At 73.7% G+C, this 189,530-nt stretch carries 181 protein-coding genes and 1 pseudogene; 94 read left to right on the plus strand and 88 right to left on the minus strand.

Features of this window, described 5'->3' with window-relative positions:
- Nucleotides 1–78: 78 nt before the first annotated feature.
- The 4 genes from ACZ6EG_RS22850 (at nucleotide 79) to ACZ6EG_RS22865 (ending at nucleotide 4,707) form a co-directional block, all read left to right on the plus strand.
- Nucleotides 79–867: a hypothetical protein gene (locus tag ACZ6EG_RS22850; RefSeq protein WP_469607067.1), complete on the plus strand. Its 789-nt coding sequence runs from the start codon at nucleotides 79–81 to the stop codon at nucleotides 865–867.
- A 104-nt stretch (nucleotides 868–971) separates the two neighbouring features.
- Nucleotides 972–1,835, plus strand: a complete 864-nt coding sequence (locus ACZ6EG_RS22855) for a DMT family transporter (protein ID WP_469607070.1) — start codon at nucleotides 972–974, stop codon at nucleotides 1,833–1,835.
- A 105-nt stretch (nucleotides 1,836–1,940) separates the two neighbouring features.
- Nucleotides 1,941–3,395 (plus strand): basic amino acid/polyamine antiporter, encoded by a 1,455-nt coding sequence (locus ACZ6EG_RS22860; RefSeq protein ID WP_469607073.1) that lies wholly within the window; start codon nucleotides 1,941–1,943, stop codon nucleotides 3,393–3,395.
- Between the two features lie 49 nt (nucleotides 3,396–3,444).
- Nucleotides 3,445–4,707: an arginine deiminase gene (locus tag ACZ6EG_RS22865; RefSeq protein ID WP_469607075.1), complete on the plus strand. Its 1,263-nt coding sequence runs from the start codon at nucleotides 3,445–3,447 to the stop codon at nucleotides 4,705–4,707.
- A 28-nt stretch (nucleotides 4,708–4,735) separates the two neighbouring features.
- Here the strand turns inward: ACZ6EG_RS22865 and ACZ6EG_RS22870 are convergent, their stop codons facing one another.
- Entirely contained in the window at nucleotides 4,736–5,020 is a 285-nt protein-coding gene (locus tag ACZ6EG_RS22870; protein WP_469607078.1) for a hypothetical protein, read from the minus strand.
- Nucleotides 5,021–5,347: 327 nt separating this feature from the next.
- Here ACZ6EG_RS22870 and ACZ6EG_RS22875 point away from each other — a divergent pair, with 327 nt between their 5' ends.
- The gene (locus ACZ6EG_RS22875; protein WP_356604779.1) at nucleotides 5,348–5,800 is read left to right on the plus strand and encodes a hypothetical protein; all 453 of its coding nucleotides are present in this window, start codon (nucleotides 5,348–5,350) and stop codon (nucleotides 5,798–5,800) included.
- Nucleotides 5,801–5,810: 10 nt separating this feature from the next.
- Here the strand turns inward: ACZ6EG_RS22875 and ACZ6EG_RS22880 are convergent, their stop codons facing one another.
- Nucleotides 5,811–8,186 carry a glycoside hydrolase family 65 protein gene (locus ACZ6EG_RS22880; RefSeq protein WP_391970553.1) on the minus strand — a complete coding sequence of 792 codons (2,376 nt, stop codon included), beginning with the start codon at nucleotides 8,184–8,186 and terminating at the stop codon, nucleotides 5,811–5,813.
- A complete protein-coding gene (locus ACZ6EG_RS22885) occupies nucleotides 8,183–10,573 on the minus strand; it encodes a phosphoketolase family protein (RefSeq protein WP_469607082.1) in 2,391 nt (796 codons plus the stop codon). Before ACZ6EG_RS22885 ends, ACZ6EG_RS22880 begins: the two co-directional genes overlap by 4 nt.
- Before the next feature lie 389 nt (nucleotides 10,574–10,962).
- Here ACZ6EG_RS22885 and ACZ6EG_RS22890 point away from each other — a divergent pair, with 389 nt between their 5' ends.
- Entirely contained in the window at nucleotides 10,963–11,658 is a 696-nt protein-coding gene (locus ACZ6EG_RS22890) for a TetR/AcrR family transcriptional regulator (protein ID WP_391970555.1), read from the plus strand.
- A 171-nt stretch (nucleotides 11,659–11,829) separates the two neighbouring features.
- Nucleotides 11,830–13,455, plus strand: coding sequence for an MDR family MFS transporter (locus tag ACZ6EG_RS22895; RefSeq protein ID WP_469607335.1), 1,626 nt, complete (start codon nucleotides 11,830–11,832; stop codon nucleotides 13,453–13,455).
- 126 nt (nucleotides 13,456–13,581) lie between these two features.
- On the opposite strand, the gene ACZ6EG_RS22900 is transcribed toward ACZ6EG_RS22895, so the two are convergent.
- Nucleotides 13,582–14,094, minus strand: coding sequence for a GNAT family N-acetyltransferase (locus ACZ6EG_RS22900; RefSeq protein ID WP_391970556.1), 513 nt, complete (start codon nucleotides 14,092–14,094; stop codon nucleotides 13,582–13,584).
- A 252-nt stretch (nucleotides 14,095–14,346) separates the two neighbouring features.
- Nucleotides 14,347–15,576 carry a phospholipase D-like domain-containing protein gene (locus tag ACZ6EG_RS22905; RefSeq protein ID WP_391970557.1) on the minus strand — a complete coding sequence of 410 codons (1,230 nt, stop codon included), beginning with the start codon at nucleotides 15,574–15,576 and terminating at the stop codon, nucleotides 14,347–14,349.
- Nucleotides 15,577–16,154: 578 nt separating this feature from the next.
- Here ACZ6EG_RS22905 and ACZ6EG_RS22910 point away from each other — a divergent pair.
- Nucleotides 16,155–16,610, plus strand: coding sequence for a flavodoxin family protein (locus ACZ6EG_RS22910; RefSeq protein WP_391970558.1), 456 nt, complete (start codon nucleotides 16,155–16,157; stop codon nucleotides 16,608–16,610).
- A 66-nt stretch (nucleotides 16,611–16,676) separates the two neighbouring features.
- Here ACZ6EG_RS22910 and ACZ6EG_RS22915 read toward each other — a convergent pair whose 3' ends face one another.
- The 6 genes from ACZ6EG_RS22915 to ACZ6EG_RS22940 all read right to left on the minus strand — a co-directional run bounded on the left by ACZ6EG_RS22915 (nucleotide 16,677) and on the right by ACZ6EG_RS22940 (nucleotide 23,371).
- Nucleotides 16,677–17,609, minus strand: coding sequence for a M56 family metallopeptidase (locus ACZ6EG_RS22915; protein WP_391970559.1), 933 nt, complete (start codon nucleotides 17,607–17,609; stop codon nucleotides 16,677–16,679).
- 6 nt (nucleotides 17,610–17,615) lie between these two features.
- Nucleotides 17,616–18,041, minus strand: a complete 426-nt coding sequence (locus ACZ6EG_RS22920; protein ID WP_391970707.1) for a BlaI/MecI/CopY family transcriptional regulator — start codon at nucleotides 18,039–18,041, stop codon at nucleotides 17,616–17,618.
- A 115-nt stretch (nucleotides 18,042–18,156) separates the two neighbouring features.
- Complete coding sequence (locus ACZ6EG_RS22925; protein WP_391970560.1) at nucleotides 18,157–19,845, minus strand: tetratricopeptide repeat protein; 1,689 nt, start codon at nucleotides 19,843–19,845, stop codon at nucleotides 18,157–18,159.
- 124 nt (nucleotides 19,846–19,969) lie between these two features.
- On the minus strand, nucleotides 19,970–20,641 hold the full coding sequence (locus tag ACZ6EG_RS22930; protein ID WP_469607088.1) for a lytic polysaccharide monooxygenase auxiliary activity family 9 protein: 672 nt from the start codon (nucleotides 20,639–20,641) through the stop codon (nucleotides 19,970–19,972).
- Nucleotides 20,642–20,869: 228 nt separating this feature from the next.
- Nucleotides 20,870–23,050: a DUF1996 domain-containing protein gene (locus ACZ6EG_RS22935; protein ID WP_469607090.1), complete on the minus strand. Its 2,181-nt coding sequence runs from the start codon at nucleotides 23,048–23,050 to the stop codon at nucleotides 20,870–20,872.
- A 189-nt stretch (nucleotides 23,051–23,239) separates the two neighbouring features.
- Nucleotides 23,240–23,371 carry a hypothetical protein gene (locus ACZ6EG_RS22940; protein ID WP_391970563.1) on the minus strand — a complete coding sequence of 44 codons (132 nt, stop codon included), beginning with the start codon at nucleotides 23,369–23,371 and terminating at the stop codon, nucleotides 23,240–23,242.
- Nucleotides 23,372–23,855: 484 nt separating this feature from the next.
- On the opposite strand from ACZ6EG_RS22940, the gene ACZ6EG_RS22945 reads away from it, so the two are divergent.
- The 21 genes from ACZ6EG_RS22945 to ACZ6EG_RS23045 all read left to right on the plus strand — a co-directional run bounded on the left by ACZ6EG_RS22945 (nucleotide 23,856) and on the right by ACZ6EG_RS23045 (nucleotide 41,733).
- Entirely contained in the window at nucleotides 23,856–24,305 is a 450-nt protein-coding gene (locus ACZ6EG_RS22945) for a hypothetical protein (protein WP_469607094.1), read from the plus strand.
- 20 nt (nucleotides 24,306–24,325) lie between these two features.
- Nucleotides 24,326–25,138: an SDR family NAD(P)-dependent oxidoreductase gene (locus ACZ6EG_RS22950; RefSeq protein WP_469607097.1), complete on the plus strand. Its 813-nt coding sequence runs from the start codon at nucleotides 24,326–24,328 to the stop codon at nucleotides 25,136–25,138.
- Between the two features lie 85 nt (nucleotides 25,139–25,223).
- Nucleotides 25,224–25,880: a class I SAM-dependent methyltransferase gene (locus ACZ6EG_RS22955; protein WP_391970566.1), complete on the plus strand. Its 657-nt coding sequence runs from the start codon at nucleotides 25,224–25,226 to the stop codon at nucleotides 25,878–25,880.
- A 156-nt stretch (nucleotides 25,881–26,036) separates the two neighbouring features.
- Entirely contained in the window at nucleotides 26,037–26,354 is a 318-nt protein-coding gene (locus ACZ6EG_RS22960; protein ID WP_356604807.1) for a gas vesicle protein GvpO, read from the plus strand.
- 36 nt (nucleotides 26,355–26,390) lie between these two features.
- Nucleotides 26,391–26,903 carry a gas vesicle structural protein GvpA gene (locus ACZ6EG_RS22965; protein WP_391970568.1) on the plus strand — a complete coding sequence of 171 codons (513 nt, stop codon included), beginning with the start codon at nucleotides 26,391–26,393 and terminating at the stop codon, nucleotides 26,901–26,903.
- Entirely contained in the window at nucleotides 26,900–27,697 is a 798-nt protein-coding gene (locus tag ACZ6EG_RS22970) for a GvpL/GvpF family gas vesicle protein (RefSeq protein ID WP_469607102.1), read from the plus strand. Before ACZ6EG_RS22965 ends, ACZ6EG_RS22970 begins: the two co-directional genes overlap by 4 nt.
- A 4-nt stretch (nucleotides 27,698–27,701) precedes the next feature.
- Nucleotides 27,702–27,980 carry a gas vesicle protein GvpG gene (locus ACZ6EG_RS22975; protein ID WP_469607105.1) on the plus strand — a complete coding sequence of 93 codons (279 nt, stop codon included), beginning with the start codon at nucleotides 27,702–27,704 and terminating at the stop codon, nucleotides 27,978–27,980.
- On the plus strand, nucleotides 27,977–28,624 hold the full coding sequence (locus ACZ6EG_RS22980; protein ID WP_469607108.1) for a hypothetical protein: 648 nt from the start codon (nucleotides 27,977–27,979) through the stop codon (nucleotides 28,622–28,624). The genes ACZ6EG_RS22975 and ACZ6EG_RS22980 overlap by 4 nt, the downstream gene beginning before the upstream one ends.
- Complete coding sequence (locus ACZ6EG_RS22985) at nucleotides 28,621–29,538, plus strand: SRPBCC family protein (protein WP_469607110.1); 918 nt, start codon at nucleotides 28,621–28,623, stop codon at nucleotides 29,536–29,538. The genes ACZ6EG_RS22980 and ACZ6EG_RS22985 overlap by 4 nt, the downstream gene beginning before the upstream one ends.
- 18 nt (nucleotides 29,539–29,556) lie before the next feature.
- Nucleotides 29,557–29,955, plus strand: a complete 399-nt coding sequence (locus ACZ6EG_RS22990; RefSeq protein WP_469607113.1) for a gas vesicle protein — start codon at nucleotides 29,557–29,559, stop codon at nucleotides 29,953–29,955.
- Nucleotides 29,952–30,935 (plus strand): GvpL/GvpF family gas vesicle protein, encoded by a 984-nt coding sequence (locus tag ACZ6EG_RS22995; protein WP_469607115.1) that lies wholly within the window; start codon nucleotides 29,952–29,954, stop codon nucleotides 30,933–30,935. Before ACZ6EG_RS22990 ends, ACZ6EG_RS22995 begins: the two co-directional genes overlap by 4 nt.
- Complete coding sequence (locus ACZ6EG_RS23000) at nucleotides 30,932–31,180, plus strand: gas vesicle protein (protein WP_391970575.1); 249 nt, start codon at nucleotides 30,932–30,934, stop codon at nucleotides 31,178–31,180. Before ACZ6EG_RS22995 ends, ACZ6EG_RS23000 begins: the two co-directional genes overlap by 4 nt.
- Nucleotides 31,177–31,470, plus strand: coding sequence for a gas vesicle protein K (locus ACZ6EG_RS23005; protein ID WP_356604825.1), 294 nt, complete (start codon nucleotides 31,177–31,179; stop codon nucleotides 31,468–31,470). The genes ACZ6EG_RS23000 and ACZ6EG_RS23005 overlap by 4 nt, the downstream gene beginning before the upstream one ends.
- A gap of 91 nt (nucleotides 31,471–31,561) precedes the next feature.
- The gene (locus ACZ6EG_RS23010) at nucleotides 31,562–32,653 is read left to right on the plus strand and encodes a substrate-binding domain-containing protein (protein WP_469607120.1); all 1,092 of its coding nucleotides are present in this window, start codon (nucleotides 31,562–31,564) and stop codon (nucleotides 32,651–32,653) included.
- A gap of 129 nt (nucleotides 32,654–32,782) precedes the next feature.
- Nucleotides 32,783–34,117, plus strand: a complete 1,335-nt coding sequence (locus ACZ6EG_RS23015; RefSeq protein ID WP_469607123.1) for an ABC transporter substrate-binding protein — start codon at nucleotides 32,783–32,785, stop codon at nucleotides 34,115–34,117.
- Between the two features lie 25 nt (nucleotides 34,118–34,142).
- Entirely contained in the window at nucleotides 34,143–35,129 is a 987-nt protein-coding gene (locus ACZ6EG_RS23020; RefSeq protein WP_391970578.1) for a carbohydrate ABC transporter permease, read from the plus strand.
- Complete coding sequence (locus ACZ6EG_RS23025; protein ID WP_391970579.1) at nucleotides 35,126–35,989, plus strand: carbohydrate ABC transporter permease; 864 nt, start codon at nucleotides 35,126–35,128, stop codon at nucleotides 35,987–35,989. The genes ACZ6EG_RS23020 and ACZ6EG_RS23025 overlap by 4 nt, the downstream gene beginning before the upstream one ends.
- 56 nt (nucleotides 35,990–36,045) lie before the next feature.
- Entirely contained in the window at nucleotides 36,046–37,026 is a 981-nt protein-coding gene (locus tag ACZ6EG_RS23030; protein ID WP_469607126.1) for a hydroxyacid dehydrogenase, read from the plus strand.
- A complete protein-coding gene (locus ACZ6EG_RS23035) occupies nucleotides 37,023–38,921 on the plus strand; it encodes a DUF2264 domain-containing protein (protein ID WP_469607128.1) in 1,899 nt (632 codons plus the stop codon). Before ACZ6EG_RS23030 ends, ACZ6EG_RS23035 begins: the two co-directional genes overlap by 4 nt.
- Nucleotides 38,922–39,058: 137 nt before the next feature.
- Entirely contained in the window at nucleotides 39,059–39,316 is a 258-nt protein-coding gene (locus tag ACZ6EG_RS23040) for a hypothetical protein (protein ID WP_391970581.1), read from the plus strand.
- Between the two features lie 137 nt (nucleotides 39,317–39,453).
- A complete protein-coding gene (locus tag ACZ6EG_RS23045) occupies nucleotides 39,454–41,733 on the plus strand; it encodes a catalase (protein ID WP_391970582.1) in 2,280 nt (759 codons plus the stop codon).
- A 55-nt stretch (nucleotides 41,734–41,788) separates the two neighbouring features.
- On the opposite strand, the gene ACZ6EG_RS23050 is transcribed toward ACZ6EG_RS23045, so the two are convergent.
- Nucleotides 41,789–42,673, minus strand: a complete 885-nt coding sequence (locus ACZ6EG_RS23050; protein ID WP_469607133.1) for a diacylglycerol kinase family protein — start codon at nucleotides 42,671–42,673, stop codon at nucleotides 41,789–41,791.
- Between the two features lie 163 nt (nucleotides 42,674–42,836).
- Nucleotides 42,837–44,432, minus strand: coding sequence for an FAD-binding oxidoreductase (locus tag ACZ6EG_RS23055; protein WP_469607136.1), 1,596 nt, complete (start codon nucleotides 44,430–44,432; stop codon nucleotides 42,837–42,839).
- A 70-nt stretch (nucleotides 44,433–44,502) separates the two neighbouring features.
- Between ACZ6EG_RS23055 and ACZ6EG_RS23060 the strand changes: the two genes are divergently transcribed.
- The gene (locus ACZ6EG_RS23060; protein WP_391970585.1) at nucleotides 44,503–45,120 is read left to right on the plus strand and encodes a TetR/AcrR family transcriptional regulator; all 618 of its coding nucleotides are present in this window, start codon (nucleotides 44,503–44,505) and stop codon (nucleotides 45,118–45,120) included.
- The gene (locus ACZ6EG_RS23065; protein ID WP_391970586.1) at nucleotides 45,117–46,700 is read left to right on the plus strand and encodes a glycerol-3-phosphate dehydrogenase/oxidase; all 1,584 of its coding nucleotides are present in this window, start codon (nucleotides 45,117–45,119) and stop codon (nucleotides 46,698–46,700) included. The genes ACZ6EG_RS23060 and ACZ6EG_RS23065 overlap by 4 nt, the downstream gene beginning before the upstream one ends.
- Before the next feature lie 77 nt (nucleotides 46,701–46,777).
- On the opposite strand, the gene ACZ6EG_RS23070 is transcribed toward ACZ6EG_RS23065, so the two are convergent.
- Nucleotides 46,778–47,044, minus strand: a complete 267-nt coding sequence (locus ACZ6EG_RS23070) for a hypothetical protein (RefSeq protein ID WP_063483927.1) — start codon at nucleotides 47,042–47,044, stop codon at nucleotides 46,778–46,780.
- 161 nt (nucleotides 47,045–47,205) lie between these two features.
- Here ACZ6EG_RS23070 and ACZ6EG_RS23075 point away from each other — a divergent pair, with 161 nt between their 5' ends.
- Entirely contained in the window at nucleotides 47,206–47,571 is a 366-nt protein-coding gene (locus ACZ6EG_RS23075) for an STAS domain-containing protein (RefSeq protein ID WP_356604848.1), read from the plus strand.
- Between the two features lie 12 nt (nucleotides 47,572–47,583).
- On the opposite strand, the gene ACZ6EG_RS23080 is transcribed toward ACZ6EG_RS23075, so the two are convergent.
- Complete coding sequence (locus ACZ6EG_RS23080; RefSeq protein ID WP_356604850.1) at nucleotides 47,584–47,970, minus strand: ATP-binding protein; 387 nt, start codon at nucleotides 47,968–47,970, stop codon at nucleotides 47,584–47,586.
- A gap of 361 nt (nucleotides 47,971–48,331) precedes the next feature.
- Between ACZ6EG_RS23080 and ACZ6EG_RS23085 the strand changes: the two genes are divergently transcribed.
- Together ACZ6EG_RS23085 and ACZ6EG_RS23090 are read left to right on the plus strand one after the other, a co-directional pair.
- Nucleotides 48,332–50,881 carry a SpoIIE family protein phosphatase gene (locus ACZ6EG_RS23085; protein ID WP_469607143.1) on the plus strand — a complete coding sequence of 850 codons (2,550 nt, stop codon included), beginning with the start codon at nucleotides 48,332–48,334 and terminating at the stop codon, nucleotides 50,879–50,881.
- A gap of 82 nt (nucleotides 50,882–50,963) precedes the next feature.
- Entirely contained in the window at nucleotides 50,964–53,714 is a 2,751-nt protein-coding gene (locus ACZ6EG_RS23090) for a SpoIIE family protein phosphatase (protein ID WP_469607146.1), read from the plus strand.
- A gap of 152 nt (nucleotides 53,715–53,866) precedes the next feature.
- On the opposite strand, the gene ACZ6EG_RS23095 is transcribed toward ACZ6EG_RS23090, so the two are convergent.
- Nucleotides 53,867–54,040, minus strand: a complete 174-nt coding sequence (locus ACZ6EG_RS23095; RefSeq protein ID WP_361014930.1) for a CsbD family protein — start codon at nucleotides 54,038–54,040, stop codon at nucleotides 53,867–53,869.
- Between the two features lie 154 nt (nucleotides 54,041–54,194).
- Here ACZ6EG_RS23095 and ACZ6EG_RS23100 point away from each other — a divergent pair, with 154 nt between their 5' ends.
- Nucleotides 54,195–54,341, plus strand: coding sequence for a hypothetical protein (locus ACZ6EG_RS23100; RefSeq protein WP_391970589.1), 147 nt, complete (start codon nucleotides 54,195–54,197; stop codon nucleotides 54,339–54,341).
- Nucleotides 54,342–54,369: 28 nt separating this feature from the next.
- On the opposite strand, the gene ACZ6EG_RS23105 is transcribed toward ACZ6EG_RS23100, so the two are convergent.
- On the minus strand, nucleotides 54,370–55,839 hold the full coding sequence (locus tag ACZ6EG_RS23105) for an MFS transporter (RefSeq protein ID WP_391970590.1): 1,470 nt from the start codon (nucleotides 55,837–55,839) through the stop codon (nucleotides 54,370–54,372).
- Nucleotides 55,840–56,054: 215 nt separating this feature from the next.
- Between ACZ6EG_RS23105 and ACZ6EG_RS23110 the strand changes: the two genes are divergently transcribed.
- On the plus strand, nucleotides 56,055–57,419 hold the full coding sequence (locus tag ACZ6EG_RS23110) for an FAD-dependent oxidoreductase (RefSeq protein ID WP_391970591.1): 1,365 nt from the start codon (nucleotides 56,055–56,057) through the stop codon (nucleotides 57,417–57,419).
- A gap of 101 nt (nucleotides 57,420–57,520) precedes the next feature.
- On the opposite strand, the gene ACZ6EG_RS23115 is transcribed toward ACZ6EG_RS23110, so the two are convergent.
- The 4 genes from ACZ6EG_RS23115 to ACZ6EG_RS23130 form a co-directional block, all read right to left on the minus strand.
- Entirely contained in the window at nucleotides 57,521–57,895 is a 375-nt protein-coding gene (locus ACZ6EG_RS23115) for a roadblock/LC7 domain-containing protein (protein ID WP_391970592.1), read from the minus strand.
- A gap of 61 nt (nucleotides 57,896–57,956) precedes the next feature.
- Nucleotides 57,957–58,481, minus strand: coding sequence for a roadblock/LC7 domain-containing protein (locus ACZ6EG_RS23120; RefSeq protein ID WP_356604866.1), 525 nt, complete (start codon nucleotides 58,479–58,481; stop codon nucleotides 57,957–57,959).
- Between the two features lie 38 nt (nucleotides 58,482–58,519).
- Nucleotides 58,520–59,305, minus strand: a complete 786-nt coding sequence (locus ACZ6EG_RS23125) for a hypothetical protein (protein WP_391970593.1) — start codon at nucleotides 59,303–59,305, stop codon at nucleotides 58,520–58,522.
- Entirely contained in the window at nucleotides 59,302–59,730 is a 429-nt protein-coding gene (locus ACZ6EG_RS23130) for a hypothetical protein (RefSeq protein ID WP_391970594.1), read from the minus strand. Before ACZ6EG_RS23130 ends, ACZ6EG_RS23125 begins: the two co-directional genes overlap by 4 nt.
- Before the next feature lie 339 nt (nucleotides 59,731–60,069).
- On the opposite strand from ACZ6EG_RS23130, the gene ACZ6EG_RS23135 reads away from it, so the two are divergent.
- Nucleotides 60,070–61,140 (plus strand): YihY/virulence factor BrkB family protein, encoded by a 1,071-nt coding sequence (locus ACZ6EG_RS23135; RefSeq protein WP_391970595.1) that lies wholly within the window; start codon nucleotides 60,070–60,072, stop codon nucleotides 61,138–61,140.
- 46 nt (nucleotides 61,141–61,186) lie between these two features.
- Here ACZ6EG_RS23135 and ACZ6EG_RS23140 read toward each other — a convergent pair whose 3' ends face one another.
- A complete protein-coding gene (locus ACZ6EG_RS23140; RefSeq protein ID WP_469607157.1) occupies nucleotides 61,187–61,981 on the minus strand; it encodes an SDR family NAD(P)-dependent oxidoreductase in 795 nt (264 codons plus the stop codon).
- Between the two features lie 281 nt (nucleotides 61,982–62,262).
- Here ACZ6EG_RS23140 and ACZ6EG_RS23145 point away from each other — a divergent pair, with 281 nt between their 5' ends.
- Nucleotides 62,263–63,420: a hypothetical protein gene (locus ACZ6EG_RS23145; RefSeq protein WP_391970597.1), complete on the plus strand. Its 1,158-nt coding sequence runs from the start codon at nucleotides 62,263–62,265 to the stop codon at nucleotides 63,418–63,420.
- 46 nt (nucleotides 63,421–63,466) lie between these two features.
- Here ACZ6EG_RS23145 and ACZ6EG_RS23150 read toward each other — a convergent pair whose 3' ends face one another.
- The gene (locus tag ACZ6EG_RS23150) at nucleotides 63,467–64,153 is read right to left on the minus strand and encodes a maleylpyruvate isomerase N-terminal domain-containing protein (RefSeq protein ID WP_469607159.1); all 687 of its coding nucleotides are present in this window, start codon (nucleotides 64,151–64,153) and stop codon (nucleotides 63,467–63,469) included.
- 126 nt (nucleotides 64,154–64,279) lie between these two features.
- Between ACZ6EG_RS23150 and ACZ6EG_RS23155 the strand changes: the two genes are divergently transcribed.
- From ACZ6EG_RS23155 to ACZ6EG_RS23165, 3 genes are read left to right on the plus strand one after another with little or no spacing between them, the layout of a single operon-like run.
- A complete protein-coding gene (locus ACZ6EG_RS23155; RefSeq protein ID WP_391970599.1) occupies nucleotides 64,280–64,843 on the plus strand; it encodes a (2Fe-2S)-binding protein in 564 nt (187 codons plus the stop codon).
- Complete coding sequence (locus tag ACZ6EG_RS23160; RefSeq protein WP_391970600.1) at nucleotides 64,840–65,832, plus strand: FAD binding domain-containing protein; 993 nt, start codon at nucleotides 64,840–64,842, stop codon at nucleotides 65,830–65,832. The genes ACZ6EG_RS23155 and ACZ6EG_RS23160 overlap by 4 nt, the downstream gene beginning before the upstream one ends.
- Before the next feature lie 24 nt (nucleotides 65,833–65,856).
- The gene (locus ACZ6EG_RS23165; RefSeq protein ID WP_391970601.1) at nucleotides 65,857–67,986 is read left to right on the plus strand and encodes a xanthine dehydrogenase family protein molybdopterin-binding subunit; all 2,130 of its coding nucleotides are present in this window, start codon (nucleotides 65,857–65,859) and stop codon (nucleotides 67,984–67,986) included.
- A gap of 98 nt (nucleotides 67,987–68,084) precedes the next feature.
- On the opposite strand, the gene ACZ6EG_RS23170 is transcribed toward ACZ6EG_RS23165, so the two are convergent.
- Nucleotides 68,085–69,614 (minus strand): hypothetical protein, encoded by a 1,530-nt coding sequence (locus ACZ6EG_RS23170; RefSeq protein WP_391970602.1) that lies wholly within the window; start codon nucleotides 69,612–69,614, stop codon nucleotides 68,085–68,087.
- A gap of 206 nt (nucleotides 69,615–69,820) precedes the next feature.
- On the opposite strand from ACZ6EG_RS23170, the gene ACZ6EG_RS23175 reads away from it, so the two are divergent.
- The 3 genes from ACZ6EG_RS23175 to tgmB all read left to right on the plus strand — a co-directional run bounded on the left by ACZ6EG_RS23175 (nucleotide 69,821) and on the right by tgmB (nucleotide 71,476).
- Nucleotides 69,821–70,144 (plus strand): YkvA family protein, encoded by a 324-nt coding sequence (locus ACZ6EG_RS23175; RefSeq protein WP_391970603.1) that lies wholly within the window; start codon nucleotides 69,821–69,823, stop codon nucleotides 70,142–70,144.
- Between the two features lie 119 nt (nucleotides 70,145–70,263).
- Nucleotides 70,264–70,455 carry a putative ATP-grasp-modified RiPP gene (gene tgmA, locus ACZ6EG_RS23180; protein ID WP_053141012.1) on the plus strand — a complete coding sequence of 64 codons (192 nt, stop codon included), beginning with the start codon at nucleotides 70,264–70,266 and terminating at the stop codon, nucleotides 70,453–70,455.
- A 16-nt stretch (nucleotides 70,456–70,471) separates the two neighbouring features.
- Nucleotides 70,472–71,476, plus strand: coding sequence for an ATP-grasp ribosomal peptide maturase (tgmB, locus tag ACZ6EG_RS23185; protein ID WP_469607168.1), 1,005 nt, complete (start codon nucleotides 70,472–70,474; stop codon nucleotides 71,474–71,476).
- Nucleotides 71,477–71,495: 19 nt separating this feature from the next.
- Here tgmB and ACZ6EG_RS23190 read toward each other — a convergent pair whose 3' ends face one another.
- Nucleotides 71,496–71,711, minus strand: a complete 216-nt coding sequence (locus tag ACZ6EG_RS23190; protein ID WP_356604892.1) for a hypothetical protein — start codon at nucleotides 71,709–71,711, stop codon at nucleotides 71,496–71,498.
- 108 nt (nucleotides 71,712–71,819) lie between these two features.
- Nucleotides 71,820–72,329, minus strand: a complete 510-nt coding sequence (locus ACZ6EG_RS23195) for a hypothetical protein (protein ID WP_469607171.1) — start codon at nucleotides 72,327–72,329, stop codon at nucleotides 71,820–71,822.
- A gap of 264 nt (nucleotides 72,330–72,593) precedes the next feature.
- Here ACZ6EG_RS23195 and ACZ6EG_RS23200 point away from each other — a divergent pair, with 264 nt between their 5' ends.
- Nucleotides 72,594–73,562, plus strand: a complete 969-nt coding sequence (locus ACZ6EG_RS23200; RefSeq protein WP_391970605.1) for a GlxA family transcriptional regulator — start codon at nucleotides 72,594–72,596, stop codon at nucleotides 73,560–73,562.
- A 71-nt stretch (nucleotides 73,563–73,633) separates the two neighbouring features.
- Here ACZ6EG_RS23200 and ACZ6EG_RS23205 read toward each other — a convergent pair whose 3' ends face one another.
- The 4 genes from ACZ6EG_RS23205 to ACZ6EG_RS23220 form a co-directional block, all read right to left on the minus strand.
- Complete coding sequence (locus tag ACZ6EG_RS23205; RefSeq protein ID WP_391970606.1) at nucleotides 73,634–73,897, minus strand: DUF5133 domain-containing protein; 264 nt, start codon at nucleotides 73,895–73,897, stop codon at nucleotides 73,634–73,636.
- Between the two features lie 191 nt (nucleotides 73,898–74,088).
- On the minus strand, nucleotides 74,089–75,858 hold the full coding sequence (locus tag ACZ6EG_RS23210) for an ABC transporter ATP-binding protein (RefSeq protein ID WP_469607176.1): 1,770 nt from the start codon (nucleotides 75,856–75,858) through the stop codon (nucleotides 74,089–74,091).
- Nucleotides 75,859–76,007: 149 nt separating this feature from the next.
- Nucleotides 76,008–76,553, minus strand: a complete 546-nt coding sequence (locus ACZ6EG_RS23215) for a hypothetical protein (protein ID WP_356604900.1) — start codon at nucleotides 76,551–76,553, stop codon at nucleotides 76,008–76,010.
- 28 nt (nucleotides 76,554–76,581) lie between these two features.
- Complete coding sequence (locus tag ACZ6EG_RS23220) at nucleotides 76,582–76,989, minus strand: ATP-binding protein (protein WP_391970608.1); 408 nt, start codon at nucleotides 76,987–76,989, stop codon at nucleotides 76,582–76,584.
- A 355-nt stretch (nucleotides 76,990–77,344) separates the two neighbouring features.
- Between ACZ6EG_RS23220 and ACZ6EG_RS23225 the strand changes: the two genes are divergently transcribed.
- Together ACZ6EG_RS23225 and ACZ6EG_RS23230 are read left to right on the plus strand one after the other, a co-directional pair.
- The gene (locus ACZ6EG_RS23225) at nucleotides 77,345–77,572 is read left to right on the plus strand and encodes a DUF397 domain-containing protein (RefSeq protein WP_391970609.1); all 228 of its coding nucleotides are present in this window, start codon (nucleotides 77,345–77,347) and stop codon (nucleotides 77,570–77,572) included.
- 144 nt (nucleotides 77,573–77,716) lie between these two features.
- Nucleotides 77,717–78,637 (plus strand): helix-turn-helix domain-containing protein, encoded by a 921-nt coding sequence (locus ACZ6EG_RS23230; protein WP_469607181.1) that lies wholly within the window; start codon nucleotides 77,717–77,719, stop codon nucleotides 78,635–78,637.
- An 86-nt stretch (nucleotides 78,638–78,723) separates the two neighbouring features.
- Here ACZ6EG_RS23230 and ACZ6EG_RS23235 read toward each other — a convergent pair whose 3' ends face one another.
- The 9 genes from ACZ6EG_RS23235 to bdeA form a co-directional block, all read right to left on the minus strand.
- Entirely contained in the window at nucleotides 78,724–79,542 is an 819-nt protein-coding gene (locus ACZ6EG_RS23235; RefSeq protein WP_391970611.1) for an SAM-dependent methyltransferase, read from the minus strand.
- 147 nt (nucleotides 79,543–79,689) lie between these two features.
- Nucleotides 79,690–80,973: an ABC transporter substrate-binding protein gene (locus tag ACZ6EG_RS23240; protein ID WP_391970612.1), complete on the minus strand. Its 1,284-nt coding sequence runs from the start codon at nucleotides 80,971–80,973 to the stop codon at nucleotides 79,690–79,692.
- A complete protein-coding gene (locus tag ACZ6EG_RS23245) occupies nucleotides 80,970–82,121 on the minus strand; it encodes a branched-chain amino acid ABC transporter permease (RefSeq protein WP_391970613.1) in 1,152 nt (383 codons plus the stop codon). The genes ACZ6EG_RS23240 and ACZ6EG_RS23245 overlap by 4 nt, the downstream gene beginning before the upstream one ends.
- On the minus strand, nucleotides 82,114–83,013 hold the full coding sequence (locus tag ACZ6EG_RS23250) for a branched-chain amino acid ABC transporter permease (protein ID WP_391970614.1): 900 nt from the start codon (nucleotides 83,011–83,013) through the stop codon (nucleotides 82,114–82,116). The genes ACZ6EG_RS23245 and ACZ6EG_RS23250 overlap by 8 nt, the downstream gene beginning before the upstream one ends.
- The gene (locus ACZ6EG_RS23255; protein WP_469607189.1) at nucleotides 83,010–83,810 is read right to left on the minus strand and encodes an ABC transporter ATP-binding protein; all 801 of its coding nucleotides are present in this window, start codon (nucleotides 83,808–83,810) and stop codon (nucleotides 83,010–83,012) included. The genes ACZ6EG_RS23250 and ACZ6EG_RS23255 overlap by 4 nt, the downstream gene beginning before the upstream one ends.
- Complete coding sequence (locus ACZ6EG_RS23260; protein ID WP_391970616.1) at nucleotides 83,807–84,589, minus strand: ABC transporter ATP-binding protein; 783 nt, start codon at nucleotides 84,587–84,589, stop codon at nucleotides 83,807–83,809. The genes ACZ6EG_RS23255 and ACZ6EG_RS23260 overlap by 4 nt, the downstream gene beginning before the upstream one ends.
- An 878-nt stretch (nucleotides 84,590–85,467) precedes the next feature.
- A complete protein-coding gene (locus ACZ6EG_RS23265; protein WP_391970617.1) occupies nucleotides 85,468–86,754 on the minus strand; it encodes a PucR family transcriptional regulator in 1,287 nt (428 codons plus the stop codon).
- A 117-nt stretch (nucleotides 86,755–86,871) separates the two neighbouring features.
- On the minus strand, nucleotides 86,872–89,748 hold the full coding sequence (locus ACZ6EG_RS23270) for a helix-turn-helix transcriptional regulator (protein ID WP_391970618.1): 2,877 nt from the start codon (nucleotides 89,746–89,748) through the stop codon (nucleotides 86,872–86,874).
- A gap of 219 nt (nucleotides 89,749–89,967) precedes the next feature.
- Nucleotides 89,968–90,885, minus strand: a complete 918-nt coding sequence (gene bdeA, locus ACZ6EG_RS23275; protein ID WP_391970619.1) for a bis(hydroxyethyl) terephthalate hydrolase — start codon at nucleotides 90,883–90,885, stop codon at nucleotides 89,968–89,970.
- A 409-nt stretch (nucleotides 90,886–91,294) separates the two neighbouring features.
- Here bdeA and ACZ6EG_RS23280 point away from each other — a divergent pair, with 409 nt between their 5' ends.
- A complete protein-coding gene (locus tag ACZ6EG_RS23280; RefSeq protein ID WP_469607196.1) occupies nucleotides 91,295–92,176 on the plus strand; it encodes a Gfo/Idh/MocA family protein in 882 nt (293 codons plus the stop codon).
- 162 nt (nucleotides 92,177–92,338) lie between these two features.
- On the opposite strand, the gene ACZ6EG_RS23285 is transcribed toward ACZ6EG_RS23280, so the two are convergent.
- Nucleotides 92,339–93,238, minus strand: a complete 900-nt coding sequence (locus tag ACZ6EG_RS23285; protein ID WP_469607199.1) for a GNAT family N-acetyltransferase — start codon at nucleotides 93,236–93,238, stop codon at nucleotides 92,339–92,341.
- A 385-nt stretch (nucleotides 93,239–93,623) separates the two neighbouring features.
- Here ACZ6EG_RS23285 and ACZ6EG_RS23290 point away from each other — a divergent pair, with 385 nt between their 5' ends.
- The 3 genes from ACZ6EG_RS23290 (at nucleotide 93,624) to ACZ6EG_RS23300 (ending at nucleotide 96,580) form a co-directional block, all read left to right on the plus strand.
- Complete coding sequence (locus ACZ6EG_RS23290) at nucleotides 93,624–94,838, plus strand: glycoside hydrolase family 64 protein (protein WP_391970622.1); 1,215 nt, start codon at nucleotides 93,624–93,626, stop codon at nucleotides 94,836–94,838.
- A 60-nt stretch (nucleotides 94,839–94,898) separates the two neighbouring features.
- Nucleotides 94,899–96,008 (plus strand): PP2C family protein-serine/threonine phosphatase, encoded by a 1,110-nt coding sequence (locus ACZ6EG_RS23295; RefSeq protein WP_469607203.1) that lies wholly within the window; start codon nucleotides 94,899–94,901, stop codon nucleotides 96,006–96,008.
- A 350-nt stretch (nucleotides 96,009–96,358) separates the two neighbouring features.
- A complete protein-coding gene (locus tag ACZ6EG_RS23300) occupies nucleotides 96,359–96,580 on the plus strand; it encodes a hypothetical protein (RefSeq protein WP_356604931.1) in 222 nt (73 codons plus the stop codon).
- A gap of 94 nt (nucleotides 96,581–96,674) precedes the next feature.
- On the opposite strand, the gene ACZ6EG_RS23305 is transcribed toward ACZ6EG_RS23300, so the two are convergent.
- The 4 genes from ACZ6EG_RS23305 to ACZ6EG_RS23320 all read right to left on the minus strand — a co-directional run bounded on the left by ACZ6EG_RS23305 (nucleotide 96,675) and on the right by ACZ6EG_RS23320 (nucleotide 102,010).
- On the minus strand, nucleotides 96,675–97,172 hold the full coding sequence (locus ACZ6EG_RS23305; RefSeq protein WP_356604933.1) for a DUF5709 domain-containing protein: 498 nt from the start codon (nucleotides 97,170–97,172) through the stop codon (nucleotides 96,675–96,677).
- Between the two features lie 96 nt (nucleotides 97,173–97,268).
- Nucleotides 97,269–98,747: a hypothetical protein gene (locus ACZ6EG_RS23310; RefSeq protein ID WP_469607208.1), complete on the minus strand. Its 1,479-nt coding sequence runs from the start codon at nucleotides 98,745–98,747 to the stop codon at nucleotides 97,269–97,271.
- Between the two features lie 171 nt (nucleotides 98,748–98,918).
- On the minus strand, nucleotides 98,919–101,273 hold the full coding sequence (locus ACZ6EG_RS23315; RefSeq protein WP_391970625.1) for a glycoside hydrolase family 65 protein: 2,355 nt from the start codon (nucleotides 101,271–101,273) through the stop codon (nucleotides 98,919–98,921).
- A complete protein-coding gene (locus tag ACZ6EG_RS23320; protein ID WP_391970626.1) occupies nucleotides 101,270–102,010 on the minus strand; it encodes a beta-phosphoglucomutase family hydrolase in 741 nt (246 codons plus the stop codon). Before ACZ6EG_RS23320 ends, ACZ6EG_RS23315 begins: the two co-directional genes overlap by 4 nt.
- Before the next feature lie 54 nt (nucleotides 102,011–102,064).
- Between ACZ6EG_RS23320 and ACZ6EG_RS23325 the strand changes: the two genes are divergently transcribed.
- On the plus strand, nucleotides 102,065–102,787 hold the full coding sequence (locus ACZ6EG_RS23325; RefSeq protein WP_469607212.1) for a nucleoside/nucleotide kinase family protein: 723 nt from the start codon (nucleotides 102,065–102,067) through the stop codon (nucleotides 102,785–102,787).
- A gap of 305 nt (nucleotides 102,788–103,092) precedes the next feature.
- Here ACZ6EG_RS23325 and ACZ6EG_RS23330 read toward each other — a convergent pair.
- A pseudogene (locus ACZ6EG_RS23330) lies at nucleotides 103,093–103,485 on the minus strand (DUF3662 domain-containing protein); the annotation flags it as partial.
- 85 nt (nucleotides 103,486–103,570) lie between these two features.
- Nucleotides 103,571–103,732, minus strand: coding sequence for a hypothetical protein (locus ACZ6EG_RS23335; RefSeq protein ID WP_391970628.1), 162 nt, complete (start codon nucleotides 103,730–103,732; stop codon nucleotides 103,571–103,573).
- A gap of 205 nt (nucleotides 103,733–103,937) precedes the next feature.
- On the opposite strand from ACZ6EG_RS23335, the gene ACZ6EG_RS23340 reads away from it, so the two are divergent.
- Nucleotides 103,938–104,855 carry a MurR/RpiR family transcriptional regulator gene (locus tag ACZ6EG_RS23340; RefSeq protein ID WP_391970629.1) on the plus strand — a complete coding sequence of 306 codons (918 nt, stop codon included), beginning with the start codon at nucleotides 103,938–103,940 and terminating at the stop codon, nucleotides 104,853–104,855.
- A gap of 324 nt (nucleotides 104,856–105,179) precedes the next feature.
- Nucleotides 105,180–105,563, plus strand: coding sequence for a hypothetical protein (locus ACZ6EG_RS23345; protein ID WP_391970630.1), 384 nt, complete (start codon nucleotides 105,180–105,182; stop codon nucleotides 105,561–105,563).
- 91 nt (nucleotides 105,564–105,654) lie between these two features.
- Here the strand turns inward: ACZ6EG_RS23345 and ACZ6EG_RS23350 are convergent, their stop codons facing one another.
- Together ACZ6EG_RS23350 and ACZ6EG_RS23355 are read right to left on the minus strand one after the other, a co-directional pair.
- Nucleotides 105,655–106,143 (minus strand): flavin reductase family protein, encoded by a 489-nt coding sequence (locus tag ACZ6EG_RS23350; protein WP_391970631.1) that lies wholly within the window; start codon nucleotides 106,141–106,143, stop codon nucleotides 105,655–105,657.
- Between the two features lies 1 nt (nucleotide 106,144).
- Nucleotides 106,145–107,005, minus strand: coding sequence for an ATP-grasp domain-containing protein (locus tag ACZ6EG_RS23355; RefSeq protein WP_391970632.1), 861 nt, complete (start codon nucleotides 107,003–107,005; stop codon nucleotides 106,145–106,147).
- Between the two features lie 129 nt (nucleotides 107,006–107,134).
- Here ACZ6EG_RS23355 and ACZ6EG_RS23360 point away from each other — a divergent pair, with 129 nt between their 5' ends.
- Nucleotides 107,135–107,881, plus strand: coding sequence for a TetR family transcriptional regulator (locus ACZ6EG_RS23360; RefSeq protein ID WP_391970633.1), 747 nt, complete (start codon nucleotides 107,135–107,137; stop codon nucleotides 107,879–107,881).
- A gap of 150 nt (nucleotides 107,882–108,031) precedes the next feature.
- Nucleotides 108,032–108,445 carry a Zn-ribbon domain-containing OB-fold protein gene (locus ACZ6EG_RS23365; RefSeq protein ID WP_391970634.1) on the plus strand — a complete coding sequence of 138 codons (414 nt, stop codon included), beginning with the start codon at nucleotides 108,032–108,034 and terminating at the stop codon, nucleotides 108,443–108,445.
- 7 nt (nucleotides 108,446–108,452) lie between these two features.
- Here the strand turns inward: ACZ6EG_RS23365 and ACZ6EG_RS23370 are convergent, their stop codons facing one another.
- Complete coding sequence (locus ACZ6EG_RS23370) at nucleotides 108,453–108,839, minus strand: PPOX class F420-dependent oxidoreductase (RefSeq protein WP_361014988.1); 387 nt, start codon at nucleotides 108,837–108,839, stop codon at nucleotides 108,453–108,455.
- 56 nt (nucleotides 108,840–108,895) lie between these two features.
- The gene (locus tag ACZ6EG_RS23375) at nucleotides 108,896–110,074 is read right to left on the minus strand and encodes a MalY/PatB family protein (protein ID WP_391970635.1); all 1,179 of its coding nucleotides are present in this window, start codon (nucleotides 110,072–110,074) and stop codon (nucleotides 108,896–108,898) included.
- 163 nt (nucleotides 110,075–110,237) lie between these two features.
- Between ACZ6EG_RS23375 and ACZ6EG_RS23380 the strand changes: the two genes are divergently transcribed.
- A complete protein-coding gene (locus ACZ6EG_RS23380; RefSeq protein WP_391970636.1) occupies nucleotides 110,238–111,605 on the plus strand; it encodes a S1 family peptidase in 1,368 nt (455 codons plus the stop codon).
- Between the two features lie 157 nt (nucleotides 111,606–111,762).
- Here ACZ6EG_RS23380 and ACZ6EG_RS23385 read toward each other — a convergent pair whose 3' ends face one another.
- The 3 genes from ACZ6EG_RS23385 to ACZ6EG_RS23395 form a co-directional block, all read right to left on the minus strand.
- A complete protein-coding gene (locus tag ACZ6EG_RS23385) occupies nucleotides 111,763–111,948 on the minus strand; it encodes a hypothetical protein (RefSeq protein WP_053140922.1) in 186 nt (61 codons plus the stop codon).
- A gap of 264 nt (nucleotides 111,949–112,212) precedes the next feature.
- A complete protein-coding gene (locus ACZ6EG_RS23390) occupies nucleotides 112,213–112,908 on the minus strand; it encodes a L,D-transpeptidase family protein (RefSeq protein ID WP_391970637.1) in 696 nt (231 codons plus the stop codon).
- Nucleotides 112,909–113,073: 165 nt separating this feature from the next.
- Nucleotides 113,074–113,874 carry an SDR family NAD(P)-dependent oxidoreductase gene (locus tag ACZ6EG_RS23395; RefSeq protein WP_391970638.1) on the minus strand — a complete coding sequence of 267 codons (801 nt, stop codon included), beginning with the start codon at nucleotides 113,872–113,874 and terminating at the stop codon, nucleotides 113,074–113,076.
- A gap of 49 nt (nucleotides 113,875–113,923) precedes the next feature.
- On the opposite strand from ACZ6EG_RS23395, the gene ACZ6EG_RS23400 reads away from it, so the two are divergent.
- Nucleotides 113,924–114,463: a hypothetical protein gene (locus ACZ6EG_RS23400; RefSeq protein WP_391970639.1), complete on the plus strand. Its 540-nt coding sequence runs from the start codon at nucleotides 113,924–113,926 to the stop codon at nucleotides 114,461–114,463.
- Here ACZ6EG_RS23400 and ACZ6EG_RS23405 read toward each other — a convergent pair.
- From ACZ6EG_RS23405 to ACZ6EG_RS23420, 4 genes are all read right to left on the minus strand, one after another.
- The gene (locus ACZ6EG_RS23405; RefSeq protein ID WP_469607224.1) at nucleotides 114,447–115,361 is read right to left on the minus strand and encodes an SDR family oxidoreductase; all 915 of its coding nucleotides are present in this window, start codon (nucleotides 115,359–115,361) and stop codon (nucleotides 114,447–114,449) included. The genes ACZ6EG_RS23400 and ACZ6EG_RS23405 overlap by 17 nt on opposite strands.
- Before the next feature lie 153 nt (nucleotides 115,362–115,514).
- Complete coding sequence (locus ACZ6EG_RS23410; protein ID WP_391970641.1) at nucleotides 115,515–116,144, minus strand: MBL fold metallo-hydrolase; 630 nt, start codon at nucleotides 116,142–116,144, stop codon at nucleotides 115,515–115,517.
- Nucleotides 116,144–117,232: an S-(hydroxymethyl)mycothiol dehydrogenase gene (locus ACZ6EG_RS23415; protein ID WP_391970642.1), complete on the minus strand. Its 1,089-nt coding sequence runs from the start codon at nucleotides 117,230–117,232 to the stop codon at nucleotides 116,144–116,146. The genes ACZ6EG_RS23410 and ACZ6EG_RS23415 overlap by 1 nt, the downstream gene beginning before the upstream one ends.
- A gap of 185 nt (nucleotides 117,233–117,417) precedes the next feature.
- Nucleotides 117,418–117,702, minus strand: coding sequence for a hypothetical protein (locus tag ACZ6EG_RS23420; RefSeq protein WP_356604975.1), 285 nt, complete (start codon nucleotides 117,700–117,702; stop codon nucleotides 117,418–117,420).
- A gap of 186 nt (nucleotides 117,703–117,888) precedes the next feature.
- Here ACZ6EG_RS23420 and ACZ6EG_RS23425 point away from each other — a divergent pair, with 186 nt between their 5' ends.
- Nucleotides 117,889–118,254, plus strand: coding sequence for a nuclear transport factor 2 family protein (locus ACZ6EG_RS23425; RefSeq protein WP_391970643.1), 366 nt, complete (start codon nucleotides 117,889–117,891; stop codon nucleotides 118,252–118,254).
- A gap of 9 nt (nucleotides 118,255–118,263) precedes the next feature.
- Here the strand turns inward: ACZ6EG_RS23425 and ACZ6EG_RS23430 are convergent, their stop codons facing one another.
- Nucleotides 118,264–118,764 carry a metallophosphoesterase family protein gene (locus ACZ6EG_RS23430; RefSeq protein ID WP_469607230.1) on the minus strand — a complete coding sequence of 167 codons (501 nt, stop codon included), beginning with the start codon at nucleotides 118,762–118,764 and terminating at the stop codon, nucleotides 118,264–118,266.
- A gap of 108 nt (nucleotides 118,765–118,872) precedes the next feature.
- Between ACZ6EG_RS23430 and ACZ6EG_RS23435 the strand changes: the two genes are divergently transcribed.
- Both ACZ6EG_RS23435 and ACZ6EG_RS23440 read left to right on the plus strand, forming a co-directional pair.
- The gene (locus ACZ6EG_RS23435) at nucleotides 118,873–119,385 is read left to right on the plus strand and encodes a MarR family winged helix-turn-helix transcriptional regulator (protein ID WP_391970645.1); all 513 of its coding nucleotides are present in this window, start codon (nucleotides 118,873–118,875) and stop codon (nucleotides 119,383–119,385) included.
- Between the two features lie 13 nt (nucleotides 119,386–119,398).
- Complete coding sequence (locus ACZ6EG_RS23440; RefSeq protein ID WP_391970646.1) at nucleotides 119,399–119,983, plus strand: hydrolase; 585 nt, start codon at nucleotides 119,399–119,401, stop codon at nucleotides 119,981–119,983.
- 148 nt (nucleotides 119,984–120,131) lie between these two features.
- Here the strand turns inward: ACZ6EG_RS23440 and ACZ6EG_RS23445 are convergent, their stop codons facing one another.
- Nucleotides 120,132–120,311, minus strand: a complete 180-nt coding sequence (locus ACZ6EG_RS23445) for a hypothetical protein (protein ID WP_469607233.1) — start codon at nucleotides 120,309–120,311, stop codon at nucleotides 120,132–120,134.
- Nucleotides 120,312–120,357: 46 nt separating this feature from the next.
- Entirely contained in the window at nucleotides 120,358–122,904 is a 2,547-nt protein-coding gene (locus ACZ6EG_RS23450; RefSeq protein WP_469607236.1) for a SpoIIE family protein phosphatase, read from the minus strand.
- A 199-nt stretch (nucleotides 122,905–123,103) separates the two neighbouring features.
- Here ACZ6EG_RS23450 and ACZ6EG_RS23455 point away from each other — a divergent pair, with 199 nt between their 5' ends.
- Nucleotides 123,104–125,254, plus strand: a complete 2,151-nt coding sequence (locus ACZ6EG_RS23455; RefSeq protein WP_391970649.1) for a SpoIIE family protein phosphatase — start codon at nucleotides 123,104–123,106, stop codon at nucleotides 125,252–125,254.
- A 281-nt stretch (nucleotides 125,255–125,535) separates the two neighbouring features.
- Here ACZ6EG_RS23455 and ACZ6EG_RS23460 read toward each other — a convergent pair whose 3' ends face one another.
- On the minus strand, nucleotides 125,536–126,846 hold the full coding sequence (locus tag ACZ6EG_RS23460; RefSeq protein ID WP_469607239.1) for a S1 family peptidase: 1,311 nt from the start codon (nucleotides 126,844–126,846) through the stop codon (nucleotides 125,536–125,538).
- A gap of 571 nt (nucleotides 126,847–127,417) precedes the next feature.
- Here ACZ6EG_RS23460 and ACZ6EG_RS23465 point away from each other — a divergent pair.
- The 9 genes from ACZ6EG_RS23465 (at nucleotide 127,418) to ACZ6EG_RS23505 (ending at nucleotide 137,008) form a co-directional block, all read left to right on the plus strand.
- Nucleotides 127,418–127,633 (plus strand): type A2 lantipeptide, encoded by a 216-nt coding sequence (locus tag ACZ6EG_RS23465; protein WP_311574573.1) that lies wholly within the window; start codon nucleotides 127,418–127,420, stop codon nucleotides 127,631–127,633.
- Nucleotides 127,634–127,789: 156 nt separating this feature from the next.
- Nucleotides 127,790–128,596: a hypothetical protein gene (locus tag ACZ6EG_RS23470; RefSeq protein WP_469607242.1), complete on the plus strand. Its 807-nt coding sequence runs from the start codon at nucleotides 127,790–127,792 to the stop codon at nucleotides 128,594–128,596.
- The gene (locus ACZ6EG_RS23475) at nucleotides 128,593–130,818 is read left to right on the plus strand and encodes an NHLP family bacteriocin export ABC transporter peptidase/permease/ATPase subunit (protein WP_469607245.1); all 2,226 of its coding nucleotides are present in this window, start codon (nucleotides 128,593–128,595) and stop codon (nucleotides 130,816–130,818) included. Before ACZ6EG_RS23470 ends, ACZ6EG_RS23475 begins: the two co-directional genes overlap by 4 nt.
- 1 nt (nucleotide 130,819) lies before the next feature.
- Nucleotides 130,820–133,642, plus strand: coding sequence for an NHLP bacteriocin export ABC transporter permease/ATPase subunit (locus tag ACZ6EG_RS23480; protein WP_391970653.1), 2,823 nt, complete (start codon nucleotides 130,820–130,822; stop codon nucleotides 133,640–133,642).
- A gap of 88 nt (nucleotides 133,643–133,730) precedes the next feature.
- On the plus strand, nucleotides 133,731–134,741 hold the full coding sequence (locus ACZ6EG_RS23485; RefSeq protein ID WP_391970654.1) for a Ppx/GppA family phosphatase: 1,011 nt from the start codon (nucleotides 133,731–133,733) through the stop codon (nucleotides 134,739–134,741).
- Between the two features lie 95 nt (nucleotides 134,742–134,836).
- Nucleotides 134,837–135,016, plus strand: a complete 180-nt coding sequence (locus ACZ6EG_RS23490) for a hypothetical protein (protein WP_391970655.1) — start codon at nucleotides 134,837–134,839, stop codon at nucleotides 135,014–135,016.
- Nucleotides 135,017–135,072: 56 nt separating this feature from the next.
- Nucleotides 135,073–136,104 carry an iron-containing redox enzyme family protein gene (locus ACZ6EG_RS23495; protein WP_391970656.1) on the plus strand — a complete coding sequence of 344 codons (1,032 nt, stop codon included), beginning with the start codon at nucleotides 135,073–135,075 and terminating at the stop codon, nucleotides 136,102–136,104.
- Nucleotides 136,105–136,134: 30 nt separating this feature from the next.
- Nucleotides 136,135–136,779 carry a HemK2/MTQ2 family protein methyltransferase gene (locus ACZ6EG_RS23500; protein ID WP_391970657.1) on the plus strand — a complete coding sequence of 215 codons (645 nt, stop codon included), beginning with the start codon at nucleotides 136,135–136,137 and terminating at the stop codon, nucleotides 136,777–136,779.
- Nucleotides 136,760–137,008 carry a CDGSH iron-sulfur domain-containing protein gene (locus tag ACZ6EG_RS23505; protein WP_391970658.1) on the plus strand — a complete coding sequence of 83 codons (249 nt, stop codon included), beginning with the start codon at nucleotides 136,760–136,762 and terminating at the stop codon, nucleotides 137,006–137,008. Before ACZ6EG_RS23500 ends, ACZ6EG_RS23505 begins: the two co-directional genes overlap by 20 nt.
- Before the next feature lie 176 nt (nucleotides 137,009–137,184).
- Here ACZ6EG_RS23505 and ACZ6EG_RS23510 read toward each other — a convergent pair whose 3' ends face one another.
- Nucleotides 137,185–137,619: a protease inhibitor gene (locus ACZ6EG_RS23510; protein WP_356605018.1), complete on the minus strand. Its 435-nt coding sequence runs from the start codon at nucleotides 137,617–137,619 to the stop codon at nucleotides 137,185–137,187.
- A gap of 360 nt (nucleotides 137,620–137,979) precedes the next feature.
- Between ACZ6EG_RS23510 and ACZ6EG_RS23515 the strand changes: the two genes are divergently transcribed.
- Complete coding sequence (locus ACZ6EG_RS23515) at nucleotides 137,980–139,149, plus strand: lactate 2-monooxygenase (protein WP_391970659.1); 1,170 nt, start codon at nucleotides 137,980–137,982, stop codon at nucleotides 139,147–139,149.
- 82 nt (nucleotides 139,150–139,231) lie between these two features.
- Here ACZ6EG_RS23515 and ACZ6EG_RS23520 read toward each other — a convergent pair whose 3' ends face one another.
- The 5 genes from ACZ6EG_RS23520 to ACZ6EG_RS23540 form a co-directional block, all read right to left on the minus strand.
- Nucleotides 139,232–140,839 carry an RICIN domain-containing protein gene (locus ACZ6EG_RS23520; protein ID WP_391970660.1) on the minus strand — a complete coding sequence of 536 codons (1,608 nt, stop codon included), beginning with the start codon at nucleotides 140,837–140,839 and terminating at the stop codon, nucleotides 139,232–139,234.
- Between the two features lie 328 nt (nucleotides 140,840–141,167).
- Complete coding sequence (locus tag ACZ6EG_RS23525; RefSeq protein WP_356605024.1) at nucleotides 141,168–141,545, minus strand: toxin Doc; 378 nt, start codon at nucleotides 141,543–141,545, stop codon at nucleotides 141,168–141,170.
- 3 nt (nucleotides 141,546–141,548) lie between these two features.
- Complete coding sequence (locus tag ACZ6EG_RS23530) at nucleotides 141,549–141,797, minus strand: hypothetical protein (RefSeq protein WP_053140837.1); 249 nt, start codon at nucleotides 141,795–141,797, stop codon at nucleotides 141,549–141,551.
- Nucleotides 141,798–141,895: 98 nt separating this feature from the next.
- Nucleotides 141,896–144,142, minus strand: coding sequence for a glycoside hydrolase family 9 protein (locus ACZ6EG_RS23535; RefSeq protein WP_469607254.1), 2,247 nt, complete (start codon nucleotides 144,140–144,142; stop codon nucleotides 141,896–141,898).
- 171 nt (nucleotides 144,143–144,313) lie between these two features.
- Entirely contained in the window at nucleotides 144,314–147,400 is a 3,087-nt protein-coding gene (locus ACZ6EG_RS23540; RefSeq protein ID WP_469607257.1) for a glycoside hydrolase family 2 TIM barrel-domain containing protein, read from the minus strand.
- Nucleotides 147,401–147,676: 276 nt separating this feature from the next.
- On the opposite strand from ACZ6EG_RS23540, the gene ACZ6EG_RS23545 reads away from it, so the two are divergent.
- A complete protein-coding gene (locus ACZ6EG_RS23545) occupies nucleotides 147,677–150,055 on the plus strand; it encodes a SpoIIE family protein phosphatase (RefSeq protein WP_469607260.1) in 2,379 nt (792 codons plus the stop codon).
- Nucleotides 150,056–150,196: 141 nt separating this feature from the next.
- A complete protein-coding gene (locus ACZ6EG_RS23550; RefSeq protein ID WP_391970664.1) occupies nucleotides 150,197–150,853 on the plus strand; it encodes a DUF4232 domain-containing protein in 657 nt (218 codons plus the stop codon).
- Between the two features lie 27 nt (nucleotides 150,854–150,880).
- On the opposite strand, the gene ACZ6EG_RS23555 is transcribed toward ACZ6EG_RS23550, so the two are convergent.
- From ACZ6EG_RS23555 to ACZ6EG_RS23565, 3 genes are all read right to left on the minus strand, one after another.
- Nucleotides 150,881–151,849 (minus strand): aldo/keto reductase, encoded by a 969-nt coding sequence (locus ACZ6EG_RS23555; RefSeq protein WP_469607263.1) that lies wholly within the window; start codon nucleotides 151,847–151,849, stop codon nucleotides 150,881–150,883.
- A gap of 78 nt (nucleotides 151,850–151,927) precedes the next feature.
- The gene (locus ACZ6EG_RS23560) at nucleotides 151,928–152,470 is read right to left on the minus strand and encodes a flavoprotein (RefSeq protein WP_391970666.1); all 543 of its coding nucleotides are present in this window, start codon (nucleotides 152,468–152,470) and stop codon (nucleotides 151,928–151,930) included.
- A 9-nt stretch (nucleotides 152,471–152,479) separates the two neighbouring features.
- Complete coding sequence (locus ACZ6EG_RS23565) at nucleotides 152,480–152,914, minus strand: nuclear transport factor 2 family protein (protein ID WP_391970667.1); 435 nt, start codon at nucleotides 152,912–152,914, stop codon at nucleotides 152,480–152,482.
- 138 nt (nucleotides 152,915–153,052) lie between these two features.
- Between ACZ6EG_RS23565 and ACZ6EG_RS23570 the strand changes: the two genes are divergently transcribed.
- A complete protein-coding gene (locus ACZ6EG_RS23570) occupies nucleotides 153,053–153,661 on the plus strand; it encodes a TetR/AcrR family transcriptional regulator (RefSeq protein WP_469607268.1) in 609 nt (202 codons plus the stop codon).
- A gap of 54 nt (nucleotides 153,662–153,715) precedes the next feature.
- Here the strand turns inward: ACZ6EG_RS23570 and ACZ6EG_RS23575 are convergent, their stop codons facing one another.
- Nucleotides 153,716–154,156: a nuclear transport factor 2 family protein gene (locus ACZ6EG_RS23575; protein WP_391970669.1), complete on the minus strand. Its 441-nt coding sequence runs from the start codon at nucleotides 154,154–154,156 to the stop codon at nucleotides 153,716–153,718.
- A 195-nt stretch (nucleotides 154,157–154,351) separates the two neighbouring features.
- Between ACZ6EG_RS23575 and ACZ6EG_RS23580 the strand changes: the two genes are divergently transcribed.
- Nucleotides 154,352–154,801, plus strand: coding sequence for a nitroreductase family deazaflavin-dependent oxidoreductase (locus tag ACZ6EG_RS23580; RefSeq protein ID WP_391970670.1), 450 nt, complete (start codon nucleotides 154,352–154,354; stop codon nucleotides 154,799–154,801).
- 65 nt (nucleotides 154,802–154,866) lie between these two features.
- On the opposite strand, the gene ACZ6EG_RS23585 is transcribed toward ACZ6EG_RS23580, so the two are convergent.
- Complete coding sequence (locus ACZ6EG_RS23585; RefSeq protein ID WP_391970671.1) at nucleotides 154,867–155,871, minus strand: cation diffusion facilitator family transporter; 1,005 nt, start codon at nucleotides 155,869–155,871, stop codon at nucleotides 154,867–154,869.
- A 176-nt stretch (nucleotides 155,872–156,047) separates the two neighbouring features.
- Between ACZ6EG_RS23585 and ACZ6EG_RS23590 the strand changes: the two genes are divergently transcribed.
- Nucleotides 156,048–157,073, plus strand: a complete 1,026-nt coding sequence (locus tag ACZ6EG_RS23590) for a glutathione S-transferase family protein (RefSeq protein WP_469607273.1) — start codon at nucleotides 156,048–156,050, stop codon at nucleotides 157,071–157,073.
- Between the two features lie 48 nt (nucleotides 157,074–157,121).
- Complete coding sequence (locus ACZ6EG_RS23595; protein ID WP_053140797.1) at nucleotides 157,122–157,424, plus strand: DUF4235 domain-containing protein; 303 nt, start codon at nucleotides 157,122–157,124, stop codon at nucleotides 157,422–157,424.
- Between the two features lie 48 nt (nucleotides 157,425–157,472).
- On the opposite strand, the gene ACZ6EG_RS23600 is transcribed toward ACZ6EG_RS23595, so the two are convergent.
- A complete protein-coding gene (locus ACZ6EG_RS23600; protein ID WP_469607278.1) occupies nucleotides 157,473–157,868 on the minus strand; it encodes a VOC family protein in 396 nt (131 codons plus the stop codon).
- Between the two features lie 433 nt (nucleotides 157,869–158,301).
- Here ACZ6EG_RS23600 and ACZ6EG_RS23605 point away from each other — a divergent pair, with 433 nt between their 5' ends.
- Nucleotides 158,302–159,333, plus strand: coding sequence for a 7-epi-alpha-eudesmol synthase (locus tag ACZ6EG_RS23605; protein ID WP_391970673.1), 1,032 nt, complete (start codon nucleotides 158,302–158,304; stop codon nucleotides 159,331–159,333).
- 60 nt (nucleotides 159,334–159,393) lie between these two features.
- Here the strand turns inward: ACZ6EG_RS23605 and ACZ6EG_RS23610 are convergent, their stop codons facing one another.
- Genes ACZ6EG_RS23610 through ACZ6EG_RS23630 form a run of 5 tightly spaced genes read right to left on the minus strand, consistent with a single transcriptional unit; the run spans nucleotide 159,394 to nucleotide 163,768 of the window.
- Entirely contained in the window at nucleotides 159,394–160,641 is a 1,248-nt protein-coding gene (locus ACZ6EG_RS23610) for a cytochrome P450 (RefSeq protein ID WP_391970674.1), read from the minus strand.
- Nucleotides 160,638–161,243, minus strand: coding sequence for a GTP-binding protein (locus ACZ6EG_RS23615; RefSeq protein ID WP_391970675.1), 606 nt, complete (start codon nucleotides 161,241–161,243; stop codon nucleotides 160,638–160,640). Before ACZ6EG_RS23615 ends, ACZ6EG_RS23610 begins: the two co-directional genes overlap by 4 nt.
- The gene (locus ACZ6EG_RS23620; RefSeq protein WP_356605059.1) at nucleotides 161,224–161,595 is read right to left on the minus strand and encodes a DUF742 domain-containing protein; all 372 of its coding nucleotides are present in this window, start codon (nucleotides 161,593–161,595) and stop codon (nucleotides 161,224–161,226) included. The genes ACZ6EG_RS23615 and ACZ6EG_RS23620 overlap by 20 nt, the downstream gene beginning before the upstream one ends.
- Nucleotides 161,592–162,002, minus strand: a complete 411-nt coding sequence (locus ACZ6EG_RS23625) for a roadblock/LC7 domain-containing protein (protein ID WP_356605061.1) — start codon at nucleotides 162,000–162,002, stop codon at nucleotides 161,592–161,594. The genes ACZ6EG_RS23620 and ACZ6EG_RS23625 overlap by 4 nt, the downstream gene beginning before the upstream one ends.
- A gap of 5 nt (nucleotides 162,003–162,007) precedes the next feature.
- The gene (locus tag ACZ6EG_RS23630; protein WP_391970676.1) at nucleotides 162,008–163,768 is read right to left on the minus strand and encodes an ATP-binding protein; all 1,761 of its coding nucleotides are present in this window, start codon (nucleotides 163,766–163,768) and stop codon (nucleotides 162,008–162,010) included.
- Nucleotides 163,769–164,013: 245 nt separating this feature from the next.
- On the opposite strand from ACZ6EG_RS23630, the gene ACZ6EG_RS23635 reads away from it, so the two are divergent.
- Entirely contained in the window at nucleotides 164,014–164,964 is a 951-nt protein-coding gene (locus tag ACZ6EG_RS23635) for an NADP-dependent oxidoreductase (RefSeq protein ID WP_469607286.1), read from the plus strand.
- A 125-nt stretch (nucleotides 164,965–165,089) separates the two neighbouring features.
- Nucleotides 165,090–165,476, plus strand: coding sequence for an anti-sigma factor antagonist (locus ACZ6EG_RS23640; protein ID WP_391970678.1), 387 nt, complete (start codon nucleotides 165,090–165,092; stop codon nucleotides 165,474–165,476).
- On the opposite strand, the gene ACZ6EG_RS23645 is transcribed toward ACZ6EG_RS23640, so the two are convergent.
- Nucleotides 165,442–166,395 (minus strand): ribose-phosphate diphosphokinase, encoded by a 954-nt coding sequence (locus ACZ6EG_RS23645; protein ID WP_391970679.1) that lies wholly within the window; start codon nucleotides 166,393–166,395, stop codon nucleotides 165,442–165,444. The two genes, ACZ6EG_RS23640 and ACZ6EG_RS23645, sit on opposite strands and share 35 nt — an antisense overlap.
- Nucleotides 166,396–166,595: 200 nt before the next feature.
- Here ACZ6EG_RS23645 and otr(A) point away from each other — a divergent pair, with 200 nt between their 5' ends.
- From otr(A) to ACZ6EG_RS23665, 4 genes are all read left to right on the plus strand, one after another.
- Nucleotides 166,596–168,473, plus strand: a complete 1,878-nt coding sequence (gene otr(A), locus ACZ6EG_RS23650) for a tetracycline resistance ribosomal protection protein Otr(A) (RefSeq protein ID WP_469607291.1) — start codon at nucleotides 166,596–166,598, stop codon at nucleotides 168,471–168,473.
- 112 nt (nucleotides 168,474–168,585) lie between these two features.
- Entirely contained in the window at nucleotides 168,586–169,248 is a 663-nt protein-coding gene (locus ACZ6EG_RS23655) for a DUF4230 domain-containing protein (protein ID WP_391970681.1), read from the plus strand.
- Nucleotides 169,249–169,432: 184 nt separating this feature from the next.
- Nucleotides 169,433–169,996, plus strand: coding sequence for a VanZ family protein (locus tag ACZ6EG_RS23660; protein ID WP_356605073.1), 564 nt, complete (start codon nucleotides 169,433–169,435; stop codon nucleotides 169,994–169,996).
- A gap of 131 nt (nucleotides 169,997–170,127) precedes the next feature.
- The gene (locus ACZ6EG_RS23665) at nucleotides 170,128–171,375 is read left to right on the plus strand and encodes an RICIN domain-containing protein (RefSeq protein WP_391970682.1); all 1,248 of its coding nucleotides are present in this window, start codon (nucleotides 170,128–170,130) and stop codon (nucleotides 171,373–171,375) included.
- 78 nt (nucleotides 171,376–171,453) lie between these two features.
- On the opposite strand, the gene ACZ6EG_RS23670 is transcribed toward ACZ6EG_RS23665, so the two are convergent.
- Nucleotides 171,454–171,690 (minus strand): hypothetical protein, encoded by a 237-nt coding sequence (locus ACZ6EG_RS23670; RefSeq protein ID WP_391970683.1) that lies wholly within the window; start codon nucleotides 171,688–171,690, stop codon nucleotides 171,454–171,456.
- A gap of 33 nt (nucleotides 171,691–171,723) precedes the next feature.
- The gene (locus ACZ6EG_RS23675; RefSeq protein WP_391970684.1) at nucleotides 171,724–172,533 is read right to left on the minus strand and encodes an SDR family oxidoreductase; all 810 of its coding nucleotides are present in this window, start codon (nucleotides 172,531–172,533) and stop codon (nucleotides 171,724–171,726) included.
- 220 nt (nucleotides 172,534–172,753) lie between these two features.
- On the opposite strand from ACZ6EG_RS23675, the gene ACZ6EG_RS23680 reads away from it, so the two are divergent.
- From ACZ6EG_RS23680 to ACZ6EG_RS23695, 4 genes are all read left to right on the plus strand, one after another.
- Nucleotides 172,754–173,785: a PHP domain-containing protein gene (locus tag ACZ6EG_RS23680; protein WP_469607297.1), complete on the plus strand. Its 1,032-nt coding sequence runs from the start codon at nucleotides 172,754–172,756 to the stop codon at nucleotides 173,783–173,785.
- Between the two features lie 45 nt (nucleotides 173,786–173,830).
- Complete coding sequence (locus ACZ6EG_RS23685) at nucleotides 173,831–174,487, plus strand: HAD family hydrolase (RefSeq protein WP_469607300.1); 657 nt, start codon at nucleotides 173,831–173,833, stop codon at nucleotides 174,485–174,487.
- A gap of 61 nt (nucleotides 174,488–174,548) precedes the next feature.
- Nucleotides 174,549–175,739, plus strand: coding sequence for an FUSC family protein (locus tag ACZ6EG_RS23690; protein WP_469607303.1), 1,191 nt, complete (start codon nucleotides 174,549–174,551; stop codon nucleotides 175,737–175,739).
- A 328-nt stretch (nucleotides 175,740–176,067) separates the two neighbouring features.
- Entirely contained in the window at nucleotides 176,068–177,099 is a 1,032-nt protein-coding gene (locus ACZ6EG_RS23695) for an SDR family oxidoreductase (RefSeq protein ID WP_391970688.1), read from the plus strand.
- A 71-nt stretch (nucleotides 177,100–177,170) separates the two neighbouring features.
- Here the strand turns inward: ACZ6EG_RS23695 and ACZ6EG_RS23700 are convergent, their stop codons facing one another.
- Both ACZ6EG_RS23700 and ACZ6EG_RS23705 read right to left on the minus strand, forming a co-directional pair.
- Nucleotides 177,171–177,467: a hypothetical protein gene (locus ACZ6EG_RS23700; protein ID WP_469607306.1), complete on the minus strand. Its 297-nt coding sequence runs from the start codon at nucleotides 177,465–177,467 to the stop codon at nucleotides 177,171–177,173.
- Nucleotides 177,468–177,540: 73 nt separating this feature from the next.
- A complete protein-coding gene (locus tag ACZ6EG_RS23705; RefSeq protein WP_469607309.1) occupies nucleotides 177,541–178,830 on the minus strand; it encodes an ROK family protein in 1,290 nt (429 codons plus the stop codon).
- A gap of 199 nt (nucleotides 178,831–179,029) precedes the next feature.
- Between ACZ6EG_RS23705 and ACZ6EG_RS23710 the strand changes: the two genes are divergently transcribed.
- From ACZ6EG_RS23710 to ACZ6EG_RS23720, 3 genes are all read left to right on the plus strand, one after another.
- Nucleotides 179,030–179,524, plus strand: coding sequence for an FBP domain-containing protein (locus ACZ6EG_RS23710; protein WP_356605092.1), 495 nt, complete (start codon nucleotides 179,030–179,032; stop codon nucleotides 179,522–179,524).
- Between the two features lie 114 nt (nucleotides 179,525–179,638).
- Complete coding sequence (locus ACZ6EG_RS23715) at nucleotides 179,639–180,892, plus strand: FUSC family protein (protein WP_391970691.1); 1,254 nt, start codon at nucleotides 179,639–179,641, stop codon at nucleotides 180,890–180,892.
- A gap of 138 nt (nucleotides 180,893–181,030) precedes the next feature.
- Nucleotides 181,031–182,080: a hypothetical protein gene (locus tag ACZ6EG_RS23720; protein WP_469607313.1), complete on the plus strand. Its 1,050-nt coding sequence runs from the start codon at nucleotides 181,031–181,033 to the stop codon at nucleotides 182,078–182,080.
- A gap of 63 nt (nucleotides 182,081–182,143) precedes the next feature.
- Here the strand turns inward: ACZ6EG_RS23720 and ACZ6EG_RS23725 are convergent, their stop codons facing one another.
- On the minus strand, nucleotides 182,144–182,872 hold the full coding sequence (locus ACZ6EG_RS23725; RefSeq protein WP_391970693.1) for a DUF2470 domain-containing protein: 729 nt from the start codon (nucleotides 182,870–182,872) through the stop codon (nucleotides 182,144–182,146).
- 176 nt (nucleotides 182,873–183,048) lie between these two features.
- Entirely contained in the window at nucleotides 183,049–183,657 is a 609-nt protein-coding gene (locus ACZ6EG_RS23730) for a TetR/AcrR family transcriptional regulator (RefSeq protein ID WP_391970694.1), read from the minus strand.
- 121 nt (nucleotides 183,658–183,778) lie between these two features.
- Here ACZ6EG_RS23730 and ACZ6EG_RS23735 point away from each other — a divergent pair, with 121 nt between their 5' ends.
- On the plus strand, nucleotides 183,779–185,314 hold the full coding sequence (locus tag ACZ6EG_RS23735) for a cytochrome P450 (RefSeq protein ID WP_391970695.1): 1,536 nt from the start codon (nucleotides 183,779–183,781) through the stop codon (nucleotides 185,312–185,314).
- Between the two features lie 54 nt (nucleotides 185,315–185,368).
- Here the strand turns inward: ACZ6EG_RS23735 and ACZ6EG_RS23740 are convergent, their stop codons facing one another.
- The 3 genes from ACZ6EG_RS23740 to ACZ6EG_RS23750 all read right to left on the minus strand — a co-directional run bounded on the left by ACZ6EG_RS23740 (nucleotide 185,369) and on the right by ACZ6EG_RS23750 (nucleotide 188,620).
- Nucleotides 185,369–186,112, minus strand: a complete 744-nt coding sequence (locus ACZ6EG_RS23740) for a PIG-L deacetylase family protein (protein ID WP_391970696.1) — start codon at nucleotides 186,110–186,112, stop codon at nucleotides 185,369–185,371.
- Between the two features lie 64 nt (nucleotides 186,113–186,176).
- On the minus strand, nucleotides 186,177–187,478 hold the full coding sequence (locus ACZ6EG_RS23745; RefSeq protein WP_391970697.1) for an alpha/beta fold hydrolase: 1,302 nt from the start codon (nucleotides 187,476–187,478) through the stop codon (nucleotides 186,177–186,179).
- Nucleotides 187,479–187,594: 116 nt separating this feature from the next.
- Nucleotides 187,595–188,620 (minus strand): LacI family DNA-binding transcriptional regulator, encoded by a 1,026-nt coding sequence (locus ACZ6EG_RS23750; protein WP_391970698.1) that lies wholly within the window; start codon nucleotides 188,618–188,620, stop codon nucleotides 187,595–187,597.
- Nucleotides 188,621–188,799: 179 nt separating this feature from the next.
- Here ACZ6EG_RS23750 and ACZ6EG_RS23755 point away from each other — a divergent pair.
- A partial coding sequence (locus ACZ6EG_RS23755) for a (Fe-S)-binding protein (protein WP_469607320.1) occupies nucleotides 188,800–189,530 on the plus strand: 731 nt, incomplete at its 3' end.

A 189,530-nucleotide genomic window follows, 5' to 3' on the forward strand; every position in this document is an offset into this window, starting at 1 on the left:
GGTTCGCCACATCCCGCGCCCGACGTCCCGCCGTTCCTCCCGAGCCTTCACGGCCGCGAATCGAGGAGAGTCACCACCATGTCCGAGAGCACGATGCAGGCCGCCACCGAACTGGCGTCGCAGTACAGCGTCCAGGTCACCGACGACCTGGAGCGCAACGTCAAGGAGCAGGAACGCGTCAGCGGGGAGATCACCGCCCTGCAGCAGCAGTTGGCCGCGCTCCAGCACGACCACGCGCTCCTGGTCAACGTGCAGCAGGCGCTCGGCATCGCCGCGCCGCCGGCCCAGCAGGCGACCGCGCCGGCTCCGGCCGCCACCGACGCGGCGACCGTGCCCGCTCCCCGTGGCGGTGCCACCGAGAAGCCGGCCGCCGGTAAGCGGAAGCGGGGCGGCAAGGCCGCCACCGCTCCCCAGCGCGCCGCCGCGCCCAAGTCGGGCGCCAGGTCCGCCAAGCCCGCCACCAAGGCAACCAAGGCCACCGCGAAGCCGGCCACCAAGTCCGCCGGGAAGCCCGCGGCGAAGAAGACGCCGGCGCAGGCCGCGACCGGGGCCGCCGCCTCGTCCACCGCCCCCTCCGCGAAGCAGCCCGCCCAGCCCACCCTGGTGGAGCTGGTGCGCCAGCACCTCACCGAGCAGAAGGAACCGCGCTCCGCCGCCGAGGTCACCACGGCGCTGGACGCGGCCCACGCCGGACGCACCATCAAGACCACGGTCGTCCGCACCACCCTCGAAGGGCTCGTCGCCAAGAACCTGGCCCAGCGCACCAAGCAGGGCACCTCGGTCTACTACACGGCCACCGAGGCGCCGGGCGCGCAGCAGAAGCGGGACGCCGGGACGGAGGAGCCCACCGCGCCGGGCGACAACTGACCGCGGACGCAACCGGCGCCGACAGGCGCCGGCTCCGTCCGCACCCGCCGCCGTGCGGTGCGGCGCGGCGCGCGCCCGCGGGTGAACAGGGTGAGGATCGGTGGATGGGTGTTGTACTGCCGGTGCTCTTCGCACTTCTCGCCGCGTTCAGCAACGCGCTGGCCACCGTGCTCCAGCGGCGGGCCGCACTGAGCGTGCCGCAGTCCCAGGGGTTCCGCCCCGGACTCGTCGTGGACCTGCTGCGGCAGCCGGTCTGGATCGCCGGCATGCTCGCCGTCGTCGTCGCCGGTGTGGGCCAGGCGGTGGCTCTCGCGACCGGGCCCCTGTCACTCGTACAGCCGTTGTTCGTGCTGGAGCTTCCGCTGGCCCTGCTGCTGGCCTCGCTGATGACCCACCGCAGCCTGCCCCGTGCCATGTGGCTGGCCGTGGGCTCGGTGGTCGTCGGGCTCGGCATCGCGCTGGCGTCGGCCGCTCCCGACGGAGGCGAGGCCGAGGTGGCGCTGGACCGCTGGCTGCCCGCCCTGGCTGCCTGTGCCGGAGCGGCCGTAGTGCTGGCCGCGGCCGGTCTGAGGCGCCCCGTGGGCAAGGCCCGCGCCGGTTGCCTCGGTGCGGCCACGGCCGTGTGCTACGCCCTGACGGCCGCTCTGATGAAGGACTCGATGCGGGTCCTGGACACCGAGGGCGTGACGGGCTTCCTGACCACCTGGCAGACTTACGCGTTCGCCGCGGCCGGTGTGGGCGCGGTGCTGCTGCTGGAGCACGCCATGCAGGGCGGCCCGCTGGTGGCCTCCCAGCCCGCCCTCACCCTGGGGGACGCGGCGGTGAGCCTCCTGCTCGGCGTGGCCCTGTACCAGGAGGACGTGCGGGGCGGCTGGTGGGTCGTGCCGCAACTGCTGGGCGTTGCCCTCATCGTCGCGGGCGTGCTCACCCTCGCCCGGCGCGGTACCGACCTGCGCACCGGACAGTGACCCTCCGGCCGGCACCGTCCGGTGGGCGCGGGCCGGGGACGAGATGCCCGACCTCACCCCGTGATGCACAGTGGTCGCAACCGCACCGCGACCCAGAGGAACGGCATGCCGCAGGCCGCCACGTCCGACGCCGCCGGGGAGGCCCCGCCGGCCGCGAAGCTGCCGCTGTTCACCCTGACAGCCATGGTCGTCGGGTCGATGGTGGGTGCCGGCGTCTTCTCGCTGCCGGGGCGGTTCGCCGAGGAGACCGGCGTCGCCGGGGCGTTGATCGCCTGGACGATCGCCGGTACCGGCATGCTGATGCTGGCCTTCGTCTTCCAGTCCCTCGCCGTCCGCAGACCCGACCTGGACGCCGGCGTGTACGCGTACGCCAAGGCGGGCTTCGGCGAGTACCCGGGCTTCTTCGCGGCCTTCGGCTACTGGGCCAGCACCTGTGTGGGCAATGTGACCTACTGGGTCCTCATCATGTCGACCGTCGGCTCGATCTGGCCGGTCCTCGGCGACGGGGACACCGCCGTCGCGGTCGTCCTGTCCTCGATCGGGCTGTGGGCGTTCTTCTGGATGATCCGGCGCGGGGTGAAGGAAGCGGCGGCCATCAACAAGGTCGTCACGGTGGCCAAGCTCGTCCCCATCGTCTTCTTCGTCGTCCTGGCCCTGGTGTACTTCAGGCCGAGCGTGTTCGCCGACAACTTCGGTGGCGCGGACTACTCCGGTTCGCTGTTCTCCCAGGTGCGCGGCACCATGCTGGCCACCGTGTTCGTCTTCCTCGGCGTCGAGGGTGCCAGCGTCTACTCCCGGCACGCCCGACGCCGCTCCGACGTGGGCAGGGCGACGGTGCTCGGCTTCCTCAGCGTGTTCGCGGTCTTCGCCTCGGTGACCATCGTGTCGTACGGCATCATGCCGATGGCCGAGATCGCCGGCCTGCGCCAGCCGTCCATGGCGGGCGTCCTGGAGGCGGCCGTCGGGACCTGGGGCCGGGTGTTCATCAGCGTCGGCCTGATCGTGTCGGTGCTGGGCGCCTACCTCGCCTGGACGCTGATGGCCGCCGAGGTGCTCTTCGTCGCGGCCCAGGACGACGACATGCCGCGCTTCCTGCGCCGCGCCAACGCCGTCGACGTGCCCGTGCCGGCCCTGTTGATGAGCTCGCTGCTCACCCAGGTGGTGCTGATCGCCACCAGCTTCTCCGACGACGCCTTCGACTTCGCCCTCAACCTGACCAGTGCCCTCTCCCTGATCCCGTACCTGCTGGCCGCGGCCTTCGCGGTGCGGCTCGGTGTCCGGGACGACCCGCGCACCGAGGGCGGCCGGACCTCACGGCGCGAACTGGTCGTCGGCGTCGTCGCCACGGTGTACACCGTGTTCCTGCTGTACGCCGCGGGCCCGAAGTACGTGCTGGTCTCCTTCGTCCTCTACGCCCCGGCGACCGTCCTGTTCGTCATGGCCCGGCGCGAGCAGGGCCGGCGGCTGTTCTCCCCGGGGGAACTCGTCGTCCTGGCCGTCTCCGTGGCCGGCGCGGTGCTCGGGGTCGTGGCCCTGGTGGCCGGGTGGATCAGCCTGTGAACCGCGCCCCCTCCAGTCCTCCCCGCCCCGCACCCCCAAGGGAGCCAGTGTGACCGGCAACGAAGGCACCGCCCGACCCGCCCTCGGCGTCCACTCCGAGGTCGGTAGGCTGCGCAAGGTCCTGGTGTGCTCCCCCGGACTCGCACACCGGCGGCTCACCCCCACCAACTCGGACGACCTGCTCTTCGACGACGTGATGTGGGTGGAGAACGCCCAGCGCGACCATGCCGCGTTCGTCGGTGAACTGCGGCGGCGCGGGGTGGAGGTGGTGGAGCTGCACGACCTGCTGGCCCAGATCATGGCCCTCCCGGAGGCCAGGGCATGGCTCCTGGACCGGAAGATCGTCGCCAACCGGGTCGGCATCGGCCTCGTCGACGCGACCCGCGCCTACCTGGAGACCCTGTCGCCCAGGCAACTCGCCGAGTACCTCGTCGGCGGGCTGGCCACCAGCGACCTTCCCGAGGACTTCCGCTCCCCCCACCTCGCACTCGCCCGCGAGTCCACCGGCGCACGCGAGTACCTGATGCCGCCGCTGCCCAACACCCTGTACACCCGCGACACCACCTGCTGGCTGTACGGCGGCCTCACCCTCAACCCGCTGTACTGGCCCGCACGGCACGACGAGACGCTGCTGATGAAGGCGATCTACACCTTCCACCCCGACTTCAAGGGCTCGCGGGTGTGGTGGGGCGACCCCGAACTCGACTGGGGTCAGGCCACCTTCGAGGGCGGTGACATCATGCCGGTCGGCAACGGCGTCGTCCTCATGGGCATGAGCGAGCGGACCTCTCGCCAGGCCATCACCCAGGTCGCCGCCGCGCTGTTCCGCGACGGTGCCGCACAGCACGTCGTCGTCGCCGGACTGCCGAAGCTGCGGTCGGCCATGCACCTGGACACCGTGTTCACCTTCGCCGACCGGGACGTGGTGACCCTCTACCCGCGGATCATGGACGGGGTGCACACCTTCTCCCTGCGTCCGGGCGACCGGGGCCCCGGCTTCGACGTCGTCGACGAGGGCACGACCCCGTTCGTCGACGTCGTCGCCAAGGCACTCGGCCTCTCCTCGCTGCGGGTGGTGGAGACGGGCGGCGACGCCTACGCCTCCGAGCGCCAGCAGTGGGACAGCGGCAACAACGCCGTCGCGGTGGAACCGGGGGTGGTGTTCACCTACGACCGCAACACCCAGACCAACGCCCTGCTGCGCGAGGCCCGTATCGAGGTCGTGCCCATCGTGGGTGCGGAACTGGGCCGGGGCCGCGGCGGAGGCCACTGCATGACCTGCCCGCTGGTGCGGGACCCCGTCGACTTCTGAGACCGTCCCGCGGACGCCGGGCGGGACGTCAGCGGCAGAAGCCGTACGCCTGCTCCAGCCACCGGCGCAGTGCCGCGTGCACGTCGCCGGGCAGTTCGCTGAGCCGGGCGATGGCGGACCGGTCCCCGGCGGAGGGCGCGATGCCCGCCGCCGTCAGGAGGGCGAGCAGGCCGAGGCGCCGCAGGTCGACGGGGTCGATGCGGCAGGGCACCCGCTGCGCGGGGTCGGGCGGCTGGAGCAGGAAGTCGCCCTGGGTGTCGCGGGAGCGCGGGCGGGTCGGGTCGGTGGCGGTCGAGGCAGTCATCGGGTGCATACCGCGGTCCTCCGCAGGTGGGTTCGCCGTTCTTGACCGCAGGAGACACCGGGGCGGCCGCGGCGGTTGCGGGCCGCCCCCCACTGCCACCCGGCGGATGCAATCGGCGTCTTGTCGCACGAACCGGCCCGGCGAGGGCGCGGGAGACGGACGCGGGCGGTTCGGCCGGCGCCCCTCGTGCACGGCGTCCCGCTCCCGCCCGCCGGGCCGTGCGAGAGGTTGCGTTGCCCGCTGGGCCGTACGAGTGGTGCGTTCGCTGAGCCGGCCGTACGGTCGGTACGGGAAGGAGAGCGGAGCCGAGCGATCCCGAGACTGCTGGGAGCAGACATGGGCAGCAAACCGATGAGGACCGCGGTCACACTCTGTGCCGCCGCCGCGCTCGCCGTACCCCTGGGCACGGCCTCCGCCGCACCGTCGGGGGAACGCACGTCGCAGCAGTCGCGGGACCCGGTGCTCGTCGACTGCTCCTCGCGGCCCGACGTACGGCCCGGGACGTTCGTGCTCGCCTGCGGTGACGGCAACAGCCGCCTGGTCTCGATGCAGTGGTCCCGGTGGGACGCTCAGGCCGCGGTGGGCCGGGGCACCAACGCCGTCAACGACTGCGTCCCCTACTGCGCCGAGGGCACGTTCCACTCCTATCCCGTGACCGTCCGGCTCGACCAGCCGCGGGCCTGGGAGAAGGACCCGGGCGAGCGGCACTACACCCGGATGACCCTGACCTACACCGACGGCCGGCCGGCCGGGTCCCCCGGCACGGTGACCTACCCCCTGTGGGACTGAGGCCCGGCGGTCAGTCCGGGAGCGCCAGCCGGCAGGTGTCGCCCGGCTGGAGGCGCACCGCGCGGTCCGGCAGCCGGACGTCGATCGGCAGGCGGCCGGAGGACGGCACGGCGATCTCCAGCCGGCCGTGCTCCAGCCGCAGCCGCACGCCCCAGTGGCCCTGGTAGCGGATGGAGAACCCGTACGACGACAGTTCCGGCAGGGGCACCGGGTCCAGCCACAGGGCGCCGGAGCGGGTCTCCAGGCCGGTCAGCCCGCGCTGGACGAGGTCGAGGGTGCCCGCCATGGCCCCGAGGTGGATGCCCTCGCCGGTGGTGCCGCCCTGGAGGTCGGCGACGTCGCCCTTGAGCGCTTCCTGGCAGTACGTCCAGGCCTCGGCGCGGCGGGCCCGGGCCAGGATCCAGCCGTGGACGAGTCCGCTGAGGGTGGAGCCGTGACTGGTGCGGGCCAGGTAGTAGTCGACGGTGCGCTGCCACGTCAGCTCGTCCAGGCGGTACCCCAACCGGTCGAAGAGGGAGCGCAGCTCGGTCGGGGAGAACAGGTAGCCGAGCATCAGGACGTCGGCCTGCTTGGACGCCTGGTAGTGGTTGACGCTGTCGTTCTCGGCCTCCAGCAGGCGGTCCAGGCGCCGGATGTCGCCGTACCGCTCGCGGTAACCCTGCCAGTCGAGTTCGGCGAGGTCGCCGTACCCCTCGAACTGGCTGACCACGCCTTCGTGGAAGGGGACGTGGAGGGTGCGGGAGACGTTCTCCCACTGTTCGAGTTCGCCGTCGTCCAAGGCGGTCCGCTCGACGAGTTCACGGCGGCGCGGTTCGGGCAGGTCGTTCAGTACTTCCAGGGTGCGGGCCAGTACCCAGGCGGCCGTGACGTTGGTGTACGCGTTGTCGTCGAGGCCGGGAGCGGCGGCGCCGGGATAGGCCTCGTGGTACTCGTCGGGGCCGACCACGCCGCGGATGCGGTGCCGTCCGAGGTGCTCGTCCCAGGTGGCGGAGTCCGCCCAGAAGCGCGCGATCTGCAGCAGCGTCTCGGCGCCCTTGGTGTGCAGGAACTCGGCGTCGCCGCTCGCCTCGCAGTACTGCCACACGTTGTAGGCGATGGCCGATCCCACGTGGTGCTGGAGGTGGGAGTGGTCGGGCAGCCAGCGGCCCGAGCGCGGATTGAGGTGCAGTTGCTGGGTCTCCTCGCGCCCGTCGCTGCCGCTCTGCCAGGGGTACAGCGCGCCACGTCTGCCGATCGCGCGGGCGGCGGCGCGGGCGCGTTCCAGGCGCCGGTGCCGGTAGTGGAGCATGGCCCGGGACACCTCGGGGAAGTGCAGGTTGAGGTAGGGCAGGACGAACAGCTCGTCCCAGAAGACGTGCCCGCGGTAGGCCTCCCCGTGCAGCCCCCGCGCCGGTACGCCGGCGTCGAGGTCGGCGGTGTGCGGCGAGAGGGTCTGCAGCACGTGGAAGAGGTGCAGGCGCAGGATGCTGCCGGCCTCGCCGGGTACGTCGAGTTCGGCGCGGCGCCACAGCTGGCCCCAGGCCGTGCGGTGCGACACCAGCAGCTCGTCGAAGCCGGGGGCGCCGGCGACCCGGTCGAGGGCGGCCTGCAGCGGGTCGCTGATCGCCGGGTCGCGTGAGGTGTGCAGGGCCACGATCTTGTCGACGGTCACCGTGCGCCCCGGTTCCGGCCGCACGGTGGTGCGCTGGGCCACCCGCAGGTGCTCGCGTGCCGGGGTGACGGGCGCGTCGGCCGTCGTACGGGCCGCCATGCCGATCCGGATGTCGGAGGTGCGGGTGCGGCAGCGCAGCCACACCGTGTCGTCGCCGCCCGTGCCGGTGTGCACGTGGGTCAGGTGGCGGCCCTCCAGCTCCCGGTAGCGGGGCACCCCCGCGTTGGTGACGCCGCCGTCGAGTGCCGCCTCCACCTCGATCTCCGCCGAACCGGTGTCCACCGTGAACTCCGTGCGCAGGGCGGCGAGGTGCGGGTCGCCCATGTGCACCATGCGCAGCTGGCGCACGGACAGCACGCGTCCCTGGCCGATGCCGAGGTGCGTACGGCGCTCCAGCACGCCCGAGTCCAGGTGGACGGTCTGGCGGTGGTCGAGCACCTCGGCGGTGTCCGGCGTGAGCCACTCCCCGCCGGCCACCCGGAAGCGCACCGGCAGCCAGTTGGGCAGGTTGACCATGTCCTCGTTCTCCACCTCGCGCCCGGCGACGGCGGAGGTGAGCCGGTTGTAGCAGCCGGCCACGTAGGTGCCCGGGTAGTGCACGTCGTCCGCTACGCACTCGGGCAGCGCGCCGCGCGTGGCGAAGTAGCCGTTGCCGAGCGTGCACAGCGACTCGCGCAGCCGCTCCTGTGCCGGGTCGTAGTGGTCGTAGTCCCAGGTCGAGGGGGTGGCGGTCACCGCGAGTCCTCCCAGGACCAGTCGGCGACCTCGGGCAGGTCGACGCCGTGTTCGCGGATCCAGTCGTGGTGGCGCAGCCGGGCGTCCTCCATCCGCTGCCGGACGGCCGCCGCGCGCACGGCGAGGCCGGGAACGCGGTCGATGACGTCCATGACTAGGCGGTAGCGGTCCATGTCGTTGCCGAGCACCATGTCGAAGGGCGTGGTGGTGGTCCCGATCTCCTTGTAGCCGCGCACGTGCAGGTGGGCGTGGCCGGTGCGCCGGTAGGCGAGCCGGTGGATCAGCCAGGGGTAGCCGTGGTAGGCGAAGACGACCGGCTTGTCGGCGGTGAACAGGCCGTCGTACTCGAAGTCGCTCATGCCGTGCGGGTGTTCCCCGCTGGGCAGCAGCCGGGCGATGTCGACGACGTTCACGACGCGCAGGGTGAGGTCCGGCAGGTGGCGGCGGATCAGCTGGGCCGCGGCCAGTACCTCCTGGGTCGGCACGTCGCCGGCGCAGGCGAGCACGACGTCGGGTTCGCGGCTGCCGTCCTCGGTGCCGGCCCACTCCCAGATGCCGGCGCCGCGCGCGCAGTGCACCCGGGCCTCCTCCAGGGACAGCCAGTCGAAGCAGGGCTGCTTGCCGGCGACGATCACGTTGACGTAGTCGCGGCTGCGCAGGGCGTGGTCGGCGACGGAGAGCAGGGTGTTGGCGTCCGGCGGCAGGTAGACCCGGACGGCTTCGGGGCTCTTGTTGAGGATGTGGTCGACGAAGCCGGGGTCCTGGTGGGAGAAGCCGTTGTGGTCCTGCCGCCAGACGTGGGAGGTGAGCAGGTAGTTCAGGGAGGCGATGGGGGCGCGCCAGGGCAGGCGCCTGGTGACCCTGAGCCACTTGATGTGCTGGTTGACCATCGAGTCGACGATGTGGACGAAGGCCTCGTAGCAGGAGAACAGACCGTGCCGGCCGGTGAGGAGATAGCCCTCCAGCCAGCCCTGGCAGGTGTGTTCGGAGAGGATCTCCATCACGCGCCCGTGCCGGTCGAGGTCCTCGTCGACGGGGAGCGTCCGCTCCTGCCAGGCCTTGCCGCTGGCGGCGTAGACCGCCTGGAGGCGGTTGGAGGCGGTCTCGTCGGGTCCGACGAGGCGGAAGTCGCGGCGGCCGGCGGTGGCGTCCATGACGTCCCGCAGCAGGTCGCCCAGGACGCGGGTGGGTTCGTGCGTGCTCGCGCCGGGCCGGTCCACTTGGACGGCGTACTTCTCCAGCGGCGGCAGGGGCAGCTCGCGCAGGAGCAGCCCGCCGTTGGCGAAGGGGGTGGCGCCCAGGCGGCGGGCGCCCTCGGGCACGGAGGCGAGGACGGCGGGCCGGGGGCTCCCTGCGTCGTCGAACAGTTCCTCCGGCCGGTAGGAGCGCAGCCACTGCTCCAGCAGCCGCAGGTGCTGCGGGTCGGTCCGCACGGCGGACAGGGGGACCTGGTGGGCGCGCCAGGTGTTCTCGACGGGCAGGCCGTCGACCTCCGCCGGGCCGGTCCAGCCCTTGGGCGTACGCAGCACGATCATCGGCCAGCGGGGGCGCTCCCCGGCTCCCTCCTCGCGGGCGGCCCGCTGGAGGGCGGCGATGCGGTCGAGGGCGGTGTCCATGGCGCGGGCCATCGCGCGGTGGACGGCGGCCGGTTCGTCACCGGTGACATGGAGGGGGTCGTGGCCGTAACCGCGCAGCAGGTCGTCGAGTTCGGCCTCGGGGAGGCGGGCGAGCACCGTCGGGTTGGCGATCTTGTATCCGTTGAGGTGCAGGATCGGCAGGACGGCGCCGTCGTTCACCGGGTCGAGGAACTTGTTGGAGTGCCAGGACGTGGCCAGGGGGCCCGTCTCGGCCTCGCCGTCACCGATCACGCAGGCGACCACCAGGTCGGGACGGTCGAAGGCGGCACCGTAGGCGTGCGAGAGCGCGTACCCGAGTTCACCGCCCTCGTGGATGGAGCCCGGCGTCTCGGGAGCGACATGACTGGGGACGCCACCGGGGAACGAGAACTGCTTGAACAGCCGGGCCATGCCGGCCGCGTCCCGGGTGACGTCCGGATAGGTCTCGGTGTACGAACCCTCCAGCCAGGAGTTGGCCAGGACCGCGGGCCCGCCGTGGCCCGGGCCCCAGACGCACAGGGCGTCCAGCTCGCGGGCCTTGATCACCCGGTTGAGGTGGGTGTGGACCAGGTTGAGGCCGGGCGAGGTGCCCCAGTGGCCCAGCAGGCGCGGCTTGACGTGCTCGGGGCGCAGGGGCTCGGTCAGCAGGGGGTTGGCCATGAGGTAGATCTGGCCGACGGAGAGGTAGTTCGCGGCGCGCCAGTGGGCGTCCAGGCCGGCGAGCTCCTCGTCCGTGAGCGCGGCGGGCGCCTGCTGGGTGTCGTCGGACATCCGGGGTCCTTTCCGTTGCGGGACGGCGGTCGGGCCGGCATGGACCGGGGTGCCCCCCGCCCATCCCAACCCCGCGTGAAGGCCTCGGGTACCCGACAGGGCCGTTCGGGTCACGTCGCCGTCGCCTCACGTGCCGGTGCCGGGCCCGGCGGATCGCGGGGGGCGACTCGCCGGGCCGGTGCTCCTCCCGCCCCGGGTCCCGTGCGCGCACCAACGGCACGGCCGTCACTGGCGCCGACCCCGGTGGCGGCCGTGTCGACGGTCCGCTTACCCCGACTTCCGTACCGCACGCCGGATGTGCGCCGGTGGCACGCGGAGCCGACCGCGGCCCGGTCCCGCCCCTGGGGATGGCACCTGTCAATTTTGCATGTCGTGCATCTTTGCATACCATGCAACTTATGTCGGAGAAAGGTGCCGCGGGGGTCGGTCTGCGCGAGCGGAAGAAGCGGGCCACACGTGTCGCGCTCACCGAGGCCGCGGTGCGCCTGGCCGCCGAGCACGGCGCGGAGAAGGTCACCGTGGAGGCGATCAGCGCCGCGGCCGGAGTGTCGGTGCGGACCTTCTTCAACTACTTCGACACCCGCGACGACGTCTTCGTCCTGACCGGTGCCGAGACCAGCGCGCACGTGCGCCGCGCGCTGCTCGCCGCACCGGCCGCACTCACCCCGCTCGAAGCGCTGCGCGACGCCCTGGCGGCGGAGCTGGCCGAGGCCGAGCAGCAGCACGAGCTGTGGCGCCTGCACGGACAGGTGCTGCGCGCCGCGCCGCACCTGTTCGTGCGCAGTCTCGGCGCGCACATGGCGGACGAGACCGAACTGGCCGAGGCCATCGCCGAACGGATGCGCTCGGTCACCGACGCCCCCGGCGACACATGCGGCGACGCCCCCGACCCGCCGGCCGCCTCCGACGAGGAGCGGCGCCAGGCGCTGGACCTCTACCCCCGGCTGCTGGCCGCGGTGGCGGTCACCGCCGTCCGGGTCAGCATCGACCACTGGTGCGCCCGCTCGGAGGTCCGCGCCTTCCGCGACGTGTTCCAGGAGGTGTTCACCCTCCTCGCCGCCGGGTTGCCGGCGCCGCCCGCCTGACCACCGCACCGGCCGCCCGGCTTCCGAGCCGGCGCCGTGCCGCCACCCGTCGTCCGATCCGCGCGCTCCGGCGCCGAGCCCGGCCCGGCCCGCGCCGATCACCCACACACCACTGTCGAAAGAGAAGTCGTGACCGCAGCTCAGGCGCCCGCCGACGCGCCTCCCCCCTCCATGAACCAACGGCAGATACTCCAGGCCATGTCCGGCCTGATGGCCGGCATGTTCGTCGCCATCCTGGCGGGCACCGTCGTGTCCAACGCACTGCCGACGATCATCGCCGACCTGGGCGCCAGCCAGTCCTCCTACACCTGGGTCGTCACCGCCGAACTCCTGGCGATGACCGCGACCGTGCCCCTGTGGGGCAAGCTGTCCGACCTCTTCAACAAGAAGCTGCTGCTCCAGGCGTCCCTGGGCATGTTCGTGGTCGGCTCGCTGCTGGCGGGCTTCTCGCACGACACGACGCTGCTGATCTTCAGCCGGGTCGTGCAGGGCATCGGCGCGGGTGGTCTCACCGCGCTCGCGCAGGTCGTGATGGCCGCCATCATCCCGCCCCGGGAGCTGGGCAAATACTCGGGCATCTTCGGCGCCGTCTTCGCCGTCGGTACGGTGGCCGGACCGCTCATCGGCGGTGTGCTGGTCGACACCGACTGGCTGGGCTGGCGCTGGTGCTTCTTCATCGGCGTGCCGTTCGCGCTACTGGCCATCTTCCTGTTGCAGCGCACGCTGAAGCTGCCCACGGTCAAGCGCCAGGTGAAGATCGACTGGCTCGGAGCCTTCCTGATCGTCGCCGGCGTCTGCGCGCTGCTCATCTGGGTCTCGCTGGCCGGCAACCAGTTCGACTGGGCGTCCTGGCAGACCGCAGCGCTCGTGATCGGCGGCGTGCTGCTGCTGGGTCTGGCCGTCCTCGTCGAGGCCCGCACCGACGAGCCCGTCATCCCGCTCGACATCTTCAAGAACCGCACGGTCACCCTGACCACCGTCGCCAGCCTCCTGGTCGGTGTCGCCATGTTCGGCGGGACCGTCTTCCTCTCGCAGTACTTCCAGGTCTCGCTCGGCAAGTCGCCGACCGTCGCGGGCCTGATGAGCCTGCCGATGATCCTGGGCCTGCTGGTGTCCTCGACCGTCGCCGGACAGCTGATCAGCCGGACCGGCAAGTGGAAGAGCTACCTGGTCGCGGGCGCGGTCGTCATGACCGTCGGTCTCGCGCTGCTCTCCCTGATCGACGCCGACACCCACTTCGGGCTGCTCAGCCTCTACATGGCCGTCCTCGGCGTCGGCGTCGGCATGCTGATGCAGAACCTGGTGCTCGCCGCGCAGAACGACGTGCCCGCGGCCGAGCTGGGCGCCGCGACCTCCGTGCTGTCCTTCTTCCGCAGCATGGGCGGCACCATCGGCACCAGTGTGCTCGGCGCCATCCTGGCCAACCGGGTCGCGAGCGAGATGACCAAGGGGCTGGAGAAGGCGGGCGCCGCCGGAGCGGCCGAGGGCGACTCGGGCGGCGGCGCGCACAGCGTCCCGGACATGAGCACGCTCCCCGCCCCGATGCGCGAGATCGTGCAGCACGCCTACGGTGTGGCCACCGCCGACCTGTTCCTGGTCGCCACTCCCTTCGCACTGCTCGCGCTCGTCGCCGTGGTCTTCATCAAGGAGAAGCCGCTGAAGACCACCAGCGGCATGGAGCGTCTGGCCGAGGAGGCCGGCGAGGCCGTCCTGGGCGCACCGGTCGGCGTCCCCGGGCAGCGCTCGGGTGACACCGCGTCGAAGGCGGACAGCGGACCGGCGTCCCCGGTCGGCTGACCCGTCGGAGCACCACGCGACACCGCCTGCGAGGGGCCGTCCACCACACCCGGTGGGCGGCCCCTCGCACGCCCGGCACAGCGCTCGCGCGCGACCGCACCGGCCCGCGGCAGGGCGCCGCGGCCGTCAGATGCCGAACGGTGCCGCGTAGCGGACGGTTCCGGCGGGCAGCGGGTGGCCGGTGTCCAGTGCGAGGGCCATGAGGGCCTCGTCCGGGACGTCGAAGGTCACGCGGATGCCGTGTGCGGAGGCCCGGCCGAAGCCGAACCTGGGGTAGTACTCGGGATGCCCCAGCACGACGACATGGTGCTCCCCCCGGCGCCTGGCGGCGTCCAGCGCGGCCCGTACGGCCGCCGAGCCGGCGCCGCCGCGCTGCCGCCCGGGTTGGACGGCGACGGGTGCGAGGCAGAGCGCCGGGCTGTCGCCGATGTGGCAGCGGGTCAGCAGGGCGTGGCCCACGGGACGGTCCTCGTCGTCCACCGCGACGAGGGACAGTCCCTCGATCCACGCCTCGGGGTCGGCACGCAGCGCGTCGACGAGGTCGGCCTCCTCGGGAGTGGGGAAGGCGGCACGGACGATGTCACGGACGGCGGGTACGTCGGCGTCGGTCTCGGCGCGGGTGGTCCAGGTGCGGGACATGACGGAGGAGGGTTCCCTTTCCGGGTTCGCGGTCGTCGGGGGTGGGGGAGGGTGGCGACCTGGGGTCGGGGCACGATCCGGGGCCGGGTCCTGGCCGGGGGCCGGATCACGGCCCAGGGCCGGCTCGTCGCCCAGGGTGCGAGGCGGTCCCGGACGCCTCGGACGGCGGCCGCGCGGACGGCAAGCGGCTCATCCTGTCCTCCGCTCCCGTCGTCCGCGGGGGCGGAGGTACCGCGGATGCGGGGCCCCGGGTCAGAGGAACCGGCGGATGGGCTGGACGGCGAGCTCCCGTGCCCGCTGGGCGACGGAGCGTCTCTTCCACCTGTCCGCCCGGATCAGTTCGCTGACCTCCAGGTCCGCGTCGAAGTGCCCGTCCAGGGTCGCGGTGAACTCCTGGTCCAGCACCGCGAGCATGACCTCCTCGTCGTGGTCGAGCGAGCGGCGGTTGAAGTTCGTGGAACCGATCAGGGCGGCGACGCGGTCGACGGTGACCACCTTGGCGTGCAGCATCGTCGGCTGGTACTGGTAGATCTTCACCCCGCACGCGGTGAGGTCCTCGTAGAAGTGCTGTCCGGCCAGCTGGCAGACCCGTTTGTCCGTGTACGGACCCGGCAGCACGATCTCCACCTCGACCCCGCGCCGCGCCGTGGCGCACAGCAGCTCGACGAAGTACGCGTCCGGCGAGAAGTACGCGGTGGCCAGACGGACGCGTTCCTCCGCCGACTCCAGCATCACGCGGATCAGCGTCTGCATGTCCTGCCAGCCGAAACTGGCCGAGCCGCGCACCACCTGCACGATGGAACCACCCTGCGGGCGGTGCTCGACGAACCGGTCGCGTTCGTCGAAGAGCTCGTCGTGGCACTCGGCCCAGTTCTGAGCGAAGGCCGCGGCGATGCCGTCCACCGCGGGGCCGCGGACCTCGACATGCGTGTCGCGCCACTCCTGCGGGTTGCGGGCGTCGCCGCACCACTCCTCCGCGATCCCCACCCCGCCGGTGAAGGCGGTCTCCTCGTCCACGACGAGGACCTTGCGGTGACAGCGGTGGTTCTGCTTGAGCGGCGAGAGGTAGAGCGGCTTGCGGAACCAGGCCACCTGCACCCCGGCCCGCTCCATCGTGCGCAGCTGCTCCGCCTCGATCAGCCGGCTGCCGAACCCGTCCAGCAACAGCCGCACCCGCACCCCGGCACGGGCCCGCTCCGCCAGGGCCTCCGCGAACCGGCGGGCGATGTCGCCCTTCCAGTACACGAACGTCATCATGTCCACCGTGTGCTCGGCGCGGTGGATCGCGGCCAGCATGGCGGTGAATATCTCGTCCCCGTTGCGGAGCGCGGTGAGGGAGTTGCCCTCGGTCGCCGCGATCCCGATGAGGCGCTCCAGACGGCGCCGTATGCGCGTGACGCGTTCCTCGACCGACGTGGACGGTGCGTCGCGCACCGCAAGGGTCGGCCCGGTCAGCTCGGGCGGTTCCTGCGTACTGGTCATGGCTCCCCTCGCCGGATCACGACGACGAACCGTCGGGCCGCGGCGCCCGGTCCGGCACGGGCTGAGCGGCGAGCCGACTTTACCCCCGCTCAGCGGACCCGCGGTGCCCGGCCACGGATCGCCGCAGGTGAAGACGACACCTCGAGTGATAACCGGGTCTGAACGGACACGCGGGCGCACGGAAGCGCCACCCCGCGGTGGCCTCGTCGTCGTCCCCTCCCCCCGATCTGCCCCGGGCAGCCTTCTGCCGCTGCCCTCGTGTCCGACGCCGCCGTCCGCTGTTCCCACCTGTCCTTCGCCTGACCCGACGACACATCTGTCTTCGAGGACCTGTCCTTCACCGTTGTCTGCCGCGGAGGGGACACCCGAGGCGTGAGCCGCGGCGCGGCGCGGCCGGCGCAGGCCGCCCCGCGGGTCCGCGGGCCGTCGGCGCTGGTTCCGGACGGGCCGACAACCGACCCACCGGCTCGGCGGCCCGGGGCGCGAGTGACGGCCGGTGTCGCGAGTGACGGTCTGTGTCACGTCGTACGGGGTGGCGCTTCTTGCGGTCGGCGGGTGGAGAGCGGCAGGCTTCGGGGGTGGCCACTTTGCTGATCGTGCATCACACGCCCTCGCCGAACTGCCAGGCGATGCTGGAATCCGTCGTCTCCGGGGCGACCGCCCCCGAGATCGAGGGGGTACGGGTGGTCCGGCGCGCGGCGCTGGCGGCCACGGCGGTCGACGTACTGGAGGCCGACGGATACCTGCTGGGCACCCCGGCCAACCTGGGCTACATGTCCGGGGCGCTGAAGCACTTCTTCGACCAGGTCTACTACCCCTGCCTGGACGGGACGCGGGGCCGGCCGTTCGGCTACTACGTGCACGGCGGCAGCGACACGACCGGCGCGGTGCGCTCCATCGAGTCGGTCACCACGGGACTCGGCTGGCAGCGTGCCGCACCGGCGGTGAGCGTGGCCGGTGAGCCCGGCAAGGCCGACCTGGAGGCCTGCTGGGAACTGGGGGCCTCCCTCGCCGCCGGGCTGACGGACGACTGACGCCGGTCGCGTTCGGCTCGGTACGTGGCGCGGCGCCGCCGGGTCGAAGGTCTCCCCGTGCGCCGGTCAGAGGGGCGTCGCGGCGCGGAGGATGAGGAACATCGTCACGGCGGCGTTCGCGGACGACATCGCCGACGCGGCGGCTCCGGCGGCCGCGGCCCAGGCCGCCAGGCCCACCGAGGTGAACAGCGAGGGCCAGGTGCGGGCCGCGGGGGCGGGTCCCAGCAGGGCCGCCACCCGGCGTGGGACCGGGCCGGGCGCGGCGAGACCGGCGAGGGTGGCGACCGGGCCACCGCGGGAGACCAGGGCCGCCCTGCCGATCGCGGTCGCCACCGCGCGGCGGTCGCCGACCACCCGCGCGGCCACCTCGTCCGCCCACCGCTCCGCCGTGTAGGCCACGGCGGTCCGCAACGGCCGCAGGAACGGGTTGGCCAGCGCGGCGAGCCGGACGGCGAGCAGGAAGCGGTGGTGCCGGGCGGTCAGGTGGGCCCGCTCGTGGGCGAACAGCGCACGGCGTTCGGCCGGTTCGAGACGGTCGAGCAGCGCCCTGCTGACCACCACGCGGTCCCGGCGGCCGCCGGGCAGGGCGTACGCGTAGGGCACGTCGTCGGGGAGCACGGCCACCGCGGTGCCCGGCAGTCCCTCCAGCGCGCGGTGCGCGCGGCGGCGGACCCGGCCGTGCCGCCACAGGGCACGGGCCGAGGCCAGCACCACCGCGCACAACGCCGGGATCGCCGCCTTGCCGACGACCTCGTCGTACGGCACCGCCGCCCGCACCTCGGGATCGGACCAGCCGTCGGGCAGGGGGTTGCCGGGCAGTTGCGCGGTGCCGACCACCATCACGAGGGCCAGGCACACCGTGCTGCACAGCGCCATCACCGCGGCCACGGCGGTGAGCAGCCGGGTCGCGGTCCGCGGGTGCAGGTGATGTTCGGCCAGCCGGGCGATCGGCCACGCCGTCAGGGGCAGGACCAGCGGCAGGAAGACGAAGACCCCCATGCGGCGTCAGCCGTCCCCCGCGTCGCGGGCCTGCCTGAGCAGCTCGCGCAGCAACCGCTCGTCGTCCGGGTCGAGGCCGGTGACGAAGCTGGCCAGCACGGCTTCGCGGTCGCTCTCGGCGTCGAGGACCTTGCGCATCTTCCGCGCGGCGAGACCCGCCTGGTCCGCGGGTGTCCAGGCGAAGGACCGGCCCGCGCGCTCACGGCTGACCGCCCCCTTCTCCAGGAGCCGGGTGAGGATCGTGATCACCGTGGTGTAGGCGAGGTCGCCACCGAGGTGCTCCTGCACCCAGCCGGCCGTCGCGGGGCCGTCCGCCTCGCGCAGCGCCGACAGCACCAGCGCCTCCAGCTCGCCCTGCCCCCGCCGCCGCGGACGCCGGTCATCCGTCACTGCCCCGCCTCCTTCCGCCGCAGTCCCCGTCCGGGGCGCCATCGTATAGAGGCGGCGGACCGCCATGCGCCACCCGGACCCGTCCCCGCGCTCTCGGGGGCCCTGCCGGCCCCCGCGCCGGTCAGGGCAGTTCCACGTCTCCCGGCCCCCGCGCCGGTCAGCGGTCGCCGCCGCAGCAGCCGTCCGCCGCGCCCGCGGGCGGCTCGGGGCCCAGGCGGCAGAAGCAGGAGGCCTCGACCGGCACGTCCGCCAGCGCGGTGGCGAGCTTCAACTGCTGGGCCACGATCCGCGCCTCCCCCGCTCTGCCGAGGCGCACCAGGCACTCGTGGTACCCGTGCAGGGCCCAGACGTTGCCGGGGTGCTGCAGGGCGCGCGGCAGGGTGTCGTCAAGGCCCAGGTCGGCCCGGTAGACCGCCTCCGCCTCATCGACCCGGCCCTGTTCGAGGAGCAGGGCGCCGTAGGCGTGCCGGGTGGGCTGCATCCAGCCCCACGGTTCGTCGTACGGGAGGCTGTCGTCCAGGGCGATCGACCGCTCCAGCGCGGCGAAGGCGGCGGCGTGGTCGCCCTTGCGGTACTCCAGCTCGCCGTCGAGCATGGCGGAGGCGATGGCGAGGATGTCGGCGCAGGTGTTGTTGAACAGGGTGCGCGACTCGGGTACCCGGGCGACCGCCTCGCGGAACAGCCTGCGTTCGGCCTCCGCCCGGTCGATCTCGCCGGTGGCCGAGAGGGCGACTCCGCGGGCGTAGTGGAGCATCGCCGTCGTCACGCAGTACAGGCGCGGGTCGGCGGGCAGCGGCAGCCGGAGGATGTCCGTCCAGCGGCCGAACCGGATCAGGACGTGCACCCGCATGGCGAGGAAGCCTTCCAGCCAGTCGGCCATCGGCGGGCTCTCGACGCGCAGCAGCTCCTCGGGGACGGACGCCTCCAGCCGCTCGGTGGTGTCCAGGGCGACCGCGTACTGGCCGAGGAACATCGCGCCGTAGATCTTGAAGTGGTAGTTGTGCGCGCGGTAGAGGGTGTAGAAGTTCATGGCGCCGGCCCGCGCGCGGTACTTCTCGTCGGCGGCGACGGCGGCGGTGTTGTCCGACACCACACGCCGGTAGTCGCCGCACAGCACTTCCAGGTGGGAGGGCATGTGGAGGAGGTGCCCGGCGTCGGGGACGAGTCCGCGCAGCCGGTCGGCGACGGCGAGGGCGGCCTCGGGGGTGGGGGACATCTCCATCAGGTGGATGTAGAGGTGCACGATCCCCGGGTGCTCCGGCCCCCCCTCGGCTGCCAGGGCCCGGTCGAGCACGCCCTTGGCCTCCAGGGTGCGGGCGCCCTCGGCCGGACGGCCGGTGCGCAGGTCCCACAGTTGCCAGGGGGTCAGGTTCATGAGGGCGTCGGCGTAGAGGGTGGCCACGTCCAGGTCGTGGGGGGCGAGCGCGTGGACGGCGCGCATGCTCTCGGCGTACGGCGGGTTCCACACCGAGCAGTCGTCGACGGCGCGCGCCTGCGGGTAGCGGGCGCGCAGGGCTCCGATCAGCGCGCGTTCCACCGGGGTGGCCCGTGCCGCTTTCCGGTGGGCCAGCTCGACGGCGGCGTGGGTGCGGTCGACGGTCCTGGTCAGCTCCTCGGCGTCGAAGGCCTCCCACGGCTTGTTGTAGTTCGGGCCGAGGGCGTAGGCGATGCCCCAGTGGGCCATGGCGCAGTCCGGGTCGGCCTCGGCGGCGGCCTCGAAGCAGGCGACGGCCTCCTCGTGGTGGAAGGCGTACGTCCACACCAGCCCGCGGTCGAACCATCGCTGGGCCTCGGGGGACGAGGTCGTCACGGGGCGACCGTGGGTGCCGAGGTCGTAGTAGTCCATGCGGGGACGTATACCGCACTCCGGGCCGGTCGCGGAGCACTTCGCGCGACGGTCACACCGACCGGTGTCCCCGCCGGACGCGGTGCGCCCGGCGGGGGTGGGGGGGGCGGTGCGGGCCACCGGATCAGCCGAAGTCGACGTCGCTGCAGAGGAAGTACGTCTGGTCCATGTGCGACGCCTGCCAGACCGTGTAGAGGACGTGCCGGCCGCTCAGGCCCGACGTGCTCACCGGGATCTCGTAGTTCTGACCGGGCGCGTACCTGCCCGTGGTGGTGAGCAGCTGGAGGTCGTCCCAGCCCAGGGGCTGGGTGCTGGGGTTGTAGCCCTGCCGGCTCACGTAGACCTTGATGTAGTCGGCGCCGTGGCTCGCCTGGTCGTGCAGCTTGACCGTGAAGTTGTCGTTGACCGCCGTGGTCTTCCATGCGCCCGCGGTGTCCAGGGCGTTGTAGCGCCCGCCTTCGGTCCGGCCGCCGCTGCACAGCTGCCCGTCGGGGACGACGGCCTCGAAGTTGCCGGCGGAGCCGTTGCGGTACAGGCCGTTCCAGTTCCACATGGCGTTGGGGTCTGCCTGCCAGGCCTGCCAGCACATGGGGTCTTGCTGGGCCATGGCCGGGTTCTGGAAGTCGGCGCCCCAGCGCTGCCAGCAGCCGTAGTTGCGGGAGGCGGGATCGACGACCGAGCCGTGGGCGGCGGCGGTACCGCTCCAGGGGACGAGGGTGAGCAGGGTGGCGGTCAGGGCGCCGAGGGCGAGGGTGGACGCACGCCTGACATGCTCGACGCGATCATGACAATTCATGAGTCCTTCTTTCGCGTGGGGGGACGACGTGGGGGGATCGGAGGCTGATGGGAGCGCTCCCAGAGACTCCTGGAGACCAGGCTGCGCCCGGGCAAACGGAATGGCAACAGTGTGAATGCGCCAGTTCCGGGCCGCGCCGGCGTGTTCGGTGCGGCCGGCCGGGGGCCTCGCGGCGCGACGGGCGGGCGGGACTGCCCCGCCCGCCCGTCGTCACCAGGACGCGTCGCCCTACCGGGCATGCCTCCTGGAGCGGATCAGCAGCAGACAGCCACCGGCGAAGAGGACGCCTCCGACGGCCGCCGGCCACAGACCCAGGCCGGAGCCCGTCTCGGCGAGATCGCCCTGGGCCGCCTGTGGTGCGGTCGCCGAACCGGCCGCCTCGTCGCCGCCCCCGCCCTGCGTCGCCCGCGGCGCGGTCACGCCGCCGGTCTCCTCCGGGGCGCCGGCGGGTGTCGTGGCGGCCCTGGGTTCGGCGGTGGGGGAGGCTTCGTTGTCGCGAGGCTCGTCCTGACCCCGGCCTTGGTTCTCGTTCTGGTTCTGGCCCTGGTTCTGGTCCTGGTTCTGGTCGTGGTTCTGGTCCTGGCCTTCGTCCTGGTCCTGGCCCTGGGGCGTTTCCTGGGCGGGGGGCTCGGGCTTGTCGGCGTCGTTCTGACCGTCGTCCTCCCCCGGGTCGGTCCCCTCGTCCTGTCCGTCGTCCTGTCCGTCGTTCTGGCCGTCGTTCTCGCCGCCCTGGCCGGCGTCCGCGGGGGCTGAGGCGGTGGCGGTCGGCTCGGCCGGGGGCTGTGATGCGTCGGGGGTGCCGGTGGGCTGCTCCTGGGGGTCCTCCCCCTCGCCGGGCTCCGGACCCGGGGGCGTGTCCGCACCGCACGCGCGACCGCTGTTGATGCAGTCGACCATCTCCCGCATCAGGTCCTCGTCGAAGACGTTCACGAAGTCGCTGTGGTCCGTCACCGGCTTGTGCAGCTGCTCCGGGAAGGAGTCCACGGCGAAGAGCGGGACGGTCTTCCCCCCGTCCCCGAGGCTGGGCGCGTCGACGTCGTAGACCACGCGCTGGACCAGTCGCGGGATGGGCCGGAACCCGGCCGGGCAAGCGCCGTCGGCGGCGGCGAAGGCCACGTGGGTGCGGTGGTTGGCGCTGTCGATGTTGCGGCCGTCCCAGCAGCTCTGGAAGGTGAAGGTGCGCACCACGTCGCTGCCGGTCGGGCAGAGCGGGTACTTGTCCTTGAGCTGCCGGTCCTCGAAGCCGGTGCAGCTCCAGGAGGCGTTGGCGTTGGTGTTGCCGTTGACGAACGCCTTCGCGTCGCCGGTGATGATGCGCAGCAGTCGCGGCATCTCCGTGACCCGGCCCCGCTCGTTGCCCTGGAAGGTCAGGGTGACCTCGGCGGGCGTCACGATCTCGCCGGCGTTGCCCTCGATGCCGCCACCGGGCGACTCGGCGTCCTTCTCGACGGTGCCGTTCTGCAACCGCAGCACGGGCCAGTAGTACGAGGACCTGTCGCCCTGGTCCGCGCAGCTCGTGTCGGCCGCGGCCAGGTCCTCGTCGCTGGCGAAGGCGTCGTTGCCCTGGTTGCCGACGTAGTCGTGGAAGTGGTGCGCGCCGTTGCTGACGCCGGGGGCGGCGATGATGTTGTCCGAGTTGAACAGGCCTTCGGCGTTGACACCGCAGCTGGTGGCGAAGGAGCCACGCGAGGCGTTCTTCTGCCGTGCCGCCTCGGCGCCGCCTGGCTGGACCGACTTGATGTCGACGTAGTCCGCGGCCACCGGCCCGTTGCCCGCCTGCCCACCGTTGCCGGGCTGCTGCTGACCGTCTCCGGTCGCCCCGTCCTCGCCGGCGTCCCCGGCGTCCGTGGCGTCCCCGGCGTCTCCACCCTGCCCGGGACGCTCACTCCCGCCGTCCCCCGCGTCCGGTGCCGCGATCTCGGTGCGGCGCAGCGTGCACGGGGCCAGGGCTTCCAGTCCCTCGGGGCGGGCACCGGCCCTGTCGACGGCGGCGACGATGCGTTCGATCGTCGCGGCCCGCTCCTGCTTCAACGGGTCGAGGAGGGCGCCCTCGTCGACCTTGCCGTCGTCGGCGGTGCGGGCGGCTTCCTGCAACCGCAGGTAGGCCGTGGCGATCTGCTCGTCCAGCCGGGCCAGTTCCCTGTCGACGTCGGGCCTCGCCCGCTCCTCGACCGCGGTGAGCCGTTCGCTCAGGTCGGGGCAGTCGACCGTGGCCGCCACTCCGGAACTTCCCAGGGGTACCGCGGGGTCGCCGGCTTCGGTCGCGGAGGCGAACACGTTCACGGCCACCAGGCCGCCGCCCCCCAGTATCAGCGCGAATGCTCCGAAGGTCGCGCGGCGCGCCCCGGTCGGGCGTCTGCGCCTGTTGTGTCCCAAGACGTGCTCCAGTGTCGTGACGGACTCGGACATGCAATGTCCCCGGCTCCATACGGAGCCGGGGACCGGAGCGTTCAGACGTGCCGGGAATTCTCAGCGGACGTTGGGTCCGTCTCCGGTATCGGTCTCCTCCGGGCTGGGTGAGGAGTCCCTGGCGGACGAGGCACCCCGGCCGGGAGCGCGTGACGTCGCCACAGGAGTCAGCCGGAATCCGTCATCAACTCACGGGCCCTCGAAGCACCCGAGGACGGTCGCCCGGTCGAAGCACCGCGCCTCCACGTCCTTCCTCGCGATCGTCCGGAAGACGTCACCGCCGATGCGCAGGTCACCGAAGTCCAGGGCGCCGCCGTACATTGTGCGGCCGTCGGGGGGGCAGTACCAGAGTCGTCGCGTCGTCGGGGCAGCGCGGCGAGGTCCAGCATCGCGATCAGGTTCAGCCCCGCCGGGAGTCCGGGAGCGTCGGCGGGGAGCAGGTGGGGCCCGCCGAAGTGGCCCACGACCGGCCCGTCCACGGTGGACGCCAGGGTGGCGCAAGGGCGGGCGGCCTCGAGCCACCTCTCCACCTCGGCGGACGGGACGCCGACCGCGAGAGCCTTCTCACGGAGCCGGCTCGTCTTGTCGAACATCGGGTTTCATACGGCGAACATAGGGGCGGGTACCGACACCGGCCCATGGGCCGCAGCGGGCACGACCCCGGCCGCCTCTCAGTGGGCGAATCCTGGAGTGGACCGGAAGCACATGCGCCCCGCGAGGGCGGTCCTGTTAGGCCTCCGGGTTCGGGGACCCGGTGCCGGCCGTACCCGCCCGCGCACCAGCGCCCACGCCGAGGGAGTCCCGGATGTCACTGACCAAAGGCCTCGTCGCCGGAGCGGCCGGGACCGTCGCGCTGAACCTCACCACGTACGGTGACATGCTGTTGCGCGGCCGGGGACCCAGCGACGTCCCGACCCAGGTCGCGGACCGGTTCGTCGACCGGGCCGGGATCGGGCTGGGCGACGAGGAGACCGGACGCCACCGCGAGGAGGCCGTCGGAGCCCTCCTCGGCTACCTCACCGGCCTCGGGGTCGGCGCGGCCTACGGGCTGCTCCGGCGTCGCCGCGGGGCGCTGCCGGACTGGGTGGCCGGTCCCCTGCTCGGCGCCGCCGCCATGGTGAGCAGCGACCTGCCGGCCACCGTGCTCGGGGTCACGGACCCCACCTCATGGGACCGGACGTCCTGGGTGTCGGACCTCGTGCCGCACCTGGTGTACGGCTTCGCCACGGCCTCGGTCTACGAGGCACTGCGCTGAACGGGAACGGAGGGGTCACCATGGCCGGCAGCAAGCCGCTCGCCCTGGTCACCGGGGCGTCCAGCGGAATCGGGTACGAACTCGCCAGGCTGTTCGGGGAGCAGGGCCACGACCTCGTCGTCAACGCCGAGGACGAACGGCTGGAGCACGCCGCCCAGCGGCTGCGGGAGACCGGCGCCGAGGTGCGGGCCGTGCGCGCGGACCTGAGGACGGCCGAAGGCGTGGACCGGCTGGTGGCCGCCCTCACCGGGCTCGCCGTGGACGTGGCCGCGCTCAACGCGGGAGTGGGGCAGGGGGGTGCCTTCGTCGACACCGACCAGGCCGACGACCAGTCCGTCATCGACCTCAACGTGACATCGACCGTGCGGCTCGCCAAGCCGCTGCTGCGGGACATGGTGGCGCGCGGGGTGGGCCGACTGATGTTCACCTCGTCGGTCGCCTCGACGATGCCGGGCTCCTTCCAGTCCGTCTACAACGCGTCGAAGTCCTTCGTGCAGTCCTTCGCCCAGGCACTCCAGGAGGAGGTGGCGGACACCGGCGTCACGGTCACCTCCTTCATGCCGGGCCCGACGGAGACGGACTTCTTCCGGCGGGCCGGGATGGAGGACACCAAGGTCGGCACCATGGACAAGGACGATCCCGCCCAGGTCGCCCGGCAGGCGTACGACGCCGTCATGAAGGGCCGCGGGAAGCTGGTGACCGGCTCGGCGAAGACCAAGGCCCAGGGTGTGGCCGACAAGGTCCTGCCGGACCGCGTCAAGGCCGCCGTGCACCGTCGGATGGCCGAGCCGGGGACGGCGCCGGACGCCGACGGGCGCCCCGACCGGGGATAGCGCGGTCCGGCGGTGCCCTTGTCGGCGGCTCGCCCGCGGTGAAACGATGTCCGCGGCACCGGATCAGCGCAGCGAAGGGACCGTCGTGACCGACGACCAGCAACGGCCACCGGCCGCCGCCGTGTTCGACGCGCTGGGCGCGGACTACGAGAAGGCGTTCGCAGCTTCGAGGACGCATCGGCACTCACTGGAGTGGCTGCTCGGACGGCTCGCGCCGGGCAGCCGGGTGCTGGACGTGGGCAGCGGCACGGGCCGGCCCACCGCCGAGACACTCGCGAACGCCGGGCACGACGTGCTCGGCGTCGACGTCTCCCCCGTCATGGTGGAGTTGGCGACGCGGCAGGTGCCCGCCGCCTCCTTCCGGTGCGCCGACATCCGCGACGTCCCGTTCGAGGACGCCTCGTTCGACGCGGTGTGCGTGTACTTCTCCCTGCTCCAGCTGGACCGGCGGGAGCAGGCGGACCTCGTACGGGGCCTGGTGCGCGTGCTGCGGCCGGGCGGCCTCATGGTCCTGGCCACCGTGCCGCTGGACGTGGAGGGCGTCGACGCCACCTTCATGGGCCGGCCGGTGCGTGTCTCCAGCTTCACCGCGCAGGGTTTCGCCGCCGTGGCCGAGGAGGCCGGCCTGGAGATCCTGGCGCAGGAAGCGTCGATGTTCACCCCGGCCCACCCGGCCGCTCAGCCGGAGCCGCACCTCTTCCTGCACGGCCGGCGCCCGGACGCCGCCACTCCGCGGCCCTGACCTCCGGCAGCCGACACCCGGCTCCCGTTCCCGCCGTCACGCGTCACCCGTCACGCGTCACCCGTCACCCGTCACCCGTCGGCGATACGGCCTCGTAGCCCCCGGATGGGGTAACTGCGCACGCGCGGACCCGGTCCCGCGGCCAGAGTGGGCAGCATGACAGAACCTGGCGAGCGACGGCGCGGCACGACTTCCACGACCACGCGCGAGCGTGCCGTGCGGGGTGCTCGGGACGCCGCCCAGCACGCCGCCGACGCCCTGGGCGAGCTGATCCGACACCGCCTGGAGGGAGTCTCCGCGGTGTGCAGGAGCGAGGACGACGGCTGGATCGTCAGGGTGGACGTGCTGGAGGTGGCGCGCATCCCCGACACCACCAGCCTGCTCGCCACCTACGAGGTCGAGCTGGACTCGGCGGGCGACCTGCTCCAGTACCGCAGGGTCGCCCGGTACCGGCGCGGTGCCCAGGACCAGTGACCGGGCCGTCGAGCCCGCCCCCGGAAGGACCACCGCATGATCACCTATGACGACGAGGTCGTCTGCGCGCCCCGCGCCGGAACCCTCTACGACGTCCTCGAACTCATCCTCGACCGCGGCATGGTGATCGACGTCTTCGTACGCGTCTCCCTGGTCGGCATCGAGATCCTCAAGGTGGACGCCCGCATCGTGGTCGCGAGCGTCGACACGTACCTGCGTTTCGCGGAGGCCTGCAACCGCCTGGACCTGGAGCACGACGTGCGCTCCAAGACGGTCCCCGAGATGTTCGGCAGTCCGGTCGCCAAGACCATAGGCAAGGCGGGCGCCAAGCACACGGCGCGCTCCCTCACCGACAAGGTGCGCGGCATCCTCACCCCCGAGGAGGAGGAAGAGGAGGCGGCGCAGGAGGAGGAAGCCCGCCCCCGTGAGCGCGCGGAGCGCGGCCGTGCTCCGCAGCGGCCCCGCAGCCGCCCGGCCGCACGCCCCCACGCGGAGGACGACCGCCCGCGCAGCCGCCCCCGCCGACGCACGGAGACGGAGGACGAATGACCGCCCCCACCACCAGTGCCACCACCGCCGGCTCCGACGCCACCACCGCCGAGGCCGCCGCCGCGGCCCCCAGGGCGCTGTACGTCTACGGGATCACGCCCGCCGGCGTCGGCACCCCCCGCTCCCCCGGGGTCGACGGTGCTCCCGTACGGCTGCTGACCGAGTCCGGACTGTGCGCTGCGGTGTCGTCCGCCCCCGCACGGCTCCGGCCCCGGCGCCGTGACCTGCTGGCCCATCAGGCCGTGCTGGACGAGTTGGCCGCGCAGGGGCCGCTGCTGCCGATGCGGTTCGCGGTCCTCAGTCCCCGGCCGGATGCCCTGACCTCCCAACTGCGCCTCGACGCAGCCCACTTGAAGCGGCAGCTGGACGACGTCCGGGGGTGCGTCGAGTTCAACGTCAAGGGAACGGTCGTGCCCGGCCACTTCGCCGATCTCGTGCGCCGCGACGAAGGGCTGCGGGCCCTGGCCCTGCGTACCCGGCGGCGGCCGGACTACGAGGGCAACGTCCGGCTGGGCGAGGCGCTGGCCCGCGGTGTACGCCGCGAGGCCGGGCGCGCGGCAGGTGACGTGCTCGACCGCCTGACCCCGCTCGCCGTGCGCACGGTGCGGGGACAGACCGACGACGAGCAGGTGCTCAGCGCGTCGTTCCTGCTGCGCGCCGCCGACGAGGAACCCTTCCGGCGGGCCGTGGACGAGCTGGCGCGCACCCGCGGGGACCGGCTGGCGATCAGTCTGACCGGGCCCCTGCCCTGCTACAGCTTCGTCGACCCCAGCCCCGCACGGGACGGGCGGTGACGGTGTGGGCATCGTGAGCGGCCTCCTGCTGCTGCCCCTCGCGCCGGTGCGCGGCACGGCGTGGATCGCCGACCACCTGCTGCGGGAGGCCCGGCGCCAGGCCCACGACCCGCGCCTCGTCCAGGCGCGGCTGGCCGCCCTCAACCGCTCCCTGGACGAGGGCGCCATCGACGAGGCGGCCTTCGAACGGGAGGAGGACCGACTGCTCACCCTCCTCGAACGCACGGCCCGGCCCACCGGCCGCGCCACCACCGTGGACCGAGCGCAGAGAAGGCACGTATGAGCGACAACAAGGCGACCCTGGCGGCGGCCGTGGCGGGCGGATACCTCCTGGGCCGCAGGAAGAAGGCCAGACTGGCCCTCGTCGTCGGCTCCTACCTCGCGGGGCGGCGGCTCGGCCTGTCTCCCGGTCAGGTCCTCTCCCAGGGCCTGTCCGGCCTGCAAGGGACGCCTCAGTTGCGGGAACTGACGGACCAGGTCCGCGGCGAGCTGCTGACCGCCGGACGCGCCGCCGTCACCGCCGCGGCGAACCGCGGGCTCACCGGCCTCGCGGACACGCTCCGCGACCGTACCGACGCGCTCACCGGCGGGGGGCCGCGGGACGACCGGTCCGGCGAGTACGACGATGAGTATGACGACGAGTACGACGACCGCGACGCGGAGGACCGCGACGAGCGGGAGGACGCCGCGGACGAGGACGCCTACTTCGACGAGGAGGAGCGCGAGGAGGACCGGCGCCCCGCCGCGGCGCCCCGCCGGACGAGCGAGGAGGCTCCGCCGCGCGGAACCGCCCCGCCCGCGAAGAAGGCCGCCGCGAAGAAGGCCGCCAAGAGGGCCGCTCCGGCCGAGAGGAGCGTGTCTTCGAAGAAGGGTGCGCCCGCGAAGAGGACCGCCCCGGGCGGCAGGCGCGGAGGTGGGCGCGGATGACTCCGGACCGGCAGGAGAACGGTGGAACGTCGCCCCTCGGTGACCTCAAGGACGCGCTCGGCGGGTACCTCGCCGCCTCGGGGCACAGCCTCGTGGGCAAGGCCGGGAAGCGGATCGGAGGGCTGACCGAGCGGCTCACCGAGTCCGCCGGCGACCGAGGCTCCGGAGGCGGCAAGGGCAACGGCAACGGCAACGCACGGAGCAAGGCGAGCGGCGGCAGCGTCAAGGCGACGCACATGATGGAGACCGTCGACATCGGCGTCCCCCTGCGCACCGTCTACGACCACTGGACCCAGTTCCAGGAGTTCAGCGGCTTCACCAAGGGCGTCCGCAGCGTCAGCGCGCAGGACGAGGTGACGTCGGACTGGAACGTCAAGGTGGGCCCGTCCAGCCGGAGTTGGAAGGCGACCGTCCAGGAGCAGGTCCCCGACCAGCGGATCGTCTGGACCTCCGAGGGCGCCAAGGGCAGTACCCGCGGTTCGGTCACCTTTCACGAACTGGCGCCCCGGCTGACCCGGATCGTGCTGGTCGTGGAGTACTACCCGGCGGGCTTCTTCGAGAAGACCGGCAACCTCTGGCGTGCCCAGGGCCGTCGGCTGCGGCTGGACCTGAAGCACTTCGCCCGGCACGTGACCCTGCTGGGCGACGAGGAAGTGGAGGGCTGGCGCGGCGAGATCCGCGACGGCGAGGTCGTCAAGAGCCACGAGGAGGCGCTGGAGGAGGAGAACGCCGACGCCGACGAGGACGCCGACGAGGACGGCACCGACGCCGAGGACGGCGCCGAGTACGAGGACGACGAGAGCGAGGACGACGAGGAAGGTGACTACGAGGAAGGTGACTACGACGACGAGGATGAGGACGACGAGGACGCCTCCTACGAGGACGACGAGCGGCCCCGCCGCCGGCGTCGCTGACCAGCCGGGGAGCACGCAGTGACAGACGTCGACCACCGCTTCGCGGAACCGGACGGCCAGCCCTACGCGCCCGTCACCGGCAACCTCGCCGACCTGCTCGAACGCGTCCTGGACAAGGGCATCGTCATCGCCGGCGACATCAAGATCGACCTCCTCGACATCGAGCTGCTCACCATCAGGCTCCGGCTGTTCATCGCCTCGGTGGACACCGCCAAGAAGGCGGGCATCGACTGGTGGGAGACCGACCCGGCGCTGTCGTCCCGGGCCGCGCGGGACGAGCTGGCCGAGGAGAACGCCCGGTTGCGGGCCCGGCTCGACGCACTGGAGGAAGCGCTGGAGGAGTCGCCGGAGGGCGCGCAGGGCTCCGAGGGCTTCCTCGCGGGGGCGTCCGGGGAGACGGCGGGGGCCGCCCGGTGAGCACGGTCGCGATCCGGCCGGGTGCCCCGGCCCTCGTCTGCGTGTTCGCCGTCACCCGCACCCCGCCCGACGACGCCGCGCTGGCCGCGACGACCGGTCACGAGGAGGGCGGTCCGCTGCGCGTCCTGCGCGTGGACGGCCTCTGCCTGGTCGTCCAGGACGTGCCGGCCGCGCTGTTCGACGAGCAGGCGCTGGGGGAACGGCTCAACCGGCCCGCTGATCTGGAGCGATGCGCCCGCGCCCACCACCGCGGCGTGGAGGCCGCGGGCGGGAGGGGCCGCTCCGTCGTACCGCTGCCGATGGCGACCCTGTACCGGAGCGACCGGACCGCGCAGCAGGCGTTCGCCCCCCGCAGGGCGGTCCTGGAGACGCTGCTGGACCGGCTCCGGGACCGTACCGAGTGGGCGGTGAAAGTGCACGCCGCCGAGCACGCGGCCTCCGCCGCCCCGCCAGTCGGCACGGGCACCGACGCCGGCCCCCGCCCCGCCGCGGGCGGCCGTGCCTACCTCAGCCGGGTCAGCGCGCGGCGGCGCGACCGGCAGGACGCGCACGAGCGGGCCCGGGCCGCGGCGGAGGCGGTGGACGCGGAACTGCGGCGGTACGCGGTCGCCGCGACCCGGCACCGGCCGCAGAGCGAACGGCTGACGGGCCGGCGCGCCCCGCAACTCCTCAACGCGGCCTACCTCGTGGCGGACGCGGAAAGCGCCGCCTTCACCCGCGCACTGTCCCGACTCACCGCGGAGGGCCCGTCCGGCGAGGTCCGGATCGAGGCGTCGGGCCCGTGGATCCCGTACTCCTTCGCCCGCTGGGACGAGGAACCGGCCCCCACGGAACCGGAGCCCGCGCCACGGCAGGCCGCTCAACCGGGCCCCGTACAGCCTGACTCCGTACCGCCTGACCCGGTGCCACCTGACCCGGTGCAACCTGCCCCCCTGCCACCGGCGCACCCGGACCCCGCGCAGCAGGAGGCCCGCGCATGACCGAACTGGACACCCGTACGCCGGGCCCGGCGCCCGTGCCCTGGGACGGCCCCGAGCCGTACGCGCCGGTCGGTGTGCCCCTCGTCGACCTGCTGGACCGGGTGCTGGCGACCGGTGTCGTGGTGAGCGGGGACCTCGTCCTGGCCATCGCGGACGTGCCGCTGGTACGGATCTCGCTGCACGCCCTGCTGTCGTCGGTGAGCGAACGGATGCCCGCCCCCTGGCCGGACAGCGGGCCGCTGTGACGGCGCCCCGGGCCCACTCCCTCGACCTGGACCCCGAGCGGGTCACGAACGACCTGGCCGCCCTGGTCCTCACCGTGGTGGAGCTGCTGCGCCAGCTCATGGAGCGCCAGGCCGTGCGCCGCTTCGACGAGGGCACGCTGAGCACGGACCAGGAGGACCGGCTCGGCACGGCGCTGATGCTGCTCGACGAGCGCATGGACGACCTGTGCGCGCAGCACGGCCTGAGCCGCGCCGACCTCAACCTCGACCTGGGCCCCCTGGGCACTCTCCTGGCGGACCCCGAGCCCTGAGGAGGACACCGGCCGGCCCCCGCCCCCGCGACGAGCGATCGCTATGATGACGGCGAATCGCTCAAACGAACATCGTCGGGTGGGGAGACGGATGCGGGAGCCGGTCGATCTCAGGCGTCAGCGGATCCTGGCGGCGGTCCGGGCGCGGGGCACCGCGCGGGTGCGCGACCTCGCCGAGGAGCTGCAGGTCTCCGTGGTGACGGTCCGCCGTGACGTGGAGGAACTGACGCGCGAGGGCCGGCTCCGCCGCGGGCACGGCGTCGTCCGCTCCACGGTGCCCGCCGAGGAGGAGCCCGCCGGTACGGGCGCGGCGGCCGGGGACCGGGTGGCCGTCGTGGTGCCCGTACGGCACTCGTACCTGAACGAGACCCTGCACGGCGCCCGCACGGTCCTGGAGGAGGCCGGACTGCGCCTGGCCCTGCACCTCGCGCCGCAGGCCGCGGGGGCCGAGCGCCCGCTGGTGGAACGGGCCCTGGCGGAGGGGGCGGAGGGTCTGCTGATCGCCCCGCGCTGGCGTGGCCGGGCCGAGGAGGAGGCCGACCACGAGTGGCTCGCCGCGCTCGGGGTGCCGACGGTGCTGATGGAGCGCCGCCCGTGGCGCGGCAGCGCCCTGCACGCCCTGGACTCGGTGTGCTCGGACCACTGGTACGGCGCGCACCTGGCCGTGGAGCACCTGGTGGGGCTCGGTCACCGGCGCCTCGTGTTCGCCACGCGCCACGACAGCCCCACCGCACGTTCGCTGCGGGCCGCCTTCACCGAGATCGCCGGGGCACATCCGCTGGTGGAGCGGTGGGCGTGGACGCTCATCGCGCCGGAGGCCGGTGTCGACGGGCCGTACTCGCCGGACGAGACGGCCGACTTGTCCGCCCTGATGCGCAAGGTGGAGGCGACCGCCATGGTGCTGCACGGCGACGTGGACGCGCTGATGGTCGTCCAGCGTCTGGCGGAGGAGGCGGTACGGGTGCCGGAGGACTGCTCGGTCGTGGCGTACGACGATGTCGTGGCCGGACTGGGTTCGCCGCCGCTGACGGCCGTGTCGCCGCCGAAGACCGAGGTCGGGCGCATGGCCGCCGAACTGCTGCTCCAGCGGCTGGCCGAGGCGCCGGGGGCCCGGCCGGGGCGGCGGGTGGAGTTGCTGCCGCGACTCAGGGTGCGGGGATCGACCGCACCCTGTGCCGAGTGAGCGTTTGAGCGTTTTATTTTCTTCTGATCGATCTATTGACCGTTTGAGTCAGGGCGTTCAGGATTCCCGTGTCCCGAACAGCCGTGTCCGCGCATCCCCCGCGGACCCGCAGGAGCCGCGGGAGGCGCCATGCCCGGACGACCACCCAGCCGTCGTTCCGTACTGGCCGCGATGGCCGCCGTACCCCTGACAGGAGCCGTGAGCGCCTGCACCAGGGGGAACGGCGCATCGTCGGCCCGCACGGGCACCACCACGCGCATCACCTTCTGGTCCGCCCTGCGCGGCAGCCAGGAAGTGGTCGACGCCTTCAACCGCACGCACCGCACCGTCCAGGTGGACTTCCAGCAGATCCCCTCCGGCGGGCAGGGCGGCTACGCCAAGCTCAGCAACGCCGCCCGGGCCGGCAACGCGCCGGACGTCGCCACCATCGAGTATCCGCAGGTGCCGGGGTACGCCATCGACGGCGTCGCCCGTGACCTCACCGACCTGGTCAGCGACCGGCTGCGCCGCAGGCTGCTCCCCCAGGCGCTCGGGCTGACCACCTTCGAGGGCCGGGTGTTCAGCGTGCCGCTGGACGTCGAGCCCATGGTCATGCACTACCGCGCCGACCTCTTCGAGCACTACGGGCTGCGGACCGCGCGCACCTGGGACGAGTTCGCCGAGCAGGCCGCCACCGTGCGCCGCAAGGCGCCCGACCGCCGGTTGGTGCTGTTCCCCACCGACGGGATGACCCAGTTCGCCTGCTACGCCTGGCAGGCGGGCGCCCAGTGGTTCGACACCTCCGGGGGCGCCTGGAACGTCTCCCTCGCCGACGCTCCGTCCAGACGGGTCGCGGAGTACTGGCAGCGGCTCATCGACCGGGACGACGTCTTCATGAACGCCGTGGAGAGCAGGCAGTCCGACGCGCAGATCGGCAACGGACTCGTCCTCACCCGGCTCAGCGGCGCCTGGGACGCCGGGGCGCAGATGAACGCGCGGCCCGGGCAGAAGGGCCAGTGGCGGATCGCGCCGATGCCCCAGTGGGACGGCTCCGCCCCCTCCGCCGGCACGCACGGCGGCTCGACCTTCGCGGTCACCGCGGACAGCCGTCACCCGGAGGCCGCGATGGAATTCATCGAGTGGCAGGTCTCCCACCCCGACGCCCTGCGTGCCCGCCTCTCCAGCGGCACCAGCAGCCAGTACCCGGCCGCTCCGGGGCTGGTCTCCGTGGGACGCGAAGCCTTCGACCGGTCGTACTACGGCGGTCAGGACATCTACACCCTGTTCGAGCGGGAGGCCGAGAAGATCGGCGAGAACTGGTTGTGGGGCCCTCGGATGAGCGCGACCCAGAAGGTCATGCAGGACTCCTTCGCCCGCGTCAGCGGCGGCCGGGGAAGCCTCGTCGAGTCCCTGCGCGCCGCCCAGGAGGGCACCATGCCCGACCTCGAGGCGCTCGGCCTGTCCACCACCCAGCGCAGCACCTGAGCCGACGAAAGGCAGGTGACACCCCATGACCACGACCACCCACCCACGGGTGCCGGCCGGCGCGTCCCGCGCCACCGTACCGGCGCCCTCCGCCTCCGGCCTGCGCGCCCGAAGAGCGGCGAAGCGCCGGCAACTGACCGCCTGCGGCGTCCTCATGACGCCGTTCTTCGTCCTCCTGGCCACCGTCTTCCTGATCCCCGTCGGCACGGCCGTGTACCTCAGCTTCTTCAGTGACGACCAGCCCGGCCTCGGCTTCGGACCGGAGCGCACGATCTTCGTCGGCCTGCGCTCCTACACGGCCGTCCTCACCGACCCCACCTTCCTGGGCGGGCTCGGCACGGTCGCGCTGTACTGCCTGATCTACATCCCGCTGATGGTCGCCCTCGCCCTCGTCCTCGCCCTGCTGCTGGACTCCGGCGTGGTCCGGCTGCGCGCCCTCGCCCAGCTCGGCCTGTTCCTGCCGCACGCGGTGCCCGGCATCATCGCGGCGCTGATCTGGCTGTACCTGTACACGCCCGGCATCAGCCCGGTCATCGAACTCTTCGCCCGGGGCGACATCACGATCGACTTCCTGGGCGTGCACACGGTGATCCCGTCCATCGTGAACATCGCCCTGTGGAGCAACCTCGGCTACAACATGGTGGTCTTCTACGCGGCGCTCCAGGCCGTGCCGCGCGAGGTGATCGAGGCGTCCGTCGTGGACGGCGCGGGACCCGTGCGCACGGCGCTCCAGGTGAAGACCCCGCTGGTGCGGGCCTCCATCGTCATGGTGTCGATCTTCACCCTGATCTGGGCGCTCCAGCTCTTCACCGAGCCGATGCTGCTCAGCCAGTCCTCCCCGATGATCAACTCCCGGTTCTCGCCGAGCATGTACATCTACGACGCGGCCTTCACCCGCAACAACTACAGCCTCGCCGCGGCCGCCTCGGTGGTCCTGCTCGTCTGCACCATCGCCCTGTCCTACGGCGTCACCCGCTTCACCGGCCGCGCCGACTCCGAGGAGGCCCGATGAGCGCCACCGACACCTCCCGGCCGCGCCGGGGGATGCTGGGCCGGGCGACGGTCAACGCGGTCGTCGCGATCTCCGTCCTCTACACGCTGCTGCCGGTGCTCTGGCTGGTGCTCGCCTCCACCAAGACCCGGGACGCGCTGTTCGGCAGCGACCTGCTGTCCCTGAGCGACTTCTCCTTCGGACGCAACCTCACCGACCTCTTCGCCATGGACGGCGGGCTCTACGGCCGCTGGTACGTCAACAGCCTCCTGTACGCGGTGGTGGGCGCGGCGGTCGGCGCGCTGGTGAGCGTCGCCTGCGGCTACGCCTTCGACAAGTACCGCTTCCGGCACAAGGAGAAGCTGTTCGGCCTGGTCCTGGCCGCCGTCATGGTGCCGCAGACGGTGCTCGCGCTGCCGCTGTACCTGATGGCGTCCGAGGCCGGCCTGGTCAACACCTTCTGGGCGGTGTTCATCCCGGTGCTGTTCAACCCGTTCGGCGTCTACCTCGGCCGGATCTTCGCACGGGGGTACGTGCCCGACGAGGTGCTGGAGGCGGCGCGGGTGGACGGGGCGGGCGAGCTGACGACATACACCCGGGTGGCGCTCCGGATGCTCGGCCCCGGCCTGGTCACGGTCTTCCTCTTCCAGCTCACCGCGATCTGGAACAACTTCTTCCTGCCCATGGTGATGCTGTCCGACCAGGACCTGTATCCCGTCAGTCTCGGGCTGTACCAGTGGAACAGCGCGGCCTCCGTGTCGCCGGAGTACTACCCCGTGGTGATCATGGGTTCGCTGCTCGCCGTACTGCCGCTCATCCTCGCCTTCGTGCTGCTCCAGCGTTTCTGGCGCAGCGGCCTGACCGCCGGAGCCGTCAAGTGACCCCGCATGCCCCGGACTCCCCCGACCGCGGACCCCGGCCCCGAGCCGCCGTGGCCATGTCACCGGACGCCGCCTCGGCCGTCCTCGACCCGCAGTCGCTCGGCGCGTTCCGCCGGGTCTGCGACCTCGCGCCGCTCCCGGCGCTGGACGACCTGTCCACCCCGCGGGCCCGGGGAGTGCTGGCCGACGTCGACCTGCTGATCACCGGCTGGGGCTGTCCGCCGCTGGACGCGGACGTGCTGCGGGCGGCGCCCCGGCTGCGGGCCGTCGTGCACACGGCGGGCAGTGTCCGCGGGCACGTCACCGACGCGTGCTGGGAGCGGGGGATCGAGGTCTCCTCGGCCGCCGCGGCCAACGCGCTGCCGGTGGCCGAGTACACCCTCGCCATGATCCTGCTCACCGGCAAGCGGGTGTTCGAGCGCGCCCGCGACTACCGGACGACCCGGACGCGCGGCAACTGGCTGCGCACCCCGCGCAGCGTCGGCAACCACCGCCGCACGGTGGGCATCCTGTCGGCCTCGCTGATCGGCCGCCGGGTCGTGGAGCTGCTGCGACCGCACGACATCGAGGTCCTCCTGCACGACCCGTTCGTGAGTGACGGGGAGGCCGCCGCGCTCGGCGTCGAACGCGTCGAGCTGCCCGAGCTGTTCGCCCGCTGCGACACCGTCAGCGTGCACACCCCGCTGCTGCCCACGACGCGCGGTCTGGTCGGCCGCCCCCTGATCGACGCGATGCCGGCCGACGCGGTGCTGATCAACACCTCCCGCGGGGCCGTCGTCGACCAGGAGGCGCTCACCGACGCCCTGCGGGCGGGCCGGATCCGGGCGGTGCTGGACGTCACCGATCCCGAGGCGCTGCCGCCGGACCACCCGCTGTGGGACTGCGACAACGCGCTGATCACCCCGCACCTGGCCGGCTCCGAGGGCAACGAGTGGCGCCGCCTGGCCGACCTCGCGCTCGCCGAGACGACCCGCTGGGCCTCCGGTGCCGGTTTCCTCCATCCCGTACGACGCGAAAGGCTGGCGTTCCTGGCATGAGCATCCCGTTCGAACTGCCCACCGACGACCGTGCGCTGAGCCCGTACACCGGATACACCCGCGCCCACTGGGAGGCCGTGGCGGACGGGCTGCTGTGGGCGGCCTGGCGCTGGAGCACCCCCGGGTGCGCGCTGCTCGACCTGCCGGGCCGGCCCTCGCGGTCGGGAGCGCGCTCCGACGGTCTGGAGGGCTTCGCCCGGACCTTCCTCGCGGCGGCCTTCCGCGTCGCGGGTGCCGACGGCGACGACCCGCACGGCTGGCTGGAGCGCTACGCGCGCGGTCTGGCGTCGGGCACCCGCTCCCCGGGCCGCGACGACACCGAGTCCTGGCCGCTGATCCTCGACCACGACGTGCAGGGCCAGCCCATGGTCGAGTCGGCGTCGGTCGCGCTCGGGCTGCGCCTGACCGCCCCCTGGCTGTGGAAGCACCTCGACGAGGGGGTGCAGGACCGGGTGGAGGAGTGGCTGCGGGGCGCGCTGCGGCACGTGCCGGCGCCCAACAACTGGTACCTGTTCCCGTACACGGTCGCCGGGTTCCTGGAGGCGGTCGGCCGCGGCGACGACGAGACGGCCGCGGCCCGGGAGCGCGCGCTGGAGCTGATGGAGGGCTGGTACCGGGGTGAGGGCTGGTACGCCGACGGCGACGGCCGCGCCTTCGACCACTACAACGGCTGGGCGCTGCACCTCTACCCGGTGCTCGACGCCCATCTCGCGGGCGACACCGGGCCGGCGGCCGCCCGCCACGGGGAGCGGCTGCGCACGCACCTCGACGGTTTCTCGACGATGTTCGGCGGGGACGGGGCGCCGCTGCACTTCGGCCGCTCCCTCGCGTACCGGTTCGCCGCGTCCGCCGCCGTGGGCCTGGGCGCGGTCACCGGGCACACGCCGCTGACGCCGGGCACCTCCCGGCGGCTGGCGAGCGGCAGTCTGCGGTACTTCCTGGAGCGGGACGCGCTGACCGACGACGGGCTGCTCAGCCTCGGCTGGCACGGCCCGCACGAGGCCACCCTCCAGCCGTACTCCGGGCCGGCCTCCCCGTACTGGGCGTCGAAGGCGTTCGTGTCGCTCCTCGCCCCCGCCGGCCATCCCCTGTGGACGGCCACGGAGGAAGCCGCTCCGGTGGAGGAGGCCGACCGGGTGCTGGCCCTGCCCGCGCCCGGGCTGCTGGTGCAGTCGACGCGCGGGGACGGGATCGTCCGGCTGTACAACCACGGCAGCGACCACGTCCGGCCGCACGAGGGCGAGTCGGCCGCCGAGGACGACCCGCACTACGGGCGGCAGGCCTACTCCACCCGGACGGGGCCCACGGCACCGGCGAACACCGCGGACAACCACCTGTCGGTGGAGGTCGGCGGCCGGCGCAGTGTGCGCCGCCGCATCCACCCGCTCGGGGCGGGGCACGGAGACGGCTGGGGCTGGGCCGCGTCGTGGCACCGGCCGGTCTTCGCCGGCGGGCCCCCGATGGTGCCCGGCCTGCGGGTCGAGAGCGTCACGGTGGCACGGGGGCCGTACGAGCTGCGGGTGCACCGGGTGATAGGGGCGCCGCCCGGGGCCCGCCTCACGCAGACCGGATGGGCCACCGGCCCCGACGAGCCCCTGGTGTCGGCACTGCACGGCCTGTACGGCTGGCACCCCGGGTCCGGGACCGTCCGCGCCCCGCAGGGCACCGCCTACGCGCCGTGGGCCGAGCTGCCCCGGCTGTCCGGCGACGCGGGCGGCACCTCCCTGCACGTGTGCGTGGCGGTGCTCAGCGGTGAGCCGGGGCCCGTACCCGCGGCGGAGGCCGTCTCCGAGGTCACCGTCGACGGGGCCGCCGTGGAGGTCCTCTGGGCGGGCGGCGGGGGACGCACCCGGGTCTCCTTCGGACCGGTGCGGGTGACGCACACGGTGGGTTAGCGAGTCCAGGCGTCGCGGCGCGTCCCGGGCCCCGACCGGCATCCCCGGTCGGGGCCTCGCCCGTGCGCGCGCCTGGGGTGGCGCGGCCCGCGGCGTCCGGTGAGGCTGGTACGGCACCGGCGAGAAGGAGCCTTCCCATGCGCGAGTCGTCCTGGTCCGTGATCGCGGCCCTGACCCTGGCGGTCCTGTGCGCCGCACCGGCCGAGGCCGCCGCGGCGCGCGCCCTCGCCGCCGATTCCGGCGCCCTGCGGGCCACGCGGCTTCCGGGTGACGTGACGGCGACCCAGTGCATCCAGGGCGGCGGAGTGATCATCGTCTCGGTCGACGGGACGGGGACGGGCACCTTCACGAAGCGTTGCCAGGGCGGGACCCACGACGGTGAGACCGTCCTCTGAGCCGACCGCTCTTTCGTCCTCGCGCCCATGCCTTGAGTGGCGCTCGCTGGGTACGCGGTCACGGCCCACCACGGCAGTCGGTACTCGAATGTGTGCGGCCGCGCGCTGCGGTCCGCCCGGAACGGAGAAAAAGGCTGATGAGCGAGGCCAACCCCCTCAAGCGGGTAGCCCACAAGGTCACCGAGACCCTGCAGGGCGAGGGTGGCGGGCCGGCGGACGGGGTCCCCGGCAAGCCGGGTCCCCAGTCGCCCCCCGTCGCCGAACCCACCGAGCCCCGGGAGCCGCTGCCCCCGAAGCCGGACCAGAGCGGCCCGGACACCGTGTCGCCGACCGGTCAGCCCACGGGAGCCGACCAGGCCCGGGTGGCGCAGTCCGGGGCCTACCTGACGAACGCTCAGGGCACCCGGCTGTACGACACCGACCACTCGCTGAAGGCAGGACCGCGCGGGCCCGTGCTGCTGCAGGACCACCACCTGCGCGAGAAGATCATGCACTTCGACCACGAGCGCATCCCGGAGCGCGTGGTGCACGCCCGCGGCGCGGGTGCGCACGGCGTCTTCCAGAGCTACGGCACGGCGGCCTCCGTGACCAAGGCCGGGTTCCTCGCCGCGGACGTCGAGACGCCGGTGTTCGTGCGGTTCTCCACGGTGGTCGGCTCCCGCGGGTCGGCGGACACCGTCCGGGACACCCGCGGCTTCGCGACCAAGTTCTACACCAGCGAAGGCGTCTTCGACCTGGTCGGCAACAACATCCCGGTCTTCTTCATCCAGGACGCCATCAAGTTCCCGGACGTCGTGCACGCCGCGAAGCCGCACCCCGACCGGGAGATCCCGCAGGCGCAGAGCGCGCACGACACCTTCTGGGACTTCGTCTCCCTGCACACCGAGGCGACCCACCACACCATCTTCTTCATGGGCGACCGCGGCATCCCGCGCTCCTACCGGATGATGGAGGGCTTCGGCGTCCACACCTTCCGGCTGGTGAACGCCGAGGGCGGCACGACGCTGGTGAAGTTCCACTGGAAGCCCAAGCTGGGCGTGCACTCCCTGGTGTGGGACGAGGCGCAGCTCATCAACGGCGTCGACCCGGACTTCCACCGCCGGGACCTGGCCGACGCCATCGAGGCGGGCGCCCACCCGCAGTGGGAGCTGGGCATCCAGACCTTCCCGGACACCCCGGACCAGACCTTCGAGGGCATCGACCTGCTGGACCCGACGAACCTGGTCCCCGAGGAGCTGGCACCGGTGCAGCCCATCGGACTGCTGACGCTGAACCGCAACCCGTCGAACTACTTCGCCGAGACCGAGCAGGTCGCCTTCCACGTCGGTCACCTGGTGCCCGGTATCGACGTCACCGACGACCCGCTGCTCGCCGGGCGGTTGTTCTCGTACCTGGACACCCAGATCACCCGCCTGGGCGGCCCCAACTTCCCGCAGCTGCCGATCAACCGCCCCCAGGCGCCGGTCAACGACATGCTGCGCGACGGCATGCACCAGACCGCCGTGCACCGCGGTGTCGCGCCGTACCGGCCCAACACCCTGGACGGCGGCTGCCCGTTCACCGCGGGGGCCGACGCGGGCGCCTTCATGGAGGCGCCGGTCCGGATCCCGGAGGCGACGAAGGTGCGGGAGGCTCCGGAGTCCTTCGCCGACCACTTCAGCCAGCCTCGCCGCTTCTGGCTGAGCATGAGCCCGGTGGAGCGCGAGCACATCATCGGCGCCTACACCTTCGAGCTGGGCAAGTGCTACGAGCAGGCCATCCGGGAGCGGACGCTCCAGGTCCTGGCCAACATCGACCCCGAGCTGTGCGCGGGCGTCGCCGAGGGCCTCGGCCTGCCCGCCCCGGAGCCGACCGTGCCGTTGGCCGACGTGGAGCCCAGCCCGGCGCTGTCCCAGGTCGGCGGGGTCTGGCCGACCGAGGGCCGGGTCGTGGGCATCGTGACCGGCGGGGCCGATCTGGAGGGTGTCACGGCGGTGCGGGAGGCCGTGCTGAACGCCGGGATGGTGCCGCTGGTGGTGGCACCGACCGGCGGCACCATCGGCTCGGGCGAGGGCGCGCTGACCGTCCAGCGCAGCTACGTCACCGCCCGGTCCGTCGAGTTCGACGCCGTACTGCTGGCGGGGACGCCCGACATGGGCGGCGACGCCCACACGCCGCGGGACTACAAGGCGGCCCCGACCCCCGCGGTACCCGGAACGATCGATCCGCGGGTGAGCCTGCTGGTGTCGGAGGCGTTCCGGCACGGCAAGGCGATCGGCGTCTGGGCGGGCGGCGAGGCCGCGCTCGACGCCTCGGGCGTGCCCTCGAACGCTCCCGGTGTGGTGGTCGCCGACTCCGGCACCTCGGCCCTGGAGCAGGTCACGCGGTTGATGGGCTCCCACCGGGTGTGGGAACGCTTCACCACCCCGCGGGGCTGATCCGCGCACACGCCCGCCGGGCCGGTCGCCGACGTCGGCGGCCGGCCCGGTCCCGTCAGGGGGCCAGGACCCGCAGCGCGCCGGGCAGCACCCGGGCCGTGACGGGGACCACGGCCTCGACCTCGCCGTCGGCGCCGTAGGGGACGGCCCGGTCGGCCTCGATACGGACTTCCCGGCCCCGCAGGACCCGCACCTGGGGCCTGCGGACGTGGGCGCCCGTCCCCAGCTCGTTCATGAGGGCGAAGAACAGCCGCCGCGGGGCCTCGTGGATCATCACGACCTCCAGCAGGCCGTCGTCCACCCGGGCGGAGGGGGCGATCAGCCGGTTGAAGCCGTAGTAGCCGGAGTTGGCGGCCACCACCGTGTAGCCGGTGAACGCGTGCTCCTCCCCGTCGACGGTGACCCGGTACCGCGTCGCGCGCCAGCCGGCCACGGCCCGCAGCGCGCCCGCGTAGTAGGAGGCCGTGCCGCGCAGCAGACGCGCGTTGTTGGCGTGGTGGTTGGCGAGCGCGTCGACACCGGCGTAGACGCTGCCGAGGACGACGGTGCGGTCGTGGACGGCCGAGGTGACCTCGATGGTGTCGACGGGGCGGGGCTCACCGTGCAGCAGCACCCCGGCGAGTTCGGCCGGCCCGGTGGGCAGGTCCAGGGCGCGGGCGAAGTCGTTGCCGCGGCCGGCCGGGACCAGTCCCAGCAGGCCCCCGGTGCCGCTCAGGGCGCCGCCGATCCCGCCGGCCATGCCGTCGCCGCCGACGGCGAGCACGACCCGGCCCCGCTCCCCGGCCCGCCGGGCGAGCTCCCGTGCGTGCGGGAGGCTGCGGCTGTACTCGGTCTCCAGCTCCGCGCCCGCCTCCCGCAGCAGCCGGGCCACCCCCAGCAGTGCGGCGGCCGAGGTGGCGCCGCCCGCGGTGGGGTTGACGACGGCGGTGAACTGTCGCATCGATGTGCCTCCGGGCTGACGGGTGGTGCCGGACTGTTGTCTCACGGGGCGGGGACGCCCCGGTGGGTGGGGTGCCGGCCGCGTGGGCCGGCGGAGTGCGGGTCGGTGCGGGTCGGTCCGGTTCCCCGCCGTCCACGGCCGGGCGGCGGGGGCGGACCGCGGCTCAGTCGGCGGGCAGCAGGACCCCGGGGCTGAGCACTCCGGTGGGGTCCAGGGTCCGCTTGACGGCCCGCAGCGCCCCGACCCCGAGGGCGCCCGCCTCCCGCACGTACCAGTCGCGGTGGTCGGTGCCCACTCCGTGGTGGTGCGTGATGGTGCCGCCCGCGGCGAGGATCGCCTCGTTGGCCGCGTGCTTGGCCCGCGTCCAGTGCGCCACGACGTCGTCGCCCTGCGCCGAGACGACGGTGAAGTACAGCGAGGCGCCGTTCTCGTACACGTGCGAGATGTGGCACATCACCAGGGGCGGTGTGCCGGCGCCGGCGAGGGTGCCGGTGAGCGCGTCGCGGACGGCCGCGTACAGCTCCGGGACGCGGGACCAGTAGGCCGCCGTCTCCAGGGTCTCGGCGAGCGCCCCCGCGTCGAGCAGGGCGTCGCGCAGGTACGGCGCCGAGTAGCGGCCGTGGGCCCAGCGCTCCCCCGGTTCCGCCCCGGCGAAGGTGCCGCCGGACGCGCGCAGCACCTCGGCGGCGCCCTCGCGGCGGTGCGTCGTGTCCTCCTCCGTGCCCTCGAAGCCGACGACCGCCAGGCATCCGGCGTCCTGCCCGGCGAGGGAGGCGCCGATCGCGTCGGGCTGGGCGAGGCCGATCAGCGTCTCGGTCTCGTCGGAGAGCCGCAGCACCGTGGGACGCGGGCCGTCCTGGGCGAGGCGGCGCAGGGCGGCGGCGCCCTCCTCGAAGGAGGCGAAGCGCCAGCCCTCGTAGCGGCGGACCCGCGGCACGGGCCGCACCCGCACGGTGACCGAGGTGATGACGCCGAAGGCGCCCTCCGAGCCCATCACGAGCTGGCGCAGGTCGGGGCCGGCCGCCGAGCGCGGTGCACGGCCGGTGTCCAGGGTGCCCTCGGGGGTGGCGAGCGTGAGGCCCAGGACCATCTCGTCGAAGCGTCCGTAGCCGGCGGAGGCCTGGCCGCTGGAGCGGGTCGCGGCGAAGCCGCCGATGGTGGCCCACTCGTAGGACTGGGGGAAGTGGCCGAGCGTCCAGCCCCGTTCGGCGAGGAGCGCCTCGGCCTCGGGTGCGCGCAGGCCCGGTTGCAGGGTGGCGGTGCGGGAGGTCTCGTCGAGGTCGAGCAGGCGGTTCATGCGGCGCAGGTCGAGGGCGACGAAGCCGCCGCGCCGGGCGGGGGCGAGGCCGCCGACGACGGAGGTGCCGCCGCCGAAGGGGACGAGTGCCAGACCGTGCGCGGCGCACGCCCCCAGCACGGCGAGCACCTCCTCGTGGGCGGCCGGCAGGACGACGGCGGCCGGGGCGTCGGCGGTGTCGCCGGCCCGCATCCGCAGCAGGTCGGGGGTGGACTTGCCGCGGGTGTGCCGGATGCGGCTCTCCGCGTCCGTAAACACGTGCGCGGGGCCGCCGACGGCGTCCTCCAGCGCCCGGCGGGCGGCCTCGTCCAGCGGCGGGGCGGGGACGTCGATCTCCTCCAGCGGTACGGCGGCCGCCTCGCGGGGCTTGACGCCGAGCAGCTCGCGCAGCAGCCCGGTCACCGTGTCGGGCAGCGCCGTCGCCCTGGCCGGGTCGCCCCAGCCGTTCCACAGCATGTCCATTGCCTGTCGTCCTCACGGTCGGTTCGGGGGATGCCGTCTGCGCGGCCTCACGGGCGTTACACTGTTACACATGACGCCTAACCGTCACAACAATGCGGGCCGACCGAACACCTCGGACAACGACACGGTGCTGGACGCCGTGCGCGACTGCGTGCTCGCCGTCGGGGTCCGCCGCACGACGATGACCGACGTCGCCCGCCGTGCCGGGGTCTCCCGGATGACGCTCTACCGGCGCTGGCCGGACGTGCGGTCGCTGGTCGGCGATCTGATGACCCGGGAGTGGATCGCGGTGGCCACCGGGGCCATCCCGGCGCCCCGGCCCGGTGTCTGCACGCGCTCGCGCGTCGTCGAGGGCCTGGTGACCGGGATCGAGGCGTTCCGCGCCCACCCGCTCTTCACCAAGATCGTCGACGTGGACCCCGAGCTGCTCCTGCCCTACGTCCTCGACCGGCGCGGAGCGAGTCAGGAGGCCCTGCTGGAGCTGTTGGCCGACGCACTCGGCGAGGGCCACGCCGACGGGTCGGTGCGCCCGGCCCACCCCGGACGGCAGGCGCGCTCGGTGCTGCTGATCGTCCAGTCCTTCGCACTGTCGCTGCGGACCATGACCGACGAGGACGACGCCGAGCTGACCTCCGCGGCCCTCCTCGCGGAGCTGCGCACCATCCTGGAGAGGACCCTCACGCCATGAGCCCGACCAGCAGCCCCGCCGCCGGGGCCTCCCTGTCCGCCGCACGCCGCTCGCGCGAGCTGACCGACGCCGTCGGCGGCCCCCTCGTGGACGTCCTGGTCGTCGGGCTCGGCGCGACCGGCGCCGGCGTGGCCCTGGACGCCGCGGCCCGCGGGCTGAGCGTCGTCGCGGTGGACGCCCACGACCTGGCCTTCGGCACCTCCCGCTGGAGCTCCAAGCTCGTCCACGGCGGCCTGCGCTACCTCGCCTCCGCCCAGCTCGACGTCGCGCACGAGAGCGCGGTGGAGCGCGGCGTGCTGATGGAGCGCACGGCTCCGCACCTGGTGCACGCCCAGCCGTTCGTGCTGCCGCTGACGCCCATGGTCTCCCGCGGCCAGGCCGCACTGGCCTGGGCCGGCTTCCGGGCCGGCGACACCCTGCGCCTGGCGGCGCGCACGGCCCGGGCCACGCTGCCCGCGCCGCGCCGGCTCTCCGCGGTGGAGACCCGGCACCTCGCCCCGGCGCTCCGCGCCGACCGGCTGCGCGGCGGGCTGCTCTCCTGGGACGGACGGCTCACCGACGACGCCCGGCTGGTGACCGCCCTCGCCCGGACCGCCGCCGCGCGCGGTGCCCGCGTCCTGACCCGTGTCCGGGCGCTGGAGCTGACCGCGTCCGGTGCCCGGGTGCGCGACGAACTCACCGGCGAGGAGGGTGTCGTCCGTGCCCGCGCGGTGATCAACGCCTCGGGGGTGTGGGCCGGTGACCTCGTGGACGGCATCCGCGTCCGCCCCTCGCGCGGCACCCATCTCGTCCTGCGCTCCGACCGGATCGGCCCACTCCCGGCGGGGCTGCACGTGCCCGTCCCCGGCGAGACCAACCGCTTCGTCCTCGTCCTGCCCCAGGGCGACGGCCGGGTCTACGTCGGGCTGACCGACGAGCCCGTCGACGGGGACGTGCCCGACGTCCCCGAGGTGCCCGAGACCGACGTGGGCTTCCTGCTCGACGTGCTCGGTTCCGTGACGGACGTGCCCGTCCGGCGCGAGGACGTGGTGGGCGCCTTCGCGGGGCTGCGTCCCCTGCTGGACACCACGCCCGCGGGCCGGCCCGGCGCCGGGCCCCGCACGGCGGACGTCTCGCGCCGGCACGCCGTGCTCACCTCGTCGGAGGGCGTGATCACCGTGGTCGGCGGCAAGCTCACCACGTACCGGCGCATGGCCGAGGACGCCGTGGACGCCGCCGTGGCCGCCCGCCGGCTCGGTGCCGGCCCGTCCCCCACCGCCGCCCTGCCGCTGGTCGGCGCCGCCGCGCCGCACGTCCTGGCGGGGCTGCGGGCGCCGGGCCGCCTGGTGCGGCGCTACGGCACCGAGGCACCCGCCGTCCAGGCCCTCGCCGCCGCGGACGCCCGGCTCGGCGCGCGGGTGCTGCCGGACCACCCCGTCACCTGCGCCGAGCTGGTCTGGGCGCTGCGCCACGAGGGCGCGCTGGACGAGGCCGACCTGCTGGACCGGCGCACCCGCATCGGGCTGGTGCCCGAGGACCGCGACGCGGCGCTGGGCGCCGTACGCGCTCTCGTCGGCGGGGCCGCGGCCGGGCGGAGCTGAGACACGACCGCGCGAAGCCCCGGATCCGGCCGGGCGAAGCCGGGATCCGGCCGGACGGGGCTTGAGGGCCGGCCGGGTCAGCCGTCCTGGACGGCCTTGCGGACCTTCGCCTCGATCTTGTGCCGGGACTGACCCTCCTCCTTGACGTACTCCGTCATCGCGGTCTGCGCGTCCCGGTCCAGGTCGCGCCAGGCCCGCACGGCCGTCTCGTAGGTGTGCGACTGCCGTGCGGTCCACTGATGCTGCGTGGGAGGCCCGTACGAGTCCCGCAGTTCCTCGACCCGGTGCTGCGCCAGGTCCGCCGCGCGACGCTTGTGCACGAGCTCCTCGAAAGTGTGAGCCACCACACCTCGACCGTAGTCAGCGGAGCGCTGTCGCGCGCGTCGAGGCCGTCCCGGCCCGTTCTGGCGGCGTTCGGTCCGCACAAGCGGCCCACACGGGCCCTCGCGGGCCTTAACATCGAGCCACCGAAGACGGCCGGGCATATGCGAGAGGTGAGGGAAGCGTGGCGGACATCGAGGGAGCGGCAGTACCGGAGCGGCTGCTGATCACCCGTACCACCACGGGCGACGGTGTCAGCATCGTCATCCTCGCCGGTGAGGTCGATCTCGACGGCAGCGGTCAGCTCCGCGACGTCCTGCTGTCCTGCGTGCAGTCGGCGCCGGGCACGGTGGTCGACTTCGGCGAGGTGGCCTTCCTGGACTCCAGCGGGATCAACGTGCTCATCACCGCCCACCGGGCCGCCGAGGCCCGCGGCGTCTGGTTCCGGATCGCCGCACCGCAGTACGCCGTCGAGCGCGTGCTGCAACTCGTGGGCGTCGACACGCTCATCGGCTGCTTCCCGACCGTCGAGCAGGCCCTGGCCGCCTGAGGCGGGGCGGCGTCAGCGCAGCGGCAGGCGCGCGTACACGGTCTTGCCGGTCGCGTGCGGCTTGGTGATGACCTCGTCGCACAGCCGCGTCACGATCTCCAGACCGTGCCGGCCCACCCGCAACGGATCGCGCGGCAGGAAGGTGGGAAAGCCCTCTCCCGTGTCCGACACCGCGATCTCCACGCTCTCGTCCACCAGGGTCAGCTCCAGCCGACAGGGCCCGGGAGCGTGCCGCAGCGCGTTGGTCACCAGCTCGCTGGCGACCAGGCGGGCGGCGTCCAGGAAGGTGTCGGCCGTTTCGACGCCCTTGTCGGCGAGTCTCGCGACGAAGCCGTGCACGACGTCCCGGGAGGCCGGGATCATCGCGGAACCGCCCCTGAACTCCACGACCGTGGACACGACCGAAACGTCCGCGGCATCGGGTCTGCGCGCAGGAGTCATACCGAGCCTCACCGTCCGGTCCGGGGCCGAGTAGGGGAAGCGCGGGCCCCGGCCCTTCACGATACGCACCGGGACGGTTTCCACGATCCCTTTGCCCCAACTTCCGCCGGACGCGCCGCCTTTCGGACAGGCGCGGACCGAGTGCGCCGCAAGGAGCACCCCACCCGGTCGACGGCGGGCACCCGCGACGAGGCGCACCGGCCCGCCGGACTCGACGCCGTCGCGGCCACCCGTGCGGGCCCGACGGGGTGCGCCACCCCCGCGCCGTGGCGCATTCTGGCTGTGTCGCCCGCGTGACGGCACACACGAGGTGGGGCCCATGACGGCAGGCGCCGAGGACGCAGACCGGATGCCCGCGAGGCTGACGGCGCTGCTCATCGACGCCTCCGCACAGGCGATCAGCGCGACCACGGGCCACGCGGGCGGGGTCTACCTCCCCTCCCGCACGCCCGGCCAGCTGCGCCTGGCCGTCCTCGCCGGCCTCCCGGGGCCGCTGTTCCGGCCCTGGTGGCGGCTGCACGCCGACAGCCCGTTCCCCGTGGCCGACGCCTTCCGGCTGGGCGTGCGGGTGGTGCTGCCCAACGCCACCGAGACGATGCGCCGCTATCCGCAGTTCGCGGCCGGCCTGCCCTTCCCCTTCGGGTCCCTGTACGTGCCCGTCGCCGGCGCGGCGCGGACCTACGGCGTCCTGACCGTCCTGCGCCCCACCGCCTCGGACACCGCCGAGGTGGTGGAGGGTGTGGAGCGGATGGAAGGGCTGGCCCGGGAGCTGGGCACGGCGCTGGAGCGGCTGGACGACGACCGCGACGCGCCGCCGGTCGTCTGGGACGGCGAACCCCTGTGCGTCCGGCCGCCCGCCTCCGTACGCCGTCCGCAGCGGGCCGGGAGCTTCGCCTGGGACGCGGCGACCGGCGCCGTCGTCGTCGACGAGCCGCTGCGCGGCCTGCTCGGTCTGGCGCGGGCCGCCGAGGCACCCGCCACGCTCGACGCCCTCATCCGCACGCTCGCGCCCGACGACGGGCACCGGGTCGCCGCAGCACTGCGTCAGACGGCCGACGGCCTGCCGCCCCCGCTCCCGCTGCACGTGCGGGCCGCGGACGGGGCCCCGCTCCTGGTGGAGCTGTGGCGGCCGCAGGGCGCGCCGGCCGTCGGCGGGACGGTGCGCGGCGCCGTACGCGACCCGTCCTCCGGCACGGTGGCCGACGCCGCGGCCGACCTGCTGCCGGACGGCGTGCTCTGCATGGATCGCCTGGGCACCGTCGTCTACGCCAACCGGCGCGCCGCCGAGCTGCTGGGCCGGCCACGGGCACGGCTGCACGGCCACTCCCTGTGGGAGGCCCTGCCCTGGCTGGACCAGACCGCGTACGAGGACCACCTGCGCGGCGCCCTGCTCTCCCCCGAGCCGGTCCGCTTCCACGTCCGGCGCCCGCCCGACGGCAGCCGCCGGTCCGCGCCGCAGCCCTACGAGGGGGACTGGCTCGCCGTCTCCGTGCATCCCGGCCCGGACCTCCTGACCGTCGCGCTCCGCCCGGCCAACCGGGTCGCCGACGCGTCCGCCGGTCCCCCGCCCCGACCCGGCGCACCGGAGCCGCCGCCCCACGCCGACGCCCCCGCACCGGCCCTCGCCGCCGGTACGGCGCCCGTGTACCGCCCCATCGTCCTGGCCGTGGCGCTGACCGAGGCGGTCACCGCGCGGCAGGTGTCCGCCGTGGTCGTGCGGGAGCTGCTGCCGGCGTTCGGCGGCCGCCGCCTCGCCATCTACCTGCTCCAGGACCGGCACCTCCACCTGGCGTGGGAGAGCGGCTTCCCGCCGGGATTCCTCGCCCCCTTCGAGGGGGTGGCCCTGGACGCCCGACTGCCGGGCGTGGAGACGCTGACCAGCGGACGGCCGCTCTTCTTCGACTCGATGCAGGCCCTGGCCACCGCGTACCCGGGCATCCCGCTGGACGCCACGGAGGGCGCCCGCGCCTTCCTGCCGCTGATCGCCTCCGGGCGGCCGGTCGGCTCCTGCATCCTGGGCTTCGACCGCGCCCGCGGCTTCGGCAGCGAGGAGCGCACGGTGCTCACCGCCCTGGCCGGGGTGATCGCCCAGGCGATGGAACGGGCCCGGCGCTACGAGTCGGAGACCGCGCTGGCCCGGGGGTTGCAACGGGCGCTGCTGCCCCGGCGGCTGCCGGCCCACCCCCTGCTGGAGACCGCCGGACGCTACCTGCCCGGGACCCAGGGCATGGACGTGGGCGGGGACTGGTACGACGTCGTCGCCTCGGGTGACGGCATGGCGCTGGTCATCGGCGACGTGCAGGGGCACGGCGTGCAGGCGGCGGCCACCATGGGGCAACTGCGCAGCGCCGTGCGCGCCTTCGCCCTCGACGACCGCCCGCCCGACGAGGTGCTGAGCGGGGTCAACCATCTGCTGACCGACCTCGACCCGGGCCTCTTCGCGAGCTGCTGCTGCCTCCGGCTGGACCCGGTCACCGGACGGGTCCGCGCGGCCCGCGCGGGGCATCCGCCGCCCCTGCTGCGCCACCCGGACGGACGCACCGAGGCCTTGGACCTGCCCGGCGGTGTGGTGCTCGGCGTCGATCCGGGCGCCCGGTACCCGCTCACGGAGTTCCGGGCCGAGCCCGGCGCCGTGCTCGCCCTCTACACGGACGGGCTGGTGGAGCGGCCCGGCACCGACATCGACGAGGGCATCGCCGCCCTCGGGCGGGCCCTGGCCAGGGCCGGCGCGCCCCAGGCACGACCGGGGAGCCGTTGGCTGGCGGGCGTCGCCGACCGGCTCATCGTCACCGCCCGCCGCACCACGGACCGCCCCGACGACACCGCCCTGCTGCTCGCCACCCGCCGCCGCCCGGGCGACCACCGGTGAGCGCGGCTCCCGCTCCCGCCGCCCGTCCCTGCACAGGGGGCGCCCCTCGCCTCCTCGGGCCCGGCAGTGTAGACATGGGCACATGGTCCGACTGATGGGTCGATCGGGAGAGCGGTCACCCCGTCGTCCCAGCGGCCCACTCGCCCGGCACCGGCGGGACGCGGACCGGCCACGGCGGGGAGAGGACACGGGACGGCGGCGTGCCGCGGCCCTGCGCTCGGCCCTGTCCGGACGCAGCGTCGCCGGCCAGGTCTTCGCCATGAACGTGGCGATCGTGCTGCTGCTCGTGGTCGCCGCCGCCGTCGCGCTGGTGCTGCAGGGACGGCACGACAGCGAGGTGGAGGCCCGCAACCGCTCGGTCTCCGTCGCCGCGACGTTCGCGAACTCTCCCGGCATCCGTGAGGCGCTGCGCTCCCCCGACCCCACCGCGGTCCTCCAGCCGCGGGCGGAGGCCACGCGCGAGGCGACCGGCGTGGACTTCGTCGTCGTCATGAACACCGACGGGATCCGCTACACCCACCCCAGGCCCGACCGGATCGGCAAGCAGTTCGTGGGGGACATCGCCCCCGCGCTGGCCGGGGAGACGGTGACCGAGGAGATCGAGGGGACCATCGGCCCGCTGGTGCAGGCGGTGGTCCCCGTCGAGGCGGACGACGGCACGGTGGTGGGCCTCGTGTCGGCCGGCATCACGACGGAGAACGTGGGCGGCGTCGCCGACCGGCAACTGCCGCTGGTACTGACCGCGGCGGCCGTCGGCCTCGCGCTGGCCACCGGCGGCACGGCGCTCGTCAGCCGGCGCCTGCTGCGGCAGACGCACGGCCTGGGCCCGCACGAGATGACCCGGATGTACGAGCACCACGACGCGGTCCTGCACAGCGTCCGGGAGGGCGTGCTCATCGTCGGCGGGGAGGGCCGGCTGGTGCTCGCCAACGACGAGGCGCAGCGCCTGCTCGACCTGCCGCCCGACGCCGAGGGCCGCCACGTCCGCGAGCTGGGCCTCCCGGACGACACGGCCGAGCTGCTGGCCTCCGGACGGGTCGCCACCGACGAGGTCCACCTGGTCAAGGACCGCTTGCTGGCGGTCAACCAGCGGCCCACGGACGTACGGGGCGGCCCGGCCGGCAGCGTCGCCACCCTCCGCGACTCCACCGAGCTGCGGGCCCTGTCCGGCCGGGCCGAGACCGCCCGGGAACGCCTGGACATCCTGTACGCGGCCGGCGTGGCCATCGGTACCAGCCTCGACGTGAGCCGGACCGCGGAGGAACTGGCGGAGCTGGCCGTGCCCCGGTTCGCGGACTACGTGAGCGTGGACCTGTTCGACACCGTGCTGGCGGGCGGTCAGCCGGAGGGCGTGACCCCGCTGCGCCGCACCGCGCTCAGCGGCGTCCGCGAGGAGGTCCCGCTCTACCCGGTGGGCCGGCAGCTGCGGTTCGTGGAGTCCTCCCCGCAGGGCCGGTCCCTGGACACCGGGCGGCCCGTCCTGGAGCCCCGCCTCGGGGAGGCCCCCGGCTGGCAGGCCCAGGACCTCGAACGCTCCGCGCAGGTCGTGGAGTACGGCGTCCACTCACTGATCAGCGTGCCGCTGCGCGCGGGAGCCCTGATGCTCGGGGTGGTCAGCTTCTGGCGTTCGGAGAAGGCCGAGCCGTTCGACGAGGACGAGCTGGCCCTCGCCGAGGAGCTGGTCGCACGCGCCGCGGTCTCCATCGACAACGCGCGCCGTTACACGCGCGAGCACAGCATGGCGGTGACCCTCCAGCGCAGTCTGCTGCCCCGCAGGCTGCCCGACCAGAACGCTCTGGACGTCGCCTACCGGTACCTGCCGGCGCAGGCGGGGGTCGGCGGGGACTGGTTCGACGTGCTGCCGCTGTCGGGTGCCCGCGTGGCGCTCGTGGTCGGCGACGTCGTCGGTCACGGGCTGCACGCCGCGGCCACCATGGGGCGGCTGCGGACGGCGGTGCACAACTTCGCCTCCCTCGACCTGCCGCCCGACGAACTGCTCGGCCTGCTGGACGAGCTGGTCAACCGCATCGACCAGGACGAGACGGCCGACGACGGCAGCGCCCCGGTCACCGGCGCGACCTGCCTCTACGCGATCTACGACCCGGTCTCCAGCACCTGCGTGATGGCCCGCGCGGGCCATCCACCGCCCGCCCTGGTCCGGCCCGACGGGCGCGTCGAGTTCCCCGAGGTGGCCGTCGGCCCCCCGCTGGGCCTGGGCGGCCTCCCGTTCGAGACGACCGAACTGCGCCTGGCGGAGGGCAGCCGGCTGGTGCTGTACACCGACGGGCTGGTCGAGGACCGGGAGCACGACATCGACGTCGGTCTCGAGCACCTCCGGCGGGCACTGGAGACGGCCGGTGCGTCGCCCGAGGAGACCTGCCGGGCCGTTCTCGACGCGCGGCTGCCCGACCGGCCGGGTGACGACATCGCCCTGCTGGTCGCCCGCACCCGCGCGCTCGGTCCCGACCGGGTCGCCGAGTGGCAGGTCCCGAACGCCCCGGCGGCGGTCGGCGAGGTACGGGCCGAGGTCACGCGCCGGCTGGCCGAGTGGGGGCTGGACGAGCTGGCGTTCACGACGGAGCTGATCCTCAGCGAGCTGGTCACCAACGCGATCCGGTACGGCGGCGAGACCGTGCAGGTCAGGGTCTTGCACGACCGCAGCCTGATCTGCGAGGTGTTCGACAGCAGCAGCACCTCGCCGCACCTGCGCTACGCGGCCATGACGGACGAGGGCGGACGCGGCCTGTTCCTCGTCGCGCAGCTCGCCGAGCGCTGGGGGACGCGCTACACGCCGGCCGGGAAGGTCATCTGGGCGGAGCAGCCGGTGCCCTGACGGCCGCCGGACTCCGTGCGGCCTCCGGACCCGCGCGCCTCGCGGGCAGCCCCCGCACGACGACGCGGGCCGCGGGACCGGCCGTGTGCCGGTCCCGCGGCCCGGGTGCCGCGTCGGTTCCGGCGCCAGTGCCGGAACCATTCATTCCGGTGTCAGTGCCGGAACGCGTCCTTGCCCTTCTCCTTGGCCTGCCGGGCGTCGCCCTTGGACTGCTCGGCGCGGCCCTCGGCCGTCATCCTCTCGTTGCCGACGGCCCGGCCGACCGTTTCCTTGGCCTTGCCCTTGGTCTGCTCCATCTTGGCCTTCGACTTCTGATTGCCGGCCACAGTGCTCCACCTCTCGGCGTTGGCTTGCGATGTCGTGCACTGCGGGTCGCCCGGTTCGGCGATGTCAAACCCGCGGACCGCCGCCCGGGTGACCGGGCGACCACGGGGTAGTCGGTCGGACAAGGCAGACCCGTCGTCGACTCGGAGGAACGTCATGGCCGGAGTACTGGACCGGATCAAGCGGTTCGCGCGCAGCCCGCAGGGTCGCCGTGCGACGGAACAGGCGCGCCGGGCCGCCTCGGATCCGCGCCGCCGCGCGCAGGCCCAGGAGATGCTGCGGAAGTTCGGCAAGCGCCGCTGAGCCGGCCGTCGTCCCGCCGGAGGCCGTCTCAGCCCTGCCCCGCGTGGGTGTGGCTGTGGGTGGCCTCCGGCGGACAGCGTTCCAGGCCGTCGGAGCGGTCCCGCCGCCAGTCGAGGACCGCGACCGTCAGCGCGCACAGCATGGCGGCGACCCCGGTCCCCACCGACAGGGCCACCGCGTCCTGGTAGTCGTCGTGGGTGGCGTTCAGGGTCAGGTAGAAGAGCCCGGGCAGCGCCGCGGTGCCGATGGCACCGCCCAGCCGCTGTCCCGTCTGCAGGGCGCCGCCGGCGGCGCCCGCCATCCGTACGGGAACGTCGCGGAGCGTCATCGTGATGTTGGGGGAGATCACACAACCGCTGCCGAGCCCTCCGACCAGCAGGGCCGGCGCGGCGAGCCAAGCGGCGCGGTCGGCGGGCGCGAGCCACAGCACCAGCGTCGTGACGCCCAGGCCGACCATGACGGCAACCAGCCCCCAGATGGTCAGCAGCCGCCCCAGGCGCTCCACCAGCCGTCCCGCCACGGCCGCGGCGATGGCGGAACCCACGGCGAACGGGGTGACCGCCAGGCCGGACCTGAGGGGTGAGAAGCCCAGTCCGTTCTGGAAGAAGAGCGCGAAGACGAGCCACACACCGCTGAAACCGACGAAGTACAGGGCGGCCAGGCCGGCGCCGGTGACGTAGCCGCGGGCCTCGGTGAGCAGTCCGGGATCCAGCAGCGGTTCGCCGTCGCGGCGGGCGACGCGGCGCTCCCAGCGGGCGAAGGCGAGCAGGACGAGGAGCCCCGACGGGAACAGCCACCACACCTTGCCCAGGCCGCCTCCCTCGGCGAGCACCAGCGGCAGCATCACGGCCAGGATGCCGACGCCGAGGAGCGCGACCCCCACCGGGTCCAGCCGTCCCCGGCCGCCGGGAGCCACCCGCGGCAGCAGTCGGAAACCGAGCAGGAGCGCCAGCACGCCGACCGGCACGTTCACGTAGAAGATCCACCGCCAGCCCTCGGGTCCCGCCAACGCCAGGATCAGGCCGCCGACGACCGGGCCCACCGCGCTGGACACTCCCACGGTGGCGCCGAAGAACCCGAACGCACGCCCGCGCTCCGCGCCGCGGAACAGCTGTTGGATGAGCGCCGAGTTCTGCGGGGCGAGGCTGCCCGCGGCGACTCCCTGGGCGAGCCGGGCGACCACCAGCAGTTCGATGCCGGGCGCGGCTCCCGCCGCGGCGCTGCAGGCCACGAAGGCGGCCAGCGCGACGAGGAACACCCGGCGCCTGCCGAACGCGTCACCGATCCGGCCGGCCGTGACCAGGGTCAGGGCGAAGGCGAGGGCGTATCCGGACACCACCCACTGCACGGAGGCGGCCGAGGCGTGCAGTTCGCGCTGCATGGACGGCAGGGCGACGGCGACGATCGTCACGTCCAGCAGCGTCATGAATCCGGCGACCAGCGTCACCCACAGGGCCCGCCACCGGCGGGGATCCGGGCGCTCGTCCGGACGGTGCACGGGGACTCCCCTCGCGAGGCGGCGTGGGGCGGGATCGTGTGCCCCACGCCTGCGTCACCCGTGACGCCGGCCTCAAACCCCGCCATAAGGCATGCCCATGGGGTCTCATAAGTCTGCCTTATGTCCTCATAGACCGGACCCGCGTACCGACTTAGGCTTGCCTTAGCTTAGGCTTCCCGGAGAGTCGATCTGTCGCCGCTCGAAGGGAACTGAACATGCCCCGCCCCCTGCGGGTAGCCATCGTCGGATCCGGCCCCGCCGGAATCTACGCCGCCGACGCCCTGCTCAAGTCCGAAGTGGCCGCCGACCCGGGCGTTTCCATCGACATCTTCGAGCGCATGCCCGCCCCGTTCGGCCTCATCCGGTACGGCGTCGCCCCCGACCACCCGCGGATCAAGGGCATCATCACCGCCCTGCACCAGGTGCTCGACAAGCCGCAGATCCGCCTCTTCGGCAACGTGGACTACCCCACCGACCTCAGCCTGGACGACCTGCGCGCCTTCTACGACGGTGTGATCTTCGCCACCGGTGCCACCGCGGACCGGGCCCTGTCCGTCCCCGGCATCGACCTCGACGGGTCCTACGGCGCCGCCGACTTCGTCGCCTGGTACGACGGACACCCCGACGTCCCGCGCACCTGGCCGCTGGAGGCGGAGAAGGTCGCCGTCCTCGGCGTCGGCAACGTGGCCCTGGACATCGCGCGCGTCCTCGCCAAGACCGCGGACGAGCTGCTGCCGACCGAGATCCCGCCGAACGTCTACGAGGGCCTCAAGGCCAACAAGGCGATGGAGGTCCACGTCTTCGGCCGCCGCGGCCCGGCACAGGCGAAGTTCTCCCCGATGGAGCTGCGGGAGCTGGACCACTCCCCGAACATCGAGGTCATCGTCGACCCCGAGGACATCGACTACGACGAGGGCTCGATCGCCACCCGGCGCGGCAACAAGCAGGCCGACATGGTCGCCAAGACGCTGGAGAACTGGGCGATCCGCGACGTCGGCGACCGGCCGCACAAGCTGTTCCTGCACTTCTTCGAGTCGCCCTCGGAGATCCTCGGCGAGGACGGCAAGGTCGTCGGCCTGCGCACCGAGCGCACCGAGCTGGACGGCACCGGCAACGTCAAGGGCACCGGCGAGTTCAAGGACTGGGACGTCCAGGCGGTCTACCGGGCCGTGGGCTACCTGTCCGACCAGCTCCCCAAGCTGCCCTGGGACATCGACTCGGGCACGGTCCCGGACCAGGGCGGCCGGGTCCTCCAGGAGTCCGGCGAGCACCTGCAGTCGATGTACGTCACCGGCTGGATCCGGCGTGGCCCGGTCGGCCTGATCGGCCACACCAAGGGCGACGCCAACGAGACGGTGGCCAACCTGCTGGACGACTTCGCGAACGGCCGGCTCCAGACCCCGGCCGCGCCCGCTCCGGAGGCCGTGGACGCCTTCCTCGCCGAGCGGAACATCCGCTTCACCACCTGGGACGGCTGGTACCAGCTGGACGCCGCGGAGAAGGCGCTGGGCGAGCCGCAGGGGCGCGAGCGCGTGAAGCTCGTCGAGCGTGAGGACATGCTCCGGGCGAGCGGCGCCTGAGCCTCGTCGGTCCGCCGCCGGGCGGTGGACCGGCACTGACGGTGGGCAGGAGCGGGAAGGTGCCGCTCCTGCCCATCCGTGTGAGAGCGGGTCGTCCGGACTCAGACGTCCAGTTCGTTCTCGATCCGGCGCAGCTGGTGGCGGGCCATGGCCAGGTTGGCGCGGCCCGCGTCGAGCACCAGGTAGAGGAACAGCCCGTTGCCGCCCCGGCCCTTGAGCAGGCGGATCATGTGGTACTGGGTGTTCAGGGTGATCAGGATGTCCTCGATCTCCTCCTTCAGACCGAGGTGCTCCATGGTGCGCAGCTTGGACCGCACGACGTCGGTGTTGCCGGCGGCGGCGACCTCCAGGTTGAAGTCCTTGCCGCCCCCGAGCGTGCCGAGGGCCATGCCGCTGGTGTAGTCGACCAGCGCGGCGGCGGTCGCTCCGTCGATGGAGCTGAGGCATTCCTTGAGCGAGGTCTCCAGGTTGGCCATGCGTGGGTTCCTTTCCGGACGCGATCAGTACGGGGTGGTGGGTCGGTGCGCGGTCGTCGGATCAGGTGGGCCGGCGGTGGCCGCCGGCCTGGGGGCTCGGTTGGTGGGTGGGCCGCTGGGGGGTGCGCACCGGCAGGGTGCCGATGGGACGCGCGGCGTCCGCGGGCAGCGCCGCGACGTGCTCGGCGGCCGGGGGGCGACCGCGCTCCGTGCCGATGCGGGCCTCCACCAGCTCACCGATCCGGGCGCCGCTGCGGCGGCCCTCCAGGTGCAGCCGCCCCACGTTGACCCGGCCGTCGGCGAGCAGGGTGAGCACGGCGGCCGGTCCGGCGGCGTAGGTGGCGACGTAGCCCTCGGCCCCGCGCAGCAGCAGTTCGCGGAAGCCGCCGCGCGCGGTGGCGTCGGCCGTGCGGTGGGCGACGCCGAGAGCCGCGGCGGTGAGCGCGGCGAGCCCCTCGGGTTCGGTGCCCGGCGCGTCGTGGGCCAGGACGAGCCCGTCGACGGTGGCCGCGAGCGATCCCGTCAGCTGGGGCACACGGTTGCGCAGTCGGTGCAGTTCGTCCAGGACGTCGCTCTCGACGGCCATGAGCAGTCTCCTTTCGGCACGCTGGCGACGCGCGCGGATCACAGGGCCTCCAGGGCGTCTCGAAGCCGTCGCAGCAGGGCCGTGTCCGGGTCGTCCCACACGACGCCGCGCGGCTGAGGGGTCGGCGCGAGGGGCTCGGGGGCGGGCGGCACCGCGGCGACGAGGCCGTCGGCGGCCAGGCGGCGCAGTTCGACGAGGGTGTGGTACGTGCGGCAGGCGAGCGCCGAGGCGATCTCCGCGGCGGTGCGCACGCCGTCCACCTGCGTCAGGGTGCGACCGCGTCGCGCCGGCAGACCGGCGGCGCCGGCGTCGGGCAGCCGGGTGAGGGGGACGGTGTCGATGTCGGGGTCCGGCCATATGCGGTCCAGCAGGGCGCGCCGGCGGCCGGACTCGCGTACGAGGACGTCCACGGGTACGGAGCGGACCGCGCCGAGCCAGTGCGCGGCACCCGGCCGGAAGCGGTGGGCGCGGGTGTCCTGGGCGAGGACGAAGTACGCGGCGTCGAAGAGCGCGCCGAGGTGGCAGAGTTCCAGCGCCCCGGCGGCGAGCCGGCCGCTGTCCACGAGCCGGCGCCCGACCCGGTGCTGCGTCCCGCCCCGGTCGACCGCGTCCCACCAGCCGTCCGGAGGGACGGCGCCGCTGCGGGTCAGCAGCGCTCCGAGGTCCGGGGCGAAGGCCGACTCCACGTGCACGACGCGGCCCGCCGACAGGTAGACGATGCCCCGCTCGCCGGAGAGGGCGCCGGTCGCCCCCTCGTCCGCGAGCGCGGTCAGAGCCGCCGACGTCGTCTCGTGCCCGGCCCAGGTGGTCGTGACCCTGGTCATCCGAGCACCAGCCGATCCGCCATCTCGGCCAGCCGGATGCGGGCCAGGGCCAGGTTTCCGTCGTCGCGGCCCAGCCACAGGTGGAGGAAGACGGTGCTGTCGAAGGGGGTGCTGACGAACCTGAGCAGGTGGTAGGCGTCGGCCGTGGTGGCGATCAGGTCCTCGACCGAGGGTTCCTTCACGTCCCCGGCCGACGCGTCCTGCCCGGGTGCGCCGCCGCCGGCGGCGCTGCCCGCCGCCAGGGAACCGCTCTCCGCGACGTGCCGGGCCAGTTCCGCGGTCTCCGCCGCCGTCGCCTCCCAGTCGCCGCCCGGCGCGTCGCCCACGGCACCCAGGGCGAGCCCGCTGATCCAGTCGACCAGCGACGCGCCCCGTGCGCCGGGCAGCCGCATGGCTTCCAGCAGACTCTCGTCGATTCCGGGCACGCCGGATCCCCTCCCCTGCACGGCAGTACCGCGAACGTGACGCCGAGACTACGGAAAGTGCACGCGTCCGGTGAGGGCTTTGGCATTTTCCAGAGGAACGTGCGCGCGCTGCGGGATACTGCGCATTTCGGCCGGGTGGAATCCGGCCAGGGCAGAGGTGGCGCGGGCAGGCCCGCCCCGCTGCGGATGGTGGGCGGGCCTGCCCGCCGGACCATGGTGAGGGCCGCACCCCCTGCGCGGCCACGGGTGAAGGGCGCCGGGCGCGGGTGCCGGCCGCACACCGGGCACGCGCGCCGCGCACAGGGGCGTGGACGCGCCGGGACGGGCAACCCGGGGCCCATGGCCCGACTGCATCTGCCCCATCGCGGGAAGCACCCGAAGGACGACTCGACGGACGCGGCACCGGACGGGAAGGCGCCCGAGGACTACGGTCCGGACGCCTCCACCGAGCGCGCCGCCCCCGACTCCCCCACCGAGCTGCCGAAACGCTCGTGGTCCGCCCTGCTGCGCCGCGTGATCTCCGAGTTCAAGGACGACGAGCTGACCGACCGGGCCGCCGCCCTGACCTACTACGGCATCCTGTCGCTGTTCCCGGCGCTGCTGGTGCTGGTGTCCCTGCTCGGGATCGCCGGGCAGTCCGCCACCCAGGAGGTCCTGGACAACATCCAGAAACTCGCGCCCGGATCCGCGCGGGACATCATCACCGACGCGGTGGAGCAGTTGCAGGCCAAGGCCGGTCTCGGCTCCGTCCTCGCGGTGGTGGGCCTGGTCGGCGCCGTCTGGTCGGCGTCGGGTTACGTGGCCGCGTTCATCCGCTCGGCGAACGCCGTCTACGACGTCCCGGAGGGGCGCCCGGTGTGGAAGGTGCTGCCGCTGCGGGTGGCCCTCACCGTGGTGCTGCTGGTGCTCGCGGTGGTCAGCGCGCTCATCGTCGTGTTCACCGGCAGCCTGGCCCAGCAGGTCGGCACCGCGCTGGGCGTCGGCGACACCGCGATGACGGTGTGGTCGATCGCCAAGTGGCCGGTGCTGGTCGTCCTCGTGACGTTCATGATCGCGATCCTGTACTGGGCCACGCCGAACGCCCGCGTCAAGGGCTTCAAGTGGATCTCGCCGGGCAGTGTGCTCGCCCTGCTGATCTGGCTCCTCGCCTCCGCCGGGTTCGCCTTCTACGTGGCCAACTTCGGCTCGTACAACAAGACGTACGGCACCCTGGCCGGTGTCATCATCTTCCTGGTGTGGCTCTGGGTGACGAACCTGGCGATCCTGCTCGGCCTGGAGTTCGACGCCGAGCTGGCCCGGCAGCGGGTGATCGACGGAGGCCATCCGCCGGAGGACGAGCCCTACGTCGAGCCGCGTGACACCCGTGCCTGGGACGAGGCGGACCGGCGACGCGCCGAACCGGACGCATGACCCGCCGGAACCGCGCCCGCGGCGGCGCGGTCCCGGCTCCGTGCCGCTACGGCAGGATCGAGTCGACGTATCCCCCGTCGACCCGGACCGCCGCCCCGGTCGTGGCGGACGCCTGGGGTGAACTCAGGTACACCACCAGGTTGGCGATCTCCTCGGGCTCGATCAGCCGCTGGAGCAGCGACTGCGGGCGGTGCTCCCGCATGAAGACGCGCTGGGCCTCCTCCCAGGGCAGGTCGCGGCCGACCAGCTGGTACACGAAGTCCTCGACGCCCTCGGTGCGGGTGGGTCCGGCGATGACGCAGTTCACCGTGACGCCGCTGCCCGCCGCCTCCTTGGCGAAGCCCCGGCCCACCCCGAGCAGCGCCGTCTTGGAGACCCCGTAGTGGATCATCTCGGCCGGGACGACGACGGCCGAGTCGCTCGCGATGTACAGCACCCGGCCCCAGCCCCGTTCCCTCATCCGGGGGAGATGGGCGCGCGTCAGCCTGACACCCGCGAGGACGTTGATCTCGAAGTAGCGGCGCCACTCGTCGTCGCTGATCTCCAGCGCGGGCACCGCGCCGAAGACGCCCAGGTTGTTCACGAGGATGTCAACGTCGGGCATGGTCTCCAGCGCCCGCTCGGCGCCCTCCTCGGTGCCCAGGTCGGCCACGACCGGCACGAACGCGCCCTCCGGCACCTGTTCGCGCAGTCTCCCGACGCCCTCCTCCAGCCGCCCGGATTCGCGTCCGTTGACGCCCACCGTGGCGCCCGCCCGGGCCAGTCCGGCGGCGATCGCCGCCCCGATGCCCTGCGAGGAGCCCGTGACCAGCGCGGTGCGTCCCCCGAGGTCCAGGTTCATCAGCTCGCTCCTTCTCGTGCCGTACGGTCGGTCGCCGTGCTCCTTCCCACCCTGGCCCCCCACGCACCCCGTCCCCCGTCGGCCACACCGCGCGCCGCGCCGCGGCCCGCCCGGTCGGCGGCCCCCCGGGTGCTCTCGGCTGACCTGCGGCGACGATACTGGCCTCGGGCCTGTCCGGCGGATCAGGTCGCGGTCGGGCGACGGCACCCGAACCGCACCGCGGCCGCGGCATGATCCGCCGGACGGGTCACGCGCCCGTGCCCCTGCTCCCCGATGGACTCATGCCGACCTCAGCCACCGCCCGCCCCACGACTCCGCCCACGGTGTGGCCCGCTCGCGGCCGCCACGTCGGATCCGCGGCGGAGGACTCCGTCCGGCACACCCTGCAGCGGCTGAAGGACAGCCGCGTCATCGACGACTTCCTGGAACTGCCCGCGGAACAGACCGGCGACGGGGTCCCCGGTGACCGGATCTTCGAGGCCCGCTGGAAGGCCCCCGGGCCCGTCACCGTGCGGGCCAGGCTGCTCCTGGCGCCCGCCTCCGCCGGCGGGCAGGAGTGGACCCTCCTCGCGGAGGCCGAGGAGGCCTGGGACGACGCCTGGCCCTCGCCCGCCACCGTGTTCTGGCCGGACGACCCGGACGTCACCTGGGACCGCGACACCGCCACCGGCCTGCGGATGCGGGGCATCAACACCCTGCCGGACGACGACAAGGCCGTTCGCCGGCTGCTCAAGGACGCCGGGCGCGGTGCGTGGAACATCCACGTCGTCGTGCACGAGGCGATGACCCCCGACCACCGCGGCCGGATCCCGCTGGCGGACCGGCTGCCGCCCGGTCTGCGGCACCGCGTGGTCGAGCACCGCGCCGCGCCGCAGCAGCTGCGGGTGGTGAACTGGGCCCTGGAGGACTTCGGCGTCCAGGTACCGCGCGGCGGCGCCGTGGTCCTGCCCGGGACCCCGGCGCCGTCCGCCTACAAGCCCGAGGACTTCGCCGTCCGCTCCGTCTTCCTGGACGGTTCCGAGCCGACCGAGCTGATCGCGGCGGTGACGTCCTTCGCCGCGCTGCCGAAACCGTTGCCGGAGGGGGCCGAGAAGGCGCTCGCCGGGCTGCGGGAGGACTGGCGGCTGCTGACCATGGCGGAGGAACTGGCGCGCGAGCGCAGGCTGGTGGCCATGTACGCCGAGGCGCTGGAGGCCATGACCCAGTCCCGGGACCTGTACCGGGAGGCGGCCGAGCGGGCGGCCGAGGCGCTGGCCGCGTACCGGGAGTCGGCCGGGTCGGCCCCCGCCCTGCCCTCGCCGGCCGAGACGTCCCGGACCTCCCCGCTGCGGGGACTGACCCAGACGCTGGAACGGCTCAGGAGCCCCGGCCGCAAGCCGCGCCCCATGGCGACCGGCGCCCAGGACGACGCCCGGCCGACGGCCGACCGCGACGCCTGACACCTGGCGCCTCACACCTGACCCGGGGTCTCCCCCTCCGTCCCCGTCAGCTGAAGAGCGGCACGCGCTCCGCGTCGGCGCCGAGGGCGTCCCGTTCGCTGTCCGTGAGCGGGACGCGGCCGGTGGCGGCGCGGGCGTAGTGCTCGTCGCTCCAGGCCAGCGGCACGGGGCGCCCCAGGAGACCGTCGAGGGTGGCGCGGACCGCCGTCAGCCCGGCCGGTGCCGGTCCCGGCGCGGTGGGCAGCGCGACGGTCAGGTCGAGGTGGTGGACGGTCGCCTCCACGCCGAGGGTCGTCATCAGGTCGCCGGCGGTCAGGACGTGTCCCTGGGTGCTCACCCGGCGCCCGGGCTCCGTCGCCGTCGCGGCGGCCACGGTCGCCGCCGCCGTCTCCAGGTACAGCTCCCTCAGCTGCCGGAAGTCGAGGAACATGCTCGCGGCGACCCGGTTCGACCGCCGTCCGTGGGCCGCACCGACGGGATCGGGCGTCCAGTCGCGCCAGTAGCTCACGGCGTCGCGGTCGGGCGGTCGAGCCGCGGGGGTGTGCAGGGCCACCAGGGCGCGCCGGGCGTCCCCGAGCAGGTGGAACACCAGATCGCGGACGGCCCATCCGGTGCAGTCGGTCGGCAGCCAGGACTCCTCGTCCCCGAGCGGGCCGACGACGGCCGCAAGGGCGCCGTAGGCGTCGCGCACGACGTGAGCGGGACGGACGTGTTCCTCCGGTGTCGTGGTCATGGCATCACCCTAGGGCGACCCGGCGGCGGACCGACGCGACTGAGGGCACCCTCACGTGTCAGCGGGCGTGACCTGGATACGCGGACGGCACAGCAGCACGGCCCGCCCCGGAAGGTCATCGACGCCATGGACAGCCAGTACGAGGGCACCGCCCACGCCTCCCCACCGCAGCCGTCACGATCGCGGACCACGCTCCGCGTCAACGGCGAACCGCACACCCTCAGCGTCGACCACCGCCGGGTCCTGCTGGACCTGCTGCGCGAGGATCTCGGGCTGACGGGCGCGAAGAAGGGCTGCGACCACGGGCAGTGCGGAGCCTGCACGGTCCTCGTGGACGGGCGGCGCGTCAACAGCTGCCTGCTGCTCGCCGTCGCCCTGGAGGACAGCGAGATCACCACCGTCGAGGGCCTCGCCGGGGACGGCGGGGAACTGCATCCGGTGCAGCGCGCGTTCCTGGAGCGCGACGCCTTCCAGTGCGGGTACTGCACACCGGGCCAGATCTGCTCGGCGGTCGGCGTGCTCGCCGAGGCCGCGGCCGGGCACCCGTCCCACGTCACCGATCCGCGGGCGCCCTCCGGCGAGCCCGTCCCGCTGGGCCGGGACGAGATCCGGGAGCGGCTGAGCGGCAACCTGTGCCGGTGCGGCGCGTATCCCCGCATCGCCGACGCGGTCGAGGACGTGATCCAGTGAAGCCCTTCGCCTACGTGCGGGCCGGCAGCGTCGAGGAGGCCACCGAAGCCTTCGCCGCCCACCCCGGCGCGCGATACCTCGGCGGCGGCACCAACCTCGTCGACCTGATGAAGCTGGGCGTCGAGACGCCCGCCGCCCTCGTCGACGTCACCCGGCTGCCGCTCGACGCGGTGGAGGAGCTGCCCGACGGCTCGCTGCGCGTCGGCGCGACGGTCCGCAACAGCGACCTCGCGGCCCACCCCACCGTCCGTGACCGCTGGCCCGCCCTCTCGCAGGCGTTGCTGGCGGGTGCCTCCGGACAGCTCCGCAACGCCGCCACCACGGGCGGCAACCTGCTCCAGCGCACCCGCTGCCCGTACTTCCAGGACCTGTCCAAGCCGTGCAACAAACGGGAGCCCGGCACCGGTTGCGGCGCGCTGGAGGGCGTGCACCGCGACCACGCGGTGCTCGGGCACTCCGAGCAGTGCGTGGCCACGCACCCCTCCGACATGGCGGTGGCGCTCGCCGCCCTCGACGCGCGCGTGGAGCTGCGGGGGCCCGAGGGCGCCCGGAGCGTGCCCGCCGCCGACTTCCACCGGTTGCCGGGCTCGCAGCCCGAGCGGGACACCGAGATCCGCCCCGGCGAGCTGATCACCGGCGTGGTCCTGCCGGCCGCCACCGCCGGGCTGCCCTCGGCCTACCGCAAGGCCCGCGACCGGGCGTCGTACGCCTTCGCGCTGGCCTCGGTCGCCGTCGTCCTGCACACCGCGGACGGGGTGGTGGACCGGGTCGGCATCGCCTTCGGGGCGCTCGCACACCGGCCCTGGCGTGCCCGACGGGCCGAGGACGCGCTGCTGGGCGCGGCGCCCACGGCAGCGGCGTTCGAGCACGCCGTCGGTCTGGAGCTGGCCGCCGCCGAGCCGCTGCGGGACAACGCCTACAAGGTGCCGCTGGCCCGTCGCCTGGCCCTGGACGTACTGGGCCGGCTCGCTCCGCCGGCCACGACCTGAACCATGCGCCACGAGGAGGACCTCATGTCCGGCACCGATACCGTCCTGGGCGCTCCGGTTGAGCGGCGCGAAGGGCGGGAGAAGGTCACCGGCGCCGCCCGGTACGCGGCCGAGCACGACGCACCCGGCCGCGCCCAGGCCTGGCCCGTGCCGGCGGCGGTGGCGCGGGGCCGGGTGACCGGCGTCGACGCGGCCGCCGCGCTCGCCGTGCCCGGCGTACTCGCGGTGCTCACGCACGAGAACGCACCCCGGCTCGCGCAGCCGGAGGATCCCGTCCTGGCCGTGCTGCAGGACCCGCGGGTCCCGCACCGGGGCTGGTTCGTGGGCCTGGTGGTGGCCGAGACCCTGGAGGCGGCCCGGGCCGGGGCCGCCGCCGTCCGGATCACCTATGAGGCGGAGGACCACGACGTGACCCTCACCGCCACGCATCCGCAGGCGTACGTTCCCGAATCGGCCAACGGCGGGTTCCCGGCCGTCACCGAACACGGCGACCCGGACGGCGCCTTCGCCTCGTCGGGCGCCCGGGTGGACGTCGAGTACCGGGTGCCGCCCCTGCACAACCACCCGATGGAGCCGCACAGCAGCACGGCGCGCTGGGACGGCGACCGGCTGACGGTGCACTCCTCCAGCCAGGGCACCAGCGCCGTGCGCGCGGAACTGGCCAGGATGTTCGAACTGCCCGAGGACCGCATCACGGTCCTCGCCGAACACGTGGGCGGCGGCTTCGGGTCGAAGGGCACGCCCCGCCCCGACGTGGTGCTGGCCGCGATGGCGGCCCGCGAGACCGGCCGGCCGGTCACGGTCGCGCTGCCGCGCCGCCTCCTGGCCGCCGTGGTCGGCCACCGCGCGCCGACCCTGCACCGGCTGCGCCTGGGGGCCGACTCCGACGGGCGGTTCACCTCCGTCGTCCACGAAGTGACCACCTACACCTCCCGGGTGAAGGAGTTCGTGGAGCAGGCGGCGGTCCCCGCGCGCGTGATGTACGCCTCCCCCGCGCTGCGCACCCTCCACCGCGTGGCCCGGCTGGACGTGCCCACCCCGTCCTGGATGCGCGCCCCGGGCGAGTGCCCGGGCATGTACGCGCTCGAGTCGGCGGTGGACGAACTCGCCACCGAGACCGGCCTCGACCCGGTGGAGCTGCGGATCCGCAACGAGCCGGAGACCGAGCCGGACAGCGGCAAGCCCTTCAGCAGCAGGAACCTGGTGGAGTGTCTGCGCGAGGGCGCCCGCCGGTTCGGCTGGGAGGACCGCGATCCGCGTCCCCGCTCGCGCGCCGACGGGCCCCTGCTGATCGGCACCGGGGTGGCCGCGGCCACCTACCCGGTGCTGGTGTCGCCGTGCGCCGCGCGGGCGCACGCCCTGCCCGACGGCGGTTTCCGGGTCCGCGTCAACGCTACCGACATCGGCACGGGCGCCCGTACGGTCTGCGCGCAGATCGCGGCCGACGCCCTCGGCGTCCCCCTGGACCGGGTCCGGATCGACATCGCCGACAGCGACATCGGCTTCGCGCCCATGGCCGGCGGGTCCTCCGGCACCGCCTCCTGGGGCTGGGCCGTGCACGAGGCGTGTGTCCGGCTGACCGGCCGCCTGGCCGGGCACACGGGCCCCCTGCCCGACGAGGGGGTCGCCGCCGACGCCGACACCTCGGGCACCGCCGACGCCGAGAGCCCCTTCGCACGGCACGCGTTCGGGGCGCACTTCGCGGAGGTCACCGTCGACACGGTCACCGGCGAGGTACGCGTGACGCGGCTGCTGGGCGTCTTCGCCGCGGGGCGCATCCTCAACGCCCGCACCGCGCGGTCCCAGTTCATCGGAGGCATGACGATGGGCCTGGGCATGGCGCTGACCGAGCACAGCACGATGGACCCGGCGTTCGGCGACTTCACCGAGTCCGACCTGGCCTCCTACCACGTGCCCGCGCACGCGGACGTCGCCGCCCTGGAGGCGCACTGGGTCGACGAGGACGACACCCGCCTCAACCCCATGGGCAGCAAGGGGATCGGGGAGATCGGCATCGTCGGCTCGGCGGCCGCGGTCGGCAACGCCGTGCACCACGCGACCGGCATCCGCTTCCGGGAACTCCCGCTCACTCCTGACCGGGTGCTCACCGGCCTGCTCGAACACGAGCACCCCGCGGGCATGCTGGGCGCCTGAGCGCGGACCGGGGAAGGCGGGAAGCGGGCGGAAGCGGCTGCACCGAGGCCCGCGCCGGGCGTCCCGGCGCGGGCCTCGGGGTGTGCGGGGGCGGACGGTCAGTCCGCGGCCCGGCTCGCGCCGGCCACCCGGGGGGCCGGCCGGAACCGCACGGGCGCCTGGGACGCCACCCGTGCGCAGAGCGCCGTCAGCGCGACGAGGGAAGCCAGTACGGCGACGGCGACGGCGGTCCAGGTCGGTGCCAGCGTGAGGTCGACGGCCTTCGCGACCCGGGCCGAGGGTGTCGCGCTGCCGTAGAGCTTGGCCGCCGCGAGTGCGGCCGGTGCCACCACCGCCGCGGCGAGCAGCGGTACGGCGGGCCGGAGGGTCAGCAGCAGGGCCAGCACCAGGCAGAGCGCCGACAGTCCGAGGGCGACGGCGTAGACCTGGGCGGAGGCGTCGTTCTGGTGCAGCGGGAAGTAGGCCACGCCGCAGCCGGCGAGGACGGCGACGGTCAGCCAGGCCGGCCAGACCGGGCCCCGGGCGGACCTGCGCGCCGCGCGGTCCCGCCCACGGTCGCCGGCACGCGGTGCGCTCTCCCGCTCGCGGTCTTCCTCACGCGGCGCGCGGCGACCCTCGCGGTCGCGTCCGCGGCGGGTCAGGCGTGGTCCCCTCCGGCGTTCCCGGCCACGGCGGTCGGCGCCGGGAACGCCGGCCGGCCCCGCCGTGCGGGCGGCGGACCCCGGCCCGCCGTCCTCGCCCGCCCCCTCCAGCGCCGCCCGCAGACGCCGGGCGTCGGGGCGGTCGGGGCGCACGCGTCCGTCCGCGGCCAGCTGTCCGATCAGCTGGACCAGTTCCTCCACGGGCCGGCCGGTGGCGGCGGCCCGCACGGCCTCCTGTCCGCAGTGCGGTTCCAGGGGCGTGCGGTGCAGCATCTCCATCAGCCGGGTCACGTCCTCCACCGAGCGGCACTCGGCCGCGGCCCGGATCGCCTCGTCCGCGCAGTTCGGGTCGCGCGGCGGCCGGGTCAGCAGGCCGACCAGCCGGGTCACGTCCTCGACGGAACGGTTCACGCCGACCGCCCGGAGCGCGTCGATCGTGGCCTGCGTGTACCGGGGGGACTGCTCCAGCATCGTGATGAGGTCGACGACCTCCTCCAGCGGCCGGTCGGCCACGGCCGCGCGCACCAGGTCGCCCACGGGGTCGCCGTACTCGTGCTCCGCGTCCTCGTGGTCGGCGGGGTCGAGGGGGAAGAGGTCCTCGACCGAAGGGTCCCACGGCAGGGACACGCCTTCCCGGGGAGCGGCCCCGTGAGGCGCCGGTTCCGTGCCGGCCTCCCTCGGCGCGGGGTCCCGGTGGGCGCCGTCGTGGGTGAGGGGCTCGTGCGGGACGGGCTCGTGGGAGAGGCGGTCGTGGGTGGCGGGGGTGTGCGCCACGGGGCTCTGCGCGAGGAGGTCGTGCGACACGGGGGCGTAGGAGACGGGTGAACGGGCGGGCGAGGCGTGGGTGGCTGCCGGGTCCGCGTCGGCCCGCGCGTCCGCCGGGCGCAGCGGGTGTGTGCCGGTGGCCGTGGTCGTCTCCCCGGTGGGCAGGTCCACGGCGGATATGGCGTACTCGGGCGAACGGGGTGATGAAGAGCCGGTGGTCATGATCTCTCCGTATGGTGGGGGTGCGGCCGCCCTGCGTCCCCGACATGCGACACGCGCTGTGTGCTGACCATTTCTAGGCACGTCCCCGGCGGTTTGCCACCGGAGTGGGCCACAGGGATGAGGGACGCGTTCCCGGGGACTTGTCGGCGCCCCGAGCGGGAATCCGTGAAGCGGGGTGCGTGCCGCGCACCATAAGGAGGGGCGGGGTGGATACGACCACAGTGGTGGTCACCGCGGCGGTACTGCTGGCGGTGATCGTGCTCGCGGTGGCGGTCGGTGTGCTGGTGCGCCTGGTGCGCACCCGACGGGAACTCAGGCGGGCCGGGCTTCCCACCGGCCCGCGGTGGGTCTTCTGGGGTGCCGTCCTCTATTTGGTGCTTCCGACGGACCTGGTGCCCGATCCGGTGTACCTGGACGACATCGGCGTACTGCTGCTCGCCCTGCGCTCCGCGCGCGGTTCCCTCGGCGGACGGCGGGGGGCCGTGGACCGGCAGCGGGGAACGACCGGGCCCCACGACTACGCTGCGTAAGGAAACCATTCACCCGTTCGATTCGTATAAGTCTCTGGAAGCCGAAGGAAGTCGGCGGACCAGGCGACGGTGCGCAGAGGCCGTCGTCTGATCGGCGCAGCACCGACTAGGGAGAGACGATGCAACCGTTCGCGCTCAACTACGCACGGCCCGCAGTGGAGTTGGAAGCCACCACTCCGTACGTCTACGACTCCGGGCTTCAGTTGAACGTGCTCCTGGACGGGCGGGCGGCCGCCTGTGACCACGCGCTGCTGAGAGAGCTGGGGACCACGACCTCCACCGCGGGGTCGAAGACTCACTTCGACGACTGAACACGGGCTGTCGCGAATGACCGTGTTGATCCTGACCTGTGAAGAGGACGTCACCGCGGACATGGTGGTCGTGCACCTCAACGCGTCGGGAGTGCCGGTGGTCCGCCTGGACCCCGCCGATCTGACGGACTCCGTGGCGCTGTCCGGTGAGTTCGCGCACGGGTCCTTCCGGGGGCACCTGTCCTCGGGGGGCCGGCTGGTGAGCATCGGCGGGCTGCGGTCCGTCTGGGTCCGCCGGCCTGGCGGCGCCGCCACCCGGGCCGCCGAGCCCTCCGCGTGGCTGACGGAAGAGGCCGGGCAGGCGCTCTACGGGATGCTCCGCGACTGCGGGGCGCGCTGGATGAACCAGCCGGACGCGGCCCACCGGGCCCGGTACAAACCCTGGCAACTGCGCCTGGCGCAGCGCTGCGGCCTGCCCGTGCCGGCGACGCTGATCACGACGTTCCCGCGGGCGGCCCGTGAGTTCGCCGAGCGCTACCCGGACCTGGTGGTCAAGCCCGTCTCCGGCACCCATCCGCAGGATCCGCCCCTGGCGGTGCCGACCAGTCGGGTCCCGCCCGAGGCCGACTTCTCCGCCGTCGCGCTCGGCCCGACGTTGCTCCAGCGCCGGGTGGCCAAGCGTGCCGACATCCGTCTCACCGCCGTCGGCGACGAGCTGCTGGCCGCTCGGAAGACGAACCTCGCGGGCCGGGACCCGGACGAGGTGGACGTCCGTTTCGCGGCGTCCCACGAGCCGTGGCGCCCGGCCGAGGTGCCGCCGCGCGTGGCCGAGGCGGTCCGCGCCTATCTGAGGGGGGCGGGACTCGCCTATGGTGCCCTCGACTTCGCCGAGGACGGCGACGGGACCTGGTGGTTCCTGGAGTGCAATCAGTCGGGGCAGTTCGGTTTCGTCGAGGTGGACACGGGTCAGCCGATCGCCCGCACCATCGCCGACTGGCTGGCCCGTCCCGCGTCGCAGGACCCGGTCGACACGGGCGGCCCGGGAGGTCCGGGAGGTCCGGGCGCGACGGTCTTCGGGTGAGGTCCCACGTGTTCGCCCGTCAGTGCGGGCGCGGGCCGGGCAGCAGGGCGGTGCGCTGCCATCCGGCGCCCGGGGAGGCCTGCCGTTCGGGGCCCGGCAGGTGGCCGGGCGAGAGCAGCGGGCGCATGACAACCTCCAGTTCCCTGCTCACGCGCTCGGCCTCCCTGCGCACCTGCGCGGGAATGTCACCGCATTCGGCGACGAGTCGGTCGTAGATGGGGGAATCCTGGAACACCCGTCAACGCGCCTTTCGTGTCGTCCGCCCCCGTACGGAGGCGCGACTGAGCAGTCTAGGCGCCCGCCATCCCGGTCGTGCGCATTCCCCCCAAGGCGTGACAGCGGCTCAGGCGCCGGTCGTGGAGCCGGGCCGGACGACCATGAGAACCGTCACCGTGGCCCACAGCAGGTTGAACAGGCCGGTGAACATGGCGAGCCGGGCCGTGCCGGACCGCTCGACGGGCCGCCGGTCGGCCAGCTGTTCCAGGAGGTCCTCCTGCCGGGGCAGGACGAAGGCGACCAGGAGGCCGGCGGCCCCGGCGGTCAGCACGAGGGACGTGATGAGCCACGCGTCCGTGAGGACGCCCATCGCCGCCGCTGTGGCGATGCCGAGGACCGGCACGGCGATGCCGAGACCGGCGTAGACGCGGCAGATGCGATGCAGCAGCCGTACGGTGCCCGTGTCCGCGCCGCCGCTGCCCTCCGCGCCCCCGCCCCCACCCCCGTTCCCGTTCCCGCCGGGCAGGGCGACGGCCGCCCGCCGGACCGCCGGTGGGAACATGCTGGCCGCGACGGTGACGGGGCCGACGGCGATGATCGCGGCCAGGACGTGGAGGGACAGCAGGATCTTGGTCATCGGTGGAAGCTCCGGAGGGCTGGATCGGTGGGTTCGCCGCGCGGACGGCAGGCGTCGGCCGGCGACGCGGTACCCGTTCCGCGAGGTGCGCGGCACCGCCGGAAGCCACGGTAGGAAACCGGCGGGTGAGCGCACAGCGGCTGAAACGACAGCTTCCAACGGGTTCTCGCCACTGCCCTGACCAGGCGGTGTCCGGCGAGCGGGCGGCGGACGCGGACCGACGCGGGCTTCTGCACCCGGCGGGAACCCGCCTAGGGTGGCGTTATGCACACGGTTGCGATCCTGGTCCTCGACGACGTGGTGCCGTTCGACATGGCGGCACCCATGCAGACCTTCGACTGGACGCGGCTGCCGGACGGGCGCCGCCCCTACCGGGTCCGGCTGTGCGCGGAGTCCCCCGAGGTGCGCACGGAGGGCCTCTCCCTCCGCGTCGACCTGGGCCTGGAGGCCTTGGAGACCGCCGACACCATCATCGTGCCGGGCCGCTCCGAGGAGTCCGGCCCGCCGTCCGGACCCGTCCTCGACGCGCTGCGCCGGGCGGCGGGCGCCGGCACACGGATCGCGTCGGTGTGCGTGGGCGCGTTCGTCCTCGCCGAGGCGGGGCTGCTGGACGGTCTGCGGGCGACCACCCACTGGATCGCCGCGGCCGAGCTGGCCCGCCGCCATCCACGCGTCGAGGTGCTGCCGGACGTGCTCTACGTCGACAACGGGCAGATCCTGACCTCGGCGGGGGCCGCCGCCGGCCTGGACATGTGCCTGCACATGATCCGCCGCGACCTGGGGTCTGCCGTCGCCGCGCACGCCGCCCGGATGTGTGTCGTGCCGCTGGAACGGGAGGGCGGGCAGGCCCAGTTCATCGTGCACGAGCAACCGCCCGTGCCCCGGGGGTCGGAGATGGAGCCCCTGCTGCGCTGGATCGAGGACAACCTGGCCGGGGAGGTCACCCTCAGGGCCATGGCCGCACGCGCGGGCCTGAGCGAGCGCACGTTCAGCCGGCGGTTCCGTGAGCAGACGGGCACGACCCCGCTGCAGTGGCTGCTGCGGGCCCGGGTACGGCGCGCCCAGTACCTGCTGGAGAACGGCGACCACTCGATCGAACGGATCGCCCGACAGGCCGGCTTCGGCTCCCCCACGGCCTTCCGGGAGCGGTTCCGCCGGGTGGTCGGGACGACTCCCTACGCCTACCGCGCGGCGTTCCACGGGAAGCCGGCCGCCGCCGCGGACAGCGCGTAGGACCCGCCCCACGGTCCGGACCGGCGCTCAGGGCCCGGTTCCGGGGGGGGCGGGCCCCGGGTACGGCGGTGTCACACGGCCAGTGACAGGCCGCTCTCCTCGTCCGGGTCCGCCGCGCGAGCGGCTTCCGGTGTCCGTCCCTTGGCGAGCAGCAGTGCGTCGGCTTTGGCCACCGCGTCCTGGATGCCGGTCGTCGCCATCATCACGCACAGGGTGTAGCTGACGTCCGCCAGTTCGCGCGCCGTCGCCGGCCTCTCCCTCTCCGCCTGAGCGATCCGCAACGACGCGTACCGCGTCAGCAACTCCCTGACGACCCTCGGGTCCGGTTCGAGCACGAAGCGCCCCTCTCTCGATTTTCGCTGCGTATGCCCGAACCCGGTCGAAACATTCACACCATGCACGCACCTGGTCTCAATTGACCAGAACCAGTCGATTCCTGTCCGGCCTTCGCCACGGCCCGTAGAAGATCCGGCGGAAACCGGACAGAACGCCGACCGGAACACCACCCGGAACCCCGACAGAACGTTCAGGCCACCTGTCCGCTGTGCAGGGCCGTGTACGCCCCTCCCCTGCCGAGGAGTTCCTCGTGGGTGCCGGTCTCCCGGATCCGGCCGTCGGCCATCACCACGATCCGGTCCGCGCCCCGCACGGTGGACAACCGGTGCGCGACGACGAACGTGGTGCGCCCGCGCAGCAACCGGGCCAGGGCCTGCTGGACCAGCGCCTCGGAGCGCGTGTCCAGCGCCGAGGTGGCCTCGTCCAGGATGAGCACCCGGGGGTCGCGGATGAGGGCCCGGGCGATGGCCAGGCGCTGGCGCTGTCCGCCGGACAACCGAGCGCCGCGCTCCCCCACCAGGGTGTCCAGTCCCTGCGGCAGCCGGTCGACGAACTCCAGCGCGTTCGCGTCCCGCAGGGCCCGGCGCACCGTCTCCTCGTCGGCCTCGTCCATGCCGTAGGCGACGTTCTCCCGGATCGTGCCGTCGAACAGGATCGACTCCTGCGGCACCACCGAGACGAACCGCCGGTACGTGCGCAGGTCCAGGGTGCTCATGTCGGTGCCGTCGAGCAGCAGTCGGCCCGAGGTGGGCCGCAGGAAGCCGATGACCAGGTTGAGCACCGTCGACTTGCCCGCCCCGGACGCGCCGACGAGCGCGATGGTCTCGCCGGGCTCCACGGCCAGGGTGAAGTCGCTGACCGCGGCCCGCCCGTCGGTCTCGAAGACGTGCCCGACGCCCTGGAAGGTGACGGCTCCGCGCAGCGAGGTGAGTTCCGCCTTGCCCTCGTTGTCCTCGAGTTCGGGCGCCTGGAGCACCTCGCCGACCGAACGGACGGACTCCAGGCCCTTGGTGATGACGGGGGCCAGCCCCGCCAACGTTGTCGTGGAGTTGGTGAGGGTGGTCAGGAAGGCACTGAGCATGACGACGTCCCCGGCGGTGACGCCCCAGACGCCGTGGTACGAGATCAGCGCGGCGCCCGCGAGGACCAGGACGCCGACCACGTTGAGCACGACCCAGGACAGCGATCCGAAGCGGCCGTTGACCAGGTCGAGGCGCATCCCGGAGGTGAGCAGGCGGTCCAGGGTGCCGTCCATGCGGCGCAGCGCCTTGCCCTCCAGGCCGTGGGCGCGGGTGACCGGGATGAGCCGGGTCATCTCCGTGACCCGGGAGGACAGGGCCTCCACCTCGTGGCGGAAGTGCTCGTTGTGGGAGCGCAGCCGGGCGCGGAGGCGTGCCACCAGGAGGGAGGCGGCCGGGACGACGACGAGGAAGACGGGCAGGAACTCCGGGGTGCGCACGGCGATGATGACCAGGCCGCCGGTGAGCACGGTCAACGCGCCGAGTCCCGTCTCCGCGGTCTGCTGCACCATCTGCTCCACCGTCTCCACGTCCCGCACCACCTTGGCCTGCAGGACGCCGGCGCTGACACGCGAGTGGTAGCCGATGGAGAGCTGCTGCATCCGCGTGCACAGCGCGGAGCGCAGGGCGGTGCCCATGCGGCGCACGCTGCCGTACAGGAGACGGACGTAGAGCAGGTGCAGCGGGTAGTTGACCACCAGGATGAACATGATGATCCCGGTGCTGGTCCACAGGTCGTCGACCGGCCCGTGCTGGACGACGGTGTCGATGATGGTCGCGGTGATCAGGGGCAGCAGCCAGACCGGACTGTGCTTGACGGTGAAGACCGCCACCGCCCCGGCCAGGCGGTGGCGGTCGGCTCGGAACAGGTAGACGAGCGTGCGTATCGGGTGTTCGCCCCGGTAGCGGTGGTCGAGCGGTTTTTCGGGCGGCGACGCCATCGGCGTGGTCCTCCTGGTGACCGAGTGGGGCAAGCGCTTTCTCCTCGCGCTTTCCTACCCGTTCGGCACCGCGGGCGCCACACCGTTCCGGAGGCCGGGACGTGGCCGGGGGGATGCCCGCGCCTTCTCCCCCGTGGAGGGCGCGGGCCTCAGTCTCCGAGGGTGCGGGCCAGCTCGGTGGTGGCCCGCTTGATCTCGCTGTCCCCCTCGACGAGCAGTCGCGCCAGCTCGCCCCGGCGGGCCCGGACGGCCTGCCGGGCCGCACGCTCCCAGGCCACCGGGTTCTCACGGTGGTTGAGCAGCTTGGGATAGGCGGTGGCGGTGGTCTCCCACTGCCGGGCGTCGGCGATGTTCTTGAGCAGTTGGATGATCTGCGCCCGGCAGTTCACCTGCGGCCACTGCGCCAGCTCCCACAGGAAGGGCACGGTGGCGGCGGTCGCCTGCTCGACGACGAAGCCGTACTGGCAGATGCGTTTCCGCAGATCGTCGAGAGCGGCGCGGGCGGTGTCGGGGTCCCCCGAGGCGACCTTGCGCAGCAACCGGGGAATGGCGGCGGCCGAACCGCTGGAGTCCTGGATGTCGGTCCAGGGCACCCCGTCCAGTCCGGCGAGGAGGACGGTGCGGGGCGGGCCGGACGGCGGCTTCGCAGGGTCGGTGCGCTGGGTGCTCGGCTCGGGTGTCGGAGCGCTGCGCATGGTGTGGGGCCCTTCCGCGGCAGTCGGGTCAGGTGGGGGTGCGGGTCGACAACTTGGCCCAGACGGTCTTGCCCGCCGGGGGCCGCGGGGTCCAGCCCCACTCCTCGGCGAGGGCGTCGACGATGCACAGGCCGCGTCCGTGCTCCTCGAGTGCCGAGTCGCCGGACGGGGTGAAGACGGGCGCGTTGTCCCCGGGGTCGGAGACGGTGAGCATCAGGTGGCCGGGGCCCACGGCGAGTCCCAGCCGGATCTCCGGAGCTCCGGCCGCCGCGGACGGCACCGCGTGCGACACGGCGTTGGCGGCGAGTTCGGTGATCACCAGGACGGCGTCGTCGGCATACCGGCCGAGGGACCAGCCCCTCAACGTGTCCCGGGTGAAGACCCGGGCCCGCGCGAAGCCCTCCGCGCTGCACGCGAGGCGCAGCACCGCGGACACGGGCCCGCCACCCTGCGCGTGACGCGGCGGGTGCGGGGCCGGGCACGGCCACTCCTGGCGACCGGCGGCCGGTCGCGGCACGTGGGGGAGCCCGCCGAACCCACTCGTCGCGCCCGCCTCCGGCACGGACTCACCGGGCGACCGGAGCGTTGGATGCGCAGGTGACGACACGGCATCTCCCTGATGCGACGTCAGAACGGGGCGCCGACCAAGGGGTTGACGCCACGGCTATTATCCACGCTGACAGCGCTCGCGTGCAATTGCACGAGAAATTGCGCGAAAAAAATCGGATGGGAGCGCTCGGGGACCGACGGGACTCGGTCCGCCCGCTCCCCCGAACGGCAAGGAGATCGCGGTGCCATCAGTGCGCAACGGAGTGCAGGCCAGCTCGTTGGACGCCTGCTGGATGAAGAGTCGGCACAGCAACGCCGAGGGCAACTGCGTCGAGGTCGCCCTCGTGGACGGGGGCGTCGCGATGCGCAACTCCCGTGACCCGGACGGGCCCGCCCTCGTCTACACCCCCGGGGAGGTGGCCGCCTTCCTGGCCGGGGCGAAGGAGGGCGAATTCGACCACCTGGTGTGAGCCGGGCGGTCGCACGACCGCTGGGGCCGGCGGGCCGACCGCCGAGCGGAGGCCAACTACCCATTTTCCACGGGCCGATGCGGCGGGCATAACCCGGATGAGATAGTGTGGATTCTCAAGTCTGCCCGTCTGCTGGGAGTCAGGATGTCCGCCACGTCGCATCGCATCTCCCGTCTCGAACCGTACCTGGACCGGGTCGAGCCCGCTCCGACCTTGCTGAAGATGCTGGTCGGCGTCCAGCTGGCGGGTTTCCGTGAGGACGCCGGCCTCTCCCAGGACCAGGCGGCGCGCGAACTAGGGTTCAGCGCGGCCAAGCTCTCGCGCATCGAGTCGGGCAAGAGCCGCAGGCCCCCGACGGAGACCGACGTCCGTGCGCTGCTGGAGCGGTACGGCACCGACGACTACGAGGCCTCGGTCCTGCTCAAGCTGTTGCAGCGGGCCGGCGAGCCGGGCTGGTGGCAGCGGTACGACAAGCGCCTGATGCCCGAGTGGTTCGACCGCCTGGTCGGCCTCCAGGAGGCCGCGGCGACCATCCGGACCTTCGAGATCCAGTACGTCCCCGGCCTGCTCCAGACAGCCGGGTACACCCAGGCCGTGGTCGAGCGGGGGCTGCCGAACGCGCCGGCGGGCGAGGTCCGGCGGCGCGTCGAACTGCGCATGCGCCGCGCGGAGTTGCTGCGGCGCGGCGACGCACCGCAACTGTGGGCGATCATCGACGAGTCCGTGCTGCTGCGCGTGCTGGGCAGCCGCGACGTCATGCGCGAGCAGCTGGCGCACCTGGTCGAGATGGCCGAGCAGCCCCATGTGACGCTGCAGATCGTGCCGCTGGACGTGACGAACGCGTCGGCGCCCGCGATCCCCGTCACCTACCTGCGCTTCGGTGGCACGGACCTGCCCGACGTGGTGTACCTGGAGCACATCAGGAGCGCCAACTTCCTCGAGGATCTCGACGAGACCGAGGAGTACCGGGTCGCGCTGGACCGCCTGGCCGACGAGGCGCTGACGCCGCGCGAGTCACTGGAGATGCTCCGCCGGACGATGGCTCAGCGCTACTCCGAGGAGTGACGGGGAGGCAGGACCGCAAGGGGGCAAGGACCAGGGCCGCACGCATCGCGCGCGGCCCTCGGCGTTCCCCGGGACCGTCCTCCGCGCTAGCGGATGCGTCCCAGTCCGCCGAACTCGATCCATTCGTCGGTGAGCTGGCGCGGCGCCACCTCGCTGTCCGGGCGCCAGGTGGAGACCTCCACCAGGCCCGGCTCCAGGATGTCCATGCCCTCGAAGTACGCCTCGACGTCCTTGGGTTCGCGGACCCTTCCCCAGTGCCCCTGCGTGGCCTGGTTCATGAAGTCGGTGACGAACTCCCGCACCTCGGCCTTCTCGCTGACCAACTGGCACATCACCGCGTAGCTCCCGGGCACCAGTCGCTCGGTGACCCGCTTGATGACCGCCTTGGGGCCGTCGGTCTCGCTGTCGGGGATGCAGTGGAAGACCGAGTTGAAGAGCACGGCGACCGGCTGCGAGAAGTCGATCAGGCGCTGGGTGTCGGGGTGGGCGAAGATCTCGTCCGTCGACCGCATGTCGGCGTGGATGACCGCGGTCCGGTCGTTCTGGTCCAGCAGCGCCCGGCCGTGGACCAGCACCATCGGGTCGTTGTCGACGTAGACGACGCGCGCGTCGGGGGTGACGCGCTGGGCGACCTGGTGCACGTTGTCCTGCGTGGGAAGACCGGACCCGTGGTCCAGGAACTGACGGATGCCGTAGTCCTGCACGAGGGTCCTGACCACACGCTGGAGGAAGCGCCGGTTGTTGAGCGCCAGCCGGCGGGTGCTGGGGACGACCTTGTCGAGCTCCCCGACCGCCGCCCGGTCGGCCGCGTAGTTGTCCTTGCCGCCCAGGTAGTAGTCGTACATACGTGCGGCTGTGGGCACGTTGGCGTCGATCTCCGTGGACAGCTGCTTGTCGGCCTGCATCGTTCCCCCAGCTCCGTACGGGCGCCAACTGGACTGGCATGACAGAGAGTACATCCTAAAGACCCGGTGGACAGGGAAACCAGCGGGTGGCCCGAGTGGCCGCCAAAACGACCTTCCAGCGGTCGAGTTGACGGCCACTCAGGTCTCTCAGCCTCGGTCGGCCAGGTACGCGTCGACGCCCGGCGCCTTGTGCGCCTCCTCCACGCCCACGACGCCGCCGACGGCCTTGGCGGAGGGCTTCATCACGTAGGTGGACCGGCTGGCCGGCTCCTTCACGCTGGTGAAGTCCTGCGGGGTGCCGAGGCCGGTGTCGGCGTTCTTCTGCGAGCGGTGTGCCTTGACCACGTCCTCACGGGTGAGGCTGCCGCCCTCACAGGCCTTCTTCAGGTCCGCGCCCATGAGCTGGGCGGCGTTGTACCCGGAGAGCACGCCGGAGTCGACCGGCTCGCCGGGGAACTTCTTGCCGTAGGCGGCGACCATCTTCTTGACGCCCGGCAGGTCGGAGCTGACCGGCGGTGCGGCGCTGACCACGTGGACCATGGCCTCCAGGGCCTTGGCGGCCGGCGTCTTCATCAGCTGCGGCGAGTAGCCGGGCGCGCTGCTGACGATCGGCACGGTCAGCCCGCGGGCGGCGGCCACGCCCGCGAGGGAGGCGGTCTGCGCGGGGCCCGCGCTGATCAGGATCGCCTTGACGCCGGCCTTGCTCAGGGCCGCCACCTGGGCGGTCAGATCCGTGTCGGTGGCCTTGATCTTCTGCCCGGCCACCTTGATCCCCGCCTGCTCGGCGGCCCACTCGGAGCCCTCCAGCGCGTTGGCGCCGTAGTCCCCCTCGAAGTACACGTGGCCGATCGTGTCGCCCTTGGCGATCTTCTTCGAACGGGTGAGGAAGTCGACGGCGGCGATCATGTCGAGGTCGTAGGTGGTGCCGAGGACCTGCACGGAGTCCATGCCGAGCAGGGAGGCGGCCCAGGCCTGCGGGAAGGTGAGCATGTTGTCGCGCTGGATGTCGTCGAGCAGCGCGGCGACCACCGGCGAACCGATGACCTGGGGCAGCGCGACGACGTCCGAGGAGATGTCGGCGTACGCGGTGACGGCCTTCTGGACGTCGTAGCCGTGGTCCTTGACGACGATCTCGACCTTGCGATCGCAGATGCCGCCCGCGGCGTTGGTCTCGTCGGCCCACATCTGCTGGGCCTGCACGATGCTCTTGCCGAGGGTGGCGTAGGGGCCGGTGAGGTCGGTCAGCGCGCCCAGCTTGATGGCCTTCTCGGTGACTCCGGGACCGGCCTTGACGCCGTCGGCGGCGTCGTCGGTCTTCCCGCCGCCGTCCGCCTTGGAGCTGCATGCGGTGCCCGCGAGCAGCACGGCGGCCAGTGCCGCGGCCAGGGCGGCGGTCCGGGTGGTGCGGGCTCTGGGGTGCGTGACGTTCACGGGGTGTGCTCCTTGGCTCGTGCGGTGGTGGCGGCGGTGGAGGGTCGGGGCGAGGGCCCGGTGCCGGGCTGCTCGTTGACGGGCGGTGTGCGGCGCAGGCGGGCGCGGGTGCGCCGGGCCAGTCCGTGCAGGCCGTCCGGGGCGTACAGCAGGATCACGACGATCGCCGCGCCGTAGAGGTAGCGGGAGGCCTCGGTCGGCCCGATCGAGCCGCCTCCGGAGCCCGGCGTCGCCACCAGCGGCAACTGGTCGGCGTAGCGGGTCATCAGCAGCGGCAGCGCGGTCACGAAGACGGCTCCCGCGGTGGCTCCGGCCACCGAGCCGAGGCCACCGATGACGATCATGGCGAGGTAGTCGACGGAGAGGAGGAGGGAGAAGTAGTCGGGCACGACCCGGCGGAAGGAGAGCGCGAGCAGGACGCCCGCGAGGCCCGCGTACATCGAGGAGACGACGAAGGCGGAGGAGCGGTACCGGGCCACGTGCACGCCCATCACGGACGCCGCGGTCTCGCTGTCGCGCACCGCCACGAGGGCGCGCCCGGGGCGCCCGCGCAGCAGTCCGCGCGCGGTGAACCAGGTGAGGGCGAACAGGGCCAGGCCCAGGTACCAGAGCCGTTCCTCCGCGCCGAACGGCACGCCCAGGACGGTCAGTTCCGGGTCGGACTCGGCGAAGGTGAACCCGCCGATCTCCAGCGGCGGCACCGAGCGTCCGTTGAAGCCGCCGGTGACGGAGTCCGCGGTGAGCAGGACGTGGTGGCCGAGGAAGACCAGGGCGAGGGTGGCGACGCCCAGGTACACGCCCTTGACCCGGCCGGCGACGGGGCTGAACAGACCGCCCGCCGCGCCGGCGAGCAGCACGGCGAGGACGGCGGCGACGGCCGGCGGCAGCCCCGGGCCGGGCTCGCCCGCGAGCCACACGTAGCCGTAGGCACCGACGGCGAGGAAGAAGGCGTGCCCGAGGGAGAGCTGTCCCGCGGTGCCGCTGAGCAGGCTGAGACCGACGGCGCCGATCGCCGCGGCCATGGAGAACAGACCGATGCGCAGCCAGAAGGCGTCGAGGTAGAAGGGCAGGCCGCACAGGAGGAGGGCGGGCAGCAGCAGGAGTCCGCCGCGCTTGAGGAGGGCGCTCCCCTTGAGAAGCTCAGACACGAGCCGCTCCCTTCGCCGCGAAGAGTCCCGCGGGGCGCACCAGGAGGACCAGCACCATCACGGCGTACGGGGCGACGTCCCCGAAGCCCTCGCCGAGGACGTGCAGCTCGGACTGGTAGCCGGCGACGAAGGCCTCGGTGAGGCCGATCAGCATGCTGCCGACCAGCGCGCCGACCGGTGAGGCCATGCCGCCGAGGATGGCGGCCGGGAAGGCCTTGAGGGCGATCTGCCCGGTGGTGCGCTCCAGTCCGGGTGCCGGGAAGGCGACCAGGAAGACCGCGGCGAGTGCGGCGAGTCCGCCGGCCAGGCACCAGGCGACGGTGCGTACGCGGGTCAGCCGTACGCCCATGAGGGCCGCGGCCTCGCCGTCCTCGGCCGCCGCGCGCAGCGACAGGCCCCAGGGGGTGAACCGGAAGAGGGCGAAGGCGCCGGCGATGGCCAGGCCGGACACCAGGATCGCGGCGATGCGGCTGTCGGCGACGGTCACCGGGCCCAGGTCGGTCACCGAGTTGCCCCAGGGGTCGCCGAGCGGCAGCAGGTCGCCGCCGATGCGCCGGGCGAGGTCGGTGACCAGGACGATGTCGATGCCGATGGTGACGATGGTCTGCACGTGGGAGGCGTGCGGGTCGTTCCCGCCGACCCGCTGCAGGATCAGCCGGTCCAGGGCGCCCGCGACCGCGGCCGTCACCAGGACCGCGACGGCGAGCGCCCCGGCGAAGCCGATGTCGTCGTGGAGGACGGCGACGAGGTAGCCGCCGAGCAGCAGCAGCGAGCCGTGCAGGAAGCTGAGCACGCCGGAGGCCTTGAAGATGGTGACGAAGCCGAGGGCGATCAGGGCGTAGACCGACCCCAGGGCGAGGCCGTTGAGGAGGTTGTCGAGGAAGCCGCTCATGCCGCGTCCTCCCCGGTGGTGCCCGTGCCGAGGTAGGCGCGCAGCACCTCGGGGTCGCGACGGACCTCGTCGGGGGTGCCGTGGGCGATGGCCTTGCCGAAGTCGAGGACGGTGACCTCGTCGGCGAGGCGCATGACCAGGCCCATGTCGTGCTCGACCAGCACCACGGACAGGCCGAGTTCGGTACGGATCTCGCGGACGACCTCGGTCATCCGGACGCGTTCGGCGGCGTTCATGCCGGCCACGGGTTCGTCGAGCAGCAGTACACGGGGCTCCAGACAGAGGGCGCGGGCCAGTTCGACCCGTTTGCGGTCGCCGTAGGACAGCAGGGCGACGGGTGTGTCGAAATGGGTGCCGAGGCCGGTGAGTTCGGCGATCTCACGCGCCTTGGCGAGGTGTTCGCGCTGCTCGCGCACGGCGTGCGGCAGACGCAGGGCGCTGGCGGCGAAGCCGGCCCGGGACAGGGCGTGGCGGCCCAGCATCAGGTTGTCGGCGACGGTGCCCTGGGTGGTGACGATGTTCTGGAAGGTGCGGGCCACGCCGAGGGCCGCGATCCGGTGCGGCGCGAGACGGGTCAGTTCGGCGTCGCCGAGCCGGACGGTTCCGGTGGTGGGCCGGTACAGGCCCGACAGGACGTTGAAGCAGGTGGACTTGCCGGCGCCGTTGGGGCCGATGACGGCGTGCAGGGTGCCCGGGGCGACGGTGAACGAGACGTCGTCGAGGGCGACGAGTCCGGCGAAGCGCACGGTCACGTCCCGGACCTCGAGCGTGGGCGGCGCGGTGGTACCGGTGGTCACGCGGCCCCCTGGTCGTCGGCGGCCTCGCCCAGGTAGAGGCGGCGTACGGCGTCCGTCCGCGCGAGTTCGTCGGCGGGTCCGGACAGGCCGATCTCACCGACCTCCAGGACGTAGGCGTGTTCGGCGAGGGACAGCGCCATGCCGGCGTTCTGTTCCACGAGGAGTACGGCGGTGCCCTGGGTGTTGATCTCGCGGACGACCTCGGCGATGCGGTCCACCATCAGCGGGGCGAGCCCGAGGGAGGGTTCGTCGAGGAGGAGCAGACGGGGTGCGGCCATGAGGGCGCGGCCGATGGCCAGCATCTGCTGCTCGCCGCCGGACAGCAGGCCGGCCGCCTGGCGGGTGCGTTCGGCCAGCCGTGGGAAGAGGGTGAAGACGCGGTCCCGCGCCTCGCTGACCTGCGCCGGGGCTCGGCGGTTGAGGCCCAGCCCGCCGGCGCGCAGGTTCTCGTCGACGGTGAGTCCGGCGAACACCCGCCTGCCCTCGGGTACCTGGACGACGCCGGCGCGTACGGCGGCGACCGGGTCCCTGCCGTCGAGGGCCGTGTCGCCGTAGCGGACGCGGCCGGCCGTGATCGCGCCGCGGTGCAGGCGCAGTGTGCCCGACACGGCCCGCAGCAGCGTCGTCTTGCCGGCGCCGTTGGCGCCGAGCAGCGCCACGACGCCGCCGTGCGGGACGGTCAGGGACACGGAACGGAGGGCGGACAGTGCGCGCCCGTACGTCACGTCGAGGCTCTCGACGTGCAGCGCGGGCTCGCCGTCCGGTGGTGCTGCGGGCATCGCGGCTCCTTGGGACCGTGCCGAGAACGGCACGGTGACGGGTGAGGGAGGGCTCACGACAGCACGCGGACGGGCGCCGGTACAGGCCTGCGGCCTGGGTCGCTGCGGCGTCCCAGTCGCGGACGGGAGAGTCTGTGCGGATGCCCAGCGCCGGGGGGCCGGGGGGTGCCTGGGCGGGGGACGGGGGATGTGTGGGGCGGAGAGTAACGGGCCGGTCCCGGATGTGGTGCGGGGCGACGGGAGGGGGCGCGAGAGCGGGGGTGAAGGGCCGGTCCCGGGTGCGGGCTGGGGGGTGGCTGGGAGGGGGGCGGGTGCCGGTGCGGGGCTGGAGTCCTGCGGAGGATGCCGGCGCGGGTCGTGGCCCCCGAGGAAGGGTGCCTGGGCAGGCGGGTGCCCTCAGAGGGGTGCCGGTGCGGGCCGTGACCGCCGCGGGAGGGTGCCCGGGCAGACCGGGGCCCTCGGAGGGGTGCCCGCGTGGACCGCGACCCCCGCAAGAGGGTGCCCGGGCAGACGGGGCCCTTCGCGGGGTGCCGTGTGGCCCCGGAGCGGGGTGCCAGGGCAGGCCGGGCGTCCGGCCCGTGCTGGGCATCCCGTGGCTGCGGAGGGCTGCTGTGCACGCCCCAGCCGCGGAGGATGCCTGTGCGAGCCGTGGCCCCCGGGGGGAGGTGGCCCGTGTGGGCCGGGACCGACCTCCGGAGGACGGTGCCCGGTCGGTCCCGGGGGCCCGGGCCCCGGAGGCGCACAGGGTCGCGCGTCGTGCAGGGGCAGGTGCGACCCGCCGCGCCGGGTCGCTGGTGGGCGCGGTCGTGCGTCCGGCGCGGCGGACGGTGAAGCCGGCATCGGGCGCCCCCCGGTCTGGGCGGAAGGCCGCGCTGCGCTCAGTCGCGCAGGACCCGGCGGGCGGTCAGGGCCAGGCTCATCTCGACCAGGTCGGCGGGGCGGGCCAGGGAGCGGCCGGTCAGTTGCTCGCAACGGCGCAGGCGGTTGAGGACCGTGTTGCGGTGGCAGTAGAGGCGTTCCCCCGCCCGTTGCGCGGAGCCGTCGCAGTCGAGCCAGGTCGTGAGGGTGTCCAGCAGCACCTCGCGGTCCGCGGGCTCCAGCCGCAGCAGGGGGCCGAGCACCTTCTCGGCGAGGGCTCGGCCGAGGTCCGGGCTGGAGACGACCAGGGCGGCGGGGAGGTGGTCGGCGAGCCGGACCGTGCCGCCGGTTTCCGGGCAGATGTCCAGGGCGGTGTCGGCGGACCTGCGGGCGTCGCCGACGGCGGCGAGACCGTCGACGGGGCTGCCGATGCCGATCCGCAGACCGGCGGGCCCGGTGTCCCGGTCCGTTTCGGGCTCCGGCGCCTCGGGGAGTCCCTCGTCGTCGGCGCCGACCAGGACGATGCCGTAGTCGTTCTCGGTGCCCGCGTGCCAGTGGACCCGGGCGCCGGACGGTACGGCCGCGGCGCGGGCGGCGTCGGGACGGGCACAGTGCCCGCCGGTGACCGCCACGACGACGTACCGGCCCTGTTCCGGCAGGCCCAGCGCCTGCGCGGCCTCGGGCAGGTCCGCGATGCGGCTGGTGCCGTCCAGCAGGCCGGCGGCGAGCAGCCGGGCCCGGTTCTCGCGGCGCCGGCTCAGCTGCCACTCGGTCTGCCGGTAGGCGTCGGCCACCAGGGTGCAGTGCTCGTCCACGAAGTTCCACACGTCGGCGGCGACGTGCACGAGGAGGCGCACGTCCTCCGGGGCGGTCCGGGAGGTCTCCTCGACCAGCCGCTGCCAGACCAGGGAGCCGCCCAGGCGGAAGGCGTGCAGCAGGGCGTCCAGTGGGAGCCCCTGCTCTGCGCGGGCGGCGCCGATCCGCCAGGAGCAGCGGCGGGCCGCCTCCCGGGCGGCGCGGGGGTCGAGCAGCGAGGCCACGCTGTGCCGCAGTGAGCGGTGCGCCTCCTGCCAGGTGGCCGTGGGGTCCTTCGCGACGGCCGCGCGGTAGGCGGGCTCCTGCTCCTGGAGCAGCGCCACCAGCCGGTCGGTCAGACCGGGCAGGTCGTCCAGCAGGGCGCGGGCGGCCCGGTGCAGGACGCGCAGGGCGTCGGCGTCCATCAGCGACGTGACGCTCGGCGTCCGCGGGCGTGGAACGGGCGTCAGCCCGACGCGGTTCGCTGCTCGTGACCGTACGGCGTGCTGCATCGCGGTCCTCCCCAGGCCAGGGCTTGCGGAGGCGCCCCGTGACGGGCTGACCGCCCGTGCCGGGCACGCCCCCTGACTCGTCCTGCCCCGAAGGATGGCATACCGTCCGGTCGGTCCCTAGGGTTGTGCACCGGTCTTTTCGGCCTGACCGGCCTCTCCGGCCTGTTCGGCGTGCTCAACCATGCGGGCCAGCTCCAGCCGGGACCGTACCCCGAGCGCCGCGAAGACCTTCCGGAGGTGGTAGTCGACGGTACGGGTGCTGACCGCGAGGTTCAGCGCGACCTCGCGGTTGGTGGCGCCCTCGGCGACGTGCCGGGCGATGCGCAGTTGCTGCGGGGTCAGGCCGGTCAGCGCTCCGGCGTCGCCGGGCCGCGGTGCCGCCCCGAGCGCCCGCAGCTCGCCACGTGCCTGTGCCGCCCAGACGCCGGCGCCGCAGCGGTCGAAGCCGGCCAGGGCGGCGCCGAGGCGGCCGCGGGCCTCGCGCGGTCTGCGCCGCCGGCGGAGCCACTTGCCGTACAGCAGCGCGGTGCGGGCCCGTTCGAAGTCGCCGCCCGCCTCGTCGTGCCGGGCCAGCGCGTGCCGGTAGAGGTCGTCGGCGCGCTCCGGCGGGGCGAGCAGGGCGTGGCAGCGGGCCAGCTGGGCGGCTGCCTGCGGATCGGCGCCGAAGGCCGCCCAGTCGGCGAAGTCCGGGAGGACGGCTCGGGTCTCCTCCTGGCGTCCGGCGAGGACCGCGGCCTCCACGAAGCAGGGCACGGCGAGCCGCCACACCGCGAAGTGCCCGCGCCCGGGCCCGGGCAGCACCAGCAGGCCGAGCCGGTCGGCGGCGTCCAGCGGGCGTCCCCGGCCGAGATCGGCCCGGGCCGCGGCCCACTCCGCCAGCGTGGCGGCCTGGGCCAGTCCGTGCCGCCGGGCCGTGGCGAGCGCGGCGGACACGTGCTCGGCGACGGCCTCCGGTTCCTCCTCGATCGACGCCGCGAGGGCCAGTACGGCCCGGTGGTGGGCGGCCGTGTTGCGTTGTCCCGTGCGCAGCGCGGTGCGCAGCCCCTCCTCCGCGTGGGCGCGGGCCTGCGGGTGGCGCCCGGCGCGCAGTTCGGCGTAGGCGAGGTACTCCAGTGCCTGCGGTACGAGCGCGTCCGAACGCAGTTGCCGGGCGGCGGCCAGCGCACGCGCGCCGGCCTGGCGGGCGGCGTCCGCGTCGCCCAGCAGCAGCGCGGCCGCGGCCGACCGCAGCAGGTCATCGGGCCGGTCGTCGGTCCGGGCGCGTTCGACCACGTGCCCGAGCGGTGCGGCGGCCCGGTCGAGCCGCCCTTCGAGCAGCGCCCGCATGCCGACGCGGTGGTCGCGGACCGGATCGGGGGGCGGCGCGGCGCGCCCTTCGTGCCGGCCGCCGGCGGCCGGTGCCGACGGCTCGGCCCGCGCGGCGGCGTCCTCCGGTGGTCCCGGTGGCCCTTCCGCACGAGGCGGCACGGGTGCGTCCACGGGTCCGGCGGGAGGCGGGGCCGTGGCGCGCCCGGGAGCGAGGGTCTCCTCGGGGTGGGTCGGTGGCCCGGGGGTGAGCGTGGCCAGACACGCCGTCAGGTCTCCCGCCGCCCAGGCGGCGTTGGCGGCGGCCAGGGCGGCGGTCGCCGCGTCGGCGGGGGCGTCCTCGGCGAGCAGGGACGCGGCCAGCAGGAGGGACTGGTGGGCGTCCCCGACGGGCCCGTCCCTGAGTTCCGTCAACCCGCGCACGAGTTCGGCCCGCCCCCGCACCTCGGCCGGCGCGCCGCGGCCCCGGGCGGCGGCGAGCAGGTGACGCGCCCGGTCGGGGCGGCCGGCGAGCAGGGCCTGCTCGGCCGCGGCCGTGTACCGCTGGGCTCGCGTCGGGCCGTCGGCCGTCAGTTCGGCGGCACGGGTGTACGCCGTGGCGCGCAGCCGGTGGGAGGCCGGCGCCGTGTCGTCGGCGGCGGCCTCCGCCAGCCCGTCCGCGAGCGAGGGTTCGGGCGCCGGACCGGTCAGGGACCAGGAGCGGTGCAGCAGCGCCGGGAGCCGGTGACCCCCGGTCTCCAGCACGTCGGCCAGCGCGCGGTGCGCGGCACGGCGCCGGTCCGGTGCGGCGGTGGCGTGGACGGTACGGCCGACCAGCGGCCCGTGGAACCGGAGCCGCTCGTCGGCCAGGGCGAGGAGTTCGGGGAGGGCGTCCACGGACGGAGCCGTCGCGGACTCGGGCCGCAGGTGTCGTACGGCGTCGAGGGCCACGCCGGCGTCGACGTCCGGCGCGTCCGACGCCCGGGCGGCCGCCGCCACCGTGAGCAGCAGGTCCCGGGCATCGGCGGGCGTGCCGGCCAGCGCCGGGCCGGCGACCTCCGCGAGGCTCCCGGCGTCGACCAAAGGGGTGGGCAGGGGCCGGTGCCCGCGCAGCTCGGCGGGCGACAGCCGGCGGACGAGGGCCAGGAGCAGGGCCGGGTTCCCCTCCGCCCCGGCCAGCAGCTCCTCGCGGACCGCCGGATCGGCGGCGCCGTCCGTCACCTCGTCGAGCAGCGCGTCGGCCTCCGGCCGGGCGAGGGGGTCGAGGCGGACTACGGGGAGGTGGGCGAACTCCGGGCCGACGGCGCGGTGTCCGGCGACGGAGAGGAGCAGCCCGACGCGGCCGGCGGTGTGCAGACGTGCCGCCGCGGCGCCGAGGGCGGTCCGGGCCGGGGTGTCCCACAGGTGCGCGTCGTCGACGCAGACGAGCGCGGGCCCCTGCCCCGCCGTCGCCCGCAGGGTGGCGAGCAGTTCCTCGGCGGTGCCGGGCGGGCTGCTCTGCGGGTCGGTCCCGAGGTGGAGCACGGGACCGGCGCGGAAGGAGCGGGCGGCCCACTGGAGGAGGGCGGTCCGGCCCAGGCCGGGCTCGCCGGCCACGAGGAGGTGGCCGCTGTGCGTGCGCAGCCCGTCCAACAGGGAGCGCACCGCTTGCCGTTGGGTGCCGCGGCCGTGGATCCGCACGGCCGTACGTACGGTCGTCTCTCCGGTCATTCCCGGGAGGTTACGCGCGCGTAACCTGACGCGGAAGCCATCGGTCCGCCCCGTCCGCCCGGCCGCGGGGCGTGTCACCTGCGGATGTGCGCCCCGCGGCCGCCGTCACGCACTGTGCCGGCGCCCAGCGGTCCCGTCCGGGGGCCGTGCGCCGGCACAACGCGCCGGCGGCGGTCGCAACGTACCCGCGACCGCCGCCGGATGGTGCCGTGTGGAGCGTCAGGACGTGTGCGGGCAGTTGCCCCGGTACTCCTCGATGGTGAGGCTCGCCCTCGGCAGCGGGCACAGGAACTGCTCGTAGCGGGTGTCGTTGTCGATGAACCGCTTGAGCCAGGAAATGCTGTACTTCGCGATCGTCGTGTCCGACGTGTTGGGCGAGAAGTGGGTCGCGCTGTTCAGCTCCAGGTACGCCCGGTCCGTCCGGGACGGCAGGCTGGAGTAGAACGGCTCGGAGTGGGAGGAGACCGGGGCGATCGTGTCGCCGTCCGCCCCCACGATGAGGGTCGGGGTGCTGACCTCGGGCCAGCTCTTGTCGGTGTTCCAGGGGGTGAGGGGGATCGCCGCCTGGAGGGAGGGGCGGGACTTCGCGGCCTCCAGGGTGCCGCCTCCGCCCATGGAGTGGCCCATGACGCCGAGCCGGCTGCTGTCGATCCGTCCCCGGACGGAGCTGCGCTCGGTGAGGTAGTCCAGGGCCGCCAGGAGCTGCCTGCCGCGGGAGTCGGGCTGGTCCAGCGTGGTGTTGGTGTCGATGGTGAAGACGACGAAGCCCTGTGAGGCCAGTCGCGGACCGAGCCAGGCCATGGAGGACTGGTACGCGGTGAAGCCGGGCGCGACCGCGATGGCGCCGAACGTGCCGTCGCTGGTGTCGGTCGGGTAGTAGATCGTGCCGCCGCCGAAGCCGGTGACCGCGAGCGAGGAGACGCTGGTGTCCGCCACGGAGTACGGGCCGCGCAGGGCCTCGATGCTGGACTGGGACGGCGCCGGGCCCCGCTCGTAGGGGTTGTCGGCGGCCTGGGCGCCCGGGCTGGTGAGGGTGCTGAGCCCGACGACGGCCGCGACCGCCGCCGTGACGCCGGCCAGGCGCCGCCGCGCTCCGCGGGCCGGGCGCGCGGCGTGGGTGTGGGGGTTCTGCTGCACGAGGGGTCGTCCTCTCGGTCGTGGCGGGGAAACCACCGGTGATCGCACACGCCCGGACACGTGGGGTCGCGTCCCGGCACATCCACCGGAGGTCCTCGCCGATGAGCTGGCGGTGCCACTGTCGGCGGGCGGGGCGGGTGGGGGGATCGGCAGAATCACCAGCGGTCCGACGGAGGGCGACAGGCAACGCTTCGACCTGCGGAAACACTCGAACGGGCGGTGCGGGGCCGCCCCTCGGCCACGCGGGCCGGCCCCGGCACGCGCGCTCGGTCCTCCCGCGTCCGCCTCGGGAGCGACGCGTGGCCGGCCGGTGTGACACGCTCGGCGTCGGCCGGTGCGGCGTACGCCGGCCGTCCTGGAGGAACGTCCGGGCCCGGCGTCGGGCCCGGCACCGTGGAGAGGCGGCGGAATGCGTATCGGACTGCTCGGCACCGGCCCCTGGGCGGACATGGCACACGCCCCCGCCCTGCGCCGGCACGACGGCCTGGACTTCGTGGGGGTGTGGGGCCGCCGCCCGGCGGCCGCCGAGGAGCTGGCGGACCGGCACGGCACCCGTGCCTACGCCGACGTCGACGCCCTGCTCGCCGACGTGGAGGCCGTCGCGATCGCGCTGCCTCCGGCGGTGCAGGCCGAGTCGGCGGTGCGCGCGGCGCGGGCCGGGTGCCATCTGCTGCTCGACAAGCCGCTCGCCGCGACGGTGGCGCAGGGGCGGTCGGTGGTCGAGGCGGTACGGGCGAGCGGCGTGGCCTCGGTCGTCTTCTTCACCACCCGCTTCCACCCCGGGACCGAGGCGTGGATCGCCGAACAGGCCGCGACGGGCGGGTGGTTCACGGCGCGGGCGCAGTGGCTCGGCGCCGTGTTCACCGGCGACAGCCCGTTCGCCGCTTCGCCGTGGCGGCAGGAGAAGGGCGCCCTGTGGGACGTGGGGCCGCACGCGCTGTCCGTGCTGCTGCCGGCCCTCGGCGACGTCACGCGCGTCGCGGCCGCCGCCCCCGGGCCCGGGGACACCGTCCACCTCATCCTCGGCCATGCCGACGGCGCGTCCAGTTCGCTCACGCTCAGCCTGACGGCGCCGCCCGCCGCTGCGGGGGCGGCGGTGGAGCTGCGCGGCCGGGCCGGCGTGACGCTGATGCCGGAGAGCGCGGAGGGTCCGGTGCCCGCGCTGATGCGGGCCTCGGACGCGCTCCTGACCTCCGCCGCGGGCGGTGACCCGCATCCGTGCGACGCCTCGTTCGGTCTGCGGGTCACCGAGATCCTCGCCGAGGCCGAGGCCCTGCTGACCGGGCGGTAGGGGCCGGCCCGGAAGGCCGGTGCCGACAGCGGCGGCGGTGTCGCCGTCGGCCACCCGGGACGGGGCGGCGCAGGCCTCACGCGCCGAGCGGGCCCGGGAGGCGGGAAGCCGGCCCGGGAGGCGGGGTCTCCCCCGACTCCGGGCCGGCTTCCCGCAGGCCGACTAGCGACCGGCCGCCGGCGGCCGGAAGTTGATCCTCTCCCGCACCACCGGATAACCGGCCTTGGCGAAGTTGGCGGCCATGGGGGTGTTCCCCCGGTCGGTCGCGGCGGAGACGAACTCGGCGCCCCGCTCGACCAGGAAGTGGGTGCACTCGGCCAGCAGGTCGAAGGCGTACCCCCGGCCGCGGTGTTCGGGCAGGACGCCGATGAAGCCCACGCACGGGCCGGACGGGTTGTGCGCGGGTATGTGGATGCCCGCGAGCCGGCCCTGCGGGGTGTACGCCACCTGCCACCACTCCCGCGGCGACGGGCACCAGCGGAAGAAGTCGAGTTCCGCCTGCGCGGCCCGGTCGAGGCCGCCCTCCTCGATCTCCATCAGCGCGTGGGCGTCCAGGGTCACGGAGTGGATGCGGCGCAGCGCGTCGAAGAACACGGCGTCGTCCTGTTCGGGGCGGAAGTCCAGACGGCCGGGCCGGACGGGCAGCCCGCACTCCGGCGTCCACCGGTACAGGAAGCGTTCGACCAGGAGGTCGTACCCCGCCGCCCGTGCGGCCGCGAACCGGGCCTCGACGGCGGCACGCACGGCGGGTTCCTCGCGCCAGGTGCCCGGCGGGTTGAGTTCCAGTTCCACCTGCCAGGGGGCCGTGCGCAGGAGTTCGACCCCGGCCTCCTCCTCGCCCTCGGCCACGTCGAACCAGTTGAGGGTGACGGGTGCGGTGTCGTCGGGCCCGCCCCACCAGGCGCCGCGGGCGACGACGGCGCCGTCGCGCAGGGCGACGCGCTTCCAGTCCGGGCGGTGGCGGGTGAGCCGGTGGCCCTCACGGGCACCCAGCGGGTCGGGCAGGGTGTCGAAAAGGTGGGCGTCGCTCTCGTCGAGCGCGCGGATGACCAGATCGGTCACGGATTCCTCCGGGATGCGTGATGCGGGGCGCGCTCCCGGTCAGACGAGGTACGCCGGGACTGCGGGGAGGGAGCGCGGGAAGGGGATGGACTGCACGGCTCTGCCCTCCTTCCGTCGGCCTCGGGGCGTGGCCCACACAGTACGGGGTGCCGGGCACGGGTGGCCACCCGTTTTCCGGCTCGGATTAAGCGGGTCTTAAGCACCGGTTAAGCGATCCCGGGCGAGATCAGGAGACCCCGAGTACCCGGCGGGATACGCGTTTTGGGATCGCCCGGGGACGGTTGGCCGGCCCTGGTGTTCTGCGTACCATCGGCCCGGCGTGAGAGCGCTCTCAGCAGTTCCGCCCTCACTCTGTCATGCCCCGATCACACTGGAGACCCCCCACATGACTCCTCGTCACCAGCGCCCCCTCGGCCGCCGCAAGCTGCTCGCCGCCCTCGGCGGAGCGGTCGTGGCGGCCCCCGCCGTCGCCGCTCTCGCCCCGCACGCCCTCGCGGGCGTCACCGCGGACGGATCCGCTGCCGCTCCCCGGGCCGGGGCGGCGGCCGCCCTGCCGCTGACGATCGTCAACGGCACCGGTTCCTTCGGCAACGCCGACGTGCACGTCTACATCGTCGGCAACCAGGACGGCCGCCAGGTGCGCGTCACCCCCGACGGCACCGTCGCGCCCGTGGCGCTGTCGGACAACGGCCCGGACGGTTACACCGACTACGCGATCAGCCTCGCCGGCAGCGGTGAGACAACGCTGTCACTGCCGTACCTCTCCGGCCGGATCTACGTGTCGCTCGGCGAGAAGCTGAAGTTCAAGGTGGTCGCCGACGGGGCGGGCGACCCCGCGCTGCAGTACCCGGCGGGCTGGGTCGGGTCCGACCCCAACCACGGGGTGCTGCACGACTGCGCGGAGTTCACCTACAACTCCGCCGGGATGTTCTGCAACACCACCATGGTCGACATGTTCAGCGTGCCGCTCGCCATCCGGCTGACCGGCGCCAAGGACCAGACGACCGGCACCGTGCGCCCGGGAGGGCGGGCGGCCGTCTTCGAGGCGGTGCGGCGGGTCGAGGAGTTCGCGCCGCTGGTCGTGGGCGACACCCGGGTGATCGCGCCCGGCCACGGTCTGGACGCCGGGCTGTTCCCGAAGGACTACCTCGCCCCGTACATCGACGAGGTGTGGAGCACCTACACCGGCAGGGACCTGCGGATCACCACCAACGCCGGCACCTTCACCGGGCGGGTGCGCGGTGACCGGCTGACCTTCGACGGGCCCGCCCAGGTGTCCTTCGCCCGGCCGTCCACCCGGGACGTGCTGTTCTGCGACGGTGCGCTCGCCGCGCCGAACGACGGGACGACCGGTCCGGTCGCGGCGGTCCTCGGCGCCGGGTTCAACCGCTCCACGCTGGTCTCCTCGGCCGACCAGCCGACGACCGATCCCGCGACGTTCTACCGGACGGCGCTGACCAACCACTACGCGAAGGCGGTCCACGCGGCGACCGAGGACGGCAGGGCGTACGGGTTCGCCTTCGACGACGTGGCCGACTTCGCCTCGTACATCCAGGACACCGCGCCCACCGGCATCCGGCTGACGCTCACCGGGTTCTAGCTTCCGCCGGCCGCCCCGGCTCGGCGTGCGGGAGCCGGGGCGGCGTAGGAGCGTGGTGGTGTGCGAAAGGTGTCGGCCCGGTCACCGCGCCGGGGCGAGGACCGGCGGAGCTGGCTGAGCGGCGCCCCGCCGCCCCGCTGGGTACGGGTGCTCCCCCCGGCCCTCGTCGTGGCCGTCTGCGTCGCGACCCTGGTCAGCGACGACCGTCTCGACGTCGGCTTCCTGCTCGGCGCCATCCCGCCGCTGGCCGTCCTGTCGTACGGCCCGATGGCGACCGCCCTGCTGTGCGGTGCCGTGGTGGCGCTGCTGACCGTCCCCGTCTTCCAGCTCGACCGGCCGGGCGACGCCGATCTGCTGACCGTGGTCTTCGTCGCGGGCCTGAGCGTGTTCGTGTCCTTCGTCCGCAGCCACCGTGACGCCCAGCTGGACCAGGAGCGCACGGTCGCCGAGGCCGCCCAGCACGCCGTCGTGCCCCCGCTGCCCGAACGGGTGGGGGCGCTGCGCTGTGCGGGGCTGTACCGGGCCGCACAGCGCGGGACCCTCGTCGGGGGCGACTTCTTCGACGTGCGGGACGGCCCGTTCGGCGTACGGGTCGTGATGGGGGACGTGCAGGGGCACGGGCTGTCGGCGGTCTCGACAGTGGCGTCGCTGCTGGGGGCGTTCCGGGAGGCGGTGCTCGACCAGCCCGACCTCGCGTCGGTCGCCGGACGTCTCGACCGCAGACTCCTGGTGGACTCGGCGCACGCGCGGCACGCGGAGCTGTTCGCCACGGCGGCGCTGCTGGAGTTCTCCGCCGACGCGCTGCGGGTCGACGTGGTGGTGTGCGGCAACCCTCCCCCGCTGCTGCTGCGCGACGGCGGGGCGACGGAGGTGCGGGTCTCGCCGTGGACGCCGCTGGGCCTGGGGCTGGCGGACTCGGGGGCCATCGAGGCGTGCACGGTGTCGCTGCGCCGGGGCGACCTGCTCTTCCTCGCCTCCGACGGGGTGGTGGAGGCGAGGGACACCGACGGCGCGTACTACCCGCTGGCCGAGCGGCTGGCCGCCTTCGCCGGTGAGGACCCCGCCGCGCTGCCCGAGCGGGTCTGGGCCGACCTGGTGCGCTTCTGCCCCGAGGTGGAGGACGACGTCACGATGCTCGTCCTCACTCCTTCGCCCCCGCCGGTCCGCTGACGCCGCCGCCGGGCCGTGCTCGCCACCTCAGCACCACCAGTGCGGCCGGCCAGGCGACGACGACCACCACCCCGTGGCGGGCGCACCACTCGCCCCATGCCTCAGGCCCCCCGCCCCCGCGTTCCCCCGTCCCCCGGCACCGGTTCGTCCTCGCGCCATGAGCTGGTCCTTCTGGCGGGCGAAATGATCGACAGGTCTCATTGCACGGGGCGTGGAGCCGTCCGGCACGTCGGGCCGGTCCGTCCTCCGGATGCGAGGGACGCGTCCGCATTGAATGGTGATATCGGGATATTCGGGACCGACAACAGCACGGCACCGAATCAGCGACCCGGATCCGAGGAGCACTGATCATGTCGACGTCACAGCCCGACGCCTCGCGGCCGTCCGAAGCCCGCGCGGACGACGACCGCGCCACCCCCGACGCCCTGCTCCACACCCGCACCGGCACCGACGTCTCCCCGGAGGACCTCGTCCTCGCGGCCGGCCGGGACGTCACCCCGAAGAACCTCGACTGGGCCCGGCGCAAGCTGGACGAGGAGGGTCCCGCGGCCCTCGACAAGCTGCTGCCCTGACCCGGCGGCCGCCCGGCACGGCGAGGCCCGGACCGGTGCGCAGGGCACCGGTCCGGGCCGGGTGGCGGGCCGCTCCCGCCCGGGGGGCGTGGGGTCAGGCGGTCCGGCCGTCGTCCTCCCGGTCCGGCAGCGCCGTCTCGTCCTCCACGACGTGCATGGCGGCCTCCTCGGCCCCGGCGGCACCGCCGTCGATGCCGACGTCCTCGGCCACCGTCTCCTTGGTCGTGTCGGCGCGTACCCCCTCGTCGGGGGCGACGAGCCGGCCGGAGCGCTCGTCTCCCGCCTCGGGGTCGACCGGCTCGCCCTCGCCGTCGGGCTTGTCGCCCACTCCGTCCCCGTCGGGCGCCGACACGTCCGGCACCTCCTGGGACAGCCGCTGGTCGAGCGACTCGCCGTCGTGCTGCTCGGCGGCGGTGGTGCCGTGCTTGGTCACGCCCAGGGGCTTCTCCGGCGGGGAGTAACCCTCGTCGAGCGTGTCGTCGTAGGTGCGCTCGTCGACGGCGTCCTGGAGGTCGAGGGGCGCGGCGTCCTCCTGCTCCTCGTTGGTTCCGGTGGGCTGGTAGACGTCGTCGGCCATCGGGTCCGTGCCCATCGCTGCCTCCCTCTCGCGCTGCGTCGGCTCGTGATCTCGGTGTCCGGTTCGCGTTTCCCGATACGCGATCTCTAACCCGGTCCGAGCCGGTGATCTTCAGCGCCGGGGTGCCACCCGGACGGTCAGGTCGGTGACGCGGTGCGGGGTCCAGTCGCGGGCGTAGCCGGGCGTGGCGCCGTCCGGCCCCGTGACGGCGGCGACCGGGATCCGGCGGGCGGTGTCCAGGATCTCGCCGGCGGTGGTGTTCTCGTTGTTGCCGCTGGTCGCGCCGGAGGAACACCCGGCGTAGTAGCCGATGGGGATGGACTCGTGACCGGTGACCAGGCAGGGCGGGCGGACGCCGAGCCGGTGCAGCTCGTCGGCGACCCGGGACCAGTCCCGGCGGCTGGCGATGTTGCGGTCCACGGTCCCCTCCAGGACGGCGAACTGCACCGCCAGGTGTCCGGCGAGCGCGAGCGCGACCACGATCGCCGCCACCGGCCGCCACCGGCCGCGTTCCGTACGGACCAGGTGCCACAGCGCGTCGGCGACCGGGACGGCCAGCAGGGCGTAGGCGGGCTGCAGGAAGCGGGGCGCCGCGTAACCGATCATGAACAGGTAGGGCAGCGCGGCCGTCCCGGCGCACACGAAGGGGATCAGCGTGGGCGCGGCACGCCTGGCCCGCACCGCGACGACCACGCCGAGGGCGGCGACGAAGGGGAGCAGGACCCACCACGCCGTCACCACCGGGTGCGGCAGCGATCCGGTGCACGGGCGGCACAGGCCCCGTCCGCCCAGGCTGCGCATCTGGTCGTCGACGGCGAGGTTCCAGCCGAGGCCGCCCTGGATCTCGGAGGCCCGGGAGAGCCGCTCCCCGAGGCCGCCGTACCAGCCGTAGGCCTCGATCACCCACTCCACTCCCCCGGCCGCGAGGCCTCCCACCAGGGCGAGCAGCAGCAGCCGGCGGCCTGGGACGAGGGCGAGCGCCAGCAGCGGCAGCGTCACCCAGACGGCGTCGGTGGGCCGCATCCACGCCATCAGCGCGGCCCCGGCGACCACACCCCACGGCGCGGCCCGGCCGGGCAGCCCCTGCCAGGCCCTCAGGAAGCAGCCGACGCAGACCAGGGCGCCGACGGCGACCCAGTAGTTGGGCATGGCCTGCGGACCGTAGAAGAGGGTCACCCACAGGGTGGCGAAGAAGGCCCCGGCCGTGGCCAGGACGCGGGCCGGAAAGAGGCCCCGCCAGGACCGCAGCGCGAGATACAGGCCGAGACCGGAGAGCACCGCGAGGTAGACGCGCAGCAGTTCGACGGACGAGGACCAGGAGGCGACGGGCGCCACCAACAGGGAGACGCCCCGGGAGCGGGGCGCGCTGAAGAACGCGGCGGGGTGGTGGGAGGTGACCTGGCTGACGTACACCGTCTCGTCCCAGCCGAGCCCCATGCCCGGGTGGACGAAGACCAGTTGGACCACCGTGAAGACGGCGGCCACCGCCGCGAGCAGGGCGTCACCGCCGGGTCGCCGCGGGGCACCCTTCGTCGCGTCCGCCCCGCCCCGCCGTCCGCCGGCCAGCGTGGCGTTGGCGCCGTCGGCCATCGTGCACCCCTCACCCCCGCTCGTCGCGGAGCCGCTCGGTCCTCACCTCCTGCCGCCGGTGGCGGGAGCCCGGAAACCCGGAAAACAAGGTCAAACTAACCCGTGTGCCACCGAAGCGCAGGGCGGTACTCGGCCAGTCGCGTCGTACCGCCCGTCCCCGCACCGGGCCGGTCACCGGTCGTTGGGGCGGCGGTGCGGGGGCTGTTCGGGCGTGGGGCGCCGCTTGGGCGCGGGGATGGCGCGGGCGACGGGGCCGTCCCCGTTCACGGGCAGCGCCGTCCCGTGGTGATGGATCGTCAGGGGCTCGCCCTCCAGCAGCGTGTACGTCGCCTTGTCGGCGTCGATCTCCACCCGCAGGCACCGTCCGCGGAACTGGAGCCGGAAGGAGAGGCGGCTGAACTTCTCCGGCAGGCGCGGCGTGAAGCTCAGGCTCTCGCCGTCCCGGCGGGTGCCTCCGAACCCGGCGACCAGCGCCATCCACGTACCGGCCAGGGAGGCGATGTGCAGTCCGTCGCGGGTGTTGTGCTCCAGGTCCGCCAGGTCCATCAGAGCGGCCTCGGCGGCGTAGTCGTAGGCCAGGCGCAGGTGGCCCGTCTGGGCGGCGACGACGGCCTGGCAGCAGGCGGACAGGGAGGAGTCCCGCACGGTCAGCGGCTCGTAGTAGGCGAAGTTGCGGGCGATCTGGTCCTCGTCGCAGTGGGCGTCGAACCAGCTCCCGCAGGTGTACATCGCCAGCACCAGGTCGGACTGCTTGATCACCTGCTTGCGGTAGAGGTCGAAGTAGGGGAAGTGCAGCATCAGCGGGTACTGGTCGGCCGCGGTGCGGGCGAAGTCCCAGCGCTGGTGGCGGGTGAAGCCCGAGTGCTGCTCGTGGACGCCGAGTTCCTCGTTGTAGGGGATGTGCACCGATTCGGCCGCGTCCCGCCAGGCGGCGCTCTCCTCGTCGTCGACGCCGAGCCGGACCGCCTCGTCGGGGTGGCGTTCGCACACGTCGGCCGCGGCGAGCAGGTTCGAGCGTGCCATGAGGTTGGTGTACGTGTTGTCGTCGGTGATGGCGCTGTACTCGTCCGGGCCGGTGACCCCGTCGATGTGGAAGACGCCGTGGTGGTCGTGGTGCCCCAGCGAGCGCCACAGCCGGGCCGTCTCCACCAGGAGTTCCAGCGCGGTGTCCCGTTCGAAGGCGTGGTCGCCGGTCGCCGCCGTGTACCGGACCGCGGCGTGCGCGATGTCGGCGGCCACGTGGAAGGCGGCCGTGCCGGCCGGCCAGTACGCGGAGCCCTCGGAGCCGTCGATGGTTCGCCACGGGAACGCGGCACCGCGCAGCCCGAGCTGGGTGGCGCGGTCGCGGGCCGCGGGCAGGGTGTCCTGCCTCCACCGCAGCGCCTCGGCGACGGCCCTGGGCTCGGTGTAGGTCAGGACGGGCAGCACGAACATCTCGGTGTCCCAGAAGGCGTGACCGTCGTAGCCGGAACCCGTCAGCCCCTTGGCCGCGATCGCCCGCTGCTCGGCGCGGGCCCCGGCCTGCAGCACGTGGAACAGGGCGAAGCGCACCGCCTGCTGGATCTCCTCGTCGCCGTGCACCTCGACGTCGGCCCTGGCCCAGAAGTCGTCCAGGTAGGCGCGCTGCTCGGCCACCAGGCCGTCCCAGCCGCCGTGCGCGGCCGCCGCCAGCGCCGCCTCGACCTGGTCCCCCATCGCGGGCCGGGAGCGGGCCCCCGACCAGCCGTGGGCGACCGTCTTCTGCACCCGCAGCCGCTCGCCCGGGGTGAGGACGGAGGTGATGGTCAGCCGGGCCACGTCACTGCTGCTCTCACTGCGGTACGCGGTCCCCTCCGGGCCGTCGACGACATGGTCCGCGGCGACGGCGACCCGCAGGTCGCTGCGCCGGGTGCGGTGCACCATGCGCAGCCGGGTTCCGATGGCGATGTGCTCCTCGGGCTCCAGGGGCGACTCCAGCGCCCTGGCCGTCCGCGGGTCGCCGTCCGGGTCGGGCAGGGTCTCGTTGGCGACCAGCTCCGACTGGATGACCACCCGGGTCCGGCTGTCGACGGGCTCGATCTCGTACTGCACGGCGGCGATGGCCCGCTGGGTGAGGGAGACCAGCCGGGTGGAGCGCACCCGGATGGCCGTACCGGCCGGGGAGGTCCACTCGCAGCTCCGCTCCAGCACGCCGCGCCTGAGGTCCAGGGTGCGTTCGTGCTTGCCGAGCCGGCCGTAGCGCAGGTCGAAGGGCTCGTCGTCGACCAGGAGCCGCAGCAGCTTGCCGTTGGTGACGTTGATGACGGTCTGGCCCGCCTCCGGGTAGCCGTAGCCGGCCTCGGCGTACGGCAGCGGGTGCAGTTCGTAGACGCCGTTGAGGTAGCTGCCGGGCAGGCCGTGCGGTTCGCCCTCGTCGAGGTTGCCGCGCCACCCGATGTGCCCGTTGGACAGGGCGAAGACGGACTCGCTCTGGGCGAGGAGGTCCAGGTTGAGGTCCGTCTCGCGCACGGACCAGGGCTCGACGGCGTACGTCCGGTTGGTGATCACGCGCGGCCTCCCAGCTCGTCGAGGTCCTTGACGACGCGGTCGGCGCCATGGGCGTAGAGGGCGTCGGTCTGGCCCACGCGGTCGACGCCGACGACGTAGCCGAAGTGACCGGAGCGTCCCGCGTCCATGCCGGCCAGCGCGTCCTCGAAGACGGCGGCGCGGGCGGGCTCGACACCGAGGTCGCGGGCGGCCGCCAGGAAGGTGTCGGGGTGCGGCTTGCCCGGCAGGCTCCGTTCGCGGGCCACCACGCCGTCGATCCGGACGTCGAACAGGCGCTCGGCGTCGATGGAGCGCAGCACGTCCCGGGTGTTGGCGCTGGAGGAGACGATCGCGGTGGCGAGGCCCGCGGCGCGGACCGCGTCGATGTAGCGCAGCGTGCCCTCGTAGGGCTCGACCCCGTCGGTGCGGATCTTCTCCAGGACCAGCTCGTTCTTGCGGTTGCCGATCCCGTTGACGGTCCGCGCGTCCGGTGGGTCGTCGGGGGCGCCCTCCGGCAGTTCGACACCGCGAGAGGCGAGGAAGGTGCGCACGCCGTCCGCGCGGGGGCGGCCGTCGACGTACTCGCCGTAGTCGGAGTCGGTGAAGGGGCGGAAGTCCGCGCCGTCCCGCTCGCGCAGGAAGGCGTCGAACGTCTCCTTCCAGGCGGCGGCGTGCACCACCGCCGTCCTGGTGACGACCCCGTCGAGGTCGAAGAGACAGGCCTGGATGTCCTCGGGAAGCCCGAGCTGCGTCGTCATACCCGACACAGTTCCCCACCGGGGCGGCTCCGATCAGGTGACACACTGTTCGGCGTGTCCTTCGCCTTCGACGACCTCCTCGTACGCGCCCGCGCCCTCGCGGAGGGCCGGCCACGCGCGATCCTCGGCATCACCGGTGCTCCCGGCGCCGGGAAGTCGACGCTGGCCCGGTCCCTGGTGCGGCAGCTCAACGGGGACGGCGCCCCGTGGGTCGCGTACGTGCCCATGGACGGCTTCCACCTGGCCGACGCCGAACTGGACCGGCTCGGCCGCAGGGACCGCAAGGGCGCGCCGGACACCTTCGACGCCGCCGGCTACGCCGCGCTGCTGCGCCGCCTGCGCGAAGAGCACGACGAGCACGCGGAGGGCCGCGACGACGTCGTGTACGCGCCCGCCTTCGAGCGGGTGCTGGAGCAGCCAATCGCCGGGGCGCTGCCGGTGCCGGCGTCGGCGCGGCTGGTGGTGACGGAGGGCAACTACCTGCTGCTCGGGACCGGTGCCTGGGCCCGGGTGCGCGCCCGGCTCGACGAGGTGTGGTTCTGCGAGGTCCCGGAGTCCGTGCGGGTGAGCCGGCTGGTGGCGCGGCACGAGCGGTTCGGCAAGTCCCGTGCGGACGCGCTCGCCTGGACGCTCGGCACCGACCAGCGCAACGCCGACCTGGTCGCCGCGGTCCGGGACCGTGCCGACCTGGTGGTGCCGGCGGGGGCGATGCCGGACGCGGGGCACGGCGAGGGCCGGGGGGCCGGTCCGGGGCCGAGCCGGGCGCCCGGCGTCTGAGTCCCGCCGGACGGGCGCCGCCCGGCAGGCGGACAGGCGTCGCCGGACGGAGGACCCTAGGCGTCGCCGAACGCCGGCCGCACGGTGGCGGAAGCGGGGGCCGGCGCGGCGGCGACGGCCGGAGCGGGGGTGGCGACGGCGGCCGGAACCGGGGCGGGCTCCGGAGCGGGAGCCGGAGCCGGAGTCGGTGCCGGAGCGAAGGCCCGGTCCGGGGTGACGGCCGGGGCGGGCGCCGTGGCCGGGTCCGGTGCGGGGGAGGGTTCGTTCGGTCGGGCCGCCTCTCCCGCGGGACGGGGCTTCGACTCCGCGTGCGGGAAACCGTCGGCGCTCACGTGCGGCATCACGCTGCTCGCCACGTGGTAGCGGCCGTTGGGCACGTCGTCCGACCTGGTGATGTGCACGGCCAGCGGACCCGCCCACTCGTACCCGTGCCGCTCGGCGTGGCGGACCAGGCTGTCGGTGAGCACCTGCCCCACCCGGCCGTCACGACACGCCAGTTCGTCGTGGACGGCGCCGGCGAGCGCGACGTCGTAGGCGTTGGGAACCATGACCCGGCCCGCGGGCGAGACCACGGCGTTGTCGTCACACTCGGTGTGCAGGGCGTCGAGGAGTTCGACGGGGTCCTTCTCGAAGAGCCGCGCCCAGAGCGCTTCCAGACGGTTCTCCAGGGATTTCTCCAGCGCGCTGATGGCGCCCATACGATGTCACCTGCCGGGGGTCTCGGGGGCGGCCGTCCGGGGGCGGCCCGGTCGGGGTGCGGCTGTCGGACGCGCTATCGGACGCTCACTGCTCGTCGAAGTCGTCGGGGCGGACATGCGCCTCCTCCAGGGCTTCGCGCAGGGTCCGGCCGGTGCCTCCCGGGGGGCGGTGAGCGTCGTCCTCGTGCCGGCCGAGCACGTCGTCGGTGGTGTCGGTCTTCGGCCGGTTCTCTTCCGGGACGGTCATGACTGCCTCTCCTCGTGCCTGCTGCGACTGCTTACGGGCGGCGGGTTCCCGCGGAGCGCGGTGCTATCCCCCGCGGCGGGGAGACCGGTCCCGGGCGCCGCGGGGTCCGGCCCGCGCGCGGGGGGGCGGCGGCCTGTGACGCCACCCTGCCGGACACGGGGAGTGAGCTATGTTGACCTCCGTGGGAGACAAAGGAGGCGCACCCGTGCCATCGCCGCAGCAGACACGCGCGCAGGCATCGGCGATCACCTCGGGACGGGCGGCACCCGAGGCGGAGGTCTCCGCCACGTCCCGGCTCAGGACGCTGTTCGACCGGCCCCGCCTCTCCCCGGGACAGCGGCGCATCGCGCAGTACCTGATCGAGCACCTCCCCGAGGCGGCGTTCCTGTCGATCACCGACCTCGCCGACCGGGTGGGCGTGAGCCAGCCGTCGGTGACGCGGTTCGCCTCTGCGGTCGGCTTCAGCGGCTACCCGGCGCTGCGGGAGCGGCTCCAGTCGATCGCGCTGGGCAGCCGCGGCGGTGCCCCGGCCGAGGAGAACCGGGGCAACGAACTCCAGGCGGCCGTCGACGCCGAGATCGAGAACCTGGAGAACCTGCGGCGCGACTTCGCCGACGCCGACCGGGTGATCGACCTCGGCCGCAAGCTGGCCGCCTCCGCACCGCTGACCGTCCTCGGTCTGCGGATCTCCGTCTCGCTCGCCGAGTACTTCGCCTACGCCGCCCGCCGCGTCCACCCCGACGTGCGGCTCGTGACGCGGGGCGGCAGCGTCGCCTACGACGCCCTGCTCCAGTCCCGGGAAGCCGGCGGCACCTGGGTGCTGGCCTTCTCCATGCCCCGGCACGCCCACGAGACGCTGGGCGCCGTCCGCGTGGCCCGCGGCGCCGGGCTCAGGGTGGCACTGATCACCGACCTGGCGCTCGGCCCGCTGGTGGACGAGGCCGACGTGACCTTCGCGACCGGTACGGGGTCGCGTCTGGTCTTCGACTCCTACGCGGCGCCGGGGGTGATGTGCGCGGCCCTGCTCCAGGCCATGACGGACGCCGATCCCGAGCGCACGCAGGCCCGCCTGGAGGAGTACGAGCAGGTCGCCGAACAGCACCAGTTCTTCTTCCGGGACTGAGCCGGTCTCCTCCTTCACGGGATCCGCACGGCGATCGGGCGGCACGGACGGGACCTTCCGGGTCACAGCAGGCATGAATGTTTTCATACGTCTTGCAAACCGGATGGCATATATAAATACTGCTCACGGATCGCGACCCGGCCGCCCCGGAGCGCGTCCGCACCTGCGTGGACATCCCAGGCCGCCGACTCCTACCCGCTCCGGCGCACCCGGGATGTTCCGTCGGGCATCGCCTGCGCGAGCGCCCGTGGCGGTCCCGGTCGTCCCCTGGACCGGGACCGCCCCAACCCGTCGCCCCACCCGTCGACGCCGCACACGGAAGCGATGATCATGCCCCTGACGACCACGCGCCTCAGTCCGGACTGGCCCTGCCAGGTCAAGACCCCCGGCAGCTACGACTGGGAGCGCTCGGCGGCCAAGTGGCTGCGTGAGCTGGTGCCGGCCCGCTACGCCGGGTACCCGGCGCTGATCCGCCACCCGGTACTGCTCGCCCGCCACGCGCAGATCCAGGTCCAGCACGAGGTCCGGGTGGCCCGCACCGCGCTGCAGACGGCCCGGGCCGACCTGCCCCGGCTCGGTCTGCCCGAGTCGGTCATCGAGCACACCATCAAGCTCTACGCGGCGGAGGTCATGCAGTTGCAGCACATCGCACGCAGCGTGCGAGCCGTCACCGACGCCCTGGTCGAGCGGGGGGCCACCGGGCGCTGACCCGACGGCACTCCGACGGCCGCCGCGGATGTTCCGCGGTGCTCAGCCCTCGCCCTTCAGCGCTCAGTCCTCGGCCCTCAGCCCTCAGCCCTCAGTCCACGGGATGCCCCGGCCGGATGGTGCGGGTGTCGGCGAGGCGGAGCGGCGGTGCGTCGGACGCCTCCCGGCCGCCCCACTCGACCGGGTCGAGGACGAAACCGACGTGGTCGCCTCCGGGGACCCGCTCGACGACGCGGCCCACGAACCACGCCTCGACGTCCTCCAGCACGACCGCCCCGCCGTGTCCCCGGCGCCAGCCGACCTGCTGGAACTTGTCGACGCGGTCACCGGTCCGCCCGCCGAACAGCTCGGCCGTGGCGCGCCGGTCGCGGGCCAGCAGGTGGACGGCCAGGACGTCGGCGGACCGGGCCACGCGGAAGGTGTGGTTCACCTCGGAGAGCCACACGACGAAGCGCACGGGATCGAGGGAGCACTGCGACGAGAAGCCGACCAGACAGCCCGCCCGCTCCCCGTCCGCCTCGGCCGTCACCACACACATCTCCGGGTCGAGCCGGGTGAGGAACGCGTCCATGGCGGCCATGCTAGGTCCTGTCGGCCGGGGCGGTCCCGGTCGCGAGCAGGCGCCACAGGGCGGCCCGCAGCGCGGTGACGAACGCGACGCGTCCCGCCTCGTCGAGGGCGTCCAGTGACAGATAGGGGTTCAGGTCCTCCAGCTCGACCAGGAGCAGCTCGCCGCCGGGGGTCCGGCAGGCGTCGACGCGCTGGATGCCGTGGTCGATGCCGTTCCACTCGATGAAGCGCCGCGCGAAGGCCAGGTCCCGCTCGGACGCGTCGTACGGCTCCAGTTGCCAGCGCCGGTCGGGGCGCGGCGCGTGCAGGGCGTACTGGAAGTCGTGGTCGACGAAGTAGAAGGAGATCTCGTGGACGAAGTCGATGCGCGGCTGGACGAGGAGGTCCCCGGCCCCGGCGCGCACCGTCTCCCGGACGCGGTCCGTGGCCACGACGCGCAGCCCCACCGAGTCCGCGCCGAGCCGGGGCTTGACGACGTACTCGTCGGCCGGGGGCAGCAGGTGGAGGTCCTCGGACCTCCCGACGGTCGGGATCACCGGGTGGCCCGCGGCCGTGAGGTCGATCAGGTACTGCTTGCCGGCCATGTCCGCCCGGCCGGTGAGCTGGTTGTAGACGCGGGTGCCGCGCTCGGCCGCGCGTCGGCGGAAGGCGTCGTACGCCTCCTGGTGGCCCAGCACCGGACCGCTGTTGCGGACGACGACGGCGTCGAAGGCGTCCAGCAGCGCCGCCGCCTCTCCCGGGTGACACAGCGCCAGATCGAAGTCCTCGCGCAGTCTCGAGGTCAGGAAGATGTCCTCGTCGCAGTAGCGCCGTCCGCGAGCCTCGTAGGCGAGGTCGGTGACGTACAGGAGGCGGGGGCGGGCGGACGGCATGCGGGACTCCTCGGGGGCTGACCGGAAATGATCGTATGCGACCGGCACCGTCGAGCGAGCGGAGCACTCAGTTCCCCCACTGGCTGCACTGAGTGCCACGCACGTCGGTGAGCTGCTACTTTCCCCTCCATGAGTTCCAGCAGCGCGGCGCCCCGCCGCGGGGACCGGGCGGACGCGGCGGGCACCCGGCCGCCGATGCGGGAGGCGTTGGTCGCGGCGGCCTTCCGGCTGTTCCTGGAGCGGGGCTACGAACAGACGACCGTCGACGACATCGTCGCGCTCGCCGGTGTCGGTCGGCGGTCGTTCTTCCGCTACTTCCCTTCCAAGGAGGACGTGGTCTTCCCCGACCACGAGCGGTGCCTGGCCGACATGACGGCCTTCCTGGCCGACTCCCCGGGCGAGGCCGACCCGGTGCGGCGCGTCTGCGACGCGGCCCGGCTCGTGCTGCGCATGTACGCCGAGAACCCGGCCTTCTCGGTGCAGCGTTACCACCTCACCAAGAAGGTGCCGGGGCTGCGCGCCTACGAGCTCTCGGTGGTCTGGCGCTACGAGCGCGCCCTCGCGGAGTACCTGCGCGGGCGCCTGGGAGGGCTGCCGGACGGCACCCTGCGGGCCGACGTGATCGCGGCCGCGGTGGTCGCGGCGCACAACAACGCCCTGCGCTCCTGGCTGCGTTCGGAGGGCCGGGACGACGCGGGCGCCGCGGTGGACCACGCGCTGCGGTACGCGCAGTCCGCCTTCGGCGACGTGCCCGCCGCGTCCCCGGCCGGGGCGGGTGACGACGTGGTGGTCGTCGTCGCGCGGCGCGGGACGCCGCTGTGGCAGGTGGTACGGGAGGTCGAGACCGCGTTCGCCCCCGAGGGACGGGACGGCTGACGACCTCGACAATCGAGGGTACGGAGTGCCTTTACGGCTGGCACTGAGTGCCATACCCTGTGGGCGTGCACGGTGGCACGGCGACCGCGCACACGCGTGCCCGGTCGACCGCGCACGCGGGATTCCGGCCCGAGTGCAGGGAGTTGCAGCGTGTACCACCACTCAGGAAACGTCGCCCAGCAGGCAGCCGGCTCCGCGACGGGCCTGCTCGACCCCGAGGTGCCGGGCACCGAGGCCATCGTCTTCCAGCGCTGCACCTGGTGCGGCACGACCATGTACCACCGGGTGCTGTGCCCGGTCTGCCGCGGCAGCGAACTGCGGACGGAGCGGAGCGAGGGCGCGGGGACGGTGCGGCACGCCACGGTCGTGCACCGCAACACCCCGGCCGCGCGCAACGTCTCCCTGATCGAGATGGCCGAGGGCTTCGTGCTGCGCGGCCGCGTCATGGGCCCGCTCATCGGCATCCACAGCGGTGACCGGGTGCGGTTGTCCACGGCCAAGGACCCGGTGCGGGGCGAACCGGTCTTCCAGTTGGTCGACGAGCCGTACCGCGCCTGGACCTGAGGGCCGGTCAGGGCGTCGGGACGATCCGGATGCCGACGGTGCCGTCCAGGCCCCGGCGCAGCCGGCTGCCGAGCAGGGTGAGCCGGCCGACGACGCCGTACTTGCGGGCGATCAGCCGGCGGTAGCGGCCGGTGGCGGCCGGGTCGCAGATCTCCGCCGTCCCCGGCACCTGTTCGCCGGTGGCCCTGCCGCGCACGTCGCACGGTCCGATCAGGACGTCCGCGCGGTTGCGGACCCGCTTGACCTTCCAGGAGTCGGCCGCCGTCCACACGCCCAGCGCGTCCCCGTCGCGTACGACCCACACCGGGGTGGCGACCGGCGTGCCGTTCTTCCGGTAGGTGGTGACCAGCAGGTACTTGCCGGCGCCGAGCCGGTCCAGTGAGGCGTCGTCCATGATCCCGCAGTCTAGGCGCCAACCCCCGGTACGGGGGCGGTCCGTGGCCACTCGGCTCAGTCCAGGGCGGCCGCCATCCTCCGTACCGCCTCCGTGAGCACCTCCGGCGAGGCCGCGAGGTTCAGGCGCACGTACCCCGCACCGCCGGTCCCGAAGGGGATGCCGGAGCTGAGGGCCACCCGGCCGCGGCCGAGGAAGACCTCCGCCGGGTCGTCGCCGAGGCCGAGCGCGCGGCAGTCGAGCCAGGCGAGGAAGGTCGCCTCACCGGCGCGGTGGACCACGCCGGGCAGGTGCTCGGCCAGCAGTCCGGTGAGCAGCCGCCGGTTCTCGTCCAGCCCGGCCAGCACGGCGTCCAGCCAGTCGGTGCCGTCGCGCAGGGCCGCGGTGTGGGCGAGGACGCCGACATGGCTCGGTCCGTGACCGACCTCCTCCGGCATCCGGTCCAGATCGGCGGCGGCGCCGGGCCCGGCCAGGGCGAGCGCCGCCTTGAGCCCGGCCAGGTTCCAGCCCTTGGACGCCGACATCAGCGCGAGGCCCCGCTCGGCGCCGGGCACGCTCAGGTACGGCACGAAGCGCGCGCTCGCGGTGACGACCGGCGCGTGGATCTCGTCGGCGACGACCCGCACGCCGTACCGCTCCGCGAGGGCGGCGACGGCGGCCAGCTCCTCGGCGGTGTGCACGGTGCCGGTCGGGTTGTGCGGGCTGCACAGCAGGTGGGCGGCGCGCCCGCCCTCGGCCACGGCCCGCCGGTACGCCTCCTCCAGCACGTCGAGGTCGATCCGCAGGTCCGCGCCGAGCGGTGCTTCGACGATCCGCCGGTCCATGTGCTCCACGAACTGGTAGAACGGCGGGTACACCGGCGGGTTCACGATCACCGGATCGCCGGGCCCGGTGACCAGCCGGAGCATCTCGACGACGCCCAGCATCACGTCCGGCACGATCGCGGTGCGTTCCACGGCGAGGCCGTCCCAGCCCCACCGCTCGCCCGCGAAGGCGGCCAGGGCCTCGGCGTAGGCGGTGCCGGCGGGGTAGCCGGTGTCACCGAGCCGCACGGCCTCGGTGACGGCGCGCACGACGGGGCCGGCGAGCGGCACGTCCATCTCGGCCACCCACAGCGGCAGCACGTCCGGGGGGTAGGTGCGCCATTTCATGCTCGTACGGCGGCGCAGCTGGTCGAGGGTGAGCGCGCGCAGGGGGTTCGGTCCAGCGGGCGGCGGCTGCGGGATGCTGGTCATGGGGCTCAAGATAGGGGGCCGCGGGGGATGACGCGCCCCCGGCCGGACGAGAGCGCCGGGCCGGTGAACACCGGCGCGCCCGGCCGCGTATGGGAGGGGGGCGCTCGACGTCCGGAGGCCCCCGCGGCGGCGACGCCGCGTGGTCGGGTTCGGGAGCGCATGCATGAGGCACGCACGACGTCGCATCGTCCGGCGAGTGGCACGGCTGGCGGCCGTCGGAGGGCTCCTGCTCGGGGGGACGATGGTCACCCGGGCCGTCGCGAGCGAACCGCCCGGCCCGTCCACCGTGCCGCAGACGACGGTACGGGCGGCGTCCGGTACCGGCGCCGGGCTCGTGTCACGGCTGGGCGCCTCCCGGACGGCGGGCCACTGGCTCGACGCCGAGGGGCGGCCCGTCGTCGCGGTCACCGACGGGAGCACGGCCGAGGAGGTGCGGCGGGCCGGCGCCGAGCCGAAGGTCGTACGGCACAGCATGTCCGAGCTGACGTCGGCGGCCGCCACGCTGCGTGCGGCCCCGCGGGTGCCCGGGACGGCCTGGGCGTTCGACTACCGGGCGAACGAGGTGGTGGTACGGGGTGACAGCACGGTCTCCGCCGCCGACTGGTCGCGCCTGACGGGCGTGGCGGAGGGCATCGGGGGCTTCGTCCGCATGGAGCGCTCCGAGGGGGAGTTCACCACGCGTCTGAACGGCGCCGAGCCCATCCGTTCCACGGCGGGCCGCTGCTCGGCGGGCTTCAACGTGACCGACGGGCGGAGCGAGTTCATCCTGACCGCCGGTCACTGCGGACCGACGGGGTCCGTCTGGTTCGGTGACGGCGGTGGCCGGCAGGTCGGCATGACGGTCGCCGGGAGCTTCCCCGGGGACGACTTCTCCCTGGTGGAGTACGCGAACGGCAAGGCGGGCGACGGCGCCGACGTGGTGGCGGTCGGGGGCGGGAAGGGCGTGCGGATCACGGGCCTGGGCGAACCGGCCGTGGGGCAGCGCGTCTTCCGCAGCGGCAGCACCAGCGGGCTGCGCGACGGCCGGGTGACCGCGCTCGACGCGACGGTCAACTACCCGGAGGGCACGGTGACCGGCCTCATCCAGACCGACGTGTGCGCCGAACCCGGGGACAGCGGGGGGCCGATGTTCTCCGAGGGCCTCGCGCTCGGGGTGACGTCGGGCGGCAGCGGCGACTGCGACAACGGGGGAACGACCTTCTTCCAGCCGCTGCCGGACGCCATGGCGTCGCTCGGCGTCCGGCTGCTCGTCTCGCCGCGGGAGGGGGCGGCGCCGGGGGCCGCGCCCTCGTCACCGGCCGCCACCGGTGGCGGCGCGGGCGCTCCGGGCGCCGCGGCACCGGGCGCCGCGGCGCCTGTGACGGGCATCGACGGCTCGACCCTGCTCTCCCGGCTCGCCGACCGCCGAAACGTCGGTCCCGGGCTGCTCGTCGTGGCGGGCAGTGCGGTCGCCCTGGTGGCCACCCGGTGGATCCGCGCGGAACAGGACCGCAAGTCCTACCGGCGGCACTACTCGGCGACGTGGGGGTGACCCGCCGGGCGGCCGGGACCGCGGGGCGGCGCCCCGGCCCGCCCGCCCCGCGGCAGGTACGCGAGGCGGGCGTCGTCCGTGGTCATGAGGAGGGCACCCCTCCGGTGGAGGGACCCCGGGCCGGTGATCCGATGCGCCGAGGAGTGTCGGGCGCCGGTCAGGCGGCCCGCACCGGGTCCGGGGCCGCGGCGGCCCACTCCAGGACGAGCCGCTGGTACTCCGCGCGCTGCTCGACGCTCAGTGTCCCGCCCGACCGGAGCCACAGGGCCCGGATCTCCTCGTTGACCTCGGCAGCCGATCGCTCGGAGGAAGGTTCAACAGTGGTGGACATGCTGTGAAGCATACGGCGCCGGGCGTGAAGACGATGTGAGTAATCGCGACCCAAACGGACATAAGGGACCGTGTTACTGATCACGTCGATCACCCCATCTGTCAAGACCTGTCGACGAGTTCGTTACCGGAGACTGTGTCCCACCGCACACGGCCCGCTCCTTCACATCCCCGCCGCCCCCGGCACCAGTGCCGCCCGCGCGGCAAGTCGGTGATCCGCGTCACCAGGGCGCCCGGGGTCCGGCCGCGACACGGCGCGGGCCGGGCGCCCCGTCCGTCAGGTGCCCGGCTTGCGGCCGTACACGAAGACGTCGTCGCCCTTCTTCAGCAGCGACCAGTACTTCTTGGCGTCGGTCTTCGTCATGTTGACGCAGCCGTGGGAGCCCGGCGGGTTCCACATGCTGACGCCGGCCGAGTGGAAGGCCTGGCCCCCGTCGAAGAACTGGCTGTAGGGCATCGGCACGTCGTAGATGGTCGAGTGGTGGTCGATGTTGCGCCAGTAGACCTTCTTGAGCCCGGTGCGGGTCTCGTGGCCGTTGCGCCCGGTGCGGACCGGCACCGGTCCGTACACGAGCTTCTTGCCGTCCTGGATCCAGCTCAGCTGGAGGGTGAGGTCCACGCAGGCGATGCGGCCCTTGTTCACCGGGCACTTGCCCGACTTGTTGGGGGTCTTGCCGACCGCCTTCTGCTTCTGCATCAGGTCCATCACGCCCCAGGTGACGGGGCCCGCGTAGCCGATGTTCGGCGTGATGCCGTGCTTGGTCTGGAAGGCGCGGATCGCCTTGCAGTCGGCGGTGGACTGCTTGCCGTCGACCGGGCGGCCGAGGAACTTCTCCACCTTCTTCTGGTACGGGCCGGTCTGCGTGGTGCAGCTCGCCGCCTGGGCCGGCGTGGCACCCAGGACGAGTGTGAGCGGCGCCACCAGCGCGGTGACCCCGAGTGCTACGGCACCCCGTCTGCGTATGTCCCCCATGGCGGTCAGCCTTTCGCGTCGAAGCGTCGGAAGTGGGCGGAAGGTCGCCCGTGGTGCGATTCCCGACTGCTAGACCGACGTCCGGCGGCTTCGGTTGCCCGCCACGGCCACGTCGCGACGAAACGGTGACAAAGGCGACCGGGCGCCGGGGCCCGGCGGGCTGGTTCAGCCGGCGTCGTGCCACTCCCGGACGGCCTGCCGGAACCCGGTGTTGACGGCGGTCAGACCGCCGTCGACGACCAGCGTGGTGCCGGTGATCCAGGCCGCGTCGCGCGAGGCGAGGAAGGCGACGGCCGAGGCGATGTCGTCGGGTTCGCCGACCCGGCCCAGCGGGTACAGCCGGCGGACCGCCGCCAGATCCTCGTCCCGCCCCTCCCAGGCCGTGGTGCGCACGGTGCCCGGCGTCACGAGGTTGACGCGTACGCCGCGCGGTGCGGCGTGGCCGGCGAGGGTGCGGGTCAGCGAGGCGAGGCCGGCCTTGGCCGCGCTGTAGGCGTGGTTGCCGAAGTCCTGGACGCCGTTGACCGAGCCGATGCTCACGATCGCGCCGCGCCCCGAGGCCGCCAGGTGCGGGAGCGCCGCCCGGCAGCAGCGGTAGGCACCGGTGAGGGTGATGTCGAGGTCGCGGGCCCAGACCTCGTCCGGTCCGTCCTCGAAGAGCGGGGCGTCGGGCGAGCACGCGTAGGCGTTGTTGACCAGCACGTCCAGGGTGCCGAAGGTGGCCACGGCGTGGGCCACGGCCGCCTCGACGGACGCCCGGTCACCCACGTCGCAGGCGAACGCCTCCGCGGTGAACCCCTGTTCCGCCAGCTCCCCCGCCGTCCGCCGCGCCGCGTCCGGGTCGACGTCGGTCAGCAGCACTCGTGCCCCCTCGGCGGCGAGCCGGCGCGCGGTGGCCGCGCCGATCCCGCGGGCCGCGCCCGTGACGAGTACCCCGTGGTCCGCGAAACGCCCTGTCTCCGTCATGGGCCCGACCGTACTGCCGCGCCGGTCGGGCGGGCAGTACGGTGCCTCCATGTCCGCGTTCCTCCAGCAACTCCCGGCTCTCATCGGCGTCGTCATCGGCGCGCTCGGTTCGTACCTCGCGGTGGTCCGCAGCGACGGGGCCCGGTTCCGCCGGGAGACCGCGGCACGCTGGGAGGAGCGGCGGCTCGCCGTCTACGCCGACTACGCCCGGACACTGAAGAAGTCCGTCACGCTGACGTACCGGATCGCGGCCCACCTCGGCAACGACCCCCACCCGCACCCCCTGTCTCCCCAGGAGGCCGCGTCGGCGCAGGCGGAGGCCACGTTCGCCCGGGACCCCGCCGGCGAGGCGCTGCTCCTGCTGGGCAGTGCGGAGGTGGTGGAGAAGGCACGGGCCTGGGTCGTGACGGTGATGGAGATGGAACGCTTCCTGCGCGAGGAGACGCACGACCCGGACGCGTGGCAGGCGCTGCTGGAGCGGCAGCGTGCCGGACGCGAGGGCTACTACACGGCCGTGCGCCAGGATCTGGCCCTGCCGCCGGGGCACCCCGCCCGGTGGCCGCTGCCGCCCGTCAGCGGTAACCCGTGACGTCGGCCGGCTTGTCGGCGTCCTGGACCTCGACGAGATAGCGCCAGGCGTCCGGGCGGCTGCCGTCCAGGTCGGTGAACCCGTACTCCTGGGCGAGGCCCCCGCTGGAGAGGGACCGGCTGTTGAAGCGCGCCACGTCGGGATCGGCGGCGAGGGCCGTGACGGCGCGGCCGACGTAGCGGGGCGTCTCGGAGATGGCGAAGTGCGGGACGCGGTCGAGGGCGTCGCGCCAGTTCTCCTCGCGCACGCCGAAGTGGTCGAGCATGATCTCCGAGCGCAGCCAGCCCGGCGTCAGCGCGACGGCCGTGGCACCGCGCGGTCCCAGTTCGTGGCCGAGGGCGAAGGCCATGCGCAGGACGGACGTCTTGGCGAGGTCGTAGAAGAAGGAGACGCGGTAGTGGTCGCGGTTGTAGTCGTCGGTGCCGTCGGTGACCTCGACGACCAGCCCGCCGGGGTGGCGCAGCAGCAGCGGCAGCGCGTGGTGGCTGGTGATGGCGTGGGTCTCGACCGCCAGCCGCAGGAGCCTGAGTCCGTTGTCGAGATCGTGCTCCCAGACGGGGCTGTCCCACGCGAAGAGGTTCTCGCCGCCCCAGATGTCGTTGACCAGGACGTCGAGGCGGTTCTGCTCGCGGGCGACGCGGTCGACGAGCACGGCGACCTGCGCCGGGTCGAGGTGGTCGGTGGGTACGGGGATGCCGTGGCCGCCGGCCTCGGTGACCAGGTCGGCGGTGTCCTCGATGGTCTCGGGGCGGTCGTACTCCGAGCGCCGGGCGCGGGTGCTGCGCCCGGTGACGTAGACGGTGGCCCCGGCCGCGCCCAGTTCGACGGCGATACCGCGTCCGGCGCCCCGGGTCGCCCCGGCGACGAGTGCGACCTTGCCTTCCAGTGACCGTGACATGTCCGGCCTCCCGTTTCTCCTCGTTCACGTGTCCGCGCGAGCGGTCTCGTGATCGAGAGTGCCGTGGAAGCCGGACAACTCCTGTCACCTTTTACGCGTGTCCCGTACTTACCGCGGACCGCTCGCCGGGCTCCCCCGTCCCAGCTGGACGGATCAGTGCCCGCGGGCGATCCACTCCTCCAGGTGCGGTGCCTCGGCGCCCACGCTGGTCGGGTCGCCGTGGCCGGTGAGGACCTTGGTCGCGGGCGGGAGCACGAGCAGCCGGTCGCGGATCGAGTCGATGATGGTCGGGAAGTGGGAGTACGAGCGTCCGGTGGCACCGGGGCCGCCGTGGAAGAGGGTGTCGCCGGTGAACACGGCGCCCAGGCCCGGGTCGTACAGGCAGACCGCGCCGGGGGCGTGCCCGGGGGTGTGCAGGACGGTGAGGTCGGCGCCGGCGGCCTCGATGACCTGCTCGTCGGAGAGCCAGGCGTCGGGGTCCCGGTCGGGGTGGGTCTGCCGCCACAGCGGCAGGTCGTCCCGGTGCAGCCAGATGGTGGCGCCGGTGCGCTCGGCCAGGGCGGGCGCGGCGTTGACGTGGTCGTTGTGGGCGTGGGTGCACACGATGGCGGTGAGCCGCCGGTCCCCGACGGCCTCCGCGATGGCGTCGGCGTCGTGGGCGGCGTCGATGACGATCACCTCGTGGTCGTCGCCGACGAGCCAGACGTTGTTGTCGACGTCCCAGGTACCGCCGTCGAGGCTGAACTGCCCGGAGGTGACGAGGCGTTCGATGCGGGCGACCATCACAGCACCACCACCGAACGCAGCACGTCACCGGCGTGCATCCGGTCGAAGGCCTGCTCCACCTCGTCGAGCCGGATGGTCTCGGTGACGAACTTGTCCAGGTCCAGGCGGCCCTGGAGATGGAGGTCGACGAGCATCGGGAAGTCCCGGGAGGGCAGGCAGTCCCCGTACCAGGACGACTTCAGCGACCCGCCGCGCCCGAAGACGTCGAGCAGGGGCAGTTCCAGCTTCATCTCGGGGGTCGGTACGCCGACCAGGACGACGGTGCCGGCCAGGTCGCGGGCGTAGAAGGCCTGCCGGTAGGTCTCCGGGCGGCCGACCGCCTCGATGACGACGTCGGCGCCGAAGCCGCCGGTCAGTTCGCGGATCGCCTCGACGGGGTCGGTCTCACGCGAGTTGACGGTGTGGGTGGCGCCCATGCCCCGGGCGGTCTCCAGCTTGCGGTCGTCGATGTCCACGGCGATGACCTTCGCGGCCCCGGCGAGGTGGGAACCGGCGATCGCCGCGTCGCCGACGCCGCCGCAGCCGATGACGGCGACCGTGTCGCCACGGCCGACGTTCCCGGTGTTGATGGCGGCGCCGATGCCGGCCATCACCCCGCAGCCCAGCAGGCCGGCCACCTGTGCCGGGACGCCCGGGTCGACCTTGGTGCACTGCCCGGCGGCGACCAGCGTCTTCTCGGCGAAGGCGCCGATGCCGAGGGCCGGGGAGAGTTCCTGGCCGGTCGAGGCGAGGGTCATCTTCTGCTCGGCGTTGTGGGTGTCGAAGCAGTACCAGGGCCGCCCGCGCAGACAGGCCCGGCACTTCCCGCACACGGCACGCCAGTTGAGGATGACGAAGTCGCCGGGCGCCACGTCGGTGACGCCCGCGCCGACCGACTCCACGACGCCCGCCGCCTCGTGTCCGAGCAGGAAGGGGAACTCCTCGCTGATGCCGCCCTGTTTGTAGTGCAGGTCGGTGTGGCACACCCCGCAGGCCTGGATACTGACCACGGCCTCGCCCGGGCCTGGGTCGGGCACGACGATCGTCTCGATCCGCACCGGTTCGTCCTTGCCCGGTGCGATCACGCCGCGTACTTCCTGCGCCATGGTCTGTGAACCCCTTCCTCGGCCGTTCCACGTTCCGTCCGACCCTACGCGCAACCGGTCGGCGAGGGGTGCCACGACGGCGTACGCACGTCGGCGCCGCGGCGACGGCGGGCGCGCCCGCCGTCGCCCACGTGTGAGGGCCGCCCGTTGCCGGGCGGCCCTCGACGGCGGGTGCGGTCCGGTCGTCAGCCCAGGGCGGGGACGACGCCGAAGACCGGGGAGACCAGGCCGGTGACCTGCTGGAGCTGGTTGAGGTCCTGGAGCCGGTGCAGCTGCTGGGAGGGCCGCGGCAGCTCGGCCCGGTCCTCGGCGGGCACGTCGCTCACCGCGAGCGAGTCCAGCGTCTTCAGCACGCTGAGCTTGTCGGCGCCCGGCGCGCCCCCGTCGGCCGCGCTCGCCATGGGCGCGGCGAGGCCGGTCACACCGGCGGCGAGCCCGACAGCGGCGACGATACGTCGTGTTGAGATCATGCCCGGTGCAACGCCGGCGGGCCGGTGGCGGACACGGGCGGCTGGTCCCGCTCACCCGTCAGGACCAGTGACCCGGCCGCGTTGCCGCGGGCCCCCGGACGGAGGAGGCTCGAAGGAGGGGGCTAGGAGGAGGGGGCCCGGTGGCTCGTCCCTCCGCGGGCGGGCCGGACTGCGGAGGAGGACGTCATGGGTACCCACGCAAGCTCCGGTTTCGACGTCGAAGCCCTGCGCCGGGGCATCGAGGGAGACACGGCGGCCCCTCTGGTGTCGCTCTACGCGAAGGACGCCGAGGTGCGCGTCGTCGACCGGTACGACCAGCCCAGCCGCCCCAAGGTGCTGCGCGGCCGGGACGAGATCGCCGGGATGCTCGACGACGTCTACACCCGCGACATGACGCACCGGCTGGCGCGGTGCGTCGTCCAGGGCGACCAGGTCGCCTTCGCCGAGGAGTGCACGTACCCGGACGGCGTGCGGGTGCTGGCGGAGTCGATGCTGTCGCTGCGGGACGGCGAGATCGTGGAGCAGACCACCATCCAGGCCTGGGACGAGTAGCCGGCGGTCCTACCGTCTCGGCAGCCGGTGCAGTTCGACGTCCTGGAGCCTGCCGCCGGTGACCCCGGCCGTCATGTAGGTGCAGAACGGCTGCCGTCGCCGGTCGGTCGGCGACCCCGGGTTGAGCAGGCGCAGGCCGGTCCCGGCGGTGGTGTCCCAGGGGATGTGGCTGTGCCCGAAGACCAGGACGTCGAAGTCCGGGAAGCGGGCGGCGCAGCGTGCCTCGCGGCCCTGGGCTGCGCCGGTCTCGTGGACGACGCCGAGACGCAGACCTCCGATTTCGATCCGGGCCACCTCGGGCAGCCGGGACCGCAGGTCCGGTCCGTCGTTGTTGCCGTACACACCGACGAGTCGCCTGCTGCGGCTCTCCAGCAGGTCGAGGGTGTCGGTGTCGACCCAGTCCCCCGCGTGCACGACGACGTCGGCGCGCGGGATCTCCGCCAGCAGCCTCGCGGGCAGTTCCTTGGCCCGCTTCGGCAGGTGGGTGTCGGACATGAGCAGCAGGCGCACGCCTCCAGCCTACGGGCGGACGGGCGCCGGTGGCCCCGCGGACGATGGCCAGGCAGAACTGCGCAGTCCGAACTGGACAGTCCTCCCTGTCGGTTTTAGGGTGAGGGCATGGACGCGCATGCCGCCGGAGGCGGTCCCGGGCCCGGTGCCGTCGGCACCGGGGAGGACGTCTCCGACACCGCCGCCCGAGCCGCGCACGAGCTGCGCGTGGTCTTCAGCAGGCTGCGGCGCCGCATCCGGGAGGTCGCCCGGGACGAGGACCTGACGCCGCCCCAGGTGTCGGCGCTCACCCTGGTCGGCAAGCACGGCGCGGCGACCGCCAGTGCGCTGGCGTCCGCCGAGGGGGTGCGCCCGCAGTCGATGGCGGCCACGCTGGCCGCCCTGGACCGGCACGGTCTGATCCGCCGCAGCCCCGATCCCGAGGACGGCCGCCGGCAGCTGGTCACACTCACCGAGGCCGGCCGCGCCCGCATGGAGGGCGACCGGCAGGTACGCGAGGAGTGGCTGGCCCGGGCCTTCCAGGACCGGTGCACCGCGGAGGAACGGGACACGGTCCTGCGAGCGCTCGCCCTGCTGGACCGGCTCACCCGGCCGGATGCCGGCGCTTCTCGATCCACCTGAAAGGCACCACCTCATGGCAGTCACCTCCCTCGATCCCCGCACCGCCCTCGTCGTGATCGACCTCCAGGCCGGCATCGTCGCCGCGCCCACCGCCCCGTACGGCAGTGCCGAGGTCGTCGCCCGCAGCGCCCGGCTGGCCGAGGCGTTCCGCGCCCGGGACCTGCCCGTGGTCCTGGTACGGGTCTCCTTCGCCGCCGACGGGGCGGACGCCGTACCCGGCCGTACGGAGGCCGGTGGCGCGGGCGGCCCCCGGCCCGAGGGCTGGGACGTCGTCGTCGACGAACTCGCCGGTCACCCCGGCGACCTCACCGTCACCAAGCGCAACTGGGGCGCCTTCCACGGCACCGGGCTCGACGTCCGGCTGCGCCGCCGGGGGGTGACCCAGATCGTGCTCACCGGCATCGCCACGAGCATCGGCGTGGAGTCGACCGCCCGCGCCGCGCACGAGCACGGTTACCACGTCACCCTCGCCACCGACGCCATGAGCGACATGGACGCCGAAGCGCACCGGAACAGCGTCGAGCGGATCTTCCCGCGCCTCGGCGAGACCGGTACCACGGACGAGATCCTGGAACTGCTGGCCAAGACGCACTGCTGATCCGCGGTACGCCGCCCGCCGACGTCACCCGCGCCGCTCGGTGGCCCTCAGCCGCGTGCCCCGCGGTGGACCGCGGGCGGCCCGGACGCGCACCGCGCCGGCTCCTTGGCCGGCGCGCCGGGCGGATGCTGCCGCCCCCGGGGCGGGGTCAGTCCTCGCCCCTGACGATGTTCGACTCCTGTCCCGGCCGCGGTGCGCGCGTCGCGCCGTCGTCCTCGACGGCCGGTATCCAGGTGCGTACCGCGCCCCGGCCTCTGAGGCGTCGGGCCGTCGACCACCCCGTCTCCAGACGGCGGACGACGGGTTTGTCGCCGGTTTCGGTGGTCATGGGTGCATCATCTTCCTTCTGTTCCGGTCGGCGTCCAGGAGGACCGTCACCCTGCGGGTCCCCGGGCGTGCCCCGGGGAAACACCGGTCGCCGGTGCGCGGGGCGCCCCCTGGGCGGGAGCGCGTCGCAGGGGGATCTCGCTCCACACCTGCTTGCCCCCGCTGACCGGCAGCGTCCCCCAGGTCGCCGACATCGCCTCGACGAGGAGGATGCCCCGTCCCCCGGTGGCCTCCCAGCCGATGCTGGTCGGTTTGACGGGCGTACGGGGCGAGGCGTCGGCGACCGCGACGCGCAGCCTGCCGTTGATCAGGGTCAGGTCGAGACGGACCTGGCCGTCGGTGTGCACGAGGGCGTTGGTGACGAGTTCGGAGACGACGAGGAGGACGCCGTCGATGTCGTCGTCCGGCACGCCCCAGGAGCGCAGGACGCGCCGGGTGAAGCGGCGGGCGTGCCGCACCGCCTCGGGCAGCCGCCACACCGACCAGCTCTCCCGCAGGGGGCGCACCGCCATGCCGTCGTAGCGCACCAGCAGCAGGGCGACGTCGTCGCTGCGGCGGGCGTTGCCGAGCAGGGCGTCGGCGACCAGACCGAGGTGGGTGGGATCGGACCCGGCCAGGGCGTGCGCGAAGCGGTCCATGCCCTCGTCGATGTCCGCGTCGGCGGACTCCACGAGCCCGTCCGTGGTGAGGGCGATCAGCGTGCCGGGCCGCAGCCGCAGCGGGCTCATCGGGAAGTCGGCCTGTGTCACCACGCCCAGCGGCGGGCCGCCCTCCGTCTCCGCGATCTCCGTCGTGCCGTCGGAGTGGCGCAGCACCGGCGGGGGGTGTCCGGCCCGGACGCACCAGGCCGAGCCCTCCTCCATGTCGAGGTCGACGTAGACGCAGGTGGCGAAGAGGTCGGTCTCCATGTCCATGAGCAGCCGGTTGGCGTGGGAGACCACCACGTCCGGCGGGTGGCCCTCGACGGCGTAGGCGCGCAGGGCGGTGCGCATCTGGCCCATGAGGGTGGCCGCGGCGGCGCTGTGGCCCTGGACGTCGCCGATGACGAGGGCGACGTGGTGGTCGGGCAGCGGGATCACGTCGTACCAGTCGCCGCCCAGCTCCAGTCCGGCCGTGCTGGGCAGGTAGCGGGCGACGGCGACCGCGCCGGGCAGCTTCGGCAGGCGGCGCGGCAGCAGCTGGCGCTGGAGCATGCCGACCAGTTCGTGTTCGGCGTCGAAGGCGTGGGCGCGCATCAGGGCCTGCCCGGCCAGGCCGGCGGAGGCGGTGAGCAGGGCGCGTTCGTCGGGGCCGAAGTCGTGCGGGGTGTCCCATCCGATCAGGCAGGCGCCGGCCATCCGGCCGCCGGCGGGCAGCGGCAGTACGGCCAGGCCCCCGGGGCCGACGTCGGCGAGGGCCGGCTCCAGCTCGCCGGTGCCGGCGGGCCAGATCCGGGCGCGGCCCTCGCGCAGCGCGGCGGCGAGGGTGGGCATGGCCCGTACCGGCGCGTCGGGCCACTCGGTGCGCCACTCCAGCCGCCACAGCTCGGGCCAGGACTCGGGCTCGGGCGGGTCGAGGACGGTGACGACGAGCCGGTCGTTCTCCAGCTCGGCCAGCGCGATCCGGTCGGCGCGCAGCGGCCTGCGCAGCGCGGCGACCACGGCCTGGCTGACGTCGCGGACGGTGCCCGCGGTGGCCAGCGCGGCGGCCAGCCGCTGGACCCGGGCCACGTCGGTCACGTCGGGGCGCAGGGTGGAGGCGTCGACGACGGTGCCGGCGAGACGGGCCGGGCGGCCCTCTCCCCCGGGCAGCAGGCGTCCGCTCAACCTCAGCCATTTCGGTGGGCCGGTGGGCTGGAGCGCCCGGAACTCCAGCTCGCGTTCGCCGATGGACAGGTGGTCGGCCTCCGTCACCGACATCAGCGAGGGCAGGTCCTCGGGCACGGTCAGGGCGAGCAGCGTCTCCACCTTGCCGTCGAACTCGCCGGGCGCGAGGCCGAACAGGCGCAGGATGTCGTCGCCGACCTCGACCCGGCCGGTGTCCATGGCGAGGGTGAAGGCCCCGGGCCGCAGCTCCTCGCCCTCGGGGGCCGCGGCCGGGGCGGGGCAGGGGACGGCACCGGCGACCAGTTCCAGGCAGGCCCGGTCCTCGGCGTCGAAACCGTCCGGGCGTTCGGTCAGGGCGAGCAGACAGCCGCCGTCGTTCCCGTGCACGGGGAGGGCGGCCAGGGAGAAGCCGCTCGACGGCACGTGCCGCGACTCGGCCGATCCGGCGAACTCCTCGGGGCCGAGCCACACGGGTGTGCCGCCGCGGTGGGCGTCGGCGACCGGGGAGCCCCCGGCCGCGGGGTAGCCGTCGCGTACGCCGTACAGGGTCCGGGGCACGCCGGCCGACTCGGCCAGGCACAGCAGCTCGCGGTTGCCGCCGGGCGTGTAGAGGGCGGCGAAGGAGGCGCCCGCGAAGACCAGTGCCTGCTCCAGGACCCGGCGCAGCCGCTCGCCGGTGTCCGGGGCGGAGGCGATCGCCCTCAGGGCACCCTCGGCACGCAGCGTCCTCGATCCGCGTCCCACAGCGCCCTCACCGACCACGCCGCCATTACAGCGCTTATGGGACATCAGCGCAGCCCCTGTGCGCGGGGAACCGGAGGAACGGGGCACGGGCGGGCCCTCCGGGCGCCCCGCCCGACGCGGGAGAGGTGGGCGCCGGGGCCGGCCGCACGCGCCGGGACCCGCCGGGGCCGTGCTCGCCGTGCGCGGCGGGCCCGCGGGGAGGAGATTTGAATCCGGGGGTTGCCGTGCACGGGCGTGCGAGGAGGTGGTCGGCGTGGCCGACGATCAGCCCTCCGCCGCGGCGCCCGGCGCCGAGAGCGCGCCGGGCGGCCATCCGGTGCTGTCCCTGGCGCTGGCCTCGATGATGGAGGCCGTCCACGCGCACTCCGGGGCGGTCTACCTGCTCGGCGCCGATCCGCCGGTGCTGGAGATGGCGGTGATGGCGGGCCTGCCGAGGGCCTTCGCGGCGCCCTGGGAACGGGTGACGCTGCACGCGCCGGTGCCCGTGGCGGACGCGGTGCGTGAGCGGCGGACGGTCTGGGTCGGCGACGAGGAGGAGATGGCGCGGCGCTACCCCCGGGTCGCGGTGGTCCTGCCCTATCCGTTCGCCATGATCGCGCTGCCCGTCGCGACCGGGACCGCGGCGTACGGTGCGGTGTTCCTGACCTGGCCCGGTGCACGTTCCACGGAGCTGTCGGAGCGGGAGCACCGGCAGCTGACCGCGGCCTGCGAGCGGCTCGCGGTGCGGCTGGAGCGGGCGGCCGCGGCGAGCGTGCCCGTGCACCCGGAGCCCGATCTGCTGGCCGCCCCGGTGGTCGGCGGCGCGCCCGGCACGCTGGGTTCGCTGGAGGCCGTGCGGATGGTGGGGCGGCTGCCGTACGGGCTGTGTTCCCTGGACCTGCACGGCCGGGTGGGGTTCGCCAACCCGGCCGCCGCCGAACTCATGGGCGTACCGGTCGGGCAGCTGATCGGCACCCAGCTGTGGACGTCGGTGCCCTGGCTCAACGACCCGGTGTACGAGGACCGGTACCGGGCCGCGCTGCTCAGTCAGCACACCACCTCCTTCGTCGCGCTGCGTCCGCCCGGCGACTGGCTCTCGTTCCGCCTCTATCCGACCCGGACCGGACTCAGCGTGCGCATCAGCCGGGCCCGGGGGGTGTCGCGGCCGGGACCGGCCGGGGCGGCGCCGGAGGGGGCCGTCCCGCGCCGGCTCGTGACGATCTCCCAGGTGGTCAGCCTCACCGGCGCGCTGTCCGAGGCGGTGGGGGTGCGCGACGTGGTGCAGTTGATCGCCGACGAGATCGCGCCGACCGTGGGCAGCCAGGGCCTGGTCGTCCTCGGCTCACGGGCCGGGCGGCTGCACGTCCTCGGGCACCGCGGTTATCCGGACCCGCACGCCGCGGAACGCTTCGACGGGACCCCGCTCACCGAGGCGATCCCGGGCGCGCAGGTCCTGCGGACGGGGGTGCCCGCGTTCTTCGAGTCCTGGGAGCAGCTGGAGCGTCTGTACCCGGCGCGACGGGGCACCCACGACGGGTTCGCGGCCTGGGCGTTCCTGCCGCTGATCGCCTCCGGGCGGCCGGTGGGCACCTGCGTCCTCGCCTACGCGCGACCGCACTCCTTCACCACGGAGGAGCGGGCGATCCTGACCAGCCTGGCCGGGCTGGTCGCGCAGGCCCTGGACCGCGCCCTGGTCTACGACGCCAAGTACCGCCTCGCGCACGGGTTGCAGGACGCCCTGCTGCCGCACACGCTGCCCGCCCTGCCCGGTGTCGAGGCCGCGGCCCGCTATCTGCCGGCCACCCGGGGCATGGACATCGGCGGCGACTTCTACGACCTGGTGCCGGCGGGGGGCGGGCCGGTGGCGGTGATCGGGGACGTCCAGGGGCACAACGTGACGGCGGCCGGGCTGATGGGGCAGGTGCGTACCGCGGTCCGCGCGTACACGGCCGTCGGCCAGGCACCCGAGGAGGTCGTACGCAGCACCAACCGGCTGCTGATCGACCTGGGCACCGAGCTGTTCGCCAGCTGTCTGTACCTGCGGCTCGACCCGGCCCGCGGTCGGGCGACGCTGGCCCGCGCGGGACATCCGCCGCCGCTGCTGCGCCGTCCGGACGGGCGGGTGGAGGTGCTGGACGTCGCCGGCGGGCCCCTGCTCGGCATCGACCCCTCGGCCGCGTACCCGTGCACGGAGATCGACCTGGCGCCCGGCTCCCTGCTGGCCCTGTACACGGACGGCCTGGTGGAGTCCCCCGGCACGGACTTCGAGGACGCCCTCGCCGACCTGGGGCACCGCCTGGCCGATGCCGGCGGCCTGCCGCTGGACGCGCTCGCCGACCACCTGGTGCGCGACGTGGCCGGTGCGGAGGAACGCCTCGACGACATCGCCCTGATGCTGCTCCGGGCGCGGGGCTGAGGCGGGGTTCGCGGGGAGGGCCGTCGGGGCCGCGGGTCTCGGCCGGGACGGGACGGGTGTTTCCGGCGGGAGGCGGGGCTCCACCCCGGTGGCCGTCCGGCCGGGGCCGGCCCGGCGCCCCGCTCCCCCGGCCTTCGGCTCGGCCGCTCGGGTGACGGTGCCGGCGGGCGGCGGTCCGTCCCTCCCGCCGGAGGAGCGGGCCGCCCACCGCCGGCCGTCCATTCAGGAGCCGGCCGGGTGCGTGAGTCGCCCCGCGGTCACGAGGCGTTCGCGCCGGACGGTCAGCCCGTCGATCCGGAGCCGTTCTCGTGGCCGGCGCCCGTGCCGTCACCGACGTCGCCCGCGCCCGCACCGGCGTCGTCACCGGCCTGTCCGCCGCCGGCCTGGTCGCCACCGCCGACGGCGTCACCGGCCCCGCCGCCCTCTTCCGCACCGGCCTGCTCGCCGCCCGCCTGCTCGCCCGCGCCGGGCGCGTCGCCGCCCAGGGTGGCGCCGACCGCCTCCAGGGCGGTGGTGACCGGCTGGAAGAAGGTCTCGCCGCCGACGGCGCAGTCACCGCTGCCGCCGGAGGTCAGCCCGATCGCGAGACCGTCCTGGGTGAACAGGGAGCCACCGCTGTCGCCCGGTTCGGCGCACACGTCGGTCTGGATGAGGCCGGTGACCGTGCCCTCCGGGTAGTTGACGGTGGCGTCCAGGCCGAGGACCTGGCCGTCGGCCAGTCCGGTCGTACTGCCCATGCGGAAGACCTGCTGACCGACCGTCGCCTCGGCGGCCCGGCTGATCGGGACGGTCTGGTCGCCGAGGTTCACCTCGCTCGGCGCCTCGGTCGCCGGGTCGTCGTACCGCACGAGCGCGAAGTCGCCCTCGCCGGGGAAGACCGCCTGGTCGACGGTGGCGATCGGCTGTCCGCCCTGCGCGTCGGACCACTGGTCGTCCGCGACACCGCAGTGACCGGCCGTCAGGAAGGCGGGCGCGCCGTCGCCCGCGGTGACGTTGAAGCCGAGGGAGCAGCGCGCGCCGCCGCCGAAGACGGCGTCCCCGCCCGAGGCGAAGGTCTTGAAGGTGCCGGCGGACTTCCGGATGGTCGCCATGCCGGATCCGAGACCCTCGACGGTGGACTCCAGCCGGTCCCACGCGGCGCCGGTGACGGTGCTGTCGGCGGTCACCAGGATCTTGTTGGTGCGCGGGTCGATCGCCCACGCGGTGCCCGGGACGCTCGCCTCGGACTTCAGGGTCCGCGCGCCACCGCGCAGCTCGCCCATGCTGTTGTCGACCTCGCGGACGTCCGCGCCCGCCTTCCTCGCCTCCACGATGACCTGGTTGTTGTCGCCGGGCACGACGTTGACGACGAGCTGCTGCTCGCCGGCGTCGTAGTAGGAGCCCGCGAAGGCGTCGCCGAGCAGGCCGGCGAGTTGTGAGGCGAGATCCGACGCGTCCGCCGCCTTGAGGGTCCTCGGCGCCGCCGTGCCGCCGGCGGATCCGCCGTCCTGCGAGGCGTTGGCGTTCGGCAGCAGGAAGGCGGCCGCGCCGAGCGCCACCACGCCGCCTGCCGCGAGCGCTGCCCTGCGCTTCGGGATTCGCTTGTGACTCAACCTTCTCGACCTCCTGGGACGGGGTCCGTGCCGCCGGTCCGGCAGCTGTCGGGGGGGGGCGCCTGGACGGCTGTTGGTACGCACGGGCCCGACGGGCCGTTCAAACACGCCGGAACGACACGCTCCGCGACCGGGTGGCGACGGTCCGTTCCGATCAGGGAGCGGAATCCCGGCTTCAGCGAATCTGCACATCGCATGCCCAACCCGGTCACCCCCACTGGGGGATCTGCACAAGCGCACCGCGCCCGGCGCGCCCCCGGGACCGAAGTGCCGGATTCACCGCCCCTGGGCAAGGGCTCGCGGGGGCCGATGTCGCGGGCCGTGTGAAGAAGTGGCCGCGAAGGCGTGCGCGTCCCTGCACGGATGGTTGCCCAAGCCCCGCAAGTGCCCAGGTGGGAGGGGGTGATTGAGTGGAACCGCGGACCGGCCGCGTGCTTTGATCCATCGCACCGCGGGGGCCGCGGAGGGCTCCGGAAAGGGGCGCCCGGCGCCCGCGGTCGCGGCCGTCATCTGTCCCCAGAGGGGGGCCGCTCCCCCCTTGTGAAATGGCTATACGAAGGGAAGTTCCATCATGAACTCCACCCCCCAGGTTGAGACCGTCGAGATCTCCGACGCCGAGCTCGACAACGTCTCCGGCGGTCTGTCCGTGAACGCCGTCGGCACCGTCACCGGCCTGGTGGACGGCATCGCCCCGGTCTCGGGCCTGCTCAACACCGCGATCGGCACCGTCGAGGGCGTCACCGGCCTGAACACGGCCCCGGTCACCAACCTGGTCGCCGGTCTCTGATCGCGCCTCTGTGCCGCTGAGTCCCGGAGCCACCCAGGCTCCGGGGCTTTTCGGCCGTTCCTCCACGGCTTCCGTGGCTCCCTCCACGGCTCGCTCCGTGGCTCCGTCCACGGCTCGCTCCGTGGCTTCGCCGGAAAACCCTGGGATACGTCCGACGTGCAGTTCCGCCAACAGGCCCTCGCCAAACTCCAGTCACCGGAGGAGCTCGACCTCCCGGTGCGCTTCGCCCGCCCGCAGGGCTGGGTGGTGCTGTCCGTGACCCTCGTCGCGATGGCCGCCGCGTGTGTGTGGGCGGTGGGCGGCTCGGTGACCTCCACCGTCGAGGCGCCCGCGATCCTCACCCACGGACAGGGCAGTTACCTCCTGCAGAGCCCGGTGTCCGGCCAGGTCACCGCGGTCCTCGCGCGCCAGGGCGAGCGGTTGCCCGCCGACTCGCCCGTGCTGAAGGTCCGCACCACCGACGGCGAGAGCGTGGTCCGCACCGTCGACGCCGGCCGGGTCAGCGCGCTCGCCGCCACCGTCGGCCAGATCATCCAGACCGGTGCGAACGTCGCCTCGGTCGAGAAGGTCGCCCACGCCGGCGACCCGCTCTACGCCACCGTCTACGTCCCCGCCGAGAAGGCCGCCGCCATCCCCGCACACGCCTCAGTCGACCTGACCGTCCAGTCCGTCCCCGCCCAGCAGTACGGCGTACTGCACGGGAAGGTGCAGTCCGTGGACCGCTCGGCCCAGTCGGCGCAGACCATCTCCGCCTTCCTCGGCGACAGCCAGCTCGGCGAGCAGTTCACCAAGAAGGGCAGGCCGGTGGCCGTGACGGTCCGGCTGACCACCTCGAAGTCCACGCGGAGCGGCTACGCGTGGTCGTCCGCGGACGGGCCGCCCTTCGGCCTGACCTCCATGACCATGGCCTCGGGTTCCGTCCGGCTGGCCGACGAGCGTCCCCTCGATTGGCTGCTGCCGTGACCACCGCACAGGAGACCCGGGGCAGACGCCGCGCCGCCCCGCCGCAGCGCAAGGTGCCCAGCCGCGGCCGGGCGAGGACCGTCCGCACCCCGACCGTGCTCCAGATGGAGGCCGTGGAGTGCGGCGCGGCCTCCCTCGCCATGGTGCTCGGCCACTACGGCCGGCACGTCCCGCTGGAGGAGCTGCGCATCGCCTGCGGCGTCTCCCGGGACGGCTCGCGGGCGAGCAACCTGCTGAAGGCGGCCCGCGGTTACGGCTTCACCGCCAAGGGCATGCAGATGGACCTGGCCGCCCTCGCCGAGGTGACGGCACCGGCCATCCTCTTCTGGGAGTTCAACCACTACGTCGTCTACGACGGCGTGGGCCGGCGGTTCGGCCGCCGCGGGGTGTTCATCAACGACCCGGGCAAGGGCCGCCGCTTCGTGACCCTGGAGGACTTCGACACCAGCTTCACCGGCGTCGTCCTGACCATGGAGCCCGGCGACGGCTTCACCCGGGGCGGGCGCAAGCCCGGCGTGCTCGGCGCGATGCCCGCCCGGCTGCGCGGCACCGCGGGCACCCTGCCGGCGGCGGTGCTGGCGAGTCTGCTGCTGGTGGCGGTGGGCGCCGCGGTGCCCGCGCTCAGCCGCACCTACATCGACATGTTCCTGATCGGGGGGCAGACCTCGCTGCTGGGCGTGCTCTTCACGTCGATGGCCGCCTGCGTCCTGCTCACCGTGGTGCTGACCTGGCTCCAGCAGGCCAACCTGCTGCACGGCCGCATCATCTCCTCCACCCTCTCCAGCGCCCGCTTCCTGCGCCACCTGCTGCGGCTGCCGGTGACCTTCTTCTCCCAGCGCAGCCCCGCCGACCTGGTGCAGCGCCTCCAGTCCAACGACGCGGTGGCCGAGACGCTGGCCCGCGACCTCGCCGCCGCGGGCGTCGACGCGATCGTCGTCGTGCTCTACGCCGTACTGCTGTACACGTACGACCCGCAGCTCACCTTCGTGGGCATCGGCGTGGCCCTGCTCAACATCCTCGCCATGCGGATCGTCATCCGGCTGCGCGCGACGCGTACGGCGAAGCTGCGGGCGGACACGGCGCGGCTGACCAACACCGCGTACACCGGCCTCCAGCTGATCGAGACGATGAAGGCGACCGGCGGGGAGGACGGCTACTTCCGCAAGTGGGCGGGGCAGCACGCCACCACGCTGGAGGAACAGCAGCGGCTCGGCGTGCCGAGTGCCTGGCTGGGCGTGGTCGCGCCGACGCTCGCGACGCTCAACAGCGCGCTGATCCTGTGGATCGGCGGCATGCGCGCCGTGGAGGGGCACATCTCGGTGGGCCTGCTGGTCGCCTTCCAGGCACTGGTGGTCCGCTTCACCGCCCCGCTGACCCGGCTCAACGGCGTCGCGGGCCGCATCCAGGACTTCGCGGCCGACGTGGCCCGGCTGAAGGACGTGGAGAACTTCCGCACGGACCCGCTCTACGACCGCCCCGGCGGGGTCGACTCGACGCGCCGGCTGCACGGACATGTCGAGCTGCAGAACATCTCCTTCGGCTACAACCCCCTCGACAAGCCCCTCCTCAGCGGCTTCGACCTGACCGTCGGGCCGGGGCAGCAGGTGGCCCTCGTCGGCGGCTCGGGCAGCGGCAAGTCGACGGTCTCCCGGCTGATCTCGGGGCTCTACACCCCGTGGGACGGGGTGATCCGCGTCGACGGGCAGCGCATCGAGGACATTCCGCGCGGGGCCCTGGCGTCCTCCGTCTCCTTCGTCGACCAGGACGTGTTCCTCTTCGAGGGTTCCGTCCGCGACAACGTGGCGCTGTGGGACCCGTCGGTCCCGGACGACGCCGTGGTGGACGCGCTCCGGGACGCTGCCCTGTACGACGTGGTGACGCGCCGTCCGGGCGGCATCCACAGCCGGGTCGAGCAGGACGGCCGGAACTTCTCCGGCGGGCAGCGTCAGCGCCTGGAGATCGCGCGGGCCCTGGTGCGCCGGCCCAGCATCCTCGTCCTCGACGAGGTGACCAGCGCGCTCGACGCGGAGACCGAGCAGGTCGTCATGGACAACCTGCGCCGGCGCGGCTGCGCCTGCGTGGTGATCGCGCACCGGCTGAGCACCGTGCGGGACAGCGACGAGATCGTCGTCCTGGCCCACGGCACGGTCGTGGAGCGCGGACGGCACGAAGAGCTGGTGGCGCACGGCGGCGCGTACGCGGCGCTGGTCAGGGAGCGGTGAGATGACAGCGGTGCACGAAGGACAGGGCGACGTCGTCCTCGGGGCGCTCGGCTCACTGGGCACGCGCGTCGACTGCGCCGGGTTCGGCCGCCTCGACCTGGAGGGCCCGCAGGTGCTGTGGCTGGTGGCGTCCGGCGCGGTGGACCTGTTCGCGGTGGACGCCGGGCAGCAGGGGCACTGGCACCACCTGGGCCGCCTGGAGGCGGGCTCGGTGCTGCTCGGGCCGGTCACCGGGCCCCAGCACACCCTGGTCGCGCGTCCACTGCGGGACTGCGTGGTGCACCGCATCGGCCTGCGCGAGCTGTACCAGCCGGCGCACACGCAGACGTGGTCGTACGACGAGTACGGCAACCCCCAGTACGTTCCGCCGACGACGAGCCCGCTGGAGTACGCCCTCGCCCTCGGGGTGGGCCGCGGCCTGACCGTCCTCTTCCAGGCGCCGATGGCCGACGAACGGACCGCGGCGCCCTCGGACGACGACGTGTTCTGGATGCAGGTCCCGCCGGGCAGCGTGCAGTACGGCGCGGTGTACGGCGACGAGGCCGCCGCCGACCTGCTGATGGACCCGGCGCTGTGGCAGAGCATGGTCGACCAGCAGTACCGGCTGCTGACCACGCTGGACCGCTGGATCGAACAGCTGGAGCGCACCCACGAGACCCGCACGGCGGCCGGCATCAAGGCCGGCGAGGCGGTGCGCGCCCAGGCCGACCGGACGTTGCTGGCCTCCATCGGCAAGCCGTCGGGGCAGCGCGCCACGGCCGCCGACGCCGACGCCACGTACGCGGCCTGCCAGCTGGTCGCCCGTGCCGCCGGCATCCCGCTCGCCGAGCCCGCGCGGAGCGACACCGGCAGCGACCGGATCGACCCGGTGGAGCGGGTCGCCGTCGCCTCGCGCCTGCGCACCCGGACCGTCAGGCTGGAGGGCCGGTGGTGGCGGGACGACGTCGGACCGCTGGTCGGCCACCGGGCGCTGTCCGGCGCGCCGGTGGCACTCTTGTGGCGGCGCGGCGGCTACGTGGCCGTCCATCCGGCCACCGGCCGGGAGACGCCGGTCGAGAAGGCGAACGCGGAGGAGTTCGAGCCCCGCGCGGTGATGTTCTACCGGCCGCTGCCCGAACGCCGGCTCAGCCCGCTGCGGCTGCTGCGGTTCTGCCTCCGGGGCACCCGCGGTGATCTGACCGCCCTGCTGCTCAGCGGGCTGGTGACGGTGGCGATCGGCGCGCTGGTGCCGATCGCCACCGGCAAGGTGCTCGGCGAGTTCGTGCCGAAGGCGCAGACCGGGCTCATCGTGCAGGTCTGTCTCGCGGTGATGCTGAGCAGCGTCGTCGCGGCGGCCTTCATGCTCCTGCAGAACCTCACCATCCTGCGTCTCGAGGGCCGCATCGAGGCGACCCTCCAGCCGGCCGTGTGGGACCGGCTGCTGCGGCTGCCGACGACGTTCTTCACCGAGCGCTCCACGGGTGAGCTGGCGAGCGCGGCCATGGGCATCAGCGCCATCCGCCGGCTGCTGGCCGGGGTGGGCCCGACCGTGGCGCAGTCGGTGACCGTCGGGGCGATGAACCTGGGGCTGCTGCTCTGGTACAGCGTGCCGATGGCGCTCGCGGCGATCGGCATGCTGGTGGTCGTCGCCGCCGTCTTCCTCGGGCTCGGGCTCTGGCAGGTGCGCTGGCAGCGGCGGCTGGTCCAGCTCACCAACAAGCTGAACAACCAGGCCTTCCAGACCCTGCGCGGGCTTCCCAAGCTGCGGGTCGCGGCGGCGGAGAACTACGCGTACGCGGCGTGGGCCGAGCAGTTCGCGCGCAGTCGTGAGCTCCAGCAGCGGGCGGGGCGGGTCAAGAACCTCAACGCGGTGCTCGGCGCGGTGTACCTGCCGCTGTGCACGCTGCTGATGTTCATGCTGCTCGCCGGTCCGGCGCGCGGTTCGATGTCCGCGGCCGAGTTCCTCACCTTCAACGCGTCGGTGACGATGCTGCTCACCTCGGTCACTCAGGTGACCGGCGCCTTCGTGTCGGCGGTGGCCGCGCTGCCGCTCTTCGAGGAGATCAGGCCGGTCCTGGACGCCACGCCCGAGGTCCGCACGGCCAGCACCCGGCCGGGTCCGCTGTCCGGGGCGATCGAGGCGCGGCGGCTGTCGTTCCGGTACACCGACGACGGGCCGCTGGTCCTGGACGACGTGTCCTTCGAGGTGCGGCCGGGCGAGTTCGTGGCGGTCGTCGGTCCCAGCGGCTGCGGCAAGTCGACCCTGCTCAGGTTGCTGATCGGCTTCGACCGGCCGCTGTCGGGCAGCGTCCTGTACGACGGGCAGGACCTCGCCGCCCTGGACCAGTCGGCGGTGCGCCGGCAGTGCGGGGTGGTGCTCCAGCACGCCCAGCCCTTCACGGGCTCGATCCTGGACGTCATCTGCGGCACCGAGGCCTATACGCCGGAGGAGGCGATGGCGGCGGCCGAGATGGCCGGGCTCGCCGAGGACATCAGGCGGATGCCGATGGGCCTGCACACGATCGTGTCGGGCAGCGGCGCCGTCTCGGGCGGGCAGCGGCAGCGGCTGATGATCGCGCAGGCGCTGATCCGCCGGCCGCGCATCCTCTTCTTCGACGAGGCGACCAGCGCCCTGGACAACGAGACGCAGCGCACGGTGATCGAGTCCACCAAGGCCCTCAACGCCTCCCGCGTCGTCATCGCGCACCGCCTGTCCACGGTGCTGGACGCCGACCGCGTGATCGTGATGGAGGACGGCAAGGTGGCCCAGCAGGGACCGCCGGCCGAGCTGCTGGCGGACACGGGGGGCCGGCTGCACGAGCTGGTGCGGCGGCAGCTGGCCTGACCGGGGGCCGGACGGCCCGGCGCGGGTTTCCGGCCTCCTCGCCCCCGGCGCCCGTTGGACCGGCGCGTTAATGGGTACCTGAGCCCTCATGCGTATCAGCGTGGTGGACGTGGGGTCGAAGACCGTCCGGCTCATGGTGGCGGACGCGGAGGGCGGGGTCCCCCTGCCGGTCCACACGGCCAAGTGGCGGCTGCGGCTCTCCGAGCAGGTCAAGCCGGGGGAACCGGTGCCCGAGGAGGCCGTGGAACGGCTGGTGGAGGCGGTCGACGGCGCGAACAGGACCGCGGCCCGGTGGGGCGCGGCGGGTCCGCTGGCCTTCGCGACCGCGGTGGTGCGTGCCGCGCCCAACCGCCACGAGGTGCTGCGCACCGTCCGCAACCGCACCGGCGTCGTCCTGTGCACCCTGCCCGGCGAGGTGGAGGCGGAGCTGACCTTCCTGGGGGCCCGACGCTGGATGGGCTGGCGGTCCGGTCCGCTCGCCCTGCTCGACATCGGCGGCGGCTCGCTGGAGGTCGCCTTCGGCCGCGGCCGGCTGCCGGACTTCGTGGCCTCACTCCCCCTCGGCGCGGCGCGGCTGACCCACGAGTTCCTGGAGGGCGGCGAGGACGCGGTGCCGTCGGAGCAGATACGGGCGCTGCGCCGCAGCGTCCGCCATCAGCTGCGGGACGTGGCGGCGCGGATCCGCTGGGAGGGGCCCCGCACCGCCGCGGCCACCTCACGGACCTTCCAGCAGCTCGGACGGCTGTGCGGGGCGTCGCCGGGCCGGCACGGCCCGTTCGTGGAGCGGCAGATGCGCTGCTCGGACCTCGGCGAGGCGGCCGGCCGGCTGGCCGCGCTGACCGCCGCGGAGCGGGCCCGGCTGCCCGGCATCTCCGCGCCCCGGTCGGCCCAGAGCGTGGCCGGGGCGGTGGTCGGCCACACCGCGATGAAGCTGACCGGGCTGGAGACGGTCACGCTCTGTCCCTGGGCGATCCGCGAGGGCATCCTGCTGCGCCACATCGAGGACGGGCCGTCCTGGTGGGCGGAGGTGACCCGGCGCAGCGACGAGGTCACCGCACCGGCCCCGGTGCCCCTGCACGTCGCGACCACCACGAGCTGAGGGGCACGCGCCCGCACCGCCCGCACGAGCGACCGGCAACCAGCAGGCCAACGACCCAACGAGCCGGAACCCCCCTACCAGGAGAGGAGACACCCGTGTCCCGCAACGGTGAACACGCCCACGAGCAGCCCGAGACCGCTGTCGAGGAGGTCCTGCGCGAGGTCCGGGACGGCAGGCCCCGTGACGCGGAGACCGACGACGAACCGCGCCGGGGCGAGGCGGGAGACGCCACCTCGCCGAACACCGCCGCGCAGCAGGACGCGGAGGGAGAGTGACGCGGAACTCCGTCCCGCCGGGGGTGCCACGGCGAGCGCCGGGTACTCGCGACGCCATGGAGTACGACCGCGAAGGACCACAGTTGCCGACGGCCCGGGGCCCGCTCTCCGCGGCCGTCGGCGCGTATCTGCTCGAGGCCGGCCCGCTGCCCGCACCGGAGGCCGCGGCCGCCGCCCCGGCCTACGGCGACGACCTCCAGCTCGCCCTGTACCAGTGCTACGAGCTGCACTACCGGGGTTTCGCCGGGGTGTCCCCCGGTCTCGAATGGGACCCCGACCTGCTACGCACCCGTGCCGCGCTGGAGGACCGCTTCCTGTCCGCGCTGCGCGCCGACACCCAGGTCCACGACACCGTGGAGGACGCGGTCGGGGCCCTGCTCGTGGAGCCCGTCGACGGCAAGGGCGTCAGCCACTTCCTGCGGGACGAGGGCGAGCTGTGGCACCTGCGCGAGTACGCGGCCCAGCGCTCCCTGTACCACCTCAAGGAGGCCGACCCGCACGCCTGGGTGTTGCCGCGGCTGTGGGGGCGCGCGAAGGCGGCGATGGCGGCGGTGGAGTTCGACGAGTACGGCGGCGGCCGCCCCGACCGGGTGCACGCCCGTCTCTTCGCCGACCTGATGACGGACCTCGGTCTGGACACCACGTACGGGCGTCACCTGGACGCGGCGTCCGCCGAGTGCCTGGCCACGGTGAACATGATGTCCCTCTTCGGCCTGCACCGGTCCCTGCGCGGCGCTCTGGTGGGTCATTTCGCGGCGGTCGAGATCACCTCGTCGCCGGGTTCCCGGCGGCTCGCCGAGGCGATGCGCCGCACCGGCGCCGGACCGGCCGCCGAGCACTTCTACGACGAGCACGTCGAGGCCGACGCGGTGCACGAGCAGATCGTCCGGCACGAGGTGATCGACGGCCTGCTGGAGCAGGAACCGCACCTCGCGGCGGACGTCGCCTTCGGCATCGACGCCACCGGCCACCTGGAGGACCGCTTCGGCGCCCGGCTGCTCGCCGACTGGCGGGCCGGTCGCTCGTCCCTGCGCACCCCGCTGCCCCGGGTGCCCCACGAGCCTTCCGAAACCTCCCATATTTCGTGATTGCCGGGGTACGTGGGTTCCGTGAACTTTATGGTGCTTCCGGGCGTCTACGCCCCTCAGGAGGACACCGCCCTGCTGGCCGGGGCGCTGTCCGACGAGTCGCTCCCCCCGGCCGCGTCCGTGCTGGACGTGGGGACCGGCACGGGCGCACTGGCCCTGACCGCGGCCCGACGGGGCGCACGGGTGACCGCGGTGGACGTGTCGTGGCGCGCGGTCTGTGCGGCCCGGGTGAACGCCGCCCGGGCCGGACTGCGGATCCGCGTCCGGCACGGCAACCTCTTCACGCCCGTACACGGTGAGACCTTCGACCTGGTGCTGGCCAACCCCCCGTACGTCCCGGCTCCGGGCGGCGGCCGCCCGCCGCGCGGCGCGGCGCGGGCCTGGGACGCGGGACACGACGGCCGACTGGTCCTGGACCGGATCTGCCGCGAGGCACCCGCCCTGCTGCGGCCCGGCGGTGTGCTGCTGCTGGTGCAGTCGGCGCTCAGCGATCCCGAGCGGACCGTCACGCAGCTGCGCGAGGCCGGCCTCAAGGCGGCGGTCACCCGGCGGCAGCGGATCGCCTTCGGGCCCGTGGTGCGTGGCCGCGAGCGCTGGCTGCGGCAGCGCGGGCTGCTGTCCCTGGCCGAGAAGGAAGAGGAACTGGTGGTCGTCCGTGCCGAACTCCCCGTCTGAGACTCCCCGCCCGACCGGTGACGCGCGCCGGGTCAAGGTGCAGCGCCGCGGGCCCCTGCTGGTGGAGGGCCCGGTGGAGGTGGAGCTGGAGGACGGGACCACGGTGTCCTCCGACCGCTTCCAGGTCGCCCTGTGCACCTGTCGGCGGAGCCGGCGCTTCCCCTGGTGCGACACCAGCCACCGCGCCAGGACGTCCGGCACCGGCGAAGGGCCGCCGGCGAAGGACTGACCGGGCGGCGACGGACGACCGGCCGGTCGGCTCCGGTCGCCGGACAGCGGAGAACGGCGGACGGCCCCACTCCGTCCGCCGTCCCCGGTGCGGGACCGCGCGTTCCGTACGGCAGCGCTCGCACTCCCCAGTAGCGAGCCGCCGGTCACGCCGCACGGGCCGGGCGGTCCCGGTCCTCAGAACGTGAAGACGCTGTTGCTGCCCGCGTTCTTCACGCACTCGTTGGCGAAGGTGCGCTCGTAGGAGAGGCGCCGGCCCTGCCAGACCCCGTCGACGGTGACGACCACGGGGGCGTACTCCCGGGTGCACATCACACCGGTGTCCGCCGCCAGGGCGTCGAAGTCACCGCCCGCGCCGCGCAGTTCGGCACAGGCCGAGACCGTGGCGGGATGGGTTCCGGAGGCCGTGGGCGCGCAGGTCAACGTGACCGCGCGTACAGGTACGGCGGTGGCAGCGCTCTCTCCGTGCCCGATGGTCAGCACGAGGGCCGAGGGGGCGTGGAGCGACGCGGGGGCGGTGGCCGGGGAGGCGAGTGAGGCCCCGGCGAGGGGCCCGCAGACGGCGGTGGCCGTCAGGCCCAGAGTCGCTGCCCAGCGCGCGGTGTTCCGCATTGTGTGCATCCTTCCGCTCGTTTCGAGGGAGATGCCGGCCCGGCTCGGTCGGTGCCGGTACGGCGAGCGCGAGTCTGCCTAGTCCGTCGCCGAAACTCATATCGACCCCATGCGTTTCGGTAACCTTGCGTATTGAATCAGTGGCGTGAAGTCACGGAATTCGAACGTTCCAAGTCCGGAACAGGGCGGTTCTTGATCGGTCATTGAGGCGTGAACTGGCCGGATGGCGTGATCCGCGCGTTCACCGATAGGCCTGAAACACTCCCGAAACAGACCCGTTCGCCCGGCGGGCCGCCTCGACATACTCGCGGGTATGGTGCTGGGCGGCGCGAGCTCGACGACGAGAGGCGGGAGCCTGGGATGGCGAAGCACTGGGCGGATTTCCAGTACGAGATCTATCTGAACGGGATGACGGGCGCCGTACCGCGCCTGCCCACCGATCTGACCCGGCTGGAGGAGCTGGCCGAGCGGCGGCTCGGTCCCGGTCCCGTGGGGTACGTCGCGGGGAGCGCGGGGGACGGCAGCACCGCCCGCGCCAACCGGGCGGCCCTGGACCGGCATCGGATCGTGCCGCGCATGCTGCGGGACGTGCACGAGCGGGACCTGTCGGTCGAGGTGCTGGGCCGCCCGCTGCCCGCCCCGCTGGCGCTGGCGCCGGTCGGGGTCCTGTCGATCATGCATCCGGACGCGGAGCCCGCCGCCGCCCGGGCCGCCGCCGCCCAGGGCGTGCCGTACGTCCTCTCCTCGGCGTCGAGTACCCCCATGGAGCAGGTCGCCGAGGCGATGGGCGACGCCGAACGGTGGTTCCAGCTCTACTGGCCCAAGGACCGGGAGGTGGCCCGCAGTTTCCTGGGCCGTGCGAAGGCGGCCGGGTACAGCGCGCTGTTCGTCACGTTGGACACGCCCCTGCTGTCGTGGCGGCCGCGCGATCTCGACCAGGCGTACCTGCCGTTCCTGCACGGGGTGGGCACCGCCAACTACTTCTCCGACCCGGCGTTCAGGGCGGGTCTGGCGAAGCCGGTGCACGAGGACCCGAACGCGGCGGTGATGCACTTCGTCGGCATGTTCTCCGATCCCGCCAAGTCCTGGCCCGATCTGGCGTTCCTGCGGGAGAACTGGGACGGTCCGATCGTGCTGAAGGGGGTTCTGCACCCGGACGACGCGCGGATGGCGGCCGACGCGGGGATGGACGGTGTGGTGGTCTCCAACCACGGCGGCCGTCAGGTGGCCGGTTCGGTCGCGGCGGCCGACGCGCTGCCGCGGGTGGTGGAGGCGGTCGGCGACCGGCTGACCGTGCTGTTCGACAGCGGTGTCCGCACCGGTGACGACGTCTTCAAGGCGCTGGCGCTCGGGGCGCGCGCGATACTCCTCGGCCGGCCCTACGTCTACGGGCTGGGCCTCGACGGACAGGCGGGCGTCGAGCACGTGATCCGCTGCCTGCTCGCCGAACTCGACCTGACCCTGGCCCTGTCGGGGCACTCCTCACCGGCCACCCCGGGCCCCGACGACCTCGTCGCGCATCCCGGGTGACCGACTCCGTGGAGCGAGGCGGCCGAGAGCCCGCCCCGCTGCGGCCCACCCACCCCTCCTGCCCGTGGGCCCGGTACGGCCCTCAGCCGCCCGGCAGTTCCACGGTCCGCGCGTCCGGGGCGCCGGTGTCGGCGATGGACAGGGAGGCGTCCGCGGTCGGCACCGACTCGGTCCGCCAGCGCTGGCCGGGGGAACCGTCGCGCACCTTGACGACGACGTCGGCGTCCGGCGCGGTGGAGGTGGCGGCGAGGGCGAGCTGCCGGTCCCGGCGGGGCACCAGCTCCTCCTCACCGGTGAGGTCGTACCGCACGTCGGCGCCCCGCTCGGTGCCGGCGTCGGCGCAGGCACCCAGAACGACGACTCCGGCGTCCGCCTGCGAGTCCAGGCAGAGCCCCGGGTCGGCGACGCTGCGCAGCAGCCCGTCGTCCTCGTGGGTCCACTGCTGGGTCCACGCGTCCGAGCACGCCGCCAGCCGGACGCCCGCGCCGGCCTTCGGCTCGCGGCGCACGTCGAGGCAGAGTTCCGCGGCGACGTTGCGCAGCCGGGTCCGGTCCGGTGCCGTGGGCAGTCCCGCCGAGCCCGGCGGTTCGGGGCGGCTGGTCCCGGAGGCGGCGGTGTCGCCGCCGACGGCGCTGGTGGAGGCGGCCGGGTCGGCGCCACCGCCGTCGTACGACCACACGCTCACCACCAGCGCGATGGACAGCACCCCGGCGGACGCGGCGCCGAACTGCCTCAGCATCGAGCGGCCGGAGCGCGGCCAACCGGGGAGCCGGCGCACGGGCAGGGGCACGCGGGCCAGCAGGCGGGGGCGCCCGCCCCGGTGCCGTGCGGCGCCCTTGGCGAGGGTGCCCAGGGTCGCGCGCGCCGGCCGGGAGTCGAGATAGCGCCGGGCGCCCCAGCCCAGGACCGCTTCGGCGATCAACGTGCCCAGTCCGCGCTCGAAGTGGCCGAGCTGTTCGGCCGCGTGCCGGCAGTGCCTGCAGTCCGCCAGGTGCTTGCGGACGTCCGGCAGCAGGGCTCCGCCCCGGCGGATGGGGACGTCGAGGAGCCGGCCGTGGAAACGGCAGTCCTGGGTCGGCGCGAGCTGCCGGTGGGCGTCCAGACAACCCTCGCGGAATTTCTCCCGCGCGTGTGCGAGGGCGGCCGACGCGGTGTCGGTGTCCATGCCGAGCAGCCCGGCCGGGACACTTATGGGCTCACCCTCGACCTCCGTGTGCCACAGCAAACAGCGGGCCGGACCGGGAAGGGACGCGAATGCCCGCGCGGCCAGGGTGCGGTTTTCCGGAGTCAGGGACTTCGCCGCCCGCATACCACGTCCCCCGGCGGGTTTGAGCAGGTGCGGGAGAACGCTGGACACCCCCTCGTCCGCGGACCACTGCCGGACCGTGTCCCGGACGGCCACCAGCAGCCTCGGGCGCAGGGCCGTGGCCGGTTCCCCGTGCGCCAGCCGGTCCAGGACCCGGTGCCAGGCGGCGGCGGTGACCATGGCCGTGACCTGTGCCGACGTGGCGAGGCAGATGGTCGCGTAGTCGTGGGCGGGCTGCCAGTGGCGGGCCATCAGCAGCGCCGCCGCCCGGGAGGCGGCGCTCTCCGGGCCGTCCCTCAGCCGGGCGGCCAGCAGCTCGTCGGACTCCCCGGACTCCCCGCCGGAGGGCGGGTACGCGGGCCGAGGGGGGTGGGGGGTGGGCACTGAGACTGTTCCTTCCCACGCGCAGGTGACGCAGAAGTCCTGATCGCCGAAAAGGAGACCCGAATGGTGTATACCTTTTCGGCGCGGCGGGGGAGCGTGAATTCGCCATGGCGAAATTCGGACCCGGTCCGTCAAAGCGCGTGCGAGACCCGGCCTTTACCCCCCGCACGGGTGCTTCACTCTCGCACAAACCACTCATGGTCAACAAGGCGACCGGGAGACCCGGGCCTTCTTTGAAAGAAGGTCAGATTCCGGGGAATTCATGGGCCGTACACGGGCTTTCGGTCCTTCGCGTACGCCCGACTTGCCTAATCCGCGCGTCCACCGGTCAGATCTGCCAGGAACGGAGCCGGTCGGCCGCGCCGTAGACGTCGGCCTTGCCGGACATCAGGTCACGCGCGAGGTCGACCAGGGCGCCGTAGGGCGGGTCGATGCCGACATCGCTGGCGTACATGTAGGCCACGGCGGTCGCGCAGGCGAAGCGGGCGTTGGCCGAGGGAAGCGGCTTGAGCACGGCGAGGGCGTGCAGCAGGGCGGCGGCCCGCCAGGCCGGGTCGGAGTCCACGCCGAGGCGGGGCGGGTCGACGCGGTGCCGGGCGACCGCGGCGACCAGCGCGGAGAAGTCGTTGACGACGGGCTGCTCCGGCAGTACTTCCTCGTGACGCTGGAGCAGCCAGGGCACGTCGATGTGCAGGACCGGTGCCATGGGTCAGGCGGCCCGCCCCTCGCCCTGGACGGGCGGTGGTTCGTCGTCCGGGAAGGCGGCCGCGAACTCGTCGGCGTGGGCCGAGAAGAACCGGCGGAAGGCCTCGGCACCCTCTTGCAGCGCCCGGTGCCGGGCTATGTCGGCGGCGGCGGCCTCCCGCACGAGCGCCTTCATCGACGTACCGCGTTCCTTGGCGATCTGCCGCAGGTCCTCTAGCTCGCGGTCGCTGAACTCCACGTTCAGGGCTGGCATGCCTCCCACGGTACCGCGCGGGTACTGACCCGTAAATAGCAGCAGGTCAGAGCCGTGCTACGACGGTACCGCGGGAGGCCGGCACAGCAGTGGTGCGGTCAGCCCTGGTCCGCCGCGAAGGAGGCCATCCGGGCCAGTGCGGCGTTCCAGTTGATGGTGTGCTCGTTGGTCGACCAGGACTGGATGTCGTCGATGAAGCAGAACTGGGCGACACAGCCCTGGAGTTTGCTCTGCGCGTAGGGGTCCTGGATGCTCGAGTTCGGACCGCCGGACAGGGTGCCGTCGGGCGGCGCGGGCAGTGACGGGTCGAGCTGGTGGGCGTACCAGCGGCTGTGCTGGTTGTGGGCGTTGACCTCGCCGTAGCCGGTGACGTACGACATGTTCAGCGCGTTGCGGCCCAGGATGTAGTCCATGCTCTGGACGGCACCGTCACGGTACTTCGAGCCGCCGGTGATGTCGTAGGCGGTGGCGAGGACGACGGCGTTGTTCAGGACCTGATGGCTGGAGCCCCAGTCGTAGACGTTGCCCTCGGGCGCGTACGGCATGCCGTACGGGTGCGCCTTCAGCGTGGCCAGGTAGCGGTCGGCGCCCTGGACGACGGACCGGCGGACCTGGTCCCGGCCGGGGAGCCTGTTCGGCACGGTCGCGAGGTCCAGCCGGGCCGCGGCCGCGGTGCGCGCCCAGTCGAAGCCGATCGGGCCGAAGATGTCGGCGGTGTGGACCGGGGAGTTCAGCACGTGGTCCTTGAAGTCACGCTCCCCCGTGGTCAGGTACAGCTCGGCCGCCGCCCAGTAGAACTCGTCCTCGACCTGGCCGTCGGGGTAGGCCCCGCCGCCGATGCCGTCGTTCTCGTCGGCGAGCACGTCCGGGTGGGCGAGGGCCGCGGTCCAGGCGGCGCGGGCCGCGTCGAGCGCCTTCGCGGCGAACTCCCGGTCGTAGGGGCGGTAGAGGCGGGCCGCCTGTGCCGCCGTCGCGGCCAGGTTCAGGGTGGCCGCGGTGGTCGGCGGGTGCAGCTCGCGCTTCTGGGGGTCGTCGTCGGGCAGCAGCGGCAGCCCGGTCCACGCCTCGTCATGGATCTTGTGGTGGGCCATGCCGGCCAGCGGCCGGCCCTCCGGTACCTGCATCTTCAGCAGGAAGTCCAGCTCCCAGCGGACCTCGTCCAGGATGTCCGGCACCTTGTTGCCGCTCTCCGGGATGGCGAGGGTGCCGTCGCCGAGCTTCGACGGCTCCCCGGTGCGGGCGTGCAGCGAGCGCTCGTAGGTGCTGAGCAGCTCCCAGGTGGAGATGCCGCCGTTCACGACGTACTTCCCGTGGTCGCCGGCGTCGTACCAGCCGCCGGAGACGTCGAGGGTGTAGTCGCACACGCCGGGCTGGCAGGGCACCTCGGTGTCGCCCTGGTTGGGCGCCACGCCGACGTGCCCGGCCGGGCGGGCGTAGCCGGGGCGCAGGTCGTCGCTGATGGCGATGCCGCTGCGCTGTGTGTAGTAGTACTTCGCGGAGTCGGTGCGCAGCCGCTCGTAGGCGGCCGTGCCGATGTCGAAGGGGCGGCTGGTCTCGCCGTCGGCGACCAGGGTGTAGCCCGCGCCGCGCGCGGTGTGGCGGCCGAAGTCGATCGAGTGGACGTTCTGTCCCGAGGAGGGGTCCACGCCCCGCGGCACGCTCCAGCCCTGGGCGACGGTCCGGCCGTCGTCGTCCTTCAGCCGCCACGGCAGGCGCGCGGTGGCCTCGGTGACGAGGGTGGCGTTCTTCGGGCCGGACGGCAGGTAGCCGACCTGGTTGACCCGGACCCGCGGCCCGGTGTCGGGCACGTGCGGCTCGGGCGCCACCCCGCCCAGCAGGGACACGTCGTCCACGCAGAACCGCCAGGGGTCGGGCGTGCCGCCGAGCTGGAACCCGACCTGGCCCTGGGTGGTGTCGACGGGCGAGGTGAAGGTGTACGAGTAGGTGTTGCCGGAGACGCTCAGCTGCGGGCTGACCTCGTAGTAGGTGTCGTACGGGGCCACCGACAGGCCCACGATCGCCCGGACCACGTGGTCGGCTGGCGCGCCGGTCGCGGAGAAGGAGAACCGGTACGACTCTCCCGCCACCAGGGTGACGTCGTTCTGGCCGACGGCCGCGTCCCAGCGGTTGGCGGTGCCGCCGGGGGCGTCGGCACACAGCCGGCCGTCGGACACGCCGGCGGTGACGTTGCTGCTCGACCACCAGGATGCGGTGCCGTCGTCGAACGTCCCGTTCCTGACCTGTTCGGTCTCCTCGGCCCCGGCCGGAGCGGCGGGCACCGCGGTGACGGCCGCCGCCAGCAGGGCCGTCAGGGAGACGGCGAGTGCGGTTCTGCGTCTTTTCACGTCTGGGCTCCTCAAGGGAGGTGCGGGGGGTGACGCTCACGTCGATGGGAGGGCGCCCCCCATCGATGGGAGCGCTCCCAAAAGGGATCGCAGGCCATGCTTGTGGCAGACATGACACCCCGTCAACGGTCCGGACGGGACTGGTTTCCCGTCCGGACCCCGTGAACGGCGTCAGGCCGTGGGCGCCTCCAGCCGGCTGATGCGGACCGCTCCCTCCACCTCGCCGGGGTGGCGGCTGGTCATGGTGAGCCGGACGCGGGAGCCGCGTAGCGCGTCGAAGGTGATGACGGTGGGCGCGTCGGAGGCGGTCGCCCAGTCGGTCCGCGTCCCCTCCGCCGCGCGCCAGGCGCGGCCGTCCCAGACGGCGACCTCGACCGTGGCGGGCAGGCTGTGGCGGCCGTCGACGGTGAAGGACACCTCCAGGCGGTCGTACGTGCGCCGGCGGCCGTGGTCCACCGAGACCCAGTCCTCGCCGCGGGCTCCCTCGAAGGCGGGCAGCAGGGCGGTCGCCGCCTTGTGGAAGCCGTTGGACCAGCCGGTCGCCGGGTCGCCGTCGAGCATGGCGCCGGGAAGGGTGTCGGGGCGGCCGGAGTAGCTCGCGTCCGCGTGCGGGTGGGCCACGGGGGCCGGGTGATCGGCGCGGAAGCGGGGGGCCGGCGTGGTCGCCGGGTCCTCGGCCCGGCGCGTGCGCACGGTCGCCGTGCCCGTGCGCAGCCCGTCCGCGCGGGCCGTGACCCGGAGTGTCCCGGGCCCAGTGCCCGACCGCACGATGGCCAGGGCCTTGCCGTGGAAGGCGGTGCGGGTACGGGCCTGGTAGCGCTCGGCGCTCTCCTGGCGGCCGTTGTCCACTCCGGCCAGGGAGCCGCCCGCCACCTCGAAGGAGAGCAGGTGCTCGGCGCCGGGCACCACCACGCCGCGCCGGTCGACCACCTCGGCGGTGACGAAGACCAGGGAACGGCCGTCGGCGGCGACGCTCCCGCGGTCCGGCGTCAGGCGCACGGCGTACGGGGTCCCGGCGGTGCGCAGGACGTCGGTGGCGACCACCCTGCCGTCCCGCCGGGCCACGGCCTTCAGCTCGCCCGGCTCGAAGGGGACCGTCCAGGCCAGGTGCAGCTTGCCGGCGCTGCCGTTCGGACTGGTGTAGCTGCCGGGGTAGGGGCCGTCGGTGAAGGTCTTGTCGTCACCGGTGGCCTCGGTGGTCTCCAGGTAGGAGCGGCCGTCGACGGTCTTCTTGGTGTCGAACGCGCGGATGCCCAGGGACCTCCCGTTCAGGTACAGCTCGACGGTGGCGACGTTCGCGTACGCCCAGACCTCGACGGTGTCGCCCTCGCGGTGGTTCCAGCTGGTCGGCAGCAGGTGGACCATCGGCTCGTGGGTCCACTGGCTCCGGAACAGGTGGTACATGTCCTTGGGGAAGCCGGCGGTGTCGACCGCGCCGAAGAAGGAGGCCTTCACCGGGAAGACGTCGTAGGGCGTGGGCTCCCCGATGTAGTCGATGCCGGACCACAGGAACTGGCCGGCGAACCACTTCCGGTCCCGGTCCTTCTTGTGGCCGTACTCGCCGCTCATGGTCCAGGAGGCGAGGTTGTTGTCGTAGGACGAGGTGGCCCGCCTGCCCGGGGCGTGGTTCTCCCCGGTGTTGAGGTGCTCCGGTTCCTGGTAGGTGCCGCGCGTGGAGGTCTCGGACGACGACTCGGACTCGAAGAGGAACAGGTGCGGGTAGGCCGCGTGCAGGTCGTCCACCGACCTGGCGGTGTTGTAGTTGAGGCCCAGACCGTCGAGCCTGGCCAGCATCAGGTCGGCCGCGGAGCCCTTGGCCGGCATGCGGCGGTACTTGTCGGAGCCGATGACCAGCGGGCGGGTGTCGTCGGCGGCGCGGATCGCGTCGATGATCCGGTCGGCCATCGCGAGCCCGGCGGTGGAGGTGGAGTCGGGGACCTCGTTGCCGATCGACCACATCACCACGGCGGGCGAGTTGCGGGCGGCGAGCACCATCTCGGTGGCGTCCGTCTCGCACCACTCGTCGAAGAACCGGCCGTAGTCGTAGGTGTTCTTGCCGGTGCGCCAGCAGTCGAAGGCCTCCACCAGCATGATGATGCCCAGCTCCTCGCAGACCTCGATCATCTCGGGCGCGGGCGGGTTGTGGGAGGTCCGGAAGGCGTTGACGCCCATCGACTTCATGAGGGTCATCTGGCGGCGGATCGCGTCGGTGCTCACGGCGGCGCCGAGCGCCCCGAGGTCGTGGTGCAGGTCGACGCCCTTGATCTTGGCGTACCTGCCGTTGAGGTGGAATCCCTCCTCGGGGTCGACACGGAAGGTGCGGATGCCGAACGGGGTGCGGTAGGTGTCTACGGCGCGCCCGCCCACCCGCAGTTCGGTGTGCAGGGCGTACCGGTGCGGTGTCGCGAAGTCCCACATCCGGGGGCGTTCGACGGTGAGTTCGTGCGTCTCGCTCGCGTCCGTGGTGACGTCGACCGTGGATGTCGCGCGGGCCACGGTGCGTCCGTCGGAGTCCTTGACCGTCGACCGGATCTCGACCTCGCGCGCGGTGCCGGTCGTGTTCACGACCGACGTCGCCACCCGGACGACGGCGCGCTCCTCGCTCACCCGCGGTGTGGTGACGTACGTGCCCCAGCGCCGTACGTGCACCGGTTCGGTGACGACGAGGCGGGCCTCGCGGTAGATGCCGCTGCCGGAGTACCAGCGGCTGCTGGGCAGCCGGTTGCGCACCCGCACGGCGAGGACGTTCTCGGTGCGGCCGTCGGTGTGCACCAGGTCGGTGAGGTCGAGGGCGAAGCCCGTGTAGCCGTAGGGGTGGCGGCCCGCCTCCCGGCCGTTGCAGTGGACGTGGGCGTCCATGTACACGCCGTCGAACTCGACCGAGATCCGCTTTCCGGCGAGGGCGGGCGGCAGGGTGAAGGCGAGGCGGTACCAGCCGAGGCCGCCCGGGAGGAATCCGGTGCCGCTGGTGGTGCCGTACTCCGTGGTGGGCGCCTGCTCGATGCTCCAGTCGTGCGGGACGGCGACCTCGCGCCACGCCGAGTCGTCGTAGGCGGGGTCGGCGGCGCCGGTCGTGTCGCCGGCGGAGCCGTCGGGGTCGGCGAGCAGGAAGCGCCAGCCGTCGCGCAGGGGGATGACGCCGCGGCCCGCACGGACCCCGGACGTGTCCGCGGCCGAGGCCGGCGGGGCGCCGAGCACCGCTCCGGCCGCCGGTGTCGCGGCGGAGGCGATCAGAACCGTTCTGCGCGTGACCGTCATGGCGGATCTCCCTCGGCAGGACAACAGAGCAGGACAACAGAGCTCAGAAACACTCGCAACTGATCGCGACCAAACAGATTCTGACGTCGCGCCACATGTGCTCGTCAAGAGCGCAGAAAGCCTTTTCTGTCCCGTGCGGCCCGCCGTCCCGGTGGCCCTTGGGGCGACGGGGCTCCGCGGGCCCTGTGGTTCGGGTCCGTACGGAGCGCGGACGCACTAGGCTGGTCCTCAGGTGACGCGCTGTTCACCATGGGTGTGCGCAATGGAGTGGCGACGATGAGTCCGGTCAACCCGTCCGACGATGCCGCCACGGCCCGCGTCGTCGTCGACGACTCCGGCACCTTGCGGGAGTGGAACGAGGGCGCCCGCCTGCTGCTGGGCCATCCGGCCGCCGATGTCGTGGGACGCCCCGCCGCCGCGCTGCTGGCCGACGGCGCCGACGACCCCCGGCCCGGCCCCGGCGAGGAGCGCTGGAACGGCACGCTGGCCCTGCGGCACCGCGACGGGCGCACCGTCTCCGTGTGGGTGCTCGCCCACCGCAGACCGTCACCGGACGGCGCCCCCGGCACATGGCTCGCGGTCTCCCCGCTGGACCGCGGCCCCGAACGCCCGGAGGACCCGCTGGTCGCGGCGGCCCTCGCCCAGTCCCCCTGCGCCACGATGATCTTCGACGACCGGCTTCGGCTGCGCGATGTCAACGACGTCATGGCCCAGCTCCTCGGTCTCCCGGCGGACCGCGTCCGCGGTCTGCGGCCCACCGACCTCGGCAGCCGACCGCAGAACACGGAGCTGGAACGACGCCTGCGGCAGGTGCTCGACACCGGCCGCACGGACGACATGCACACCCACCTCAAGGCCACCGGCGAGAGCCGCGCCCACGCGTGGCACGCCCGGATCGCGCCCCTCAGCGACGCCGGCGGGCGGGTGCGCGGCGCCTGCGTGAGCGCCCACGACTTCACCGAGCAGCACCTGTCCCGCGAGCGACTGCACCTGGTCAACGAGGCCAGCGTCCGCATCGGCACGACGCTGGACGTGACCCGTACGGCACAGGAGCTGGCGGACGTGTCCGTCCCCGCGCTGGCGGACTTCGTGAGCGTCGACCTGCTGGACGCGCAGGAGCACGGCGGTGAGCCCGCCGCCGCGCCGGCGCCGCCGGTGGGCCTGCGCCGGGCCGCCCACCAGTCGGTCAACCCGGGGTGCCCGGAGGCGGTGGTCGAGCCGGGACGGCTGGACGTCTACCCGGCCGGGTCGCCCCAGGCCGAGTGTCTGGTCGCCGGCCGCGCGATCATCGCCGAGGTGCCCAGCGGCGACCTGGAGCGCTGGCGGGAGTGGGACCCGCTGCGCGTCCGGCGGGTCCAGGAGTACGGCATCCACTCCACGATGTCCGTGCCGCTGCAGGCCCGCGGCACCACCCTCGGCGTCGCGGTGTTCACCCGGTTCCGGCGGCCGTACCCCTTCACGGACGACGACCGGCTGCTCGCCGAGGAGGTCACCGCCCGCGCCGCCGTCTGCATCGACAACGCCCGCCGCTACTCCCGCGAGCGGGAGTCGACGCTGACCCTGCAACGCAGCCTGCTCCCCCGCTGGCTGCCGCCCACCGCGGCGGTGGAGGCGGCCTCCCGCTATCTGCCGGCCGCGCGCTCCGGGGTCGGCGGCGACTGGTTCGACGTCATCCCGCTGTCCGGGATGCGGGTGGCGATGGTCGTCGGGGACGTCGTCGGCCACGGCATCCAGGCCTCGGCCACCATGGGCCGGCTGCGCACCGCGGTCCGCACCCTCGCCGACATCGACCTGACGCCCGACGAACTCCTCACCCACCTCGACGACCTGGTCGTCCGGCTGTCCGAGGAGTCCGGCGACGACGGCACCGGCGAGGTCGGCGCCACCTGCCTGTACGCGGTGTACGACCCGGTGTCGCGGCGCTGCTCGCTGGCCCGGGCCGGGCATCCGGCACCGTTCCTGGTCCCGCCGGACGGCCCGCCCCGGCAGATCGGCCTGCCCTCCGGCCCGCCGCTGGGCGTGGGCGGGCTGCCCTTCGAGTCCGCCGAACTGGAGCTGCGCGAGGGCAGCGTGCTGTCGTTCTACACCGACGGGCTGGTGGAGAGCCGGGAGCGGGACGCCGACGCCGGCCAGGCGCTGCTGCGCGAGGCGCTGGCCGCTGCCACCGACTCGCTGGACACCCTGTGCGACCGGGTGCTGCACGCCCTGCTGCCGTCGGGCGGCGCCGCCGACGACGTGGCCCTGCTGCTGGCCCGTACCCGGGGGCTGCCCGCCGGGCAGGTCGCCACCTGGGACATCCCGAACGACCCGTCGCTGGTCGCCCCCGTCCGCAAGCAGGTCGTCGAGCAACTGTCCGTCTGGTCCCTGCTGGAGGCGTCGTTCACCGCCGAGCTGGTGGTCAGCGAGCTGGTCACCAACGCCATCCGGTACGGCTCCCCGCCCATCCGGCTACGGCTGATCCACGACACGGCGACGCTGATCTGCGAGGTCTCCGACACCAGCCACACCGCGCCGCACCTGCGCCGGGCCAAGACCTGGGACGAGGGCGGCCGCGGTCTGCTGCTGGTGGCCCAGCTGACCCAGCGCTGGGGCAGCCGGCACACGACCGAGGGCAAGACGATCTGGGCGGAACTGGGGCTGCTCGGCGAGGAGTGACCCTAGGGGCGCGGGCTGGACGGGTACCGGGCGCGCCCTCGTTTCCCGGCCCGTGCGGCGGGACACTCGACGGCACAGGGCGTACGGTGCCGTCCCGCGCGGCGGGCCGTGCGCGGGACCTCACGGGAGTGCGGAGAAGCGATGGCGAACACGTCCCAGCCCCTGCGCCGGACGGCCCTGCTGGCGAGTGCGCTCGCGGTCCTCGGCGTACTGACCGCGTGCGGGAGCGAGAGCGGTACGGCGGGCCCGGGCACCCCGCGAGCCACCGAGGCCCCGGGCACGACCGGGGCGGACTCCGGTGTCGGCAGCGCCACCGCGCCCGCCGACGGCACCACGCCCAGCGACACCGCCGGGTCGGCCTCCGCCTCGGCCCGCACCGACGGCCGCTGCCACACCTCCGAGCTGCGGGCCGCCGTCGGCCGCGTCGACCCGGGCGCGGGCCAGCGGAACTTCCCGATCGTGCTGACCAACACCTCCGACCGCACCTGCACGGTGTACGGCCATCCGGGCGCCGCCTTCGTGGACGCGTCCGGCGAGCAGCTGGGCACGGACCCCGACCGCGTGCCCTCCTCCCCCGAGACGCTCACGCTGACACCGGGAAAGAGCGCGTGGGCCGGGCTGTCCTTCTCCAGTCCGCAGATCAGCGGCGCCCGCACCGCGACCCCGGCGGCACTGCTCGTCACCCCGCCGGACGAGCGGGACCCCATCGAGGTCGCGTGGACGGCCGGTGAGGTCCCGGTGGGCGGCGACGGGTCGTCCGTGTCCGTCACCGCCCTGGAAGCGGGGACCGGGCCCTGACATCACGGGGCGCTCCCCCGGGGGGGATCAGTGACCGGCGATCGGGTGCGGCGCGTAGGGCCGCTCCAGCTCCTCGACCTCCTTCTCGGTCAGCGTCAGTTCGACCGCCGCCACGGCGTCCTCGAGGTGCCGCGGCTTCGAGGCGCCGATGATCGGCGCGGTCACCGTGGACCGGTGCAGCAGCCAGGCCAGGGCCACCTGCGCGCGCGGCACGCCGCGGTCGCCGGCGATGCGGGTGACGGCGTCGACCACGGCGCGGTCGCCCTCCTGGTAGAGGGTGCTGCCGAAGGTGTCGGTGGCGCTGCGCTCGGTGGCGGTGTCCCAGTCGCGGGTGAGGCGGCCGCGGGCGAGCGGGCTCCAGGGCAGCACGCCGACGCCCTGGTCCGCGCAGAGCGGCAGCATCTCCCGCTCCTCCTCGCGGTAGAGGAGGTTGTAGTGGTTCTGCATGGACACGAACTTCGTCCAGCCGTGCCGCTCGGCGGTGTACTGCATCTTCGAGAACTGCCAGGCGTACATCGAACTGGCCCCGAGGTAGCGGACCTTGCCCGCCCGCACCAGGTCGTGCAGCGCCTCCATCGTCTCCTCGACCGGCGTGTGCGGGTCGAAGCGGTGGATGTGGTAGAGGTCGACGTACTCGGTGCCCAGGCGGCGCAGGCTGTGGTCGATCTCGGTCATGATCGCCTTGCGGGACAGCCCCCCGCCGTTCGGTCCGGGCCGCATCCTGCCGTGCACCTTGGTCGCGAGCACGATGTCGTCGCGGCGGGCGAAGTCGCGCAGCGCCTTGCCGACGATCTCCTCGCTGGTGCCGTCCGAGTAGACGTTGGCCGTGTCGAAGAAGGTGATGCCGGCGTCCAGCGCCTGCCGGATCAGCGGACGCGAGGCCTCCTCGTCGAGGGTCCACTCGTGCGTGCCGCGGTCGGGCACACCGTAGGTCATGCAGCCCAGGCAGATCCGCGAGACGTCCAGGCCCGTCGCGCCGAGCTTCACGTACTGCATCGTTGCCGCTCCTGTCTTCGGGATCATCGGTGACAGTCGCGAGCGTACGTCCTGGTGCGGACTCGAAGGCCGGGCGGGTCAGCGCGGTTCGAGCAGGTCCAGCGCCCGTTCCCAGGCGAAGTCCGGTCGGGTGCCGTCCGCTGCCGCCTCCCCGGCGTACGGGTCGCCGAAGCGCACACCCATGCCGCGCAGCCGCGCCAGGCTCTCCCGGTACGCGGGGTGGGAGGCCAGCGCGTCGGCGACGCACGGCAGTACGGCGACGGGGACGCCCAGTCCGCAGGCTTCGCACAGGGTGGCCAGGGCCAGGGTGTCGGCCAGGCCGGCCGCCCACTTGTTGACCGTGTTGAAGGTGGCGGGCGCGACGACGACGGCGTCCGGCGCCGGGAAGGGCCGCGGATCGCCGGGGCGGCGCCAGGCGGAGCGGATGGGGCGGCCGGTCCGTGCCTCGACGTCGGCGGTGTCGAAGAAGCCGTCCATGGCGACCGGGGTCGCGAAGACGCCGACCTCCCAGCCGCGTTGCCGCGCGGCGGTGATCAACCCGGTGACGCCCGAGGCCACTCCGGCGGCGCACACGACGACGTAGAGGAAGGGTTTCGCGGCGCTCCCGGCCTGTTCGCTCACCCCGGAACCCTACTGAACGGTCCGGGGGCCGCGGATGCGGCGGTCCGACTCCGCGATGGCCACGTCGTTGATGCTCGCCTCCCGCCGGGTCATGAGGCCGTGCTCGTCGAACTCCCACAGCTCGTTGCCGTAGGAGCGCCACCACTGGCCGTCGGCGTCGTGGGACTCGTAGCGGAAGCGGACGGCGATGCGGTTGCCGTCGAAGGCCCACAGCTCCTTGCGCAGCGCGTACTCGTGCTCACGCGCCCACTTGGCGGTGAGGAACTCGACGATGGCCGGGCGACCCGTCAGGAACGTGTCGCGGTTGCGCCAGACGGAGTCCTCGGAGTACGCGAGCGCGACCCGGTGCGGATCGCGGGTGTTCCAGGCGTCCTCGGCCGCCCGCACCTTCCGGGCGGCGGTCTCGCGGGTGAACGGCGGCAGGGGCGGACGGTCGGTCGTCATGGCTGAACCTCCGGGGAGAGCAGTGGAGAACGCACGTTCTCGCATGCGGCTGCTACGGTAGGAGAACGTGCGTTCTCCCGTCAAGGAAGCAGGTCGGAGCGCGCGGGAGGGACACGGCGCTTCCGGTAAGGGGTCACCATGGACGGCGAGGCCGCCCGCGAGCGGGTGCTGGACGCGGCGGAGCGGCTCTTCTACGCGCGGGGCGTCCAGGCCGTCGGCATGGACGACGTCCGCGGCGACTCCGGTGTCTCCCTCAAGCGCCTCTACGGGCTGTTCCCGGCCAAGGAGCAGCTGGTGGTGGCGTATCTGGAACGGCGTGACGTCCGCTGGCGGGGACGGCTGGCGGAGTACGTCGACCGGCACGCGGAGCCCGGTACCCGGATCCTGGCCGTCTTCGACTGGCTCGGGCAGTGGTTCGCCGAGCCCGGCTTCCGCGGCTGCGCGTGGATCAACGCGTACGGCGAACTGGGGGCCACCTCGGCGCCGGTGGCGGACCGGGTGCGGGCGCACAAGGAGGCGTTCCGCGCGTTCCTCGACCGCCTGGCGACCGACGCGGGACTGCCCGCCGCGGTGGGCGGGCAGCTGTTCCTGCTGGCCGAGGGTGCCATGGTCACCGCGGGCGTCGCGGGAGGTACGGGTCCCGCCCGGGAGGCCCGCGAGGCGGCGCGCGTCCTGCTGGCCGCCGCGGGGGCGGAGGAGGGTGCGCCCTCGTCATCGGATACCCGGGGCATCCACCCGGCGACGTGACGTTCGGCCGGGTCGGTGGAGGTTGCCTACGGGCCGAACCGATGCCGGGCGGGCCTAGGGAGCGAACGCCCGGGCCACGGTGAGGCTGTCCTCGTACACGTGGTGGCGGACGACCAGGCCGTTCCGCACGGTCAGGTGCAGGGCGAAGGTGGCTCGATAGGAGCGCCCGGTGGTCGCGGCGGTCTGCCGGATCTCGCCGAGCACCACGGCGTCCTCACCCTCGACCAGGACGCGCTCGATGCGGGTGTCCGCCCGGCCCGGCACATGGTGGGCGGCGAGCAGGCGGTAGTGGTCGGCGGCGTCCGCCCGGGTGCGCCGGTGCCGGATCCAGGGGGTGGCGGCGCGGCCGTGCTCGTCCTCGGGCCAACTCAGCCGCCAGTCGGCCGACTCGTCGTACAGCTCGGCGATCCGGTCCGGGTCGCCCTGCCCGATCCTGCGCAGCAGCTCCTCGACCGTGGCGCGGGTGGTGGTCACGTCACCGGTGGCGGTGGTCATGGCCGGCGTCTCCTTCGGCTGGGTCGTCGTGCGGACGAGGACGAGTGTGCCGCACGGCCCGCCGGTGGCGCGATGACGCGTGAGGTCATTGCGCCGCGGGAAGTGCACGGGGGTAATGCGGTAAGGATGGACACGGCGCCGCCGGGTCCACCGCGGTGCCGGTCAGCCGTACGACTCGATGATGGGACGGATGCCATGCCTCTTGACGGCGAGTACGAACCCAGCCCGACGCAGTGGGTGCGCGAACAGGTCGAGCTCTACGAGAGCTCCGGCGGTACCAAGGGCACGACCCTCATGGACACGGGGATGCCGGTCATCGTGCTCACCACGAGGGGCGCGCGGAGCGGCAAGATCCGCAAGACACCGCTGATGCGCGTCGAGCACGAGGGCCGCTACGCCGTGGTCGCCTCACTGGGCGGGGCGCCCAAGCACCCGGTCTGGTACCACAACATCAAGTCCGACCCCCACGTGGAGCTGCAGGACGGCCCGGTGAAACGGGACATGACGGCCCGTGAGATCACCGGCACGGAGAAGGCCGAATGGTGGGAGCGTGCCGTCGCGGCGTACCCGCCGTACGCCGACTACCAGAAGAAGACGGACCGGGAGATCCCGGTGTTCGTCCTGGACCCGGTCGACGGGGACTGAGCCGGCGGGCGGAAGTTCCCCCGAAAGCCGTGCGCATGGTCCCGTCGATGCCGGGAACGCGTGCTTCAGGCCCCGCCGCGCTCCCCCGTCGCGGCGGGGCTTTCCGCTGCTTCCTCGGCGAGCCGGTCGGTGACGTCGAGGAAGATCTGCCGCGCCTCGGGCACGGTGCGCGCGATCGAGCCCTTGATGCGCACGGCGACCTCCTCCACCCGCTCGCTGTCCAGACCGGGCACCAGGTCGATGCGGGCGGCCACCAGGGTGGAGTCCAGCCCCGTCTTCATGGTGAACAGGGCCTCGACGCTGTCGATCTCCGGCTGCGCGCACAGCAGCGCCCGGATGCGGCCGCTGGCCTCCGGGTCGGCGGCCTCGCCGATCAGCTGGTCGCGGGCCTCGCGGCCCAGCCGGTACGCCACGTACACGAGCAGCGCGCCGATCGCGAGCGAGGCGCAGGCCTCCCACACCACCTGTCCGGTGACCATGTGCAGGGCCATTCCGGTCATCGCGAGGGTCACGCCGAGCACCGCGGTGCCGTCCTCGGCGACGACCGTGCGCAGGGCCGGGTCGCGCAGCCCGGTGGCGAGCCCGCCCTGGCCCCGCACCTGGTGGAGGGCGCGCAGCAGGGAGGCTCCCTCGGCGAGCAGGGCGACGCCGAGCACGATCAGCCCGGCCACGTAGCCGCCGAGTTCCTCCTGGGCGCCGGTGCGCAGGGCCTCGACCCCTTGGTAGAAGGAGAAGCAGCCACCCATGACAAAGATGCCGACGGCTGCCAGCAAGGACCAGAAGAACCGTTCCTTGCCGTATCCGAAGGGGTGTCGGCGGTCAGCGGGGCGGCGGCTGCGACGCAGGGCGGCGAGCAGGAAGACCTCGTTCAGGCTGTCGGCCACCGAGTGCGCCGCCTCCGACAGCAGCGCGGGCGAGCCCGCCACGAATCCCCCCACCGCCTTGGCGGCGGCTATCACCAGGTTGGCCGCGAGCGCTACCAGTACCGTGACACGCGTCTTGCGGTCGGCACCGGCGTCGGCCTCGCGGGCCGCTGTCCCGTGGCCCGTCCCGTCGTCGCTCCCCCGCACCGTCCCGTGGTCGGTCCCGTGATCCTTCTTGTCTTCCGAAGCTGTCCCAGTCACGAGGGCCCGACTGCCCTCGGCCGACCGGGCTCACACCCCCCTTGTGGGTGGCCCACCAGTGCCGACCGCCGAAAACGGGGAACGCGTCCTGGGGAGCACACGAACGACCGGAAGGCGGGGCCATGAGTGGTGACGGCGGAACGCCCGGCAACAGCGGCTACGGCAGGAAGGCGTTCAAGCGGTCCAGGAGCCACTTCGCGGACCGGATCACCGCGGACGGCCGGGACGGCTGGCCCGTGGCGCCCGGCCGCTACCGGTTGGTGGTGAGCCGTGCCTGTCCGTGGGCGAGCCGCGCCCTCGTCGCACGACGCCTGCTCGGGCTGGAGGACGCCCTGTCCCTGGCCGTCGCCGACCCCCTCCAGGACGACCGCAGCTGGCGCTTCACCCTGGACCCCGGCGGCCGCGACCCGGTGCTCGGCATCCGCTTCCTCAGCGAGGCCTACGACCGACGCGAGACCGGCTACCCGGGCGGGGTGAGTGTGCCGGCGGTCGTGGACGTGCCCAGCGGGCAGCTGGTCACCAACGACTACCAGCAGATCACCCTGGACCTCGCGACCGAGTGGACGTCCCTGCACCGGCCGGGGGCACCCGACCTGTACCCGGACGCCCTGCGCGACGAGATCGACGAGGTGATGGCGGACGTCTACGAGGACGTCAACAACGGCGTCTACCGGGCGGGGTTCGCCACCGGTCAGGAGGAGTACGAGACGGCGTGCGCGGGGGTGTTCCGACGCCTGGAGGCGCTGGCGCCCCGGCTGGAACGGCAGCGCTACCTGGTCGGTGACACGATCACGGAGGCGGACATCCGGCTGTTCACCACACTCGTGCGTTTCGACGCCGTCTACCACGGCCACTTCAAGTGCAACCGCTGGAAGCTGACGGAGAACCCGGTGCTGTGGGGGTACGTCCGCGACCTGTTCCAGACGCCCGGCTTCGGCGACACCGTCGACTTCGACCACATCAAACGCCACTACTACCAGGTGCACACCGGCATCAACCCGACCGCCATCGTGCCCCTGGGCCCGGACCTGTCCGGCTGGCTCACGCCCCATCACCGGCAGGAGCTGGGCGGGCGGCCGTTCGGCGACGGGACCCCACCGGCGCCGGCCCGCGCCGACGAGGCGGTTCCGCCACCGGGCGGGCCCTGACCGTACGACCGACCGACGACACACGCATCCGAATCCAAGGAGACCCACGTGGGCAAGAAAAAGAAGAAGACGCTCCCCCTCGCCTACAAGCCCGTCGGCTTCGTACTGGGCTGGGCGGGCGGTGCGCTGGCCGGGATGGCCTTCCAGAAGACCTGGAAGGTGCTCCGGCACGAGGACGACGCGCCCGACGCGCTGGACCCGGACCGCGGCTGGGGGGAGATCCTGCTGGCCGCCGCGATCCAGGGCGCCATCTTCGCCGCGGTGCGCAGTGCGGTGGACCGGACCGGCGCCAAGGCCATCGAACGCTCGACGGGCGTCTGGCCGACCGACGGAAAGGGCGGCCGGGACTGACCGGACCCCCGGGCCCGGCCCCCCGTCGCCGACGGCACCCGGCAGGCGCTAGCCCTGCTTGGGTGCCGTCGGCGTGACACCGCGGCGCATCGTGAAGGAGTGACCCGCGGGATCGGAGAAGCCCCGCTCCTCGTACGGGCCGACCGCGTCCTTGGCCTCCAGCGGGCGACCGCCGAGCCCCACGACCCCGCGTTCGGCCTCGTCGAGGTCGTCCACGACGAAGTCCAGGTGTGCCTGGAGCGAGTTCTCGGGGCGGGGCCAGCTCGGCGGGGTGGCGTTCACGTCCCGCCGGAACGCCATGCGGAAGCCGCCGGCTCCCCGGATCTCGATCCGGTTGGCGGTCGCTTCGGTCTCTTCCCCGCCGAGCAGCTCTTTGTAGAACTCGGCGAGCCGCTCGGGTTCGGCGCAGTCGAGCACCACGACGCCCGCGTTGACCAGTGCCATGTCTCCTCCGGAGGATTCGGGGCCGCGGGGCGTACGTGTCCCGCGCCCTGTACCTTGCGGATATCCCGGCCCGGCCGAATCAGTCGGGGGCGGCCACCGCCGTCGCGCGCGAGGCAGCGGCGCTCCGACTCGCCCGTGTCGCGCAGGACTTGCGTGCGCCGAGGCCGGGGCGCGAGCCCGGGCGGGGGGGCGGCGATCCGCCGCGGGTCGCGGCAGGTCGCAGGCGCGGGAGTGTACGCGGCCCCCGCGGCGTGAGCAGTAACCAAGATCACGACCGGGTGCCGCGTAGATCATTTATGGTCGGGGCAGCCTCGTATCGCTTCTCGATTCAACTTCCGGATCGGGAAGCCCGGTTCGAGTGTGCGGACGGTCTCGCCACCGTCCGCTCGCAGGGGCGGGGGGACTCTGCGTCTCGTCTCCCGAAAGGAAACACATGTCTCAGGACGTCCGCTTCGACCTCCCCTTCGACACCCCGGTCAGCCCGCATCTCGCCCGGGCCCGCGACCGCCACCTGCGCTGGGTGCGCGAGCGGGGCCTGGTCCGCAGCCGGATCGGGTTCGAGGAGTACCGGTCCTGGGACCTGGCACAGGCCGCCGCCCGCACCTACCCCCACGCGTCGGCGGACGACATGGTCGTCCTGATGAACTGGTTCTCCCTGGCCTTCCTCTTCGACGACCAGTTCGACGCCGGCCGGCCGGACCGCGCGGAGCGCATAGCGGAGGTGGCGCGGGAGCTCATCGCCACACCGCTGCGTCCGGCGGGCACCCCGCCCCGGGTCGAGTGCCCCATCACCCTGGCCTGGGCGGAGGTCTGGGAACACCTCTCGGATGGCATGTCCCTGACATGGATGTCCCGGTTCGCGGCCTCCTGGGGCAGGTTCCTGGTGGCGCACTGCGAGGAGGTCGACCTGGCGGCCGGCGGCCGGGCCGGATCCCTCGGACTCGACGACTACGCGGTCTTCCGGCGCCGTACGGTCGGCATCCACCACAGCATCGACGCGGGCGAGCGCAGCCGCCGCTTCGAGGTGCCGGCCGCGGCGATGGCGCACCCGCTGATGGAGCGGCTGCGGGATCTGGCCGCGGACACGATCGGGTTCATGAACGACATCCACTCCTTCGAGCGCGAGCGCCGGCGCGGTGACGGCCACAACCTCATCGCCGTCCTGCACCGGGAGCGGGGCTGCTCGTGGCAGGAGGCCGCCGACGAGGCGTACCGCATGACGACCGCCCGCCTCGACGAGTACGTCGCCCTGGAGAGCCGCGTGCCGCTGATGTGCGACGAGCTGGGCCTGGACGCGGACGAGCGGGCCCGGGTGGCGATGGGGGTGGAGGCCATCCAGCACTGGATCAACGGCAACTACGAGTGGGCGCTGACCACCGGCCGCTACGCGGCGGCCAAGGACGGCCCGGTGGCCACGGCCGAGCTGGCCGGGCGGGGCTCGGTGGACGACCTGCTGACCGTGTGAGGGCGCGTCCCGCCCGGCCGGGGCACTCCGGCCGGGCGGGACGGGCCCCGGGGCCGGGTCCTAGACGGTGAACTCCACCGGCAGGCTGTCCAGCCGCGACTCCCAGGTGGAGGCCGTGGACGTCAGGTCGGCCGGCGGCACGGCCAGGCGCAGCCCGGGCAGCCGGTGCAGCAGGACGTCGACGGCCGTCTCGATGATGGCCTGGCCGATGTTCTGCCCCGGGCACTCGTGCGGGCCGGCGCTGAAGGCCAGGTGCGAGGCGTTGCCGTGCACCGAGACGGCGGTGTCGGGCCGGACCTCGGGATCGTGGTTGCCGGCCGCGAGGCCCAGCACGAGGAGGTCGCCCTTCCTGACCGGGCAGCCGCCGAGTTCGAGGTCGGCCGTGGCGAACCGGCCCGGCAGCACCGCCAGCGGCGGGGAGTTCCACATCACCTCCTCCACGACCGCGGACAGGTTCAGCTGCCCGCTCACCAGACCGGACAGCCAGGAGGTGTCCGTGAGGACGAGCTGGAGCGTCCGTGCCAGCAGGTTGCTGGTCGTGGTGTGGGCGGTGATCAGGACCAGACGCAGATGGTTGACGATCTCGTCCTCGTCGAGTCCGGAGTGGTGCTCGATGAGACCGGAGGTGAAGTCGGATCCGGGCTCCTGCCGCTTGCGCGCGGCGAGTTCGCCGAGGATGCCCATGATGCGCTCGTTGTGCGTGAGGGCGTCCGCTCCGCCCTTGATCACCTGCTTGCTGGACTCGGCGAGGTTCCGTCCCTCCCGCTCGGCGAGTCCGAAGACCCGGGTGAGCACGAGCATGGGCAGGTACTCGGCGAAGTCGGCCACCAGGTCCGCGCGGCCGGTGTCGGCGAACGCGTCGATCTGCTTGTGCGCGAAGTGCGTGACGTGCCGGCGGATGCCCCGGCCGGCCACGGCGTACAGGTTGTCGGTGACCGCCCCGCGCAGCCGGCGGTGGGGTTCGCCGTCCTGGGAGACGCAGTCGGGGCGCCAGCCCACCATCTGCATCAGCGGGGACGTCGCCTCGACCCGGCCGTCGCGGAAGTCCCGCCAGATCCGCGAGTCGCGGCTGAACTGGAGGGGGTTGTCCAGCACCCGCCGGTTCTCCCGGTACCCGAGTACCAGCCAGGCGGGCACGTCGCCCTCCAGGAGCACCGGGGCGAGAGGTCCGTGCTCCTTGCGCAGGCGGGCGTAGATGTCGTGCGGGTCGGTCGCCGCCTCGGGGCCGTAGAGCCGGGTGGCGCCCTCTCCGTGGGCGACGGGGCAGCCGCCGCCGGTGCGGCCGGCGGTGGTCCGGGCGTCGTTCATCGGGGCTCCAGGGCGGCTGCCGAGCGGTCCTTCAGATGCCGTATCAGCGTGACCAGGACGTCGCGGCTGGCGGTGCGGTCCCGGGCGTCGAAGGCGACGACCGGGGTGTGCGGCCCGATGTCCAGGGCGTCGCGGATCTCCTCGACCGGGTAGGGACGGGAGTCGGGGAAGACGTTGAGCGCGATGACGAAGGGCACCCGCTGCCGTTCCATCTCCTCGATCGCCCGGAAGCTGGAGGCGAGCCGCCGGGTGTCCACCAGGACGACCGCGCCGAGCGCCCCCTTGAAGAGCCCGTTCCACAGGAACCAGAACCGCTCCTGCCCCGGGGTGCCGAACAGGTAGAGCATGAGCGTGTCGTTCAGGCTGATCTTGCCGAAGTCCAGGCTGACGGTGGTCTGCGTCTTGTCCGCGACCCCGATGAGGTGGTCCACGTCGGCGCTGGCCTGGGTGAGGGTCTCCTCGGTGGTCAGCGGTTTGATGTCGCTGACGGAGCGGACCATGGTGGTCTTGCCCGTGCCGAAGCCGCCGGCGATCATCACCTTCACCGAACGGGTCTCCCCGGCCGTCGGCGACCCCGGTCGGTCAAAGCCTTTCAAGTCCACTGAGTACCTCCTCGAGGAGCGCCAGGTCGGGCCCGCGGCCGGCGCCGTGCGCCGGGATGGGATCACGGGCTTCGACGCGGCCCGCCTGGAGCAGGTCGGACAGCAGCACCGCGAGAATGTTGAACGGCAGGTGGAGGTGGGCGCCGAGCTCGGCCACCGACAGCGGTTCGCGGCAGCGCCGGAGGATCTCCTCGTGCTCGTGCTGCATGCCCGGTAAGGGGACGGCCCGGGAGACGACGAGGGTCGCCACGTCGAGGGTCGAGGCCGAACCGCCCGGTCCGCTGCGCCCTCCGGTGAGGACGTAGTAGCGCTCCAGACCGGACGGATCGGTCGGTCGGCGGGGAGCACTCATCCAGAGTGCTCCTCCTGGCGCGGAGTGGTGCCGAGGAGTTCACCCATCCTGCGGGCCATGTCGCGCATCTGATGGCCCAACAGGCCCTGGTCGAGGCCCTCTCGGGCGAGCACGCCCAGATACGTCTCCAGGCCCGCGCGGACGACGAAGAGGTGTCCGCCGTCCACTTCGATCATCGCCAGCCGCAACTGCCCTGCGTGCTGGGGGAACTGCTCGGCGACCGGCTGGGCCAGCGCCTGCAGTCCGGCCACCACGGCGGCGAAGCGGTCCACGTCGTCGGGGTCTTCGGCGCCGTAGGAGGTGATGGCCTTGCCGTCGCTGGAGGCCACGAGGGCGAAGCGGATCTCCTGGATGGACTCCACAAGGTCGCGGAGCGCCCAGCTCACGTCGGTTCCCTGGTGCGTCATGGGGACTAGTCGCTCTCTTCGGTGCGGTGCCCGGTGGACGCGCCACCGGTGATCGGATCGGGGACGTCGGCGACTTCGGCGGGCGGGGCGGCGCCGGTCGCCGTGCCGGGATCGCGTCCGGCGGTGGCGAAGGCGGCGAGACCCGCGAAGGAGGCGTCCGGCGGAACGGCGGCCCAGGCGGCCGGGTCCGGTCGCACGGCGTGCGCGGCCGGCTCGGGGGCCGGTGCCGCACCGGCGACCGGCTCCGCACGCCTGCTCCGGCGCCTGGGCAGGCCGCCGGGGGTCGTCCCGGCGGGGTCGCCGCCGGCCGGGGCGGGGGCCGGTGCCGTGTCGGCGGGGGACGCGGCGAGGGCCGGTGCCACGCCGGCCCGCGGTGCGGTGAGGGCCGGCCGGGTCTCCGGCGCGGCGGCACCCGCCGTGGCGGCGGCCGGCAGCGGGCTGAAGTACTTGTGCGGTACAACGACTACGACGGACGTCCCCAGCCACGGCGAGTCCGCGAAGGTCACGCGAATGCCGTAGCGACGGGCGAGGGCTCCGACGACACGGAGGCCGATGTTGGCGTCCTCCGAGATGCCGCCGAGCCCTGGGCCGGGTGCGGTACCCGCCAGGGCCTGCTCAGCCTCGCGCTTCTTCTCCTCGCTGAGGCCCTTGCCGGAATCCTGGATCTCGATGCCGACGCCGTTGGGGACCTCCTTGCCGGAGACGACGACCGGCTCGGTGGGCGGCGAGTAGCGCGCGGCGTTGTCCAGCAGGTGGGCGAAGACCAGCGTGAGGTGGTCCACCAGGCCGCCGTCCACGCCCAGCTCGGGCAGGTGGCGCAGCTCGACGCGGTGGAAGTCCTTGATCCGGCCGATGCCGCCGCGCGCCACGCTCAACAGGCGCTGCGGCTCCTGCCACTGCCGGCCCGGGCGGTCGGAGCCGCCGAGCACACCGATGCTGGCGGCGAGACAGTCGGCGGGGCCGATGGCCTGGTCGAGTTCCATCAGTCCCCGGGCGACGGCCGGCAGCCGTCCGTGCTCGCCCTGCAGTTCGTGCAGACGGCCGCGGAGTTTGCTGGTCAGCACGTGGATGCGGTTGCCCACGCCGATGACGGCCTGTTCGGCGGAGGTCGAGCGGTCGAACTCCGCCTCCACGCCGATCAGCGCGGTCCTGAGGACCTTGCGCAGTCCGGCCTGCAACTCGGCGCCGACCTTGGCGCACTGCTCGACGGTGGGCAGGATGTCGTCGATCGCGTCGCCGGCGCGCAGTCTGCGCATCGCGTCGGGCAGTTGCTCGTCGGCGAGCCTGGTCACCGCGGCCAGCTGGTGACCGAGCCGTTCCTGCCATGCCTCGGCCTGCTCGGCGAGGCGGGTCTCGTACGTCGCGGCCTGCTCGGCCAGCCGGTCCTCGCTGGCCCGGGTGTGTTCCGTCAGCCGCGCCTCGTGGCTCCGCGCCTGTTCGGTGAGCTGCGCGTCCAGGGCGGCACGTTCGGCGGCGAAGGTGCGTTCCAGGCCGGCCACATGCCGCTGCCACTGCTGCGCGTGCTCGGTCTGCGCGGCACGGTGGGCGTGCTCGGCCCGGCGCAGCCGGGCGCGGGTACGCAGCAGAAGGCGAACGCACACGGTGCCCGCGGCCGTCGCCACCACACCGGCGACGGCCGCGGTTATTCGCTCCGGGCTCATGAACGTGGCGGCCACCGTCCCGCCTCCCAGACCCAGCGGCATCAGCCACCAGCTGTACCAGGCGACAGGGGCCCGCGCCGCCGGTGGCGGAGTGGCGAGTTCCATCTGCATCCTTCGAACCAGAACGATCGAACATGGGGGGTGTGCAAGGGGGACCGCACTCGTGAGTGCGCATCGCGAGCCGACCCGTCGCGGCCGTGTCAACTCGCAGCGCCGTCAGGGAGCTTATCGGTTGGGAACCCTAAAAGATCAATTCCGGGGTGCTGCGGAAGTGAGGATTCCGTCACGCTCCGGCAGCGGGCGAACGCACCGTTCCCCCGACGTGGCGCGGCGAGGCAAGCTGGGTGACCATGAGCGACGTGAACACCATGCGAGCCATCAGCCAGGACGTCCTCGGCGGTCCCGAGGTCCTGAAGGAAGTACGGGTCGACCGCCCCGAGCCCCGTCCGAACGAGGTGCTGGTCCGGGTGCGTGCCGCCGGGGTGAACCCGACCGACTGGAAGCACCGGGCGAACGGCGGCTTCCTCGGCGAGCCGCCGTTCGTGCTGGGCTGGGACGTCTCGGGGGTGGTGGAGGCGGTGGGGATCGGCGTCGCCGCCTTCCGGCCCGGCGACGAGGTCTTCGGCATGCTCTCCTACCCGTTCGGCCACGGCTCCCACGCGGAGTACGTCACCGCCCCCGCGCGCACCTTCGTGCCCCTGCCGGCCGGGGTCGACCACGTCCGGGCCGGGGCGCTCCCGCTGGTCTCGCTGACGGCGTGGCAGGCCCTGGTGGAGCGGGCGGACGTCCGGCCGGGGCAGCGGGTGCTGGTCCACGCGGCGGCCGGCGGGGTGGGGCACGTGGCGGTACAGATCGCCAAGGCCCGGGGTGCCCATGTGATCGGTACCGCCAGCGCGGCCAAGCACGAGTTCCTGCGCTCCCTCGGGGCGGACGAGACGGTGGACTACCGGGAGACGGACTTCGCCGAGGCCGTGAAGGACGTGGACGTCGTCCTGGACACGATCGGCGGTGACACGTCCCTGCGTTCGCTGCGTGTGCTGCGTCCGGGCGGGATCGTGGTGTCGATCCTGCCGGTCGGCTCGGAGGAGTTCTTCGAGGAGGCCGAGCGGCTCGGCGTGCGGGCGGTCCGGATGCTCGTGGACGCCGACCGGGCCGACATGCGGGAGATCGCCCACCTGGTCGAGTCCGGGAAGCTGCGGGCCACCATCGCGAAGACGTTCCCGCTGGCCGACGCGGCGGAGGCGCACGCCCTGGGCGAGGCCGGCCGCACCACGGGCAAGATCGTCCTCGTGGTCGACTGATCGGCCTGCCCAGCAAATTTCGATGACATATGTCAATCGAACATGCTCAAACTCGCTCGATCGGGGTAACTTCCGGGGCGGAATCATCAGTTGAGCCACCGGAACAGGCTGGAGGCAAGGTCGCCGTGCGGCAGGAACCCGCGTCGTCCACCCCGCATCTGCACGTGCGCCACGAACGCGGGCACACGGTGCTGGAGCTCCGGGGTGAGATCGACATCGCGTCGGCCGCGGAGGTCGCCCCGCACCTGGACCGGGAGGCGGGGCGCCCCGGCGCCCGGGTCGTGCTCGACCTCGGCGGGGTCGACTTCTTCGACTGCTCCGGCCTGCGACTGCTCTACCGGGCCCGTCGCCAGGCGCTGGACCACGGCGGGCAGGTGCACCTCGTGTGCACCCACCCGCTGACCCTGCGCATGCTGCGGATCACCGGCCTCGCGCGGCTGCTGCCCCCGCGGGCCACCCTGGAGGAGGTGCTCGGCGTCACCCGCCCGGCGGAGGGTCGAACAGGGCACTGACCGACTCGCCGTTGTGGATGCGGCGCACGGCCTCGGCCAGCGCGGGGGCGATCGACAGGACGCGCAGCTTCTCCGTGTGGTCGTCGGCCGGCACCGGCACGGTGTTGGTGCACACGATCTCCAGCACGTCCGGCTGGTCAGTGAGCCGCTTGAGGGCGCCGGAGGCGAACAGCCCGTGCGTGCAGGCGAGGCGGATGGTGCGCGGTCCCGCCTCCCGCAGCCGGTCGAGGAGTTCGAGGACCGTGCTGCCCTTGGCGATCTCGTCGTCGAGGACGATGACGTCGCGCCCGGCGACGTCCCCGATCACGGCGTTGATGCTGACCCGGTCGTCGGCATAGCGCTGCTTGGCGCCGGCCGCGACCTGGGCGCCGAGCATCCGGGCGAACGCGGCGGCCTCCTTGGCGTTGCCGAGGTCCGGCGAGACGACCGTGGTGCGGGACAGGTCGTACCGCCGGAAGTGCGCGGCCAGTTCACGCAGCGCGTGCAGGTGGTCGACCGGGACCGAGAAGAAGCCGTGCACCTGGGGCGAGTGCAGGGTCATGGCCAGCACCCGGCCCGCGCCCGCCGCCACCAGCAGGTCCGCCACGAGGCGTCCGCCGAGCGAGATGCGCGGCGCGTCCTTCTTGTCGGAGCGGGCGTAGGAGTAGTGCGGCATGACGACGGTGATGCGTCCGGCCGACGCCCCGCGGGCCGCGTCGCACATCAGCAGCAGCTCGACGAGGTGCTCCTGGACCGGCTTGACCAGCGGCTGCACCAGGAAGACGTCCCGCTCCCGGCAGTTGGCCCGCAGCTGCACCTCCAGGCAGTCGTTGGCGAACCGGCTCACCCGGGTGGGGCTGAGGGGAACGCCCAGGTGCGCGCAGACCTCCTGGGCCAGCTCGGGGTGGGCGCTACCGCTGAACACGGCGATGTCTCGCACGGACGCTCCTCGCGTGATCCTGTCCGGATGCTGTCCGGCCGGGACTCAGCTTACGGATATTCGGTTGCCGCGGCCCCGGGGGCCGGGGCCATGATGGAGGCCGCCCGTGTCCCCTCAGGTCAGGATCCCCCGCATGCGCCGACTCCTCGGAATCACCCAGTGCCCCTTCCGGCCCACGGTTCCCGAGGACTCGACACCGCATGCACGTCCCGAACACCCTGAACATCGGCATCCTGGCCCACGTCGACGCCGGTAAGACCAGTCTCACCGAGCGGCTCCTCTTCGATCACGGCGCCACCGGCCGGCTCGGCAGCGTCGACGCGGGCGACACCCGCACGGACGACGGCGCGATCGAGCGCCGCCGCGGCATCACCATCCGCTCCGCCGTCGCCGCCTTCACCGTCGGCGACACCCAGGTCAACCTGATCGACACGCCGGGGCACTCCGACTTCGTCGCCGAGGTGGAGCGCGCCCTCGAGGTCCTCGACGGGGCGGTACTGGTGCTGTCCGCGGTCGAGGGCGTGCAGGCGCGCACCCGGGTGCTGATGCGCACGCTGCGGCGGCTGCGGCTGCCCACCCTCGTCTTCGTCAACAAGATCGACCGCACCGGGGCGCGCACCGAGGAGCTGCTCGCCGACGTCCGGCGCCTGCTGACGCCACACGTCGCGCCGTTGACCGAGGTCACGGACGTCGGCACCGGACACGCCCGCGTCGCGCCCCGCCCGCCGGACGGGCGGACCGCCGAGGCGCTGGCCGAGGTCGACCCGGACATCCTGGCCGCACTGGTGGACGGTCCCGCACCGACCGCCGGGGAGCTGGCCGCCGCGCTCGCGGCCCGCACCGCCGACGGCTCCTTCCACCCGCTGCACCACGGCTCCGCCCTCGGCGGGCAGGGCGTCGCGGAGCTGGTCGGGAGCCTGGTCCGGCTGGTCCCGCCCGCCTGTCGCCCGGCGGGCGGCGCCGCGGGCCCGCGCGGCACGGTCTTCGCCGTGCGCCCCGCATCCGACGGCGAGCGGACGGCGTACCTGCGGCTCCACGACGGTGAGGTGCGCCCGCGTCAACGGCTCACCTTCCTGCGGCGCGACGCCGACGGTCGGACCACCGAGGTCTCCGGCCGGGTGACCCGCCTCGACGTGATCGGCCGGCCCGGGACGCTCACCGCCGGCAACATCGCGGCCCTCACCGTGCCCGGCGGCCTGCGCGTCGGCGACCGGCTCGGCGCTCGGACCGACCGGGCCCCGCAGTTCGCGCCGCCGACGCTTCAGACCCTGGTCCGGGCCCGGCACCCCGAGCAGGCCGCGCCGCTGCGCGCCGCCCTGCTGGCCCTCTCCGACCAGGACCCGCTGCTGCACGTCCGGCCGGCGGCGTCGGGCGCCACGACGCTGCTCCTGTACGGGGAGGTCCAGATGGAGGTGCTGGCGGCGACGCTGGCGGAGGACTTCGGCATCGAGGCGGACTTCGCGCCGGGCCGCGCCCGGTTCCTGGAGCGTCCGGCCGGCACCGGGGAGGCCGCGGAGGAGATGCCGTGGCTGGACCGCACCCGGTACTGGGCGACCGTGGGGCTGCGCGTGGAGCCGGGCCCGCGCGGCTCGGGCGGGGTGTTCGCCCACGAGACGGAACTCGGCGCCCTCCCCCGCGCCTTCCACCAGGCCGTCGAGGAGACGGTCCACGCCACCCTGTTGACCGGTCTGACCGGGGCGCCGGTCACGGACTACCGGGTCACGCTGACCCGCTCCGGGTTCAGTTCGCCGGTCAGCACCGCCGCCGACTTCCGCGGGCTGACCCGGATCGTGCTGCGGCGGGCCCTGGAGCGGGCCGGGACCCGGCTGCACGAGCCGCTCCACGCGTTCGAAGCGGAGGTGCCCCCCGATGCGCTGGCGCCCGTGACGGCCCGGCTCGCCTCGCTGGGCGCGGAGTTCACCGGCACCACCGGCGGCGCCGACGGCTGGCTGATCACCGGCGAGCTGCCGGCCCGGCGGGTGCGGGAGGCGGAGCTGGCGCTGCCGGGCCTCACTCGCGGGGAGGCGCTGTGGTCCTCCCGGCCGTCCGGGGACCGTCCGCTGGAGCCGCCGCACTGACGTGGGCGGTCGCGCGCTCCCCCGCTCCCCCGCCGCTGCTCCGGGCACCGCCAACTCCTCGGTCTGCCCCGGGAGATGGAGGGCATCCGGTCAGTAGGAAGGAGGGCCGTCGATGACGACTCCCATCAGGAAGCTCCCCGGGCGGGTGCCCGGCTGGGCGAAGGTGCTGGGCGCGCTCGTGCTGGTGCTCGTCGTGCTGTTCGCGGGACTGCGGCTGAGTGTCGTACCGGGGCTCAAAGACCTGTTCGGCACCGAGACCCAGGACCGCTCGGGTCCGGCGCTGCTGGAGTCCATCCAGGACATGAGCCGCTACGAGGCCGCGTCCGGCAACTTCCAGGTCGTCGTGGACCTGGAGAAGGACACCAAGTTCCTGCCCGACGCGATCCGCGGCAGCCGCACCCTGTACGTCGGGGCGGGCACCGTCGGCGCCTACGTCGACCTCGGGAAGGTGGGCGAGGACGACGTGACGGTCGACGACGACCGCACCTCGGCCACGCTGCGGCTGCCGCACGCCGCGCTCGGTGAGCCGGCCCTCGACCCCGACCGCTCCTACGCCGTGTCCAAGCAGCGCGGGCTCCTCGACCGCCTCGGTGATCTGTTCTCGGACAACCCCAACGGTGAACAGGCCGTGCAGAAGCTCGCGGCCCGGCACATCGGCGATGCGGCGAAGGACAGCGAACTCAGGGTCCGCGCCGAGACCAACACCACGGCGATGCTCCGGGGCCTGCTGCGCTCCCTCGGCTTCGAGAAGGTACAGGTGACCTACGGGTCCTGAGCACCCGTCGGGTCAGGGCGGCGAGGGCCCGGCGGTGACCGGAGTGTCCCGGCCGGGCGGGGGAAAACGGAGGAGGCGGACGCGGCCGGGTCCCTGGACCGGACCCCACGGCCCGACCGGCATCCTCGGCGAATCGGCGGGCGACCGGCCCACCACGCGAAGACTGTGACGACTGGAGGACCGAATGGCTCGTGCCGCCTCGGGGCCGCGTTCCCTGCTGCGCCCCCGCGCCGCCAAGACACCGCGCCCCCGCCCCACCAAGGCGGAGGCGCCCGACCGTCGCGAACGGCGCCCGCTCCCCCTCCCGTTGCGCCTGCTGGCGACGGCGTGCGCCTTCGTCTTCATGGTGGCGTTCGCGGTGGTGCTGGCGCGACTGACGCTGAACCCCTCCCCCGCGTCGGAGGCGCTGACGCACACCAACATGCACCCCGGCAGGTCACTGAGGGCCTATCTGGACCAGCCCGCGCTGCGCGACGCCGTCAAGCAGATCGGCGGCAACATCCTGCTGGGGGTCCCCTTCGGCGTGCTGGTCCCGGTCGTCGCCCCGCGTACCCGCGGGCTGCTACGGGTGCTGCTGCTGACGGCGATCGTGATGCTGCTGGTCGAGTTCGCGCAGGGCGCCCTCGTGACCGGTCGGGCCTTCGACATCGACGACGTCATCCTCAACAGCACGGGCGCGCTGATCGGTTACCTGCTCCTGGGCCGACGGATGAGCCGCGCGGTGCACGCGCGCAAGCCCCGCGACTGAGGGAAGGTCAACTGGTCCGTACCAAGGTATTGACCACCCCTTAGCTCACTACTTAAATCAAGAGGAGACCCCCTTACCCCCCACCTCGGTCGGCGCTCCCCTCCCCGGGACGCCGTACGGAAGGGAGAGCCGTGGCCCGTCCACGCCTGCTCCGCAGATGTCTCCTCGCCGCCGCCCTGTCCGCCGGGCTGGCCGCCTCCCTGGTGTCCGGCCCCGCGCAGGCTGGCCCCGAAGTCGCCGGATCCGCCGCCGCCGCGCCCGCGGCCGTGACGTTCTCCGACACCTTCGACGGACCCGCCGGCGCGGCCGTCGACTCCTCGAAGTGGCAGATCGAGACCGGCGACAACGTCAACAACCACGAACGGCAGTACTACACCGCGGGCAACCGGAACGCGGCGCTCAACGGCCAGGGCCAGCTGGTCATCACGGCCCGCAAGGAGAACCCGGCCAACTACCAGTGCTGGTACGGCAGCTGCCAGTACACCTCCGCCCGGCTCAACACCTCCGGCAAGTTCACGGCGCAGTACGGACACGTCGAGGCCCGGATGAAGGTGCCGCGCGGACAGGGCATGTGGCCCGCCTTCTGGATGCTCGGCACCCCGGTCAACTGGCCGGACTCCGGCGAGATCGACATCATGGAGAACGTCGGTTTCGAGCCCTCCACCGTGCACGGCACGCTCCACGGCCCCGGCTACTCCGGCGCCGGCGGCATCGGCGCCGGCTACACCCTGCCGGGCGGCCAGGCCTTCGCCGACGGCTTCCACACCTTCGCCGTCGACTGGGCGCCCGACTCCATCACCTGGTCGGTCGACGGCAACGTCTACCAGCGGCGCACCCCGGCCGACCTGGGCGGGAAGCAGTGGGTGTTCAACAGGCCGTACTTCCTGATCCTGAACCTGGCGGTCGGCGGCTACTGGCCCGGCGACCCGGACGCCTCGACGGTCTTCCCGCAGTCGCTGGTGGTGGACCACGTGTCGGTGACGACGAGCGACTCGGGGACGGGCGGCGCGATCCGCGGCCTGGCCGGCAAGTGCGTGGACGTCGCCGCGGCCAACTCCGCCAACGGCACCCCCGTGCAGCTCTACGACTGCAACGGCACGGCGGCCCAGCGGTGGACGGTGGGCGCCGACGGCACGGTCCGGGCGCTCGGCAAGTGCCTGGACGTCAACGGCGGCGGAACGGCGGACGGCACGGTGGTCCAGCTGTGGGACTGCAACGGCAGCGCGGCCCAGCGCTGGGTCGTCACCGGCGCCCGCGACATCGTCAATCCGCAGGCCGACAAGTGCCTCGACGTGGCGGGCAACAACGCGGCCAACGGCACCCGGTTGCAGATCTGGACCTGCACGGGCGCCGCCAACCAGAAGTGGACGGTCGGCTGAGGCACCCGGGTGCGGCGAGGGCCCGTCCGACGCCTGCCGTGTCCGCCCGTCGGGCGGCAGGGCGTCGTCGGGCCGGCCTCAGCGCGGCGCCCAGGTGAACTTGTCGCCGCCCACCCAGCGGACCACGTCCGGGTCGTCGAGGTCGTGGACCGTGATGCCGAAGGCCGCGGCGGCCTCCAGGACGTCGGTGACGGCCCTGGCCTCACCGACCACCTGGCCGTCGATCTCGACGATCCGGAACGGCGGCGTACCCGGCTGCACCCGGAGCACGACGATCCGCGGTCTGCCGATGTGCGGGGTGTCGATTTCGGTCATGCATCGAGGGTAGGCCGGGCCCTCCGCTCCCGCTCAGGGCCGCCGCCAGGCGTCGCTCGTCAGATGGGATCCGGCCATCGGGCCCATCCGGAGCATGCCGCCGTCCACGCTCCACGAGGCCCCCGTGACGTAGCCGGCGTCGGGCCCGGCGAGGAAGGCGATCACCGCGGCGACCTCGCGCGCGTCACCGGGCCGCCCAAGGGGCACGCCCGGACGGCGCTCGGTGTGCGGGTCGGTGTCCTCCTGGCCGGTCATGGGCGTGGCGATCTCGCCGGGCGCCACCGCGTTGACCGTGATGCCGTGCTCGGCCAGCTCGATCGCCATCACCTGGGTGAGCAGGCCGAGCCCGCCCTTGGCCGCGCAGTACGGGGCGGCACCCACCCGCGGCTGGTGCTCGTGGACCGAGGTCACGTTGACGATCCGGCCACCATCCCCCTGCCGGATCATGCGCCGGGCCGCCTTCTGCCCGCACAGGAAGGGACCGGCCAGGTCGACGTCGAGAACGTGCCGCAGGTCGTCCAGGCCCAGGTCGAGGAAGGGCGTGGCGGTGCCCGTACCGGCGTTGTTGACGAGGACGTCGATCCGGCCGAGCCGCTCACACAGCTCGTCGACCGTGTCCGCGGCCTCGGGGAGCCTGGCCAGGTCGACCTGGGCGGTCTCCGCCCGGCGGCCCAGGGCCCGCACCTCCCGCGCGGTCCGCTCGGCGCCCTCCCGGTCGGTGTGCCAGGTGACGCCGACGTCCATCCCCGCCTCGGCCAGGCGTACGGCGGTGGCGCGGCCGATGCCGGAGTCGGAGCCGGTGACGACGGCCACCTTGGCGTCGGACGGGCTGGGGCTGGGCATGGCGGACCTCCTCTTCGGCGCTCCTCGGTTCCTCGGCCCCGCGCTCGGAGCGGCACGCGGGGCGTCGCAGTACCCGGGTGCGGTGCGCACAAACCGCCCCTCCGTGGTGCGGGGCCCCGGCGGCTGGGGAACCCTGGACATGCCGGAGGAGTGTGAGGGAGCGCGAAAGGCTCCGCTGCCCCGGTGGCAGTCGGTGGCACCGGAGCGGGAGGAGGCGCCGATGGAACCCGTCGAGGCGCTGGAGCGGATCGCGTTCCTGCTGGAGCGGTCCCAGGAGCCGACGTACCGGGTCCGCGCCTTTCGCACCGCGGCCCGGGTGCTGGGCGAGCTGTCGGCCGCCGAGCTGCGCGAGCGGGCGGGCTCCCTGGAGTCACTGAAGGGTGTCGGACCCAAGACGGCGCAGGTGGCGCGGGAGGCCCTGGCCGGGGAGGTGCCGGGCTATCTGGAGAAGCTGGAGGGCGGGGCCGACGCTCCGCTCGCCGAGGGCGGCGAGCGGCTGCGGGAACGGTTGCGCGGGGACTGCCATCTGCACTCCGACTGGTCGGACGGCGGCAGCCCGATCGAGGAGATGGGCCGGACCGCGGCGGCGCTCGGGCACGAGTGGGCGGTGCTGACCGACCACTCGCCGCGGCTGACGGTGGCGCGCGGCCTCTCCCCCGAGCGGCTGCGCGAGCAGCTCGACGTGGTGGCCGCGCTCAACGAGACCTGGGCGCCGTTCCGCCTGCTGACCGGGATCGAGTGCGACATCCTCGACGACGGCTCGCTCGACCAGGAACCGGAACTGCTGGAACGGCTCGACGTGGTCGTGGTCTCCGTGCACTCCAAGCTGCGGATGGACGCCCGCGCGATGACCCGCCGCATGGTGGCCGCCGTACGCGATCCGCACGCGGACATCCTCGGGCACTGCACCGGGCGGCTGCTGACCGGGCGGGGGCGGCCGGAGTCGGAGTTCGACGCGGACGAGGTGTTCGCCGCCTGCGCGGAGTCCGGGACGGCCGTGGAGATCAACAGCCGGCCGGAGCGGCTCGACCCGCCGCGCCGGCTGCTGCGCCGGGCGGTGGCGGCGGGCGTGCTGTTCTCCGTGGACACCGACGCGCACGCGCCCGGTCAGCTGGACTGGCAGATCCACGGGTGCGCGCGGGCCGAGGAGTGCGGGGTGGCCGCGGAGCGCGTGGTCACCACGTGGTCGCTGGAAGAGCTGCTGACCTGGACCCGTGAGGGGCGTACACCGTCCGGAGTGGCGGGCCGCTGACGTGGTACCCGCCGGACGATCCACGGACCACGAGAGGAACAGTGCATGGAACGGGCGGCCGTGTTCGACGTCGACGGGACCCTCGTCGACACCAATCACCTGCATGTGACGACCTGGTGGGAGGCGTTCCGGCAGGCGGGGCACCGGGTGCCGATGCACGCCATCCACCGGGCCGTGGGCCTTGCCTCCACCGACCTCGTCGCGCATCTGCTGGGCGAGGACCGGGACACGGACCAGGACGCGGAGCTGAGCGCCGCCCACAAGGCGCTGTACGGGCAGTACTTCGACCGCCTGCCGGCCCTGCCGGACGCAGGCGCGCTGCTGCGCCGCCTGGCCGGCGACGGCTGGAAGGTGGTCCTCGCCACCTCGGCGGGCGGGCCGGAGCTGGGCGCGCTGCGGCGGGCGATCGACGCGGACGACGCGATCGCCGCCACCGCGAGCGCCGACGACGTCGACGCGGGCAAGCCGGCCCCCGAGCCGGTCGAGCACGCCCTGGACCTGGTCGGGGTCCGGGCCGAGCGGGCGGTGTTCGTCGGCGACACCGTCTGGGACATGCGGGCGGGCAGCCGGGCCGGGGTGCGGTGCGTGGCCGTGCTGTGCGGCGGGCTGCCCCGCGCCGACCTGGAGGAGGCGGGCGCGGACGCGGTGTACGCCGACCCGGCCGCCCTGCTCGCCTCCCTGGAGCGGAGCCCCTTCGGATGAGCCGCCGAGGTGTACGTCACGTACGGACGTGCCGGCCGGTGACGCGGATACCCGGTACCGCATGACCGCTGTGACGGAGACGGGCAGGCAGAAACTGAGGGGATGGCGGCCGTGGGACGCGGGGTGGCGGGAGGCATCGGCCGTCGGACGGGCCGCCCTGGCCGCCTGCCGGGGGCCGGGCCGTGAGCGGGACCTGGTCGTCCAGTCGCTGAAGGCGGCCGGCGCCGCGCTGCTCGCCTGGCTCGTGGCGGGTGTCTGGATGGACGATCCGATGGCGCTGATGGCCCCCTGGGTGGCGCTCGTCCTCGTCCAGGCCACCGTCTACAGTTCGGTCCGGCTGGCCGCCCAGCAGTTCGCGGCGATCTGCGCCGGGGCGCTGCTGGCCTCGGGGGCGCAGGTGCTGACCGACGACAACACGGGGGCGCTGGCACTGTCGCTGCCGGTGCTCATGCTGGTCGCGAACTGGCCGCGCTTCGGGCAGCAGGGCATCTACGCGGCCACCACCGCCGTGTTCGTCCTCCTCTCCGGCACGGCCGTGTCGGCCTCGGCGGTCGGGCACCGGCTGGGGCAGGCGGCGCTCGGGGCGTTCATCGGCGTGGCGGTCAACGCCCTCGTGCTGCCGCCGATCCATCTGCGGGACGTGCGGGAGAACCTGTCGGCGCTGGCGCGGGAGGCGGGTGACGTGCTGCACTCCGTGGCGGACGACATGCGCAAGAGCGAGTGGGACGCGCAGACGGCGACCGGCTGGTCGAGTGACTCCGCGCGGCTGCAGCGGCGTGCGGAGGCGCTGAGGTCGGCGCGGTCCTGGAGCCAGGAGAGCCTGCGCCTGACCTCGGGCCCGCTGCGGGTGCTGAACCGGGTGCCCGACGCCGTCCCGCCCGAGGAGGAGGACCAGCGGTGGAGCCGTGTCACCGGTCACATCACGGCCCTGGTCCGGACCCTGTCGGTCGCGGCGGACGAGCACCGCACCCCCGCTCCCCCCGAGGGACCGGTGCTGGACCTGTGCGCGCGGCTGCTGTGCCTGATCGGCGACGCCTGCCGGACGGAGGCCGACCGGCTGCTGGGCGAGGCCGACCGGGCCGGTCCGGAGGAGGCGACGGAGGCGACCATGCGGGAACTGCACCACCGGTTGCAGGAGGGGCTGCGGGAGCAGGCCGGGCAGGGCGCCGCTCACGCCGCGGTGCTCGGCACGCTGCTGCTCCAAGCCGAGAACCTGTGGGCCGAGATCGTCCCCGAGCCCCAGTCGCAGTGACCCACATCACCGCATATCGCGACAGACCGTGGAACACCGGCGGGCGCTTCCCCGTTGAAGAAGCCGTGGGTACGGATGGGACAGTGTCCCCGGGCCTCACCTTCTGCCCACAGGGACGATCGTTCGGCTGAAGCCCTGTGGAGCGTCTCGCCGAGAGGCGACCGCCATCCGTACCCGCCCTCGACCGCCCCGATCGTGATTCCCCCGTCGCGATCGGGGCTTCTCCTTGCGCGCCCTGCGTGCCCCTCCGGCGGGACGGGTACCCGGTGCCCTTCGCGCGGGTACGCGGTGCCCCTTGGCGCGGGTACGCGGCAGAGAGGAGCGCAAGGTGAGCAGCACAGCGGGCAGCAGGATCGTGGTCACGGGTGCCACCGGCAACGTGGGCACCAGCGTGGTCCGGCTTCTGTCGGAGGATCCGGAGGTCGGGTCCGTGCTGGGCCTGGCCCGGCGGGTTCCCGGGTGGTCACCGCCGAAGACGGAGTGGGCCGCCGTCGACCTGGCCTCGGAGCGTGCCGACCTGAGCGGCCACATCGCCGGTGCCGACGCCGTGGTGCATCTGGCCTGGGCGTTCCAGCCGACGCACGACCCGGCGACGACCTGGCGCACGAACGTCCTCGGTTCCCTCCGGGTCTTCGACGCGGTGGCCGCGGCCGGGGTGCCGGCACTGGTGCACGCCTCGTCGGTCGGCGCCTACTCACCGGGGCCCAAGGACCGCGCCGTGGACGAGTCGTGGCCGACGCACGGCTGGCCGGACGCCGCGTACTGCCGGGAGAAGGCCTATCTGGAGCGGGTGCTGGACACCTTCGAGCGCGACCACCCCGGTGTGAGGGTGGTGCGGATGCGTCCGGCCTTCCTCTTCAAGCGGGAGTCGGCCAGCGAGCAGCGCCGCATCTTCGGCGGCAGGTTCCTTCCGGGGCCGCTGGCGCGTCCGGACCTGCTCCCCGTCCTGCCGGACGTCCCCGGCCTGCGGGTGCAGGCCCTGCACACCGACGACGCGGCGAACGCGTACCGGCTGGCGGTCCGGTCCGAGGACGCCCGGGGCCCGTTCAACCTGGCGGCCGAGCCTCCGGTCGACGCGGAGCTGCTCGGCGAGATGGTCGGCAAGCGCCCGGTCCGGCTTCCCCGCACCGCGGCGCGCTCGGCAGTCGCCGCCGCGTGGGGGCTGCGGCTGCTGCCCGCCTCCCCGCACCTGTTCGACGCGGTGCTGCGGCTGCCGCTCATGGACTGCACCCGGGCGCGCGCCGAGCTGGGCTGGCGACCGGTGCGTACGGCCACCGAGGTGCTGGAGGAGTTCCTGGAGGGCTTCCAGCAGGGCGCGGGAGCCGCCACCGAGCCCCTGCGGGGGCGCAAGGTCGGCTGACCCCGCGCACACGGAAGGGGCCGGTGTCCGCACCGCCGCGGACACCGGCCCCGTGCCGCCGGGGGCGGGCGTCAGCCGGAGGACTCGTCGGGCACCGGATGCTCGGGATGCAGGGTGCCCGCCCGCGGGGCGCCCCGACGGCCCGTCCCCGCCTCGTCCGTGTCCGGGACGTCGGCGTCGTCGGCGTCCGTCGCCCCGTCGTCGGTGTCCTCGTCGGCGTCCTCGGGACGCTGTCCCTGCTCGAGTTGCTCGCGGGTGGGGGCGGCTGCCTCCCACGGGTCGTCCCCGGGGCCGGCCTGCTGGTCCGGCATGTCCCGCGGGACGGGCTCACCGGTCTCGCCCGGTCCTTCGAGGCGGTGGTCGGTCACGGCGCACTTCCTTTCCGCGGTCCTCCGAGGGGTCCGAGCGGCATCGGGTACCTCCGCGGTGACCGGCGAAACATCAGTGCGGCGCCCGCTCCTCGAGTGCGGTGCGCCAGGCGGGAACCGGGTAGTCGGGCGCCGGTTCGGGGCGCCGGCCACCGCGCGCGAAGAAGTCGGCGAGCGGCAGGATCGCGGCGCCGACGGTCACCGCGTCCGGGCCGAGCCGCCCGAGGTCGATCGTCACCTTCTCGGCGGGGTGGCGCAGCGCGTAGGACACCGCGTGCCGGCGCACCGCGGGCAGGAAGCGGGTGCCGAGTTGGAGTCCGGCCCAGCCGCCGATGAGGATGCGCTCGGGCTGGAAGAGGTTGATCAGGTCGGACAGGCCGGCGCCCAGGTACTCGGCGGTCTCCTCCAGGACGGCGAGCGCGACCGGGTCGGGCTCCTTGCCGCCGGCCGGGTGGGCGGCGGCGAGCAGCGCCGTCAGGGCGGTCTCCTCGTCGGTGCCCTCGGGTACCCGGCCGCCCTCCTCCCGCCAGCGGGCCAGCAGCGACTCGGCACCGGCGTACGCCTCCAGGCAGCCGAGCGCACCGCAGCGGCAGCGGCGCCCCCTGACCCGCACCGTCAGGTGGCCCCACTCGACCGCCCGCCCGTGCTCGGCCTCGGGGGTGACCAGGCTGGCGCCGACGCCTGAGCCGAAGAGGACCACGACCGCGTTGCGGGCGCCGCGTCCCGCGCCGAACCACATCTCGGCCTGGCCGAGGGTCTTGGCGCCGTTGTCGATGAAGTAGGGGACGGTGTCGGGCAGCGGGGAGCCGGCGCGGAGCAGCGCCTCCAGCGGGACCGCGTCCCAGCCGATGGTCTGGCCGTGCACGACGGCGCCCCGGTCGGGCGTGTACTCGACGATGCCCGGCACGCCGATTCCGGCGCCGAGCAGCCGCTCGGGCGCGAGTCCGGCCGTCGCCAGCACCTCGGCGATGCCGTCGCGGATGTGGCCGACGATCACCTCGACGTCGTAGCCCTGCTGGGTCAGCGGGCGCTCGGCGCGGGCCAGTTCGGTGAGGGTCAGGTCGAACAGCTCGACGCGCACCCGGGTCTCCCCGACGTCCACGCCGATCATGTGGCCGCTGCCGGGGGCCACCCGCAGCAGGGTGCGGGGCCTTCCGCCGTCGGAGTCGACGCTGCCTGCCTCCTCCACCAGGCCGTCTGCGACGAGGTCGGCGACGACATTGCTGACGGAGCCGGAACTCAGTCCCGTCGCCGGGCCCAGCTCGAAGCGGCTGAGCGGTCCCTCGAAGTAGAGCCGTTGCAGTACGGCCGTACGGTTGGCCCTCCTGAGGTCGCGCACCGTGCGCCCGTTCCGCCCCGCCATGTGGCGCCTCCCATGATGTGCCCGGTCTGCAACATACCTCTGGGCGGCTGCGGCACGCGACTTCCCTCCTTACTTAATTCATGCTATGAACTCGCGCCTGCGGAAATGGGGTGGCTCCGCACCACCCTCCCTACGTACGCTAGGCAAGAACCTAGGAACCCTAGGTTGCCGTTGCACGTCGCCCTCCGGAGGGACTCCCGTGAAAGCACTGACCGAGCAGGACATCCGCGGCTCGTTCATCAACTGCACCAAGGGCGAGGCCAAGCGCCTGTCCGTCCCCCGCGATCTCGACCAGCGGCCCTGGGACGATCTCGACTTCCTGGGCTGGCGCGATCCCGGCGCCCCCGACCGCAGTTATCTGGTCACCGAGGACGACGGCCGGCTCACCGGCGTGGCCCTGCGCTTCCAGCAGGCCCGGCCGGGCTTCCTCCAACGCAGCATGTGCGCCCTGTGCCTGACCACCCATCCCCGGGGCGGCGTGTCGCTGATGACGGCACGCAAGGCGGGCCCGGCCGGCCGGGAGGGCGACTCGGTGGGCCTGTACATGTGCACCGACCTCGCCTGTTCCCTGTACCTGCGCGGCAGGAAGGCCCCGCAGGGCGGCGCCCGCTTCGAGGAGAGCCTCACCCTGGAGGAGCAGGTCGCCCGCACCCTCGGCAACCTGTCCGCGTTCCTCGGCAAGGTGGCCGCCTGAAGTTCTCGGACGCCCGGCGGCGCGCGGCGCGTGAGAACCCTCCCGACCCCCTATGTCCGGTTACCGTCCTGTCCGGATACGTTCGATGCGCCCGGGGAAGGGAACAGCCCGAGGATGCGGGATGTACGTGAGAGCGCCGCGTCGGCTGTGCAGCCGGTGAAGTGGCTCAGGGACCCCTTGGTCGTGCAGGCGCTGCGGTCGGCCGCCGCGGCGTCGATCGCCTACGTGATCGCGGTGCGGCTGACACCGGACAAGTCGGCCGCGCCGCTGACGGCGCCCCTGACCGCGCTGCTGGTCGTGCAGGTGACCCTGTACGCCACGCTCAAGATGAGCTTCCGCCGGGTGAACGCCGTCGTGGCCGGTGTCCTGGTCGCCATCGCCTTCAGCCAGTTGGTGGGGCTGAGCTGGTGGAGCCTGGCCCTGCTGATCGTGGCGGCGCTGGGCGTGGGGCACCTGGTGCGGGCGCACGAGTTCGTGGCGGAGGTGGCCATCAGCGCGATGCTCGTGCTCGGGGTGACCTCGCACGGGAGCCTGGCGTGGGCGCGGGTGGTGGAAACGCTGATCGGGGCGATCGTCGGACTGGCCTTCAACCTGGTCCTGGCCCCTCCGGTCTGGGTGGAGCAGGCCGGCGAGTCGATCGAGGGCCTGGCCCGGCGGGTACGGCAGCTGATGCTGCGCATGGGCGAGGAGGCGGCCGACAGTACGCCCTGGCACGAGGCGGCGGCCCGGCTGCACGAGGCCCGCCGCCTCGACCACGACATCGGTGAGGTGGACGAGGACCTGCGGCAGGCCGAGGACAGCCTGCGGTTCAATCCCCGCGTCCGGGAGGGGCTGCTGCACCGGGTGGTGCTGCGGACGGGGCTGGACACCCTGGAGATCTGCACCGTGGTCATGCGGGTCCTCGCGCGCACCTTCACCGACCTGGCGAAGGTGCGCGAGCCGGAGCCGCTGTTCCCGCCCGAGACCGGTGCCACCATCCAGCAGCTCCTGTCCGAGATCGCCGACGCCGTGGTCAGCTTCGCGGTCCTGGTCACCACCAGCGCAAGCGACGACGCGGAGTCCGCGGAGGAGCGCCTCTCCGCCGAGCTCAGGCAGGCCGCGGTCACCCGGGACAAACTGGCCCAGCTGCTCCTGGAGGACGTGCGGCGCGACGCCCGGCAGTGGCAGTTGCAGGGTGCGGTGCTGACCGAGGTCGACCGCATCATCGACGAGATGGACACCGAGCACCGCTCCCGCCGGCTCCTGGAGGAGCTGGACCGCCACACCCGCGAGCAGCGCGAACGCATGCCGCGGCTGACCCGGTTGCGGGACCGGGCACGCTCCCGGCTCCGGAAGCGGAACCGCAAGGCCGCCGGGCGTCGTTCTTGAGTGAGGGACCGTGCTCGTGCCTGGGCGCGGGACCGGGCTTGGGTGAGGGACCGTGCTCGTGCTTGGGTGACGGCGGAGAAGGACGGCGGGAGACGGTGGAGACGCCGAGGGCCCGCCACGGGACGAGGGGGCGGACGGATGACCGACACGAGCGTGCGGATCGACGGGAACAGGCTGTTGCTGCCGGGCGGTGCGGCGGTGCGTTTCATCCGCACCCTGCGACTGCCCGAGACGGGCACCCACCCGCTGCCGCCCGGACTCGGCGAGTTCCCGGTCCGCCGGGTCGCCGACTACGCCGACACCGTGCCGGAGGCGTGGCGGGCGCGCGGCGGTGTGATGCTGCCGGTGTACCTGCGGGAGGCCATGTGGCTGAGCTTCGCCGGTACGACGGAGCCCGCCGCTCTCCAGGTCGGGGTGGGCAAGGTGTGCGCGGTCTCGGGCAGGCCGTGGAGCGACCGGCTGGCCCGTGACCCGCAGAACTACGTGGTCCTCCCCCGCCAGCCCTGGCTGGACGGCATCAACTCCGGCACGGGCACGGTCCGCCAGTTCGTGGCGGTGCCGCTCGGCATGGGCGCGACCGTCGAGGGCCAGGTCACCGGCGAGGAGGTGTGGGGCGGCCTCCAGTTGCAGGCCTTTCCGCTGGGCGGGGCGGCACTGGCCCGCTGGCGGGAGGAGGAGCGGCGCCGGGCCGAGACCGCGCGCAGGGCGGCCCGTTCCGGCGGGGCGTACGGGGCGGCGATGCCGATGGCCGCTCCGGCGGCCCCGGCCGGCTCGGGCGCGGCACGGCCCCGGTCGGCGCCGGCCATGGGGCTGGGCGTCGGAGGCTCCATGCGGCAGGAGGTCTACCGCGACGAACGGCCCCTGGCGGACTGGGCCGAGCGGCCCGCGGGACGGGTCTTCGTCCACCTGGTGACGCCGCCCGAGTGGCGGCGGATCACCGGTGAGGCCCCGCCGCCCTCACCCGTGGACCGGGCGGCGTACACGCAGGCCGGTCTGCCCTGGTACGACTACTACGACCAGGGCGCCGACGACCTCGCGCCCACCGGCCGGCTCCAGGACGTCAAACCGGTCGGTGACTGGATCGGGGACGACCACGAACCGTGGCAGGCGCCCGCGACGCAGCAGGTGCGGCCGCTGAAGGACGCGCCGGGCGCGCCGGGCGCGCCGGTGGAGGACGGCGACTGGTAGACGCGGGCGAGGACGGGCGCCGGGGCGCGGGGGCCGCCGCGCCCGGTGGGCGAGCCGTCCTCCTCAGCCGTCGCCGTCCGTGCGCTGCCGTTGCAGGGCCCGCGGGCAGGAGGTGGCGTTCGCCTGCGCCAGCAGCACGTGCACCCGCTCCGTGAGCTGTGCGACGTCGTCGGCGGGGGCGTGGAAGGGCAGTCGTACGTCACCGTGGGCGCGGGCGCGCTCGACGCGCAGCGTCAGTCCGTGCCGGTCGACGGCGAGGGGCCGTACCCGGACCGCCCCGTGCAGGCTGTCGGCGTCGACGAGCCGGGTCAGCCGCTCCACCGCGTCGCCGTGGCAGTCCGCGAGGTGGGTCAGCAGTCGCGCCTCCGCCAGGGCCAGCGGGTCGGGCCGGGCGGCGACGAACTCGTCGAGGCCGACCACCACCGCACCGGCCGGACGGCGCAGCACCACGCGCGTGGGCCGGAAGGCCAGGTGACCGTCGTCCGGGGCGAACCAGCCCGCCAGCCAGAGCCGGGCCCTGATCCGCCCGCGTACCGGGACGGGCGCCACGTCGGCGAACTCCAGCACGGCGGACGGCTCTCCGCGGGGCGCGCAGATCGCCGCGGCGAGCAGCGCGCTGTCCTCGGGCACGTGCAGCAGCACCCGCCCGTCGTCGGACACGGTGTGCGCGCCGACGAACTCCTCGCGGCCGCCCTCCGCGGTCACCGCGCAGGACCAGGCGGCGGCGAGCACGGAGCGGGCCTGCTCCGCCGCGGCGGGCGCGGCCGTCCAGGTGGTGTGGTGGTCGCCCATCCCCAACCTCCGTCATCAGATCATCAAGCGTTAGCTCATTAGGTAAGGCTCACCTAACTTATCGGAGATCGAGGCGTGGGCCAACCAGGACGCGTGATCTTTGCGAGACCTTTTCACCGCGCCGGACGGCGCACGTCAGCGACGTGCGGACGCGTTCGGCGGTGCGACGGGAGCCCTCAGGGCGCGATGGCGCCCAGCAGGGCCCGGGCGCACAGGTCGCGCACCTGCTCCCGGGTCGGCTCCGACTCCCGCAGCCACTCCAGGCAGACCGCGGTGGTGAACGCCAGCCAGCCGCGCACCGCGAGCCGCACGTCGGCCCGCTCCGCGAGGACCGGGGCGAACTCGGGATCGGCGGCGAGCGCCGCGAGGATCTGCCGCTCCTGCGCGGCCAGCGCCCGGCGGTAGACCCGGCGCACCGCCTGGTCCCCGGCCGCGTCGGCCCGGTGGAAGGCGCGGTACCCGTGGGCGTGGGCCCGGACGTACTCCAGGTACGCGTCCAGGCCGGCGGTGAGCTGCTCCCGGACGGGCATGCCGGGCACGGCCGCGGTCATCCGCAGCATGCGCTCGCTCTCGCGCTCGACGATCGCCGCGAAGAAGTCCCGCTTGTTCGGGAAGTAGTGGTACAGCAGCCCGCGGGAGACGCCGGCGATCTCGGCGACCTGCTCGATCCACACCTCGTCGTAGCGGCTCTCCGAGAACAACCGCGCGCCCACCGACAGCAGCTGCTCCCGGCGCTCCCCCGTGCTGAGCCTGCGGCGGGTGCGCTCGCCCTGGTTCGCGGCCATGCCCGCACCTTACTTGACGCCGGTTCAACAACGGGACGAGACTGGGCGCGTTATTGAATCCATGTACAACACGCTTGCCTCTGCACGTGCAACACGCCGCTTGGTCAAGGGAGATCGCGTCATGGCGAGCACGACGAACGGACTGGCCGCGGACGGGCTGCCGAAGGGGTTCCGCAGCGCCGAGCTGGGCTGGCCCGAGTTGCACCGCATCCCGCGCCCGCCGTACCGGCTCCCCCTGCTCGGGGACGTGGTCGGGGCGAGCAGGCACACCCCGATGCAGGACTCGCTGCGCTACGCCCGGCGGCTGGGGCCCATATTCCGGCGCCGGGCCTTCGGCAACGAGTTCGTCTTCGTGTGGGGCGCGGAGCTCGCCGCCGACCTCGCGGACGAGGAGCGGTTCGCCAAGCACGTGGGTCTCGGTGTGGCCAACCTGCGGCCGGTCGCCGGGGACGGGCTGTTCACGGCGTACAACCACGAGTCCAACTGGCAGCTCGCGCACGACGTGCTGGCGCCCGGTTTCAGCCGGGAGGCCATGGCGGGCTACCACGTGATGATGCTGGACGTGGCCGCACGGCTCACGGACCACTGGGACCGGGCGCGGACGGCGGGCCGGACGGTGGACGTGCCCGGGGACATGACCAAGCTGACGCTGGAGACGATCGCGCGGACCGGGTTCGGGCACGACTTCGGGTCCTTCGAGCGGTCCCGCCCCCATCCCTTCGTCACCGCGATGGTGGGCACGCTCAGCTACGCGCAGCGCCTGAACACCGTGCCCGGCCCGCTGGCCCCGTGGCTGCTGCGCGGCGCGAGCCGTCGCAACACCGCCGACATCGCGTACCTCAACCGCACGGTCGACGACCTGGTCCGCGCCCGTCGCGCGGCGGGCGGCACGGGTGGGGCGGGCGACCTGCTCGACCGGATGCTGGAGACGGCCCACCCCGAGACGGGCGAGCGGCTGTCGCCGGAGAACGTCCGCCGGCAGGTCATCACCTTCCTGGTGGCCGGCCACGAGACCACCTCGGGGGCGCTCTCCTTCGCCCTGCACTACCTCGCGCAGCACCCCGAGGTCGCGGCCCGGGCCCGGGCGGAGGTGGACCGCGTGTGGGGCGACACCGAGGCGCCCGGCTACGAGCAGGTGGCGAAACTACGGTACGTGCGCCGGGTGCTGGACGAGTCGCTGCGGCTGTGGCCGACCGCGCCCGCCTTCGCGCGGGAGGCCCGCACGGACACGGTCCTGGGCGGTACCCATCCGATGCGGCGCGGTGCCTGGGCGCTGGTGCTGGCGGGGATGCTGCACCGCGATCCGCGGGTGTGGGGGCCGGACGTCGAGGAGTTCGACCCGGACCGCTTCGACGCCAAGGCGGTGCGCGCGCGAGCCCCGCACACCTTCAAGCCGTTCGGGACGGGGGCGCGGGCGTGCATCGGACGGCAGTTCGCGCTGCACGAGGCGACGCTGGTGCTCGGGCTGCTGCTGCGCCGCTACGAACTCCGGCCCGAGCCGGACTACCGGCTGCGGGTCACCGAACGGCTGACCCTGATGCCGGAGGGACTGCGCCTGCGGCTGGAGCACCGGGGCGGCCCGGACCCGGCCCGCGCGGCCGTCACCGAGGAGGCCGCCCCAGCGCCCCGCTGTCCAGTGCACCGGGTGGGTGACTGACCCCGGCAGTACGGTGCCTGCACCGCCCCGGAGCCGCGGTGAGCTGCGGCTGCGCTAGCGCGCGAAGACCTCGAAGGTCACCGCCGGCCTCCCGCCGAACCGCTCGCCGGCGGCCTCGGCGTAACCGGTGAGGAATCCGCGCACGTACGTCTCCGGGTCCTCGTCGGTGAGCACCTCGATGTACGTGCGGTGTTCGAGCAGGGAGCGGACCGCGCGCTCCAGTCCGGGCCCGGCGTCCACCGCGTGCGTGGGCGAGGAGGAACCGGCGACCGCGACCCAGCGCACGCCGTCCCAGGGTTCGAGGCCCTGCTCGGTCAGCTCCGGGAAGATCCAGCGGTTGCCGGCGTCGCCCGCCGCGTCCAGCGTGGCGCGGCCGACGGCGACGTGGTCCGGGGTGTTCCAGGCGACGCCGCCCCAGGTGTCGCGGTGGTTGAGGGTGATGACCAGCTCGGGGCGGTGCCGGCGGATCGCGGCGGCGATGTCGCGGCGCAGGGCGATGCCGTACTCGATGACACCGTCCCGGTGGTCGAGGAACTCCACCTCGCCCACCCCGACCACGGCCGCGCTCGCCCGCTGCTCCCGCTCCCGCACGGCCGCGCACGCACCGGGCTCCAGGGTGTCGATGCCCGCCTCGCCGCGGGTCGCGAGGACGTAGGCGACCTCGCGGCCCTCGTCGGTCCAGGAGGCGATCGCCGCCGAGCAGCCGTACTCCAGGTCGTCGGGGTGGGCGACGACGGCGAGGGCGCGCCGCCAGTCGCCGGGCATGGGCTCCAGTTGCGTGGTCGTCGGCTCCGTCATGCCCGCACAGTAACCCGGGGCGCCGGCGCCCACCCGGGATTCGGAGAGCCGGCCGCGGCGCCGGTCAGCCCTCGTCGCGGGCGAGGGCGAGCAGCCGGTCCAGGACCCGGGGTCCGCCGGCCCGCACACCGTCGTGCTCGAACTCGTCGGTGACCCAGGTGCGCAGGGAGCGGACGGCACGGGCGGTGGTCAGCGCGTGGGCGGTGTCGACGTACATGTCGTCGTGGTAGACGGCCGCCGCGGCCGGTACCTCGTTCACGGCGAGGCGGGCGGGGTCGTACAGCGGGGTCCAGTCGGTGCGGGCGGCGAGGTGCTCGGCGGTCTCGCGCAGCGGACGCAGCGCCGGGTCGCAGTCGAACATCCAGGGGTGGACGGACTCACCGGTGAACAGGAGCGGCTCGTCGCCCGCCAGCGCCTTGGCGGCGTCGAAGCGCGGGAACTCGGCGCGGACCCGCTCCGCCGACCAGTCGGTGGGGCGCGTGTCCTGGCCGTAGATGGCCTCGTGGACGAGGGCGTAGAGCGGGTGACCCGCGTACGAGAGCAGGTTCTGCGCCTGCTCCTGGAAGGCGTCGGACAGCTCGTGTCCGTGCGGGGTGCGGACGAAGGCGTCCTCCAGGAGGAAGTGCAGGCGGTGACTGCCGTCGCCGGCGCCGAGCATGGCGCCGAGGGACTGGAAGGCCTCGACGGTGAACCGGTAGCCGTTCGGCAGGACGACGTCGCGGGTGAGCAGGTGGTCGGCGATGCGGCGGGCGCGTTCGACGTCCTGCGGGTAGCGGTCGTAGTGCGCGAGGACCTTGCGTTCGATGCGGGGATAGGCGGCCCGGTAGATGTCGTCGGCGTGGGCGTCCAGGGAGGGCAGGCCGCCGGTGATCAGGGCGGTGCTCAGACCCTCGGGGGCCAGCGACAGGTACGCCACGGTGCAGAAGCCGCCGAAGCTCTGGCCGAGGACGGCCCAGGGGGCGCCGCCGGTGACCCCGGGGCGGATGGTCTCGCAGTCCCGGACGATGGCGTCGGCGCGGAAGTGGGTGAGGTACTCGGCCTGCTCGGCCGGACCGCCGCGCAGCGGGAGCGTCTGCCGGTTGGCGGGCGTGGAGGCGCCGGTGCCGCGCTGGTCCAGGAGCAGGACGCGGTACTCCTTCAGGGCGCGGCCGAGCCAGGAGGGCCGGCCGACGAAACGGTTCGCCCCGAAGCCGGGGCCGCCCTGGAGGTAGACGAGCCACGGCAGGTCCTGGTGCGCCTTGTCGCTCGCGACGGCCTCGCGGGCGTACAGCTCGATCGTCTCGCCGGCGGGGTCGGCGTGGTCGAGGGGCACGGTGAAACGGCGGTCGGTGAGGACGACGCCGGGCTGGCGGTAGCTGACGCTCAACGGGGCTCCCTGGGCGGACGGATCCGACGGTGAAGATTTCTCGGCCGTGCCCCAGTTCAGCACACGACCCTGCGGCCGCCGACCCCCGGGATCGTGAAATCGTGCTGAACGGCCGGTCAGCGGGCGACGAGGCTGGAGCGCCGTACCACCAGTTCGGGCTGGAGCACGACCCGCCGGTGCGCGTGGGTCCGCTCGGTTCCCTGGAGGTCCGTCTCCTCCAGGAGCAGCTCGGCGGCCAGGGCGCCCATCGTGACGGCGGGCTGGCGCACGGAGGTGAGCGGGACGGCCGCCGCGGCGGCGAACTCGATGTCGTCGTACCCGACGATCGCGAGGTCTTCCGGCACGCGGACGCCCGCCGCGTAGAGGGCCTGGAGGACGCCGAGCGCGAGCAGGTCGTTGGCGCAGAACACCGCGGTGGGACGGTCGGTGAGACCGAGCAGACGGGCGCCCGCGTCCCGTCCGGCGGCGACGTCGAGGCGTTCGGTGGGCAGCTCGCGCAGGGCTTCGGGGCCGAGTCCGGCCTCGGCCAGCGCCCGCAGGGCGCCGGTGCGGCGGTCGCGCACCTGGTGCAGGCCGGGCGGGCCGCTCACGTAGGCGACGGAGCGGTGGCCGGCGTCCACCAGGTGCCGTACCGCCAGCGCGCCGCCCGCGACGTCGTCGACGGAGACGGAGCACTCGGTGGTGCCCTCGGCGACCCGGTCGACCAGGACGAAGGGGATGTTGTGGCGCCGGAAGCCCTCGATGTTGCGGCCGGTGGCGTCGGCCGGGGTGAGCAGGACGCCGCGGACCCGCTGTTCAGCGAAGAGCGAGAGGTACTCGGCCTCCTCCCCCGGGTTCTGGGCGCTGTTGCAGACCATCACGCCGAGACCGGCGTCGCGTGCGGCCCGCTCGGCGCCGCGGGCGACGTCGACGAAGAACGGGTTGCCCATGTCCAGGACGAGCAGCCCCATGATCCGGCTGCGGCCCGCGCGGAGCTGGCGCGCGGACTCGCTGCGGACGTAGCCGAGCCGGTCGATGGCGGACAGCACCCGCGCCCGGGTCTCGGTGGCGACGGTGTCGGGGCGGTTGATGACGTTGGAGACCGTGCCCACGGACACTCCGGCGGCTCGGGCGACATCCTTGATACCCACCGAATGGGCCATCGGGCAGGGACCTCCAGGGTCGGGTCGGGGAACGTGGGCCAGCGACGCGGGGCGGCCGGGAGACGTTCACATTACCCGCGGCGTTCTCCTCCCCCCGTTCCCGTATCCGGACTACCCTGCGTTTCGTCCGGTGATCAAGACGTCCCGCGCGGTCGACGGGACCGACCCCAGGAGCCGCGATGCGTGTCGCCCTGTTTCTGACCTGTGTCAACGACACGCTGTATCCGGACACCGGCCGGGCCGTGGTCGCGCTGCTGACCCGGCTGGGCGTCGAGGTCGACTTCCCGATGGCCCAGACCTGCTGCGGGCAGCCGCACTACAACACGGGGTACCGGCACGAGGCGGAGCCGCTCGCCCGGCGCTTCGCCGAGGTCTTCGGGTCCTACGACGCGATCGTGACGCCTTCGGGTTCGTGCGGGGCGATGGTGCGGGAGCTGTATCCGCGGATGGGCGAGCGGGCGCGGGCCGAGGGGCGCGGGGACACGCTCGGGGCTGCCCTGGCGCCGGTGGTGCCGAAGACGTACGAACTGACGGAGTTCCTCGTCGACGTGCTCGGGGTGACGGACGTGGGGGCGTACTACCCGCACACCGTCACCTACCACCCCACCTGCCACGGGCTGCGGAGCCTGGGCCTGGGCGACCGGCCGCGGCGGCTGCTGGAGGCGGTCGAGGGGCTGGAGCTGGTCGAGCTGCCGGGGGCGGAGGAGTGCTGCGGCTTCGGCGGCACGTTCGCCGTGAAGAACGCCGACGTGTCGGCGGCGATGGGCCACGACAAGATCCGCAACGCCCTGTCCACCGACGCGGACGTGCTGTGTGGTGCCGACAACTCCTGCCTGATGCACCTCGGCGGAATGCTGCGCCGCCAGGACGCCCCGCAGCGGACACTGCACCTCGCGGAGATCCTCGCGAG

This window comes from Streptomyces sp. NPDC041968, assembly GCF_055589025.1.

Bases quoted from the DNA above. Each gene is read 5' to 3' on its own strand.
- ACZ6EG_RS23485 (WP_391970654.1), top strand. From the start codon at position 133,731: ATGCGTATCAGCGTGGTGGACGTGGGGTCGAAGACCGTCCGGCTCATG.
- ACZ6EG_RS23395 (WP_391970638.1), bottom strand. From the start codon at position 113,874: ATGACGGAGACAGGGCGTTTCGCGGACCACGGGGTACTCGTCACGGGC.
- ACZ6EG_RS23235 (WP_391970611.1), bottom strand. From the start codon at position 79,542: ATGCAGGCCGACAAGCAGCTGTCCACGGAGATCGACGCCAACGTGCCC.
- ACZ6EG_RS23010 (WP_469607120.1), top strand. From the start codon at position 31,562: ATGCGGGAGCCGGTCGATCTCAGGCGTCAGCGGATCCTGGCGGCGGTC.
- ACZ6EG_RS23675 (WP_391970684.1), bottom strand. From the start codon at position 172,533: ATGCCCAGCCCCAGCCCGTCCGACGCCAAGGTGGCCGTCGTCACCGGC.
- ACZ6EG_RS23705 (WP_469607309.1), bottom strand. From the start codon at position 178,830: ATGGCGGGGCGGAACGGGCGCACGGTGCGCGACCTCAGGAGGGCCAAC.
- ACZ6EG_RS23545 (WP_469607260.1), top strand. From the start codon at position 147,677: ATGAGTCCGGTCAACCCGTCCGACGATGCCGCCACGGCCCGCGTCGTC.
- ACZ6EG_RS23635 (WP_469607286.1), top strand. From the start codon at position 164,014: ATGAGCGACGTGAACACCATGCGAGCCATCAGCCAGGACGTCCTCGGC.
- ACZ6EG_RS23590 (WP_469607273.1), top strand. From the start codon at position 156,048: ATGAGTGGTGACGGCGGAACGCCCGGCAACAGCGGCTACGGCAGGAAG.
- ACZ6EG_RS22905 (WP_391970557.1), bottom strand. From the start codon at position 15,576: ATGACCAGTACGCAGGAACCGCCCGAGCTGACCGGGCCGACCCTTGCG.
- ACZ6EG_RS23600 (WP_469607278.1), bottom strand. From the start codon at position 157,868: ATGGCACTGGTCAACGCGGGCGTCGTGGTGCTCGACTGCGCCGAACCC.
- ACZ6EG_RS23200 (WP_391970605.1), top strand. From the start codon at position 72,594: ATGCACACGGTTGCGATCCTGGTCCTCGACGACGTGGTGCCGTTCGAC.
- ACZ6EG_RS23335 (WP_391970628.1), bottom strand. From the start codon at position 103,732: ATGACCGTCCCGGAAGAGAACCGGCCGAAGACCGACACCACCGACGAC.
- ACZ6EG_RS23750 (WP_391970698.1), bottom strand. From the start codon at position 188,620: ATGGCCCATTCGGTGGGTATCAAGGATGTCGCCCGAGCCGCCGGAGTG.
- ACZ6EG_RS23030 (WP_469607126.1), top strand. From the start codon at position 36,046: ATGTCACCGGACGCCGCCTCGGCCGTCCTCGACCCGCAGTCGCTCGGC.
- ACZ6EG_RS23195 (WP_469607171.1), bottom strand. From the start codon at position 72,329: ATGACCAAGATCCTGCTGTCCCTCCACGTCCTGGCCGCGATCATCGCC.
- ACZ6EG_RS22950 (WP_469607097.1), top strand. From the start codon at position 24,326: ATGGCCGGCAGCAAGCCGCTCGCCCTGGTCACCGGGGCGTCCAGCGGA.
- ACZ6EG_RS22855 (WP_469607070.1), top strand. From the start codon at position 972: ATGGGTGTTGTACTGCCGGTGCTCTTCGCACTTCTCGCCGCGTTCAGC.
- ACZ6EG_RS23290 (WP_391970622.1), top strand. From the start codon at position 93,624: ATGACTCCTCGTCACCAGCGCCCCCTCGGCCGCCGCAAGCTGCTCGCC.
- ACZ6EG_RS23020 (WP_391970578.1), top strand. From the start codon at position 34,143: ATGACCACGACCACCCACCCACGGGTGCCGGCCGGCGCGTCCCGCGCC.
- ACZ6EG_RS23685 (WP_469607300.1), top strand. From the start codon at position 173,831: ATGGAACGGGCGGCCGTGTTCGACGTCGACGGGACCCTCGTCGACACC.
- ACZ6EG_RS23555 (WP_469607263.1), bottom strand. From the start codon at position 151,849: ATGCAGTACGTGAAGCTCGGCGCGACGGGCCTGGACGTCTCGCGGATC.
- ACZ6EG_RS23135 (WP_391970595.1), top strand. From the start codon at position 60,070: ATGGCCCGACTGCATCTGCCCCATCGCGGGAAGCACCCGAAGGACGAC.
- ACZ6EG_RS23550 (WP_391970664.1), top strand. From the start codon at position 150,197: ATGGCGAACACGTCCCAGCCCCTGCGCCGGACGGCCCTGCTGGCGAGT.
- ACZ6EG_RS23480 (WP_391970653.1), top strand. From the start codon at position 130,820: ATGACAGCGGTGCACGAAGGACAGGGCGACGTCGTCCTCGGGGCGCTC.
- ACZ6EG_RS22935 (WP_469607090.1), bottom strand. From the start codon at position 23,050: ATGTCCGAGTCCGTCACGACACTGGAGCACGTCTTGGGACACAACAGG.
- ACZ6EG_RS22980 (WP_469607108.1), top strand. From the start codon at position 27,977: ATGAGCGACAACAAGGCGACCCTGGCGGCGGCCGTGGCGGGCGGATAC.
- ACZ6EG_RS23385 (WP_053140922.1), bottom strand. From the start codon at position 111,948: ATGCTTCACAGCATGTCCACCACTGTTGAACCTTCCTCCGAGCGATCG.
- ACZ6EG_RS23625 (WP_356605061.1), bottom strand. From the start codon at position 162,002: ATGACGCACCAGGGAACCGACGTGAGCTGGGCGCTCCGCGACCTTGTG.
- ACZ6EG_RS23725 (WP_391970693.1), bottom strand. From the start codon at position 182,872: ATGGGCGACCACCACACCACCTGGACGGCCGCGCCCGCCGCGGCGGAG.
- ACZ6EG_RS22940 (WP_391970563.1), bottom strand. From the start codon at position 23,371: ATGTACGGCGGCGCCCTGGACTTCGGTGACCTGCGCATCGGCGGTGAC.
- ACZ6EG_RS23375 (WP_391970635.1), bottom strand. From the start codon at position 110,074: ATGACCAGCATCCCGCAGCCGCCGCCCGCTGGACCGAACCCCCTGCGC.
- ACZ6EG_RS23170 (WP_391970602.1), bottom strand. From the start codon at position 69,614: ATGACCACCGGCTCTTCATCACCCCGTTCGCCCGAGTACGCCATATCC.
- ACZ6EG_RS23040 (WP_391970581.1), top strand. From the start codon at position 39,059: ATGCGCGAGTCGTCCTGGTCCGTGATCGCGGCCCTGACCCTGGCGGTC.
- ACZ6EG_RS23100 (WP_391970589.1), top strand. From the start codon at position 54,195: ATGGCCGGAGTACTGGACCGGATCAAGCGGTTCGCGCGCAGCCCGCAG.
- ACZ6EG_RS23150 (WP_469607159.1), bottom strand. From the start codon at position 64,153: ATGACCACGACACCGGAGGAACACGTCCGTCCCGCTCACGTCGTGCGC.
- ACZ6EG_RS23045 (WP_391970582.1), top strand. From the start codon at position 39,454: ATGAGCGAGGCCAACCCCCTCAAGCGGGTAGCCCACAAGGTCACCGAG.
- ACZ6EG_RS22965 (WP_391970568.1), top strand. From the start codon at position 26,391: ATGATCACCTATGACGACGAGGTCGTCTGCGCGCCCCGCGCCGGAACC.
- ACZ6EG_RS23540 (WP_469607257.1), bottom strand. From the start codon at position 147,400: ATGACGGTCACGCGCAGAACGGTTCTGATCGCCTCCGCCGCGACACCG.
- ACZ6EG_RS23565 (WP_391970667.1), bottom strand. From the start codon at position 152,914: ATGACGACCGACCGTCCGCCCCTGCCGCCGTTCACCCGCGAGACCGCC.
- ACZ6EG_RS23015 (WP_469607123.1), top strand. From the start codon at position 32,783: ATGCCCGGACGACCACCCAGCCGTCGTTCCGTACTGGCCGCGATGGCC.
- ACZ6EG_RS23280 (WP_469607196.1), top strand. From the start codon at position 91,295: ATGCGTATCGGACTGCTCGGCACCGGCCCCTGGGCGGACATGGCACAC.
- ACZ6EG_RS23515 (WP_391970659.1), top strand. From the start codon at position 137,980: ATGGCGAAGCACTGGGCGGATTTCCAGTACGAGATCTATCTGAACGGG.
- ACZ6EG_RS23655 (WP_391970681.1), top strand. From the start codon at position 168,586: ATGACGACTCCCATCAGGAAGCTCCCCGGGCGGGTGCCCGGCTGGGCG.
- ACZ6EG_RS23155 (WP_391970599.1), top strand. From the start codon at position 64,280: ATGGACAGCCAGTACGAGGGCACCGCCCACGCCTCCCCACCGCAGCCG.
- ACZ6EG_RS23500 (WP_391970657.1), top strand. From the start codon at position 136,135: ATGGTGCTTCCGGGCGTCTACGCCCCTCAGGAGGACACCGCCCTGCTG.
- ACZ6EG_RS23215 (WP_356604900.1), bottom strand. From the start codon at position 76,553: ATGCGCAGCGCTCCGACACCCGAGCCGAGCACCCAGCGCACCGACCCT.
- ACZ6EG_RS23115 (WP_391970592.1), bottom strand. From the start codon at position 57,895: ATGGCCAACCTGGAGACCTCGCTCAAGGAATGCCTCAGCTCCATCGAC.
- ACZ6EG_RS22945 (WP_469607094.1), top strand. From the start codon at position 23,856: ATGTCACTGACCAAAGGCCTCGTCGCCGGAGCGGCCGGGACCGTCGCG.
- ACZ6EG_RS22895 (WP_469607335.1), top strand. From the start codon at position 11,830: ATGAACCAACGGCAGATACTCCAGGCCATGTCCGGCCTGATGGCCGGC.
- ACZ6EG_RS23720 (WP_469607313.1), top strand. From the start codon at position 181,031: ATGACCGACACGAGCGTGCGGATCGACGGGAACAGGCTGTTGCTGCCG.
- ACZ6EG_RS23370 (WP_361014988.1), bottom strand. From the start codon at position 108,839: ATGGACGACGCCTCACTGGACCGGCTCGGCGCCGGCAAGTACCTGCTG.
- ACZ6EG_RS23125 (WP_391970593.1), bottom strand. From the start codon at position 59,305: ATGACCAGGGTCACGACCACCTGGGCCGGGCACGAGACGACGTCGGCG.
- ACZ6EG_RS23575 (WP_391970669.1), bottom strand. From the start codon at position 154,156: ATGACCACCGCCACCGGTGACGTGACCACCACCCGCGCCACGGTCGAG.
- ACZ6EG_RS22970 (WP_469607102.1), top strand. From the start codon at position 26,900: ATGACCGCCCCCACCACCAGTGCCACCACCGCCGGCTCCGACGCCACC.
- tgmA (WP_053141012.1), top strand. From the start codon at position 70,264: ATGCAACCGTTCGCGCTCAACTACGCACGGCCCGCAGTGGAGTTGGAA.
- ACZ6EG_RS23680 (WP_469607297.1), top strand. From the start codon at position 172,754: ATGGAACCCGTCGAGGCGCTGGAGCGGATCGCGTTCCTGCTGGAGCGG.
- ACZ6EG_RS23465 (WP_311574573.1), top strand. From the start codon at position 127,418: ATGAACTCCACCCCCCAGGTTGAGACCGTCGAGATCTCCGACGCCGAG.
- ACZ6EG_RS23405 (WP_469607224.1), bottom strand. From the start codon at position 115,361: ATGTCACGGTCACTGGAAGGCAAGGTCGCACTCGTCGCCGGGGCGACC.
- ACZ6EG_RS23730 (WP_391970694.1), bottom strand. From the start codon at position 183,657: ATGGCCGCGAACCAGGGCGAGCGCACCCGCCGCAGGCTCAGCACGGGG.
- ACZ6EG_RS22920 (WP_391970707.1), bottom strand. From the start codon at position 18,041: ATGGCGCCCCGGACGGGGACTGCGGCGGAAGGAGGCGGGGCAGTGACG.
- ACZ6EG_RS23620 (WP_356605059.1), bottom strand. From the start codon at position 161,595: ATGAGTGCTCCCCGCCGACCGACCGATCCGTCCGGTCTGGAGCGCTAC.
- ACZ6EG_RS22960 (WP_356604807.1), top strand. From the start codon at position 26,037: ATGACAGAACCTGGCGAGCGACGGCGCGGCACGACTTCCACGACCACG.
- ACZ6EG_RS23065 (WP_391970586.1), top strand. From the start codon at position 45,117: ATGAGCCCGACCAGCAGCCCCGCCGCCGGGGCCTCCCTGTCCGCCGCA.
- ACZ6EG_RS23165 (WP_391970601.1), top strand. From the start codon at position 65,857: ATGTCCGGCACCGATACCGTCCTGGGCGCTCCGGTTGAGCGGCGCGAA.
- ACZ6EG_RS22915 (WP_391970559.1), bottom strand. From the start codon at position 17,609: ATGGGGGTCTTCGTCTTCCTGCCGCTGGTCCTGCCCCTGACGGCGTGG.
- ACZ6EG_RS23060 (WP_391970585.1), top strand. From the start codon at position 44,503: ATGACGCCTAACCGTCACAACAATGCGGGCCGACCGAACACCTCGGAC.
- ACZ6EG_RS23495 (WP_391970656.1), top strand. From the start codon at position 135,073: ATGGAGTACGACCGCGAAGGACCACAGTTGCCGACGGCCCGGGGCCCG.
- ACZ6EG_RS22925 (WP_391970560.1), bottom strand. From the start codon at position 19,845: ATGGACTACTACGACCTCGGCACCCACGGTCGCCCCGTGACGACCTCG.
- ACZ6EG_RS23210 (WP_469607176.1), bottom strand. From the start codon at position 75,858: ATGGCGTCGCCGCCCGAAAAACCGCTCGACCACCGCTACCGGGGCGAA.
- ACZ6EG_RS23630 (WP_391970676.1), bottom strand. From the start codon at position 163,768: ATGGAACTCGCCACTCCGCCACCGGCGGCGCGGGCCCCTGTCGCCTGG.
- ACZ6EG_RS23605 (WP_391970673.1), top strand. From the start codon at position 158,302: ATGTCTCAGGACGTCCGCTTCGACCTCCCCTTCGACACCCCGGTCAGC.
- ACZ6EG_RS23420 (WP_356604975.1), bottom strand. From the start codon at position 117,702: ATGATCTCAACACGACGTATCGTCGCCGCTGTCGGGCTCGCCGCCGGT.
- ACZ6EG_RS23740 (WP_391970696.1), bottom strand. From the start codon at position 186,112: ATGACGGAGCCGACGACCACGCAACTGGAGCCCATGCCCGGCGACTGG.
- ACZ6EG_RS23690 (WP_469607303.1), top strand. From the start codon at position 174,549: ATGACCGCTGTGACGGAGACGGGCAGGCAGAAACTGAGGGGATGGCGG.
- ACZ6EG_RS23230 (WP_469607181.1), top strand. From the start codon at position 77,717: ATGTCCGCCACGTCGCATCGCATCTCCCGTCTCGAACCGTACCTGGAC.
- ACZ6EG_RS22985 (WP_469607110.1), top strand. From the start codon at position 28,621: ATGACTCCGGACCGGCAGGAGAACGGTGGAACGTCGCCCCTCGGTGAC.
- ACZ6EG_RS23000 (WP_391970575.1), top strand. From the start codon at position 30,932: ATGACCGAACTGGACACCCGTACGCCGGGCCCGGCGCCCGTGCCCTGG.
- ACZ6EG_RS22875 (WP_356604779.1), top strand. From the start codon at position 5,348: ATGGGCAGCAAACCGATGAGGACCGCGGTCACACTCTGTGCCGCCGCC.
- ACZ6EG_RS23525 (WP_356605024.1), bottom strand. From the start codon at position 141,545: ATGGCACCGGTCCTGCACATCGACGTGCCCTGGCTGCTCCAGCGTCAC.
- ACZ6EG_RS23400 (WP_391970639.1), top strand. From the start codon at position 113,924: ATGTCCGCGTTCCTCCAGCAACTCCCGGCTCTCATCGGCGTCGTCATC.
- ACZ6EG_RS23715 (WP_391970691.1), top strand. From the start codon at position 179,639: ATGCGGGATGTACGTGAGAGCGCCGCGTCGGCTGTGCAGCCGGTGAAG.
- ACZ6EG_RS23025 (WP_391970579.1), top strand. From the start codon at position 35,126: ATGAGCGCCACCGACACCTCCCGGCCGCGCCGGGGGATGCTGGGCCGG.
- ACZ6EG_RS22860 (WP_469607073.1), top strand. From the start codon at position 1,941: ATGCCGCAGGCCGCCACGTCCGACGCCGCCGGGGAGGCCCCGCCGGCC.
- ACZ6EG_RS22930 (WP_469607088.1), bottom strand. From the start codon at position 20,641: ATGAATTGTCATGATCGCGTCGAGCATGTCAGGCGTGCGTCCACCCTC.
- ACZ6EG_RS23250 (WP_391970614.1), bottom strand. From the start codon at position 83,013: ATGAGCGGCTTCCTCGACAACCTCCTCAACGGCCTCGCCCTGGGGTCG.
- ACZ6EG_RS23380 (WP_391970636.1), top strand. From the start codon at position 110,238: ATGAGGCACGCACGACGTCGCATCGTCCGGCGAGTGGCACGGCTGGCG.
- ACZ6EG_RS23660 (WP_356605073.1), top strand. From the start codon at position 169,433: ATGGCTCGTGCCGCCTCGGGGCCGCGTTCCCTGCTGCGCCCCCGCGCC.
- ACZ6EG_RS23265 (WP_391970617.1), bottom strand. From the start codon at position 86,754: ATGCAGCACGCCGTACGGTCACGAGCAGCGAACCGCGTCGGGCTGACG.
- ACZ6EG_RS23410 (WP_391970641.1), bottom strand. From the start codon at position 116,144: ATGGTCGCCCGCATCGAACGCCTCGTCACCTCCGGGCAGTTCAGCCTC.
- ACZ6EG_RS22900 (WP_391970556.1), bottom strand. From the start codon at position 14,094: ATGTCCCGCACCTGGACCACCCGCGCCGAGACCGACGCCGACGTACCC.
- ACZ6EG_RS23035 (WP_469607128.1), top strand. From the start codon at position 37,023: ATGAGCATCCCGTTCGAACTGCCCACCGACGACCGTGCGCTGAGCCCG.
- ACZ6EG_RS23305 (WP_356604933.1), bottom strand. From the start codon at position 97,172: ATGGGCACGGACCCGATGGCCGACGACGTCTACCAGCCCACCGGAACC.
- ACZ6EG_RS23085 (WP_469607143.1), top strand. From the start codon at position 48,332: ATGACGGCAGGCGCCGAGGACGCAGACCGGATGCCCGCGAGGCTGACG.
- ACZ6EG_RS23345 (WP_391970630.1), top strand. From the start codon at position 105,180: ATGATCATGCCCCTGACGACCACGCGCCTCAGTCCGGACTGGCCCTGC.
- ACZ6EG_RS23610 (WP_391970674.1), bottom strand. From the start codon at position 160,641: ATGAACGACGCCCGGACCACCGCCGGCCGCACCGGCGGCGGCTGCCCC.
- ACZ6EG_RS22890 (WP_391970555.1), top strand. From the start codon at position 10,963: ATGCAACTTATGTCGGAGAAAGGTGCCGCGGGGGTCGGTCTGCGCGAG.
- ACZ6EG_RS22885 (WP_469607082.1), bottom strand. From the start codon at position 10,573: ATGTCCGACGACACCCAGCAGGCGCCCGCCGCGCTCACGGACGAGGAG.
- ACZ6EG_RS23450 (WP_469607236.1), bottom strand. From the start codon at position 122,904: ATGTCCCATAAGCGCTGTAATGGCGGCGTGGTCGGTGAGGGCGCTGTG.
- ACZ6EG_RS23310 (WP_469607208.1), bottom strand. From the start codon at position 98,747: ATGGCCGACGGCGCCAACGCCACGCTGGCCGGCGGACGGCGGGGCGGG.
- ACZ6EG_RS23445 (WP_469607233.1), bottom strand. From the start codon at position 120,311: ATGACCACCGAAACCGGCGACAAACCCGTCGTCCGCCGTCTGGAGACG.
- ACZ6EG_RS23350 (WP_391970631.1), bottom strand. From the start codon at position 106,143: ATGGCCGCCATGGACGCGTTCCTCACCCGGCTCGACCCGGAGATGTGT.
- ACZ6EG_RS23415 (WP_391970642.1), bottom strand. From the start codon at position 117,232: ATGGCGCAGGAAGTACGCGGCGTGATCGCACCGGGCAAGGACGAACCG.
- ACZ6EG_RS23055 (WP_469607136.1), bottom strand. From the start codon at position 44,432: ATGGACATGCTGTGGAACGGCTGGGGCGACCCGGCCAGGGCGACGGCG.
- ACZ6EG_RS23120 (WP_356604866.1), bottom strand. From the start codon at position 58,481: ATGGCCGTCGAGAGCGACGTCCTGGACGAACTGCACCGACTGCGCAAC.
- ACZ6EG_RS23355 (WP_391970632.1), bottom strand. From the start codon at position 107,005: ATGCCGTCCGCCCGCCCCCGCCTCCTGTACGTCACCGACCTCGCCTAC.
- ACZ6EG_RS23090 (WP_469607146.1), top strand. From the start codon at position 50,964: ATGGTCCGACTGATGGGTCGATCGGGAGAGCGGTCACCCCGTCGTCCC.
- ACZ6EG_RS23390 (WP_391970637.1), bottom strand. From the start codon at position 112,908: ATGGGGGACATACGCAGACGGGGTGCCGTAGCACTCGGGGTCACCGCG.
- ACZ6EG_RS23145 (WP_391970597.1), top strand. From the start codon at position 62,263: ATGCCGACCTCAGCCACCGCCCGCCCCACGACTCCGCCCACGGTGTGG.
- ACZ6EG_RS23530 (WP_053140837.1), bottom strand. From the start codon at position 141,797: ATGCCAGCCCTGAACGTGGAGTTCAGCGACCGCGAGCTAGAGGACCTG.
- ACZ6EG_RS23570 (WP_469607268.1), top strand. From the start codon at position 153,053: ATGGACGGCGAGGCCGCCCGCGAGCGGGTGCTGGACGCGGCGGAGCGG.
- ACZ6EG_RS23580 (WP_391970670.1), top strand. From the start codon at position 154,352: ATGCCTCTTGACGGCGAGTACGAACCCAGCCCGACGCAGTGGGTGCGC.
- ACZ6EG_RS22850 (WP_469607067.1), top strand. From the start codon at position 79: ATGTCCGAGAGCACGATGCAGGCCGCCACCGAACTGGCGTCGCAGTAC.
- ACZ6EG_RS23360 (WP_391970633.1), top strand. From the start codon at position 107,135: ATGAGTTCCAGCAGCGCGGCGCCCCGCCGCGGGGACCGGGCGGACGCG.
- ACZ6EG_RS23140 (WP_469607157.1), bottom strand. From the start codon at position 61,981: ATGAACCTGGACCTCGGGGGACGCACCGCGCTGGTCACGGGCTCCTCG.
- ACZ6EG_RS23320 (WP_391970626.1), bottom strand. From the start codon at position 102,010: ATGACGACGCAGCTCGGGCTTCCCGAGGACATCCAGGCCTGTCTCTTC.
- ACZ6EG_RS23300 (WP_356604931.1), top strand. From the start codon at position 96,359: ATGTCGACGTCACAGCCCGACGCCTCGCGGCCGTCCGAAGCCCGCGCG.
- ACZ6EG_RS23735 (WP_391970695.1), top strand. From the start codon at position 183,779: ATGGCGAGCACGACGAACGGACTGGCCGCGGACGGGCTGCCGAAGGGG.
- ACZ6EG_RS23260 (WP_391970616.1), bottom strand. From the start codon at position 84,589: ATGCCCGCAGCACCACCGGACGGCGAGCCCGCGCTGCACGTCGAGAGC.
- ACZ6EG_RS23435 (WP_391970645.1), top strand. From the start codon at position 118,873: ATGGACGCGCATGCCGCCGGAGGCGGTCCCGGGCCCGGTGCCGTCGGC.
- ACZ6EG_RS23270 (WP_391970618.1), bottom strand. From the start codon at position 89,748: ATGACCGGAGAGACGACCGTACGTACGGCCGTGCGGATCCACGGCCGC.
- ACZ6EG_RS22870 (WP_469607078.1), bottom strand. From the start codon at position 5,020: ATGCACCCGATGACTGCCTCGACCGCCACCGACCCGACCCGCCCGCGC.
- ACZ6EG_RS23440 (WP_391970646.1), top strand. From the start codon at position 119,399: ATGGCAGTCACCTCCCTCGATCCCCGCACCGCCCTCGTCGTGATCGAC.
- ACZ6EG_RS23670 (WP_391970683.1), bottom strand. From the start codon at position 171,690: ATGACCGAAATCGACACCCCGCACATCGGCAGACCGCGGATCGTCGTG.
- ACZ6EG_RS23425 (WP_391970643.1), top strand. From the start codon at position 117,889: ATGGGTACCCACGCAAGCTCCGGTTTCGACGTCGAAGCCCTGCGCCGG.
- ACZ6EG_RS23050 (WP_469607133.1), bottom strand. From the start codon at position 42,673: ATGCGACAGTTCACCGCCGTCGTCAACCCCACCGCGGGCGGCGCCACC.
- ACZ6EG_RS23510 (WP_356605018.1), bottom strand. From the start codon at position 137,619: ATGCGGAACACCGCGCGCTGGGCAGCGACTCTGGGCCTGACGGCCACC.
- tgmB (WP_469607168.1), top strand. From the start codon at position 70,472: ATGACCGTGTTGATCCTGACCTGTGAAGAGGACGTCACCGCGGACATG.
- ACZ6EG_RS23110 (WP_391970591.1), top strand. From the start codon at position 56,055: ATGCCCCGCCCCCTGCGGGTAGCCATCGTCGGATCCGGCCCCGCCGGA.